At 60.9% G+C, this 170278-nt stretch carries 160 protein-coding genes and 3 pseudogenes; 82 read left to right on the forward strand and 81 right to left on the reverse strand.

Annotation, left to right across the window (positions count from 1 at the left end):
- Positions 1-251 precede the first annotated feature (251 nt).
- A complete protein-coding gene (locus tag B2790_RS05050) occupies positions 252-1472 on the reverse strand; it encodes a CaiB/BaiF CoA transferase family protein (RefSeq protein ID WP_286918391.1) in 1221 nt (406 codons plus the stop codon).
- 14 nt (positions 1473-1486) lie between these two features.
- On the reverse strand, positions 1487-2668 hold the full coding sequence (locus B2790_RS05055) for an acyl-CoA dehydrogenase (RefSeq protein ID WP_085619031.1): 1182 nt from the start codon (positions 2666-2668) through the stop codon (positions 1487-1489).
- Positions 2669-2829: 161 nt separating this feature from the next.
- On the opposite strand from B2790_RS05055, the gene B2790_RS05060 reads away from it, so the two are divergent.
- The 10 genes from B2790_RS05060 to B2790_RS05105 all read left to right on the forward strand — a co-directional run bounded on the left by B2790_RS05060 (position 2830) and on the right by B2790_RS05105 (position 12701).
- Complete coding sequence (locus B2790_RS05060) at positions 2830-3729, forward strand: LysR family transcriptional regulator (RefSeq protein WP_286918392.1); 900 nt, start codon at positions 2830-2832, stop codon at positions 3727-3729.
- Between the two features lie 437 nt (positions 3730-4166).
- On the forward strand, positions 4167-5288 hold the full coding sequence (locus B2790_RS05065; protein ID WP_015268506.1) for a Re/Si-specific NAD(P)(+) transhydrogenase subunit alpha: 1122 nt from the start codon (positions 4167-4169) through the stop codon (positions 5286-5288).
- A gap of 11 nt (positions 5289-5299) precedes the next feature.
- Positions 5300-5614, forward strand: a complete 315-nt coding sequence (locus B2790_RS05070) for an NAD(P) transhydrogenase subunit alpha (protein ID WP_003256966.1) — start codon at positions 5300-5302, stop codon at positions 5612-5614.
- A gap of 2 nt (positions 5615-5616) precedes the next feature.
- Positions 5617-7053 (forward strand): NAD(P)(+) transhydrogenase (Re/Si-specific) subunit beta, encoded by a 1437-nt coding sequence (locus tag B2790_RS05075; RefSeq protein WP_015268505.1) that lies wholly within the window; start codon positions 5617-5619, stop codon positions 7051-7053.
- Between the two features lie 186 nt (positions 7054-7239).
- Positions 7240-8733 (forward strand): acetyl-CoA hydrolase/transferase family protein, encoded by a 1494-nt coding sequence (locus tag B2790_RS05080; protein ID WP_013970344.1) that lies wholly within the window; start codon positions 7240-7242, stop codon positions 8731-8733.
- A 436-nt stretch (positions 8734-9169) separates the two neighbouring features.
- A complete protein-coding gene (locus B2790_RS05085) occupies positions 9170-9385 on the forward strand; it encodes a DUF1127 domain-containing protein (protein ID WP_003256968.1) in 216 nt (71 codons plus the stop codon).
- Positions 9386-9692: 307 nt separating this feature from the next.
- Positions 9693-10010 carry a DUF2388 domain-containing protein gene (locus B2790_RS05090; RefSeq protein WP_025337247.1) on the forward strand — a complete coding sequence of 106 codons (318 nt, stop codon included), beginning with the start codon at positions 9693-9695 and terminating at the stop codon, positions 10008-10010.
- Positions 10011-10098: 88 nt separating this feature from the next.
- A complete protein-coding gene (locus B2790_RS05095) occupies positions 10099-10392 on the forward strand; it encodes a DUF2388 domain-containing protein (protein WP_025337246.1) in 294 nt (97 codons plus the stop codon).
- Between the two features lie 36 nt (positions 10393-10428).
- A complete protein-coding gene (locus tag B2790_RS05100; RefSeq protein ID WP_003256970.1) occupies positions 10429-10749 on the forward strand; it encodes a DUF2388 domain-containing protein in 321 nt (106 codons plus the stop codon).
- Positions 10746-12701, forward strand: a complete 1956-nt coding sequence (locus B2790_RS05105) for a DUF4105 domain-containing protein (RefSeq protein WP_025337245.1) — start codon at positions 10746-10748, stop codon at positions 12699-12701. Before B2790_RS05100 ends, B2790_RS05105 begins: the two co-directional genes overlap by 4 nt.
- Positions 12702-12827: 126 nt before the next feature.
- Here the strand turns inward: B2790_RS05105 and B2790_RS05110 are convergent, their stop codons facing one another.
- Positions 12828-13229 (reverse strand): GFA family protein, encoded by a 402-nt coding sequence (locus B2790_RS05110; protein ID WP_085619023.1) that lies wholly within the window; start codon positions 13227-13229, stop codon positions 12828-12830.
- A 267-nt stretch (positions 13230-13496) separates the two neighbouring features.
- On the opposite strand from B2790_RS05110, the gene B2790_RS05115 reads away from it, so the two are divergent.
- The 9 genes from B2790_RS05115 (at position 13497) to B2790_RS05155 (ending at position 23945) form a co-directional block, all read left to right on the forward strand.
- Positions 13497-14804, forward strand: coding sequence for a CitMHS family transporter (locus tag B2790_RS05115; protein WP_075046869.1), 1308 nt, complete (start codon positions 13497-13499; stop codon positions 14802-14804).
- 71 nt (positions 14805-14875) lie between these two features.
- Entirely contained in the window at positions 14876-15646 is a 771-nt protein-coding gene (locus tag B2790_RS05120; protein WP_025337243.1) for a TerC family protein, read from the forward strand.
- A 345-nt stretch (positions 15647-15991) separates the two neighbouring features.
- Positions 15992-17650: a Na/Pi cotransporter family protein gene (locus tag B2790_RS05125; protein WP_274079001.1), complete on the forward strand. Its 1659-nt coding sequence runs from the start codon at positions 15992-15994 to the stop codon at positions 17648-17650.
- Positions 17651-17680: 30 nt separating this feature from the next.
- The gene (locus B2790_RS05130) at positions 17681-19087 is read left to right on the forward strand and encodes a M16 family metallopeptidase (protein ID WP_286918393.1); all 1407 of its coding nucleotides are present in this window, start codon (positions 17681-17683) and stop codon (positions 19085-19087) included.
- Between the two features lie 146 nt (positions 19088-19233).
- A complete protein-coding gene (locus B2790_RS05135; protein ID WP_025337240.1) occupies positions 19234-20256 on the forward strand; it encodes a DUF5924 family protein in 1023 nt (340 codons plus the stop codon).
- Positions 20257-20458: 202 nt separating this feature from the next.
- The gene (locus B2790_RS05140; protein ID WP_286918394.1) at positions 20459-21592 is read left to right on the forward strand and encodes an ABC transporter permease; all 1134 of its coding nucleotides are present in this window, start codon (positions 20459-20461) and stop codon (positions 21590-21592) included.
- Positions 21589-22380, forward strand: coding sequence for an ABC transporter ATP-binding protein (locus B2790_RS05145; RefSeq protein WP_015268492.1), 792 nt, complete (start codon positions 21589-21591; stop codon positions 22378-22380). The genes B2790_RS05140 and B2790_RS05145 overlap by 4 nt, the downstream gene beginning before the upstream one ends.
- A gap of 3 nt (positions 22381-22383) precedes the next feature.
- A complete protein-coding gene (locus B2790_RS05150; protein WP_286918395.1) occupies positions 22384-23322 on the forward strand; it encodes an MlaD family protein in 939 nt (312 codons plus the stop codon).
- Positions 23319-23945, forward strand: a complete 627-nt coding sequence (locus tag B2790_RS05155) for an ABC-type transport auxiliary lipoprotein family protein (protein ID WP_286918396.1) — start codon at positions 23319-23321, stop codon at positions 23943-23945. Before B2790_RS05150 ends, B2790_RS05155 begins: the two co-directional genes overlap by 4 nt.
- Positions 23946-24085: 140 nt before the next feature.
- Here B2790_RS05155 and B2790_RS05160 read toward each other — a convergent pair whose 3' ends face one another.
- The 6 genes from B2790_RS05160 to B2790_RS05185 form a co-directional block, all read right to left on the reverse strand.
- Entirely contained in the window at positions 24086-25315 is a 1230-nt protein-coding gene (locus B2790_RS05160) for a nucleoside recognition domain-containing protein (RefSeq protein WP_075046866.1), read from the reverse strand.
- 270 nt (positions 25316-25585) lie between these two features.
- Positions 25586-26914, reverse strand: coding sequence for a glutamate/aspartate:proton symporter GltP (gene gltP, locus B2790_RS05165; RefSeq protein WP_025337235.1), 1329 nt, complete (start codon positions 26912-26914; stop codon positions 25586-25588).
- 745 nt (positions 26915-27659) lie between these two features.
- Positions 27660-28130 carry an inhibitor of vertebrate lysozyme family protein gene (locus tag B2790_RS05170; RefSeq protein WP_025337234.1) on the reverse strand — a complete coding sequence of 157 codons (471 nt, stop codon included), beginning with the start codon at positions 28128-28130 and terminating at the stop codon, positions 27660-27662.
- Between the two features lie 2 nt (positions 28131-28132).
- The gene (locus B2790_RS05175) at positions 28133-28294 is read right to left on the reverse strand and encodes a DUF1328 domain-containing protein (RefSeq protein WP_003252966.1); all 162 of its coding nucleotides are present in this window, start codon (positions 28292-28294) and stop codon (positions 28133-28135) included.
- Between the two features lie 41 nt (positions 28295-28335).
- A complete protein-coding gene (locus B2790_RS05180; RefSeq protein WP_286918397.1) occupies positions 28336-28626 on the reverse strand; it encodes a hypothetical protein in 291 nt (96 codons plus the stop codon).
- Positions 28627-28800: 174 nt separating this feature from the next.
- Positions 28801-29622, reverse strand: coding sequence for a BON domain-containing protein (locus tag B2790_RS05185; protein ID WP_025337232.1), 822 nt, complete (start codon positions 29620-29622; stop codon positions 28801-28803).
- 213 nt (positions 29623-29835) lie between these two features.
- On the opposite strand from B2790_RS05185, the gene algB reads away from it, so the two are divergent.
- Together algB and B2790_RS05195 are read left to right on the forward strand one after the other, a co-directional pair.
- Positions 29836-31182 (forward strand): sigma-54-dependent response regulator transcription factor AlgB, encoded by a 1347-nt coding sequence (gene algB / locus B2790_RS05190; RefSeq protein ID WP_025337231.1) that lies wholly within the window; start codon positions 29836-29838, stop codon positions 31180-31182.
- Positions 31179-32960: a KinB sensor domain-containing domain gene (locus B2790_RS05195; RefSeq protein ID WP_286918398.1), complete on the forward strand. Its 1782-nt coding sequence runs from the start codon at positions 31179-31181 to the stop codon at positions 32958-32960. The genes algB and B2790_RS05195 overlap by 4 nt, the downstream gene beginning before the upstream one ends.
- A 121-nt stretch (positions 32961-33081) precedes the next feature.
- Here B2790_RS05195 and B2790_RS05200 read toward each other — a convergent pair whose 3' ends face one another.
- From B2790_RS05200 to B2790_RS05230, 7 genes and pseudogenes are all read right to left on the reverse strand, one after another.
- A complete protein-coding gene (locus tag B2790_RS05200) occupies positions 33082-34686 on the reverse strand; it encodes an EAL domain-containing protein (RefSeq protein WP_025337229.1) in 1605 nt (534 codons plus the stop codon).
- A gap of 420 nt (positions 34687-35106) precedes the next feature.
- Positions 35107-35895, reverse strand: coding sequence for an N-acetylmuramoyl-L-alanine amidase (locus B2790_RS05205; protein ID WP_025337228.1), 789 nt, complete (start codon positions 35893-35895; stop codon positions 35107-35109).
- Positions 35896-35975: 80 nt separating this feature from the next.
- Entirely contained in the window at positions 35976-37919 is a 1944-nt protein-coding gene (locus B2790_RS05210; protein WP_286918399.1) for a diguanylate cyclase, read from the reverse strand.
- 27 nt (positions 37920-37946) lie between these two features.
- A pseudogene (locus B2790_RS05215) lies at positions 37947-38779 on the reverse strand (endonuclease/exonuclease/phosphatase family protein).
- Between the two features lie 34 nt (positions 38780-38813).
- Positions 38814-39446, reverse strand: coding sequence for a thiol:disulfide interchange protein DsbA (gene dsbA / locus B2790_RS05220; RefSeq protein WP_025337225.1), 633 nt, complete (start codon positions 39444-39446; stop codon positions 38814-38816).
- Between the two features lie 285 nt (positions 39447-39731).
- Positions 39732-40349: a c-type cytochrome gene (locus tag B2790_RS05225; RefSeq protein ID WP_003256951.1), complete on the reverse strand. Its 618-nt coding sequence runs from the start codon at positions 40347-40349 to the stop codon at positions 39732-39734.
- A gap of 31 nt (positions 40350-40380) precedes the next feature.
- Positions 40381-40683, reverse strand: coding sequence for a c-type cytochrome (locus B2790_RS05230; RefSeq protein WP_015268479.1), 303 nt, complete (start codon positions 40681-40683; stop codon positions 40381-40383).
- Between the two features lie 201 nt (positions 40684-40884).
- On the opposite strand from B2790_RS05230, the gene yihA reads away from it, so the two are divergent.
- Positions 40885-41517 carry a ribosome biogenesis GTP-binding protein YihA/YsxC gene (gene yihA, locus B2790_RS05235; protein ID WP_085665602.1) on the forward strand — a complete coding sequence of 211 codons (633 nt, stop codon included), beginning with the start codon at positions 40885-40887 and terminating at the stop codon, positions 41515-41517.
- Between the two features lie 413 nt (positions 41518-41930).
- Here yihA and polA read toward each other — a convergent pair whose 3' ends face one another.
- On the reverse strand, positions 41931-44678 hold the full coding sequence (gene polA / locus B2790_RS05240) for a DNA polymerase I (protein WP_286918400.1): 2748 nt from the start codon (positions 44676-44678) through the stop codon (positions 41931-41933).
- 75 nt (positions 44679-44753) lie between these two features.
- Here polA and B2790_RS05245 point away from each other — a divergent pair, with 75 nt between their 5' ends.
- Together B2790_RS05245 and B2790_RS05250 are read left to right on the forward strand one after the other, a co-directional pair.
- Positions 44754-45041, forward strand: coding sequence for a DUF2782 domain-containing protein (locus B2790_RS05245; protein ID WP_013970316.1), 288 nt, complete (start codon positions 44754-44756; stop codon positions 45039-45041).
- A 69-nt stretch (positions 45042-45110) separates the two neighbouring features.
- The gene (locus B2790_RS05250) at positions 45111-46061 is read left to right on the forward strand and encodes a homoserine kinase (RefSeq protein ID WP_024087954.1); all 951 of its coding nucleotides are present in this window, start codon (positions 45111-45113) and stop codon (positions 46059-46061) included.
- Positions 46062-46173: 112 nt separating this feature from the next.
- Here B2790_RS05250 and B2790_RS05255 read toward each other — a convergent pair whose 3' ends face one another.
- Entirely contained in the window at positions 46174-47130 is a 957-nt protein-coding gene (locus B2790_RS05255) for a zinc ABC transporter substrate-binding protein (protein ID WP_286918401.1), read from the reverse strand.
- Between the two features lie 18 nt (positions 47131-47148).
- On the opposite strand from B2790_RS05255, the gene zur reads away from it, so the two are divergent.
- From zur to B2790_RS05275, 4 genes are all read left to right on the forward strand, one after another.
- Positions 47149-47634 (forward strand): zinc uptake transcriptional repressor Zur, encoded by a 486-nt coding sequence (zur, locus tag B2790_RS05260; protein WP_286918402.1) that lies wholly within the window; start codon positions 47149-47151, stop codon positions 47632-47634.
- Entirely contained in the window at positions 47631-48407 is a 777-nt protein-coding gene (gene znuC, locus B2790_RS05265; RefSeq protein WP_286918403.1) for a zinc ABC transporter ATP-binding protein ZnuC, read from the forward strand. The genes zur and znuC overlap by 4 nt, the downstream gene beginning before the upstream one ends.
- On the forward strand, positions 48400-49182 hold the full coding sequence (gene znuB, locus B2790_RS05270; RefSeq protein WP_003253007.1) for a zinc ABC transporter permease subunit ZnuB: 783 nt from the start codon (positions 48400-48402) through the stop codon (positions 49180-49182). Before znuC ends, znuB begins: the two co-directional genes overlap by 8 nt.
- Positions 49183-49309: 127 nt before the next feature.
- Positions 49310-50017: a PA5502 family lipoprotein gene (locus tag B2790_RS05275; protein ID WP_046615275.1), complete on the forward strand. Its 708-nt coding sequence runs from the start codon at positions 49310-49312 to the stop codon at positions 50015-50017.
- Positions 50018-50131: 114 nt separating this feature from the next.
- On the opposite strand, the gene katE is transcribed toward B2790_RS05275, so the two are convergent.
- Complete coding sequence (gene katE / locus B2790_RS05280) at positions 50132-52267, reverse strand: catalase HPII (RefSeq protein ID WP_286918404.1); 2136 nt, start codon at positions 52265-52267, stop codon at positions 50132-50134.
- Positions 52268-52493: 226 nt separating this feature from the next.
- On the opposite strand from katE, the gene B2790_RS05285 reads away from it, so the two are divergent.
- The 3 genes from B2790_RS05285 (at position 52494) to B2790_RS05295 (ending at position 55007) form a co-directional block, all read left to right on the forward strand.
- The gene (locus tag B2790_RS05285; protein WP_286918405.1) at positions 52494-53501 is read left to right on the forward strand and encodes a methionine ABC transporter ATP-binding protein; all 1008 of its coding nucleotides are present in this window, start codon (positions 52494-52496) and stop codon (positions 53499-53501) included.
- A complete protein-coding gene (locus B2790_RS05290) occupies positions 53501-54172 on the forward strand; it encodes a methionine ABC transporter permease (protein ID WP_013970307.1) in 672 nt (223 codons plus the stop codon). The genes B2790_RS05285 and B2790_RS05290 overlap by 1 nt, the downstream gene beginning before the upstream one ends.
- A gap of 64 nt (positions 54173-54236) precedes the next feature.
- Positions 54237-55007: a MetQ/NlpA family ABC transporter substrate-binding protein gene (locus B2790_RS05295; protein WP_286918406.1), complete on the forward strand. Its 771-nt coding sequence runs from the start codon at positions 54237-54239 to the stop codon at positions 55005-55007.
- A 210-nt stretch (positions 55008-55217) separates the two neighbouring features.
- Here B2790_RS05295 and B2790_RS05300 read toward each other — a convergent pair whose 3' ends face one another.
- From B2790_RS05300 to B2790_RS05320, 5 genes are read right to left on the reverse strand one after another with little or no spacing between them, the layout of a single operon-like run.
- Positions 55218-55850, reverse strand: a complete 633-nt coding sequence (locus tag B2790_RS05300) for an SCO family protein (protein WP_286918407.1) — start codon at positions 55848-55850, stop codon at positions 55218-55220.
- Entirely contained in the window at positions 55847-56740 is an 894-nt protein-coding gene (gene cyoE, locus B2790_RS05305) for a heme o synthase (RefSeq protein ID WP_286918408.1), read from the reverse strand. The genes B2790_RS05300 and cyoE overlap by 4 nt, the downstream gene beginning before the upstream one ends.
- Complete coding sequence (locus B2790_RS05310) at positions 56725-57804, reverse strand: COX15/CtaA family protein (protein ID WP_286918409.1); 1080 nt, start codon at positions 57802-57804, stop codon at positions 56725-56727. The genes cyoE and B2790_RS05310 overlap by 16 nt, the downstream gene beginning before the upstream one ends.
- A gap of 9 nt (positions 57805-57813) precedes the next feature.
- Positions 57814-58395 carry a hypothetical protein gene (locus tag B2790_RS05315; RefSeq protein ID WP_286918410.1) on the reverse strand — a complete coding sequence of 194 codons (582 nt, stop codon included), beginning with the start codon at positions 58393-58395 and terminating at the stop codon, positions 57814-57816.
- Positions 58364-59101 carry an SURF1 family protein gene (locus B2790_RS05320; protein WP_286918411.1) on the reverse strand — a complete coding sequence of 246 codons (738 nt, stop codon included), beginning with the start codon at positions 59099-59101 and terminating at the stop codon, positions 58364-58366. The genes B2790_RS05315 and B2790_RS05320 overlap by 32 nt, the downstream gene beginning before the upstream one ends.
- Positions 59102-59164: 63 nt before the next feature.
- Between B2790_RS05320 and B2790_RS05325 the strand changes: the two genes are divergently transcribed.
- Positions 59165-59368 carry a twin transmembrane helix small protein gene (locus B2790_RS05325; RefSeq protein WP_003258925.1) on the forward strand — a complete coding sequence of 68 codons (204 nt, stop codon included), beginning with the start codon at positions 59165-59167 and terminating at the stop codon, positions 59366-59368.
- A gap of 99 nt (positions 59369-59467) precedes the next feature.
- On the opposite strand, the gene B2790_RS05330 is transcribed toward B2790_RS05325, so the two are convergent.
- From B2790_RS05330 to coxB, 4 genes are read right to left on the reverse strand one after another with little or no spacing between them, the layout of a single operon-like run.
- A complete protein-coding gene (locus B2790_RS05330; RefSeq protein ID WP_003258926.1) occupies positions 59468-60355 on the reverse strand; it encodes a cytochrome c oxidase subunit 3 in 888 nt (295 codons plus the stop codon).
- A gap of 16 nt (positions 60356-60371) precedes the next feature.
- The gene (locus B2790_RS05335) at positions 60372-60938 is read right to left on the reverse strand and encodes a cytochrome c oxidase assembly protein (protein ID WP_015268464.1); all 567 of its coding nucleotides are present in this window, start codon (positions 60936-60938) and stop codon (positions 60372-60374) included.
- Between the two features lie 10 nt (positions 60939-60948).
- Positions 60949-62538: a cytochrome c oxidase subunit I gene (ctaD, locus tag B2790_RS05340; RefSeq protein WP_286918412.1), complete on the reverse strand. Its 1590-nt coding sequence runs from the start codon at positions 62536-62538 to the stop codon at positions 60949-60951.
- Positions 62539-62581: 43 nt separating this feature from the next.
- Positions 62582-63709 carry a cytochrome c oxidase subunit II gene (gene coxB / locus B2790_RS05345; RefSeq protein ID WP_015268462.1) on the reverse strand — a complete coding sequence of 376 codons (1128 nt, stop codon included), beginning with the start codon at positions 63707-63709 and terminating at the stop codon, positions 62582-62584.
- Between the two features lie 369 nt (positions 63710-64078).
- Here coxB and B2790_RS05350 point away from each other — a divergent pair, with 369 nt between their 5' ends.
- Complete coding sequence (locus B2790_RS05350) at positions 64079-64720, forward strand: hypothetical protein (protein WP_043935172.1); 642 nt, start codon at positions 64079-64081, stop codon at positions 64718-64720.
- A gap of 132 nt (positions 64721-64852) precedes the next feature.
- On the opposite strand, the gene B2790_RS05355 is transcribed toward B2790_RS05350, so the two are convergent.
- The 6 genes from B2790_RS05355 to prlC all read right to left on the reverse strand — a co-directional run bounded on the left by B2790_RS05355 (position 64853) and on the right by prlC (position 73303).
- Entirely contained in the window at positions 64853-66385 is a 1533-nt protein-coding gene (locus tag B2790_RS05355) for a SulP family inorganic anion transporter (RefSeq protein WP_286918413.1), read from the reverse strand.
- A gap of 191 nt (positions 66386-66576) precedes the next feature.
- Positions 66577-67296, reverse strand: a complete 720-nt coding sequence (locus B2790_RS05360) for a carbonic anhydrase (protein WP_013970295.1) — start codon at positions 67294-67296, stop codon at positions 66577-66579.
- A gap of 423 nt (positions 67297-67719) precedes the next feature.
- Positions 67720-68778 (reverse strand): PA0069 family radical SAM protein, encoded by a 1059-nt coding sequence (locus B2790_RS05365; protein ID WP_286918414.1) that lies wholly within the window; start codon positions 68776-68778, stop codon positions 67720-67722.
- Between the two features lie 77 nt (positions 68779-68855).
- Positions 68856-70850 carry a M3 family metallopeptidase gene (locus tag B2790_RS05370; RefSeq protein WP_286918415.1) on the reverse strand — a complete coding sequence of 665 codons (1995 nt, stop codon included), beginning with the start codon at positions 70848-70850 and terminating at the stop codon, positions 68856-68858.
- Positions 70851-70973: 123 nt separating this feature from the next.
- Positions 70974-71255, reverse strand: a complete 282-nt coding sequence (locus tag B2790_RS05375; RefSeq protein WP_013970292.1) for a YheV family putative zinc ribbon protein — start codon at positions 71253-71255, stop codon at positions 70974-70976.
- Positions 71252-73303, reverse strand: a complete 2052-nt coding sequence (gene prlC, locus B2790_RS05380) for an oligopeptidase A (protein ID WP_286918416.1) — start codon at positions 73301-73303, stop codon at positions 71252-71254. The genes B2790_RS05375 and prlC overlap by 4 nt, the downstream gene beginning before the upstream one ends.
- Positions 73304-73405: 102 nt before the next feature.
- On the opposite strand from prlC, the gene B2790_RS05385 reads away from it, so the two are divergent.
- Together B2790_RS05385 and B2790_RS05390 are read left to right on the forward strand one after the other, a co-directional pair.
- Complete coding sequence (locus B2790_RS05385) at positions 73406-73954, forward strand: gamma carbonic anhydrase family protein (RefSeq protein WP_286918417.1); 549 nt, start codon at positions 73406-73408, stop codon at positions 73952-73954.
- Between the two features lie 119 nt (positions 73955-74073).
- The gene (locus tag B2790_RS05390) at positions 74074-74724 is read left to right on the forward strand and encodes an HAD family hydrolase (RefSeq protein ID WP_286918418.1); all 651 of its coding nucleotides are present in this window, start codon (positions 74074-74076) and stop codon (positions 74722-74724) included.
- A gap of 132 nt (positions 74725-74856) precedes the next feature.
- On the opposite strand, the gene B2790_RS05395 is transcribed toward B2790_RS05390, so the two are convergent.
- On the reverse strand, positions 74857-75930 hold the full coding sequence (locus B2790_RS05395) for an aminopeptidase (RefSeq protein WP_286918419.1): 1074 nt from the start codon (positions 75928-75930) through the stop codon (positions 74857-74859).
- Between the two features lie 85 nt (positions 75931-76015).
- Here B2790_RS05395 and B2790_RS05400 point away from each other — a divergent pair, with 85 nt between their 5' ends.
- Positions 76016-76429 (forward strand): hypothetical protein, encoded by a 414-nt coding sequence (locus tag B2790_RS05400; RefSeq protein ID WP_015268455.1) that lies wholly within the window; start codon positions 76016-76018, stop codon positions 76427-76429.
- A 55-nt stretch (positions 76430-76484) separates the two neighbouring features.
- Complete coding sequence (locus B2790_RS05405) at positions 76485-76898, forward strand: hypothetical protein (RefSeq protein ID WP_046615291.1); 414 nt, start codon at positions 76485-76487, stop codon at positions 76896-76898.
- A gap of 44 nt (positions 76899-76942) precedes the next feature.
- Here B2790_RS05405 and B2790_RS05410 read toward each other — a convergent pair whose 3' ends face one another.
- Together B2790_RS05410 and B2790_RS05415 are read right to left on the reverse strand one after the other, a co-directional pair.
- Positions 76943-77176: a DUF1161 domain-containing protein gene (locus tag B2790_RS05410; RefSeq protein ID WP_046615292.1), complete on the reverse strand. Its 234-nt coding sequence runs from the start codon at positions 77174-77176 to the stop codon at positions 76943-76945.
- Between the two features lie 73 nt (positions 77177-77249).
- Positions 77250-77675 (reverse strand): OsmC family protein, encoded by a 426-nt coding sequence (locus tag B2790_RS05415; protein ID WP_286918420.1) that lies wholly within the window; start codon positions 77673-77675, stop codon positions 77250-77252.
- A 152-nt stretch (positions 77676-77827) separates the two neighbouring features.
- On the opposite strand from B2790_RS05415, the gene B2790_RS05420 reads away from it, so the two are divergent.
- Positions 77828-78832: an LLM class flavin-dependent oxidoreductase gene (locus B2790_RS05420; RefSeq protein WP_274078985.1), complete on the forward strand. Its 1005-nt coding sequence runs from the start codon at positions 77828-77830 to the stop codon at positions 78830-78832.
- A 98-nt stretch (positions 78833-78930) separates the two neighbouring features.
- Here the strand turns inward: B2790_RS05420 and B2790_RS05425 are convergent, their stop codons facing one another.
- Both B2790_RS05425 and B2790_RS05430 read right to left on the reverse strand, forming a co-directional pair.
- Positions 78931-79152, reverse strand: coding sequence for a DUF1161 domain-containing protein (locus B2790_RS05425; RefSeq protein WP_274078984.1), 222 nt, complete (start codon positions 79150-79152; stop codon positions 78931-78933).
- A 101-nt stretch (positions 79153-79253) separates the two neighbouring features.
- Positions 79254-79469 (reverse strand): dodecin, encoded by a 216-nt coding sequence (locus B2790_RS05430; RefSeq protein WP_013970282.1) that lies wholly within the window; start codon positions 79467-79469, stop codon positions 79254-79256.
- Positions 79470-79619: 150 nt separating this feature from the next.
- Here B2790_RS05430 and B2790_RS05435 point away from each other — a divergent pair, with 150 nt between their 5' ends.
- Positions 79620-79943: a DUF883 family protein gene (locus tag B2790_RS05435; RefSeq protein ID WP_003261039.1), complete on the forward strand. Its 324-nt coding sequence runs from the start codon at positions 79620-79622 to the stop codon at positions 79941-79943.
- Here the strand turns inward: B2790_RS05435 and B2790_RS05440 are convergent.
- A complete protein-coding gene (locus B2790_RS05440; protein WP_286918421.1) occupies positions 79940-80836 on the reverse strand; it encodes a LysR family transcriptional regulator in 897 nt (298 codons plus the stop codon). The two genes, B2790_RS05435 and B2790_RS05440, sit on opposite strands and share 4 nt — an antisense overlap.
- A gap of 110 nt (positions 80837-80946) precedes the next feature.
- Here B2790_RS05440 and trpB point away from each other — a divergent pair, with 110 nt between their 5' ends.
- Together trpB and trpA are read left to right on the forward strand one after the other, a co-directional pair.
- The gene (gene trpB / locus B2790_RS05445) at positions 80947-82164 is read left to right on the forward strand and encodes a tryptophan synthase subunit beta (RefSeq protein WP_015268451.1); all 1218 of its coding nucleotides are present in this window, start codon (positions 80947-80949) and stop codon (positions 82162-82164) included.
- Positions 82161-82970, forward strand: a complete 810-nt coding sequence (gene trpA, locus B2790_RS05450) for a tryptophan synthase subunit alpha (RefSeq protein WP_215521513.1) — start codon at positions 82161-82163, stop codon at positions 82968-82970. The genes trpB and trpA overlap by 4 nt, the downstream gene beginning before the upstream one ends.
- Before the next feature lie 120 nt (positions 82971-83090).
- Here the strand turns inward: trpA and B2790_RS05455 are convergent, their stop codons facing one another.
- Entirely contained in the window at positions 83091-83423 is a 333-nt protein-coding gene (locus B2790_RS05455) for a DOPA 4,5-dioxygenase family protein (protein ID WP_003261037.1), read from the reverse strand.
- Between the two features lie 52 nt (positions 83424-83475).
- Between B2790_RS05455 and B2790_RS05460 the strand changes: the two genes are divergently transcribed.
- The gene (locus tag B2790_RS05460; protein ID WP_286918422.1) at positions 83476-84093 is read left to right on the forward strand and encodes an NAD(P)-dependent oxidoreductase; all 618 of its coding nucleotides are present in this window, start codon (positions 83476-83478) and stop codon (positions 84091-84093) included.
- Positions 84094-84223: 130 nt separating this feature from the next.
- Here the strand turns inward: B2790_RS05460 and B2790_RS05465 are convergent, their stop codons facing one another.
- Positions 84224-85123 carry a choline sulfate utilization transcriptional regulator gene (locus B2790_RS05465; RefSeq protein WP_286918423.1) on the reverse strand — a complete coding sequence of 300 codons (900 nt, stop codon included), beginning with the start codon at positions 85121-85123 and terminating at the stop codon, positions 84224-84226.
- Positions 85124-85231: 108 nt separating this feature from the next.
- Here B2790_RS05465 and betC point away from each other — a divergent pair, with 108 nt between their 5' ends.
- The 3 genes from betC (at position 85232) to B2790_RS05480 (ending at position 89401) form a co-directional block, all read left to right on the forward strand.
- Positions 85232-86749, forward strand: a complete 1518-nt coding sequence (gene betC / locus B2790_RS05470; RefSeq protein WP_025337193.1) for a choline-sulfatase — start codon at positions 85232-85234, stop codon at positions 86747-86749.
- A gap of 14 nt (positions 86750-86763) precedes the next feature.
- Positions 86764-87693: a choline ABC transporter substrate-binding protein gene (gene choX / locus B2790_RS05475; RefSeq protein ID WP_013970274.1), complete on the forward strand. Its 930-nt coding sequence runs from the start codon at positions 86764-86766 to the stop codon at positions 87691-87693.
- A gap of 142 nt (positions 87694-87835) precedes the next feature.
- Entirely contained in the window at positions 87836-89401 is a 1566-nt protein-coding gene (locus tag B2790_RS05480; RefSeq protein ID WP_286918424.1) for a SulP family inorganic anion transporter, read from the forward strand.
- A gap of 138 nt (positions 89402-89539) precedes the next feature.
- On the opposite strand, the gene aroE is transcribed toward B2790_RS05480, so the two are convergent.
- Together aroE and hemF are read right to left on the reverse strand one after the other, a co-directional pair.
- The gene (gene aroE / locus B2790_RS05485) at positions 89540-90364 is read right to left on the reverse strand and encodes a shikimate dehydrogenase (protein WP_025337190.1); all 825 of its coding nucleotides are present in this window, start codon (positions 90362-90364) and stop codon (positions 89540-89542) included.
- Between the two features lie 25 nt (positions 90365-90389).
- Positions 90390-91301: an oxygen-dependent coproporphyrinogen oxidase gene (gene hemF, locus B2790_RS05490; protein WP_019098072.1), complete on the reverse strand. Its 912-nt coding sequence runs from the start codon at positions 91299-91301 to the stop codon at positions 90390-90392.
- A gap of 134 nt (positions 91302-91435) precedes the next feature.
- Between hemF and B2790_RS05495 the strand changes: the two genes are divergently transcribed.
- Entirely contained in the window at positions 91436-92413 is a 978-nt protein-coding gene (locus B2790_RS05495; RefSeq protein WP_286918425.1) for an NADPH:quinone reductase, read from the forward strand.
- Positions 92414-92570: 157 nt separating this feature from the next.
- On the opposite strand, the gene B2790_RS05500 is transcribed toward B2790_RS05495, so the two are convergent.
- The 3 genes from B2790_RS05500 to dprA all read right to left on the reverse strand — a co-directional run bounded on the left by B2790_RS05500 (position 92571) and on the right by dprA (position 95022).
- Positions 92571-92879 carry a hypothetical protein gene (locus B2790_RS05500; RefSeq protein ID WP_031324379.1) on the reverse strand — a complete coding sequence of 103 codons (309 nt, stop codon included), beginning with the start codon at positions 92877-92879 and terminating at the stop codon, positions 92571-92573.
- 445 nt (positions 92880-93324) lie between these two features.
- Positions 93325-93882, reverse strand: coding sequence for an L-threonylcarbamoyladenylate synthase (locus tag B2790_RS05505; protein ID WP_025337188.1), 558 nt, complete (start codon positions 93880-93882; stop codon positions 93325-93327).
- A gap of 42 nt (positions 93883-93924) precedes the next feature.
- Positions 93925-95022, reverse strand: coding sequence for a DNA-processing protein DprA (gene dprA / locus B2790_RS05510; RefSeq protein WP_182329937.1), 1098 nt, complete (start codon positions 95020-95022; stop codon positions 93925-93927).
- A gap of 207 nt (positions 95023-95229) precedes the next feature.
- Between dprA and def the strand changes: the two genes are divergently transcribed.
- The 5 genes from def to B2790_RS05535 are packed head-to-tail and all read left to right on the forward strand — an operon-like array spanning position 95230 to position 99759.
- Positions 95230-95736 carry a peptide deformylase gene (gene def / locus B2790_RS05515; RefSeq protein ID WP_003260000.1) on the forward strand — a complete coding sequence of 169 codons (507 nt, stop codon included), beginning with the start codon at positions 95230-95232 and terminating at the stop codon, positions 95734-95736.
- Positions 95737-95796: 60 nt separating this feature from the next.
- Positions 95797-96729 carry a methionyl-tRNA formyltransferase gene (fmt, locus tag B2790_RS05520; protein WP_108480415.1) on the forward strand — a complete coding sequence of 311 codons (933 nt, stop codon included), beginning with the start codon at positions 95797-95799 and terminating at the stop codon, positions 96727-96729.
- Complete coding sequence (gene rsmB, locus B2790_RS05525) at positions 96726-98036, forward strand: 16S rRNA (cytosine(967)-C(5))-methyltransferase RsmB (protein WP_286918426.1); 1311 nt, start codon at positions 96726-96728, stop codon at positions 98034-98036. Before fmt ends, rsmB begins: the two co-directional genes overlap by 4 nt.
- A 23-nt stretch (positions 98037-98059) precedes the next feature.
- Positions 98060-99433, forward strand: a complete 1374-nt coding sequence (trkA, locus tag B2790_RS05530) for a Trk system potassium transporter TrkA (protein ID WP_013970264.1) — start codon at positions 98060-98062, stop codon at positions 99431-99433.
- 11 nt (positions 99434-99444) lie between these two features.
- Positions 99445-99759 (forward strand): tetratricopeptide repeat protein, encoded by a 315-nt coding sequence (locus B2790_RS05535; protein WP_085588888.1) that lies wholly within the window; start codon positions 99445-99447, stop codon positions 99757-99759.
- 151 nt (positions 99760-99910) lie between these two features.
- On the opposite strand, the gene B2790_RS05540 is transcribed toward B2790_RS05535, so the two are convergent.
- The gene (locus B2790_RS05540; protein WP_286918427.1) at positions 99911-100798 is read right to left on the reverse strand and encodes a lysophospholipid acyltransferase; all 888 of its coding nucleotides are present in this window, start codon (positions 100796-100798) and stop codon (positions 99911-99913) included.
- Between the two features lie 41 nt (positions 100799-100839).
- Entirely contained in the window at positions 100840-101391 is a 552-nt protein-coding gene (locus B2790_RS05545; protein WP_003260004.1) for a DNA-3-methyladenine glycosylase I, read from the reverse strand.
- Positions 101392-101474: 83 nt separating this feature from the next.
- Here B2790_RS05545 and glyQ point away from each other — a divergent pair, with 83 nt between their 5' ends.
- The 4 genes from glyQ to B2790_RS05565 are packed head-to-tail and all read left to right on the forward strand — an operon-like array spanning position 101475 to position 105818.
- The gene (glyQ, locus tag B2790_RS05550; RefSeq protein ID WP_025337182.1) at positions 101475-102422 is read left to right on the forward strand and encodes a glycine--tRNA ligase subunit alpha; all 948 of its coding nucleotides are present in this window, start codon (positions 101475-101477) and stop codon (positions 102420-102422) included.
- Positions 102419-104470 carry a glycine--tRNA ligase subunit beta gene (gene glyS, locus B2790_RS05555; RefSeq protein WP_085588885.1) on the forward strand — a complete coding sequence of 684 codons (2052 nt, stop codon included), beginning with the start codon at positions 102419-102421 and terminating at the stop codon, positions 104468-104470. Before glyQ ends, glyS begins: the two co-directional genes overlap by 4 nt.
- Before the next feature lie 3 nt (positions 104471-104473).
- Positions 104474-105001, forward strand: coding sequence for a D-glycero-beta-D-manno-heptose 1,7-bisphosphate 7-phosphatase (gene gmhB / locus B2790_RS05560; protein ID WP_025337180.1), 528 nt, complete (start codon positions 104474-104476; stop codon positions 104999-105001).
- Between the two features lie 46 nt (positions 105002-105047).
- The gene (locus tag B2790_RS05565; RefSeq protein WP_286918428.1) at positions 105048-105818 is read left to right on the forward strand and encodes a lysophospholipid acyltransferase family protein; all 771 of its coding nucleotides are present in this window, start codon (positions 105048-105050) and stop codon (positions 105816-105818) included.
- A 216-nt stretch (positions 105819-106034) separates the two neighbouring features.
- Here the strand turns inward: B2790_RS05565 and B2790_RS05570 are convergent, their stop codons facing one another.
- A complete protein-coding gene (locus B2790_RS05570) occupies positions 106035-107654 on the reverse strand; it encodes an MFS transporter (RefSeq protein WP_247846752.1) in 1620 nt (539 codons plus the stop codon).
- A gap of 98 nt (positions 107655-107752) precedes the next feature.
- Complete coding sequence (locus B2790_RS05575) at positions 107753-109399, reverse strand: GMC family oxidoreductase (RefSeq protein WP_286918429.1); 1647 nt, start codon at positions 109397-109399, stop codon at positions 107753-107755.
- Positions 109400-109620: 221 nt separating this feature from the next.
- Here B2790_RS05575 and B2790_RS05580 point away from each other — a divergent pair, with 221 nt between their 5' ends.
- Positions 109621-110508: a LysR family transcriptional regulator gene (locus B2790_RS05580; RefSeq protein WP_013970255.1), complete on the forward strand. Its 888-nt coding sequence runs from the start codon at positions 109621-109623 to the stop codon at positions 110506-110508.
- Here B2790_RS05580 and B2790_RS05585 read toward each other — a convergent pair.
- From B2790_RS05585 to B2790_RS05595, 3 genes are read right to left on the reverse strand one after another with little or no spacing between them, the layout of a single operon-like run.
- A complete protein-coding gene (locus tag B2790_RS05585) occupies positions 110497-111315 on the reverse strand; it encodes a sulfite exporter TauE/SafE family protein (RefSeq protein WP_286918430.1) in 819 nt (272 codons plus the stop codon). The two genes, B2790_RS05580 and B2790_RS05585, sit on opposite strands and share 12 nt — an antisense overlap.
- Complete coding sequence (locus B2790_RS05590) at positions 111312-112583, reverse strand: NAD(P)/FAD-dependent oxidoreductase (RefSeq protein ID WP_286918431.1); 1272 nt, start codon at positions 112581-112583, stop codon at positions 111312-111314. Before B2790_RS05590 ends, B2790_RS05585 begins: the two co-directional genes overlap by 4 nt.
- Positions 112584-112622: 39 nt before the next feature.
- A complete protein-coding gene (locus B2790_RS05595) occupies positions 112623-113507 on the reverse strand; it encodes an MBL fold metallo-hydrolase (RefSeq protein ID WP_075046828.1) in 885 nt (294 codons plus the stop codon).
- A 222-nt stretch (positions 113508-113729) separates the two neighbouring features.
- On the opposite strand from B2790_RS05595, the gene B2790_RS05600 reads away from it, so the two are divergent.
- From B2790_RS05600 to B2790_RS05620, 5 genes are all read left to right on the forward strand, one after another.
- Entirely contained in the window at positions 113730-115022 is a 1293-nt protein-coding gene (locus tag B2790_RS05600; RefSeq protein WP_286918432.1) for a sigma-54 interaction domain-containing protein, read from the forward strand.
- 241 nt (positions 115023-115263) lie between these two features.
- Positions 115264-115671, forward strand: coding sequence for an RcnB family protein (locus tag B2790_RS05605; RefSeq protein WP_286918433.1), 408 nt, complete (start codon positions 115264-115266; stop codon positions 115669-115671).
- 737 nt (positions 115672-116408) lie between these two features.
- Positions 116409-116810 carry a hypothetical protein gene (locus B2790_RS05610; RefSeq protein ID WP_012269857.1) on the forward strand — a complete coding sequence of 134 codons (402 nt, stop codon included), beginning with the start codon at positions 116409-116411 and terminating at the stop codon, positions 116808-116810.
- Positions 116811-116891: 81 nt separating this feature from the next.
- A complete protein-coding gene (locus B2790_RS05615) occupies positions 116892-117554 on the forward strand; it encodes a hypothetical protein (RefSeq protein WP_226342902.1) in 663 nt (220 codons plus the stop codon).
- Between the two features lie 925 nt (positions 117555-118479).
- Positions 118480-119007, forward strand: a complete 528-nt coding sequence (locus tag B2790_RS05620) for a hypothetical protein (RefSeq protein WP_012269855.1) — start codon at positions 118480-118482, stop codon at positions 119005-119007.
- Between the two features lie 101 nt (positions 119008-119108).
- Here B2790_RS05620 and B2790_RS05625 read toward each other — a convergent pair whose 3' ends face one another.
- From B2790_RS05625 to B2790_RS05635, 3 genes are all read right to left on the reverse strand, one after another.
- Positions 119109-119432 (reverse strand): hypothetical protein, encoded by a 324-nt coding sequence (locus tag B2790_RS05625; RefSeq protein ID WP_010951457.1) that lies wholly within the window; start codon positions 119430-119432, stop codon positions 119109-119111.
- A gap of 117 nt (positions 119433-119549) precedes the next feature.
- On the reverse strand, positions 119550-120224 hold the full coding sequence (locus B2790_RS05630; protein ID WP_003253420.1) for a heavy metal response regulator transcription factor: 675 nt from the start codon (positions 120222-120224) through the stop codon (positions 119550-119552).
- A 488-nt stretch (positions 120225-120712) separates the two neighbouring features.
- Positions 120713-122056: an OprD family porin gene (locus tag B2790_RS05635; RefSeq protein ID WP_003253422.1), complete on the reverse strand. Its 1344-nt coding sequence runs from the start codon at positions 122054-122056 to the stop codon at positions 120713-120715.
- Between the two features lie 403 nt (positions 122057-122459).
- Between B2790_RS05635 and B2790_RS05640 the strand changes: the two genes are divergently transcribed.
- The 5 genes from B2790_RS05640 (at position 122460) to B2790_RS05660 (ending at position 130922) form a co-directional block, all read left to right on the forward strand.
- The gene (locus tag B2790_RS05640) at positions 122460-123731 is read left to right on the forward strand and encodes a TolC family protein (protein WP_010951456.1); all 1272 of its coding nucleotides are present in this window, start codon (positions 122460-122462) and stop codon (positions 123729-123731) included.
- Between the two features lie 68 nt (positions 123732-123799).
- Positions 123800-125050, forward strand: coding sequence for an efflux RND transporter periplasmic adaptor subunit (locus B2790_RS05645; protein WP_010951455.1), 1251 nt, complete (start codon positions 123800-123802; stop codon positions 125048-125050).
- Between the two features lie 24 nt (positions 125051-125074).
- Positions 125075-128236 (forward strand): CusA/CzcA family heavy metal efflux RND transporter, encoded by a 3162-nt coding sequence (locus tag B2790_RS05650; RefSeq protein ID WP_010951454.1) that lies wholly within the window; start codon positions 125075-125077, stop codon positions 128234-128236.
- 162 nt (positions 128237-128398) lie between these two features.
- On the forward strand, positions 128399-128722 hold the full coding sequence (locus B2790_RS05655) for a DUF2790 domain-containing protein (protein ID WP_003253432.1): 324 nt from the start codon (positions 128399-128401) through the stop codon (positions 128720-128722).
- Between the two features lie 202 nt (positions 128723-128924).
- A complete protein-coding gene (locus B2790_RS05660) occupies positions 128925-130922 on the forward strand; it encodes a heavy metal translocating P-type ATPase (protein ID WP_010951452.1) in 1998 nt (665 codons plus the stop codon).
- 92 nt (positions 130923-131014) lie between these two features.
- Here the strand turns inward: B2790_RS05660 and B2790_RS05665 are convergent, their stop codons facing one another.
- The 4 genes from B2790_RS05665 to B2790_RS05680 form a co-directional block, all read right to left on the reverse strand.
- Positions 131015-131239: a hypothetical protein gene (locus B2790_RS05665; protein ID WP_010951451.1), complete on the reverse strand. Its 225-nt coding sequence runs from the start codon at positions 131237-131239 to the stop codon at positions 131015-131017.
- A 127-nt stretch (positions 131240-131366) separates the two neighbouring features.
- Positions 131367-132392 carry a hypothetical protein gene (locus B2790_RS05670; protein WP_011953109.1) on the reverse strand — a complete coding sequence of 342 codons (1026 nt, stop codon included), beginning with the start codon at positions 132390-132392 and terminating at the stop codon, positions 131367-131369.
- A 298-nt stretch (positions 132393-132690) separates the two neighbouring features.
- Positions 132691-133998, reverse strand: a complete 1308-nt coding sequence (locus B2790_RS05675) for an OprO/OprP family phosphate-selective porin (RefSeq protein WP_009395904.1) — start codon at positions 133996-133998, stop codon at positions 132691-132693.
- Positions 133999-134208: 210 nt separating this feature from the next.
- Positions 134209-135177, reverse strand: a complete 969-nt coding sequence (locus B2790_RS05680) for a LysR family transcriptional regulator (protein ID WP_011953108.1) — start codon at positions 135175-135177, stop codon at positions 134209-134211.
- Positions 135178-135434: 257 nt separating this feature from the next.
- Between B2790_RS05680 and B2790_RS05685 the strand changes: the two genes are divergently transcribed.
- From B2790_RS05685 to B2790_RS05695, 3 genes are read left to right on the forward strand one after another with little or no spacing between them, the layout of a single operon-like run.
- Positions 135435-135854 (forward strand): GtrA family protein, encoded by a 420-nt coding sequence (locus B2790_RS05685; RefSeq protein ID WP_010951446.1) that lies wholly within the window; start codon positions 135435-135437, stop codon positions 135852-135854.
- On the forward strand, positions 135820-136803 hold the full coding sequence (locus B2790_RS05690) for a glycosyltransferase family 2 protein (protein WP_010951445.1): 984 nt from the start codon (positions 135820-135822) through the stop codon (positions 136801-136803). The genes B2790_RS05685 and B2790_RS05690 overlap by 35 nt, the downstream gene beginning before the upstream one ends.
- Complete coding sequence (locus B2790_RS05695) at positions 136797-138251, forward strand: phospholipid carrier-dependent glycosyltransferase (protein WP_010951444.1); 1455 nt, start codon at positions 136797-136799, stop codon at positions 138249-138251. The genes B2790_RS05690 and B2790_RS05695 overlap by 7 nt, the downstream gene beginning before the upstream one ends.
- 82 nt (positions 138252-138333) lie before the next feature.
- Here the strand turns inward: B2790_RS05695 and B2790_RS05700 are convergent, their stop codons facing one another.
- Entirely contained in the window at positions 138334-138555 is a 222-nt protein-coding gene (locus B2790_RS05700) for a hypothetical protein (RefSeq protein ID WP_010951443.1), read from the reverse strand.
- 266 nt (positions 138556-138821) lie between these two features.
- On the opposite strand from B2790_RS05700, the gene B2790_RS05705 reads away from it, so the two are divergent.
- On the forward strand, positions 138822-139409 hold the full coding sequence (locus B2790_RS05705) for a hypothetical protein (protein WP_010951442.1): 588 nt from the start codon (positions 138822-138824) through the stop codon (positions 139407-139409).
- 57 nt (positions 139410-139466) lie between these two features.
- Here B2790_RS05705 and B2790_RS05710 read toward each other — a convergent pair whose 3' ends face one another.
- Positions 139467-140885: a heavy metal sensor histidine kinase gene (locus B2790_RS05710; RefSeq protein ID WP_011953107.1), complete on the reverse strand. Its 1419-nt coding sequence runs from the start codon at positions 140883-140885 to the stop codon at positions 139467-139469.
- Complete coding sequence (locus B2790_RS05715; RefSeq protein WP_015268421.1) at positions 140882-141556, reverse strand: heavy metal response regulator transcription factor; 675 nt, start codon at positions 141554-141556, stop codon at positions 140882-140884. The genes B2790_RS05710 and B2790_RS05715 overlap by 4 nt, the downstream gene beginning before the upstream one ends.
- Positions 141557-142245: 689 nt before the next feature.
- Between B2790_RS05715 and B2790_RS05720 the strand changes: the two genes are divergently transcribed.
- Complete coding sequence (locus B2790_RS05720; RefSeq protein WP_011953106.1) at positions 142246-142572, forward strand: DUF2790 domain-containing protein; 327 nt, start codon at positions 142246-142248, stop codon at positions 142570-142572.
- A 32-nt stretch (positions 142573-142604) separates the two neighbouring features.
- On the opposite strand, the gene B2790_RS05725 is transcribed toward B2790_RS05720, so the two are convergent.
- From B2790_RS05725 to B2790_RS05735, 3 genes are all read right to left on the reverse strand, one after another.
- Positions 142605-142955: a DUF3147 family protein gene (locus tag B2790_RS05725; protein WP_011953105.1), complete on the reverse strand. Its 351-nt coding sequence runs from the start codon at positions 142953-142955 to the stop codon at positions 142605-142607.
- A 157-nt stretch (positions 142956-143112) separates the two neighbouring features.
- Entirely contained in the window at positions 143113-144018 is a 906-nt protein-coding gene (locus tag B2790_RS05730) for a cation diffusion facilitator family transporter (RefSeq protein ID WP_010951438.1), read from the reverse strand.
- 54 nt (positions 144019-144072) lie between these two features.
- Complete coding sequence (locus B2790_RS05735) at positions 144073-144411, reverse strand: zinc ribbon domain-containing protein (RefSeq protein WP_071890582.1); 339 nt, start codon at positions 144409-144411, stop codon at positions 144073-144075.
- A 490-nt stretch (positions 144412-144901) separates the two neighbouring features.
- Between B2790_RS05735 and B2790_RS05740 the strand changes: the two genes are divergently transcribed.
- Both B2790_RS05740 and B2790_RS05745 read left to right on the forward strand, forming a co-directional pair.
- Positions 144902-146599, forward strand: a complete 1698-nt coding sequence (locus B2790_RS05740; RefSeq protein ID WP_003298414.1) for a phosphoethanolamine transferase — start codon at positions 144902-144904, stop codon at positions 146597-146599.
- 122 nt (positions 146600-146721) lie between these two features.
- The gene (locus B2790_RS05745) at positions 146722-146850 is read left to right on the forward strand and encodes a hypothetical protein (RefSeq protein ID WP_003253468.1); all 129 of its coding nucleotides are present in this window, start codon (positions 146722-146724) and stop codon (positions 146848-146850) included.
- A gap of 143 nt (positions 146851-146993) precedes the next feature.
- Here B2790_RS05745 and B2790_RS05750 read toward each other — a convergent pair whose 3' ends face one another.
- From B2790_RS05750 to B2790_RS05775, 5 genes are all read right to left on the reverse strand, one after another.
- On the reverse strand, positions 146994-147200 hold the full coding sequence (locus B2790_RS05750; protein WP_011953104.1) for a hypothetical protein: 207 nt from the start codon (positions 147198-147200) through the stop codon (positions 146994-146996).
- Positions 147201-147214: 14 nt separating this feature from the next.
- Entirely contained in the window at positions 147215-147439 is a 225-nt protein-coding gene (locus B2790_RS05755; protein WP_011953103.1) for a hypothetical protein, read from the reverse strand.
- A gap of 205 nt (positions 147440-147644) precedes the next feature.
- The gene (locus tag B2790_RS05760) at positions 147645-147821 is read right to left on the reverse strand and encodes a hypothetical protein (RefSeq protein ID WP_023663245.1); all 177 of its coding nucleotides are present in this window, start codon (positions 147819-147821) and stop codon (positions 147645-147647) included.
- Between the two features lie 473 nt (positions 147822-148294).
- A complete protein-coding gene (locus tag B2790_RS05765; protein WP_012312015.1) occupies positions 148295-148603 on the reverse strand; it encodes a hypothetical protein in 309 nt (102 codons plus the stop codon).
- A 412-nt stretch (positions 148604-149015) separates the two neighbouring features.
- Positions 149016-149672, reverse strand: a complete 657-nt coding sequence (locus B2790_RS05775; RefSeq protein ID WP_012312014.1) for a hypothetical protein — start codon at positions 149670-149672, stop codon at positions 149016-149018.
- A gap of 206 nt (positions 149673-149878) precedes the next feature.
- Here B2790_RS05775 and B2790_RS05780 point away from each other — a divergent pair.
- Positions 149879-150667 (forward strand): annotated as a pseudogene (locus B2790_RS05780) (SIR2 family NAD-dependent protein deacylase).
- A 317-nt stretch (positions 150668-150984) separates the two neighbouring features.
- On the opposite strand, the gene B2790_RS24945 reads toward B2790_RS05780, so the two are convergent.
- The 3 genes and pseudogenes from B2790_RS24945 to B2790_RS05795 all read right to left on the reverse strand — a co-directional run.
- Positions 150985-151290 (reverse strand): STAS-like domain-containing protein, encoded by a 306-nt coding sequence (locus tag B2790_RS24945; RefSeq protein WP_080516231.1) that lies wholly within the window; start codon positions 151288-151290, stop codon positions 150985-150987.
- Positions 151291-151413: 123 nt separating this feature from the next.
- On the reverse strand, positions 151414-152433 hold the full coding sequence (locus B2790_RS05790) for an ATP-binding protein (RefSeq protein WP_015268415.1): 1020 nt from the start codon (positions 152431-152433) through the stop codon (positions 151414-151416).
- Positions 152434-152856: 423 nt separating this feature from the next.
- Positions 152857-153192, reverse strand: a pseudogene (locus B2790_RS05795) (helix-turn-helix transcriptional regulator); the annotation flags it as partial.
- 249 nt (positions 153193-153441) lie between these two features.
- On the opposite strand from B2790_RS05795, the gene B2790_RS05805 reads away from it, so the two are divergent.
- The 6 genes from B2790_RS05805 (at position 153442) to B2790_RS05830 (ending at position 159347) form a co-directional block, all read left to right on the forward strand.
- The gene (locus B2790_RS05805) at positions 153442-155970 is read left to right on the forward strand and encodes a heavy metal translocating P-type ATPase (RefSeq protein ID WP_135192439.1); all 2529 of its coding nucleotides are present in this window, start codon (positions 153442-153444) and stop codon (positions 155968-155970) included.
- A 337-nt stretch (positions 155971-156307) separates the two neighbouring features.
- Positions 156308-156508, forward strand: coding sequence for a heavy-metal-associated domain-containing protein (locus B2790_RS05810; protein ID WP_004575963.1), 201 nt, complete (start codon positions 156308-156310; stop codon positions 156506-156508).
- 265 nt (positions 156509-156773) lie between these two features.
- Positions 156774-157796 carry a cytochrome D1 domain-containing protein gene (locus B2790_RS05815; RefSeq protein WP_011953096.1) on the forward strand — a complete coding sequence of 341 codons (1023 nt, stop codon included), beginning with the start codon at positions 156774-156776 and terminating at the stop codon, positions 157794-157796.
- Between the two features lie 138 nt (positions 157797-157934).
- Positions 157935-158390 carry a hypothetical protein gene (locus B2790_RS05820; RefSeq protein ID WP_011953095.1) on the forward strand — a complete coding sequence of 152 codons (456 nt, stop codon included), beginning with the start codon at positions 157935-157937 and terminating at the stop codon, positions 158388-158390.
- Between the two features lie 25 nt (positions 158391-158415).
- Complete coding sequence (locus tag B2790_RS05825) at positions 158416-158691, forward strand: DUF2933 domain-containing protein (protein WP_011953094.1); 276 nt, start codon at positions 158416-158418, stop codon at positions 158689-158691.
- Positions 158688-159347 carry a methyltransferase family protein gene (locus B2790_RS05830; RefSeq protein WP_011953093.1) on the forward strand — a complete coding sequence of 220 codons (660 nt, stop codon included), beginning with the start codon at positions 158688-158690 and terminating at the stop codon, positions 159345-159347. The genes B2790_RS05825 and B2790_RS05830 overlap by 4 nt, the downstream gene beginning before the upstream one ends.
- 414 nt (positions 159348-159761) lie before the next feature.
- Here the strand turns inward: B2790_RS05830 and B2790_RS05840 are convergent, their stop codons facing one another.
- The 6 genes from B2790_RS05840 to B2790_RS05870 all read right to left on the reverse strand — a co-directional run bounded on the left by B2790_RS05840 (position 159762) and on the right by B2790_RS05870 (position 168531).
- The gene (locus B2790_RS05840) at positions 159762-160109 is read right to left on the reverse strand and encodes a copper-binding protein (RefSeq protein ID WP_011953092.1); all 348 of its coding nucleotides are present in this window, start codon (positions 160107-160109) and stop codon (positions 159762-159764) included.
- Positions 160106-163264, reverse strand: a complete 3159-nt coding sequence (locus B2790_RS05845; protein WP_011953091.1) for an efflux RND transporter permease subunit — start codon at positions 163262-163264, stop codon at positions 160106-160108. Before B2790_RS05845 ends, B2790_RS05840 begins: the two co-directional genes overlap by 4 nt.
- Positions 163261-164727 (reverse strand): efflux RND transporter periplasmic adaptor subunit, encoded by a 1467-nt coding sequence (locus B2790_RS05850; RefSeq protein WP_011953090.1) that lies wholly within the window; start codon positions 164725-164727, stop codon positions 163261-163263. Before B2790_RS05850 ends, B2790_RS05845 begins: the two co-directional genes overlap by 4 nt.
- Positions 164724-165977, reverse strand: coding sequence for a TolC family protein (locus tag B2790_RS05855; RefSeq protein WP_011953089.1), 1254 nt, complete (start codon positions 165975-165977; stop codon positions 164724-164726). Before B2790_RS05855 ends, B2790_RS05850 begins: the two co-directional genes overlap by 4 nt.
- 470 nt (positions 165978-166447) lie before the next feature.
- Positions 166448-167854, reverse strand: coding sequence for a heavy metal sensor histidine kinase (locus tag B2790_RS05865; protein ID WP_011953087.1), 1407 nt, complete (start codon positions 167852-167854; stop codon positions 166448-166450).
- Positions 167854-168531 carry a heavy metal response regulator transcription factor gene (locus B2790_RS05870; protein ID WP_011953086.1) on the reverse strand — a complete coding sequence of 226 codons (678 nt, stop codon included), beginning with the start codon at positions 168529-168531 and terminating at the stop codon, positions 167854-167856. The genes B2790_RS05865 and B2790_RS05870 overlap by 1 nt, the downstream gene beginning before the upstream one ends.
- Positions 168532-168697: 166 nt before the next feature.
- Here B2790_RS05870 and B2790_RS05875 point away from each other — a divergent pair, with 166 nt between their 5' ends.
- Both B2790_RS05875 and B2790_RS05880 read left to right on the forward strand, forming a co-directional pair.
- Positions 168698-168904 carry a co-regulatory protein PtrA N-terminal domain-containing protein gene (locus tag B2790_RS05875; protein ID WP_011953085.1) on the forward strand — a complete coding sequence of 69 codons (207 nt, stop codon included), beginning with the start codon at positions 168698-168700 and terminating at the stop codon, positions 168902-168904.
- Positions 168905-169086: 182 nt separating this feature from the next.
- Positions 169087-170278 (forward strand): copper resistance system multicopper oxidase (locus B2790_RS05880; protein WP_286918434.1); only part of this gene is annotated, 1192 nt, incomplete at its 3' end.

Raw genomic sequence — 170278 nt, forward strand, 5'->3', positions numbered from 1 at the left:
CGTTTAGAAGCGCTGTCAACCACCATTTCAACCGCTGCCGATCATTCGATCGAAGCACTCCTGATACTACCTGAATCGCCTAACTAATTGATTTACAACAAGTTTTGCGCTTCGACTACGTCAGAAGTGGGGCGCATTATAAGGGGATTCGAAACCGCGTCAACCCTTAATTTCAAGAAACTTTAATATCGCTGAAAAGCAAAGCGGGGAGGCCTGACGACCTCCCCGCTTTTCACCAAGACCAAACGCCCTTAAAGCACACCGGTACTGCGCAGCCGCTGCACTTCACCGGCATCCAGCCCCAATACATCCTCCAGCACAACCTCGGTATGCTCACCCAGCAACGGCGGCGCCCGACGGTACTCCACCGGCGTCTCCGACAACCGTATCGGGCTCGCCACCTGCGGCACACTCCCCGCCAACGGATGCGGAATGCTCACCGCCAATCCGCGCGCCAGAACCTGCGGGTCCTGGAACATCTGCGCCAGGTCATTGATAGGCCCGCACGGCACCCCTGCAGCCTCCAGCTGGCTCACCCACTCCGCTGTGGTCTTGAACACCGTGGCCTGGCGAATCAAAGGAATCAGCTCGGCCCGGTTGGCAACCCGCAGCTTGTTGGTAACGAAACGCGGGTCGTCCGCCCACTGCGGCTGCCCGGCCACCTCGGCGAACTTGCGGAACTGGCTGTCGTTGCCCACGGTAAGGATGAAGTCGCCATCCGCCGTCGGAAAATCCTGATAAGGCACGATATTGGGGTGCGCATTACCCAGGCGACGAGGCGGGTTGCCCGTGGTCAGGTAGTTCATCGCCTGGTTCGCCAGGCAGGCCACCTGCACATCGAGCAACGCCATGTCGACATGCTGGCCCACTCCGGTCTGCTCTCGATGGGCGAGGGCAGCGAGGATCGCCACCGTGGAATACAACCCGGTAAGGATGTCGGTCAGCGCCACCCCTACCTTGACCGGCCCCGCACCTTCTTCACCTTCCGGGCGGCCGGTCAGGCTCATCAGCCCGCCCAACCCCTGGATCATGAAGTCATAACCCGCGCGCCTGGCATAAGGCCCGGTCTGGCCGAACCCGGTGATGGAACAATAGATAAGCCGCGGGTTGATCGCCTTCAGACTCTGGTAGTCCAGGCCGTAGGCAACCAACCCACCTACCTTGAAGTTTTCGATGACGATATCGGACTTCGCCGCCAACTCACGTACCAGGCGCTGCCCCTCGGCCTGGGTGAAGTCGATGGTAACCGAGCGCTTGTTGCGGTTGGCCGACAGGTAATAGGCCGCCTCACTGGTGTTCTCACCCTCGGCATCCTTGAGGAAGGGCGGCCCCCACGAGCGGGTATCGTCACCACTACCAGGGCGCTCGACCTTGATCACATCGGCACCAAGGTCAGCGAGAATCTGGCCAGACCATGGGCCGGCCAACACGCGAGAAAGGTCCAGCACCCGCAGATGTGATAGCGCGCCCATGGGCTGGCTCCTTATCAATAGAAGGCCTGGATGCCGGTCTGCGCACGCCCCAGGATCAGTGCATGCACATCGTGAGTACCTTCATAGGTGTTGACCACCTCTAGGTTGACCAGGTGACGAGCCACGCCGAACTCATCGGAAATGCCATTGCCACCCAGCATGTCACGCGCCATGCGGGCAATATCCAGTGCCTTGCCACAGGAGTTGCGCTTCATGATCGACGTGATCTCCACTGCAGCCGTGCCTTCGTCCTTCATCCGCCCCAGACGCAGGCAGCCCTGCAGTGCCAGGGTGATCTCGGTCTGCATGTCGGCCAGCTTCTTCTGGATCAACTGGTTGGCAGCCAACGGGCGACCGAATTGCTGACGGTCCAGGGTGTACTGACGCGCGGTGTGCCAGCAGGCTTCCGCAGCGCCCAGCGCACCCCACGAGATGCCATAGCGGGCGGAGTTCAGACAGGTGAACGGACCTTTGAGGCCGCGCACCTCCGGGAAGATGTTTTCCTCCGGCACGAACACGTTGTCCATGACGATTTCGCCAGTGATCGAGGCGCGCAGGCCAACCTTGCCGTGAATCGCCGGCGCACTGAGACCTTGCCAACCCTTTTCCAGAACAAAGCCGCGGATATCACCCGCATCGTCCTTGGCCCAGACCACGAATACATCGGCGATCGGGCTGTTGGTGATCCACATCTTGCTGCCGGTCAGGCGGTAGCCGCCGTCGACCTTCCGGGCACGGGTGATCATCGAACCCGGGTCGGAACCATGGTTGGGCTCGGTCAGGCCGAAGCAACCGATCCACTCGCCGCTGGCCAGCTTGGGCAGGTACTTCTGCTTTTGTGCCTCGGTACCGAACTCGTTGATTGGCACCATCACCAGCGACGACTGCACGCTCATCATCGAGCGGTAACCCGAGTCGATGCGCTCTACCTCGCGAGCAATCAGGCCGTAGCACACATAGTTCAGGCCACTGCCACCGTATTGCTCGGGAATGGTGGCGCCCAGCAACCCGACCTCACCCATTTCACGGAAGATTGCCGGGTCGGTCTGTTCATGACGGAAGGCCTCCAGCACACGCGGGGCCAGCTTGTCCTGGGCGAACTGATAAGCGCTATCACGCACCATGCGCTCTTCTTCAGTGAGCTGCTGATCGAGCAGCAGCGGGTCGATCCAGTTGAAGCTTGCTTTACCGGCCATGAGAGAAATCCTCGAAATAGGGGGCAGTTTCTTGTGCCTTTGAGCCTAGGCCTGATCGGCCGCCGGGACAAACGAGGATTGCGCACCAATTAGTGATAATTTATCACTTCGTAAATCGGCAAAATGCCATATTGACAGCCTTACGAGTGAGGTTGACGTACATGCGCCGCAAGATCCCCAGTACCGCCGCCCTGGTTTGCTTCGAGGCGGCGGCGCGCCACGAGAGCTTTACCAAGGCCGCCCAGGAACTCGCCCTGACACAGGGTGCCGTCTGTCGGCAGATAGGCGGCCTGGAAGCCTTCCTCAATGTGGAACTGTTTCGCCGTTCGCGCCGCGGCGTGAAACTGACCGAAGCCGGCCTTTCCTACAGCCGCCAGGTGGCCGCCCAACTGGACGCGGTTGAGCGCGACACCTTGTCTGTAATGCGCCAGCAGGGCGCCAACGTGATCGAGCTGGCCGTGGTGCCCACCTTCGGCACCCAATGGCTGCTACCGCGGCTCAAGGACTTCCAGCAGCGCCACCCGGAGGTCACGGTCAACCTCACCAACCGCACCCGGCCATTCCTGTTTGCCGACACCACCTTCGATGCCGCTATCTACTTCGGCGATGCCGACTGGTCCGGCACCCAGTCGCACCGACTGATGGGGGAAAACCCGGTACCGGTGTGCAGCCCGGCGCTGCTGGACGGGCAGGGCACACTCGACGCGCAGCGTATTGCCCAGCAGCCACTGCTGCAGCAGAGCACGCGCCCCTATGCCTGGCGGCAATGGTTCGGCAGCGTCGGCATGAATGTGGAACGCGACATGACAGGCCCGCGCTATGAACTATTCTCGATGCTCGCCCAGGCGGCCATGCATGAGATGGGCATCGCCCTGATTCCACCGTTCCTGATCCAGCGCGAGTTGGAGGAGGGTAGGTTGGTGGTCGCTAACAGGCATGCCCTGAGTAGTGACAAGGCCTACTATCTGATGATTCCGGAGCGCAAGGTGGAGTCGGCTTCGCTGCGCGCCTTCCGTGACTGGCTGGTAAGCCAGGCCCAGGCGTACACGGCCAAGACGTGAGCAAGCGCGATAAATTGACTCCGTAGTCAATTATTTTTAACACCTACAGATATATGTATTTGTCGCATCTACATAAACTGTTATGCAGGGTGCAAAAATCCGCTTTAACCCTGCTTACGGCGCGGCTTTGCGGGTTATTTTGCGACATTCACCAAGCCGTAAGCGAATTGACCGCAAAATTTTTGTTTTTTTCTCCTAATCTGCCAATAGCCTATGTTTGACAGGCTGCAGCCTGACCGTTGCGACATACGGTCACAGGGTGACTTGTAGTTTTGACTTCGTTTCGCTCCAGAACCGGTTGAAGGCCTCTGGCTTCGTCTGCAAAATGCTTCGCCCGCCCGGGATTCGGCGGGTCGGCGCTCCACAGCCGCCCCAGCGCACCATCCGAAGTACGCTGGCTTTTAAAAAGACAAAAGGTCACCGCAGGAGAAATAGTCGTGCACATTGGTGTTCCTCTCGAGACGCAGACCGGTGAGACAAGGGTCGCTGCGACCCCGGAAACCATCAAGAAACTGATTGGCCAGGGCCATCAGGTCACCGTCCAACGGGGGGCAGGGCTCAATGCCAGCATTCCGGACAGTGCCTATGAGGCCGTGGGTGCTTCCCTGGGGAGTGCAGCCGATGCCTACGGCGCCCAATTGGTGCTCAAAGTGGTCGCCCCCAACGACCAGGAACTGGCCCTGATCAACAGTGGCAGCCTCCTGGTGGGCATGCTCAACCCCTTCAACAGCGAGCTGATCGGCAAGATGGCCGAGCGCGGCATTACCGCGTTCGCCCTGGAAGCCGCGCCGCGCACCTCGCGGGCGCAGAGCCTGGACGTGCTGTCGTCGCAGGCCAACATCGCCGGTTACAAGGCGGTGTTGCTGGCTGCCCATCACTACCCACGCTTCATGCCCATGCTCATGACCGCCGCCGGTACCGTCAAGGCCGCGCGCGTGCTGATCCTGGGCGCGGGCGTTGCCGGCCTGCAGGCCATTGCCACGGCCAAGCGCCTGGGCGCAGTGATCGAGGCGTCCGACGTACGCCCGGCCGTGAAGGAGCAGATCGAGTCGCTGGGCGCCAAGTTCATCGACGTACCCTACGAAACCGATGAAGAGCGCGAGTGCGCCGAAGGTGTCGGCGGTTACGCCCGGCCGATGCCGGCCAGCTGGATGCAACGCCAGGCCCAGGCCGTGCACGAGCGCGCCAAGCAGGCGGATATCGTCATTACCACTGCGCTTATCCCGGGGCGCAAGGCGCCGACCCTGCTCAGCGCCGAAACCGTCGCGCAGATGAAGCCCGGCTCGGTGGTCATCGACCTCGCAGCAGCCCAAGGCGGCAACTGCCCACTGACTGTCGCCGACCAGGTGGTACAGGAGAACGGGGTGATCATCGTCGGCCCGACCAACCTGCCGGCCCAGGTGGGCGCCGATGCCTCGGCACTGTATGCACGCAACCTGCTGGACTTCATGAAGCTGCTGTTCGACAAGGACGGCGCGCTGGTCATCAACCTCGAAGACGACATCGTCGCGGCCTGCCTGATGTGCCGTGATGGTCAGGTCGTCCGCAAGAACGGCTAAGGAGCACGACAATGGAAGACATGCTGATTTCCCATGGCATCTACAACCTGATCATCTTCGTGCTGGCCATCTATGTGGGCTACCACGTGGTGTGGAACGTCACCCCGGCGCTGCACACGCCGCTGATGGCCGTGACCAACGCCATCTCCGCGATCGTCATCGTCGGCGCCATGCTGGCCGCCGCCCTGACGGTGACCCCGGCCGGCAAGCTGATGGGCACCCTGGCGGTGGCCCTGGCCGCGGTCAACGTGTTCGGTGGCTTCCTGGTCACCCGTCGCATGCTTGAGATGTTCAAGAAGAAAACCAAGAACGAGGCGCAGAAGTAAGCATGAGCATGAATCTGGTAACGCTCCTCTACCTCGTCGCCTCGGTGTGCTTCATCCAGGCGCTCAAGGGCCTGTCGCACCCGACTACCTCGCGGCGCGGCAACCTGTTCGGCATGATCGGCATGGGTATCGCCATCGTCACTACGGTCGGCCTCATTTATAAGCTCGGGGCCGAGCTTGCCACCGCTGGCATCGGCTACGTCCTCGTTGGCTTGCTGGTCGGCGGCACCGCCGGTTCGATCATGGCCAAGCGCGTCGAGATGACCAAGATGCCGGAACTGGTCGCCTTCATGCACAGCATGATCGGCCTGGCAGCGGTGTTCATCGCCATCGCCGCGGTGCTGGAACCGCAATCGATGGGCATCGTTGCCGCCATGAGCGACCCGATCCCCACCGGCAACCGCCTGGAACTGTTCCTCGGCGCAGCCATCGGTGCCATTACCTTCTCCGGCTCGGTGATCGCCTTCGGCAAGCTGTCGGGCAAGTACAAGTTCCGCCTGTTCCAGGGCGCACCGGTACAGTTCGCCGGCCAGCACAAGCTGAACCTGATCCTCGGCCTGACCACCATTGCCCTGGGCCTGCTGTTCACCTTCACTGGCCACTACAGTGCCTTCACCCTGATGCTGGTCTTGGCCTTCATCATGGGCGTGCTGATCATTATTCCGATCGGGGGCGCCGACATGCCGGTGGTGGTGTCGATGCTCAACAGCTATTCGGGCTGGGCAGCGGCCGGTATCGGCTTCTCGCTGAACAACTCGATGCTGATCATTGCAGGGTCCCTGGTCGGCTCGTCCGGTGCCATCCTCTCGTACATCATGTGCAAGGCAATGAACCGTTCGTTCTTCAACGTCATCCTCGGTGGCTTCGGTGGTGATACCGATGCCGGCGCGGCGCAAGGCTCCAAAGAGCAGCGTCCGGTGAAGTCCGGCTCTGCCGACGATGCCACCTTCCTGCTCAGCAACGCCGACAGCGTGATCATCGTCCCGGGTTACGGCCTGGCGGTGGCTCGCGCCCAGCACGCGCTGAAGGAGCTGACCGAGAAGCTGAGCCACAACGGCGTGACCGTGAAGTACGCGATCCACCCGGTGGCGGGCCGTATGCCCGGGCACATGAACGTGCTGTTGGCCGAGGCCGAAGTGCCATACGACCAGGTATTCGAGATGGAAGACATCAACGCCGAGTTCGGCCAGGCCGATGTGGTGCTGGTGCTGGGCGCCAACGACGTGGTCAACCCGGCGGCGAAGAACGATCCCAAGTCGCCGATCGCCGGCATGCCGATCCTCGAAGCGTTCAAGGCCAAGACCATCATCGTCAACAAGCGCTCCATGGCCAGCGGCTATGCCGGCCTGGACAACGAACTGTTCTACCTCGACAAGACCATGATGGTGTTCGGCGACGCCAAGAAGGTCATCGAAGACATGGTCAAGGCGGTGGAGTGACAACGGCCGCTGCAAACCAGCTGATATAAAGGAAGCCCCGGTCAGAATCTGCCGGGGCTTTTCTTTTATTGATCCGGATCAACGGCTCTATTCCAAGGCTTCTCATACGACCATGGTCGTGGGACGGCAAGGGGCGAAGTCTCTAGACTGCGCTGCAGTAGTTTCAGTAGCCCGAGATAACAATCCATGTACCGTGATCGTATCCGCTTGTCCTCCCTGCACAGCAAGGTAATGAGTGCGGCTGATGCCGCTGGTCTGATCGAGGACGGCATGACCGTCGGCATGAGCGGTTTCACCCGCGCCGGCGAAGCCAAGGCCGTACCACATGCACTGGCCGAACGTGCCAAGCAGTCGCCACTGAAAATCAGCCTGATGACCGGCGCCAGCCTGGGCAACGACCTGGACAAGCAACTGACCGAGGCCGGCGTGCTGGCTCGCCGCATGCCGTTCCAGGTCGACAGTACCCTGCGCAAGGCCATCAACGACGGCCAGGTGATGTTCATCGACCAGCACCTGTCGGAAACCGTCGAGCAGCTGCGCAACCAACAGCTGAAGCTGCCGGACATCGCGGTCATCGAAGCCGTGGCCATCACCGAGCAGGGCCACATCGTGCCAACTACCTCGGTGGGCAACTCGGCCAGCTTCGCGATCTTCGCCAAACAGGTAATTGTCGAGATCAACCTCTCGCACAACACCAACCTCGAAGGCCTGCACGACATCTATATCCCGACCTACCGCCCGACCCGCACGCCAATCCCGCTGGTCAAGGTCGACGACCGTATCGGCAGCACCGCCATCCCGATCGACCCGGCCAAGATCGTCGGCATCGTCATCAGCGACCAGCCGGACTCGCCGTCCACGGTATTGCCGCCGGATGACGAAACCCAGGGCATCGCCGACCACCTGATCAACTTCCTCAAGAAAGAAGTCGAAGCTGGCCGCATGACCAACAAGCTTGGCCCGCTGCAGGCCGGTATCGGCAGCATCGCCAACGCAGTGATGTGCGGCCTGATCGAGTCGCCGTTCGAAGACCTGACCATGTACTCCGAAGTACTGCAGGACTCCACCTTCGACCTGATCGACGCCGGCAAGCTGAGCTTCGCCTCGGGCAGCTCGATCACCTTGTCGACCCGCCGCAACGCCGACGTGTTCGGCAACCTGGAGCGTTACAAGGACAAACTGGTTCTGCGCCCGCAAGAAATTTCCAACCACCCGGAAGTGGTCCGTCGCCTGGGCATCATCGGTATCAATACCGCGCTGGAGTTCGACATCTACGGCAACGTCAACTCCACCCATGTCTGCGGCACCAAGATGATGAACGGCATCGGCGGCTCGGGTGACTTCGCCCGTAACGCCCACCTTGCCGTGTTCGTCACCAAGTCGATTGCCAAGGGTGGCGCGATTTCCAGCGTGGTGCCGATGGTCAGCCATGTCGACCATACCGAGCACGACGTTGACATCCTGGTCACCGAGCAAGGCCTGGCCGACCTGCGTGGCCTGGCGCCACGTGAGCGCGCCCGGGCGATCATCGACAACTGTGTGCACCCGGACTACCGCGCAGCGCTGAACGACTACTTCGATCGCGCCTGCCAGCGTGGCGGCCACACCCCGCACATCCTGCGCGAAGCCCTGAGCTGGCATGAGAACCTGGAAGAAACCGGGCGCATGCTGGCTAGCTGATCCAGATGTGGTACGGAACGGCGGCCCTGCTTCCGCTGTTCCGGCCTCTTCGCGGGCTTGCCCGCTCCCACGGGTCATGTGCAACCCTCAAGGGCAGCACTTTACCTGTGGGAGCGGGCAAGCCCGCGAAGGGGCCATAACAGTCAAACCCTTTCATCGATACACGCCCGCCGCAATATGCAACAGAATCTGTACTACTGTACTGGTGTTTTTACGCATTCCCGGCTGAAAAATCCTCTTCATCAAATCAAAGCGCACCAAATAAGTGCGTACCAGTACAGTTACGCCAGTTTCGAGTGCAACAGTAGGCTTACACAGTTAACTGGACCATCGTCTTTCAACCGAACTGTATCTACTGTTATGGACGACAGAGGAGGATCATTGGCATCAGTTAAATCACTACCTAATCCCGCCATAAGCGGAAGGATGAAACATCATGGAACGTACCCTCAGTTCCGGTCTGGTTTTTGAAAGCAACGCCCAACAATCCAACGCTTCGCTGCCTCTGCGCGCTCTGTCCACCTTGCTGCTGTGGCAGCGCCGCATGGCCAGCCGCCGTCAACTGGCTCGCCTGGACGCCCGCCTGCTGGCCGACGCCGGTATCAGCGAGTCGCAGCGTTACGAAGAGCTGAGCAAGCCTTTCTGGCGCTAAGCTCCGGCTTGCCGGCTTCGGCCGGCACCGCGAATTCCCGAAACCCGTTGCAGGTGACTGCGACGGGTTTTTTGTTTGCAGGCGGCATGGTAGAGCCTTTTGCAAGCACACCTGTACAGTTTAAAAAATCCAAAAACTAACCATAACAGTTTATTGGCACGCCGTTCATTAACATCCAGAAACACCGGCGCGTGATACGCTTGCCGTAACAGTCTGGTAGAACGCACTGTTGAAAAAGTACCGCGACGAGCTGTGCGAGCGTCCGATAAAGCAGAACCACCCGACCCTAGTCCAGGAGTCCACGATCATGTCCCGTAAATACCTGATTGGCGCCGCCCTGATGCTGAGCCTGGCCGGCACCGCAAACGCCACCAGCTTCGTTGTCACCACCGACGCCGTCGTTGGCGCAGTGGCCGCGTCCACCGATGCCACTTCCGATATTTCCTCCTCGTTCCGTGACGACAAGATTGTCCAGGCCGCCCGTGACGACGCCGCCAGCTTCGTTGGCAGCCAGGGCGACATCCGCGGTGCCAAGCTGGAAAGCGCTTTCCTGCACATCCGCTCGCAGATGCCAGCCCTGCAGGCCAGCGACGCGCAACTGGCCCAGGCCATCCTGGCGCTCTGACCCCGGCTGAGCCGTTCAGCTGTGCTGGTCACCACCAGCACAGCCGTACTCACCATTGCCGCCCACGTTTCCAGCTGTTGTAGAGCCCATGCGTTATCTGTTGCCGTTGCTGTTCTCCGTTGTTGGCATGGCCAGCGCCCATGCCATGGATACCACTACGCAAAGCCTGGTCATCACCGGCTATGTCACCAGCCAGGTCACCACCGCACCGTTCGACCGCAAACTGGTCCGCCAGGCCCAGGACGATGCTGCGGCCTTCGTCGCCAGCGACGGCCAGATCCGCGGTGCGCGGCTGGAGGCAGCACTGGAATCACTACGCCACAATTGCGCACGGCATACCGTCGGCGATCTGGAACTGGCGCAGGCAATTCTCGTCCAATAATTACATCTGACTCCCTGTATTTTTCGGAGATGCTCCATGCGTAAACCGCTGATTGCCGCTACCCTCGGCATGCTGCTGCTGGCCGACCTGGCCCAGGCACAGACCCTGGTGGCCACCAGCAATATCATCGTTCGGGCCTTTGGCCGTTCGATCGATTTCACCTCTGACACCACCACCTCGATCCGCGATTCCAAAGTGGTGCGCGAAGCCCATGACGACGCCGCCAGCTTTGTCGCCAGCAACGGTGACATCCGCGGCGCCCAGCTCGAGGCCGCCTTCAACACCCTGCGCGAGCGCGTGCCGCAAGCGCGCGACGCCAGCGACCAGGTACTGGCTGAAGCCATCCTCGCGCTGTGAACCGCGTGCGCGCCTGGCTGCTCGGCTGCGCCCTGACGCTGCTCGGCACGCCCGCCCTGGCCGACCTGCAGCTCGAGCTGCAGGCGTCCGGCCTTGACTCGCAGCAGGCCCAAGCCACTCAGGCTCTGCTCGACGAAGCCATGGGCAAGCTGCCCCCTCGCTTCAAGCAACAGCTGAACCGCCGGGTGCGGGTCAGCTGGAGCGACAACATGCAGGCCGACGCCTATGGCCAGGCATCGCTGGTATCTACCCTCGAACTCAATCGCCGCCTGCTGCCCAGCCTCACCGATGGCAGTGCTGCCACCGAGCGCACCAACCGCCCGCATGGCACGGTGCGAGAAGAACTGCTGGCCACCGTGCTGCACGAACTCACCCATATCTACGACCGCGCCCGGCTGTGGCCCAGCGCCGAGAACGCGCTGATCGCCCGTTGCAAGCGCCAGCAAGGTACGTTGGGCAAGGTCGGCCTGCCCGAAGCATGCCGTGGCCAGGCCGAGCGCCGCTTCACCCTCAGCGACGACCCGCGCCTGCTCGACCTGGCCGGCTGGCAGCAGTACGTGGGCCGACGCGGTGAGCGCGAGCAGCACAACGGCCAGTTCGTGCGCAGCCCCGATAGCTATGAACTGAGCAGCCCCAAGGAGTACATCGCGGTCAACATGGAGTACTTCCTCCTCGACCCGAGCTACGGCTGCCGCCGTCCGGCGCTGAACCAGTACCTGCGCGAACACTTCGGCTGGGCACCGCAGCAGGACAGCTGCGCCAAGGGCCTGCCGTTCATCAATGCCGGCAGCGACTTCGCCCGCCAACCGCTGGGCGAAATCGACCCCGAGCGGGTCTATGAGGTGGACTACCTGCTGGCCGAAGCCAACCAGAACCTGGTCAGCCGCTGGGGCCACAGCATGCTGCGCCTGGTGATCTGCAAGCCGGGCCGCCCACGCGGGCCGGACTGCCGCCTGGACCTCGACCAGAGCCTGGTGCTGTCGTACCGCGCCTTCGTCAACGATGTGCAGCTTTCCAGCTGGGACGGCCTGGTCGGTGCCTACCCCTCGCGCCTGTTCGTGCTGCCGCTGGGCCAGGTGATCGACGAGTACACCAAGACCGAACTGCGCAGCCTGGCCTCGGTGCCCTTGCGGCTCGACCGCGACGAGATCGAGAACCTGGTGCGTCAGGCCGCCGAAATGCACTGGAGCTACGATGGCAACTACTGGTTCCTGTCCAACAACTGCGCAGTAGAGTCGTTGAAGCTGCTGCGCAGCGGCACCGCCAACCCACGCCTGAACGACCTCGACAGCATCATGCCCAATGGCTTGCTGGCTGTGCTCAAGGGCAGGGGGCTGGCCGACACCAGCGTGCTCGACGACCCCCGCGAGGCGCTGCGCCTGGGTTATCGCTTCGACTCCTACCGCGACCGTTACCAGGCCATGTTCGAGGTGTTGAAGAAGCAGTTGCCAATCAAGCAGGACAAGGTCGAGGACTGGCTGGCCCTGGACGCCGAGCAACGGCGGGGCTGGTTCGCCCAGGCCGACCTGCGCACCAGCGCCGCCTTGCTGCTGCTTGAACAGGCCAGCTTGCGCCGGCAACTGCTGCTGGCCCAGGACGAAGTCAAGCAGCGCTACCTTAACGCCGCCGCGCTGAACGATGGCAGCGTCAGCAAGGCCGATGCGACCCTCAGGCAGATGCTTGCCAACAGTGGCTTCCTCAGCCGCCCGGCAGAATTGCTCGATAGCAAGGGCTACGGGCTGCCGCAGCCGCAGGAGCGCAAGCACCTGGAGCAAGTCAGCAGCGAGCGGCAAGCGCAATTGCTGCGCTTGAGCACGAGCCTGGACAAAGAGGTGAGGGCGCTGCTGGAGCCGTCGCGGGCCAGGGAGATTGCGGCGGTGGAAGCCAATGTGAAGCAGGTGGGCGAGCATCTGCGGGCATTGCACAAGGCTGCAGGTGGCCTGCAGTTGTAAGTACGGCTGTACCGGCCCTATCGCCGGCAAGCCAGCTCCCACAAGATCCCCACAGGTCTGAAGGTGGTGGGGTACCTGTGGGAGCTGGCTTGCCGGCGATAGGGCCAGCAGCACCAACACAATCTCTTACAGGTTCTCCTCCGCCTCCGAAGGCAAATCCTCGTCCAGATGCAACCAAGGCAACCGGCTACCCACCCAGATATGCCGGTTGGCCCTGACGCGTTCCGGGTGGTCCAGCGTCGCCACCGTCACATCCACCGTCTCCGGGCTATGTGTAGTCACCAACGCCACATGCGCCCCGCAATGCCCGCAGAAGTACCGGCTGCAACTGGCCGGCGCCACATAGCAGTTCGGCTCGCCCGCAAGCCACCGGAACCCCGAGCGGGGCACGGTGAGCCAGGTCACCACCAGCCCGCCGCTGACCCGCCGGCAGATCGAGCAATGGCAATGGGCAATGTCCGTCAGGTCGCCCTCCAACCGATAACGTAAGGCGCCACAATGGCAGCCACCCTCGGTCACATCCTGCATCACCTACCTCTCGTCGCCTTTGCTTCGGCGAAAGCTGGCTGAAAGCTTGCCCTCATAGGATAGCCCCCACTACCGGCACAAGACCGGTCAGCCAGGGCACCCGGTATCCACCGCGCCCGGCCCAATCAACAACAACAATGGTGATTCTGATGTATTCCTGTGCCCGACTTTCCGTAGCCCCCCTCCGCATGCTCCCAGCACAGCGCCAAACGCGCTGATCCGCCCGAATCGACGTTCCTTTCGCCGCGCCACGCCTGGAGTATTGCCATGCTGACCTTCCTCGGCTTTGCCATGGTCATCACCTTCATGTACCTGATCATGACCAAGCGCCTGTCGGCCTTGATCGCGCTGATCCTGGTACCGATCCTGTTCGCCCTGTTCGGCGGCTTTTCCGCCAAGATCGGCCCGATGATGCTCGAGGGCATCAGCAAGCTCGCACCTACCGGCGTGATGCTGATGTTCGCCATCCTCTATTTCGCCCTGATGATCGACTCCGGCCTGTTCGACCCGGCCGTGCGCAAGATCCTCAAGCTGGTCAAGGGTGACCCGCTGAAAGTCTCCGTCGGCACCGCAGTACTGGCCCTGGTGGTCTCGCTCGACGGTGACGGCGCCACCACCTACATGATCTGCTGCGCCGCCATGCTGCCGATGTACAGCCGCCTGGGCATGAGCCCGCGGATCATGGCCGGCCTGATCATTCTCGCCGGCGGGGTGATGAACATGACCCCCTGGGGTGGCCCGACCGCCCGCGCCGCCAGCGCCCTGCACGTGGACCCGTCGGACATCTTCGTGCCGATGATCCCGGCCATGCTGTTCGGCGTGCTGGCGATCCTGGCCATCGCCTACATGTACGGCAAGCGCGAACGTGCCCGCCTGGGCGAGTTGCACCTGCCCACCGACGACATCGACCACAGCGAAATCACTGTTTCGCAGTACCCGGACGCGCGCCGGCCAAAACTGCTGTACTTCAACGGCGCCCTGACCGCTGCCCTGATGGTCGCGCTGATTGCCGGCGTGCTGCCACTGCCAGTGCTGTTCATGATCGCCTTCAGCATCGCCATGATCGTCAACTACCCGTGCCTGCAGCAGCAGAAAGACCGCATCGCCGCCCACGCCGGCAGCGTGCTGGCGGTCACCGGGCTGATCTTCGCCGCCGGCATCTTCACCGGCATCCTGTCGGGCACCGGCATGGTCGACGCCATGTCCAAGAGCCTGCTGTCGGTCATCCCCGAGGCGATGGGCCCATACCTGGCGGTGATCACCGCTATCGTGAGCATGCCGTTCACCTTCTTCATGTCCAACGACGCGTTCTACTATGGCGTGCTGCCGGTGCTGGCCGAAGCTGCCAGCCACTACGGCATCAGCCCCGTGGAAATGGCCCGTGCGTCGATCGTCGGGCAACCGGTACACCTGCTCAGCCCCTTGGTACCCTCCACCTACCTGCTGGTGGCCCTGGCAGGCATCGAGTTCGGCGATCATCAGCGCTTCACCTTGAAGTGGGCAGTGCTGGTGTGCCTGTGCATAATGCTCGCCGCGCTGCTGATGGGCATTTTCCCGCTGTTCAGTAGTCTTTAATAAACGCGTATTTCCCTAACGCGACGCGCCCTGATCCGGGCGCGTCGCCTTTACCGTTCGAAGGAAAACACATGGAATGGCTGACCAGCCCGGAAATCTGGGTTGCCTTTTTCACCCTTACCGCGCTTGAGATCGTCCTCGGTATCGACAACATCATCATGATCTCGATTCTGGTCAGCCGCATGCCCAAGCACATGCAGCCGCGCACCCGGATCTTCGGTCTGGCCCTGGCCATGGTCACCCGTATCATGCTGCTGCTGTCGATCACCTGGGTCATGCGCCTTACCGCCGACCTGTTCGTGGTCCTGGGCCAGGGCATCTCCGGCCGAGACCTGATCCTGTTCTTTGGTGGCCTGTTCCTGCTGTGGAAAAGCTCGCAAGAGATCTACCACGGCCTGGAAGGCGAAGACGAGAACCCGGAAGAGCCGAAAGGCGCGGGTGGCAAGTTCTTCTACACCATCATCCAGATCGCCATCATCGACATCGTGTTCTCGCTGGACTCGGTGATCACTGCGGTGGGCATGGTGTCCCACGTACCGGTGATGATCGCCGCGATCATCGTCGCCGTGCTGGTGATGATGCTGTGCGCCGGCACCATCAGCGATTTCATCGACAAGCACCCGTCGCTGAAGATGCTCGCACTGTCGTTCCTGATCGTGGTCGGTACCGTGCTGATCGCCGAAGCTTTTGATGTGCATGTACCAAAGGGCTACGTCTACTTCGCCATGGCGTTCTCGCTGGCGGTGGAAGCCATCAACATCCGCATGCGCACTGCCTTGGCCCGCAAGAACGGCAAAGAGCATGAACCGGTGAAACTGCGCAAGGACATTCCGGGTCAATAAGATCAGGAAGTGCAGGACACAAAGGGCCCTTCGCTGGGCCCTTTTTCATGCCCGGATTACTGAATTCTGCCATTTGCTGTACTGGCCTCTTCGCGGGCACGCCCGCTCCCACAGGGATATCACAGGCCCTGAGGGTGGTGTGGTATCTGTGGGAGCGGGCGTGCCCGCGAAGAGGCCGGCACAGGCAATCATTCATTTCCAGTGTGTTTCAAATAAATGGCAGCCATGCGAAGCTGGCGACAGCTCCGCAAAACAACTAAAGCTTTGAGTGAGCACTGAAAATTCTTCAAACGCTCACGCTTCGTCTCTTGGCCCTCTGGGCCAATGCAACAGGGGGCCGTCGCCATGCTGACCCTGCTCAACCTGCTCTCGGCCGTTACGCTTCTGGTCTGGGGCACCCACATCGTGCGTACCGGCATCCTTCGGGTATTCGGCTCGAGCCTGCGGCGCATCATCAGCCACAACATGAGCAAACGCCCGCTGGCGTTCGTCGCCGGCATTCTGGTCACGGCCATGGTGCAAAGCAGCAACGCCACCGCCATGCTCGTCACCTCGTTCGTCGGCCAGGGCCTGATGGCCATGACCCCGGCCTTGGCAATCATGCTCGGCGCCGACGTGGGTACCGCGCTGATGGCCCGGGTGCTGACCCTGGACCTGTCCTGGCTGTCGCCGCTGCTGATCTTCCTGGGTGTTATCTTCTTCCTCTCACGCAAACAGACGAGGGCCGGCCAGCTGGGCAGGGTAGGCATCGGGCTTGGCCTGATCATCCTGGCATTGGAGCTAATCGTGCAGGCAGCTACGCCGATTACCCACGCCCAAGGCGTGAAGGTGCTGTTCGCCTCGCTGACCGGTGACATCATGCTCGACGCCTTGGTCGGCGCTCTGTTCGCCATGATTTCCTATTCCAGCCTGGCGGCCGTGCTGCTCACCGCAACGCTGGCCGGTGCCGAAGTGATCAGCCTGCCGGTGGCCATCGGCCTGGTGGTGGGCGCCAACATCGGTAGCGGGCTGCTGGCCTTCATCAGCACCAGCATGCAAAACGCCGCCGGACGCCGGGTGGCTCTGGGCAGCCTGCTGTACAAGCTGATCGGTCTGCTGCTGATCATCCCCGTGTTGCACCCGCTGGTGGGCTGGATGGACTCACTGAGCTTCAGCCCACAGGAGCTGGTCATCGGCTTCCACCTGCTCTACAACACGCTGCGTTGCCTGATCATGCTGCCCACGGTCAAACCCATGGGCCGGCTGTGCAACACCCTGCTGCCCGAACGGGAAAACGGCAACGGCCAGATTCGCCCGCGCCATCTCGACACCTCGGCGCTGGAAACACCCAGCCTGGCCCTGGCCAACGCCTCCCGCGAAACCCTGCGCCTGGGCGATATCGTCGACAGCCTGCTCGAAGCCATGCTCGGTGCCCTGCGCGGTACCCAGGCCGCCTTGCCGCAGCAGGTTCGCGCCCTCGGCGAGGACGCCGAAGCCTTGTACAGTGCGATCAAGCTGTATCTGGCGCAGATGTCGCGTGAAGACCTCAGCGAACAGGACAACCGCCGCTGGGCAGAAATCATCGAACTGGCGATCAACCTCAAGCTGGCCTGCGACCTGATCGAGCGCATGCTGCGCAAGGTCCAACAGCAGAAAACCAGCCAACGCCGGGAGTTCTCCCAGGTGGGCCTGGAAGAGCTGACCGGCTTGCAGGAACAGCTGCTGGCCAACCTGCGCCTGGGCTTGTCGGTGTTCCTCAGTGCCGACCCGGAAAGCGCCCGCTTGCTGCTGCGGGAAAAACGCCGTTTTCGCGCCCAGGAACGGCGCCTTGCCCACGCCCATGTCAGCCGCTTGCAGCGCAAGGTAGTGCAAAGTATCGAGACCAGTTCGCTACACTTGGAGCTGATCGCCGACATGAAACGGTTGAACTCTTTGTTCTGTAGCAGTGCCTATGTGGTACTGGGCGGCTCGGACACGGGCGGGCTGATGCTCGACAGCGTGCCGGACGAAGCCCGTCTGCCGTGATTTCGCCTACCTGAGGACCCAAGCTCGCCCATGCGTTGCCTGATGTTCGTTTGCCTGCTGATCTGCAGCCTGCCCTCATTCGCCCTCGACCGCTCGCGGGTTGAAGGTTACCTGTTGCCCAACGGCCTGCAGGTCATCCTGAAAAACGGTTATGAACGTGACCATGTGGCGATTCGCCTGGTGGTCGGCGTCGGCCTGGATGACTTCAATTGCGAGCAGAAAGAGCTGCCGCACCTGCTCGAACACCTGCTGTTCAGCGGCATCGACGAAACCGGCGAGGGCGGCCTGGAAGAGCGCCTGCAATCGCTGGGCGGCGAGTGGAATGCCTACACCAGCAGCGCCGACACCACCTTCGTCATCGAAGCCCCGGCGCGCAATCAGCGCAAAATCCTCGACCTGCTGCTGGCGGTGATCCACGACACCCGCATCGATGCCAAGGCCCTGGCCACCGCCAAGCGCATCATCGAGCGCGAGGATGGCGGCCACTATGGCCACCTGCAGCGCTGGCTCGACCGGCAGGACATCGGCCACCCCGCCAGTGACCAGCTGGCCACCGAGCTGGGCCTGAAATGCCCGGAGCGCTCCAACCTTGACGACATGACCCTGGAGCAGGTGAACACCTTGCGTGACCGCTGGTACGCGGCTAACAACATGACCCTGATCGTGGTCGGCGGCCTCGACCGCCTGCTGCCGGCCTACCTGGAGCGCACCTTTGGCGAACTGCCCGCCACCGAGCCGGAGGAACGCCGCACCCTGGAAAGCATCGGCCAGCAAGCTGCACAGCGCCGCGACCTGACCCGCGGCTGGCTGGGCGACAGCGTCAAGCTGCACTGGCTGTTCGTCGAGCCGGTGCTGGACAACGACCACCAGGCCACCCTCGACCTGCTGTCGCACTACCTGGACTGGGCGCTGTACGACCAGCTGCGCCTGCGCAACGGGTTGTCCTACGGCCCTTCGGCAAAACGCGAAAGCTTTGGCGACACCGGCCTGCTAAGCCTCAATGCCGACCTGGAGCGCGAGGATATCGACCAGGCGGTCGAGGTGATGCAGAAATTGTTCGACCACCTGCGCAAGGAAGGCCTCGACCCGGACACCTTCGAGCGCATCAAGTACGCCAGCGTCGCCAAGGAAAGCTGGAGCACCCAGGGCAACAGCGCCTTGGCCGACTACTACTGGGGCGCGCTGAGCGACTATAGCGACGGGCGTTTCGTCAACCCGGTGCGCAAGCTGCGCCAGGTCAGCCTGGCGCAGGCCAACGAGGCGCTAAAGGAACTGCTCAAGGAAGATGGCTATGTGCGTATCGAGAAACCATTGCTTGGCTATGATGAGCTCTACGGGCTGGTTGCCTTGCTGTTGGGGCTGATCCTGGCAGCGGGGCTGTTGCGCTGGCGTCGGCATGGTCCGGAAAAACCGAGCGGTGCTACACGCGAGCAGTGAAACGACGGTATCCTTTTGCCAGTACCGGCCTCTTCGCGGGCACGCCCGCTCCCACAAGGGTCAGTGACAACCCGGACCCTGTGGGGAGCGGGCGCGCCCGCGAAGAGGCCAGCACAGTCACCTCACCCATTCTGTTGTAGCCCCCAATGCCCCAAATCCCCCACATCGTCCAGCGCATCATCGAACTGCTCAAACGCTACCCCGGCATCATCGCGCTCGGTGGTTTCCTCTCCGGCATCGGCAGTTTCATCTTGGTCGACCGTCAGGCTGGCCTGGCCAGCTGGGTAGCTGTGCTCATGCTGGTCAGCTGGCTCTGGCTGATGCTGGAAAACACCCTCACCGGCCTGTTCGCGCGCACCTTCAACCGCGAAATACCGCAGCCATTGCTGCGCTACGCGACGCAGATGATCCACCAGGAATCACTGTTCTTCGTACTGCCGTTCTTCTTCATCACCACCACCTGGAACAGCGGCCAGCTGGTGTTCACCGGCCTGCTCGGTGCCGCTGGGCTGATTTCGATCATCGACCCGCTGTACTACAAGTGGCTGGCACCGCGGCGCTGGCTGTTCCTGGCGCTGCATACCCTGACCCTGTTCGCCGCCCTGCTGACCGCGCTGCCGATCATCCTGCACCTGACCACAGCGCAAAGCTTCAAGCTGGCCCTGATTGCAGCCATGGCCCTGTCATTCCCCAGCCTGGCCAGCAGCTTCCCGATCAACAACTGGCGCCGCGCCGTTGCCCTGGTGCTGGTCACCCTGTCGGTCGGCGGCGGGGGCTGGCTGCTGCGTTCCTGGGTGCCGCCAGCGACCCTGTGGATGACCGAAGTGGCAGTAAGCACCGAAGTGCTGAACCGCCAGCCGGGCGATTCGCTGGACGAAATTGCTGCCAGCCGCATCCGTAGCAGCGGCCTGTACGCCTATACCGCGATCAACGCGCCACGCGGCCTGAACGAGCGGATCTACCATGTGTGGCAAAAGGACGGCCAGGAAGTCGACCGCATTGCCTTGGACATCCACGGCGGGCGCAAGGAAGGCTACCGGGCCTGGACCCACAAGCAGAACTTCCCGCCGAACCCGGTGGGCAAGTGGCAGGTGAGGGTACTGACCGAAGATGGGCAGGTCATCGGCGTGCTGCGCTTCAAGGTGGTCGACGAAGCGCCCGCGGGGTGAGTGAAAGGGGCCGCTTTGAGGCCCATCGCCGGCCAGCCAGCTCCCACAGGGCCAGCGACAACCCGCTCCATGTGGGAGCTGGCTTGCCGGCGATGGGCTGCAAAGCAGCCCCCAAGGTCCGTGAAGACAGCACATAATCACCAAACAGCCCATGCCCGCTGCGCTATGATCAGGCCCTAAGTCTTAGCGCCGAGTCAGTAGCATGGAGCCGATGACCACCCCCAGCGCCACACTGGACACCAGTAGCCAACCGGCCTGCCTGCGCATTGCCGGTGACTGGACCCTGGCGCACTACGCCAGCCTCAAGCGTGAGAGCGAGCGCCTGCGCGCGCAATACGCTGCCGATACCGTCGCCGACCTCAGCCAACTGGGCCGCCTGGATACCGCCGGTGCCTCGCTGCTGGCCGAACTGCTCGGCTCCGAGCGCCTGTCGCGCTGCACCCACGGCCTGCCCGAAGCCAGCCGCGCCCTGCTCAAGAACGTCTACTGCTCGGTGCAGGACTACTGCATCCCGGTCAAGGAGCCCGAGCGTAACGTGCTGCTGTTGCTGCTGGAACGCATCGGCTGCGCCGTCGGTACCTTGTGGCAAGACACCCTGCAGGTGCTCGGCTTCGTTGGCCTGATCCTCGAAACCCTGCTGCGCCGCGCCCTGCAACCTCATCGCTGGCGCTTCACCCCGGTCGTGGCGCACATCGAGCAGACCGGCCTGGACGCCGCGCCCATCGTCGCCCTGCTGACCTTCCTGGTGGGCGCGGTGGTGGCCTTCCTCGGCGCCACGGTGCTGGCAGATTTCGGCGCGACCATCTTCACCGTCGACCTGGTGGCATTCTCGTTCCTGCGCGAGTTCGCCGTGCTGCTGACCGCTATCCTCATGGCCGGCCGCACCGCCAGCGCGTTCACCGCGCAGATCGGCTCGATGAAGGCCAACGAGGAAATCGATGCCATCCGCACCCTTGGCCTGAACCCCATGGAGATGCTGGTGGTGCCGCGCGTGCTGGCGCTGTTGATTTCGCTGCCCTTGCTGACCTTCATCGCGATGATTTGTGGCATCGTCGGCGGTGCGGTGGTGTGCGCGCTGTCACTGGATATCTCGCCAGCCATGTTCCTGTCGCTGCTGCAAAGCGACATCGGCGTGCAGCACTTCCTGGTCGGCCTGGCCAAGGCACCGTTCTTCGCCTTCCTGATCGCCGCCATCGGCTGCCTGGAAGGCTTCAAGGTCAGCGGTAGCGCCGAATCGGTTGGCGCACACACCACCTCGGCGGTGGTGCAGTCGATATTCGTGGTCATCGTGCTGGATGCGGTGGCCGCACTGTTCTTCATGGAGATGGGCTGGTGAGTGGCCAGGAACGCGTGATCGAGGCCCGCGGCATCTGCAACCGCTTCGGCCGCCAGAGCGTGCACGAAAACCTCGACCTCGACCTGTATCGCGGCGAGATCCTCGCCGTGGTCGGCGGGTCGGGCAGCGGCAAGTCGGTGCTGCTGCGCAGCATCGTCGGCCTGCGGCGGCCCGACGAAGGGCAGATCAAGGTGTTCGGCCAGGACCTGGCCGGCCTGCGCGAAGAGCAGCGCTCACTGGTCGAGCGGCGCTTCGGCGTGCTGTTCCAGAAGGGCGCGCTGTTCTCTTCGCTGACCGTCACCGAAAACGTGGCGTTGCCGCTGATCGAGCACGCCGGGCTGTCCCGCGCCGATGCCGAGCACCTGGCCGGAGTGAAGCTGGCCCTGGCCGGGCTGCCGATCTCGGCCGCCGACAAGTACCCGGCCTCGCTGTCGGGGGGCATGATCAAGCGCGCCGCGCTGGCCCGGGCCCTGGCACTGGACCCGGACATCCTGTTCCTCGACGAACCCACCGCCGGCCTGGACCCGATCGGCGCCGCCGCCTTCGACCAGTTGATCCTGACCCTTCGCGATGCCCTGGGCCTGTCGGTGTTCCTCATCACCCACGACCTCGACACCCTGTACACCATTACCGACCGCATCGCCGTGCTGTCGCAGAAGAAGGTCCTGGTGGCCGGCCCACTGGCCGAGGTCGAGCAGACCAACGACGCCTGGATTCAAGAATACTTTCATGGCCCACGCGGGCGCGCAGCCGAGCAGGCCGCCACCCGTGCCGGGCAGGAGCGCTGAGCAATGGAAACCCGAGCCCATCACGTTCTTATCGGCCTGGTCACCGTCATGGTGGTGGCCGGTGCCATGCTGTTCGGCCTGTGGCTGGCCAAGTCCAGTGTCGACGATGCCTTCAAGGACTACGAAGTGGTGTTCAACGAAGCCGTCTCCGGCCTGTCCCGCGGCAGCCCGGTGCAGTACAACGGCATCAAGGTAGGCGACGTGTCCACCCTGCGCCTGGACCCGAAAGACCCGCGCCGGGTACTGGCACGGGTGCGCCTGAGCGCCGACACCCCAGTGAAGGAAGACACCCAGGCCAAGCTGACCCTGGCCGGCGTGACCGGCAACTCGTTCATCCAGCTCAGCGGGGGCACCCCACAAAGCCCCGAGCTGAAAGGCAAGGACGGCAAGCTGCCGGTGATCATCGCATCGCCCTCGCCAATCTCGCGCCTGCTCAATGACAGCAGCGACCTGGTGACCAACATCAACCTGCTGCTGCACAACGCCAACCAGATGTTTTCCGAGGACAACATCGGCCACCTCAGCAACACCCTGTCCAACCTAGACAAGACCACCGGCGCCTTCGCTGGCCAGCACGGCAGCATCACCCAGGCCATCGAGCAACTGGTGCAGGTGGGCAAGCAGGCCAGCGCCACCCTGGCCGAAACCCAGGCACTGATGCGCAATGCCAACGGCCTGCTGGGCAGCGAAGGCAAGCAGGCAATCGGCAGCGCCGAGCAGGCCATGCAGTCACTGGCCGAGAGCACTGCCACCATCAACCGCCTGCTCGAGGACAACCGCGAAGCCATCGGCGACGGTGCCCAGGGCCTGAACCAGCTGACCCCGGCGATTCGCGAGCTGCGCGAAACCCTCAACGCACTCAAAGGCATTTCCCGGCAACTGGAGGCCGACCCTAGCGGCTACCTGCTCGGCCGCGACAACAACAAGGAGTTCCAACCATGAAACCGTCGCTGCGCCTGCTGGCCCTGGCGGCCGCACTGAGCCTGGCCAGTGCCTGCTCGATCCTGCCGCAGAGCGAGCCCGTCGACCTGTACCGTCTGCCGGTGAACCAGCCCGGCCGGACACCGCCGGCGCTGGACTGGTCATTACGCCTGAACAAGCCGCTGGCCAGCGAAGTGCTGGCCGGGCCGCGGATTGCCGTGATTCCCCAGGGCGATGTGGTCAGCAGCTACAAAGGCGCGCGCTGGAGCGATGCAGTACCGGTGCTGCTGCGCAACCGCCTGCTCGACGGTTTCCAGCGTGACGGCCAGGTACAGCGCCTTAGCGCCGACGATAGCAACCTGCAGGCCGACTACGAGCTGGCTGGCGAGCTGCAGGCGTTCCAGGCCGAATACCGCGAGGGCGGGGCGGTGGAGGTAGTGATCCGCTATGACGCACGTCTGGTCCAGGGCCGCAGCCAACGCATTCTGGCCAGCAAACGCTTCGAAATTCGCCAGCCGCTGGCCGACAAGCAGGTATCAGCGGTGGTTGCCGGCTTCGGGAAGGCCTGCGACCAGTTGACCGGGCAGGTGGTGAGTTGGACCATTGCACAGGCGGGTAGTACACAACCCCCATCAGTCCGTTGAGTCAGGCCCGGTTCTATCTCCTGTCAGAGCCTCATCGCCGGCAAGCCAGCTCTCACAGGTACTTCGCATGCCTTGAAGTCTGTGAAGTCAAGGTGGGAGCTGGCTTGCCGGCGATGGGCCGCAAAGCGGCCCCAAAAAGGTCAGGCGAAGAACCAGTAACAGACGAAAATCGCCGCGATCACACCGGAAAACTCCGCCAGCAAGGCGCAGCCGACGGCATGGCGCACGCGCTGGATACCCACCGCACCAAAGTAAACCGCCAGCACGTAGAAAGTGGTTTCGGTACTCCCCTGAATCGTCGCTGCCACCAGCGCCGGGAAGCTGTCCACACCGTGGGTCTGCATGGTCTCGATCAGCATCGCCCGCGCCGCACTGCCGGAGAACGGCTTGACCAGTGCCGTGGGCAGGCCTTCGACGAAGCGGGTGTCCAGGCCCAGCCAGGTCACCGCATGGCGAATGCCGTCCAAGGCCAGCTCCAGTGCGCCTGATGCCCGCAATACACCCACCGCCACCAGCATCGCCACCAGGTAAGGCAACAGGCCCTTGGCCACATCGAAGCCTTCCTTGGCGCCTTCGACAAAGGCTTCATACACCTTCACCCGCTTCAAGGCGCCGATCACCAGGAACAGGATGATCACGCCAAACAACGTGAGGTTGCCCAGGATCGACGACAGGCTGGCCAGCGCGGCCGCCGAGAGGGTGCCGAGAAAGGCCATGAACCCGCCCAGCAGCAATGCACCGGGGATCAGGTAGGCGAGCACTACCGGGTCCCACAGGCGCAGGCGCTGCATCACCGCCACCGACAGCAGGCCGACCAGGGTCGAGACGCTGGTGGCCAGCAGGATGGGCAGGAACACCATGGTCGGGTCCGCCGCGCCTTGCTGGGCCCGGTACATGAAGATGGTCACCGGCAGCAGCGTCAGCGACGAGGCGTTGAGCACCAGGAACAGGATCTGCGCGTTGCTAGCCGTGGTGCTGCTGGGGTTCAGCTCCTGCAGTGCGCGCATGGCCTTCAGGCCGATCGGCGTGGCGGCGTTGTCCAGGCCCAGGCCGTTGGCGGCGAAGTTCATGGTAATCAGGCCCAGGGCCGGGTGGCCGGGCGGAACTTCCGGCATCAGCCGGGCAAACAGCGGGCCGAGCACCTTGGCCAGCCACTCGACGATGCCAGCTTTCTCGGCGATCTTGAGAAAGCCCAGCCACAGGGTCAGCGTGCCGAACAACAGCACCATCACCTCGACCGACAGCTTGGCCATGGCAAAGATGCTCTCGACCATCGCCGCGAAGATGCCGGCGTTGCCGCCTACCAGCCATTGGGCCAGGGCGGACACTGCCGCCACCAGGAAAAAGCCAAGCCAAAGGCCGTTGAGCATCCGTGTGTTCCCCCTGAAAAATGCCCGAATGATAGCGTATCGGGGCGTAAGGCTGGAGACCGCAGACCTGACACAGGACACTGTGGGAGCGGGCGTGCCCGCGAAGTAGGCAACGCGGTGGATGGCACCGGCTTCGCCGGTGTTCGCGGGCAAGCCCGCTCCCACAGGGATCGCGCAGGCCTCGAGAAAAGGGTCCGCGAGCAGCCTGGAATCTCACAGGCAACAAAAAGCCCCGACAAGTCGGGGCTTTGGGTCAAACAGCAGTCAGGCTCAGCGCTTGGCAGCTTCGCCAACCATGGCCGCTTCCTGTTTGCCGGCCATCAGCGAGGCGTAGTACTTCTCGCCCTTGGCGGCGTCGTACATACCCTCCCAGCGGGCGATGACCAGGGCTGCCAGGGCGTTGCCCACAACGTTCAAGGCGGTACGGGCCATGTCCATGATGCGGTCGACACCGGCGATGAAGGCCAGGCCTTCCAGCGGGATACCCACGCTGCCCAGGGTGGCCAGCAGCACCACGAAGGAAACACCCGGTACGCCAGCGATACCCTTGGAAGTGACCATCAGGGTCAGCACCAACAGCAGTTGCTGGCTCCAGGACAGGTCGATACCGTACAGCTGGGCAATGAAGATGGCCGCGATGCTCTGGTACAGGGTCGAGCCGTCGAGGTTGAACGAGTAGCCGGTCGGTACCACGAACGAGCAAATCGACTTCGGTGCACCGTACTTCTCCATCTTCTCGATCACGCGCGGCAGCACGGTCTCCGAGCTGGAGGTGGAGTAGGCGAGGATCAGCTCATCTTTCATGATGCGCATGATCTTGATCACCGAGAAGCCGAACAGGCGGGCAACCAGGCCCAGCACCATGAAGGCGAAGAAGGCGATGGCGAAGTACACCAGCAGCACCAGCTTGGCCAGCGGCAGCAGCGAGCTGAAACCGAAGTTGGCGACGGTCACGGCGATCAGGGCGAACACGCCGATAGGGGCGTAGTTCATGATCATGTGGGTGACCTTGAACATGGTCTCGGAAACCGCCTGGAAGGTACGCACCAGCGGGTCGCGCAGCTCTGCCTGCAGGCTCGACAGGCCCAGGCCGAACATCACCGAGAAGAAGATGATCGGCAGCATTTCGCCACGCATCAGCGCTGCGAAGATGTTCGACGGGATCAGGTTCAGCAGGGTTTCGATGAACGCGTGCTCATGCTGCACTTCGGCCGCGGTAGCCTGGTACTTGGAGATGTCCACGGTACCCAGGGTGCTCATGTCGATGCCGGCGCCCGGGTGGAACAGGTTGGCCAACACCAGGCCCACGACGATGGCGATGGTGGTCACCACTTCGAAGTAGATGATGGTCTTCAGGCCGATGCTGCCCAGTTTCTTCGCGTCGCCAACCCCGGCGATACCCACGATCAGCGACGAAATCACGATCGGGACGACGATCATCTTGATCAGGCGAATGAAGATGTCACCAGCGGGCTGGAGGACGTTGCTGATCCACCATGCCTTTTCTGCACTGAAATGATTCAGTAGCGCGCCGATTGCAACACCCAGGACCAGACCGATGACGATCTGCCAGGCGAGGCTCAGTTTTGCCTTCTTCATGTCTTTACCCTTTGTTCTAGTGGTCATGGGCACCAACGGAAACGCGCGTAACAGAGCCGTTGGCTAGGTCACGAGCAGCAGATGCTTCCGTCCGGCACCTTCATGTAAGGACACCGCAGGCGAGCGACAGGGCGCTCGGGCCGGCGAAAAAGGCGGCAACTATTGCGATGGCAAAGGGGGAAATCTAATGCCGGAAGCGCATACCCCATGCCGTTTATGCATAACATTTTTGACCAAAACGGGAGGTTCGCAAGTGCTTGATTTACAACGTTCGGAATCCCGAACAAGACCAAACCGCCATATTTAGGCAGATTTGGCAGGGTAAAAAGGACAGGGGCGATGGCTTGTTCGACAATCCGAATGGCCGAAATGCCACTTGAACAAGCGCCAGGTTGATCGAAAAAAAATTGATGTATGGTCGAGACAAAATGTGTCTCGAAGAGAAAATCGCGCAGGGAAGAGACGTTTCCTACATGGCTCCTCGGAAGTCAGGTCTGGTCAGATGCCCCTATGGCATCGCCGACCTGAAACTTCCGATTCCGCCTTTCCTGACCCGGCCCATTGCTGGAGGCACTCCCTGTACCCCTAGGCCACTCCGATCCTGTAACAATCAGAACAGCCCGGCCCCTTGGTCATGTGCAGCCCCTCCTCGGGGCGGCGCATCATAGAAGGCTGAAAATATAGAAAGGTTCAGCTTCTATTTCGTGACAGTGCATGACCTTTCCTCCGTACCGGGTGCAAATGCTCAGTACCAGTTCGGGTCACGCTTGAGCTGCTCCTGCAGCATCGCCTTCATGCCGTCGTCCGGCTTACCCAGCCAGCGGTACTGCGCGTGACGGGTGGGCGACTTGTCGCTCGGCAAACCTTCGGGTACCTCCACGAGCATCCCGTAGGCATCGTCCTTGTCCCAGCTGAACGCCACGATCAGGCGCTTGTAGGTGCAGTTGTCCTGGCGTTCGCACAATGGGCCGACCAAGTACTTGTCGCCGTCTTCGGTAACGGCAGACATCTGCTGCTGGGCACTGCCGGTCAGATTGACCACCCAATCAGGCAGACGTTCCTCGCCTTCAATCGTGTCCTGCCAGGTTTCCCGGTACTCCGGGTCCGAGCCGAGCAGCTGGTCGACCCGGACCTGGCCGTCATTGGCCGCCATCGCCGCCGCACTGCCGCCCAGTAACAGGGCGGCAGCCAGGGATGTCCAACGCTTCCTGCCCATCTTCAACCTCGTCCACGTCCAAAGAAGAAGGAGGCTACGAACAGCACCAGGAAGACAATGAACAGAATCTTCGCGATACCGGTGGCAGCGCCCGCGATACCACCGAAGCCCAGTACGGCGGCGACAATGGCGATGATGAGGAAAGTGATAGCCCAACTCAGCATGGTGGTTCTCCTTTCTTTTTTGAAATCGTTACGGCCAGCGGTCAGAACACCCAGCGGTCCTGGGGTACGAGCCTTTCCAGGGTGGCCGGTGACGCGGTGGCCTGGCCAGTTGGAAGCGGGTCGGCGGCCTTGATCAAGGTATTGGCACGGGTTGCCTGAATCTGCGTCAACAGGGCGGTCTGCGCCGCCACTTGCTCGGTCAGGCGCGCGGTCTGCCAGCTGTAATAGAAGAGGCCAGCGGCCAAGGTCAGCAACAGCGCCAGGCCGAGTGAAAGCACCTGGCTCAGGGGCAGTGCAGCGCTCTGCAAGCGGTTGACGGATTGGCGGGTCATGCCGGCTCCTCCTGCTGTAATTCTTGTTCAAACCTGAACAGGTAATTGCAGCCTGCATGCCAGCCTTACGAATCAAATAAAATTAATTTAAATCATATAGTTATGTGAATAGTGCAAAACCGGCAAGGACGTATCCTGCACGATGCCGCCCGGGCCGTCGTGCGAATTGCACGATCAGCCCTCGACCTTGGTCGCCACCTTGAGCAGGTCGGCATCCACCCCGCGCACGCCGATGATCTGCCGGGCGATTTCCACGGCAATGGTTTTCTGCTCACTGCTGACCACCTCGCCCGAAAGCCGCACTAAACCCTCCTCGCTGGCCACTTTCAGGTTCAGGCCATCGAGGTTACGGCTGAAGCGGTAGCTGTTCTGGATCTTGTCGATGATCCAGCTGTCGCTCGGTTGCGGCCCAGTCGGCGTCCCCACCGGGGTTTCCCGGGCCTTGGCCATGGCGGCGCTATCGAGGCTGACCAGGTTGTTGACCAGGTGCACACCCTCGGTGGTACGCGCCACCACGCCGGCCAGCTCCTTGGCCTCGGCACTGTCGACCTTGCCACGCAGGGTCACCACACCTTCGCTGCTCTGTACATCTATAGGCGCCTTCTCGGTGGTGCGGCTCCATAGCAGCCGCGCACGGATCACCGCAGCCAGGGTGGCGTCCTCCAGGCGCTGGGCATAGGCACGCAGCGCCAGCGGGCGCTCCACCAGTTGGGCATTGACCCGCAGCTGGTTGTCGACTTGCTCGATGCCACGGGTAGCCAGCGCCACATGCTCGGCCAGCTGGCGTTCGACGTCGTTCTCCACCTCACCGGAAAGCCGCGCCTGCTTGCCGTCCACCTCGACCTGGATACGGAACGGGTCGAGCATGCGGTTCAGCGACAGGGCAGTTTGCAGGGCCCCCTCCAGGCGGGCGTCCTGCACCGGGCCGGCGAATGCCGGGGTGAACATCGGCAGCAGGGTGGTTGCCAACACGGCGGTGCGAATGGAAAAGGACATGGCAGTGCCTCCTTTTGTAGAGCAAAAGCTAAAAATCCTCGCAACCAATGTGCCACCGCGGACCTCTAAGGAAATCATCGGGATATCGCGGCCCTCCAGGCGTTGATTGGCCATTGGCTAGCATGCAAAGGACAGGTTCCTTCACAATGGACCATGCAACTTGCCCGATTTTTCCCACACTAAATGAAGATCTTTCCTAAAGGAGCGCAGCACATGGAGTCAGCCCAGGACAACCAAGGCCGCATTCTGCTGGTGGATGACGAGTCCGCGATCCTGCGCACCTTCCGCTACTGCCTGGAGGACGAGGGCTATAGCGTGGCAACGGCCAACAGCGCTGCTCAGGCCGAAGCCCTGCTGCAGCGCCAGGTATTCGACCTGTGCTTCCTCGATTTGCGCCTGGGCGAGGACAACGGCCTCGATGTGCTGGCGCAGATGCGTATCCAGGCCCCCTGGATGCGGGTGGTGATCGTCACCGCACACTCGGCGATCGATACGGCGGTAGATGCGATCCAGGCCGGCGCCGCCGATTACCTGGTCAAGCCGTGCAGCCCCGACCAGCTGCGCCTGGCTACCTCCAAGCAGTTGGAAGTGCGCCAGCTTTCCGCGCGCCTGGAGGCCCTGGAAGGTGAAGTGCGCAAACCCAAGGACGGCCTCGACTCGCACAGCCCGGCCATGATGGCGGTACTGGAAACCGCCCGCCAGGTCGCTACCACCGACGCCAACATCCTCATCCTTGGCGAGTCGGGCACAGGTAAAGGTGAGCTGGCCCGGGCCATCCACGGCTGGAGCAAGCGCGCGCGCAAATCCTGCGTGACCATCAACTGCCCGTCACTGAACGCCGAGCTGATGGAAAGCGAGTTGTTCGGCCACACCCGCGGCGCCTTCACCGGCGCCAGCGAAAGCACCCTGGGGCGAGTCAACCAGGCTGATGGGGGCACGCTGTTCCTCGACGAGATCGGCGATTTCCCACTGACCTTGCAGCCCAAACTGCTGCGCTTCATCCAGGACAAGGAATACGAGCGCGTCGGCGACCCGGTCACCCGTCGCGCCGATGTGCGGATTCTCGCCGCCACCAACCTCAACCTCGAAGAGATGGTGCGTGAAAGCCGCTTCCGCGAAGACCTGCTGTATCGCCTGAACGTCATCACCCTGCACCTGCCGCCCCTGCGCGAGCGCAGTGAAGACATCCTGACCCTGGCCGACCGCTTTCTCGCCCGCTTCGTCAAGGAATACTCCCGGCCTGCCCGGGGCTTCAGTGACGAAGCCCGTACGGCCCTGCTCAACTACCGCTGGCCCGGCAACATTCGCGAATTACGCAACGTGGTGGAGCGGGCCAGCATCATCTGCCCGCAGGAACGCGTGGAAATCAGCCACCTGGGCATGGGCGAGCAGCCCGCAGGCAATGCCCCGCGGGTTGGCGCCGCGCTGAGCCTGGATGAGCTGGAACGCGCCCACATCGGTGCGGTGCTGGCCGCAAGCGACACCCTGGACCAAGCCGCCAAGACCCTGGGGATCGATGCCTCCACCCTGTACCGCAAGCGCAAGCAGTACAACCTATGAGGTGGCCGCCCATGAAGCTGCGCACGCGGCTTTTCCTCAGCATTTCGGCGCTGGTCACCGTGGCCCTGCTCGGGCTGCTGCTGGGCCTGGTCAGCGTGCTGCAGATGGCCACGGTGCAACAGCGACTGGTGCGCGATACCACCCACGCCCTGGAAATTGGGCTGAAGTTGCGCCAGAACCTTGGCGAACAGTTGACCCTGATGCTCGATGACGAGACCGCCCCGGAAAACCTGCGGCTGCTGCAGGACAACTTCCAGACCCTGCTCAACCAAGGGCTGGACCAAGGTGGCGAGCGCACCGGCTTCAGCAAGGCCAGCAGCAATTACCAGGCTTTCCTCCAGGCCTACCGCGACAGCCCGGCGCCTTCGCGCAGCATGGGGGTTGAACAACCACTGGGGGCCGCGTTCAACCAGGTCCGCACCGACCTGATCGATTCCCACAAGCAGGCCTTGGAGCACATCACCCGCAGCGAGGAGCACACCCGCGACCACGCCTTGCTGGTCAGCGGCGTACTTGGCCTGATGGGCTTGGTGGTGCTGGTACTGGGCTTCATCACCGCGCACAACATTGCCCGGCGCTTCGGCCAGCCGATCGAAGCCTTGGCCATAGCGGCCGACCAACTCGGCAAGGGTAATTTCGACGTAACCCTGCCGGTCACCCAGGCCACCGAACTGAACCAGCTGACCCGCCGCTTCGGCCTGATGGCCGATGCCTTGCGCAAGCACCAGGCCACTAACGTCGATGAACTGCTGGCCGGCCAGCAACGCTTGCAGGCGGTGCTGGACAGCATTGACGATGGCCTGCTGATCATCGACCGCCAAGGCCGGCTGGAGCACCTCAACCCGGTGGCGCAACGCCAGCTGGGCTGGACCGATAGCCGCGTGGGCAGCAGCCTGGCCGAAGCCCTGCAGCGCCCGGAGCTGGAGCAGCAGCTACGCCAGGTACTGCGCGGCGGCAACCTCGACCGCCAGCCGGACGACCTGAACATGGAGGTCGATGACGAAACGCGTCTGCTCTCCTACAGCCTGACTCCGGTCAGCCACCCGCAAGGGCCGATCCTTGGCGCGGTGATGGTGCTGCACGATGTGACCGAGCAGCGAGCCTTCGAACGCGTGCGCAGCGAATTCGTGCTGCGCGCTTCCCATGAGCTGCGCACCCCGGTGACCGGCATGCACATGGCCTTCGGCCTGTTGCGCGAGCGGCTCAAGTTTCCGCCCGAGGCGCGCGAACATGACCTGCTGGAAACCATCGGCGAGGAAATGCAGCGCCTGACCCAGTTGATCAACGACCTGCTCAACTTCAGCCGCTACCAGAGCGGGATGCAGAAGCTCGAGCTGGCTCCCTGCGCCATCGACGAATTGCTGGAGCGTGCACAACAGCGCTTTGCCGAGCCGGCGGTGAACAAGCAGATCGAACTGATCACGGAGCTGGAGCTACCGCTACCGCGTATCCAGGCCGACGTCGCCCAACTCGACCGGGTGCTGGATAACTTGTTGCACAACGCCATCCGCCATACCGCCAGCGGCGGGCGTATCCGCCTGCATGCACGACGGCATGCGGAGCGGGTGATCATCAGTGTCGAGGACAACGGAGAGGGCATTGCCTATGGGCAACAGGGGCGCATCTTCGAGCCCTTCGTGCAGGTAGGGCGCAAGAAAGGCGGCGCGGGGCTGGGGCTGGCATTGTGCAAAGAAATCGTGCAGTTGCACGGCGGGCGCATGGGCGTGTTTTCCCGACCGGGGCAGGGAACCCAGTTCTACATGGCACTGCCGGTCTGAATGTTGCCTGTCCTGGCCCCATCGCCGGCAAGCCAGCTCCCACAGGGAACGCACCGCACCTGAGGCCATTGCAATACCTGTGGGAGCTGGCTTGCCGGCGATGAGGCCGGTGCACGATCACTCAATGCTCAACCCGCCGCGGCAGCCGTCCGCGGGTCACCAGCTCGGCAAACTGCCGGGCATTCAGTGGCCGGGCAAACAGCCAGCCCTGGCCATAATTGACCCCTTCGCTGTTCAGCAGCACCGCCTGGTCTTCACACTCGATGCCTTCGGCAATCACCCGCAGGTGCAGGTCGTGGGCCATGCGGATGATATGCGGGGCAACACCGCTGCTGGCGGCGTCATGCCCAAGGGCATCGATGAAGGCCTTGTCGATCTTCAGGCAGTCCACCGGCAGGGTCTGCAGGTAGGCCAGGCTGCAATAACCCGTACCAAAATCGTCGATCAGCACCTGATGCCCTACTGCACGTAACGCCTGCAGATTGTCGCGCGCCACTACCACATCGATCAGGCCGCGCTCGGTCACTTCGAAGGCAATCTGGCTGGCCGCCACCCGGTGCATTGCCAGCAAGCGCGCAGCTACCCGGCCAATACGCGGCACCATCACATCGCAAGCTGCCAGGTTCACCGAAATGTACAAGTTGGGGTGCGAGCGCAGCAGTTGCCCTAACTGTTCCAACACACGCTGCAGGACAAAGTCGGTGATCTGGCGAATCTGCCCGGTGTTTTCCGCCAGCGGGATGAACAGGTCCGGGCTGGTCAGGGTGCCGTCCGGGCGACGCCAGCGCACCAGGGCCTCGGCCCCGACACAGCGCCGGCTGTCGAGTTCGAAGATCGGCTGGTAGAGCACCTGCAGTTCGCCGCGGCGCAAGGCATTCTGCAACTCCGAGCTCATCGACCGCCGCTGCAGGATCAGTTGCAGCACCAGCCAGCCAATACAACAGGCCGCCAGCACACTGCCGGGGAACAGCAGCCAGAGCATGCCATTCATCCTCAACGGCAGGCTCGCTCGCGGGGCAATCAGCACCAGCTGGTAGTCCGGTGACTTGGTCGGCATGCGGTAGATCAGGCGGTCGCTGAGCTCGAGCAGCGACTTGTGGCTGGTCGACCAGGCCGAGGGTGGCGGCCATACCTGCGGTGGGCCCAGCACGGGGATGGCCCGGGTACCGTTGTCCAGCACTACCACAAGGCTGCCGCCAGGGGGCAGGTCGACCACATCGGTCAGGTGACCACGAGAGGTGGATACCACGAACTTGCCCCGCCCCAGCATCAACGCGGCCAGGTTTTCGTTCGGCTCGGTCGTTGTGTTCAGCCAGTAGCTGTAGGTCGGCCCCTGGATATCGGGGACCCGCAAGGGTTCGAACGCCCGCTCATCACCGCGGTTCGAACAGGCAATATCCCCATCCACGTATGCCGCTTCATAAATGAAGCGTGAACTCAGGCCTACCTGCTGCAATGCCGTCAGCATCGCCGGGCTGCAGCCACGCAAGGGCTGCGCCTGCAGCAGGTCGACCCCTTCGCGCAACTGGCCGAACACCTGCTCGAGGCGCTCGAGAAAGCGCTCGCCCTGGGCATTCATCTGTGCGCTCTCGCTTTGCTTCATCTGTTGCAGGGCAATGCCGATGCTGGCTGAGAGCAACAGTGCCGCGCTGGCCAGTGCTGCCAATGTGGCCAGCATCCAGGGACGGTAAAAAATTTGGCGCATCAAGGCGATGAAGGCTGACATCGAGGGCATCCAGTTGATAACTAAGGTATAGCAACTGAATCAGGAATCACCTCGCCGTTTGGCGTTTCGTTCGCTTGTTGGGAGATGGCCGTCTCCCAAGGCTGCGCTGTCGCGCAGAGAACCCGATTTGCAGGCGCTACGCGGACTCTGTGGGAGCGGGCGTGCCCGCGAAGAAGCAAACGCGGTGGCTGGCACCGGCTACGCCGGTGTTCGCGGGCGCGCCCGCTCCCACAGAACTGCACATAACTCATTGAGTTAGCAGGGACCCTGTGGGAGCGGNNCCGGTGCCATGCACCGCGTTGGATTCTTCGCGGCTAAAGCCGCTCCCACAGGGTACGAGGATCGCTTGCGAATTCAGTTATCTGTGCGACAGCGCAGCCCAAAGGGCTGGGCAATCTCCCACAGAGCCTCCCTGGCGGCTCAACGCATCCGGTTGAGCACCTGCAGCATCGCCGCCGTCTGCGCATCCGGCATGCCATCGAAGCGCTGCGGGCGGAAACGCATCTGGAACGCGGCGATCACATGGCGGGTGGCAACATCCAGTACCCCGGTCTGCTCTATCGCATAGCCAAACCGCGCCAGCTCCTGCTGATACCAGCCAACGCTCGGCGGGTTGACGCTGAAATAGGCTTGCTGCCGTGCCACGGCATTTGCATCCGGCCACACACCCAATCCGGCGTCGGCCAGGCGCTTCCATGGGAACAGCGGCCCCGGGTCAAGCTTGCGCAGCGGCGCGATATCGCTGTGGCCAATGATGTGCCGTGGCTCGATGTTGTTGCGTTTGACGATGTCCTTGAGCAGCGCGATCAGCGACTGGACCTGCGCTTCGCTGTAAGGGTGCCAGACCCGGCCATTCGGCGTGTCGGTGAAGCCCGGGTTGACGATTTCGATACCGATGGACGAGGAGTTCAGCCAGGTCCGCCCCTGCCACTGGCTATCACCGGCATGCCAGGCGCGGCGGTTTTCATCCACCAGCTGATACACCGTCGCCGGGCCGTCACCAATCAGGTAATGGCTGCTGACTTCGCCATGGGTCAGCAACGCCAGGGAACGCTCCAGCGAAGCATTGGTGTAATGCAGGACAACGAACTGGATGCGGTTGTCCTGGTTGACCGAAGGGTGGCTACGGTCGATGCGCAGGCCTGTCGAGCAACCGGCGACAGACAACAGCAGGAAGGAAATCAGGGTTTTTTTAAGCGTGGAGAGCACGTCAGTAGCCTCAGCGTATGAGCGCTACAGTATAACGTGCTCCCCAAGGGCCGTGCTTGCCGGGAGTCAGCGGCTGCCGGCTATGCCTGCTCGACGCGGTTGCGCCCCGACTCCTTGGCCCGGTACAGCGCCGCATCGGCGCGCTTGAGCACCTGGTCGCCGCGCTCGCCGGAACGGAATGCACCCAGGCCGATGGACGTGGTGATCACCACCCGTTCGCCCTTGAAGTGGAACGGGCACGCCTCGACCGTGGCCCGTAGCACCTCGGCTATCTGGGCAGCGGCGGCCGGCGAGGTCTGCGGCAGCAACAGGACAAACTCCTCGCCGCCGAAGCGGGCGATGAAGTCACCGCTGCGCAGGCGCTTGCGCAACTGGTCGGCGACAATCTTCAGTACCTTGTCCCCGGCCAGGTGCCCATAGCTGTCATTGATACGCTTGAAATGGTCCAGGTCGAGGATCGCCATCGCCAGATGGCCGCCGTGTGCCTGCCATTCGAGCATTTCGCGCTCGACCCGCTCGCTCCAGGCCGCACGGTTGGGCAAACCGGTGAGGGGGTCGAGCAAGGCCTTCTGGCGCTGCTCTTCCAAGTGCTCGCGGTAGCCGAGCGCCTCCTGCTCCATGTTCGCCACCCGCTCCGACAGCCCTTGCAGGCGCCCAGCCAGCTCCTGCTCGCGGCGATCACGCTCGTGCTTGTGCTCGTCCATGGTCACCAACAGGCCTTCCAGGCGGTTTTCCAGGATGTGCTTGAGGCTGTCGACGTCGGCGGCACCTTGCACACTGCTCTGCAGCCCGTCGACGTGCTCACGCAGCTGGGTATCCAGCTCGCGGGCAGCCGAGCTGTTGTCGGCATGACCGGCGCTGGCCTCGTGCAGGTGGCTCTGGAAACCTTCCAGGCGTTCGTTGAGCTGCTGCAGGTAGGTTTCGAATTCGTGCTGACCGCTGTCGGTGATCGCCAGCATGAGCACAGCCAGGTCATCCAGCACCGGGATCAGCTCATACCAGTTCAAGCCGCGGGCGACCCGTTCACGCATCTCGAGCGCCTGGGCCTTGTGTCGCTCCGGCAGGCTGAGATCATCGAGCAGGCCGATCAGGGTGTGCTCGATGTGCTCGGCAACCTGGCTGTAGGGCGGCTCCACCGCGTAGGGCAGGGCATAGGGGCCGTCTTCGCCGAAGGTTTCTTCGAGTGTTTGCGCCGGTCCTGCTTCAGCCGGAGGCTCGCTGGCGACAGCTTCCGGTGCCGGCACTTCGTCCGGTAGCGGCTGCGGCAGCGGGGCTGGTGACAGTTCGGCCGTTTCGATCAGCGCCGGGCCAGGTGTCTCCAGCGCGGGCTCTGGCACTACGAGCGCCTCGACAACAGATGCTGATGAGGCTGGCAGCGGCTGCAGCGCGTCCACGTCGTCGGGCTGCGGAGCACCGACACTGGCCGGTGCTGCCAAGGGCTGCGCCTCGGCAACCGGCAGCGTCAGCGGCACAAGCGCTGGCTCGCCTTGCGCGTCATCCTCGCGGCTGCCGAACAAGCGCTGCAAGAAGCCGGGTCGGGCGTCCTCCCCCGACTTGCCCAGGGCTGACAGCGCGCGGCCCTGCAAGCCGCTCAACTCGCCCAGCAACGGTGGCAGGTCGCGTGACTGGGCCACGCCACCGTCGAGCTTCTTCGCCAGCTTTTTCAACGGCCGCGACACATCGTTCGGCAATGGCAGGCCTTGCAGTTGGTCGACCAGAGCGGTCAGCGCATCGCTGACCTGATTCATGCGAGCTTCCCGGCGCTGTTCGGAGTCCAGCACCGCCTTCTCAAGACGCGGAATCAGCCCGGCAAGGCCAGCGTCCATGTTGTCGCTGCGGATAACCTCGCGCATTTCCTTCATGCACTGGTCCACCACCTTGTCACTGCCTTCGGCAGCCAGGGTGCTGCGTACCAGGCCGCGACGCAGCAGGTCGAGACGGGCGTCCCAACGGCGCTCGAGCTTTTCCTGCTGCTCGATGCTTTTCAGGTATTTTTCTTTCCAGCGCTCAGCGTCTTCAGTCATGCCCAGGTCCGCAAACGGTGATGGCAATTAGCTCAGGACCGGCAGCGTATCCACAGTCAATGCATCAGGCAATCGAATCTCGACAGCAACGGGAAGGTGGTCGGAAATTGGCTGCGCCAGCACCTCGACACGCTCCAGCGTGAGGCTTGGGCTGAGCAGGATGTGGTCCAGGCAACGCTGTGGACGCCAGCTGGGGAAGGTGGCCTCGACTTGTGGGGCAATCAGGCCCAAGTCGCGCAACGGCGAGTGCTCCAGCAGGTCGGTGGCATGGGTATTCATGTCGCCCATCAGCACCTGGTGGCGGTAACCGCCAATCAGCTCGCGGATGTAACCCAGTTGCAAGGCGCGGGTCTTGGCGCCGAGGGCCAGGTGCATCATCACCACGATCAGCGCATCTTCGCCCTCGCCAAAGCGCACCAGAATCGCACCTCGCCCAGCCGGGCCGGGCAATGGGTGATCCTCGAGCAGTTGTGGCTTCAGGCGGCTGAGCACGCCATTGCTGTGCTGGGCAAAACGCCCAAGGTTGCGGTTGAGTTGCTGGTACCAGTAGGGGAAGGCACCCAGGTGGGCAAGGTGCTCGACCTGGTTGACATAGCCCGAGCGCAGGCTGCCGCCATCGGCCTCCTGCAAGGCCACCAGGTCGAAGTCGCCCAGCAGTTGGCCAATCTTCTGCAGGTTGCCTGCACGCCCGTTGTGCGGCAGCAGGTGCTGCCAGCTGCGGGTCACGTAATGCCGGTAGCGCTCGGTGCTGATGCCCACCTGGATGTTGAAACTGAGCAGCCGCAGACGACCATCCTCGGGCAGGCCAGGGGCCTGCAGGTGATGCTCGTTGACCTGCGGCTGGTGCAGGCCAATGCCACGCGCGGTTCTGAAGCGGCGCATGGGTTACGCCGCTTACTTAGCGGCGCGCTCCTTGGCGATCAGCTGGTCGGCAACGTTCAGTACGCCTTCAGGCCCGCCGGCGGTACCCAGGTCGAAGCGGTACTTGCCGTTGACCACCATGCTCGGTACGCCGGTGATCTCGTATTTCTTCGCCAGTTCCTTGGCCTGGTTGACCTGGCCCTTGATGGCGAACGAATTGAAGGTGGCGAGGAACTTGTCCTTGTCCACGCCCTGGGTGGCGAGGAAGTCGGCCATGTCCTGCGGGTCGGTCAGGCGCTTTTTCTGGTTCTGGATGGCATCGAACACCGCGGCGTGTACCTTCTGCTCGACGCCCATGGCTTCGAGGGTCAGGAACATCTGGCCGTGGGCGTCCCATGGGCCACCGAACATGGCTGGTACGCGCTTGAAGTTGACGTCCTTGGGCAGTTTTTCAACCCACGGGTTGATGGTCGGCTCGAAGTGGTAGCAGTGTGGGCAGCCGTACCAGAACAGCTCGACCACTTCGATCTTGCCAGGCACGGAAACCGGAACAGGGTTGCTCAGCTCGAGGTATTCCTTGCCGGCGACAGGCTCGGCGGCCTGGACGGCAGTCATACCGAATACGCTGGCAGCGACCAGCGCGGCGCTGAGAATCAGTTTACGCATGCTTTACTCCTGGGCAGTCATTGGTCGCCACGACGCGACCTGCACTGAGACAGGCCGGGAAGGGGCCGAGTTCTGTAGTGTAACGGCTGCGGACGGAAAAAAGGGCGGTCCGGCCACCCTTTCATCATTGGCCTACAACATTAACTGAAGGTTAATGCGCCGCCTGTAATGGCCCTATCGCCGGCAAGCCGGCTCCCACCTCGAGCGCATCGACCTCAAGCCATATGCAGCATCTGTGGAAGCTGGCTTGCCGGCGATAGGGCCATCACAGGCGGCCGAAGGGCCTCAGTGCAGGCCCTGGATGTAGCTGGCCAGCGCCTCGATGTCGTGGTTGCTCAGCTTGCCGGCGATGGTGCGCATGGTCATGGCATCGCCATCGTTGGTGCGGTTGCCTTCGCGGAAGTCGGTGAGCTGCTTGGTCACGTACTGTGCATGCTGCCCGCCCAGGTGCGGGAAGCCGGCCAGGGCGATACCCGCACCGTTCGGCGAGTGGCAGCCGGTGCAGGCAGGCATGCCTTTTTCCAGGTCGCCGCCGTTGAACAGCGCCCGGCCACGTTCGACCAGCTTGGGATCGGCCGCGCCCACGCTGCCTTTCTGGCTGGAGAAGTAGGCGGCGATATCGGCCAGATCCTGGTCGCTGAATGCGGCCAGCATGCCGGTCATCTCCAGCACGGTACGCTTGCCCGACTTGATATCGTGCAATTGTTTTTCGAGATAGCGCTGGCCTTGGCCGGCCAGTTTCGGGAAGTTCGGTGCCAGGCTGTTGCCGTCGGGGTTGTGGCAGGCGCCACAGACGGCCGTCTTGGCCTGGCCGGCGGCGGCATCGCCTTTGACGGGTTGCGCAGCAGTGGCCGCACCTGCGACACCCAGGGTCAACAGCAGACTCACGACTAGTTTGTTCATCAGCTAATCCAACACGGCTAAGGGTGAAATGTTATGTATCGGGACTGCCACTCATCCAAAGGATGACCAAACGGTAGTCCTCGGCACTGCAGTCCATGCACAATCCACGCGGCGGCATAGCCTTGAAACCCTGGGTCACGTGCTTCACCAGTACATCCATGCCTTGCGCCAGCCTTGGCTCCCATGCTGCCCGGTCACCCTGCCTGGGTGCCTGTGGCAACTGCCCGGTGTGACAGGCCGCACACGTGCGGTTGTACAACACCTCGGGATCCTGTGTAGCCTGTGCGCTGAAAAACGGCAGGAACATACCGACAGCAAGCAGCCATTTCGCCATGCGGAACGACCTTCAGGGTTGGGGGCCGCGCTGCGTTCTGTTGCGCGAGCTATTGTTCGACACCCCATGCCCGTTCTCCTTCGCCGGGAGAATGAGCACACAAAAACTGGGGCATTATATACTTCCGCCATCCAAACGGAAACGACACCGCTTGCCAGGCTCGGGCCTATAGAGTCAGGCAACACCCACATCGGATATCCCATGCAAGTCAAGAACCCCATCCTCGGCCTCTGCCAGAAAGCCAAATTCGCCCTCAGCGCTGCCAAGGTCGAACAATGCCCGGACGACCAGGGTTACGAGGTGGCTTTCGCCGGCCGCTCCAACGCCGGCAAATCCAGCGCCCTCAACACCCTGACTCATGCCAGCCTGGCACGCACCTCGAAAACCCCCGGGCGCACCCAGCTGTTGAATTTCTTCAGTCTGGACGATGAACGGCGTTTGGTCGACCTGCCAGGCTACGGTTATGCAAAAGTCCCGATTCCGCTCAAGCAGCACTGGCAGAAACACCTGGAAGCCTATCTGGGCAGCCGGGAGTGCCTGCGTGGCGTGATCCTGATGATGGACGTGCGCCACCCGATGACCGACTTCGACAAGATGATGCTCGACTGGGCCAAGGCCAGCAGCATGCCGATGCACATCCTGCTGACCAAGGCCGACAAGCTGACCCACGGCGCGGGCAAGAACACTCTGCTCAAGGTGCAGTCGGAAATCCGCAAGGGTTGGGGCGACGGCGTGACCATCCAGCTGTTCTCGGCGCCCAAGCGCCTGGGCGTGGAAGAGGCATACCGGGTGCTGGCGGACTGGATGGAGCTGGAAGACAAGCCAGTCATTTGAAGGTTTGCTCAACCTGTGGGAGCGGGCATGCCCGCGAAGAATCCAGCGCGGAGCATGGCCTGGGCTTCGCCCAGGTTCGCGGGCGCGCCCGCTCCCACAGTGTTCCTTCACCAGACTCAGGGCAAATTCCGGGCAAAAAAAACCCCGGACTTCGTATGGGGAGGGGGAAGTTCGGGGTCCAAGTCCGGACCGCTAGGGCGGGGTCCAGATATCTGCCAACACTTAACACAACATAGGAGCATCGAAAGGCTTCACCAGCCATTCAGTTACTCTGAGTTCCGCTTCACCGGTTTAGTTCCAAAGCCCTGAAAACTATTTGCGATAGTTTCATGAAACCTCAGCACCACTGGCACTGAGCAGTGCCAGGATCCGCATCCCTACATCACGGATCCTACACAGCTTTCCCCGCCCGATCAGTGAGCTTCGTCCCAATTCGCACCAATTCCTGCCTCGACCAGCAGTGGTACATCCAGCTGCGCGGCCTTGCTCATGTGCTGGCGAATTTCATCTTTCACCTGCTCAACCAGGTCCTCGCGCACTTCCAGCACCAGTTCGTCGTGTACCTGCAGGATCACCCGGGCGTCCAGCCCGCTCTCGCTCAGCCAGTTATCCACATTGACCATGGCCCGCTTGATGATATCGGCCGCAGTGCCCTGCATCGGGGCGTTGATCGCCGTGCGCTCGGCGCCTTTGCGCAGGGCCGGGTTCTTGGCATTGATATCCGGCAGGTACAGGCGGCGACCGAACAGGGTTTCGACAAAGCCTTGCTCCGCCGCCTGGGCGCGGGTGCGCTCCATGTAGGCCAGCACGCCCGGGTAGCGGGCGAAGTAGCGGTCGATGTAATCCTGCGACTGCTTGCGGTCGACGCCGATCTGCTTGGCCAGGCCAAAGGCGCTCATGCCGTAGATCAGGCCGAAGTTGATGGCCTTGGCACTGCGGCGCTGGTCGGTGGTGACGTCTTCCAGGGCTACGCCGAATACTTCCGCCGCCGTGGCGCGGTGCACGTCCAGGTCGTTGCGGAAGGCATGCAGCAAGCCTTCGTCCTTGGCCAGGTGGGCCATGATGCGCAACTCGATCTGCGAATAGTCCGCCGCCAGCAGCTTGTAGCCCGGGCTGGCGACGAAGGCCTGACGGATGCGCCGGCCTTCGGCAGTGCGGATCGGGATGTTCTGCAGGTTCGGGTCGCTGGACGACAGCCGGCCGGTGGCCGCTACCGCCTGCTGGTAGGAGGTGTGGATACGCCCGGTGCGCGGGTTGATCTGCCCCGGCAGCTTGTCGGTGTAGGTGCTCTTGAGCTTGCTCAGGCTGCGGTACTGCATCAGTACCTCCGGCAGCGGGTAGCCTTGCTCGGCCAGTTCGTCGAGCACCGCTTCTGCCGTGGATGGCTGGCCCTTGGTGGTCTTGCTCAGCACCGGCATGCCCAGCTTGTCGTAGAGGATCGCGCCCAGCTGCTTGGGCGAGCCGAGGTTGAACTCCTCACCGGCCAGCTCATAGGCGCGCTGCTCCAGCTCCGCCATCTTCACCCCCAGCTCACCGCTCTGCACCTGCAGCAGCGCGGCATCGACCAGCGCCCCCTGGCGCTCGATCTTGGCCAGTACCGGCACCAGCGGCATCTCGATGTCCATCAGCACCGGCTGCACGCTCGGCGTCTGCGCCAGGCGCGCCTGCAGCGCCTGGTGCAGGCGCAGGGTGATGTCGGCGTCTTCGGCAGCGTAGGGGCCGGCCTTGTCCAGGTGGATCTGGTTGAAGGTCAGCTGCTTGGCGCCCTTGCCGGCGATGTCCTCGAAGGCGATGGTGGTGTGGTCGAGGTACTTCAGCGCCAGGCTGTCCATGTCGTGACGGGTGGCGGTGGAGTTCAGCACGTACGACTCGAGCATGGTGTCGTAGGCAACGCCGCGCATTTCGATGGCGGGCGAGCCATTGGCGAGGATGTTGATGTCGTACTTGGCGTTCTGCCCGACCTTGGCCTTGGCCGGGTCTTCCAGCAGCGGCTTCAGCGCCAGCAGCACGGCGGCGCGGTCCAGCTGGACCGGCGCGCCTTCATAGTCGTGGGCCAGCGGCACATAGGCCGCTTCATGCGGCTCGACGGCGAACGACAGGCCGACAAGCTGCGCCTGCTGTGCGTCCAGGCCAGTGGTCTCGGTGTCGAAGGCGAACAGTGGCGCCTGACGCAGCTTCTCCAGCCAGAAGTCGAAACGTTCCTGGTCGAGAATGGTTTCGTACCTGGGCTCGGTCTTGGCCACCGGCTCCGCGACCGGCGCGATGTCGTCACCGGCCTTGGCAGCGTCACGCTGCACCTCGGCGACCCAGCTCTTGAATTCCATCTCGGTGTACAGCGCCAGCAACGCGTCGCGATCAGGCTCGCCGCACACCAGGGCATCTACTTCTATATCCAGGGGCACGTCGACCTTGATGGTAGCCAGCTCATAAGACAGGAACGCCGCGTCGCGGTGCTCTTCCAGCTTGGCCGGCAGGGTCTTGGCGCCGCGAATGGCCAGCGTCGGGACCTTGTCCAGGTTGGCGTACAGGTCGCTGAGGCCGCCGCCGATACCGGTCAGCAGGCCCACCGCGGTTTTTTCGCCCACGCCCGGCACACCGGGGATGTTGTCGACCTTGTCGCCCATCAGCGCCAGGAAGTCGATGATATGTTCCGGGCCGACGCCAAATTTCTCGTGCACGCCAGCCACGTCCAGCACGCTTCCGGTCATGGTGTTGACCAAGGTAATGTGCCCGTCCACCAGCTGCGCCATGTCCTTGTCGCCGGTCGAGATGATCACCGGGCGGCCCAGCGCGGCGCTGCTGCGCGCCAGGGTGCCGATCACGTCGTCAGCCTCGACCCCCTCGACGCACAGCAGCGGGTAGCCCAGCGCCTTGACGCTGGCGTGCAGCGGCTCGATCTGCACCCGCAGGTCGTCCGGCATGCTTGGGCGGTTGGCCTTGTATTCGGCGAACATGGCATCGCGGAAGGTGCCACCCTTGGCGTCGAACACCACCGCGAACAGGCTGTCGGGGTATTGCTTGCGCAGGCTCTTGAGCATGTTCAGCACCCCCTTCACCGCGCCGGTCGGCATGCCTTTGGAGGTAGTCAACGGCGGCAGCGCGTGGAAGGCGCGGTACAGGTAGGAGGAACCGTCCACCAGGACGAGGGGCGCTTGGCTCATGAGCAGAATCAACCTTTTCGACGGGTCCGGCGCTAGAATAGCCAGAATCATTGACGACAAAGGGACAAGGTTATCATGCGTACACTCAATCGCCTGTTACTGCTCGGTCTGTTGGCCACCATGCCTGTCGTCACCCTGGCGGCGGACGACGCCCCCTCGGCCGATCCCGAGGTGACCATTCGCACGGAAGGCGACAAAACCATCCAGGAGTACCGGCAGAACGGGTTCCTGTATGCGATCAAGATCACGCCGAAAAACGGCAAGCCTTATTTCCTGGTACGCGCCGATGGCTCTGATGGCAATTTCATTCGATCCGACCAGCCGGACATGCTGATTCCGTCCTGGAAGATCTTCGAGTGGTAATCTGACGCGCACCGTTCACATCAACCCGGCACTTCCCGGCGGAAGTGCCCGTATGGGCAAATTTTCATCATGTCAGTCTTCACCCCCGTGACCCGGCCTGAGCTGGAAACTTTTCTGGCGCCGTACGCGCTGGGTCGTCTGCTCGATTTCCAGGGCATCGCCGCCGGCACCGAGAACAGCAATTTCTTCGTCAGCCTCGAACAGGGGGAGTTCGTCCTGACGCTGATCGAGCGCGGGCCCAGCGAGGACATGCCGTTCTTCATCGAGCTGCTGGACACTTTGCACGCAGCCGACATGCCGGTGCCCTATGCCATACGCGACCGCGACGGCAATGGCCTGCGCGAGCTGTGCGGCAAGCCGGCGCTGCTGCAGCCACGGCTGTCGGGCAAGCACATCAAGGCACCGAACGCCCAGCACTGCGCCCAGGTCGGCGAGCTGCTGGCGCACATTCACCTGGCTACCCGCGAACACATCATCGAGCGCCGCACCGACCGCGGCCTGGACTGGATGCTGGCCTCGGGTGCCGAGCTGCTGCCGCGCCTTACCGCCGAGCAAGCCGCGCTGCTGCAGCCAGCGCTGGATGAAATCAGCGCGCACAAGGCACAGATCCTGGCCCTGCCACGGGCCAACCTGCACGCCGACCTGTTCCGCGACAACGTGATGTTCGAAGGCACCCACCTGACCGGTGTGATCGACTTCTACAACGCCTGTTCCGGGCCGATGCTGTATGACATCGCCATCACCGTGAACGACTGGTGCCTGGATGAACACGGCGCGATCGATGTGCCACGCGCCCAGGCATTGCTGGCGGCCTATGCGGCGCTGCGGCCGTTCACCGCCGCCGAAGCCGAGCTGTGGCCGGAGATGTTGCGGGTAGGCTGCGTGCGCTTCTGGCTGTCGCGCCTGATTGCAGCGGAATCGTTTGCAGGGATGGATGTGATGATCCACGACCCGAGCGAGTTCGAAGTGCGTTTGGCGCAGCGTCAGCAGGTGGCTTTGCACCTGCCGTTCGCCCTCTAGTCCAGCTTCTGCTTCTTCGCGGGCATGCCCGCTCCCACAGGGATAACACAAACCTCAAGGTTGTCGTTGTACCTGTGGGAGCGGGCGTGCCCGCGAAGAGGCCGGTCCAGGCTTACAACTGCTCCAGGCACCCAACCAGGTCGCCACCCAGCTTCTCCAGCAAGCGCTCATAGCCCTTGCCATCCACCGGGTCGGTACCGCCCAGGGCATCCAGCTCGGCCAGGCGCACCGGCAGCCCGGCGGTCAAAGTCTCGGCCAGCCGCGGCCGCAGCGGCGGTTCGCTGAACACACAGGTCTTGCCCACTTCCTGCAGGCGCTTGCGCATGGCAGCCACGTGCTGCGCACCCGGCTGCACCTCGGACGCCACGCTGAACACCCCGGTGTGCTTCAGGCCATACTCGGCCTCGAAGTAGTCGAACGCTTCGTGGAACACGAAGTAAGGCTTGCCGGCAATCCCGGCCACCCGCGCCTTGATCCGCCCATCCAGTGCGTCCAGGCGTTCGTCGAAGGCCTTGAGGTTGCTCTGGTAGCGCGCCGCATTGGGCGGATCGATCTGCGCAAGGTCATCCGCCATTTTCGCTGCAATCACCCGCGCGTTGACCGACGATAGCCACAGATGCGCGTCCAGGCTGCCCGGGCGGTGATCATGATCATGGTCGTCGTGGTCTTCTTCCTCGTGGGAATGGCTGTCCTCGCCAAAATGCCGCAGCTTCATGCCCGGTAGCGCCTGCACGGCCACCGTGGCCTTGCTGCGATTGCCCAGTACCCGCGGCAGGAAGCCCTCCATGTCCGGGCCGATCCAGTACAGCAGGTCGGCATCGCCCACCCGCCGCACGTCGGACGGGCGCAGTGCGTAGTGGTGCGGCGAAGCACCCGGTGGCAGCAATACCTCGGGGTTGCCAACACCGTCCTGCACGGCGGCGGCAATCTGCTGCAGGGGTTTGATACTGGTCAGCACGCGCACGTCGGCCTGGGCGGAAAATGCGATGAAAGCGACAAAAAGGACTAGGAATCGGGACACGGTGAATACTCGAGTCGTCAGAAACAGGTAACATAATAACGTCTCCATCCAGAACCGTCGCTGCCCATGTCCATCACGCCGCTGGCCAACCGTCCTCACGATCATTCCCATTGCGTACACAGCGCACTGGCTGAAGCCGACGCCTTGTGCACCCGCCAGGGCCTGCGCCTGACCGCGCTGCGCCGTCGAGTACTGGAACTGGTGTGGCAAAGCCACAAGCCGCTGGGCGCCTACGATATCCTCGCCGTGCTCAGTGAGCAGGACGGCCGCCGCGCCGCGCCCCCCACGGTGTACCGTGCGCTGGACTTCCTGCTGGAAAACGGCCTGGTGCACCGCATCGCCTCGCTCAACGCCTTCATCGGCTGCAGCCACCCGGAACACCTGCACCAGGGGCAGTTCCTGATCTGCCGGGCCTGCCATGTGGCCATCGAACTGGAACAGGAAAGTATCAGCGACGCCATCATCAGCAGCGCCAAGGGCGTGGGCTTCACGGTCGAGACCCAGACGGTGGAAGTGGTCGGCCTGTGCAGCAATTGCCGGAGCGCGGCATGAGCGATGCACTGATCCGCCTGGAGCAGGTCGGCGTCACCTTCGGTGGCGAGGCGGTGCTCGACAGCATCGACCTGTCGGTCGCACCTGGCCAGATCGTCACCCTGATCGGCCCGAACGGCGCGGGCAAGACCACCCTGGTGCGCGCCGTGCTCGGCCTGCTCAAGCCGCACCGCGGCAAGGTATGGCGCAAGCCGAAACTGCGCATCGGCTACATGCCGCAAAAGATCCAGGTCGATGCCACACTGCCGCTGTTGGTGTTGCGCTTCCTGCGCCTGGTGCCCGGTGTAGACCGCGCGGCAGCCTTGTCGGCGTTGCAGGAAGTGGGTGCCGAGCAGGTCATCGACAGCCCGATACAGACCATTTCCGGCGGCGAGATGCAGCGCGTGCTGCTGGCCCGCGCCCTGCTGCGCGAACCCCAGCTGCTGGTGCTCGACGAGCCGGTGCAGGGCGTAGACGTGGTCGGCCAGACCGAGCTGTACAACCTCATTACCCGCCTGCGCGACCGCCACGGCTGCGGCGTGCTGATGGTTTCCCACGACCTGCACCTGGTGATGAGCGCCACCGACCAGGTGGTGTGCCTGAACCGCCACGTGTGCTGCTCGGGCCACCCCGAGCAAGTCAGCGGCGACCCGGCATTCGTCGAGCTGTTCGGCCAGACCGCCGCACCCAGCCTGGCCATCTACCACCACCATCACGACCACAGCCACGACCTGCATGGCTCGGTGGTCGCCCCTGGCACCCATGTTCACGGAGCGCACTGCAAGCATGGCTGATTTTCTTCTCTACGCCCTGCTTGCCGGTTTGTCCCTGGCGCTGGTGGCCGGCCCACTGGGATCCTTCGTGGTGTGGCGGCGCATGGCCTATTTTGGCGACACCCTGTCCCACGCCGCCCTGCTCGGCGTGGCCCTGGGCTTTGCCCTGGACGTCAGCCCGGCGCTGGCGGTAACCGTGGGCTGCCTGTTGCTGGCGATCTTGCTGGTGACCTTGCAGCAACGCCAGCCGCTGGCCTCCGATACCCTGCTCGGCATACTCGCCCCCAGCACATTGTCGCTGGGCCTGGTGGTGCTGAGCTTCATGCATGATGTACGCATCGACCTGATGGCCTACCTGTTCGGCGACCTGCTGGCCATCAGCACCACCGACCTGGCCTGGATCCTCGGCGGCAGCGCGCTGGTGTTGCTGCTGCTCGCTGCGCTGTGGCGGCCGTTGCTGGCAGTCACCGTGCACGAAGAGCTGGCCATGGTCGAAGGCCTGCCGGTGGCCGGGCTGCGCATGGCGCTGATGCTGCTGATCGCGGTGGTGATTGCCGTGGCCATGAAGATCGTCGGCGTGCTGCTGATCACCTCGCTGCTGATCATTCCTGCTGCTGCGGCGCAACGTCACGCCCGCTCTCCCGAGCAGATGGCCCTGGGCGCCAGCCTGCTCGGCGTGACCGCGGTATGCGGCGGCCTGGCCATGTCCTGGTTCAAGGACACCCCCGCCGGCCCATCGATCGTGGTCTGCGCGGCAGTGCTATTCTTGCTGAGCCTGGCCCTGCCAAAACGCTGAAAAACAGGGCGCGTGAAGGCGCACCCTGCAACCTTTTCGCACGTAAAGGGTCTGTAAGACTTGTTTTCGAGCGTGCGCACCTGGGTGTAGACTTGCTCGCTTTTTGCGCAAATAGAGAGTCGCAGGAATGAAGCCGTTCGCCTCCCGTTATCTGCTTGTTGCCGCGTTTTCCCTGTTCCTGGCTGCGTGTTCCAGCGCGCCGGTCGAACAGGCCACCGCACCTGCCCAAGCCGATGCCTGGCAGCAGTTGCAACAGAACATCGCCAGCAACGAGCTGGCCACCGCCGAAGACCAGCTGGCAGCCCTGCAGGCCCAGGCGCCGGACGACGCGCGCCTGGAGCAATACCAGCGCCAGCTTGCCGAAGCCTACCTGCAACGCAGCCAGATCTTCCTGCAGAAGGGTGATGTGAACGCTGCCGCCACCGCCCTGGCCCGTGCCCGCGCGCTGATGCCGCAGGCCCCGGCGGTTACTGGTGGCGACGCCGTGACCCAGGCGCGCAAGGCCGAGCTGGAGAAGGCTGAAGCGGCGTTGAAAGCGGCCGAGGCCAAGCCCAAGGCGCGCATCATCGACCCGGCTGCACCGAGCACCGTCGTGGCCTTGAAGACCACCGACAGCCGCGCCATGCGTCGCCAACTGGATGACATTGCCGCCGATGTGGTGAGCTACCAGTGCGACGTGGTGTTCCAGGTGCCGCGCACCGAGGATGCGCCTTGGCTGAAGACCTTGCTGGAGAAGCGCGTGCGCAAGATCGACAGCGGGTTCGAGCTGAAACAGAAGCACGAGATTCAGCGGTCGTTGCCGGCGCAGGTGGTCCTGGTTCCGCATCAGCAATAAGCCTCCCGGGCCCTATCGCCGGCAAGCCAGCTCCCACCTCGACCGCACCAATTTCAAGCCTGGTGCAGTACCTGTGGGAGCTGGCTCGCCGGCGATGGGCTGCAATGCAGCCCCTTAGGCAGGTACAGCCTCCGCAGCCGCCTCCCGCTCCCACACCCGATGCCCCTCTACCGCTTTGACGAAGGCATCCACGGTCTTCTGCTCATCCCCCAGCAGCAACCCCTTGTCTTCCTTCAGCCCCAAGCTGCCCAAAAGCTCTTTGGTCAACACCATCGCCTTCAGGTGCTTGTAGCCCTCCAGCAGGAAATGCTTGGCCAACCCGCTGGCCGCCAGCGCATCGGTCGAAGTCTTGCCACCCGGCACGACAATTCCGTCGAACATGATCGATGGCATCCCCTCCATGGAAGCATCCACCGGCAGTTGCTTGCCGTCCGCAGCCTTCACCGGTGCTGAGGTCGGCCCCAGGAGCAGTGGCCGGGCACTCTGTGCTTCCAGGGCCTTGACCAACTTGTCCACGCTGGCAGCGTCTACGCCATCTGCTACCAGCACGGCAATCTTGCGCCCCTTGATGCCAACCGAACCCGGGTGGTTCATCTGGCTCAGGGCAGGCGACTGCGCAAGCTGGGTTCCCTTGACTTGAACAGTGCCCGCGCTCGGAGCAGGCAAACCGAGGTTGGCAGCAACCGCAGCCGCCAGCTTCAGGTCGATATTGGCGAGAATCTCATTCACTTCCCGAGCACGGATCGTCTCCCGCTCCACCTTGCCCAGTTCAAAGCTGTAAGCCTTGATGATGTGCTGCTGCTCGGTCGGGCTCATGCTCTGGAAGAACAACCGCGCCTGCGAGAAATGGTCGCCGAACGAATCGCTGCGCTGGCGGATCTTGTGTGCATCGATACGCTCCTGGTAGCTCTCGAAGCCGCCATCCTGCGGGGCTGGTGGCGTTTCCTTCGGCCAGCCACCGTCGATGGAATTGGGCTCGTAGGATGCGCGACCTTTGTGAACCACATGCTGATGCAAGGCGTCACGCTGGTTGTTGTGGTTAGGAGCGACGGGGCGGTTGACGGGGATCTGGTGGAAGTTGGGCCCGCCCAGGCGGCTAAGCTGCGTGTCGGTGTAGGAGAACAGCCGCCCCTGCAGCAAGGGGTCGTTGGTAAAGTCGATACCAGGCACGATATGACCCGGGCAGAACGCCACCTGCTCCACTTCAGCAAAGAAGTTGTCCGGGTTGCGATTCAGAATCATCTTGCCCAAAGGTGTAACCGGCACCAGTTCTTCCGGGATGATCTTGGTCGGGTCCAGCAGGTCGAAATCAAATTTGTGCTCGTCAGCTTCCGGCACAATCTGCACACCCAATTCCCATTCAGGGTAATCGCCCGTCTCGATAGCCTCCCACAAGTCGCGACGCTGGAAATCAGCGTCCTTGCCTGCCAGCTTCTGCGCTTCGTCCCATAGCAAGGAGTGCACACCCTGGCGCGGCTTCCAGTGGAATTTGACGAAACTGGCTACGCCCTGGGCGTTGATCAGGCGGAAGGTATGCACCCCGAAACCTTCCATCATCCGCAAGCTGCGCGGGATAGCACGGTCCGACATCGCCCACATGACCATATGGGCCGACTCCGGTACCAGCGAGACGAAATCCCAAAAGGTGTCATGAGCCGAAGCGCCGGTCGGGATCTCGTTGTGCGGCTCTGGCTTTACGGCGTGGACGAAATCCGGGAATTTGATCGCATCCTGGATGAAAAACACCGGCATGTTGTTGCCCACCAGGTCGAAGTTGCCTTCATCGGTGTAGAACTTGACCGCAAAGCCCCTCACGTCACGCACGGTGTCGGCTGAGCCACGCGGGCCCTGTACCGTGGAAAATCGCACGAACACGGGCGTGATTTTCTCCGGGTCCTGCAGGAAGCCCGCCTTGGTCAGTTCGGCGTGGTTGCCATAGCTCTGGAAATAGCCATGCGCCCCCGTCCCTCGCGCATGCACGATGCGCTCAGGGATGCGTTCGTGGTCAAAGTGCGTGATCTTCTCGCGCATGATGAAATCTTCGAGAAGCGAGGGGCCTCGATCTCCGGCCTTCAGCGTGTTCTGGTTGTCAGCGATGCGCACCCCCTGGTTGGTGCGCAGCGCATGACCCGTCGCATCGCTACGGTCAGCCTCCAGGCTCTGTAACTTGGCGTTGGTGTTGGCCCGGTCCGGGGTCTGGGTGCCAGCGGCTTCGCTGTGCTTCGGCGCGTCCGTGTTCTTGCTGGGCATGGTCGGCTCTCCTCGTCAGTCTTCAGGCGTACCCGTTTCGGGCTTGTGCAAGTAGTGACCGGGAGGCTTTGCCGAGCGTTCAATCAGGATTACCGGTTGTCGCGATATGCCCGAAGGATTGGTGCATTACGAAATAAATGCTAAGAACAGCTATGGGAAAAGGCTAAAATGCGCGACCCCAGCCAACCGCTGACCCAAATTCCATGCGCCCCACAAGGTTCGCTACGTGATCGAGTTCCAACAGGTACACAAGACCTACCGCGTCGCCGGTAGGGAAATCCCCGCACTGAATCCGACCAGCCTGACCATCGAAGATGGCCAGGTGTTCGGCCTGATCGGCCATTCCGGCGCCGGCAAGAGCACCATGCTGCGCCTGATCAACCGCCTGGAAGAGCCTTCCGGCGGCAAGATCATCGTCGACGGCGAAGACGTTACCGCGTTCAACGCCAGCCAGCTGCGCGGTTTCCGCCAGCAGGTCGCGATGATTTTCCAGCACTTCAACCTGCTGGCCTCCAAGACCGTTGCCGACAACGTCGCCCTGCCACTGACCCTGGCCGGCGAGCTGTCGCGCAGCGAAATCGACAAGCGCGTGACCGAGCTGCTGGCCCGCGTCGGCCTTTCCGACCACGCCAGAAAGTACCCGGCGCAGCTGTCCGGTGGCCAGAAGCAGCGCGTCGGCATCGCCCGCGCCCTGTCCACCAATCCGAAGATCCTGCTGTGCGACGAGGCCACCAGCGCCCTCGACCCGCAAACCACCGCCTCGGTCCTGCAATTGCTGGCCGAAATCAACCGTGAGCTGAAGCTGACCATCGTGCTGATCACTCACGAAATGGATGTGATCCGCCGGGTCTGCGACCGCGTGGCAGTGATGGACGCCGGCCAGATCGTCGAGCAGGGCTCGGTGGCCGAAGTGTTCCTGCACCCGCAGCACCCCACCACCAAGCGCTTCGTCCAGGAAGACGAGCAGGTCGACGAAGGCGAGCAGCGGGACGACTTCGCCCATGTGCCGGGCCGTATCGTGCGTCTGACCTTCCAGGGCGACGCCACCTACGCGCCGCTGCTGGGCACCGTGGCCCGCGAAACCGGCGTGGACTACAGCATCCTCGCCGGGCGTATCGACCGCATCAAGGATGTCCCCTATGGCCAGCTCACCCTCGCCCTGATCGGCGGTGACATGGAAGCGGCGTTCGCCCGCTTCAAGGCAGCTGACGTACATATGGAGGTACTGCGTTGATGGACGCCCTGAATTTCTTTGCCAACGTCGACTGGGCCGAAATCTGGCTGGCCAGCGTCGACACCATGATCATGCTGTTCGGCTCGCTGTTCTTCACCGTGCTGCTCGGCCTGCCGCTGGGCGTGCTGCTGTTCCTGTGCGGGCCGAAACAGATGTTCGAGCAGAAGGGTGTGTATGCGCTGCTGTCGCTGATCGTCAACATCCTGCGCTCGCTGCCGTTCATCATCCTGCTGATCGTGATGATCCCGATCACCGTGCTGATCACCGGCACTTCGCTGGGCGTTGCCGGCGCCATTCCGCCGCTGGTGGTAGGTGCCACGCCGTTCTTCGCGCGCCTGGTGGAAACCGCCCTGCGTGAAGTGGACCGCGGCATCATCGAAGCCACCCAGTCGATGGGCGCCACCACCCGCCAGATCATCACCAGCGCACTGCTGCCGGAGGCCCGCCCGGGCATCTTCGCCGCCATTACCGTCACCGCCATCACCCTGGTGTCGTACACCGCCATGGCCGGTGTGGTCGGTGCCGGCGGCCTGGGCGACCTGGCCATCCGCTTCGGCTACCAGCGTTTCCAGACCGACGTGATGGTCGTCACCGTGGTGCTGTTGCTGGTACTGGTTCAAGTCCTGCAGAGCGTGGGCGACAAACTGGTCGTGCATTTTTCCCGTAAGTAACCCCAATGGGGTCGGCCCGGCCGACCCGTTCGGGGGCCGTCGCGGCCCTCACAAGGAGTGATCAATGAAGAAGCTGCTTGCTGTTGTCGCCGCTGTCGCGGCCTTCTCGGCCCACGCCGAGTCCCTGACCGTTGCCGCTACCCCGGTACCGCACGCCGAGATCCTCAACTTCGTCAAACCTGCACTGGCGAAAGAGGGCGTGGAGCTGAAGGTCAAGGAATTCACCGACTACATCCAGCCAAACGTGCAGGTGGCCGAAAAGCGCCTGGACGCCAACTTCTTCCAGCACCAGCCGTACCTGGATGAGTTCAACAAGGCCAAGGGCACCAACCTGGTGAGCGTTGCCGGCGTGCACATCGAACCGCTGGGCGTGTACTCGGCCAAGTTCAAGAAGCTGGACGAGCTGTCCTCCGGCGCCACCGTGGTCATCCCCAACGACGCCACCAACGGCGGCCGCGCGCTGCTGCTGCTGGACAAGGCCGGCGTGATCAAGCTGAAGGACAACAAGAACATCCTGTCCACCGTGAAGGATGTTGCCGAGAACCCGAAAAGCCTGAAGTTCCGTGAGCTGGAAGCAGCCACCATCCCGCGCGTGCTGACCCAGGTCGATGCTGCCCTGATCAACACCAACTACGCGCTGGAAGCCAAGCTGAACCCGGAGAAAGACGCCCTGGTCATCGAAGGCAGCGACTCGCCTTACGTGAACATCCTGGTTGCCCGCCCGGACAACAAGGACTCGGACGCCATGAAAAAGCTGGCTGCTGCGCTGCACTCGCCTGAGGTGAAGCAGTTCATCAACGAGAAGTACAAAGGCGCTGTGGTTCCGGCGTTCTAAGCCGAAATCCCCGGGGCCGCTTTGCGGCCCATTCGCCGGCAAGCCAGCTCCCACAGGTACAGCGCCAGCCTCAGGCCCTGTGAGGTCCCTGTGGGAGCCGGCTTGCCGGCGATTTGCCCTGGCAGGCAAACCATGAGGACCGAGACGTACGCCGGACTTTGTGGGAGCGGCCTTGTGTCGCGATAGGCCTGCGCAGCAGGCCCAAAAATCTCAATCCCGCTTCAAAAGCCCGGGCAACTGCGCCACCAGCTTCTGGTTGTTGAACGGCGCCCGAATGAACCCGCGCTGACGCCCATCCGGCCCCACAACCGCCAGGTTGCCGCTGTGATCCACGGTATACCCCGGCTTGCTGGTATCGGCCGGAATGAACGGAATGCTCAAGGCATTGGCCAGCTTCTGGGTATCCTCGATCGACCCCGCCACCCCGACGAAATCCTTGTCGAAATAACCCAGGTACTGCTTCAGCTGGTTCGGCGTGTCGCGGTTCGGGTCAACGCTCACCAGCACCACCTGCAGCCGGTCGACGGCCTCCTTGGGCAGCTCGCTCTTCACCTGGCGCAGCTGGGCCAGGGTGGTCGGGCAGATGTCCGGGCAGTAGGTGTAGCCGAAGAACAGCAGCGACCATTTGCCCTTCAGGTCATCCAGTTGCACCGGCTGGCCGTCCTGGTTGGTCATGGTCACATCGGCCACGGTACGGCTCTGCGGCAGCAGGATGATGCCGGCATCAATCAGCTCGGTGGGGTTGGGCTGGTCGTGGCCATTGAGCACCTTGTTGACGGTCAGGCCCAGGATCAACGCGACCAGGGCAACGAGGATGAAGACGGTTTTCTGGGTTCGGGTCATAGGTTCAGCAACAGGTAGTGGTCGAGGAGCAACGCGATGAACAGCGCGAACAGGTAGCCGATAGAGTACTTGAAGGTGCCGATCGCTGCGTGCGGCCGGCTGCCACGGTACAACACCCAGGCCCATTGCAGGAAGCGCAGGCCCAGCACCAGGGCGCAGGCCAGGTACAGCGGGCCGCTCATGTGGATGGCGTACGGCAGCAGGCTTACCGCCAGCAATACCAGGGTGTACAGCAGGATATGCAGCTTGGTGTAGCGCTCGCCGTGGGTCACCGGCAGCATCGGGATATCGGCCTTGGCGTATTCCTCCTTGCGGTGGATGGCCAAGGCCCAGAAGTGTGGTGGGGTCCAGGCGAAGATGATCAGCACCAGCAACAGGGGCTCGGCGCTGACATGGCCGCTGACCGCCACCCAGCCCAGCAACGGCGGGGCGGCGCCAGCCAAGCCACCGATGACGATGTTCTGCGGCGTGGCGCGCTTGAGAAAGCCGGTGTAGAGCACCGCATAGCCGAGCAGGGAAGCCAGTGTCAGCCAGGCAGTGAGGGCGTTGGTGAACACCAGCAGCAGGGCCATGCCCAGTAGCGCCAGCGCCAGGGCAAACAGCAGCGCCGGTAGCGGCTCGACCCGGCCCTGGGCCAGCGGCCGCTTGTGGGTACGCGCCATCAGCGCGTCGATGCGTCGGTCCACCACATGGTTGACCACCGCCGCGCCGCCTGCACAAAAACCGATGCCCAGGTTGCCGAACAGCAGCACGCTCCAGCTGACACCCGCACGGGTGGCAAGGAACATGCCCGCCAGCGAGGTGATCAGCATCAGCACCACCACCTTGGGCTTGGTCAGCTCCAGGTAATCACGCCAACTGGCCCTCTGGGCGCTCAGAAACGTCGCCACGAATCATTCCTCATGTGGTGGGAGATGCCCACGCCAGCCACGGGCCGCAGGCGCCAGCCATGGCCGACACACACGCGAACCTTGTCGACCACGCGGATGCGGTAGTTCACCAGCACCATGCTCAGCAGCAACAGTGCCCCACCAGCGTTGTGCGCCACGGCCACGGCCAGCGGCAGGTGCAGCAGCACATTGCTGATGCCCAGGCCGACTTGCACCACCAGCGCCAGCAGCACCAGCCGCGCCAGGCCAGGGAGGCCGCAGCGGTGCAGCTTCCAGCTGAGCATCAGCAGCACGCAGGTCACCAGCAATGCGCCCAGGCGGTGGCTGATGTGGATGGCCGTGCGCGCATCACTGTCCAGCTGCCCGCCCAGGTAATTGGGCCCGACGTGCTGGGTCAGGTGGAACCCGTTACTGAAGTCCGCCGCCGGCCACCACTGGCCGTGGCAGGTGGGCAGGTCGATGCAGGCGACGGCCGCGTAGTTGGCACTGACCCAGCCGCCCAGGGCGATCTGGCCGATCACCACCAGCAAGGCCAGCGCGGCGATCCGGCGCAGGCTCAATGGCAGCTTCGGCAAGGGCGCAAAGGCCCGCGACAGACGCAGGGACAACAGGAACAACAAACTCAGGGTAGTGAAGCCGCCGAGTAGATGCGCGGTGACCACCTGCGGCCACAGCTTGAGGGTGACCGTCCACATGCCGAAGGCTGCCTGGGCCAGCACCACGCCCAGCAGCAGCAAGGGCAGGCGGTAAGGCTGGCCATCGCGGGTATGCCGGCGCAGCGCCTGCAAGGCGAGCAGGGCGATCACCATCGCCAGGGTGCCGGCGAAGTAGCGGTGGACCATCTCGGCCCAGCCCTTGGCGGCTTCCACCGGGTGTTCGGGGAAATGCAGCTCGGCATGAGCCAGCTGCGCTTCGCTCTTGGGCACGCTGATGAAGCCGTAGCAACCCGGCCAGTCCGGGCAGCCGAGGCCGGCGTGGGTCAGGCGGGTATAGGCACCGAGCAGGACGACCAGCAGTGCCAGCAAGGTGGCGAACACAGCAAGGCGGAATCCGGGTCTGGCCATGGCAGGCTCCTAGCCGATGTTGGACAGCTTGAGCAGGTGGCGCAGGTCGTCCAGCACATGCTTGCCGTTGACCTTGGCGTCGTAGCGCAGCACCAGGTTGCCGTGTGGGTCGACGATCCACAGCTGCGGGCCGGCCTCGCCGACCTTTTGCAGGTAGCGTTGCGTATCCAGCGGGTAACGCTGCAACTGTGGGTATTCGCGGCCGAGCAACGCCTGGTAGTCGGCACTTGCCGGCTGGGCGGCCGCCAGGGCATGGCTGGCACGGCTGGCATCACGGCCCAGGCCGACCTGGATCTGCCGGGCCAGGTACACCAGCCGCTGGCAATCCTCGACACAGGCTGTGGGTGCGCTCACCAGCAGCTGCCAGCGCTCGTCCTGGCCCGCCACGCCGATATCGGAAAGGCTCTCACCGTTGCCGATCATCACGCCGTGGTAGCTGCGGCCGTCCGGCACCCAGAACTTGAGCTTGTACATGCTGGTGGCCAGAACCATCGGCCCGAGCACCACCAGCAGAATCAGCAGCAGCTGCAAACGCCCGCGGGCTCTGGGTTTGCTACGTTCAGGCACTTCCAGTGGAGTGGCGGTGGCCATGGCGTTTCTCCTTGTTGTGGTGCCAGCCGGAGTAGAGGTAGAGCAGTACCAAAGTGGTTGCCAGGGCAAACCACTGCACGGCGTAACCCAGGTGTTTTTCCGGGCCCATGGCAACGACCGGCCAGTCCAGGCGATAGGTCGCCGGGCCGGGTTCCAGGCGCAGCTCATGGGCGAAGCCTTCGCGATCGAGCTGTTGCCATAGCTGCGCGGCATCCACGGCAGTCAGCAGGTGCGGCCACAGGCCGCCTGCAGGGTCGGGATGCAGCTGGAACGTGCTGCCAGGCGCGACATACACCGAAGCGTCCAGCGCCAACGCCTGGGCAGGGGTATCGAAATGCACCGGCACGCGGCGGTCCGGCCAGGGCAGCCAGCCGCGGTTGACCAACAGCCACACGCCGCTGGCCTGATCATGGAAGGGTTGCAGCAGCTCGACACCGGCCTGGCCATCACGCATGCGGTTGTCCAGCAGCAGGCTGTGCTCGGCGTCGAAGCGGCCATAGAGATGCACGCGGCGGAAAGCATTGTCCTGGTTCGCTGTCAGCTGGGCCGTGGCCACGGGCGCTTCGACCCGCCGCTCGGCATAGGCGGCCAGCAGCACGCGCTTTTCCTCGGCACGGCCGAGTTGCCAGCAGCCAAGCGCTATCAGCCCCGGCAGCAGCGCAAGCACCACCAGGGTTGGTACCCAGCCCGGACGGAACGGCCTCATCGGAGCCTCGTCGGGCCGATCGCTATACTTATCCACATCACCGCATCCCCCCGGAGTATCGCCATGCTCAAGGCCGCGATTGTCCTGATGCTGTTGGCCACGATTGCCAGCCTGTTCAGCGGCCTGGTGTTTCTGGTCAAGGACGATGAAAACTCGACCCGTTTATTGAAAGCGCTGACCGTGCGAGTGACCCTGGCGGCGCTGACCATCGGCCTTGTCGCCTGGGGCTTCATCAGCGGTCAGCTCGTATCTCATGCCCCTTTCTGAAGTTTTCACCTGACCCTGTGGGAGCGGGCATGCCCGCGAATGCGATGTTGAATGTACCGACGCATTCGCGGGCGCGCCCGCTCCCACAGGGTTCTCTATTCACAGCACATAGACAAAGATGAACAACCCCACCCACACCACATCGACGAAGTGCCAGTACCAACTGGCCGCCTCGAAACCAAAGTGTTTCTCCGGGTTGAAATGCCCGCGCAAGATGCGCACGAACATCACGATCAGGATGATCGTGCCCAAGGTCACGTGCGCGCCGTGGAAGCCGGTGAGCATGAAGAACGTCGCGCCGTAGATACCCGACCCCAGCGTCAGCCCCAGCTTGGTATAGGCCTCGTGGTACTCGTAGGCCTGCAACGCGATGAAGCTGGCGCCCAGGACGATGGTCAGCGCCATCCAGAATTTCAGCGGGCCACGGTGGCCGCGACGCAGGGCATGGTGGGCGATGGTGATGGTCACGCTGGAGCTGACCAGCAAGATGGTGTTGATCAGCGGCAGGTGCCACGGGTCGATCACTTCCTTGGGCGGCGGGAACAGTTTCGGGTCGGGCGTGTGCAGCAGCGGCCAGGTGAATTCGAAGGTCGGCCACAACATGTGCGCAACACCCTTGGCCCCTTCACCGCCCAGCCACGGCCCGGCCAGCACGCGCACGTAGAACAGCGCACCGAAGAAGGCCAGGAAGAACATCACCTCGGAGAAAATGAACCAGCTCATGCCCCAGCGGAACGAGCGGTCCAGTTGCGGGCTGTACAGCCCCGCGCGGCTCTCCCGCACCACCGAACCGAACCAGCCGAACAGCATGTAGGCCAGGAACAACGCGCCGATGAAGAAGATCAGCGGCCCGTGCGACTCGGGGTGGCCGGCCTTCATGTCGTTGAACCAGGTACCCAGGCCGAACACCGTGATGAACATGCCGATGGTGGCGATGATCGGCCACTTGCTCTGCGCCGGAACGTAGTAGTGCTCATGACTTGCCATTGCTGTTCTCCTTCCCTTAACGGGCGCCCTGGACGTCCTGGGCCGCGACATGCGCGACCGGCGGGTGGCGAGCGGTGATGTCGAACAAGGTGTAGGCCAGTGTCAGGTGCTTCACGCTGGCCGGCAGGTCGCGGTCGACGATGAAGCGCACCGGCATCTCGATGCGTTCGCCGGGCTGCAGCACCTGCTGGGTGAAGCAGAAGCACTCGGTCTTGTGGAAGTACGCCGCGGCCTCGGCGGGGGTGATGCTGGGGATGGCTTGCGCACTCATCGGCCGATCGGTCGGGTTGTGGGCGATGAAGATCATCTGGTTCACCGCACCCGGGTTGACCTCCAACTGGTCGGCGGTGGAGTAGAAGTCCCAGACCATGTCGCTGGCATTGGTCGACATGAACTGCACCCGCACCGAACGCGTCGGGTCGCTGACCTGGCTGCCTTCGTACTGCCCTCCGGTCTTGCCGTTGATGCCGAAGGCCTTGCACATCACGTCATAGATAGGCACCAGGGCGAAGCCGAAGGCGAACATCACCACCGTCAACATCAACAGGCGCAATACCAGGCGTTTCAGCGAAAGGCCGTTCATGGCACGGTTCCTATTTCACTTCCGGTGGCGTCTGGAAGGTGTGGTAGGGCGCAGGCGAAGGGATCGTCCACTCCAGGCCCTCGGCGCCATCCCATGGCTTGGCCGGTGCCGGCGCGCCGCCGCGGATGCACTTGATGACGATGAACAGGAAGAAGATCTGCGTGGCGCCGAACATGAACGCGCCGATCGACGACACCATGTTGAAGTCGGCGAACTGCAGGTTGTAGTCGGGGATTCGCCGTGGCATGCCGGCCAGCCCCACGAAGTGCATGGGGAAGAAGGCCATGTTCATGCCGATGAACGATAGCCAGAAGTGCAGCTTGCCGAGGGTTTCGTCATACATGTGGCCGGTCCATTTCGGCAGCCAGTAGTAGGCCGAGGCGAAGATGCCGAAGATCGCCCCAGGCACCAGCACATAGTGGAAGTGCGCCACCACGAAGTATGTGTCGTGGTACTGGAAGTCCGCCGGGGCGATGGCGAGCATCAGCCCGCTGAATCCGCCGATGGTGAACAGGATGACAAAGGCGATGGCGAACAGCATCGGCGTTTCGAAGGTCAGCGAGCCTTCCCACATGGTGCTGACCCAGTTGAACACCTTCACCCCGGTAGGCACTGCAATCAGCATGGTGGCGTACATGAAGAACAGCTCGCCGACCACGGGGATACCGACCACGAACATGTGGTGGGCCCAGACGATGAACGACAGGAAGGCGATGGCGCCGGTGGCGTACACCATCGAGGTGTAGCCGAACAGCGGCTTGCGCGAGAACGCCGGGATGATCGAGCTGACCGCGCCGAAGGCCGGCAGGATCATGATGTACACCTCGGGGTGGCCGAAGAACCAGAACACGTGCTGGAACAGCACCGGGTCACCACCGCCGGCTGCACTGAAGAAGCTGGTACCGAAGTGGATGTCCATCAGCATCATGGTCACGACACCGGCCAGCACCGGCATCACCGCAATCAGCAGGAATGCGGTAATCAGCCAGGTCCATACGAACAGTGGCATCTTCATCAGGGTCATGCCCGGGGCGCGCAGGTTGAGGATGGTGGCGATCACGTTGATCGCGCCCATGATCGAGCTGATGCCCATCAGGTGGATGGCGAAGATGAAGAAGGTGACGCTGGCCGGCGCGTAGGTGGTGGACAGCGGGGCGTAGAAGGTCCAGCCGAAGTTGGGCCCGCCGCCCGGGCTGAACAGGGTCGAGACCAGCAGCAGGAAAGCCGCCGGCAGCAGCCAGAAGCTGAAGTTGTTCATCCGCGGCAGGGCCATGTCGGGCGCGCCGATCATCAGCGGGATCATCCAGTTGGCCAGGCCGACAAAGGCCGGCATCACCGCACCGAACACCATGATCAGGCCGTGCATGGTGGTCATCTGGTTGAAGAACTCCGGCTGGACGATCTGCAGGCCGGGCTGGAACAGCTCGGCGCGGATCACCATGGCGAACGAGCCGCCGAGCAAGAACATGATGAAGCTGAACCACAGGTACATCGTGCCGATGTCCTTGTGGTTGGTGGTCAGCACCCAGCGCATCAGGCCCTTGGCCGGGCCGTGCGCATGGTCATGGCCGTGGGCGTGGTCGTCGATCACTGCACTCATGTCCTGTCTCCTGCAATCCATTGATTGCCGCGAGTAACCCGGTTCATTGCGCTTCTGCCTGCTTCAGCGCCAGCACGTCCTTCGGCGTGACCATGTCACCCTTGTTGTTGCCCCAGGCGTTGCGCTCGTAGGTGACCACGGCGGCGATGTCGACTTCCGAGAGCTGCTTGCCGAACGCGGCCATGGCAGTGCCGGGCTTGCCGTGGAAGACGATGCCCAGATGGGCTTCCTTCGGCCCGGTGGCGATCTTCGAGCCCTTGAGCGCCGGGAACATCGGCGGCAGGCCCTGGCCTTCGGCCTGGTGACAGGCCACGCAGGTGGTGTGGTAGACCTTGTCACCACGTTCCACCAGCTCCTCCAGGGTCCATTCCTTGCTGGTCAGCTCCTTGAGCTTGGCAGCTTCGGCCTTGCGCTCGCCCAGCCAGGTGTCGTAGTCGGCCTTGGACTTGACCTCGACCACCACCGGCATGAAACCGTGGTCCTTGCCGCACAGCTCGGTGCACTGGCCGCGGTAGATGCCGGGCTTCTCGATACGGGTCCAGGCTTCGTTGACGAAGCCGGGGATGGCATCACGCTTGACCGCGAAGGCCGGCACCCACCAGGAGTGGATGACATCGGCAGCGGTTACCAGGAAGCGCACCTTGGCGCCCACCGGCAGCACCAGCGGCTGGTCGACTTCGAGCAAGTAGTGCTCGTCCTTGGGTGCCTTGTTGTGGATCTGCTCGGTGGGGGTGGCGAGGTTGCTGAAGAACTCCACGTCCTGGCCCAGGTACTTGTAGTGCCACTTCCACTGGTAGCCGGTAACCTGGATATCGATGTCCGACTCGCTGGCATCGTAGATGTCGATCAGGGTCTTGGTGGCCGGGATGGCCATGGCTACCAGGATCAGGAAGGGGACCACGGTCCAGAGGATTTCCACCCAGGTGTGCTCGTGGAAATGCGCAGCCTGCTGGCCGGTGGAACGGCGGTGGATGACCATGGACCAGAACATCGCGCCAAAGACAACGATGCCGATGATCACGCAGATCCAGAAGATGGTCATGTGCAGGTCGAAGACGGCGTTGGAGACTTCCGTCGCCCCTGGGTGCATGTTCACGGTCCAGGCGGCGTTCGCCTGACCAAAAACCGACCACAACAGGAGGCCCATCCAGACATGTGGATGTCGCATCATTGCGGGTTCCCCTTCTCGTTCTTGTAGTCCCGGAGGCGTGGCCTGCGGCAAGAGGGAACGGTGGTCAAGACTGCCTGGCTTCGACGACCGAGCCCCTGCTAAAAGCAGTTGGGCCTCATCAACGAATCACGTTCACCGGGAGTATAGACAGCGACCAACGGCACGCAACGAAGGCTGTGAAATGAACTTCATGAAAGGGCCGAACGCCCCGAAAACCGCGCGCTTGATAGGGTATGGCGCAATAATGGCATTTCGATATGCCTGAGCATGCACACGTTTGCGCGACTTATAACAAATACGTCTTAGGTATTCTGTATACCGAGCTAATTTAGTGTCTTCCGTTTGAAACGTAATGTCCCTGGAGTTGTCATGAACATCGCTGCTGTACGCGAGCAGGTAAGCCAAGCCCATCAACACGAAGGCCAGACCGGCCAACTGAAAAAGCGTCTCGAGCTGCAACTGCCCCACCTGCACCCCTCGATCCAACTGCCTGAGCAGGACGCCCAGGGTACTTTGGCGCGCTTCGTCAGCGCCTACATCGACCAGGTTCCGGAACTGCTGGAGGCCGCCCATGAGGTCGCCCGCGAGGCCGGGATCGAATCGCAGATCAAACCTGTACTGAAAATCGCCGAAGCCTACTTCCTGCAGCCGCCCAGCGTGATGCAAGGGCATGTAGGCCTGGACTGCCTGCTGGATGAGGCCTACCTGGCGCATCGCCTGGTGGAGGAGGTGAACGACCTGTACATCCGTCACTTCCAGCAGCCGCTGATCCCGGTCGACACCACCGTCGCCAACCTGATTGCCCACCAGTTGATTGGCGAGACGTTTGCCAACCAGCTGGATGAAGTGGTGCACCACTCGGTGGATGAAATGTTGAACGATGAAAGCTTCGCGGTGGAATCGGTGGAGGCCTACCGCGAGAAATTGAGTAGCCCGGAAACAGGCGCGGCGTGGAAGCGCTGGCCGTGCCTGTCACGGCAGCTGGGGGTGGAGCTGGGCCAGCCGGCCTGAGGTTCCTGGCCCGGCCTCTTCGCGGGCACGCCCGCTCCCACAGGTTCAACACAGGACTCGAAGCCTGCGCGGTACCTGTGGGAGCGGGCATGCCCGCGAAAGGGCCGGATCAGGCAATCAAAGACTCCGGCTCTAAGCCCCAACCCCCGCCGTAGTCCGCATCCGCCCCTCGATCCGCCGCTTCAAGCGCCGCTGCTCGATCAGCAACCGCGACCCATTGGCCGAATTACTGCGGCCCCAATCTTCAAGCAGCTCAAGGCACGAGTGGTCGATATAGCTCAGGTTACCCAGCGGCACATGCAGCGTGGTCCCCGCCGGCACGCTATCCAGCACCTGGGTCAGCGCCGGCACCTTGAGGAAGGTGGCCGCGCCACTAAGCCGCAATTCCATGTGCCCAGCCTTCTCCAGGCTGACCAGGTTGATCTTCAACCGCGCCGCCTTCAGTGCCAGCTTCAGCAAGGTCAGGGCAAAGCCCAGCAATACGCCAGTCAGCAGGTCGGTCAAGATGATCGCCAGCGCCGTCGCCGCGTAGGTGAACATCGGCATGCGGCCATAGCGGCCCAACCCACGAAATGCCTTGAAATCCACCAGCTTGATCCCGGTAAACACCAGCACACCCGCCAGGCTCGCCACCGGGATCTGCTGCAGCACACTGCTCAGCGCCACCACGAACGCCAGCAGCCACAGGCCATGGAAGATCGCCGAAGCCCGGGTCTGCGCACCCGCCTGCACATTGGCCGAGCTACGCACGATCACCCCGGTCATCGGCAACGCGCCGAGCACTCCGCACAGCATGTTGCCGATGCCCTGGGCCGACAGCTCACGGTCGAAGTCCGAACGCTGGCCGCTGTGCATGCGGTCAACCGCTGCAGCCGACAACAAGGTTTCGGCACTGGCGATGAAGGCCAGGGCAAAAGCGGCGACCAACAGGGTAGGGTCGGCCAGTTGCATCAAGTCACCAGGGCGGATCCAGTCGATGGCCTCGGACAGGTCGGCCGGCACCTGTACGCGGTTCACCGGCAAGGCCAGCCACATGCTGATGGCCGTCATGGCCGACACGCCCAGCAGCGCACCCGGGACGAAGCGCAGCCGCTGCGGCCGCAGGCGCTCCCAGCCCCACATGATGGCGATGGTGCCCAGGCCCAGCGCACCGGCCATCCAACCGGAGCCGGCGCTTTCCTGTGGCAGGGCCGCGGCCACGGTCGCCGGGAACTCCAGCAGGTTCTGCATGCCGGATGGTTGCGGCGCGGTATCGAACATCACATGCACCTGCGACAGCACGATCAGCACGCCAATCCCTGCCAGCATGCCGTACACCACCGCCGGCGCGGTAACCCGGAACCAACAGCCCAGGCGCAGGCGCCCGGCCAGCAACTGCAGCAAGCCGGCCAGCAGCAGGATCGGCCCGAGCATGGCCATGCCATGCTGGCGTACCAGCTCGAACACCAATACCGCCAGGCCGGCGGCCGGGCCACTGACCTGCAGCGGCGAACCGGCAAGGAAACCTACTACAATTCCGCCGATAATGCCGGTAATCAGGCCTTTGGCCGGCGGCATGCCCGAGGCGATCGCAATGCCCATGCACAACGGCAAGGCCACCAGGAAGACCACCACCGACGCCAGCAACTCACGCGGCAGGGCCGCTTTCAACTGTGTAATGTTCACCGTGTTTCTCCTTTCTCTGTCACACAGCCATTCCGCTGGCCGTGGGCACGTTTGCCCCTGACGAGCGCGCAGGCGCGGGCCGCCAGCAGGCGTGCCGGCAGGCAGTCAGGGAATTCAAGGCAGCCGAAGGCCGCGCCACACCCCTGCAGGGTGCAGCCGGCTATCAAGGTTCAAGCGGGTGGATGGGTCGCTTAGTAGCGGCCTCTCGGAGTAGCGCAGGGGACCGGCTCGCCAGCAGCCAGGGGCAGGAAGGTATCGCTGGCGGCGTCGTAGGCTTCGATCTTGCTGGTCTCGATGTCGTAGACCCAGCCATGGATGTACAGCTCACCGGCTGCCAGGCGCGAAGCCACCGAAGGGTGGGTGCGCAGGTGATGCAGCTGGGCGATGACGTTTTCCTTGGTCAGCACTTGCATGGTTTCGTGTTCGCTGCCGCACGAGCAGTTGTTCTCGACCACGGTGCGGGCCACTTCGGCGTGGCGCAACCAGGCGGACACGGTCGGCATCTTGGTCAGCGATTGCGGGTTGAGCACGGCACGCATGGCGCCGCAGTCGGAGTGGCCGCAGACGATGATGTGATGCACTTTCAACGCCAGCACGGCGTACTCGATGGCGCTGGAAACGCCGCCGTTCATCTGGCCATAAGGCGGTACCACGTTACCGACGTTACGGGTCACGAACAGGTCGCCAGGCGAACTCTGGGTGATCAGCTCGGGAACGATGCGCGAGTCGGCGCAGGTGATGAACATGGCACGCGGGGTTTGCGCGGTGGCGAGCTTCTTGAACAGCTCTTGCTGCTCAGGGAAAACGTCATGGTGAAAACGCAGGAAGCCGTCGACGATGTGCTTCAGGGCGGCATCGGCGCTCTCCGCGGGGACCTGCGGTACGACCTTGGATGGGTCCTTGACGGGCATGATTCATCCTCTTGACGGTGTGTAGGTAAATCCATTTTACCGGTGAAAGATTCTGGCTATGCAGGGATTTAGATGACACGCACGGGCCATAGATCACAGTCGGTGAAGACTGATTTCCTACGCTAGCGGGGAAAACTTAACTGAAACTTAATTCGAAGGCTCTAGAACGGGTGTTCCAGATAGGAAAGGCGGGTGTTGGATAATAGCAAAAAAACATCAACTGCCAAGAGCCATTACTGCAATTATCAACTTTAATTAGTTGCATTGAGGGCTGGCAATGCGCCACATGCGGACACCCGGAACCTGCACAGAACCTTTGGGAGCGGGCGTGCCCGCGAAGGAGGCAACTCGGTACATGGCACCGGCTGCGCCGGTGTTCGCGGGCGCGCCCGCTCCCACAAGGGCCGTGCAATGGGTCCAACATCAGAACAGCGCCATCTGCCCACCCGGCGGGCAAAACGCCGAGCAATCCAGCGCCTGCGCTTCTCGCCCCTCGAACTCCAGCCGCTTCATGGCCTTGGCAAAGCGCTGCGCCAGCAACTCGGCAAACACGCCTTCACCGCGCATGCGCGCACCAAAGCGGCTGTCATACAGTTCGCCGCCGCGGCTCTGGCGGATCAGGCTCAACACATGCGCCGCCCGCTGCGGGTAATGGTCCTGCAGCCATTGCTCGAACAACGGTGCCACTTCCAGCGGCAGGCGCAACATCATGTAGGCTGCGCTCTGTGCACCTGCCTCCCTCGCCGCCTCCAGCAGCCGTTCCAGTTCACTGTCGTTGATCATCGGAATCATCGGCGAACACAACACGCCCACCGGCACTCCCGCTTCGCGCAATACGCGGATCGCCCGCAAGCGCGCCTTGGGTGACGCCGCACGCGGTTCCAGCACCCGTTTCAGGTTATCGTCCAGCGTGGTCAGGCTGATCATCACCCGTACCAGACGCTGGCGAGCCATCTCGGCCAGCAGGTCGAGGTCGCGCAACACCAGCGACCCCTTGGTGACGATGGTTACCGGGTGGCGAAAACGCAGCAGCACTTCGAGCAGGCGCCGGGTCAGCAGTTGTTCACGTTCGATCGGCTGGTACGGGTCGGTATTGGAACCCAGGTTGATCGGCGCGCACACGTAACCCGGTTTGCTCAGCTGCTGCGCGAGCACCTCGACGGCGTTGGTCTTGGCAATCAGCTTGGTCTCGAAATCCAGGCCGGGGGAAAGGTCCCAGTAGGCGTGGGAAGGGCGGGCATAGCAGTAGATGCAACCGTGCTCGCAGCCACGGTAAGGGTTGATGGAGCGGTCGAAGGGCAGGTCGGGCGAGGTGTTGCGGCTGATCACCGACTTGGCCGTCTCTACCCGCACCTCGGTGCCCTGGGTTTGCGGCACCTCCTGGTACCAGCCGTCATCCTCCGCCACCGAATGGCTGGGGGCAAAGCGGTTGTGCGGATTGTTCGCCGTGCCACGGCCCTTTTGCGGTGCTGGAGGAATCATGGCCTACCCCGGATACTGTATTCATATACAGTATATTGCCCGCCTGATTCTTTCCAGCACCTCCGGTCAGCGCACCTTCACTTCAAGCCATGCCAACGCAGAAAGGGCAGCTGGCTCGACTGCCGGCCGAGGAACAGCTCGAAACCTTCACGCAACGGTCGCGATGCCCCTGGGGCAAGCAATATCTCCTGCAGCGCCCGGCCTCTAGTCCGGTCCAGCAGGCCTTGGGCCTCGAAGCGGGTGAACAGGTCGAATGCGTGCACGTCCGACCACAGATAGGCGTAATAACCGGCATCGTAGCCGTTTACCAGATGGTCGAAGGCATGCGCCGGGTGCTCGAAATCGGCCAAGGGCCAGTAGCCACAAAGCTCACGGGCATCGCCCAGGCGCTGCTCGAGGGATCGGCCATCGTTGGGTGCGCCATGAAGGTCCAGGTCGAACAGCGCCATACTCAGGTCGCGCGCGGTTTCCTCCACACCTTGCTGCCGCAAGCGGCGCAGGCATTCATCGACCCGGGCCCGGGAAAGCTTGCTGCCATCCTGAAGTGGCGAAGAGATCGCCACCAGGTAATCCGCGTCCCAGACCCAGCGCTCAAACAGCTTGCCGAACAGTTCCACGCCATCGGTACCGAGTTCGGTGACGTTGGACATCACGTGGTTGGTCGTGCGCACCAGCAAATGGTGCAGGGCATGGCCAAATTCATGGAACAGCTTGCGCAGTGATAGATGGTCCAGCAACGGCTGGCTACCCGGCAGCGCTGCAGGCACGTCGCTGTAGACCACCACCGAGGCCGCCTGGAAGATGCCCTCGGCATCGACCCGACGATTGCGAATGTAGGTGGTGAACACCGAGTCAGGTTGCTTGCCGGCATGCTGTACGGCGTCCAGGTACAGGAAACCGATCAAGGCGTTGTCCTGCCACACCTCGAACGGTTGCACGCTGTCATCCCAGGTTGCCAGCGGCTTGGCCAGCAGCGTTAAACCAAACAGTTCTTCCGCCAACTGCTGCAATGCGCTGACCACGGCATTCAGCGGGAAGTGTTCGCGCAAGGCTTCGGTGGAAAGCACCTCGCGCGACGAGGCCTGCAGGTAGGCAATGTCCCAGGGTTGGACATTCCCCAGCCCTTTGGCTGAGGCCTGCTGCTGCATATCTGCACGCCACTGCAGCACCGCCGGCCGCACATGGTCGGCCAGGTCATGAAGAAAGCCGCGCACCTGGGCAACCGAACCTGCGCTCTTCATCTGCAGGCTCTGCTCCAGATGGCTGGCAAAGCCGAGCAGGTGGGCCTTTTCTTCCAGCAGCCTCGCCAGTTGCTCCAGGTGCGAGCGATTATCCTGCTGTTGGTCAAGGCCGACGCCTCGGGTGTTATAAGCCCGGTACACGCGCTCGCGCAGCTGCCTGTTGTCAGCATGTTTGAGCACGGCGTCGGTGGTCACGCTTTCACACGCAATCAACCACCCCGGCTCACCCGCCTCCTGTGCCCTTGTAGCCAGCTCGTCACGAATGCGTTGAGGTACACCGCTCAGTTCAGATTCATCCGTGATGCTCAGCCCTGGCCGGTTGATGTTGCTGCGAAACGCCTCCCGCGCAGCGCCAATCTGTTTCAGCAGTTCAGCCAGGCGCAGCTTGCCTGCGGGGTCGAGCGATGCGCCACTGGAGGCGAACTTGTGCAGATGCCAGCGCAACGTAGCGCGTTTCTGGGCATCCAGCTGCTTGCCGATGTCGCTGTTGGCCAAGCGCTCATACAGGGCCTGCAGTGCGGAGTTGGTGAATTTCTGTTCGAACCGCTCCGTAGCCTTGGCGAAGAAGTCGGAAATGGCACCAGCCCAGGCTTCATCCCGACCAACCAATGGCGAGGCGGCATACAACACCGTCAGAAGCTGACTATCCAGCCCGTCCACCGCCAGCACCATGTCATCCCAGGTTGGCAGTGCCTGCTGGTCGCGGATGATGCGTTCGATGCCTTGCTCGTGCGCCAACAGCACGTGATCGAAGGCAACTTGCATGTTTTGAAGCGTGATCGACGGATAATCGACGGGTATATGGCTATCTTGCAGAAGTGGGTTATCCATGGCGCAACACCTTGCTCGTAGGGAAGAGCAGGTGAGCTTGCATGGCCAGCGTGCAGCAGGTGGCCTGATTATCTACCACCCGGGCATGCCGGCCCGGGCACGAGCCCGGGCGGCACGACGGCCTTATTCAGCCGGCTTCTTCAGCTTCGGGTTGGGGAAGAACTGCACCGTCTGTACCTTGGCTGGCGCGGCTTTCGGCTCCAGATGGTTGACCCGGGTGCCGAGTTCCTTCGGCACCGACAAGCCCTGCTCGTTGAGGGTGTCGGTAAAGCCGCAGGCCACGCACTCGCGGTGCGGTACGCCGTCTTCGTTCCACATCATCAGCTTGTCGGTCTCGCTGCACGCCGGGCATACCGCCCCGGCAATGAAGCGTTTCTTGGTCTTGTTCACGGCTACCTCGCTCATGCTGCAGCGTCCTCGCTCAGGCCACTATGGCGCAGCAAGGCATCGATGGAAGGCTCACGGCCACGGAAGTCGACGAACAGCTCCATCGGCTCGCGCGAACCACCGCGTGCCAGGATAGCCTCGCGGAAGGCACGGCCGGTTTCGGCATTCAGCACGCCTTCTTCCTCGAAGCGCGAGAAAGCGTCGGCCGACAGCACTTCGGCCCACTTGTAGCTGTAGTAACCCGCGGCATAACCACCAGCGAAGATGTGCGCAAAGCTGTTGGGGAAGCGGTTGTACGCCGGTGGGCGCATGACCGACACCTCGTCGCGCACGCCTTCGAGCACCTGCAGCACGCTGCGGCCGTCGCCATGGGTGGCATGCAGCTCGAAGTCGAACAGCGAGAACTCCAGCTGGCGCACCATCATCATGCCCGACTGGAAGTTCTTCGCCGCCAGCATCTTGTCCAGCAGGTCCTGGGGCAGTGGGGCACCGGTTTCGTAGTGGGCGGAGATCAGTGCCAGGCCTTCCGGCTCCCAGCACCAGTTTTCCATGAACTGGCTCGGCAGTTCGACTGCGTCCCAGGCCACACCGTTGATGCCGGAAACACCGGCGTGCTCGATGCGGGTCAGCATGTGGTGCAGACCGTGGCCGAACTCGTGGAACAGCGTGGTGACTTCATCGTGGGTCAGCAGCGCAGGCTTGCCAGGTGCTGCCGGGGTGAAGTTGCACACCAGATTGGCGACCGGGCTCTGCAGCTCGCCGCCAGCCGTGCGGCGACGGTCGCGGGCGCCGTCCATCCAGGCACCGCCACGCTTGTTGGCGCGGGCGTAGAGGTCGAAGAAGAAGCGGCCGACGTGCTGGCCGTTTTCCTTGATCTCGAACAGGCGAACGTCCGGGTGCCAGCTGTCGAAGCCCTTGAGTTCAGCGATTTCGATGCCGTAAAGGCGCTGGACGATGCTGAACAGGCCGCTGAGTACCTTGTCGATCGGGAAGTAGGCGCGCAGGGTTTCCTGCGACACGCTGTAACGCTGCTCGCGCAGCTTCTCGCCGAAATAACCGGCGTCCCAGCTGGCCAGCTCAGGGCAGCCTTGCTCGGCGGCGTAGACCTTGAGCTGCTCCAGGTCCTGGGCGGCAAACGGCTTGGAGCGCTTGGCCAGGTCACGCAGGAAGCTCAGCACCTGGTCGCTGGACTCGGCCATCTTGGTCGCCAGGCTCAGTTCGGCGTAATTCTTGTAACCCAGCAGCCCGGCCAGTTCCTGGCGCAGGTCGAGGATTTCCTGCATCACCGGGCCGTTGTCGAACTGGCCGGCATTCGGGCCTTGGTCCGAGGCGCGAGTGCAGTAGGCAGCGTACACCTCTTCGCGCAGGGCGCGGTCGCTGGCATAGGTCATCACCGCGTAGTAGCTGGGGAATTCCAGGGTGATCAGCCAGCCGTCGAGGCCCTTGGCCTGGGCGGCGGCAGCCATCTGCGCCTTGGCCGAGTCGGTCAGGCCGGCCAGCGCGGCTTCGTCGGTAACGTGCTTGGTCCAGGCCTGGGTAGCGTCGAGCAGCTGGTTGGAGAAACGGCTGCCCAGCTCGCTGAGCTTGCTCTGCACTTCGGCGTAGCGCTGCTGTTTATCCGCCGGCAGGTCGATACCCGACAGGCGGAAGTCACGCAGGGCGTGCTCGAGGATAGTCTTTTGCGCCACGTCGAAACCGGCGGCCTCGGGGCTGTTGATCAGCGCCTGGTAGGCTTCGAACAGCGCACGGTTCTGGCCCAGTTCGGTAGAGTAGGCGCTCAGCGCTGGCAGGCACGACTCGTAGGCTTCGCGCAGCTGCGCGCTGTTGCACACCGCATTGAGGTGGCTGACCGGGCTCCAGGCGGCGCCCAGGCGGTCGTTCAGTTCGTCCATGGCCAGCACCAGGCCAGCCCAGGTAGGGTTCTTGCCCTGCTTTTCGAGGATCTCGGCAATGGCTTTACGGTTGTCGGCCAGGATCGCTTCGATCGCCGGCAATACGTGTTCGGCACGGATTTGCGAGAAGGGCGGCAGATCGTAGGACTGCAGAAGCGGGTTGTTCGCACTCACGGTTTGGATACCTTGGCAGAAGAAACACTGCCCCATCTTAATTACAATCGACGCCGACCGCAGCAGGCAGCCTGCCTATCGGCACAGATGAGAGACGCTATCATGGCTATCCGAAGCTTCCAGCAACACACTCCGAAAGTTGGGCCCAGGGCCTTCGTCGACCGATCGGCGGAAGTGCTGGGCGACGTGGAAATCGGTGAAGACAGCTCCGTCTGGCCGTTGACCGTGATACGCGGCGACATGCACCGCATCCGCATTGGCGCGCGTACCAGCGTGCAGGACGGCAGCGTGCTGCACATCACCCATGCCGGCCCGTTCAACCCGGACGGCTTCCCGCTGATCATCGGTGACGAAGTGACCATCGGCCACAAGGTCATGCTGCATGGCTGCACCCTGGGCAACCGCATCCTGGTCGGCATGGGCAGCACCATCATGGACGGTGCCATCGTCGAAGACGAAGTGATCATCGGCGCCGGCAGCCTGGTACCGCCGGGCAAGCGCCTGGTCAGTGGCTACCTGTACATGGGCAGCCCGGTGAAACAGGCCCGGCTGCTGAACGACCAGGAACACGCATTTTTTGCCTACAGCGCCAGCAACTACGTGAAGCTCAAGGACCAGCACCTGGCCGAAGGCTACGACCAACCGGAATAACCCCTTCGCGGGCGCGCCCGCTCCCACAGGTCTAGCGAAGCCTTCAAGGCCAGTGCCGTACCTGTGGGAGCGGGCAAGCCCGCGAAGAAGGCCACGCAGCACTCAAGTGGAACCCGCAAATGCACCAGCACAACATCCTCTTCGACCTCGACGGCACCCTGACCGACCCGCGCCAGGGCATCACCCGCTCGATCCAGTATGCCCTGGCCAAACTGGGCATCGACGAGCCGGACCTTACCCGCCTCGAGCACTTCATCGGCCCACCCCTGCTGCAGGCCTTCATGCAGTTCTACAGCTTCGACGAAGCCAAGGCCTGGGATGCGGTGAACTTCTATCGGGAACGCTTCAGCGTCACCGGCCTGTACGAAAACCTGGTGTTCGAAGGTGTGCCGGAGCTGCTCGAGGCCCTGAACGGCCAGGGCCGCACGCTGTACATCGCCACCTCCAAGCCGTGGAAGTTCGCCCGTGAAATCGCCCGGCACTTCGCCTTCGACCACCACTTCAAGGTGATCTACGGCAGTGAACTGGATGGCACGCGCACCAACAAGGTCGAGCTGATTCGCCACCTGCTTGATGAAGAAGGACTGGACCCGGCGCAGACGCTGATGATCGGCGACCGCAAGCATGACCTGATCGGTGCGCGCAGCAATGGCTTGCAGGCGGTGGCGGTGGGGTACGGGTTTGGTAGCCAGGAAGAACTGATGGCGGAAGAGCCGGCCTACCACTTTGCTACCTTGGCCGAGATGCATCAGGCATTTCTTAAGGCTTGATGGCCATTGGGGCTGCTTTGCAGCCCATCGCCGGCAAGCCAGCTCCCACAGGGGTAGCACATGGCTTGAGGTCAATGCGGTCGAGGCGGGAGCTGGCTTGCCGGCGATGGGCCGCAAGGCGGCCCCAAAATCTCACCGGCTAACCATCAACCGCCGTAAGGCCGCCTTCCTCTCATCGATCGGCAACCGCCCCAATTGCTCGACCCGGTGATAAAAACGCTGCCAATCCCCGTCAACCTCACGGAACACCGCCGCAAACGCCGGTACCCACTGGTCATACAGCCCGAACGGCAGCAACTTGGCATTGCTCATCGGCCCATACATCCAGGCGTCATAGCGCTTGTCACCACCCCACTGGGCATCACGCACCTGCCGGTATTCCCGCCTTAGCCGCTCGAACTCCGCCTGCTTGGCCGTCCGCTTCTGCGCGTCATCCAGAGGCCCGGCATAAATCGCCTGCAACCGCTCGCGGCTGGCCAGCACCAACCGGATGAACTGCTCACGCTGCTGCCCCTGCTCCCCACCAGAGGCAGCCAGGCCCCGCGCCACGCGCCATTGCCGGGTGCCTTCCTGCTCGACGAAGGAGGCAAACGACTCGTTGAACTCGGTGTCGTCCTGCACATAGAAGCGCTGGTGGGCCAGCTCATGGAAGATCAACGTGGCCAGGCGCTCGTCGCTCCAGCCTACCATCGACGACAGGATCGGGTCGTCGAACCAGCCCAGGGTCGAATAGGCCTCCACGCCGCCCACGTATACATCCATGCCGTCCTGGCGCATCAACGCCGCCGCCCCACGCGCCGCGCCTTGCTGGTAGTAGCCGCGATAGGCCACACACCCTGCGATCGGGAAGCAGTGCGTCACTGGCTGCAACGACAGCTCGGGGGTGGCGAACACATTCCATACCACGTAGGGTCTGCCAAGGTCGGCATACACCCGGTAGCTGCGGTTGTCCGGCAGCTTCAGCTGCTGGCTGGCAAATGCCCGTGCCTGCTTGGCGTGTTCCAGGCGCGCGCGCAATTTCGCTGAAGTGGCCGGGTTGGCCACTACCTGATCCACCGGCTGCCGTGCGCGTAGCAGCTGCCACTGGCCCTCGGCCAACTGCCCATAGTAGGCGGCGCTGCTGCAACCGTTCAGCAGGAGCACCGCCAACAGGGGAACCAAACGGGTGAAAACAAGGTCGAGTGGCCCAGGGCCTGAGCGCTGCATAAGAATAAGTCGAAGCATCCGGGACTGTCTGACTCGCTCAAGGCCGATTCACTCCAAGACTATCTCGCCAAGGGGGAGTTTCGCCATGCGTGCACTGTTGGTCACCGGCTCACTGTTGCTGATATCCGCCTGTTCGACCCTGCCAGACCCGGACCCGAACCAGGCCTGGATCGACCTCACGCCCTACGACAACACCTCGCTGCACGCCGTGCAGGTAGATGAACGCGACTGGGCCGACAGCCGTTACTTCGAAGTACAGCCCGGCAGCCACGAGCTGACCGTGCGCTACCAGTTTCCGGTTACCCCCAGCAATATTGGCCCGGTCGAGGAGCCTTTGTGGCGGGATTGCCAGGTCAAGCTGACCTTCAAGGATTTCAGTGCCGGCCAGCGCTACCAGCTGCAGGCTGGCAGCATCGGTTTCCGCCCCTGGATCAAACTCTACGACCATCAGCAAAAACTGGTTGGCCAGGGCTTGCCTGCAGGCTGCCAGCGCACCTGAAACGCACAAACGGCGCTATGCTTGTAGCCTATGAATCGCAAGTGGGAGTCTTGCCATGCGCCAGCCCATGATGCTGATCGCCCTCAGTGCATTGGGGGCTTGCGCCAGCCCCTTGCCGCCCGTCGACCCCAAGCAGGCCTGGGTCGACCTGTACACCATGACTCCCGGCAGGGTAATCATGGCCGACCGCCTCGACGGCAAGCGCCTGGAGGATGGCCGTTACTTCCAGGTGACGCCGGGCAAGCACGAACTGGTAGTGCGCTTCGATTACGAGATATATGGGGGCGGCCTCATGACCCAGCCCAGGGACCGTACCTGCTACCTGACCGTGCGCTTTGACAACTTCAAGGCCGGCGAACGCTATCGGCTGGAGGCACGGGCGCCGGTGATGGAGCCGCAGGTGCTGCTCTATGACGGCAACCGCAAGGTGGTGGTGAACGAGCCTAGCGAGGTGTTCTGCATTCCGTGATCGGGGCTGCGAATGGGCCGCAAAGCGGCCCCGCAATTCTGAACCTACCGATCATTCTTCTGATAAATGATCTTCTTGGTCCCACCATCGCAGGTCCCGACGACCATGTTCTGGTCCTTGACCTCGCTGTTGGGCACGATCTCCAGGGTGTAGGACGGAACACCCTGGGCCTGGATCTTGGCCTCGATCTCGGCTTTGAGCTCCTCGCACGGCTTGACCGCCGCCAGCGCAGATGTGGCGACCAAGGAAGCCAACACGGCGATTGCTACGCGAATCATGAAACGGCTCCTGAAAGGGCAGCGTGCTGCCGACGCTGTTTAGACTACAACAAACCGCCCTTATTGCACTGCTTCACCCCACCAGCGCCGCATCCAGGCTGATCTTCGCGTTCAGCACCTTGGACACCGGGCACCCAGCCTTGGCCTTGTCGGCAATCTCCAGGAACTGCGCTTCACTCGCCCCAGGCACCTTGGCCCTGAGCACCAGATGCACTGCGGTAATGGCAAAGCCATCAGCTTGCTTGTCGAGTGTCACTTCGGCAGCGGTGTCGATCCTGTCCGGGGTGAACCCCGCTTCGCCCAGCATCATCGACAGTGCCATCGAGAAGCAGCCGGCGTGCGCCGCGCCGATCAGCTCCTCCGGGTTGGTCCCGGGCGAGCCCTCGAAACGGGTATTGAAGCCGTAGGGGTTCTGCTTTAGCGCGCCGCTTTCGGTAGAAAGCAGGCCTTTGCCCTCCTTCAGGCCACCTTGCCAGATCGCCGATGCTGTCTTTTTCATGATGCCTCCTGGTCTCGGGTTACATGCTTATGGCTTCAGAGGTCAGCCGCCTACGGCAAGTTCAGAGCAATCGCACGGCAAGCATTGAATCCGTCGAATGTGCCCATACAGAGTTGAAAAGGCCTTTGGCCAAATACCTTTGCGGAGGCTCCATGACGCAGCTGCGTGACCTGAAGATTTCCACCCTCGACCTGGTGCCGGTACGCGCCGACGCCGGCCCGGCGCAGTCGCTGCGCAACTCGCTGGACCTGGCGCAGCACGTCGAGCGCTTTGGCTACAACCGCTTCTGGGTAGCCGAGCACCACAACATGGACGGCATCGCCAGTTCGGCGACTTCGGTGCTGATCGGCTACCTGGCGGGGGGTACCTCGAGCATTCGCGTGGGCTCTGGCGGGGTCATGCTGCCCAACCATGCGCCGCTGGTGATCGCCGAGCAGTTCGGCACCTTGGCCAGCCTGTACCCGGGGCGCATCGACCTGGGGTTGGGCCGCGCGCCGGGTTCCGACCAGATGACCGCCTACGCCCTGCGCCGCGACCGCGCCGGCGGCCCGGATGACTTCCCGGACGATGTCGAGGAACTGTCACGCTACCTTGGCCCTCGTACCGATGATCAAAAAGTGATCGCCGTGCCAGGGCACGACACCGAGGTACCAATGTGGCTGCTCGGCTCCAGCCTGTTCAGCGCTCAATTGGCCGGCATGCGCGGCATGCCCTACGCCTTCGCCTCGCACTTTGCGCCGCGCTACATGCACGAGGCGATCCGCGTGTACCGCAACCACTTCAAGCCCTCAACTACATTGGACAAGCCGTATGTGATGCTGGGCATCCCCATGGTGGTGGCGGAAACCGACGAAAAGGCCGAGTACCTGGCCACGTCGGTGTACCAGCGCATCCTCGCGCTGATTCGCGGGCAGAGCCTGATGCAGAAGCCGCCGGTGGAAAGCATGGACGGGCTGTGGCTACCCCATGAGCGGGATGCGGTGGGCAGCTTCCTCGGCCTGGCGATGATCGGCAGCCCGCAGAAGGTGCGTGCCAAGGTGGAGGTGCTGCTGGAGCAGACCGGGGCGGATGAGCTGATCTTCACCTGTGATTTGTATGAGCATGCGGACCGGATTCGGTCCTATGAACTGTTGGCGCAGGCTCTCAAGACCGCGTGATCTTCTTCGCGGGTAAACCCGCTCCCACAGGTACAGCGTCGCTCTCAGGCCTGTGATATCCCTGTGGGAGCGGGCGAGCCCGCGAAGAAGCCAGCACATTAGCGGCGCCGGTACACAATCTCCTTGGTACCAGCCTCGCAGCTGCCAATCACCTTGCCGGCCGGGTCGCCCTTGTCGACGATCTCCAGCTTGTAGCCGGTAACACCCTTGGCATCTAGCTTGGCCGCAATCTCTGCCTTGAGTTCCTCGCACGGCTTGCCCGCCGCCAGCGCACCACCGGCCAGGGTCATCAGGCCCAGCGCCAGAATCAGTTTGTTCATCACTCGCTTTCCTTGTGCAGATGAAATCAGAAAGGGCGCCCGCCAAGGCGCCCCCTCCCTAAATACCCCATCATGCCGGGCTCATCCAGCCCGGCAGTGTTTCAGCTATTGGCGATACGGAAGCCGACCTTCAGCGTGACCTGGAAGTGCGCCGCCTTGTTGTCACGGATATGGCCACGGGTATCTATCACTTCGAACCACTCCAGGTGCTTGATGCTCTTGCCGGCTTCGGCCAGGGCATTGTTGATCGCCTCTTCGATGCTGGTGGTCGAAGACCCCACCAGTTCGATCTTCTTGTAGGTGTGATGATCGGTCATGAGCGCTCTCCTCGGATGATGGTGAGATTGAGCCTAGCAGCGCAGGCCTGGTTTACCTGCGAGCGGTCACCATTGGCGAAAGTTCGATCGCACTTTCCCGCGGGCCCAAGGTCGCAATCCTTACAGTCCATACTGCAAAGGAGAGTCAACATGCACCGCAATTCGCTGCGTAGAACGTCCCTGGAAAGCATGGAAGCGGAGATCGAGAGCCTTCTGAAAAGCCTGGAAAACCTCAAGCATGATGCGTCGGAGGAGTCCCAGAAATCGGTGAAGGCAATCCGCAGCAACGCCGAGAGTGCCCTGCGTCATTCGCGCCACCTGTTGAGCGATGCCTACGAGGAAGTGAAGCACCGCACCCGCCAGACCGGCATCGCCACCCGCGACTATGCCCAGGAACACCCATACACCACCGCCGGCGTCGCCATTGGCGCGCTAGGCCTGCTGGCGGCGTACCTGATGTGCAAACGCAACTAAGCGCCCTGTCGCGACAGTTCTGCCCTTAGCCACTGCGCCAACTGCTCGGCGCGCCCGTCCGCGGCGCGCCTGGGCACCCACAGCGCCAATGCCGCAGGGGTAGGTGAAAAGCCCCACGGCGCACTCAAACGGCCCGCCCGCAGGTCATCAGCGACCAGCGGCTGCGGCGCAATCGCCACACCCAACCCGGCCACCGCAGCTTCCAGCAGGTAATACAGGTGCTCGAAAGCCTGGCCATAGTGCAGGGTCGCCGGCTCCAACCCCTGTTCCAGCGCCCAGGTCGGCCAAGCCTGCGGGCGCGAGGTGGTGTGCAGCAACGCTTCGCCCAGCAAAGCCTTGGCCGGCGCGCCCTGCAAGCGCTCGAAACCGGCGAAATGCGGGCTGAGCACCGGCCCGATGCGCTCCTCGGCCAGCACATGCACCTGCATGTCCGCCGGCCATGGCGGCTCGGCATACACCAGCAGCGCATCCAGCCCTGGCCGCCGCGGGTCCAGATCGCCTTCACCGGCCGACAGGTGTAGACGCAGCTCTGGCAAATCCGCCTGTAGCCGGCCCAACCGCGGGATGAACCAGCGCGCCAGCAGGCTGCCCGAGCAGCCCAGCACGAACGGCGCCTCGCTGACATCGTGGCTGAGCTCGGCGCACACGCTGCGCAGGCGATCGAAGGCTTCGCTACTGACATCGCGCAGGCGTACGCCGGCATCTGTGAGTTTGATGCCACGCCCGTCCTTCACGAACAGCGCGACGCCGAGGTGCTCTTCAAGTACCTTGATCTGCCGGCTGACGGCGCCATGGGTGACGTGCAGCGCTTCGGCAGCCTGGCTGACGCTGTTGAGCCTTGCGGTCGCTTCGAAGGCCCGCAGGGCATTGAGGGGAGGGATGTCGTGGGCCATTTTATATGTGAGTTTTTCTGACAAGTTTGCGCAATCTTATCGGTTTTCAGCCGGGCTTGCCGTGGTTACAGTAAAGCCCATCACTCATTCATAACGCCCTGGAGCGCCCCATGACCCAGTCCCAATACCGCCCCGGCCCCGACGCCAACGGCCTGTTCGGCTCGTTCGGCGGCCGCTACGTGGCCGAGACCCTGATGCCACTGGTGCTGGACCTGGCCCGCGAATACGAAGCGGCCAAGGCAGACCCCAAGTTCCTCGAAGAGCTGGCCTACTTCCAGCGCGACTACATCGGCCGCCCCAACCCGCTGTACTTCGCCGAGCGCCTGACCGAGCACTGCGGCGGCGCGAAGATCTTCTTCAAGCGTGAAGAACTCAACCACACCGGCGCGCACAAGGTGAACAACTGCATCGGCCAGGTGCTGCTGGCCAAGCGCATGGGCAAGAAGCGCCTGATCGCCGAAACCGGCGCCGGCATGCACGGCGTGGCCACCGCCACCGTCGCTGCCCGCTTCGGCCTGCCTTGCGTGATCTACATGGGCGCCACCGACATCGAGCGCCAGCAGGCCAACGTGTTCCGCATGAAACTGCTGGGCGCCGAGATCGTCCCGGTCACCGCCGGCACCGGCACCCTGAAGGACGCCATGAACGAGGCCCTGCGCGACTGGGTCACCAACGTCGAAGACACCTTCTACCTGATCGGCACCGTGGCCGGCCCGCACCCGTACCCGGCCATGGTCCGCGACTTCCAGTCGATCATCGGCAAGGAAACCCGCGCCCAGCTGCAAGAGAAGGAAGGCCGCCTGCCAGACAGCCTGGTTGCCTGCGTCGGTGGCGGCTCCAACGCCATGGGCCTGTTCCATGAGTTCCTCGAAGAGCCAAGCGTGCAGATCATCGGCGTCGAAGCCGGTGGCCATGGCGTGCACACCGACAAGCATGCCGCCAGCCTGAACGGCGGGGTACCGGGCGTGCTGCACGGCAACCGCACCTACCTGCTGCAGGACGAAGACGGCCAGATCACCGACGCCCACTCGATTTCCGCCGGCCTGGACTACCCGGGCATCGGCCCGGAGCACGCCTACCTGCACGAAGTTAAGCGTGTCGAGTACGTCAGCATCACCGACGACGAAGCGCTGGATGCGTTCCACGCCACCTGCCGCCTGGAAGGCATCATCCCGGCCCTGGAAAGCTCCCACGCCTTGGCCGAGGCGATCAAGCGCGCACCGAAGCTGCCCAAGGACCACCTGATGGTCGTGTGCCTGTCGGGCCGCGGCGACAAAGACATGCAAACCGTCATGAACCACATGGCCGCCCAGGAGAAACAGGCATGAGCCGTCTTGAACAACGCTTCGCCGAGCTGAAGGCCGAAGGCCGCTCGGCACTGGTCACCTTCGTCACCGCGGGCGACCCGGGCTATGACGCCTCGCTGCAGATCCTCAAGGGCCTGCCGGCAGCCGGTGCCGACGTGATCGAACTGGGCATGCCGTTCACCGACCCGATGGCCGACGGCGTGGCCATCCAGCTGGCCACCCTGCGTGCCCTGGAAGCCGGCCAGACCCTGGCCAAGACCCTGCAGATGGTTCGCGAATTCCGTGTGGATAACCAGACCACACCGATCGTACTGATGGGTTACTACAACCCGATCCACCGCTTTGGCGTGGAAAAGTTCGTGGCCGAAGCCAAGCAAGCGGGTGTCGATGGCCTGATCATCGTCGACCTGCCGCCAGAGCACGACGCCGAACTGGCGACCCCGGCCCAGGCTGCGGGTATCGACTTCATCCGCCTGACCACCCCGACCACAGACGACGCGCGCCTGCCGCGCGTGCTGGAGCGCAGCTCCGGGTTCGTCTACTACGTGTCGGTGGCCGGTGTGACCGGCGCCGGCTCGGCGACCACCGAGCACGTGACCGAAGCCATTGCCCGCCTGCGTCGGCATACCGATTTGCCGATCAGCGTTGGTTTTGGCATTCGTACGCCGGAGCAGGCTGCGGCCATTGCCCGCCTGTCGGACGGCGTGGTGGTGGGCTCGGCACTGGTCGACAAGATTGCCCAGGCCAAGAGTGCCGAGCAGGCAGTCAACGATGTATTGAGCCTGTGCTCGGCACTGGCTGAAGGGGTGCGCGGCGCCCGCCGTTGAACCGCGTCGCCTGCTTCGCGGGCACGCCCGCTCCCACAGGTCCTCCACAGTTTTCAGCATCTGTGTGGTCCCTGTGGGAGCGGGCATGCCCGCGAAGAGGCCGGTACAGGCTATAGCGGCCTATCCCCCAAAAATCGACAGGTCCAAAGGCCGCACAGCCCCCATCCAGATCGCATGGTCACGGTGGTCCGCCAGTTCATCCCCGGTCAGCGGGTGCATGAAAACCACCAACCCCTTCCGATACAACGCCAACCAAGGCAACACCACACCCACCACCTCCGGCCCGAACGCCAACTGGCAGCTCCAGTCCGGGTGCGGCCCCACCGGTTTCTGGTGCATGCGCCCCATGGTCACGGGGAACAGACGCGCCGCCTCCTCGCACAGTTCACGGGCCTGGTCCATGGTCGCTGCGTCGTAGTAAACATGGGCGTGGTAACCCTTGATCCTCTGCACGATAACTCCTGATTGCGGTCCAACCATCACCACCTGCAAAGGGAGTGATGCAGTGAAAAACGACGAAACCCCAGTGTTCAAACTGGTCCTGTTCGGGCCTGAAAGCAGCCTGGGCAACGCCCTGATGGTAGAGCTGCTGTCGCGCCAGCACGAAGTCACCGCCGTGGTCGACGACCTCAACCGCCACGCGCCGCGCCCCGGCCTGCATTTCAAGATAGGCGGGCTGGGCGATGCCGACCAGGCGGAGCAGGGCGCGGCAGGCGGGTCAGCAGTAATTGCCTTGTTGTCGACACTGGCACCGGGCGATTTGCCCGGGCAAGCCCGCATGAGCGAGGCGCTGGTGGTGGGGCTGAAGCGTACGACTATACGCCGGCTGTTGCTGGTGGGCGATTTCGATGTGCTGGATGAGCCGGGCAAGTACAGCGAGACAGAGCGGGAGTGTGTGGACCAGGTGGTGGACGGGTTACAGCGCAGTGCGTTGCACTGGACGCTGATCAATGCCCCACAGGAACTGGCCGGGTTGGGGATGGAGCATTTTCGCAGCACTGAAGGTACGCTGGAGCCGGGGTTGGCCGAGCCGTTGCGGCACCTGGCCAGGGTCGCGGCAGGGATGGTGGATATGCTGGAGCTGGATTTGCACCGGGGCGAGCATCTGAACTTCGTGGTCTAGATTGCCGGGGCTGCTGTGCAGCCCATCGCCGGCAAGCCAGCTCCCACAGGTGCTGTACAAGCCTGGAACATGGCGCCGTCCCTGTGGGAGCTGGCTTGCCGGCGATGGGCCGCAAAGCGGCTCCAAAATCTCAAAGGCTACGCTCTTGCTCCAGCCAATCTACAAACCGCTCGATCAAGGCGCCACGCCGCTTACGCGGCGGCAGCACCGCGTAATACCCGCGCGCCGAGCGCAAACTCCCCTCCAACGGCCGGCACAGCAACCCTTGCTCCACCAGCCCATCCACCAGGTGCCCCCAGCCAATCGCCACCCCTTGCCCGGCAATCGCCGCCTGGATCAGCAACGTATAGTTATCAAACCGCAACTGCCCGGCCGGCGGCGGGCTGGCCACACCAAACCCGCGAAACACCCCCGACCAGTCAAACCAACGGCTAGCCTGCTCGCCCTTCAAGTGGAGCAAGGGCAATCGTTGCAAAGCCAGGGCTGACAAGGCTTTGCCGTGAATCAACCGGGGGCTGCACACCGGGAAAACCTCCTCATCGAACAGCCAGCGGCTCTCGCCCTGGTGAAAACGCCCGTCACCAAACAGCACCGCCACATCGATGTCCGGTCGCAACATGCCCTGGCTGCGCTCACCGGTCACCAGGCTCACGTCCACCTGTGGATAAGCCTCGTGAAAACGCTGCAGCCGTGGCATCAGCCAGAACGCCGCAAAGGCGAAGTCGGTAGCCACCTGCAACACTTCGCGCTGGCCGCGCCCACTGGCCTGGGCGATGCCGTCCTCCATGGCCTGCAGGCCCTGATGCACCTGTTCGAACAGCACCTGGCCAGCCTCGGTCAGCTCGATACCCCGGTAAATGCGGTCGAACAGGCGCGTGCCCAACTGTGCCTCCAGCCGTTTGACTTGCTGGCTCACCGCTGGCTGCGTGGTACCCAGCTCCAGCGCCGCGGCGGTAAAGCCGCGCAACCGTGCGGCGGCCTCGAACACGCGCAAGGTATCCAGCGACAGCTCGGCAAGGTGGTCAAACATAAGCGTGGCTAATCCCAGTCATTGCCCACCGTGGGCTTTACCCATGTTATCCACAGTCGCATCTTGATAGGCAAGCGGTTCGCATAACCCTCAACGATGGAAGCCACCATGACGCGCCCGAATATCCTGTTCATCATGGCCGACCAGATGGCCGCGCCCTTGCTGCCGATCTACGCCTCTTCGCCGATCCAGATGCCGCACCTGAGCCGCCTTGCCGAACAGGCGGTGGTGTTCGACTCGGCCTACTGCAACAGCCCGTTGTGCGCGCCGTCGCGCTTCACCCTGGTCAGCGGCCAGTTGCCCAGTCGCATCGGCGCCTACGACAACGCCGCCGACTTCCCCGCCGATGTGCCGACCTACGCCCACTATCTGCGCCGCCTTGGCTACCGCACCGCGCTGTCGGGCAAGATGCACTTCTGCGGCCCGGACCAGCTGCATGGCTACGAAGAACGCCTGACCAGCGATATCTACCCCGCCGACTACGGCTGGGCGGTGAACTGGGATGAGCCGGACGTGCGCCCGAGCTGGTATCACAACATGTCCTCGGTACTGCAGGCCGGCCCGTGCGTGCGCACCAACCAGCTGGATTTCGACGAGGAGGTGGTGTTCAAGGCGCGCCAGTACCTGTACGACCATGTGCGCGAAAACGATGGCCGACCGTTCTGCCTGACCGTGTCGATGACCCACCCGCACGACCCCTACACCATCCCCCGGCGCTATTGGGATCGCTACGAGGGTGTGGATATCCCCATGCCCCGCGCCGAATTCGACCAGGCAGAACTCGACCCGCACTCACAGCGCCTGCTGAAGGTCTACGACCTGTGGAACAAGCCGCTGCCTGTGGACAAGATCCGTGACGCCCGCCGTGCCTACTTCGGCGCCTGCAGCTATATCGATGACAACATCGGCCTGCTGCTGCAGACCCTGGAGGAATGCAACCTGGCCGACGACACCCTGATCGTGTTCTCCGGCGACCACGGCGACATGCTTGGCGAGCGTGGCCTCTGGTACAAGATGCACTGGTTCGAGATGTCGGCGCGGGTGCCGCTGCTGGTTCACGCGCCGAAGCGCTTCGCGCCAGCCCGGGTCAGTGCCTCGGTGTCTACCTGCGACCTGCTGCCGACACTGGTCGAGCTGGCCGGAGGTGCTGTGGATAACCACCTGCATCTGGATGGCCGCTCGCTGGTCGGCCACCTGCAAGGGCAGGGCGGCCATGACGAAGTGATCGGCGAATACATGGCCGAAGGCACCGTCGGCCCGCTGATGATGATCCGCCGGGGGCCGTACAAGTTCGTGTACAGCGAGGACGACCCATGCCTACTCTATGACCTGAGCCGCGACCCGCACGAGCGGGAGAACCTCACCGGCAGCCCGGAACACCAGGCGCTGCTGCAGGCATTTGTCGATGAAGCACAGCAACGTTGGGATATCCCCAGCCTGCGCCAGCAGGTTCTTGCCAGCCAGCGGCGCCGCCGCCTGGTGGCCGAGGCGCTGGCCATCGGCAAGCTGAAAAGCTGGGACCACCAACCGCTGGTGGACGCCAGCCAACAGTACATGCGCAACCACATCGATCTCGACGACCTCGAGCGCAAGGCACGTTATCCACAGCCCGCCCCCCTGGATTGAGAAAAGAGGCCGCCATGCACAAGTTCTCCGCCGCCGTGTTCGCCCTGGCCCTGAGCCTGGGTACCGCCACGGCCCACGCCGCCGACAGCGACGCGCAATGCACCACCGTGAAGATGGCCGACCCCGGCTGGAGCGACATCGCCACGACCAACGCCTTGGCCCGTCTGCTTCTGGAAAGCCTGGGTTACCAGGTGAAAATCGACAGCCTGGCCGTGCCGATCATCTACGGCGGCCTCAAGGATGGCCGCGTCGATGCCTTCCTCGGCAACTGGATGCCGGCACAGCAGGGCTTTCATGACAAGTTCATCGCCAACGGCGATGTGCAGCAGCTTTCACGCAACCTGGAAGGAACCGAGTTCACCCTGGCAGTGCCCGACTATGTGTGGAATGCCGGGGTGAAGGATTTTGCCGACTTGCAGAAACACGCCGACCAGTTCGACAAGAAGCTGTACGGGATCGGTTCCGGGGCACCGGCCAACCTGTCGTTGAAGGAAATCATCGACAAGAATGAATTCAACCTCGGCCAATGGAAGCTGGTGGAGTCCAGCGAGCAGGCGATGCTGGCGCAGGTCGACCGGGCGGTGAAGAAACAGCAGTTCATCACCTTCCTCGGCTGGACCCCGCACCCGATGAACGTGAAGCTGAAGATGCATTACCTGAGCGGCGGGGAAAAATGGTTTGGCAGCAAGGGCGAGGTGTATACCCTGACCCGCAAGGGTTATCCACAAGCCTGCCCGAATGCGGCCAAGCTGCTGGGCAACCTGAAGTTCACGCTGGACATGGAAAACACCATCATGGCCGAAGTTGTGGACAAGAAGATCAGCTTCGATGATGCGGCCAAGGCTTGGCTGAAGGCGCACCCCGAGTTGCTGGAAGGGTGGTTGGCCGGGGTGACGACCAAGGCCGATGGCAATGCGCTGGAGGCCGTCAAAGCCAAACTGTAACCTCACAAGCAAACCTCTATCCCTGTGGGAGCGGGCATGCCCGCGAACACCGTCGAAGCCGGTGCCATCCACCGCGGCGGCTTCTTCGCGGGCGCGCCCGCTCCCACAGGGGACAGTGCAATTTCAGGATTGTGGATAACCCATGCATCGCCTCACTCACCTGCTGCCCTTCCTCTCCTGGCTCCCCCGCCAATCGGGCCGCAGCCTGCGCCAGGACCTGCTGGTGGGCCTGAGCGGTGCAATCCTCGCCCTGCCGCAATCCATCGCCTATGCCCTGATCGCCGGCCTGCCGGCCGAGTACGGGCTGTACGCCGCCATCGTGCCAGTGCTGATCGCCTGCCTGTGGGGCTCGTCCTGGCACCTGATCTGTGGCCCGACGGCTGCCATCTCCATCGTCCTCTACGCCAGCATCAGCCCGCTGGCCGTGGCCGGCAGCGCCGACTATGTCACCTTGGTGCTGCTGCTGACCTTCCTCGGCGGCGTCTTCCAGTTACTGCTGGGGCTTTTGCGCTTCGGCGCACTGGTCAATTTCGTCTCCCATTCCGTGGTGCTCGGCTTCACCCTGGGCGCCGCTGTCGTCATTGCCCTGGGCCAGCTGCCCAACCTGCTGGGCATGGACCTGCCAAGCCAGGCTACGGCGTTGAAGACCGTGCAGGACCTGGCCAGCCATGCCGGCGAGGTCGACCTGCCGTCCTTGATTCTGGGCCTGGCCACAGTAGTGATCGGCGTGGGCTTCAAGCTCTGGCGCCCACGCTGGCCCAGCCTGTTGATAAGCCTGATTTTGGTAAGCCTGCTGGCCTGGCTGCTGCCTGGGTTCTTTGGCCATGTGCCGCGTGTGCCGGCATTCACCGGGCAGCTGCCACCCTTCAGCCCGCTGCCCTTGCTGGATGTGGAACTGATCCTGCGCCTGCTGCCCAGCGCCGTGGCAGTGGGCATGCTCGGGCTGGTCACCAGCCTGTCGATTGCCCGCTCGTTGTCGGCACGTTCGGAGCAGTTGATCGACGCAGACCAGGAAATACGCGCACAGGGCCTGTCGAACATCGTTGGTGCGTTTTTCTCCGGTTACCTGTCTTCCGGCTCCTTCACCCGCTCCGGGCTGAGCTACGACGCCGGCGCCCGCTCGCCCATGGCCGGGGTATTCTCGGCGCTGTGGGTGGCGGTGTTCGCCGTTGCCGGGGCCGGTCTGATCGCGCACCTGCCGATTCCGGCCATGGCCGGCAGCATCCTGCTGATCTGCTGGGGGTTGGTGGACCACCGGGGGATTCGTGCGCTGTTCCGGGTCAGCCGCTCGGAGTTTCTGGTAATGGCGCTGACGGCGGCAGCGACCTTGTTGCTGGAGCTGCAGACGGCGATCTATGCCGGAGTGCTGGCGTCGCTGTTCTTCTATCTGAAGCGCACCTCGCGACCACGGGTGCAACAAAGCCGTGAAGGGGAGGCGGACGTGCTGCGGGTGGGCGGGTCGATCTTCTTTGGTGCGGCGCATTACCTGCAGGTGCGCTTGCAGCGCTGCCAGGGGCCGCATGTGGTGATCGATGCGCGGCAGGTGAACTTCATCGATTACTCGGGTGTGGATATGTTGCACCGCGAGGCGCGGCGGTTGCGGCGGGCGGGGGGGAGTCTGACCCTGCACCGGGCCAGGCCGCAGGTGATCGAGGAGTTGCAGAAGCTGGAAGGGGTGGAGTTGTGCCCGATCCGGTTTGAGGAGTGAGGCTGAGATATTTGGGCTGCTTTGCAGCCCATCGCAGGCAAGCCAGCTCCTACAGGGACAGCGCCGGCCTCAGGCCTTGTGATATCCCTGTGGGAGCTGGCTTGCCTGCGATGGGCCGCAAAGCGGCCCCCAACAATCTCAGCCCCGAGCCAGCTGCCGGCGCAACTCAGCCAACACTGGCGCCGTATCCGGGCGCACCCCACGCCAGATAAAGAACGCCTCAGCCGCCTGCTCAGCCAGCATCCCCAGCCCATCCAGCACCTTGGCCGCCCCCAGCTTCTCGGCCCACTGGCAAAACGGCGTAGGCTCCTTGCCATACATCATGTCGTAGCAAACCGTGCGCCCCGCCTCGACCAGGCTGTCGGCAATCGGCGGCAACTCACCGGCCAGGCTCGCCGAGGTGGCATTGATGATCACATCCACCGGCTCCTGCAACCAGGCAAACCCGCTGGCTACCACCGGCCCCAGCTCATCGAACTCACGCGCCAGCTGCTCGGCCTTCTCCACAGTCCGGTTGGCAATCACCAGCGACTGCGGCTTGTGCGCAAGGATCGGCTCCAGCACGCCACGTACCGCGCCACCAGCACCTAGGATCAGAATGCGTTTGCCCGCCAGCTCCACCCCGGCATTCACCGTCAGGTCGCGCACCAGGCCAGCGCCATCGGTGTTGTCGCCCTGCAGGCTGCCATCGGCCAGCTTGCTCAGCGTGTTCACCGCGCCAGCGCGCTGGGCACGCGGGGTCAGGCTGTCGCACAGGCGGAAGGCCTCTTCCTTGAACGGCACGGTGACGTTGCCACCGCGGCCTTGCTTGAAGAAGCCGCGCGCGCAGTCACTGAACTCGTCCAGCGGCGCCAGCAGGGTGGCGTATTCCAGGTCCTGGCCGGTCTGTTCGGCGAACAGGCGATGGATCAGCGGCGACTTGCTGTGGCCGATGGGGTTACCAAAAACGACGTACTGGTCCATGACGGCTCCTTGATTATCCACAGGCTTACTGGCCGAGCCAGTCGCGGTCCTGCAGGAAGTACTCGGTCAGGCGTGCTTCTTCGCTGCCGGGCGCGGCCTTCCAGTCGTAGCCCCAGCGCACCTGGGGCGGCAACGACATGAGGATGGACTCGGTGCGGCCACCGGACTGCAGGCCGAACAGGGTGCCACGGTCGTAGACCAGGTTGAACTCCACGTAGCGGCCACGGCGGTATTCCTGGAACTCGCGCTGCTGCGGGGTGTAAGGGGTGTCCTTGCGGCGCTGGATGATCGGCAGGTAGGCGTTGACGTAGGCGTCGCCGATGGCGCGGATGAAGGCGAAGCAGGTGTCGAAGTCCCACTCGTTCAGGTCATCGAAGAACAGGCCACCGATGCCGCGTGGCTCGCCACGGTGCTTGAGGTGGAAGTAGCGGTCACACCAGGCCTTGTAGCGCGGGTACACGTCGGCGCCGAACGGCGCGCAGGCCTGCTCGGCCACACGGTGCCAGTGGATGCAGTCTTCTTCATTGCCGTAGTACGGTGTCAGGTCGAAGCCGCCGCCGAACCACCAGACAGCCTCTTCACCTTCCTTTTCGGCGATGAAGAAGCGCACGTTGGCGTGGGAAGTGGGCACATGCGGGTTGTGCGGGTGGATCACCAGCGACACGCCCAGGGCCTCGAAGCCACGGCCCGCCAGCTCGGGGCGGTGGGCACTGGCCGACGGCGGCAGACCGGCGCCGAACACGTGGGAAAAGTTGACCCCGCCTTTCTCGATCACCTTGCCATCGCCGATCACCCGCGTGCGGCCCCCGCCACCAGCTTCGCGCACCCAGGCGTCCTCGACGAAGCGGGCGCCGCCGTCTTCAGCTTCGAGGGCAGAGCAGATGCGGTCTTGCAGGTCGAGCAGGTAGGCTTTCACGGCCTCGGTGCGGCTAGTCATCGGGTCACCAGGAACGGGCAGGGAAGAATTCGCCGCGTAGCATACCACCCCCAGCCCGCGCGCCGCAGTTGACGGCGATCAAGCAAAGGCGTCCGATAGAAGGCCTTTCCCGACCCATACGACAGGAGTGCGAGATGGCCAAGCGTATCCAGTTCAGCCAGCATGGCGGCCCGGAAGTGCTGCAGTTTGTGGAATTCGAACCAGCCCCGCCAGGGCCACAGCAGGTGCGTGTGCGTAACCATGCGATCGGCCTGAACTTCATCGATACCTACTTCCGCAGCGGGCTGTATGCACCGCCATCCCTGCCTTCGGGGCTGGGCACGGAAGCGGCTGGCGTGGTCGAGGCCGTGGGCGAGGGCGTGTCCCGGCTGAAAGTGGGTGACCGCGTGGCCCATGCCGGCGGCCCGCTGGGCGCGTATAGCGAGGTGCATACGTTGCCGGAAGCCAATCTGGTGAAGCTGCCCGACAACATCAGCTTCGAGCAGGCGGCGGCGGTGATGCTCAAGGGTTTGACCGTGCAGTACCTGCTGAAGCAGACCTATGAGGTGAAGGCGGGTGACGTGATCCTGTTCCACGCAGCAGCTGGCGGCGTGGGTTCGTTGGCGTGCCAGTGGGCCAAGGCCTTGGGCGCCAAGCTGATCGGGACCGTGAGCTCTGCCGAGAAGGCCGAGCGGGCCAAGGCGCTGGGGGCGTGGGCGACCATCGACTACAGCCGTGAAGACGTGGCCCAGCGGGTGCTGGAGCTGACCGACGGCAAGAAATGCCCTGTGGTGTATGACGGTGTGGGTGCCGACACCTGGCTGACCTCACTGGACTGCCTGCAGCCGCGCGGGTTGATGGTGAGCTTTGGCAATGCCTCGGGGGCGGTGAGCGGGGTGAACCTGGGGATTCTGGCGCAGAAGGGCTCGCTGTATGTGACCCGGCCGACGTTGGCGACCTATGCCAACAATGCCGAGAATACCCAGGCCATGGCCGATGACCTGTTTGCGATGATTGGTAGCGGCAAGCTGGTTGTGGATATCCAGCAGCGGTATCCGCTGAGTGAGGCGGCCAAGGCGCAGGCGGAGCTGTCGGCGCGCAGGACTGTGGGGTCGACTGTACTGATCCCCTGAGCCCACTCCCTCAGGTTCCCAAGAACTGGGGCCAATCACTTTACCTGTGGGAGCGGGTTTACCCGCGAAGAAGGCACCGCGGTGCATGGCACCGGCTCCGCCGGTGTTCGCGGGCGCGCCCGCTCCCACAGGTACTGCGTCGGCCTTGAATATGGCGCTATGCCTGTGGGGGACGGGTGGTTGGTATCGACTCGATACCATCGAGAATCGCCTCCACCAATCCCTCCGCCAATTCAATGGAATGCAGGCTCGACCAATACATGCCACGGCCTTCTTCGCGCAGGTACTCGAGGGCTTTCGAGCCCGTTTCGTAGGCGCCTCGCAGATACAGAGCTACATGAACCAAGGCGTCCTCGGCGGAAATGTTCGGGTTTACGGTGAACAGCGGTTCGTGGCCGGCGTCGCAGCGGCCGAAGGGGCGGGTGGAGGTGCAGGGTAGGGGTGGATCGGGGACAATCTTCTTCATCACTAGATCTCGCTTCATGGCACCACCCAGTCGTTACCACACGAATAGGTGGCAGCTGTACGCAGGGTGGTAAACCGGGTGGGAGATCTAAAACCCAGCAGGCACGAAGCCTCCTGCGAACAGCCGCCATGGACTGCCAAGATCACCCAGAACCCGGGTTACCACACCCGATCGCCAAGTTATTCGGCGACGGCTGAAGCCTAAGGGCAGAGGTTCCCACTGAGAAGGTGATGGCAGAGGACGCGGCTCGTAGGATATTTCCCAAGCCGCAAGCTGGACAGCCATTCGAGACAAAATCAGAAAAATCTGCGGGGTTCCGGGGCCGCTTTGCAGCCCAATCGCCGGCAAGCCAGCTCCCACACCGACCGCGCCGATTTCAAGTCATGTGCAGTACCTGTGGGAGCTGGCTTGCCGGCGATCGAGGGCAAAGCCCTCGCCAGCGATATCAGCCTGGACGAACGACTTCGCCAGTCACCAGGTCACGAATCACACTGGGGTTCTTCCTTCCACCCAAGGCCCCGCCCAGTACCAGATCCAGCTGCCCATGAAAGTACTGCTCCACCCGCAACCGGGTCTTCGCCGCCGGGCGTCCGCCCGGGTTGCACGAAGTGGAAATCAACGGCCCCACCAACGCACACAGCTCGCGCACCAACGGGTGGTCACTGACCCGCAGCGCCACGGTGTCATGCTCCCCGGTCACCCACTCGGGCAACAGGTTCTGGTGCGGCACCAGCCAGGTGTTCGGCCCCGGCCAGGTGCTGCCCATGCGGTCGATCCAGTCTTCGGGGAAATCCTCGAACAAGAAGTCGAACTGGCGGATGTTGTCGGCAACCAGAATCAGGCCTTTATCCACAGGCCGCGACTTCAGCGCCAGCAGGCGATACACCGCGTCCTCGTTCCACGGGTCGCAGCCCAGGCCCCAGACCGCTTCCGTCGGGTAGGCGATCACTGCGCCCGCCCGGATCTCACGTGCGGCTTGTTGCACACGAAAACTGCTCACCATTTCTGTTACTCCGCCTATATACCTTGCTTGTGAGCAGTGTACTTAGCCCGCGCGGGCAAACCAACGCCCGGCTTCATTGCTCACCCGGCCTTCCAGCTCCAGTTCGGTCAGCTGCGCCAGCACGTCGGCCAACGGCAGCTCGCTGCAGTGGGCCAGGCTTTCGCTGGTTTGTGGCGCAGCATGCAGCAAGGCGAGCAGGGGATGGTCGAATTTATCCACAACCGCAGGCGGCAGGTTCTGCCAGCCCTGCAGGCTTTCCAATATCTGCTCCACGCTCTCCACCAGCAGCGCGCCGTCACGGATCAACTGGTGGCAGCCCTTGGCCCCGGGGTGGTGAATGGAGCCCGGTATGGCATACACCTCGCGGCCTTGCTCGGCAGCCAGGCGTGCCGTGATCAGCGAACCACTGGCCAGGCTGGCCTCGACCACCAGCACGCCCAGCGACAGGCCACTGATGATGCGATTGCGCCGCGGGAAGTTGCCAGGCAGCGGCCCGGCATCCAGCGGGTACTCGGAAACCAGCGCGCTACCGTTGTCGATCATCGCTTGCGCGAGCGACTTGTGGCGCTGTGGATAAAGTTTTTGCAACCCCGTACCGAGCACGCCAATCGTGCCCCCACCAGCCTGCAATGCGGCCCGATGAGCGGCACCGTCGATGCCCACGGCCAAGCCGCTGGTAATGGTGAAACCGGCCTGCGCCAGGTAGCGGGAAAATGCCGCAGCAGTGTCGAGCGCTGGAGGTGAAGCACGCCTGCTGCCCACAATTGCCAGCTGTGGGCGCTCGAGCAAGGCCGGGTTGCCAGCGACGAAAAGCAGCGGAGGGGCATCGTCGATTTCCGCCAATAGCGGCGGGTAGCCAGGGCCGTCCCACATCAGTAAATGCTGGCCTGGGCGCTCTAGCCAGGCCATTGCGGCCAGTGCACCTTCACGTACTTCGGCACTGCGCCGGGCATCAATGGTGGCCTGTGGTATGCCCAATGCGCGCCACGCGCCGGCCGGTGCGCACAGTGCCGAAGAGGCACTTCCAAAGGCCTCCAGCAAGGTGTTAAAGCGACGCAACCCCGTCTCCGGCAGCCGGTGCAGGCGTAATCGCGCCTCCAGTTCGGCAGGCGGAAGAGGCGACGAATGGTAGGTCTGCATGGAGATCATCCTTGATCGAATTGGGGCCATCGACGTGGCACAAACTGTGGATAACTTTGTTGATAACGCTTTGACAACCTGTCCATCGAATGGGCTATATGCGGCCCTTGAAAACCCTAGCCGAGCTTTGCCAGGTGCTGAAATCCCCGTTTCCCTTTATTATGTGTGCTCAGTTTTCAACCGAACGCACAGTGACTGCCTGACCTTATGGCCATCTTGAACATTCTCGAATTCCCGGACCCGCGCCTGCGCACCATCGCCAAGCCGGTGACGGTGTTCGACGACGCCCTGCGTCAGCTGATCGACGACATGTTTGAAACCATGTACGAAGCCCCTGGCATCGGCCTGGCCGCCACCCAGGTCAACGTGCACCAGCAGGTCGTGGTCATGGACCTCAGTGAAGACCGCAGCGAGCCGCGCGTCTTCATCAACCCCACGGTCGAAGAGCTGACCCATGACATGGGCCAGTACCAGGAAGGCTGCCTGTCGGTACCTGGCTTCTACGAGAACGTCGACCGCCCGCTGCGTGTACGGGTCAAGGCCCAGGACCGTGACGGCAAGCCATACGAGCTGGAGTGCGAAGGCCTGCTGGCGGTGTGCGTGCAGCACGAATTCGATCACCTCAACGGCAAGCTGTTCGTCGACTACCTGTCGCAGCTCAAGCGCGACCGGATCAAGAAAAAGCTGGAAAAGCAGCACCGCCAGCAAGCCTGATCCCCACCTTCCAGAAGGCTTGCTCCGGCAAGCCTTTTTCTTTTTTGAAGCGAGAACTCCATGCGCATCGTCTTTGCAGGCACTCCAGAGTTTGCCGCCGAACACCTCAAGGCCTTGCTCGACAGCCCCTACGAGATCGTGGCCGTCTACACCCAGCCCGACCGCCCGGCCGGCCGCGGCCAGAAGCTGATGCCGAGCGCGGTCAAGCAACTGGCTGTGGCCCATGACATCCCGGTGTTCCAGCCGCCGACCCTGCGCAACGCCGAAGCCCAGGCCGAACTGGCCGCGCTGAAGCCGGACCTGATGGTGGTGGTCGCCTATGGCCTGATCCTGCCGCAGGTGGTGCTGGATATCCCGCGCCTGGGCTGCATCAACAGCCATGCCTCTCTGCTGCCACGCTGGCGCGGTGCCGCACCGATCCAGCGCGCCGTGGAAGCCGGCGACGCCGAGAGCGGTGTGACCGTGATGCGTATGGAAGCGGGCCTGGACACCGGCCCGATGCTGCTCAAGGTAGTCACCCCGATCAGCGCCGAAGACACCGGCGGCAGCCTGCACGACCGCTTGGCCGAGATGGGCCCGCCCGCAGTCGTCCAGGCCATTGCAGGCCTGGCCGACGGTTCGCTGCAAGGCGAAGTGCAGGACGATGCCCTGGCCACCTACGCGCACAAGCTGAACAAGGACGAAGCGCGCATCGACTGGAGCCGCCCGGCCGTCGAGCTGGAACGCCTGATCCGTGCCTTCAACCCGTGGCCGGTTTGCCACAGCACCCTCGATGGCGAAAGCGTGAAAGTGCTGGCCGCCAACTTGTCCACAGGTAAAGGCGCCCCAGGCGAGATCCTCTCCGCCAGCAAGGACGGCCTGGTGGTCGCCTGCGGTGACCAGGCGCTGAGCCTGACCCGCCTGCAACTGCCCGGCGGCAAGCCGCTGAACTTCAGCGACCTTTTCAACAGCCGTCGCGAGAAATTTGCCAGCGGCAAGGTGCTGGGCCAATGAACCCACGCCTCGCCGCCGCCCGTGCCCTTGCCGCTGTGCTCAGTGGCAAGGCCTCGCTGAACAGCTCGCTGCCGGCGCAACTGGACAAAGTCGATGAGCGCGACCGCGGCCTGACCCAGGACCTGGCGTTCGGCACCGCGCGCTGGCAGCCACGCCTCGACCTGCTGGCCGCGCAGCTGCTGCAGAAGCCGTTCAAGGCCGCCGATGACGATGTGCAGGCGCTGCTGCTGGTCGGCCTGTACCAGCTGTTCTACAGCCGTATCCCGGCCCACGCGGCCATTGGCGAGACCGTCGGCTGTGCCGACAAGCTGAAGAAGCCGTGGGCCAAGGGCCTGCTCAATGCCGTGCTGCGCCGCGCCCAACGCGAAGGCGAAGAGTTGCTGGCCGGCATGGAGCGCGACCCGGTGGTACGCACCGCCCACCCGCGCTGGCTGCAGAAGTCGCTCAAGGCCTTCTGGCCGGAGCAGTGGGAGGCCATCTGCGCCGCCAATAACGCCCACCCGCCGATGATCCTGCGGGTCAACCGCCGCCACCACAGCCGCGATGCCTACCTGGCACTGCTGGCCGAGGCAGGTGTTGGCGCCAGCGCCTGCCAGTACAGCCGTGACGGTATCGTTTTGGCCGAAGCCTGCGATGTGCGCGGCCTGCCAGGCTTTGCCGAAGGCTGGGTGAGCGTTCAGGACGAAGCCGCGCAGCTGTCCGCCGATCTGCTGGAACTGGCCCCCGGCCAGCGCGTGCTCGACGCCTGCTGTGCACCGGGCGGCAAGACCTGCCACCTGCTGGAAGCCGAAGCCGGCCTGGCCCACGTGGTGGCCATCGACCTCGAAGCCAAGCGCCTGACCCGCGTGCGCGAGAACCTCGACCGCCTGCAACTGGACGCCGAGCTGATCGCATGCGATGCCCGCGACACCGCCAGCTGGTGGGACGGCAAGCCATTCCAGCGCATCCTCCTCGACGCACCGTGCTCGGCCACCGGCGTGATCCGCCGTCACCCGGACATCAAGCTGACCCGTCAGGCCGACGACATCCCGGCCCTGGCCACGCTGCAAGGCGAGCTGCTCGATGCCCTGTGGCCGACCCTGGAAGTGGGCGGAATGCTGCTGTACGCCACCTGCTCCAGCCTGCCGACCGAGAACACCGAAGTGATCGATGCCTTCCTCGCCCGCACCCCGGGCGCCCGTGAGCTGGACCTGGCCACCGAAGCCGGCCTGCGCCAGCCTCACGGCCGCCAGTTGCTGGCCCAGGAAGGCGGCCACGACGGTTTCTACTATGCCAAGCTGATCAAGATCGCCGCCTCGCGCGGATAAGAACAAAAGGTAGGGAGTAGCGGATGAAGATCATCATCCTCGGCGCAGGGCAGGTAGGCGGTACGCTGGCGGAGCACCTGGCCAGCGAAGCCAACGACATCACCGTGGTCGACACTGATGGCGACCGCCTGCGCGACCTGGGCGACCGCCTGGACATCCGCACCGTGCAAGGCCGCGGCTCGCTGCCTACGGTGCTGCGCCAGGCCGGTGCCGACGACGCCGACATGCTGGTGGCGGTAACCAACAGTGACGAGACCAACATGGTCGCCTGCCAGGTGGCCTATTCGCTGTTCCACACCCCGACCAAGATCGCCCGGGTGCGCGAGTCGGCCTACCTGACCCGCGAAGAGCTGTTCGACAACGACCATATCCCGGTCGACGTGCTGATCAGCCCCGAGCAGGTAGTGACCAACTACATCAAGCGCCTGATCGAGCACCCGGGCTCGCTGCAGGTAATCGACTTCGCCGAAGGCAAGGCCCAGCTGGTGGCGGTGAAGGCGTACTACGGTGGCCCGCTGGTAGGCCAGCAACTGCGCCAGATCCGCGCGCACATGCCCAACGTCGACACCCGCGTGGCGGCCATCTTCCGCCGCGACCGCCCGATCACCCCGCGGGGCGACACGGTGATCGAAGCAGACGACGAAGTGTTCTTCATCGCCGCGAAGAAGGACATCCGCGCGGTGATGGGTGAGCTGCGCCGTATCGACGAAACCAACAAGCGTGTGGTCATCGCCGGTGGCGGGCAGATCGGCGAACGCCTGGCCGAGGCCATCGAAAGCCGCTACCAGGTGAAGATCATCGAGATGAGCCCGGCCCGTTGCCGACACCTCTCCGACACCCTGGAAAGCACCGTGGTGCTGCAGGGCAGCGCCTCGGACAAGGACCTGATGCTGGAGGAGAACATCGCCGACGCCGACATCTTCCTGGCCCTGACCAACGACGACGAGGCCAACATCATGTCGTCGCTGCTGGCCAAGCGCCTGGGCGCCCGCAAGGTGATGACCATCATCAACAACCCGGCCTATGTCGACCTGGTGCAGGGTGGCGACATCGACATCGCCATCAGCCCGCAGCTGGCCACCATCGGCACCTTGCTGGCGCACGTGCGCCGGGGCGACATCGTCAGCGTGCACTCGCTGCGCCGTGGCGCTGCCGAAGCTATCGAAGCGGTGGCGCACGGGGATTCGAAGTCGAGCAAGGTGGTCGGCAAGGCGATCGAAGACATCGCCCTGCCGCCGGGCACTACCATCGGCGCGATCATTCGTGACGAAGAGGTGATGATTGCCCACGACGACACCATGATCGAATCGGGCGACCATGTGATCCTGTTCGTTGTGGATAAAAAGCATATTCGGGATGTGGAGAAGCTGTTCCACGTCGGCTTGAGTTTCTTCTAGGAGCACAGGGCATGCGCGAATCGCTGGAGAAGATGCTGGCCAAGGGTGTGGATAACCCGTTGTTGAGGTTCGGCCTGGGCAAGGCCTGGCTGGATGAAGGCAATGGTGCTGAAGCGGCGGTGCATCTGGCACGGTGCGTGGAACAGGACCCGAAGTACTCGGCGGCGTGGAAGCTGCTGGGCAAGGCGCATCAGCAGCAGGGTGACCTGGCGGCGGCGCGCAAGGCCTGGGAGGAGGGGATCGTGGCGGCGCAGGCCCATGGGGACAAGCAAGCCGAAAAAGAAATGACCGTTTTTCTCAAGAAGCTCAACAAAATATCAGGTTAACGCGGCCCTGTGGGAGCGGGCGTGCCCGCGAAGAATTCAACGCGGTGACTGGCACCGGCTGCGCCGGTGTTCGCGGGCACGCCCGCTCCCACAGGGTCCCTGCTAAAACAGGCAGAGTTGTATTCAGCCTGCTACAGGGACAGTTGAAATCTCAATACCAGCGCGCCTCGCCAGCCGGGCGCTTCTTGAAGCGCTTCATGCTCCACATGTACTGGCTCGGGTACTCGCGCACATAGCGCTCGACCACCTTGCTCATCGCCGCTGCCGACACGGTCACGTCGGTGCTGTACATCTCTTCCGGCGCCGCCTCCAGGAACACCTTGAAGCCCGAGCCATCCGGCAGCCGCAGGGCATGCAGGAACACCCCCACCGCCTTGCCCCCGGCCAGCATGTTCGGCACGAACTTGCTGGTCAGTGCCTGGGTACCCAGGAACGGCACGAACACGCCTGCCGACTCTGCCGGCTCCGGGTCGGCAGGAATACCCACCTGGCCACCACGGCGCACTTCCTTGATCACGCTGAGGATGCCTTCCTTGGTCGAAGGCGCCACGCGGTTGCCCATCTGCACCCGCTGCTCGCGCAGCAGATCATCCACCGCCTTCAGCTTTGGCGGGCGGTAGAAGATGATCGGTTTGCACTGGTTGCAGTAGAAGTGGTTCAGCACTTCCCAGTTGCCCAGGTGGCTGGTGATGCCGACCACGCCCTTGCCCGAGGCCAGGGCCTGCTCCAGCACTTCCAGGCCGTGCACTTCCTTGACCAGCTCCAGCGAGCGGTGCGGCGGCCAGATCCAGGCACAGGCACTTTCGACGAAGGATTTACCGATATCCTTCAACGCGCGGCCAACAAGCTGCTCGCGCTCGGCCGGGTCCATCTCCGGGAAGCACTTGGCCAGGTTGATGCGTACGACATTGCGCGAGCCGTTGGGGATCTTCCACATCAGCCAGCCGATACCGGCGCCGACGCGCTGCACAGCGCCCCAGGGCAGCTTGGCAAACAGGCGCAGCACCCCGACCATCAGGGCGCCCTTGAACTTTTCCACAGGCGAATTCCTTATTTCAGCAAGGCGCGCATTGTAACCCCTCAGCGCAACAAGGCGGCGTAGCGATCGCAATCGGTGGTGTGGTCCATGACCATGCCGGTGGCCTGCATGAAGGCATAGCAGATGGTCGGGCCAACGAACGTGAAGCCGGCTTTCTGCAGGGCTTTGCTCATCGCCTTGGCTTCATCGGTAACCGCTGGCACCTCGCTGCGGCCCGTGAAGTGGTTGATCTTCGGCGCACCACCAACGAATGACCAGAGCCAGTCGGCGGGGTTGTCCACAGCCAGCCAGGCCTGGGCATTGCGCCTGGCAGCCTTGAGCTTGAGGCGGTTGCGGATGATGCCGGCATCCTGCATCAGCTCCTCGATGCGTTCGTCGCTCATGACGGCGAGTTTCACCGGATCGAAGCCGTGCATCACCTCGCGATAACGCTCGCGTTTACGCAATACGGTGATCCACGAAAGCCCCGCCTGGAACCCTTCGAGCAAAAGCATCTCGAACAGCAACGCCGGGTCACGCTGGGGCGTTCCCCATTCCTGGTCATGGTAGGCCTGGTACAACGGATCGTCGGTACACCAAAAGCAGCGTGGCATAAGGCTCCAATGAGTAGAGGGCGAGGCGAATCAGGTTATACTCCCGCTCTTTACATCCGCATCCCCAGATACAGGTGAATTTCGTGAGCCAGCCTACGCCAGCCGTGCGTACCTTCCAAGACCTGATCCTCGCCCTGCAGAACTACTGGGCCGAGCAAGGTTGTGTGGTGCTTCAGCCCTACGATATGGAAGTAGGCGCCGGCACTTTCCACACCGCTACATTCCTGCGCGCCGTGGGTCCAGAAACCTGGAACGCCGCCTATGTGCAGCCTAGCCGTCGCCCTGCCGACGGGCGGTATGGCGAAAACCCCAACCGCCTGCAGCACTACTACCAGTTCCAGGTGGTACTGAAGCCCAACCCGGCCAACTTCCAGGAGCTGTACCTCGGCTCGCTGAAAGCCATCGGCCTGGACCCGCTGGTCCACGACATTCGCTTCGTCGAAGACAACTGGGAATCGCCGACCCTCGGCGCCTGGGGCCTGGGCTGGGAAATCTGGCTCAACGGCATGGAAGTCACCCAGTTCACCTACTTCCAGCAGGTAGGCGGTATCGAGTGCTACCCGGTCACCGGTGAAATCACCTACGGCCTGGAGCGCCTGGCCATGTACATCCAGGGCGTCGACTCGGTGTACGACCTGGTGTGGGCCGACGGCCCGTTCGGCAAGGTCACCTACGGCGACGTGTTCCACCAGAACGAGGTGGAGCAGTCGACCTACAACTTCGAGCACGCCAACGTCGAGAAGCTGTTCGAACTGTTCGACTTCTACGAAAGCGAAGCCAACCGCCTGATCAAGCTGGACCTGCCGCTGCCGACCTATGAAATGGTGCTGAAGGCCTCGCACACCTTCAACCTGCTGGACGCCCGCCGTGCCATCTCGGTAACCGAGCGCCAGCGCTACATCCTGCGTGTACGTACCCTGGCCCGGGACGTGGCGCAAAGCTATCTGCAAGCCCGCGCACGCCTGGGCTTCCCGATGGCCACCCCTGAACTGCGTGACGAAGTGTTGGCTAAGCTGGAGGCTGCACAATGAGTGCTCAAGATTTCCTGGTAGAACTGGGCACCGAAGAGCTGCCACCGAAGGCCCTCGCCAGCCTCGGCGAAGCCTTCCTGGCTGGTATCGAGAAAGGCCTGCAGGCCGCTGGCCTGAACTACACCGGCAAGCAGGTTTACGCCGCGCCGCGTCGCCTGGCCGTGCTGATCCGCCAGCTGGACGTGCAGCAGCCTGACCGCAGCATCAATATCGACGGCCCGCCCCTGCAGGCTGCTTTCAAAGACGGCGAGCCGACCCAGGCTGCCTTGGGCTTTGCCAAGAAATGCGGTGTGGATCTGTCGGAAATCGACCAGACCGGCGCCAAGCTGCGTTTCTCCCAGCACATCCCGGGCAAGGCCACCGCTGGCCTGCTGCCGACCATCGTCGAAGATTCGCTCAACGACCTGCCGATCCCCAAGCGCATGCGCTGGGCGGCCAGCCGTGAAGAGTTCGTGCGCCCGACCCAATGGCTGGTGATGCTGCTGGGCGACCAGGTGGTCGACTGCACCATCCTGTCGCAGAAGGCCGGCCGTGAATCCCGTGGCCACCGCTTCCACCACCCGGAAAACGTGGTCATCACCACCCCGGCCAACTACGTCGAAGACCTGCGCAAAGCCTACGTGCTGGCCGACTTCGCCGAGCGCCGCGAGCTGATCAGCAAGCGTACCGCCGAACTGGCCATGCAGCAGGAAGGCAGCGCCATCGTGCCGCCGGCACTGCTGGACGAAGTGACCGCCCTGGTCGAGTGGCCGGTGCCGCTGGTGTGCTCGTTCGAGGAGCGTTTCCTCGAAGTGCCACAGGAAGCCCTGATCACCACCATGCAGGACAACCAGAAGTACTTCTGCCTGCTGGACAGCGAAGGCAAGCTGCTGCCGCGCTTCATCACCGTGGCCAACGTCGAGAGCCGCGACCCGAAGCAGATCGTGCAAGGCAACGAGAAGGTCGTGCGCCCACGCCTGACCGACGCCGAGTTCTTCTTCAAGCAGGACAAGAAGCAGCCGCTGGAAACCTTCAACGAGCGCCTGAAGAACGTGGTGTTCCAGGCTCAGCTGGGTACCGTGTACGACAAGGCCGAGCGCGTTTCCAGGCTGGCCGCCTTCATCGCCCCGCTGATCGGCGGCGACGCCCAGCGCGCCGGCCGTGCCGGCCTGCTGTCGAAGTGCGACCTGGCCACCGAGATGGTCGGCGAGTTCCCTGAAATGCAGGGTGTGGCCGGTTACTACTACGCGCTCAACGACGGTGAGCCGGAAGATGTGGCCCTGGCCCTGAACGAGCAGTACATGCCGCGCGGTGCTGGCGCCGAGCTGCCGCAGACCCTCACCGGTGCTGCCGTGGCCATCGCCGACAAGCTCGACACCCTGGTCGGCATTTTCGGCATCGGCATGCTGCCTACCGGCAGCAAGGACCCGTACGCCCTGCGCCGTGCCGCCCTGGGCGTGCTGCGTATCCTGATCGAGAAGCAGCTGGACCTGGACCTGACCGGTGCGGTCGAGTTCGCGGTCAAGCAGTTCGGCACCAAGGTCAAGGCCGCCGGCCTGGCCGAACAGGTGCTGGAGTTCATCTTCGACCGCCTGCGTGCGCGTTACGAAGACGAAGGCATCGACGTGGCCACCTACCTGTCGGTACGTGCCCTGCAGCCAGGTTCTGCCCTGGACTTCGACCAGCGCGTGCAAGCTGTACAAGCCTTCCGCAAGCTGCCGGAAGCCGAGGCCCTGGCCGCGGTGAACAAGCGCGTGTCGAACCTGCTGAGCAAGGCCGAAGGCGCCATCGCCGATCACGTCGAGCCGAAGTACTTCGACAACGCCAACGAGTTCTCCCTGTACTCGGCCATCCAGCAGGCCGACCAGGCCGTGCAACCGATGGCTGCTGCACGCCAGTACAGCGAATCGCTGGCCCGCCTGGCGGCCCTGCGTGACCCGGTCGACGCCTTCTTCGAGGCGGTGATGGTCAACGCCGAGGATGCCAAGGTACGCGCCAACCGTTATGCCCTGCTCAGCCGCCTGCGCGGCCTGTTCCTGGGCGTGGCCGACATTTCGCTGCTGGGGTAAGCCTTGAAACTGCTGATTCTCGACCGTGACGGAGTCATCAACTACGACTCCGACGCCTACATCAAGACGCTGGACGAGTGGGTGCCGATCCCTGGCTCGGTCGAAGCGATCGCGCAGTTGAGCAAGGCGGGCTGGACGGTGGCCGTGGCCACCAACCAGTCCGGCATTGCCCGTGGCTACTATGCGCTGGCAACCCTCGAGGCCATGCACGCGCGCCTGCGCGCGCTGGTGGCCGAGCAGGGTGGCGAGGTGGGTCACATCGTGTATTGCCCGCACGGGCCGGACGAAGGCTGCGATTGCCGCAAGCCCAAGCCTGGCATGCTGCGGGCGATCGCCGAGCATTACCAGGTCGGCCTGGAAGGCGTCTGGTTCGTTGGCGACAGCAAAGGTGACCTGGAGGCCGCCCTGGCCGTCGGTGCACAACCCGTGTTGGTGAAAACCGGCAAGGGCGAGCGGACCCTGGAAAAAGGCGTCCCGGAAACTACACTGATTTTCGACGATCTGGCAGCTATCGCCAGAGAACTAATTTAAACAGTGCGCCTTCGGGCGCATTTTTCTCAGGCGGGCATGCCCCGCAATGGTACAAGCCACTATGTCGATCCTGCAGGCGATCAGAATCTTTCTTTTTTACCTGCTGCTGGGCACCAGTTCGCTGCTGTGGTGCTCGCTGAGCTTCTTCGTCGCGCCGTTCCTGTCGTTCCCCAAGCGCTACAAGTTCATCAACGTGTACTGGTGCCGTTGCGCGTTGTTCCTGGTGCGCACCATCTTGGGTATCGACTACAAGATCACTGGCGCCGAGAACGTGCCTGATGAGCCTTGCGTGATCCTGTCCAACCACCAGAGCACCTGGGAAACCTTCTTCCTTTCCCAGTATTTCTCGCCGCTGAGCCAGGTGCTCAAGCGCGAGTTGCTGTACGTGCCGTTCTTCGGTTGGGCCATGGCCATGCTGCGGCCGATCGCGATCAACCGCGATAACCCCAAGGAAGCCCTGCGCCAGGTAGCTAGCAAGGGTGACGAGTTGCTCAAGCAGAAGACCTGGGTGCTGATCTTCCCGGAAGGCACCCGCGTGCCATTCGGCACCATGGGCAAGTTCTCCCGTGGTGGTACCGCGCTGGCAGTGAATGCCGGGTTGCCGGTGCTGCCGATTGCCCATAACGCCGGCAAGTTCTGGCCGAAGACCGGTTGGGGCAAGCGCGCTGGCACCATCGAGGTGGTGATTGGCGAACCGATGTACGCCAACGGCACCGGACCACGGGCCATCGCCGAGCTCAACGACCGCGCCGCGGCGTGGAACGAAGCGACCCAGCGGGCCATGGGTTCGCTGCCGCCAGCAGAGGAAAAACCCTAGGAACAGATGGCCTGACCATCTGTGGATAACTTGTGAACTGTTTTTGGATTAAAAGCTTGAAGTGATAGCTAAGTGTTTGAATTAGCTGTTTATTTCTGTGTATGACATTTTTCTGAAAATCGTGCATAAGTTTTTTTGGGGCATAAGAAAACCGGCTTTTACAGCCGGTTTTTTTATTGCCTCATGCGGGCGTTTAGAAACGACCCGTTGCAGCCGTCAGATCTTGTCGATATCCACATCCCTGGTTTCTTTCAGGCAGAAGATCCCCACCACCAGGCTGATCCCGGTCACCAGCACCGGGTACCACAGCCCATAGAAGATATCCCCGGTGTACACCACCAGCGCGAACGACACCGTTGGCAGGAAGCCACCGAACCAGCCGTTGCCAATGTGGTAGGGCAGCGACATGGAGGTGTAGCGGATGCGAGTGGGGAACAGCTCGACCATCACCGCCGCCAGCGGGCCATAGGTCATGGTCGCGATCAGGATCATCGCCACGATCAGCACCACCACCATCACCTGGTTGACCTGCCCAGGGTCGGCCTTGGCCGGGTAGCCGGCCTGTTCCACCGCCGCACGCATGGCCGCTTCGTCGAAGCCGTTGATGGTCTTGTCACCGATGTTAACCACCACATCGCTGCCGGCCACATCCACAGAGCTGTACGGTAGGCCTTGCTTGACCAGGAAGGTCTTGACCTTGTCGCAAGGGCTGTCGAAACGCGCCTTGCCCACCGGGTCGAACTGGAAGGTGCAGCCTTGCGGGTCGGCAGTGACAACGATCGGCGCCTGGCGGCTGGCCGCGTCGATCTGTGGGTTGGCGTAGTGGCTCAGCGCCTTGAACAGCGGGAAGTACAGCACCGTGGCCAGCAGCAGGCCGAGCATCAGGATCGGCTTGCGGCCAATACGGTCGGACAACCAGCCGAAGAACACGAAGAACGGCGCACCAATGACCACGCTGATGATCAGCAGGGTGTTGGCCTGGGCCGGGTCCATCTTCAGCATCTGGGTCATGAAGAACAGCACGTAGAACTGCGCCGTGTAGAAGGTCACGGCCTGCCCGGCGTTGATGCTGAACAGGGCGGTGAGCACCACTTTCAGGTTCGGCCAGGAGGTGAACGACTCACGGATCGGCGACTTGCTTACCTTGCCCTGAGCCTTCATTTTCACGAAGGCCGGCGACTCGTGCATGCTCATGCGGATCCAGGTGGAAATCGCCAGCAGCACGATCGACAGCAGGAACGGCAGGCGCCAACCCCAGGTTTCGAACTGGTCGCCACTGATATAGCGGCTGCCCAGCACCACCACCAGCGACAACAACAGGCCAAGGGTGGCGGTGGACTGGATGAAACCCGTGTGGAAACCGCGCTTGCCGGGCGGTGCATGCTCGGCCACATAGGTGGCCGCACCGCCGTATTCACCACCCAGCGCCAGCCCCTGCAGCATGCGCAGCACCACCAGGATGATCGGTGCCGCAATGCCGATGCTGGCGTAGGTGGGCAACAACCCCACCGCGAAGGTGGACAGGCCCATCAGCACGATGGTGACCAGGAAGGTGTACTTGCGCCCGATCATGTCGCCCAGCCGGCCAAACACCAGCGCCCCGAACGGCCGCACCAGGAAGCCGGCGGCAAAGGCCATGAGGGCGAAGATGAAGGCGGTGGTGTCGTTCACGCCAGCGAAGAACTGCTTGCTGATGACCGCTGCCAGCGCACCATAGAGAAAAAAGTCATACCACTCGAAAACAGTCCCGAGGGATGACGCGAAAATGATCTTGCGTTCTTCACGACGGCTGGAGCTGCTGGCCGCCGCACCCTGCTCTTGGATGTAATCCGACATCGTTGCTGTCCTCGGCCCGCAGGCCACAGTGATTATTCTTGTTGTTCCACTGTCGGCAGCTTCTGACCGCCAGCTGCCGGTACTGCACGCACCCGGGGTCAGGGCGTCGGTATTGCGTCTTCGTTCAGATAGGTCTGGGTGGCAGCTCCTTTGAGGATCAGTTGCGCCGCCTTCTCGGCGATCATCAGGGTGGGTGAACAAGTATTGCCGGAGGTGATCTGCGGCATGATCGAGGCGTCCGCCACGCGCAGGCCAGGGATGCCGTGTACGCGCAACTGGTTATCCACAACGTCCAGTTCACCATTGCCCATGCGGCAGGTGCCTACCGGGTGGAAGATGGTGGTGCCGATCTTGCCAGCGGCTTCGAACAGCTCTTCTTCGGTTTGCAGGGCTGGACCCGGCAGGTATTCCTTTGGGTCGAACGCAGCGAGGGCAGGGGCCTGGACGATACGCCGGGTAAGGCGAATGGAATCGGCGGCGACGCGCAGGTCCTGGGGGTCGCTGAGGTAGTTGGGGTCGATCAGCGGTGTGCTGTTCATGTCGCTGCTGCGGATATCGATACGCCCGCGGCTGGCCGGGCGCAGGTTGCACACCGAGGCGGTAAAGGCCGGGAACCTGTGCAGTGGCTCGCCAAAGCGCTCAAGTGACAGCGGCTGCACGTGGTACTGCAGGTTGGCGGTGGCCTGCTCCGGGCTCGAACGCACGAACGCACCCAGTTGGCTCGGCGCCATGGCCAGCGGGCCACTGCGGTCATAGAGGTAGCGCAGGCCCATGCCCATCTTGCCCCACAGGCTGTTGGCCATCTGGTTCAGGGTTCGGGTATTGCGGATCTGGTAGATCAGGCGCAGTTGCAGGTGATCCTGCAGGTTGCCGCCAACACCGGGCATGTCGTGACGCACGCCAATGCCCAGGCTTTCCAGTAACTGCCGCGGGCCGATGCCGGAGCGCTGCAGGATACCGGGAGAGCCCACAGCACCCGCACAGAGGATGATCTCGCGACGTGCCGCAAACTCGTGCCAGGCACCCTGCCAGAACGCCTTTACCGCCCGTGCACGGGTGTTGTTGAGCAGCACCTGGTCAACCTGAACGCCGGTCAGCACGGTGAGATTGGGGCGGTCCTTGATCGGCCGCAGGAAAGCCTTGGAAGCGTTCCAGCGCACACCGCTGCGTTGGTTGACCTGGAAATATCCACAGCCCTGGTTGTCGCCGGTATTGAAATCATCGACCTTGCCGATGCCGCTCTGCTCGGCGGCATCACGGAAGGCATCGAGGATCGGCCAGCTGTAGCGCTGGCGCTCGACCCGCCATTCGCCATCACCACCGTGGTGCTCGCTGGCGCCGGCAAAGTGGCTTTCGCTGGCCTTGAACAGCGGTAGTACGTCTTTCCAGGCCCAGCCGTCGTTGCCTTGCTCGGCCCAACGGTCGTAGTCGGCGGCCTGGCCGCGCATGTAGATCATGCCGTTGATCGAGGAGCAGCCACCCAGCACCTTGCCCCGTGGATAGCCCAGCGCACGACCGCCCAGGCCGGGCTGCGCCTCGGTCTTGAAGCACCAGTCGGTGCGCGGGTTGCCGATGCAATAGAGATAACCGACGGGGATATGGATCCAGGGATAGTTGTCGCGCCCACCCGCTTCCAGCAGCAGCACTTGGCAGGAAGGGTCGGCGGACAAACGATTGGCCAACAGGCAACCGGCGGGACCGGCCCCTACGACCACGTAGTCGAAGACAGAATCGGCTGATGGCATGTGCAACCTCGGGCCTGATTATTATTCTTGTCCCGATCCATCTTAGTGAGTAATTTCGTGGAGGAAACACGAGATTTCGCGCAGCTGCTGTGCGTTTTAGCACAGTGGCAAGTCTGTACTGGCCTCTTCGCGGGCACGCCCGCTCCCACAAGGTAACGCGATCCCTGTGAGAGCGGGCGTGCCCGCGAAGAGGCCGGAACGAACTGCCAAAAAGGATCAGCATGTTCGACTGGAACGATCTGCGGTTTTTCCTCGAGTTGCAGCGCAGCGGCCGCCTGCTTACCGCCGCCAAGCGCCTCAACACCACCCACAGCACCGTGGCCCGACACATCGAGAGCATCGAGCAAAGCCTGGGTACTGCGCTGTTCGTGCAGCATGCCCAGGGCTATGAACTGACCCCCTCGGGCCAGGCCCTGCTCAAGCACGCCGAAGCCATGGAAAACGTCGCCCTGCTGGCGCAGGAAGAAATCACCCAGGCCATCACGCCGCTGGGCAAGATTCGCCTGGGGGTGACCGAAGGCATCGGCATCATGTTCTTCACCCCGCGCATGAATGCGCTGTTCGACCGCTACCCCGGCCTGGAAGTGGAGCTGGTGGCGGTACCGCGCTTCGTCAGCATCCTCAACCGCGAGGCAGAGATCAGCATCCACCTGGAACGGCCCAACGCCGACCTGCTGATCACCCGCAAGCTCACCGACTATCGCCTGGCCCTGTACGCCAGCCAGGACTACCTGGATCGCGCGCCCCCGCTGCGCAACCGCGAGGACCTGGCCCGGCACAGTTGGATCGGCTACGTCGACGACTTGCTGTTCAGCCAGGAACTGCTGTTTCTCAACAGCTTCTGCCGGGCCCCCAACGTGGTGTTTCGCAGCACCAGCGTGATCGCCCAGCAAACCGCCGCCCGCGCCGGGTTGGGCATCGCCGTACTGCCCAACTACATGGCCCGCCACGACCCGACGCTGGTGCGCGTGCTGCCTGGCGAAACCATCCAGCGCAGCTACTGGATCTGCACCCGCCGCGAACTGCACAAGTCGGTGCGCCTGCGGGTGGTGTGGGACTACCTGCTGGCGCTGTGCGCGGCAGAACAGAGCGAGCTGCTAGCCCAGTAGCGCCTTGCCGGCCAGCAGCAGGGCCGCAGCCCAACCGGCCACGGCAAACATCTGCTGCAAGCGCGGCCCGGCCAGCCTGGCCGCCAATGGCCGCGCCAGTAGCAGGCCGAGCACCGCACCGACGGCGAACGGGGCGCCAACCTGCCAGTGCATGACCCCTGCGAGGCTGGCGCTGACCACACTGCCGGTGGACACCAGCGCGATCACCGCCAGCGAGGTGGAGACGATGCTGGCCATGCGCAGGTTGGTGTAGCGGTTAAGGGCCGGGATGATGACAAAGCCACCGCCCACGCCGAGCAGGCCGGATAGCAGCCCTGACAATGCACCGGTGAAGGCCAAGGCGCGCGCGCAGGGCAGGGTCCAGCGCAAACGGCCCTGCAGCGGGTTCAGCACGCAGGGTTCGATGTAGCGATGGGCATCATTGGCTTCGCCGCGCAGCTCCTTGGCCGCCTTGCGCCAGATGCGCAGGCAGGCATACACCAACACCCCGGCGAAAACCAACTGCAGCGGCGTGTTCGGCAGGCGGTGCGCCAGCACCAGCCCGAACGGCGCCGCTGCCACACCGATCAATGCGATGAACAGCGCCGCGCGGTAGCGCACCAGGCCCTGACGCAAGCCCAGCACAGCACCCACCGCTGCCGCCATGCCTACGGCCAGCAGGCCGACCGGTGCCGCCTCGACCATCGACAGCCCCAGGCCGAACACCAGCAAAGGCACTGCGAGAATGCCACCGCCGGCACCGGTCAACGCCAGCACGGCACCGATGATCGCGCCCAGGCTTGCTCCCAGTATTTGATGTTCGATCACCGCCGGCCCTCGGCTACCAACGGCTGTGGCCGTGCCAGCCACTCGCGGCCCTTGAGCATGCCTTTCCAGTACAAGGGTGGCAGCACCTGCGCCTTGAGCAACCAGGCCAGACGTGTCGGCTTGCGGCCATCCAGCAACCAGTTGGGGAAGCTTGGAGCCAGCTTGCCGCCATAGGTGAACTCGGCAAGGACGATCTTGCCGCGCTCGACGGTGAGCGGGCACGAGCCATAACCATCGTACTGTGCCAGGGTAGGCAACCTGCCCAGGGCCACCAGCACGTTGTTGGCCACGACCGGAGCCTGCTTGCGCGCAGCGGCGGCGGTCTTGGCATTGCTGGTGTTGGTCACGTCCCCAAGGGCATGGACATTGGTGAAGTGGCGATGGCGCAGGGTGTGCGGGTCGACATCGACCCAGCCGGCGCTGTCGGCCAACGGGCTTTCACGAATGAAGTCCGGTGCCACCTGCGGCGGTACCACGTGCAGCATGTCGAAGGGCTCGATACGGGTTTCGCTGCTGCCATCGGCCAAGGTGCGCACGAAGGTGGCGCGCTTGTTCGGGCCGTCCACGGCGACCAGGCGGTGGGAAAAATTGAGGTCCACGGCGTACTTGTCGATGTACTTCATCAGTGCGGGCACGTAGTCCGCCACTCCGAACAACACTGCGCCGGCATTGAAGAAGCTGGCTTTCACAGCCCCCAGGTGACCATGCCGCAGCCAGTGGTCGCAAGACAGGTACAGCGCCTTCTGCGGCGCGCCTGCGCACTTGATCGGCATGGGCGGCTGGCAAAACAGGGCTCGGCCTTGCTTGAGCTTCTGCACCAGTTCCCAGGTGTAGGGCGCCAGGTCATAGCGGTAGTTGGAGGTGACGCCGTTGCGGCCCAAGGTCTCGCTGAGGCCATCAATGGCCGCCCAATCCAGCTTGAGGCCGGGGCAGACCACCAACTGTTCATAACTGATGGCGCGGCCGCCTTCGAGGAGGACCAGTTGGCCCAGCGGGTCAAACCCCTGCACACGTGCCTTTATCCAGCGCACACCACGCGGAATGGTCGAGGCCATGGTGCGGGCAGTGCTTGGCGCCTTGAACACACCGGCACCGACCATGGTCCAGCCGGGCTGGTAGTAATGCACTTCGGCGGGGTCGATCAAGGTCACATCCAGCGACGGGTCACGGCTGATCAGGCTGGAAGCGGTGGCGATTCCGGCGGCGCCGGCACCGACGATGACCACTTTGTGGTGGTCGGTATTGGCAGGGGACAACAAGGCAGGCATGGCGGTAAATCCTGTAAATCTGGTTATGGGGCAGGGCGGTCATAGCTTGTTCAGCGGAATCTTCAGGTAGCTCACACCGTTATCTTCCGGCGCGGGGAATTGGCCGCTGCGCATGTTCACCTGCACCGAAGGCAGGATCAGCACGGGCATGTCGAGGGTCTTGTCGCGGGCTTCACGCATGGCGACGAAGCTGTCCTCATCGATGCCCTGGTGGATATGAATATTGTTGGCGCGCTGCTCGGCCACGGTGGTGACGTACTGCATGTCACGGCCACCAGGCAGGTAGTCGTGGCACATGAACAGCCGGGTCTGGTCGGGAAAGGCCAGCAGGCGACGGATCGAGCGGTACAGGGTACGGGCATCGGCCCCAGGGAAGTCGCAACGGGCGGTACCGTAGTCGGGCATGAACAGGGTGTCGCCGACGAACACCGCTGTCTCGCCGGCGTCCTCGATCATGAAGCTCATGCACGCAGGCGTGTGCCCCGGGGTGTGCAACGCGCGGGCATGCAGGTTGCCGATGCGGAAACCTTCCTCGTCCTCGAACAGCACATCGAACTGGCTGCCATCGCGGGCGAAGCCAGGCTCGGCGTTGAACAGAGCACCGAACACTTTCTGTACCTGGGTGATGTGCGCGCCGATGGCGGTATGGCCGCCGAGCTTTTCCTTCAAATAGGCCGCTGCCGAAAGGTGGTCGGCATGCACGTGGGTTTCCAGCACCCACTGCACGCTGGCTTCAAGCTCGGTCACGCGCTGGATCAGGCGGTCCGCCGACGCAGTGCAGGTGCACCCGGACTTGGGGTCGTAATCCAGCACACTGTCGATCAATGCGCATTGGCGGGTTTCACGGTCCATGACCAGGTAGCTGATGGTCGAGGTCGCCTTGTCGTAAAAGGCGTCCACGTGCAGGTTGTTGCCGATGATCATCGCGTTCTCCAATTTATCCGCGCAGCCTTGTACAGGCGTAGGCAGTGCCAGGAGGTTTATCAAGATGCATGCCAGGCATTTTCCTGCGCTTGGGCCAATGAAACCGGCCCGTTGCTGACAATTGCCGACGACAGTGGCAGCGCAGATGGCAGTCGACTGTCAGCCAATGGCAGTGTTTGGCAGTCCTTGTTACCCTTCGCCGGTCATCCAATCGGTGCCGTCATGCCTGAAGCCCATCCCCTCATCCTAGCTTTGGTTTCCTATCTTGAGCACGATGCCCTGCCAACCATCGTGCTGGATACCGACTACAACATCCTGGCGGCCAACGCTGCCTATCGCCGCCAGTTCGGTCGCCATGAGCAGGCGCCGCTGGGCGAGAAATGCCACAATGTCTCGCACCACTACGCCGTGCCTTGCGACCAGGCCGGCGAGCATTGCCCGATGCGCAAGGCGTGGCACAGCAAGGTTCCGGAGCGGGTGTTGCACATTCATCACACGCCACGCGGCCCCGAGCATGTGGATGTCGAGCTGCGGCCGATCCTGGATGAACAGGGCAGGGTGGTGGCCTTTGTCGAACGCCTGACCAGCATCACCCTCGCGTCGGCGCAGCCTCAGGAACAAGGCCTGGTCGGCCGGGCGCCAGCGTTCAAGGCGGCCCTGGCCAGCCTGCAACGTGCGGCGCCGGCGCAGATCCCGGTGTTGCTGCAGGGTGAGTCAGGTACCGGCAAGGAACTGTTCGCCCGTGCGGTGCACATGGGCAGCCCCAGGGCCAACGGCCCATTGGTGGTGGTCGACTGTACCGGCCTGACCGAGTCGTTGTTCGAAAGCGAGTTGTTCGGCTACGAGAAGGGCGCGTTCACCGGCGCCAACCAGCGCAAGATCGGCCTGGCTGAAGCGGCGCATGGCGGCACTCTGTTCCTCGATGAAATTGGCGAGGTACCGCTGGCGATGCAGGTGAAGCTGCTGCGCCTGATCGAGTCCGGCAGCTTCCGCCCGGTAGGTAGCCTGCGCACGATGCATTCGGATTTCCGCCTGGTGTCGGCAACCCATAAACCGCTCAGGCAAATGGTCGCGGACGGCACCTTCCGTGAAGACCTGTACTACCGCATCAGCGGCTTCCCGATCCGTCTGCCGGCATTGCGCGAACGCGTAGAGGACCTGCCCTTGCTCGCCCAGAGCCTGCTGCAGCGCATGGCAGGCAAGCCGACGCCCAGGCTGAGCGACGATGCCTTGCAGCAGCTTGGGCTGCATCCATTCCCGGGCAACATTCGCGAACTGCGCAACATTCTGGAAAGGGCGCGCTTGTTTGCCGATGACGGGCTGATCCGGCCCGAGCATTTGCCGGAGGATATTGGCCCGGCAGGGGCGATCAAGACAGGTGGCCGGCGCAATCACCTGGGTGAGCTGGCGCAGGCACTGGAACAGTTCAAGGGCTCGCGCAGTGAACTGGCCCGTCACCTTGGCCTGAGCGAGCGCACGCTGTATCGCCGGTTGAAGGAGCTTGGCCTGAATTGACGCGTTCGGTTAACGCGGTCTACAAGGGCCCGCGTATCCCCGAGGGCAACACACATCCTGTGGGAGCGGGTTCACCCGCGAACACCGGCGAAGCCGGTGCCATCCGCCGCGCCTCCTCAGACCTTTACCGGACCTTTACCTCTGTCCTGACATTAAGCGGGAATGATTGTGGTCTGATCAGTTAACCGAACCTGGCAACCAGTCAGCTCCCGCCAGGCGTCAACATGCAGAGGACCGCAAAATGAAGAAAACCCTGACCGTGATCTGCGCCGCGCTCATGCTCAGCACCCCCTTGGCCAGTTTCGCGCAGCCAGGCCCACCTGACCGGCATGATGGCGGCCCATCGCACCAGGGCAACCCACCGCATGGGCAGCCACAGTACCAAGGCCGACATGATAATGGTCGCGGTCCCGCCTACCGCGACCCGAACTTCCGCCCACAACAGGGCATGCCGGTTCCGCATCAACAGTGGCAACGTGGCCATGTGGTTGACCCGCACTACCGTGGCGACCGGTACTGGGTGACCGACTGGAAAGCACGCCACCTGTATGCGCCACCGCGTGATCACCGCTGGTTGTATGTGAACGGGGACTATGTGCTGGTGGCTATTGCCAGTGGTGTGATCGTCAACGTCCTCAGCGGTTACTGATTTCTGCAGGCACTAAAAAGCCCGCTTCCGCGGGCTTTTTAGTGCCTGACGATCTACACCGGATGTAGGTTCACAAAATAGGTGATAGGCCAGACCCCGTGAAATTGGAATCTTCGCCATTTTTTTTGTGAAATGAAGGGGTGCTTTTCACAGAAAAGCCGAGAAATCCCTACTCACCAATCACAAAAGTTGATTGGCCTGGAAAGGGCCGTTTACGACCGACGCGTGACTTTTCGGTAAGGGATGAGGAGTAGTCGCAGCGATCCTTTAGCTCCTAGTCTGGCGACCTTGGGTTCAGAATCCGACTGGCAATGCCCGCCGTCACTACTTCAGAGGAACCAGCTTCCTCTGCTGCCAAAATTGCGGGGGGCTCATGCTGGTACCCAGGCCCGACAAATGCGCAGTTGCAGCCCTCAATTGCAAGGCTATCCAAAGCGGCACGCGTGTCAATCAAGATCTGATGCATGACGATGGCCGGCCTCACGGAGGTGAAACCGGAGATTCAGATTGACTAAACCGACCCCGTAGACACCAACCTCCACGAAGGCCGCTATCGACCCAAAGCTGTCCTTCAAGAAAGGCAGCTAACGGCGAGAAGCGGTCATTTTGTATCTACAGGTTTCGGGGCGATTCACTCGTCTGATGCTCAGGAGCACCAGGATGGGCGTCAAGGAGGTGGTCATCTTGAGGTGGACTATGCTGACCAGTTGCTCTCAAATCTAATCGTGAGGTCCTCCATGGCAAACCCCAATCTGCTGGCTCTATTCAGAGATGAAGTCCTTCTGACCGGGCCTGAAAGCTCCCTTCCAAGCAACCTATCTCAGTTCTGGCTTGAGGAGCTCCAGAGTCATCTGGAGAGGTATTTCGACGGTTTGAACTCGGATTCAGATGCAGAAGAGAAGGATCTCGACATCTCTCTCCCACTCGCAGCGATCATCCACATCTTGTTCGCGAAGAATGGTGGGGAGGAGATATCCGAGAGCTCTGAAAAGCTGTACGAGTATTTCCAAGACTACCGGCTCGAACTGGCCCTTGAAGAGATCACGCGAAAGACTCATGTGGCTGCCGAGGCTGCAACCATTGAGACCATCTTCACCAACCGAGATGTCCTGGTGGAACAAGGCCCCCTTCTTCAATAGGTACCTCCACCGATGCCATCGCCGGCGGGCACGCTCCGAGGCATTGATGGAATGCATTTTGACGGCTGCCGAGATCAGCGAATGAAAGAAATTGCTGCGCCGATGTTCGATCTAATCGCTTTGTCGCTTCCACGAGGGTTGGGGTTTGGGGACAGCCCGCCAGTAGGGGCATGGCTTAGTGAGGACGGAATTTCTTGTGCCGCTCTAACCCGAAATATCCATTCCGGCAGCTTCGGAATTGTCACCTTGCGGCGTCGTGTCGATAGCGTGTGGGTGCTCCTCAGCCATAGTGAGCGCACCACTGGCGAGTCTGAAGCCCGCGCCTCAATCAGCCATTTTCTCTATACCCAAGCCCATCCGCTTCCACTCCCTTCAGGTGAACGACGACGTGCTCCTCTAAGCAGAATGGGTAAGCGCACACCAAGCGTGGTGTTCAAATCACTATTTGATCCAAGCCGCCGTATTGGGGCGTGGGCGCTGAATCAACTGTATCTCGCACTGCCATCCCCAGACAGAAATTGGGTTCCCGATTGCCAGACTGAGAATTTTCACACCCGCCTCTGGGAAGCCCACCTATTAGCGATTTTTCGTGAACAGGGACTCTTGGTCACCCAGCCTAAAGAATCACCCGATTTTCACATCGAGAATAGGCTGGGAGATGAGGCCTGGGTTGAAGCAGTGACAGCCAACCCGGAAGAGCGGTATGAGCATTTTGGCGCCTCGCCGGTCCCCCCCACCCGCTGACCGACATGAGCGTTTCTTAGGAGCGGCTGCAGAAAGGTTTGCGAGGACCATCCAAAACAAATTGGACAAGCGTTACGAATCCCTACCGCACGTGGAGGGTAAGCCGCTCATTCTGGCCTTAGCCGATTTCCATGCGCCCAGTTCAATGCTGTGGAGCAGGGAGTCGCTCATCAGCTATCTCTATGGCTTTGCAGTTCACTCATCTGCGCATCGTGGTACGCACCTGATAACTGTGGAGGAAGAGACATCTCTGCTATCAGGGCGCCCCAACGGCCTATTTACGCTAATGGAAAATGCCCATCTTTCAGCGGTCATTTTCACCAATGCCTGCACAGTGCCAAAGCTCAGCCGAGTGCCGATCTCAGGTGGAGCTCATCTAGACGGGTACCGATACTTGCGGTTTGGTGAGTTTTTCGACCGTTCTCCGGGAGCATCACGAGGTATCCCATTTCTGTTGGATGTAGCGTCCAGCGACTACGGTCAGCTCTGGCCGCAATATGGCTACGAGCCGTGGTCTGCTGAAGTGGAGGTATTCCATAACCCTATGGCACTATACCCGGTGCCTAATGAGTTGATACCAGAAGTCACCCACTGGAGAGAAGTAAACGGAAGAGTCGAGTGCGAATCTTTCTTTGATGTATCCATACTCCGATCCAGAACACTCGTCCTCAGTGCAAACGCTAAGGTTCCGTCACTCGATGAGTTGCTGACAGCAGCCAGTCCTCCAGAGCTCTGACGGCGGCGGGGTGGCCGCATCGTTGCCACGCAGGTAGATGAGAATTTCTCAGCAAGCTACCCAGCCAGGGGAAGGACATGAGATCCCCTGCGCAATTCAGGACCGTTGAAGCGTCACCTCTCTTCGGGTAAAAGCATGACCGTCATACAACGCTACAACAGCGTCATACCCGAGAGCATAGGAAGAAAAATGTCGATCCAAGGACTAAAACGATACTTTGGAAACAAGATTCACGCAGTGATAATGATGGCCCCGCTTAAGCGGGAAATGATACGCCTCGGCATATGCACCCTTATGGCGATTATTCTGAATATCATCTTGTATACCGGCGTTGAAGTAGACGGCACCATCAAGCCGTGGGCAGAAACCCCGATAAAACTGTTTGCATCGTCGATGTTATTCGCCTTCATGATCAAGGCTTTTCTGCCAGTTCTCGGCTGGACGATACTGAAAGCAATGCTGTTGAGTGCGAACAATGCCTTCAGCGGCATACTGAGTTTTTTGGGCAATCAGTTCACAGGCGTCATGTACTGTACCGGAATTATTATGGGTTCTATCACGATTAAATTGTATATGGTTTCCGGGGTTTTAGACTCTGAGTTTGCTTATCTGTCCGCAATCGTATTTGCTTCCGGGGTTTTATATTTCTATGTGCTGCAATGCGCCATTCAAAAAACAATGAGTCCGGCCCTGCGTACACCAGCAGTACCGCGTTAAACCACTAGGCTGTGACTATTCATCTCTGGTGCTCAGTAGGCGCTCGCTCTGCTGAACCCTCACCCATACACAACCATTAATGGACTGGCCCGCCTTCGACTTTATGAAGAAGGCGAGCGAGCACGTGACTGATTGCGCATGTATTCCGAGATGAGACTTTCGAAATTGATGTCCGCCTCCTCAACGAGAATATTGACGTGACAGTACAGCTCTTCAGGACCTCTGAGATAATTGAAAATCCTTGATCTAACGATGCCGCAAACCCCTTCTTTGACCGCCGTAGAGGGGAGGTTGATAACATCGCCAACGCACGGGATAAGAGCTAGGCCATGGTCGCTGTTGAAGACAATGTCAGCTGGACAGGCATCAATGCTGGCATCGGATTGTCCTTGCGAAACCTGCTGATAATCAATGCTATACCTCATGTACAGCCTACCTCATTTGTTGAGTGAGGAATCAGCGCCGCGGATCGTAAACAGAAACCTCAAGTTCGCAAGCGACGGGAGCATGTAGCGGATTTTCGGTACTAGAGAGCTTGGCAACTATCGTTTTTCAAGCACATACCCTACGCCCCGAAGCGTATGTATCAGTTTGGTCTCGAAAGGGTCATCTATCTTGGCTCTGAGTCTTCGAATCGACACCTCTACAACGTTTGTGTCGCAGTCAAAATTCATATCCCAAACCTGCGAAATAATTTGGGTGCGGCTCAGCACCACACCGGTATTACGCATCAGGTAATGCAGTAACGCGAATTCTTTCGTGGTCAGGTCAATGCGCTGACCGTCCCTGAATGCCCTGTGCCGGCTCTGATCAAGCTCCAGGTCAGCGACGCGAATGACCTCTACGGATGCAGGGTGATCTGACCTGCGCATCAAGGCGCGAACCCGGGCCAGCAGCTCAGGGAACTCAAATGGCTTGATCAGGTAGTCATCTGCTCCGTTCTCCAGCCCCCGGACCTTATCCGCCAGCCGGCTTCTCGCCGTCAGCATCATGATACGGGAAGGGCAGTTTTTACGACGCAACAACTCAAGGACCTGCCAACCGTCCATCTCTGGCAGATTTATATCCAGGATAATCAGCTCATATTCGTGCTGCTTAGCCAAGAATAATCCATCTGACCCGGTGTGGACGCAATCTACGACATAGCCACATTCCGTCAGACCTTGACGCACATACTCCGCAGTTTTTACTTCATCCTCAATTACCAGAATTCGCATGGGATTTTGTCTCGATATCACTGAGCAATTAACCGCGCACGCGCGCCGGCATTATTGAAAGGGATGGTAAATCAAAATGAGCGTGCCGGGGCTCAAATGACGGATTTGTAATTTCTAGGTAATACAGTTGATAGTCTGGCGGTATATCTTGTCGCGGTTTGGGTTTGACAGTTGCGGGCCCTCTCTCCAGCAGGTGATTTGACCTTATGAAGTATTGGGTTATTTTCTTCTTTGTGCTGGCTTCGTTCCGCTCAGATGACGGCGAGGTCGCTCACATTGAAGAGACTGGTCATTGGTGTAGTCATGAACTTCACCGGCATGCGATGCGTACAATCGAACGCCTACTTGAATTTTAGGCAAAAAAAGGCGCCCAATGGGCGCCAAATATCCACCTTTTACCAAAGGAGCACTTAAGCCACTCAAGGTGAATTCGTAATGCTCGTTTTACTAATAGGACCAGTTAATGAATAACTGGTCCAGTTAGCGAATTACAGAATCGAAAGCGGGTACTCAATGATCACACGGGTTTCATCCAGATCCGATTCGAATGCAGTGGCACGTGTGGTTGCCTGGCGCAACCGGAAGGACAGATCTTTTGCTGGACCGGTTTGGACAACGTATTTGACTTCGACGTCACGCTCCCAACGCTTCTGATTGTCGAGCGGGTTGCCGTTGTCATCAGTGCGCATGTAGAACTGGTTAGCGTTCGAGTAATCCGCGCCCGAGCCTCTGGCGTAGCGGGTCATGAACGTCAGGCCTGGAATGCCGTAGCTGGTGAAGTTCAGGTCATAGCGCAGCATCCAGGAACGCTCTTTCGGCGAGTTGAAGTCGCTGTACTGGATGGAGTTGTCGACGAAAATCGAGTCCGACTGACGCAGGTAGTCAAAATCGTCGTCGCCGTTGTTGCGCTGGTGCGACAGGGCTAGGGTATGGGCACCGTAACGCACGCCGACCTTGGCACTCCAGATGTTGTTGTCGAATTCACCCAGGCGCTTCTTACCTTCATCTACGGCTTTGTAGTAGTTGAAGCCACCGATCAGCGCCAGATCGTCGCTCAGCGGGTAAACCACGCTGGTGCCGGCGTAGTACTGATTCCAGACGTCTTTCAGCTGGCTGGCGTAGACGCTCACAGTCCAGTTGTCGTTGATCGAGTAGTCACCGCCACCGTAACCGATCCATGGCGAGTTGACCGGGCCGCCGTAGAACGTCACGAAGTTGTCGTTCAGGTTGCTTGAGACCGGCTGGCTCATCGCATGCAGACGACCACCCTGCAGGGTGAGGCCTTGGATGCTGGTGTTCTCAACGGTCACGCCGCGGAAGCTTTCTGGCAGCAGGCGAGAGTCGCCGGATGCAACGACCGGAGTCGATGGGAAAACATCACCTACTTTCACGATGGTATCGAACAAGCGGACTTTGGCTGCGCCGCCGACCTTGGTGTATTCGTCGCGAGCTTCGCCCTTGTTATCAACGGGTAGCACGTCGAAGGAGCTACGGCCGCCGTTGCGCCCATCACCGGTGTCGAGCTTGAGGCCGATCATGGCGAAGGCATCAACGCCAAAGCCAACGGTTCCCTGGGTAAACCCAGAGTTGAATTTGCTGATGATCGCGTGCGCCCAGGCTTCGGAGTAGCCGTTGGTGTTGCCCTTGCCACTGTTATAAGTGGGGGCAGTGCTGTCGCGGTTATCACGGTTGAAGTAGAAGTTACGGTTCAGCACTGTAAGGCTGCTGCCTTCAATGAAGCCTTCTGGCTTGTCTTCTGCCTGTGCCGAAATAGCATAGCTTCCAGACAGCGCAGAAACTGCCGCCAAATACAGTGGTACTTTGATTTTCATCCGATGCTCCTTTGATTCACGGCAGTTTTTATTATGTTTACCGGCGCGGGTGTCGTTAATTGTTCTGACCAGGCGGCGCGCCTAGCGTAGCGCGAGCTCATATTTGCAGGCCGAAGATAACGGGGGGGTGATAGGAAAATTACAATTTCGTCATCTACCTGTTGTTCGGGCCTTCGCACCGCGTGTTTGCCATCTCCGTTGCTTGTAACGAAATCATCGTGTCGGGTTTGGTTTCCCAGTATTTTCGGGCATTACAGGACATTCTTACGGAATTGTAATTTTCTAGCCACCCCTCTGATAGCTACCGCTCATTAGAGTGCCATCACCTAATCAAGTGGGGCTTGGCAGCTGTTTCGGCGTTCTCGCCAAGCTTTATCGAAGTTTGTGCACGAGGACCATCAAAGTGCCCCGGTATAACCGCAATGTCTTACCCAAGACCCCCGTCTCGCCCTGGAAGATCGCTGCACTCTGTGCAGTCATCTCTGGGTTGATGGCGCCTGCAGCCCTTGCCCAAAGCATCAGCTTGCCCCAGGCGCTTTCGACGGCCATGGATGCCAACCCAGACCTGGCCGCGGCCAGGCAAGAAATTGGGATCGCTGATGGTGCTCGCAAGCAGGCCGGGCTTATCCCCAACCCCACAATCTCGTATGACGTGGAAGACACCCGTCGTAACACCAGCCAGACGACTGTCTCTCTCAGCCAGACCCTTGAGCTGGGCGGTAAGCGGGGGGCTCGTGTTGACGTCGCCACATACGGGCAGACCGCCGCACAGCTTGAGTTAGACCGTCGCGTTAACGGCCTGCGTGCAGATGTCGTCCAAGCCTTTTACGCCGCGTTGCGGGCCCAGACAGGTCTCGACCTGGCCAAGCAATCTCTCGAACTGACTGAGCGCGGTCTTCGCATCGTCGATGGCCGTGTTCGCGCAGGTAAGTCGTCCCCAGTGGAGGCGACCCGCGCTCAAGTGCAACTGGCCGAAGCCCAGCTGCAAGTTCGACGTGCAGAAACGGAAAAAGCGACCGCTTACCAACAGCTCGCTCAAATTACCGGGAGCTCAGTCACCGTGTTTGATCGACTCGAATCGCCAACCCTCTCCCCGGGCTTGCCACCTCGCACTGAAGATCTGCTGGCTAAGCTCGACCAAACAGCAGAAATGCGTCAGGCCGTGGTGCAGATAGACAAGAGCGATGCCTCGCTCGGCTCAGAGAAAGCTCAGCGTATCCCGAACCTTACTGTCAGTGTAGGTAGCCAGTACGACCGCTCTGTGCGCGAGCGGGTCAACACTGTGGGCCTGTCTATGCCTTTGCCGCTGTTCGATCGTAACCAGGGCAACATTCTTTCCGCTTCTCGTCGTGCAGATCAGGCCCGGGACCAGCGCAATGCTGTTGAGCTGCGCCTGCGCACCGAAACCCAAACCGCGTTGAACCAATGGTCCACCGCCATGCAGGAGGTCGAGTCCTACGACAAGACCATTCTGCCTTCAGCCCAACAAGCCGTAGAGACCGCAACCCGCGGCTTCGAGATGGGCAAATTCGGTTTCATCGAAGTGCTGGATGCCCAGCGCACCTTGATCGTCGCTCGTGGCCAATACCTCGAATCGTTGGCAGCGGCGACCAATGCGCGTGCGCAGGTGGAAAGGGTTTATGGCGAAGTCGGCTCAACCGCCGGCACTCGCTGAACGGGCCAAACATTTTCTTCGGCACACAGCCTTGAACAAGCCGGTGCCTACGATCAGCAGGAGTAGCAATGGATAACAAACGCAAGATCGCCCTCGCGGTAGCCGCTGTGGCAGCCCTCGGATTTGGCAGCCTTGCCTGGAACAACAGTTCCGGACAGCAGGCCGCCAGTACTGCCGAGCATGGCGCTAACGATGGCCATGGCGACGAAAAGAAAGCCGCATCTGCCGCCAAAGAGGAAGGTGATGAGGGCCATGGTGAAGAAGGCCACAGCGAAGAGGGCGGTGAAGAAGAGGGCAAGCTGACGCTCAGCGCTGAACAGATCAAGGCCGCTGGTGTTGCCCTGGAAGCTGCAGCGCCTCGTGACCTCGGTACCGTCGTGAGCTTCCCTGGCGAAATTCGCTTCGACGAAGATCGTACTGCCCACGTGGTTCCTCGTGTTCCTGGCGTTGTTGAGGCTGTCCAGGCCAACCTGGGCGAGACGGTCAAGAAAGGGCAAGTCCTCGCGGTAATCGCCAGCCAGCAGATCTCTGACCTGCGCAGCGAACAACAGGCCGCACAGCGTCGCGTCGAACTGGCGCGTGTGACCTTCGAACGTGAGAAGCAACTGTGGCAGGACAAGATCTCTGCAGAGCAAGACTACCTCCAAGCACGCCAAGCGCTGCAAGAAGCGGAGATCTCCTTGGCCAACGCCAAGCAGAAGGTCGGCGCAATCGGTGCCTCGGTTAACTCCGTTGGCGGTAATCGTTACGAGCTCCGCGCTCCCTTCGACGCCGTGGTAGTGGAGAAACACCTGACCGTCGGCGAAGTCGTCAGCGAGGCGACCAACGCCTTCATCCTTTCCGACCTGAATCAGGTCTGGGCGACCTTCGCAGTTCCGCCGACAGATCTGGGCAAGGTCACGACTGGCCGTGCAGTGAAAGTCTCTTCGCCTGACATGAACGTCGAGGTCGAAGGGAAGGTGGGTTATGTCGGCAGCCTGCTGGGCGAGCAAAACCGTGCAGCTACTGTCCGCGTCACCTTGACCAACCCCAACGGCGCCTGGCGTCCAGGCCTGTTCGTAAACATTGCGGTCACCTCCCAGACCGATCGAGTTGCCGTAGCGGTCCCTGAGCACGCTGTGCAGACCGTTGAAGACAAACCTTCGGTATTCGTACGCACCCCAGATGGCTTTGACACCCGCCCGGTAAAACTGGGTCGCCGCGACAATGGGTACGTGGAAATCATCGACGGTATTGAAGCCGGCGCCCAGGTAGCAACCAGTGGCAGCTTCACACTCAAGTCCGAGCTCGGCAAAGCTTCTGCCGAACACGGTCACTGATGCGAACTGACAGGATGATTTCTCATGTTTGAACGTATCATCAGATTCGCCATCGAGCAGCGCATCGTAGTAATGATCGCCGTTCTGATCATGGCGGGTATCGGTATCTACAGCTATCAAAAGCTGCCCATCGATGCGGTACCCGATATCACCAACGTCCAGGTGCAGATCAACACTGCAGCGCCTGGTTACTCGCCCTTGGAAACCGAACAACGGATCACGTTTCCAGTTGAAACGGCCATGGCCGGTCTCCCGGGCCTTCAGCAGACCCGTTCCCTGTCTCGCTCTGGCCTGTCTCAGGTCACCGTGATCTTCAAGGATGGCACTGACATCTTCTTTGCCCGCCAGTTGATCAACGAGCGGCTGCAGGTTGCGAAGGAACAGCTGCCAGAAGGTGTAGAGGCCGTCATGGGTCCGGTATCTACCGGCCTCGGCGAGATCTTCCTGTGGACTGTTGAAGCCGAAGATGGCGCGGTCAAAGAGGACGGTACGCCGTACACCCCGACCGACCTGCGCGTGATCCAGGACTGGATCATCAAGCCTCAGCTGCGTAACGTCCCGGGTGTGGCCGAGATCAATACCATCGGCGGTTATGCCAAGCAGTTCCTGGTTGCGCCGGATCCAAAGCGCCTGGCTACCTACAAGCTGACACTCAATGACCTGGTCGCAGCGTTGGAAAGTAACAACGCCAACGTCGGTGCCGGCTACATCGAGCGTAATGGTGAACAGTTGCTCATCCGTGCACCGGGTCAGGTAGGCAATATCGAAGACATCGCCAACATCGTGATCACCAGTGTGGATGGTGCACCGATTCGCATCAGCAGCGTTGCTGACGTCAGCATCGGTAAAGAGCTCCGTACAGGTGCTGCTACTGAGAACGGCCGCGAAGTCGTGCTCGGTACCGTGTTCATGCTGATTGGTGAAAACAGCCGCACCGTATCTCAAGCTGTCGCCGCCAAATTGGCGGACATCAACCGCACCCTGCCAAAGGGCGTGGTGGCTGTGACTGTTTACGACCGTACCAACCTGGTTGAAAAAGCCATCGCGACGGTGAAGAAGAACCTGGTGGAAGGCGCGATCCTGGTTATCGCCATTCTGTTCCTGTTCCTCGGCAACATCCGTGCGGCTCTGATCACCGCGATGGTGATTCCGCTGTCCATGCTGTTCACCTTCACAGGCATGTTCAACAACAAGGTCAGTGCCAACTTAATGAGTTTGGGGGCACTCGACTTCGGCATCATCGTCGACGGTGCCGTGGTTATTGTAGAAAACGCGATCCGTCGACTGGCTCATGCGCAACATAAGCATGGCCGCATGCTCACCAAAACCGAACGCTTCCACGAGGTCTTTGCCGCGGCGCGAGAAGCTCGCCGGCCGCTGATCTTCGGTCAGCTGATCATCATGGTGGTGTACCTGCCGATCTTCGCCCTCACCGGCGTCGAAGGCAAAATGTTCCACCCGATGGCCTTCACCGTTGTGATGGCGCTGCTGGGTGCAATGGTCCTGTCCGTTACCTTTGTTCCTGCAGCTATTGCCATGTTCGTCACTGGCAAGGTGAAGGAAGAGGAAGGCGTGGTCATGCGCACAGCTCGACTGCGCTATGAACCGGTTCTGCAATGGGTGCTGGGACATCGGAACATCGCTTTCTCGGCCGCAGTAGCCTTGGTCGTGCTCAGTGGTTTGCTGGCAAGTCGTATGGGTAGCGAGTTCATCCCAAGCCTCAGTGAGGGTGACTTTGCGATGCAGGCCATGCGTGTGCCTGGAACGAGCCTCACTCAATCTGTCGAGATGCAGCAGCGTCTGGAGAAAGCGGTGATTGCGCAGGTGCCTGAAGTTGAGCGGATGTTCGCACGCTCGGGTACCGCAGAAATTGCATCTGACCCGATGCCGCCGAACGCCTCTGACGCCTACATCATGCTCAAGCCTCAGGATCAGTGGCCTAACCCGAAGAAGCCTCGTGATGAGCTGATTGCTGAAGTGCAGAAGGCCGCAGCGGGTGTTCCAGGAAGCAACTACGAGTTGTCGCAGCCAATCCAACTGCGTTTCAACGAGCTGATTTCGGGCGTGCGTAGTGACGTCGCTGTGAAAGTCTTCGGCGATGACATGGACGTGCTCAACAACACCGCCAACAAGATCGCGGCAGCGCTCAAAGCGGTCCCGGGCTCATCGGAAGTGAAAGTTGAGCAGACATCCGGCCTGCCGGTGCTGACCATCAACATTGACCGCGAAAAAGCAGCACGCTACGGCCTGAACATCGCGGATGTTCAGAACTCGATCGCTATCGCCGTGGGTGGCCGTCAGGCCGGCACGCTGTATGAGGGCGACCGTCGGTTCGACATGGTAGTACGCCTACCAGAGACCGTTCGCACCGACGTAGCGGGTATGTCCAGCTTGCTGATCCCGGTACCTGCCAATGCGGCACAGGGTGCCAATCAGATCGGCTTCATCCCGCTGTCCCAGGTCGCCAATCTGGACCTGCAACTGGGCCCGAACCAAATCAGCCGCGAGAACGGCAAACGTCTGGTTATCGTCAGCGCCAACGTTCGAGGCCGCGATCTGGGGTCCTTCGTTGAGGAGGCGACCGCATCGCTGGACAAGAAGGTGCAAATCCCTGCGGGCTACTGGACGACTTGGGGGGGCCAGTTCGAGCAGCTGCAGTCGGCTGCCAAACGCCTGCAGATCGTTGTTCCAGTCGCCTTGCTGCTGGTCATGACCTTGTTGTTCCTGATGTTCAACAACCTGAAGGACGGCATGCTGGTCTTCACCGGTATTCCATTCGCACTCACCGGTGGTGTTGTGGCGTTGTGGCTGCGGGACATCCCACTGTCGATCTCGGCAGGTGTCGGCTTCATTGCACTGTCCGGCGTTGCAGTACTGAACGGCCTGGTGATGATTGCCTTCATCCGCGGGCTAAGGGAGGAGGGACGAACGCTCAGACAGGCAGTCGATGAAGGTGCATTGACCCGTCTGCGACCTGTTCTGATGACAGCCTTGGTAGCGTCCCTGGGCTTCATCCCGATGGCTTTGGCCACCGGCACCGGTGCCGAAGTTCAGCGGCCATTGGCGACGGTGGTGATTGGCGGGATCCTGTCCTCCACCGCACTGACCTTGCTGGTACTGCCTGCCCTGTATCACTGGGCACACCGCAAGGATGAAGACGGCGACGAGGCCGAAGTGGTTAGCTAACAGCCTCCGCTAAAGAGAAGCCCACAACACGTGTTGTGGGCTTTTTTGTTTAAAGTGAAGTAGATGCACTTACCTTTCAAAATTGTAAGTTTCTCGTCATGCCGGTGATGCCTATGCATTGCTAAGGTTACGCCCGAGAAGTTTTGAAATTGAGAGGGTTTTATGAAAAAGCTAATTATCGCTGCTGCACTTGTTGTTTTCTCGGTGGCTTCGCAGGCCAACACTTTCTCCGAGAGCAAGCAGCTTCAATACACCAAGGAACACCAGACCGCAGTGGCCAAGTACGCGGAGAAAAATGGCAAGCCAATGCCAGAGATTCAGGATTACAAATATGGCATGAAGATAGACGTTGCGAAATTCGTACGTCAGTCGCAGGACCCCCGTACCTGCCAGGTCTATCCACGGTTGATGACCTTCGAGGACTCCCAGGGCACGCTCAAGACTGTTCGTTACTCGATGTATTCGCAATGCATCAACAACAAGTAGTAAACGATTTGAACAGAACAATTAGAGAATTCATAAATGCCAGGCAGTGCCTGGCATTTTTTATTACGCCCGATACCCCATAGCTTCGAAATGTTAACGCCTGGGCTCGGGCAAACCGTGCAATAGATCTTAGCCAACCAACAGAGACGGCTCCCCAACTGCAGAGGGCAATTGGAAGCCTTGACCCCAGAAGGGACGAGTTATGAAGAGTTTGCTTGAACGCCCTGATGACCAAGCCGGGCATGAAGGTCATAGCCATGAGCATGGCGGCATTTTTGGAATGAACACAGAGCTGATTTTCGCGCTGATCTGTGGTGCTCTCCTGGGTGCCGGAGCTCTCGCAGGAAAACTTGGCCTGATTGATCGTCTGCCTCTGATTCTGTACGTGTCGGCCTACGTGTTCGGTGGATGGTTCACCACTAAGGAAGCGGTTACCAACATCCGTCAGAAACGCTTCGAGATCGACTCGCTGATGCTTCTCGCCGCAGTCGGTGCCGCGAGCATCGGCGCCTGGGCGGAGGGGGCTCTGCTGCTGTTCCTGTTCAGTCTGGGGCATTCCCTTGAAAGCTACGCGATGGGGCGGGCCAAGAAAGCGATTGAGGCACTGTCCAAGCTCGCACCAGCCACCGCGATCGTACGCAGAGCAAATGGCACGGTGGAGATGCCCGTGGAGCTGCTGGTTCCCGGTGACGTTGTCATCGTGCGCCCCAATGACCGCCTGCCGGCCGATGGTTTTGTAGTCGTAGGCTCCTCAAGTATCAACCAGGCGCCAGTAACCGGTGAGAGCGTCCCCGTGGACAAGCAACCTGTTCCTGATGCCGAACTCGCACGCAGCAAGCCAGATGCAGTGGATGCAGCCTCGAAAGTCTTCGCCGGTACCATCAATGGCGAAACGCTCATCGAGGTTGAGGTAACACGGCGCTCTACGGAGAGTACCTTGGCGCGGGTCATCAAGATGGTCAGTGAAGCCGAAGTCAGGAAGTCACCGACCCAGCGATTCACGGACCGCTTCCAACGCATATTCGTCCCGTTGGTTTTACTGCTGGTAGTCGGGCTGCTATTTGCCGGCATTTTCCTTGACGAGCCGTTCCGTGACTCGTTCTACCGGGCGATGGCCGTACTGGTTGCAGCCAGCCCCTGCGCGCTCGCGATCGCTACACCAAGCGCCATTCTCTCTGGCATCGCCAGGGCAGCCCGAGGTGGCGTGCTGATCAAGGGCGGTGCGCCACTTGAAGAGCTTGGATCATTGAATGCCATGGCATTCGACAAGACCGGTACCCTGACCGAAGGGCGCCCACGTATCACCGATGTAATACCCATAGGCGGCACGCAGATCGAGGATCTGCTAAACGTCGCCATCGCTGTGGAGTCGATGAGCGACCATCCGCTGGCTGCGGCAATTGTGCGTGACGGTGAAGAGATGATTGGCACACGGCGCCGATTCCAAGCCAAGAACATGAGCAACATGATTGGCCGCGGCGTGCGTGCTGAGCTTGATGGGCAGTTCGTCTGGATTGGCAAGGTCGAGATGTTCGGTACCAATGGTATTCCCGCACTCAGCAAGGCAGCCCTGGAGGCTGCGGAGCGTCTACGTCAGTCAGGCCGTACCACCATGGTGGTACGGCGTGCTGACAAGGATCTGGGCGCTATCGGGCTATTGGACACACCCCGGGAGGGGGCCAAAGAGGCACTCCAGAAGCTTAGAGAGATGGGCATCGAACGCATGGTCATGATTTCTGGAGACCACAACCGCGTTGCAGAGGCTGTAGCCAAACAAGTTGGCTTAGATGAAGCGTGGGGAGACCTGATGCCGGAAGACAAGGTCAAGGCCATCAAAAACCTGCGCCTTAGCGCCAAGGTGGCCATGGTGGGTGACGGCGTCAATGATGCCCCTGCCATGGCCAGTTCGAGCGTTGGTATCGCAATGGGGGCTGCTGGATCTGATGTTGCCCTGGAAACGGCTGATATCGCGCTTATGGCTGACGACATCAGGCAACTCCCATTTGCGGTGGGGCTGAGCCGTCACACGCGATCGATCATCCACCAGAATCTGTTCGTCAGCTTGGGGATTGTGGCCATCCTGGTTCCGTCCACCATCATGGGCTTGAGCATTGGTGCCGCTGTTGCGATCCATGAGGGCTCCACACTGTTGGTCGTCTTCAACGCCTTGCGCCTGTTGGCCTACCGCAGAAGCACCTGATCCCTGAGCTTCAATCATGAAGCTAAGCAGGGAAATGACCTGAAGTAGAAGTACGGGTCGTGCGCGATCAGCGCACGACCCGTACTTTTCTCTCACTCGTCGATCCCGATGCGCTTGAGGCTTTCAAGGGCCTTTCCGCACTCAGGTGAGCCATGCCGTAAGCCGCAGGCCAATGCAGCTTTGAGGCTCATGACACCGGCTACGAAACCGACTTGATTGCCGACTCCGTGTCCGTCCGCAAATCCCTGATCATACGCAATCTCGACAAGCGCATTGATCGCCGCCAGGGTGTCCTGTTTGTTTTTACTCTTTTGCATATCTACTCCGCGAGCATTCAGCTCATATCGCTCGGTTAGGTGGCGGCGCCTTCAGGTTTGGGGTGAGCGAATCCCGCTCCCATAGCCAATCCCTAACGGGGGGCTCAGCCCGCCACCGTAAGGAAAATCAGCTATTGAGAGCAGATGACTCGTTTTGGTCACCCGTGCTGCTCGCCTCACCGCATTGGCACTGAGTGGGTACATCCGGGTAGTCGCTGTGATTCTCAATGAACAGCGTTCGGCAGGTTTCGCACCCATAGATCCGGGGCAGGGATTTAAGGCCGCTCGGAAGCACGTCACTCAGAGGCTCGTTATGCCAAGGAGCCCCGTCAAGGATTCTTGAACGCAGGATGTTTCCCAGGCGCCAGGTGTCACTTTGTGCGCGCCAGGACCACATCGGCGCAGAAAGCGAATACTGGATGAAGGTCTCTTGTGACTGCCTGGATAGCGGGTACTTGGGGCGGGTCCAGCCGGAATCGATGATGCTGAACCCCATGCCCATTTCTGCGCTCGGGTGGGTCTTTTCACCAAAGAAACGGTCATGCGTCGCTGGAGCCGTCGCATGATGGTCAGTCGGTGGGAATACCCACAGATAACACTCATCCCGGTTGACCATGCTGATGAGCTCGCTTGGCCCCCGCATGGGGGAATTTGCAGCCAGGGCGAAGCGATCCTTCCACGACATTTTGGGAGGCGGCGCAATACCAGCAGCGATGGCCAACGTGGCAGTCTTGGGGACGAAGCGATCGCCTAGCTCGTTCAGATCCAGGTTCTTGCAGAGAGCCTTGAAGGCCTTTTTGCGAGTCTTCGAGCTGAAGGAGGGGTCAAGGAGCAGGCGAACCTGGTTCACGCCGATTCCCGCAGTTCGTAGCACCTCAATGACTTCTTCAGCCACACCGACTGCTTGAAGATCGGTCAATCCTAAGCACGTTTTCGCCCGCTCGACCGCCGCGTAGAGGTTGTACTGCCGTGTCTCGTTGTCACGACAGACCTGAATTGGCAGCTTGTCTTGGATGGCAACTTGCGGTGCAACGGAGCCGATGGCCGCGTGGAACAGCTGGTGGAGGTGCAGATGAGAGTACGGGCGGCCAGAAGCCGAGAACGAGGCGTGCAGCTGAGCAGCGAGAGGTTGAAGCAGCTTTTTTGCAGACATGACTATCCCCTAATGAGCGACGTTGGGGTAGCTGCGCTTGTAGGGCCGTTAGACGCGAAGCTGGACGTCGAATCAGGTTCAATCATGAATAGGAGTCAGGTTTGATTTGCTTGCACGGCCACCATGCAAAGCCCGACGCGGCAATCACATCAGATTCGCCGAGCTTTGGCAAGAGCGGTCATCGGTAAGCGAAAGCAGGTAGGAGGAGGGCGCTCCATGCTTGATCACCTCCAGAAACAGGAAAGCCGGAAGCACGTTGAGCGCTTCCGGCTTTCTCACGTCAGACTGATGAGAGGGATCAGAAGACGTATTGCAGGCGGGTCACGATGGCATTGCCGCTGTCGTCGCCCACGGTGTTCTCGTTGTTGTCGGTGCGCACGTTGATGTAGTTGGCACTGACTTTCACCGCCTCGTTGACGTACCAGTTCACACCCACCGTGTGGCTCTTGGCCTTGCGCTCGTTCGATTGGTCCGCCGCGGTGACCAGGTTGCCGTCTTCGACCTTGATATCGTCAAAGCGGTAGAAGACTTCCCAGGCCCCCAGTTCCTTGTTCTCTGGTTTGATAGTGTCGAACTTGGCACCATCGAGCTTGTAGATACGCGGCTCGCCGGTCAGGGTGTAAGCCATCTGGGCGTAGTAACCGGAGGCCTTCATGTCGTTGTTGGCCTGGTCAGCTTTCAGCTTGCGGCGAAGGTATTCCGCTTGAACCGAGAACGGGCCGGTGGCCCAGGCACCTTCGAGACCCCAGACCGAGTCGTCCTTCCACAGGCCATCTTGTGCAGCAGCACCGCCAAACAGCATGCGGTTGCCGTTGGTGCCGGCATCGCCGCCGCCATTGGTATCTACACCGCGGACGCCCAGACGCGAACGAATCCGGGTATCGACCGCACTGTTTTTGAGGTCGCGGTAAGCGTACTGAGCACCGACGTGCAGGACGTTGCCATCACTGTGCAGCGGTGCGAACACGCCACGTACGTTGTAGCGCTTGGTGCTGTCGCCATCCGAGTTGTTATTGGTTTCGCTGAAAACGCTACCGGAAACATAAGCCATGTCAGCGATGGTGCTGGTGGCTTGAACACCCATGCCGGCGTTGTCGTTGATCCAGTCCGCCAGGTCGTACGAGAGGTTCCGCTCCATGGCGGTGGTCCACTTCGAACTGGTGGCTTTCTCAAGACCGAAGTCGGTGTAGAAACGGCCAAAGCGCAGTTGCACCGGCTTGAAACCCGTGTAGGTCAGGCTGGCTTCGTCGAAGTAGCCGTCGGAGTCGTTGCCCGTGTTGCGGGAAAGGTCGTAGTTGAGCTGATACTTCCAGTCGCGGTACAGCACGCCACCGAGCTCAAGGTAGGCGCGACGGAAGTAGCCTGCGTCAGCGGTATCGCCATTCTTGGTGAAGACACCATCGAAACGGCCGTAGTCGGCCTGAACTCGGCCGCCCAGTTTGAAACTGAATTCCTTGTCAGAAGTCGATACTTCAAGACCGCCCTTGGTCTTCAGAACGATGTCAGCTCCGTCAGTGGTTACTGTTCCGGAGAATGCTTGCGAGGAAAATGTGCCTATTATTGCGGCAGCCAACAGCTTTTCCCGCATGTTCGAAGAACGGATCATTGCTTGCCTCTCGTATGTTAAGTGCTTAGCTACCGACGTTATATTTCGCCCTGCGCCGGCCTAAATTTATCTTGCAGATGGGAGCAGGCCACGGTTGTCACCCGCTGTAACAAGATGCCTTTGTTCTAAGCACTCTGACTAGGTTGCAAGCGAATATGACAGTTGTGTTTCTGTAGTGTTAACGGAGGAGTTTGAAACCTAACAAAACTGTTACCGAACAAGCCAGTCCTTCTTATCAAAGAAGCTCTTCTTGATCAATCTTCGAATTTCCAAAACCTGCGGATTGCGGACAAGCTTCGTTTTGATAACAAGATAGACATCTTTCTCCTCCAGGTCGTCCAGGAAACCCGGCACGGGTAGGATATTTCTCTCCAGTTTTCGGCTGTAGTCGGGCAGCACTCCAATACACGCACCGCCAACGACAAGGCCTCGTGATAGGTTGTAGCTCTTGACCCGAGTGGTACCGCCCTGATGCTCAGCCATTATCGATGCCCACTTTCGTGAGCCCGCCAAGATCTCTTCATCCCAAGGGACAACGAGCATGAAGTTGTGCAAATCCAAGCTCTCCACTGGAAGGGTGACGCTTCTTGAATAGCGGCTGGAAATGAACAGGGCGTGCCCAATCCGGCCAAGCCTTTCAAACCTATACGTAGGATGGCGATCAAGCGCGCCTTTATCATCTGGGCTCACCAAAGCGATACCCACATCGACTTCACACTCAGAAAGCATCTGCGTTGTGCATTCTGAATGGATTTCCAGCTGCATTTCGGCATGATCACGCACGTAGGCGACTAGATCGCGGTTTACGATGTCGTTCAGCACTGGCTCTGTGATCGCGATGGTAAGCCTGGGGACTTCCTTTTCACCGGACTTGCCAAGGCCGTCTGGGCCGAAGAGCTGGCACAGGTAATGGCTGACCCTCTCGCCTGTGCGGGTCAGGGCAAGCTTGTTGTGTTTGTAGACAAACACGGGAGCACCAATGTGCTCTTCCAGTTTCTCCAAGCGTTTCCGCAGGCCTACCACTGGCACATTGAGCCCTCGGGCAGCCTGTTTGAAACTGGCACAACGTGCTGTTGCGAAAAACTCTACGGCCAGCTGATCATCAATTGGCAAATCATCCAATATGTCAGGGCTGTAAGGAACAACGCTGCTTGTATATGTTTCATTTTGTGTAACCATTAGGTCCCCCTTAATTCGGGGAATCTATCTCAATGCCACCCGGTGTTTCCTTATCTTGTCAACATTGTAATCCACGGGTCATGCATGCGTTATCGGAAGGCTTTTATTTCGAAAGCGTAATTTTCAGGCAATCCCTCTGATATTGTAGCGTGCTAGCCTAGTGCGCCGACTTGTTACTTACCATATATAGATTCGGCTAATTACGCATTTACATTTAGTTCACTATTTTTTCACCTTTGCCTCCATAGGCTTTGGGCATGGAAAATCAAACCCCACCTCTTACTACCTTACTGATTCGTTATCTGGGGATCGGCTTCATAGCAACGGGAGTCCATTATGCGGTGTTCCTATTGCTGGTTACGACAGAATTCGTTACTCCGTTACTGGCCAGTATCTGTGGCGGCATGGTTGGCGCAATCGCGAGCTTCATTGGAAATAGGGCGCTCTGTTTTGTGGCAGATGGCTCTCGTAAGTTTCAGCCTGTCAGGTTTGCACTGGTCGCGTTAACCACAAACTTCGGCAATGGCGTGGGTATGTGGTTCCTCATCAAGTCGAATCTGTCACCGCTCATCTCCCAAGTCGTAGTGACCTTAAGCCTCACTGCACTTGGATTCATTGCACATCGTTTTTGGACATTCAATCATGCAGACATTACATCGCTTTCCCGAGCGCCCTGATCCCTTGTTAACCATCGTGGTCCCTTGCTTCCAGGAAGAGGAAACCATCCCCGAGTTCCACCAGCGAATCACCCGCGTGGTGAAGCGCTTACCCGTCTCCTGCGAAATCCTCTATGTCGACGACGGCAGTAATGACCGGACGGCCGACATTCTTCGCCACTATCAGGATGGGTCATCTGTACGTTGCCTGTCCCTGAGTCGCAACTTCGGCAAAGAGGCTGCACTGAGCGCCGGGATAGACCATGCCCGTGGCAGTGCGCTGATCTTCATTGATGTCGACCTGCAGGATCCACCAGAGCTCATCGCGGCCATGGTGGACTACTGGCAACGCGGCTACGACGTGGTGAACATGCAGCGCAACCTGAGAATCGGTGATTCGTGGTTCAAGCGCATGAGTGCCCGGGCTTACTACTGGGTCATGCAGCGCCTGGTGGAGAAGGTGGACATGCCGGCCGATGTCAGCGATTTCCGATTGATTGGGCCTGCGCCGCTGGCAGCCCTGCGGGCCCTGGATGAACGCTCCAGGATTCTCAAAGGCATGATCGGCTGGGTAGGCTTTCGTACCATCGAACTGCCCTACAATCGCACTGTTCGCCATGCCGGGAGCACCAAATGGAATGCAGCTGGCCTGTTCAATCTGGCCATCGAGAGCATCGTCAGCTTCTCTCGCAAACCACTGCGCATTTTCAGCCTCATCAGTTTCGGTCTTTTCGTCTCCAGCATCTGCTACATGCTTGCGTCGCTTGTGGCAGGCAGTTTCGACATCCATCACCTGATCGTCGGAATGGCTTCATTCATGTGCGTCGGTGTCGCCATGGTGGGGGAGTACCTGGGCGTGACACTCGCGGAAGTGAAGCGCCGGCCTCTCTATTTCCTGAAGCACAGCAACAAGGCAGATCCCGTGTCACTCCACCCTTCGATGGCTTCGATCGAGGGTAAGAAATGCTGAACCTGAAGAACGAGAGGACGCTGTGGTGGGTCCTGGGTTCGATTTTGCTATTGCGTTTGGTGGGGCTGGGCATCTACCCGCTGATGGACACATCTGAGGCCCGTTACGCTGAAATGGCTCGCAAGATGGTCGAGTTGAATGACTGGATCACGCCCATGTTCGACTACGGGGTACCGTTCTGGGGCAAGCCTCCGTTGTCCTTCTGGACCCAGGCCGCGAGCATGACGGTCTTCGGCGTTAACGAGTTCGCTGCGCGCTTCCCAGCGTGGCTACTCCACCTGGCAAGCTGTTTCATCATCATCAAACTCGGCACGCAGCAGATTTCTCGTAACGCCGGCATCTGGGCTGCCATTATTTTTTCCAGCACCACACTTGGCCTGGTCTCCAGCGGTGTTGTGCTGACTGACCCTGTTTTGTCGTTCTCGATTCTGCTGGCCAGCTACGGTTTCTGGCGTTGGATGAAGTGCGCCAGCAAGGCGGATGCCTACCTGATGTTCGCAGGTCTCGGGCTGGGCTTGCTTGCCAAAGGGCCGCTGACCCTGGTGCTTATGGGGGCGCCGGCATTCGCCTGGTTCGTTATCTACAAGGAATGGGGACGGGTACTGAGGCTTCCCTGGATTAGCGGCCTTGTACTCATGTTCGGTATATCCGTGCCATGGTATGTCGCGGCCGAGATGAAAACGCCCGGCTTCATGGAGTACTTCTTCGTTGGTGAGCACTGGAGCCGCTACGTCGTCAGTAACTGGGCAGGGGACCTCTATGGTAGTGCTCATGCCAAGCCGTACGGCAGCATCTGGATCCAGCTCGGATTGTCGCTACTGCCATGGGCCTTGTTTCTACCACTGTTGATCCGCAAGCGTGGATCGATGCAGCGCTTCAAAGCCTACCTCTGGCTGTGGGCCTTGGCGACACCGGTCTTCTTCACATTTGCAGGCAACATTCTGTGGACCTACCTGCTACCCGCGCTGCCAGCGTGGGCATTGCTGCTGTCTGCACGGGTCAGCGAAGTTGGCCCGAAGACCACCTGGGCTGCCGCTGCGAGCGCATTGGTGTTGCCAATCATCGGTGCGGGCATCATCTACGCCGGGGTACTAGAGGAGCGCCCTCAGAATCAGCGGGATGTGGTTCAAGCCTGGCTCAATGTGCAGTCTGCTCATTCCGCTCCCCTGATCTATCCTGGCCGCCGCTCATACTCGTCGGAGTTTTACAGCAGCGGGAAGTCCGAGAACATCAAGGATCCTGCCAAGTGGCCGCGGGATGGCTCGTTCTATCTGTCCAGGCGCTTGCGAGACAGCAAGGATGGTCTGCCCGCTGATCTAGCTTGCACATCGATCACCGAAGCGAACGCCAGCCAGCTCCTGCTGTGCCATTGGAAACGCCCCGCACAAGGTGCCGAGGGTCTGGCCGGAGAAAGCAATGCGGAAACGCCTCGCAAGAACGAAGGCTAAATTCCAAGCACAAAAAAGCCAGGTTTTACCCTGGCTTTTTTGTCGATTTCTTTCGTCATTTGAAGTCCTATTTAACCGCCGATTAATTGTCGGCTTGTTCCTTACCATCCTTGCTTTCTTTCTTTTGCTCTTGAGCGACTTGTTGTTTGTTCTGGTCCGAAGAGTCATCGCTCCATAGGCGAGCCTGTTCGGTTCGGAAGTTCTCGTTGAACTGTTTCGTTCGCTCGAAGCCGCCTTCAGCGTAAGCGGTACCCATGAGACCCAGCAGCAGGCTGCCAATAGCGATAGATTTGACAAATTTCATTGTGAACCTCGGTTCATACTAGGCCAACCTGATTAGCGGCCTTTGTTGGTTTGTAGTTTAGGAACGCGAAGCTAACGACAAGGTGAGTCAATAATTACAATTCCGTAATTTTGGCTGCAGATAGGATGCGTTAAATCTTCAAATCTGGAAGGATCATGTCTATCTCGGCACTGTCGAGGGCGACTTCGAATTTTCTCTTAAATTACAATTTTGATATCTAGCGCGTTAATTCAGCGCGGCGTTGTTGGCCGCCCTAGGAGATAGCCATGAATGACATAGAGCCCTGGGCAGTTGCTATCGGTGACTTTCGCCGCTGCACTGAAAAACTCACTGTCCAGCTCGATGAGCTGACCTCGCAGACGCGCACCTCCAGCGCTGTTCTGGAGAGGTCGAACGAACTGGTGGAGCAGGTGGACGCTGTCGGCCGGCAGATTCAGGAGGAGGTGCGAAAGGCGGAGAAGGCTTGGTCGAACGCGGAGGAGGTTGCCTTGCGCGCCGCTGCATCAGCGTATTCAGCTGCATGCCGCGGAGTCGACACCGCCATCCAGCCACTGATCTCGGAGCTTACAGCAGCGACAAAGGCGGCGGACGCCTCTATCCAGGAGCTCAAGCGGGCACCGGTGCTGGCCAAGCGTTATGTGATGGTGGTCGCCACGGCGTTCTTCATTCTGGCGCTGATCTGTGTCTACTCGACCATGCGCCTGATCGATGCCGCCGGCAGCGTAAGTGCTCAAGAGAAAGTGAATGCTCAGTACTTCTCACACCTGTGGAAAAACGCCAATCCTGACGAACAGAAGATTATTAAGTCGGTGATTCTGCGGTCGCCCATGGACCCTGTGGTCCTTCGGCACTGATGCATTGAGGCAAACAAAAGGCCCGTCGATTGACGGGCCTAATCGTGTCTGCGCAATTTAAGCGGCGGTCATTGCCGGCTGCATTTGCTGGGCTTCCGGAAAGTGAAGGTGGAACCAGGTGAAGTTTTCTTCGGTCACCTCCACGCTCGCCGATCCCTGGTGCAGACTCATGATCGACTGCACAATGGCCAAGCCAAGACCGGTACCGCCTTCGCTCCGTGCTCGGCTCTTGTCCACACGGTAGAACCGCTCAAACAAGTGCGCGTGGTGTTCCTTGGCAATACCACGGCCGGGGTTGCCGACACTCAACGTCGTACCGCTCGCACTATGCTGCACCTTAACGTAGACCGTGCGGCCGCGAGGGCAGTAACGGATCGCGTTCGAGACCAGATTCGAGACGGCACGTTGAACCATCAGGCGATTCCCGCGCACCACGTCATCACTGCCGGAGATCTGCAGCTGAATCTCGCCTTCTTCTGCTGAAATGCTGAAGAGCTCGCACACTCGCTGAACCTCGTCGACCAAGGAGACGGATTCGAACTCCACCATTGATGCTGGATGACTGACCTGGGCCAAGAACAGCATGTCGGAAACCATGCGGCTCATGCGGTCCAGCTCTTCTGTGCACGACTCCAGAACCTCCCGGTACTCGGAAAGCGATCGTTCTCTGGTCAAGGCAACCTGGGCCTTGCCCATCAGGTTGGAAAGCGGTGCTCGAAGTTCGTGAGCAAGGTCGTCAGAAAACTGCGAGAGCTGCTGAACCCCATCATCCAGGCGAGCCAGCATGATGTTGATGCCGTCGGCGAGCATTTTGAGTTCTGCCGGCATCCCATCAGTTGGAAGGCGATGGTCGAGGCTCTCGGTTGAGATTTTCGAGGCGATCTTGAGGAACTTGGTCAGTGGTAGCAGGCCTCTGCGCACAGTCCACCAGCCAATGGCCAAGATCAGTGCGAGGATGACGGGGGACATCATCAAGGCCCAGGTCAGCAACGCATCGAGCAGCGCCTCACTGGATGACTGGTCCATGGTCATATAGACGCTGACCTCTGTTCCATCGCCCAAACGCATGATTCGAGAAGCACTCAGCAGAGGACGGTCCTGCGTATCACGCCATTCGTGCTCTTTGGGCTGGGCCGCCGGCTGAAACTTGTGCACCTCCAGATTGACCTGTTTCGAGCCAATCGAGAGCAGGGGAGTCTGATTCTGTGAGGTATCGAATATGCTCACATACAGGTTGTTGTGGCCCATGACCAAATCGACAAGCTGATGCGCATCCGCGTTGACGCCGGAGATGTCCGGGATGGTGGACAGGTTGTGAGCCATCCCCGCCATCTTTACTTCCAGGTCTGCTCTGGCATTTCTTTCCAGAGCCTTGCCTACCATCAGATAGCCAAAGGTGGCGAACAGAAGCAGCAACGCTGCGCTCATCAACCCAACTTTTAACCCCAGCTTTGCAGCCAGGCTGAATGGCCTCATGCGCGTTCCTCAAAAACGTACCCAACGCCACGAAGCGTGTGAATGAGCTTGGTTTCAAACGGCTCATCGATCTTCGAGCGCAAGCGCCGGATGGCTACATCGATGACATTGGTGTCGCAATCGAAATTCATATCCCAGACCAACGAGATGATCTGAGAGCGAGTCAGCGCTTCGCCCGTTCGGCTCATGAGCAGGTGCAGAAGCGCAAATTCCTTGGTGGTGAGATCGATGCGTGTGCCACCGCGGAAGACGCGATGGCGGACGGAGTCGAGTTCCAGATCGGCAATTTTCAGCGAGCTCTTCTCGACTAACTCATCACCACGGCGTTGCAGCGAACGGATGCGAGCAAGCAGCTCAGGGAATTCGAATGGCTTCACAAGGTAGTCATCCGCGCCGCCGTCCAAGCCCTTGAGCTTGTCATTGATGCGTCCGCGGGCGGTCAGCATGATGATGCGGACCCGGCTGGTCTTACGGATGGTTTCCAGCAGGTCCCAGCCGTCGATACCCGGGAGGTTCACGTCCAGGAGGACCAACGAATAGACATTAGTGTTGAACAAGTGCAGAGCATCTACACCGTTGTGCACGATATCTACGACATACCCGCTTTCGGATAGGCCCTGCTGAAGATATTCGGCAGTTTTAATTTCGTCTTCCACAACTAGAACGCGCATAACTTATCTCAAGGTGTGAGGAAGGAGTTGGCCTAATCCGCCAAGATTATGGTTGCAGGCTGTTCGAAAGTTTGGCTGAGGGTATGGCATGTGGTAGTCGCTACCTCTGTCCATACGCCGGGTCACCTGAGGACGCTTGAATCTTAACGCGAAGAAGCTGGCCGCGGCGAAATCCTACAAATTTGTAATGTAGCCGCAAGATTTCTGACAGTCATGCAGGCTCCACCCCTAAGCATAGCGGATTCTGGGGCCTGCGGCGGTGTATGACAGATTCGCCTGGCAGGTGGAATCGGCCAGGACAGGCAGCATTTCGGTCGTTAGCTTGCAAGGACTGGTACTGGCCTTGGATCGAGGGCGCCACGCAGGCAGACCCCATGCACGGCCGCAAACCGCAGCGCCTTTCTGCAAATTAGTTCACGTGGCGGCTCGATATTCTCTCGAATAATTATCTTACAATCTATTACATGTCCAAATTGTAATTGCCCGATCATCTTGGTGTTAGCCTCCTTTGCTAGTTTAAGGGCAGCGGAAGAGGCATCGCTGCTTTGGAAATTGTCTCATTTCAAAGCAGCTTGGCAAGAGCACCGAGCAGTTGTTCGCGCCAGTGCATTCACCTGTAAACCATACGCTCCTTTGGTAGGTGAATTTTAGCGCCCCCCTACGGGCGCTTTTTTATTAAGGGACTTCTTATGAACACTACTGTATCAGCGATCGCCGTGTTTTTGCTCTTTACATCACTAACAGCCAATGCCCAAAGCGGTATGGAGATCAATAAACGCATCGAGCGTACTGCTAGAGAGGCTACAGCGGATTATGCTCAACGCGTAAAAAAGCCCATGCCTCAACTAGAAGACTACGCCTATGGCATGGACCTGGACGTTGGTAAGTTGGTGTATGTATCACCCAGTGTGCGGTACTGCGGTAATGTAAGAAGCATGATGACCTACGAAGACTCGAAAGGCGAACTGCACATGGTTCGCTACCTGGTGAAGGGCGAGTGTGTTAATAGCCGTTAAGACTCATCAAGATGATCCCTGCGGCCACCGGATCATAGAAGCTCAATGCCGAACCGGCGCAGCAGTATGGCGAAGCCTCCGAAGCTGGCCATTGTGATGAGGATGCTGCTGATCAGTGTCGGCCAAAAGCCGAGCTTAGGTAGCAGCAATGGAAAAGCAATAAACATCGGTAGGGTCGGAAGCACGTACCAGAACGTGTACCAAGCATGGTTGGAGATCTTCTCCATGCTCTGGTTCTCTAAATAGAGCCAGACCAACGTCACGACCGTGACCAAGGGTAGGGCGGCGACCAAGCCGCCCAGCTTGTCGCTGCGTTTCGCCAGCTCTGACACGAGAATCACTATACCGGCAGTGAGTAGGTACTTCGTGATGATCCAGGCCATCGCTGAGCCTTCTGGAGGTTGTTGACGAGGGCAGGCGAAGCCATTCACCAACCCCCTTGAAGCGCTCCTGCCGTTTACGGCATCCCTCACCGCATTTTTTTTGCAACATCACCCTCAGCCAGGAGGGTGATGTGTTTGCATGGTGTTTACCGATCGGTCAGTGCGAGGGTGAGGGAACGCTCTCGTGGAAAGCTGCCCGCTCGATCTGGATGGTGCAGTGATGGATTTCGAATGCATCGCTGACAGCATCCACGACGGCCGCCAACACAGCATCCCCATCTGCAGAATCCCGAACCACTACGTGCGACGTCATCACGTTACTGCCACTGCTGACAGCCCACACGTGCAAGTCATGAACGTCCGTCACGCCATCTACTCCGAGGATGGTGGCCTCGATTGCCGTAACGTCGAGCCCCCTCGGGACACCCTCCATGAGGATCCCCAGGCTTTCGCGAAGCAACTGCCACGTCCGCGGCAGAACCCAAAGGCCGATCGCCACAGCGACAATCGTGTCGACCCAGGTCCAGCCGGTGAAGCGGATGATAAGTGCCGCGATGATTACGCCAAGCGAGCCGAGCATGTCGCTCCAAACTTCGAGGTAGGCTCCTTTGACGTTGAGGCTTTCGTTGCTCGCAGATGCCAGAAGGCGCATCGAAATTAGGTTGATGATCAGGCCGGCGATTGCGATCCACATCATCGCTCCGGTAGCGATCTCCGCCGGCATGAAGAAGCGCTGGTAGGCCTCATACAAGATGTACATCGCCACCAGGAAGAGCAGCACGGCGTTGAACGTCGAAGCCAGAATTTCCAGGCGCGCATAGCCGAAGGTTCTTTTCTGATCCGCCGGCCGCTTGGCTATCTGAAGTGCAATCAGTGAGATCGCCAAGGCGGCAGTATCTGTGAACATGTGAGATGCGTCCGACAGCAGCGCCAGGCTGCCGGTAATCCACGCACCGATCACTTCTGCAATCATGAAGCTGCCAGTCAAGCCGAGCGCCATGATTAGCTTCTTCTGATGCCCCTCGCGTACTGCAGCGCTGCCATGGTCATGATTTGAACCCACGTATTTCTCCTTGCGCAGGGTTGTGGTCTCGTTGGCCTTCCTGTCTACCTAGCCTTAGAGCGTCGCTTGGCCACAGTGACTGCAAAATCTTGCTCCTGCACTCAGCAGCGAGCCGCAGGCGGTGCAACCACTCGATAGCGGTGTTCCGCAGTTTAGACAAAAGCGTGCTGACGGATCGTTGGCCGTCCGGCACTGCCTGCAGCCCTGCAGATCTTTGATGGGGGCAGGAGTGGGAGGGCGCCCGCCGTCATACACCTGATTACCGCCGTCGCAGCCCTGCTGCCGGCCATGGCGATCATATTGCTCGGCCCCATGTCCCCCGCTGTGGTGCTTGCCTCCACCGTGATTTCCACGGCCATGGTGCCCGCCCAGGATGTTTTTGAAAAAGCTCATGGTATTCGCCCCTCATTGATGGGTGACATATTAACGAGCAAAAGTTGAAAATAATATTCTGCTCGCGAGAAAGACTTGTAAGTTGAATTGAAAGTTCAAAATTAGCCTACGACAAAACGAAACCGTTTTGTTTGTGAAATTAAATTTATCTAGCTGAGCGGAGCATTGCTTTTGGTGGGTAGTATCCCCCTAATTTTGATCATAGCGTGATCAATGACAATCAAAACAGCAGTAATTGGATTTCTGTCAGCATTGTAATCCCGAGGTCATCGTGTCGTTATCAGGTCCCGGAAATAATGCGCTCAGCGAGATTCATTTCTCTTTTTATCCCTATGCCTCACACATACTAAGCGTCCCCAACGCCTAGGGGCCTAAGGCCTCTGACGCTCCGCACATTGCGCAATCGCTCAGCATCTGTCGACGGTTTGCCTTGTAGCTCCCGCTAACTCCATAGCTACCGCCATGGATAAGCAGCTTCCAGAGTTTGATAATGACACCTTCCAAATCCATTGTTCACACCCTGTTAAGCAAATGGATCTTTGCTATTCGCAATGCGCGGCAGAAAGGCATCAGTACTAATTTGCTAATCGGCCTGGTGACTTTTTGGTTACTGCTATTCGCGAACGCTGAGCTCTGGAACGTGCTCTGGAAGCTGGTATTCAAAACCGATGAAGTGAACTGGCAGCTAGCGGCTAGCCTCCCAGTCATAGTATTCGCATGGGTGTTTACCGTTCTGAGCTTGCTGTCATGGGGGCGGCTGGCCAAACCCATACTGTGCCTGGTACTGATCAGCGCGTCTTTTGCGAGTTACTTCATGAATGCCTACGGCATCGTGATCGATTACACAATGTTCACCAACGTTGTGGAGACCGACGTCGCTGAGGCAACCGAGCTGCTGAATTGGAAGCTCGGTCTTTGGGTCGCAATGGTTGGGGTGTTGCCCGTCTACCTGATTGCCCGGGTTCCCCTCCGGCGCAAGCCTTGGGCCAAAGCTTTGGTCAGCAGGTTCATTGCTCTGTCGCTCGCTCTGTTGACCTTATCTGGCATCGCGTTGAGTCAGTACCAGTCGTATGCCTCCTTGCTGCGCAACAATCGGGAGATCCGGCTGATTCTGGTACCTACCAACTTGTTTGCGGCTGGCCATGGGTACCTGAAGCGTCAGCTGGCCTCACCTAAAACGCTGACGGCCATTGGTACTGATGCGGTAGTTAATCGACAGGGTGCGGCTCGTAAACCCAGGCTGCTGGTACTGGCAGTAGGAGAGACCGCTCGCTCCGCCAACTTCTCCCTCAACGGCTACTCCCGTGAAACGAATCCGGAACTAGAAAAGCGAAATGTCATTAGCTTCACGAACGTGAGCTCCTGCGGTACCGCTACCGCGGTCTCGCTGCCATGCATGTTCCTGGACGTGGGTAAGGCCCAGTACAAAGATGGCTTGGCCAAGAGCCGAGAAGGGCTGCTCGACGTGCTTCAACGCGCTGGCATCAGTGTCATGTGGACTGACAACAACTCGGGGTGCAAAGGGGTCTGCGACAGGGTTCCCAACCACAAGGCTGCCTCTCACGCGGATTCCCAACTGTGCACCAGCGAGGAGTGTAAGGACGGGGTGCTGCTCACGGAGATGCAAGACTTCATCAAGCGCCAGGAAGGCGATGCTGTCCTGGTGCTCCACTACAAAGGCAGTCACGGCCCGGCCTACTACAAGCGCTACCCCTCGCAATTCAAGAAATTCGCACCGGTGTGCGAGACCAACGAGCTCGACAAATGTAAGCAGGAGGAGGTGGTCAATGCCTACGACAACTCAATCCTCTACACCGATTATGTGACTGCAAATCTCATCGATATCCTGGCGGCCAACACCAAGTTCGACACTGCGCTGATGTACGTTTCGGACCACGGCGAATCGCTGGGGGAGGGTGGGCTCTATCTACACGGGCTGCCTTACGCGATGGCTCCTGACGAGCAAACAAAGGTGCCGTTGGTACTTTGGATGTCTGACTCGCTCGCGAAGAGCGAAAAGGTCAACGTGGGTTGTTTGAAAGCTCAAACCACGTCACCGCTGAGCCACGACAACCTGTTCCACACCGTGCTCGGCATGATGAACGTCCAGACGTCTTCGTATCGCTCAGCGCTGGATTTCACTGCCCCTTGTAAGCCCTTTGTCGGAGGCTCTTATTCTGGCCTCTGAATGTTCGATGTGGACCGGATCATCGGCCAGGCGGTTCTGCACCAGCCTGCTTTGACAGCTGAGAGAAGCTGGACTAATTACATAGCTGCATTCAACAACCCAAGCGGAAAAGGAAGTTTTGCATGAGCATCAAGCCAGGCCCAAAGCGCACCAATGAAGATGGCACTCCGGACAAAAGGCAGCGAGTCACCCCTGAAAAGCAGAAGGACCATCCGGACCTGAAACCCCACAAGCACAAAAAGGGGGAGTAAGAAAAAAGCAGCTCTCGGGAGCTGCTTTTTTTTTGGGGCTGTGTGCAAACCCTCCCGACCGTCTCGCTGATCAATCGGACCGCGTCGTGAGTCTTCCGCTTGGCTTGATGGATTCTGAAGCTACCTCCGGATCGGTTATCCCTTCAGTGCGGACGACGAGACTGATATCCCAGAGCGTTGAGCTGATACTCGCTGACAGCCCGAAATTGTGATTCTGCGATTTGACGCAGGCGCTCAACCTCTTCGGCAGATGAGCCAGAAGCCTGCGCCTCGTGGTATTGCTTCATCGCATCCACTGCGTCGGTATACATGGGGTGGTCGGGGAGAAGAGCTGGTATCTTTTTCGTCATGTAGCGGCAGGTCCTCACTGGATAGTCGACGGTGGTTTACCTGCTTTGAGGAGCTGAAAATCAATGACCGCCTGATAGAGCGAATCTGCCAATAGGTGAAGACGCTGTACCTCAAGGTCTGGCAATCCAGCAGCCTCCGCTTCGTGGGCCTGTCGGATAGCTTCAAGCGCTTGCCTCATCAGTGGCTCACCAGCCTCGACCATTCCAATGAATGTGCGCTTCACAACATTTTGCTCCATTCAGCTGAAGATGAATTATAGGACACCGCGGCGTGGCAAGGCCCCGAGCAGCACAGGTGTTCGACGTCCGGCTGAACGAACCAATGAGGAGCGCGCTGGCCTGGGGAGTGGCCAGGGCGCGTGTCATAGCTACGTTGTAAACCACTTTTTTCACTGTAAACCACTGTGGTTTACAGTGAAAAAAAGTGGTTTACAGCAGGCCTCCTCAGGCCTGAGTCAGCTCCAGCAGATCGCCCAGTTCCTCCCGGGCCATCTTCACTCTATCCATTCTGCGATAAGGATGATCAACCGGCATCCGGATAAGAGATTCGAACCAAGCCGAATCGAATTTGATGACTTCCTTGTGAATGTGCTCAAGCTCACCTCCGCGAGGCTGTGACACTACAAACTCCAAGCTTGCCTACATCGAATGCCGAGTCGCTGGCAGAAACCGGATTGAAATCGACGACCTCCACAAGGCTTACCGATCGAGCGCGTATACCACCAGCTCGAAAGAGGTCGAAGAACTGCAGTTGTTGGCCATTAGCAAAGGCAATCAAGGCGGGCATTTGGACCTGCGCTGTCCATTTGACTTACCTGTTGAATACAAGTCGAACGTGGTGAGTTTTAACAGGACAGACCGTGATCAGCGTGTACAGACAAGGGTCTTCGATTCGTCGGCTACCGAGACTGAGCGCACCCTACTGAGGCAGATCACCCAACCGGATGAGAACGCTCCGGTCAAAGCGCCTCGTCGTAAACCGCTTCCAAAGGCGACCGACGAAGACCTAGCACTAGCCTTCCATCGATACGTGGACTCACAGTCCCCGTCCTCACCTAAAAAGCCGAAGTAGCATGGCTGGTTTGGCTTTCAAATCAATGACCATCACGGAAGAAGTCATCCCTGGAAGCGAGGCCGAAGTCATCCTCGGGCTGCTGCGGATCACCTTCAAACATGTTGGCTGTGCGCCGCTCTTGCTTGAGGTAAGCGATGGTTTGGAAGAAGCAAGGTTCACATAGGTGTACCTCATAGCGCTCTCCGTCATGCAGTGCACCAAAGCCCCAGTGCGCCTGGAGCACCCCATACTGCAGGCTGCCGTTTTCCAAACGTGTGGAGGAGCCGCATACGTCGCAGCTCACGTCGACCACCGCTTCTGTTTCTACACGACCAGTGATTTTCATCATGAAGCCTCTGCCAACGTTGGGACAAATGATTACGCCAGAGTTGGGCCTTGGAGAGCATCAATATGCGCCGTATCGGTATTCCTGCGGCGAGAGTCGGCCGCCTGGGCCGAATAGCAAGTGGGAGGTATAACGCTCCAGAAAAGCTATGGCTTCCTTCTGAACGCATCCCTCGTAGTAGGCTCGCCGGGCTAGCGGAACTGTGGCCCGATTTTTCAGGCACAGCTTCACCAACTCTGATAACAAATAACCGCGAACGTCATATCGAGCATCAACCGCCTTGATCACCGTCGAATAGCAATCATGGAAGACGGGTCGCCAGTTACGATCGTTGCGGGGAGCTGGTTGACTGCTCATCTTTGATCCCCTGAGACACTATCCATCGGGCGCGTCACGGTATGCAATCTGAAGCCGTTCATCTAATCACACGTCTTCCTCTTGGCTTTTTCTTTGCCGCAGCTAGCACCCATTCTGGGGCGGATGACAGCAAGGCTTTGGGGGCGATACCGCCCAGAGACGAATTTTCTGATTGGAACCAAGCCGCCATAGACCACTCGTCCATGCGAGTCGAGAGAACGGACAATACGTCGCAAAGGCTGCTGATCGGTTGATAGCCGTTGCTACCGTCCAAAGCATAAGCGGGGAAGAAGTCGACCTTCCCAGGTCGAAGCGAGAAGATCTGACCATCAGCCAGTAGCTGGTCGGGGTCAACTCCACCCCCTGGGGTGGAGGTAGATGCGAGCTGAAGCCATTGCTTGCCTGATATCCAGTCTCCGCTTTGGAAGACCCTGGAGCGGATGAGCCCGGCTGAAACGCCACTCTTCAGGATGGATTGAGGCACCGACTCTGCGGGGAGAAAGCAGTCGATGATGAGATCTAGCGCTTCCTGGGGGTATTCATCCAGCCGCCACTCGAATAGATCGTTGTACATCTGCAGGCCACCAAGGTAAGCATCGATCGTCCGGTCTGAATTGGCTTCAATCGACAGGGTAGCAACCAAAGCGACCTTGCTTTTATTCAGGGCGGTTGAAGGCTCATGTCGGGTCTGGATGTGAGCAAAGGGAGTGGTCATATGCACCTCCCGCGATGGGGCTAGAGATAGCTGTAGGTCGGGTAGCTGAAATCCATTGGAGGTTTACTAGAGCGGTAGCAGCAGTATGCGGCACCCTGCGCTCTACGCTTGGTTTTCCGATCAAACGCGAGTGCTTTAGCTGGGATGTGCGGCCGTTACCGTGTTTACTGCAAGGGAGTCCCCGCTGCGGGGCTGAGGTGTGTCCAATGAGCAATTTGCAAAGAGCTGCTGAGGCTTTGCGCAGGTCCAAGAGGGTCGTTTTTTTCACGGGTGCTGGCATCTCTGCTGACAGCGGAATTCCGACCTTCCGCGACAAGCTGACAGGCCTCTGGGCGAAGCATGACCCTCAGCGTCTCGAAACAGCGGACGCCTTTCGCAAAAATCCAGCTCTCGTCTAGAGCTGGTATCTTTGGCGCCGGCAGCAGGTTGGCCAGGCCAAACCTAACTTGGCTCATCTATCTATTCCACGGATAGCTGATGCTGGCTGGAACGTATCTGTCGTTACCCAGAATATTGATGATCTGCATGAACGAGCCGGCTCCAGTTCGGTGATACACCTTCATGGCCGCTTGATGGACGTGAAATGCTTCGGATGCCACCGGCCAGCAGAGTTATCACCAGATCAACTGGCGGTTCCCCCGGCGGGACAGATGATCGAGCCTCCGCGGTGCACTCGATGCAACGGGAGGTTGCGCCCTGGGGTGGTCTGGTTCAGAGAGAATCTTCCAGAGGATGCGTGGCGTTCAGCAGTAAGGCTTGTGGAAGCCTGTGACTTGCTGATTTCGGTGGGTACATCTGGCGTAGTCATGCCGGCAGCCGGTATTCCAGATATGGCTCTGGCGGCCGGGGCAACCGTGATCCATGTGAACCTTGACGACGTGGGGATGGACGGGGCGGAAGAGATAATGCTCGTTGGGCCTGCAGGGGTGGTATTACCCGCTTTGCTTCAAGCCGCAGGAGTTGCAGGTCCGTTGCAGCTTGATGGTTTTACTTAAGGAGCCAAGCCAGCTCTCCAATCCGCAGATGCTGTGCACATTTTTTTGCACATATCTCACGCCACGATACCCCAGTAGATTCAGGCTTTTCGCAGCCTTTGCATAGGTGAGTCGCGATGGATTTCTACACATCTCAATGAGGAAACCTAAGCTCCGTTTTCCACGTATTCCTCCGCTACAGAACGCTTTTCTGCGGTGTGTCCCCTGACATTCGCTTTTCAGGGCGAGCTATGGGGGCCACTCAAGACGGCTATCTTTTGCCTGGCACCAATGAAAAGGCCCTCAATATTGAGGGCCTTAAATTCAATGCGGATCCGTCACGCGGGCATTTTTTGCAGCTGTCGAACTCGATCATGGACCACAAATTTAATGATTCCTTTGACATCGTTGGTGCAGTTTTCAAAGGCAAGGCGCGATACCACCTGGCGACCCTCCTTCAGAATCAGCGCCCCGATCAACTCGTCGACGAAGGACTGAGTGACATCGTTCCCAGCGAAATCTATGACAACGCTCTCACCACTGCTGAGCGAGCGTTCGATTTCGGTACGGTAGGGGATCGCTGAAGCTCGCATTCCGTACGTTCGGATAGAACTATCCCTACTTAATCGAATTTGAGTTTGCATGTCGTAACCCCTTGTATTGCATAATCCTTTTTTGCAGCCCGAGAGTTTCAGTTGACGCTGAATCTCCCATTTACCGCTCCTTGCATGATCGACTCTAGCCCTCGAGCTATCAAAAAGCCAGAGCTAGCGGAAATTCAGATCTAGGTCGAGATCGTCGTCAACCTGTCCTGCATCGTCCTTCGGCAGCAAGTCACTGATCGAAATGGTGGGCAGCAGCTCACGGGTACAGCTAAACGCGATCGATACACCATTCCACAGCGCATCATGCAGCTCCTGAGACTGCCGACGCTTTGTGTCATGTATGCCATTGCCGCTCACGATGATCAAACCACCGCCCGCCGCGTCTGCAATTTTTGCGGTAGTTGTTAACCCGATACCTTGGTTCTCGCTACCCAGGATCTGGGCCATCGCACCCCGGTTGCAGCTCACTCGCGGTTTGAGTGCCGCCTCGATCGCGTGCAAATGCGTGCGGTCATGAAGCTCAGGGTGATTCCTCAGTGTCGCGAGAAACCCACACCCATTATCGACGATGGCCATGCGTACAAGGTTCAATTTTGGATAAAACTGACAGGTCAGCCAAACGGCGGCGTCACCACGTCCCTCTCTGCGGGCGTGAGTAAGCGAGTTTTCCAATAGCTCCTTGAGCGAATACTCCAGAGGGCCCCGGTAGGAGTCAAACTCATTCCGTCCCGTGTGCTCGTCGACTGGGGCATCCGGGTCCGATTGAGTCAACCTTCCCGTAATAGCTCTAGCGAGGCGAGAGGCTGCAGCCTCTGCTTGATGGTGTTCGCTGATTTTGGTGATTTCCACCAACGAGGTGCTTCGGTCGTTTCGACGTCCTACCCCCGATAGATCTACACCCTCTACATCAATGTCCTTGAAAAAATCCATCCTGGCCAGGTAGGAGGTCAGGTCTCTGCTCAAAAACTGCATCGAAACTCGCTTCTGGACCAACTGGTTTTCAAACAACGCTCGCAGCGTGGCCATCCCTAACGGATCGATATACGAGAGGTTGCTAGCGTCTAAAACGATGTCACCAGGGCAGTTAATGATTTCTGCGCACACAGAAAACAGGTCATGGGGCGATCTTGAGCCAAGCCCCCAAGGAAGAACGATCGCGTTTTCAATATCGATGGCCTGCATGCAATTCCCTGGCAACGGAGCTAACCCTTTCGGATAGATATAGGGCTCGATAGTAGCCCATTGCCTGCCGGGTAAGCACTCACCTATTTTTTGACGAGTAGTGCCGGCATAGAATTGGCGCGCGGCAGTAGCGGCCTGTGGATGGTGGATCGCGCTCGCCTTGGGCTCAACACGCACGAAGAAAACACGGCCAACGCCCTGCCACGGGTCAGCCATTCAAGCAAAGATGGCCAGATCAAAGCCTTGTGCGAGAGCACTGGAGCAGGTTTGTGAGTCCGCCGAGCAGTTTCATCTCCGACGTCTGCTGTGGGCAAAGGCAAAGCTGGAAGGGGAACAGCGAAGAGTGACCCGATCAGCGCTGTACCGCACCGCATGTATCAGGTCTGGGGCTTGAGCTGTTAGATCGCATAAGGCTACCTTGGCCGGCAACTGGAGAACGAACTGCACCTCGTCTTCCAATGCGTTGGCGTGGAAGTAACTGAGGAAGTACTCGCTTTGACGGAACTGGTCAGAAGCGATCTCCTCCAGGCGTTACAGCCCACTGGGCAGGCCTTCCTGACAGGCCTGGTAGAAGGGGTCGAGCAAGTATAGGCCGTCCAGGCAGGAAAGCATGGACGGCGTTCCCCACCGGGAGCCGGCGTCGTACTCCTCCAGCGGCTTGGGCACTCCCTCGCCGGGGTACAAGGCAGCCAGCGCATTGTCGAAGGGCAACCACTGGTGCAGCAGCAGGATCAGCAACCTCCAGAAATGATCTATGCCATGACGCTACACCACAACAATAATCGACACGCTTACAGGAGCATTGATTGGCGTCACAGCTGTTCAAGGAGATGTTGTCTAGGCTGGACAATACGGCAGCGGCCGATATTTCCCACCCAGCTTGGGAGTTGATCATGACGGAGCCCATCGCCGTGGTACAGATCTGGCAATACCTTTTTGGCGGACTAAAGGCGGTATTGCACTGATCATGCTGGCCATATTTGGCCTGTTTTATGTGGCTCGTGCACTATGGCCACCTGTCACAGGCACTACAGTTATTTAATTTTGTTGCTCTGTCCGCTGACGCAACTCTTCGGGCACAACCATGGCGGGTATTCTCACCAGAAGGGTGAAAACTCGTCCAAACCGGACAACAAAGGGAACTACTTCATGCACACCGAATCGTGCCAGCATGACCATGACCATGACCATGACCATGACCACTCGCACCCGCATGAGCAACCGGATGGTAGTCAGCGCGATTTGGTATGCGGTATGACGGTGCCACCGGATAGTCGCTACTTCGAGCTATACGAGGGAAGGACATACCGCTTCTGCAGTGAAAAGTGCCTGACGAAATTCCGCGCAGCGCCTGTGCATTATCTTAGCCCTCCCCAGGACCAAGAACACGCGGGCCATCTCCACTCGGCTGCCCCGCAGCCAAGCAACGCGGCGGACGCCGAATACACTTGCCCGATGCATCCCCAAATCCGCCAGCGTGGGCCGGGCAGTTGCCCAATCTGTGGCATGGCCCTAGAGCCGGTAATACCGGAGCTTGAGGAAGACGAGAACCCGGAACTCAAGGACTTCTCCCGCCGCTTCTGGTGGACCTTGCCCCTGACGGTCATCGTGACCGTGTTGGCCATGACTGCCCACCAACTCCAATTGCTGCATGGTGCCACACAGAATTGGGTGGAGTTGATTCTGGCCACTCCCGTGACACTATGGGCTGGCTGGCCGTTTTTCGTGCGTGGGGTCGCATCGATTCGTAATCGCAGCCCGAATATGTGGACCCTGATAGGTTTGGGAACGGCTGCGGCGTACCTATACAGCGTTGCGGCCACAGTGTTCCCGCAGGTTTTCCCGACGACTTTCATGCAGGATGGCCGCATCGGTGTCTACTTCGAAGCGGCTGCAGTCATCATCTCATTAACGTTGCTCGGCCAAATGCTCGAGCTCAAGGCGCGCTCACAAACCTCCGCCGCCATCAAGTCGCTCCTGGGTCTTGCCCCCAAGACGGCCCGTCGCATCGGGGCCGATGGTCAGGAGGAAGATATTCCGCTCACCCACGTGCATACGGGCGACCACCTGCGCGTTCGCCCTGGCGAGAAGGTGCCGGTCGACGGGGTGGTCCTGGAAGGCGAAAGTGCTATCGATGAATCCATGCTGACAGGCGAGCCCGTGCCAGTGATGAAGAAAGCTGGGGATGCACTCATCGGTGCCACGCTGAATACCCACGGCAGCCTTGTGATGGCGGCGCAGAAGGTCGGCGCCGAGACAGTGCTCTCGCAAATCGTGCAGATGGTCGCGCGGGCTCAGCGCTCGAAAGCCCCGATGCAGCGGATGGCGGACACCGTGGCCGGCTATTTCGTCATGGGGGTGATTCTGGTCGCGCTGGTCACGCTCTTCGGCTGGGGGCTTTTCGGACCGGAGCCTGGCTGGGTCTTCGGCCTGATCAATGCGGTCGCGGTCCTGATCATTGCCTGCCCCTGCGCGCTCGGCCTAGCCACTCCCATGTCGATCATGGTCGCTACCGGGAAGGCTGCCAGCAGTGGCGTGCTCTTCCGAGACGCCAGTGCTATCGAGAACCTCTGCAAGATCGACACGCTGATCGTCGACAAGACCGGGACCCTCACCGAGGGCCGGCCAGTGTTTCATAGCGTGGTCGGTACCGGGCAGTTCATGCCACCCGAAGTCTTGCGCCTTGCCGCCAGCCTGGACCAAGGCAGCGAGCATCCGCTGGCACATGCGATTGTCGATCATGCGCGAGCGCATGGACACAGCTTGTCCAAGCCAGAGGCGTTTGAGTCGGGCTCTGGGATCGGTGTACGTGGCCAGGTGAACGGCAAACGGCTGCAGCTTGGCAACACGACCTTGATGGAAGAGGCTGGCCTCGACACCAGTCCGTTGCGAGACCGCGCCGAGCAGCTGCGTCTGGAAGGCATGAGTATCATGTACTTGGCCGTCGATGGCGTGCTCGCTGGCCTGCTAGCGGTGTCCGATCCGGTCAAACCCACCTCCAAGGAGGCGGTAACCCGGCTACAGGCAGAAGATGTGAAGGTCATCATGGCCACCGGCGACGGCCTGACTACGGCACGTGCGGTCGCGAAACAACTCGGCATCGAGGAAGTCCACGGAGAAGTGAAACCCGAGGACAAGGAGCAACTGGTGGCGCTCCTGCAGGGCGATAAGCGCCGGGTTGCCATGGCAGGAGATGGGATCAACGATGCCCCTGCGCTGGCCCGGGCTGATGTCGGGATCGCCATGGGAACTGGCACCGATGTTGCCATGAACAGCTCCCAGTTGACGCTGGTCAAGGGCGACCTGATGGGCATCCTGCGGGCCAGAACACTATCCGTGGCCACGGTGAAGAACATGCGTCAAAACTTGGGCTTCGCATTCTTCTACAACGCTATGGGCATACCGCTGGCGGCAGGTTTGTTCTACCCGCTTACCGGCCATCTATTGTCACCGATGATTGCGGCATTGGCCATGAGCGTAAGTTCGGCTTCCGTGGTATTCAACGCACTGCGGCTGAAGCGCGTAGTCACAGACTGAAATGGGCACACCGCAACCTATGAGAGGAAGTTCCGCCATCAGCGTTTCAACGCCTGATCCATATGACTGACTGTCTAGGGCTTTGGCCTTAGCGGGTATGTCCGCGAGTTCGGCGCCAATCTGGTCCTGATGGAGGACATCGGGCAACTGCGACGTCCGCCATCTTCTGCCAAGATCGTAAGGGACAATTGTGATGCAGCAGGGGCCGCCGCCAGAGGAGTTGGACAAGATTTCAGGGCGAAGATAAATCCTTTGACCGGGCCTTGACCTTGTCATCGTGTCAAGGTTGAAGCTGTAAATGCGGCGAGAAAAGCCGTACCAGCATGAGAGGCCCGCTATGTTCGTTTTGGAAGTTTCCGGTATGGGATGTGGCAGTTGTGTCAACAAGATCACCAAGGCCATCCAGGCTGCCGATGGCGACGCGAAGGTGATCGTTGATCGTGCTGCCGGTACAGTGAGTGTCCAAAGCAACATCGAGGCGGAACGCGTCGGTGCACTGGTCCAGGCGCTTGGTTACCCAACCAAAGTCAGTCGCTAAGTCTCGTTACCGCTCAGATGGCAAGCCGCCGTGCCATGTTTCATGGCGCGGTTTCTTCATATACAGCCTGATGTCGACTGACTCCGGGTCGGGATAGCCAGCAATACTCCCCAAGAAATGGACGGCCTTCGATCACCCAGTGCCGAGTCAAGCTGTGGACGTTGACGCTGATCAAGAAAATGCTTCGCGATTGGTGTTTATCTTGAGTAAATGTATAGGCCAGCCTGGCTCACATACCCCGGCCCCTCGTTGGAGCTCATTCACAATGATGACTGCCAAGCGGTTTAGTTCTATGGCCTTGGGGATATCCCTGCTCATCCCTCTGGGGCTGGTCATGGCAAACCCTACGGGTAACGTCTACACGGCCAATGAACGGTCCGCTTCCATTAGCCAGGTAAATCTTGCGACAGGTGATGTGAGCACGGTCGCCTTGCCGATCGCACCCCACAACCTACAGGTTTCGCCCGACGGCAGCTTGCTTCTGGTTGTTGGAGTGGCTGGACATGCGGGGCATTCGAGCGGTGAAAAGCCCGGTGGGCAGTTGCTGGTGTTCAGTACCAGCGCGCTGGACAGGCCACCGTTCAGCTTCCCGGCAGGCGATCACCCGGCTCATGTGGTCACCGACGTCACCGGGCTGCGAGCTTTTGTGACCGATTCCGCTGCCAACCAGGTGCGAGTATTTGACCTTGAGCAGCGAATCGAGTTGCCCGGTATTCCAACTGGGCGTTATCCCCATGGGCTGCGCTTGAGCCCTGATGGCCGGACACTCTATATCGCGAACATGAAGAGCGACAGCGTATCGCTTATCGATGTCGTCACACTCAAAGAAACCGCGCAGATTCCCGTGGGCAAAGGCCCTGTCCAGGTCGGCTTTGCCCCTGACGGTCGCCTGGCATTCGTCTCGCTCAGTGCGACAAATCAGCTTGGCATCATCGACACGGCCAGACGCAAGGTGATCAGCAAGGTTGATGTCGGCCGCACGCCAATCCAGATGATGGCCACCGTTGACGGTCGCCAGGTCTATGTCGCGAATCAGGGCAGTGGCCAGAATCCGGACGACCGAGTCTCCATCGTAGATCTCCAGACGCGTAGCAGCCTGGGCACCGTGACCACCGGCAAGGGTGCCCATGGTGTGGCCATCAGCAGCGACGGCGCTTATGTGTTTGTCAGCAATATTGAAGCGGGCACCGTATCTGTCATCGATACGAGCAGCCGAAAGGTCGTTGCTACCCATAAGGTTGGCGCCGGGCCAAACGGGATCAGCTTCGAGCCGCCGAGTGCCCAATAATAGCCCGTCGGTGTACAACCCGAGCACGACGCGAAAAATGAGCATTCACGCCGGCGCAGTAATTTGCTTGTCGTGCCAGGTGAGGCCTAGCGCCCAGACCAAGGCATCCGGCTTTAAAACAGTGCTAAGGAGATGATGATGAACAACGTTCGAAATTTACTGATCGGACTTTGTTTGGCCGCAGCGTCCGTGGGCGCCATGGCGCAAAACACCGATGAACACTCGACACATCACCCGGCCGATGCGCCAAGCGCGGCGGCTACCGAGAAGACGCCTTCTCAGCCAATGGACAAAGGGCAAATGGCGGCGATGGACCAGCAAATGAAGGCCATGCAAGCCATGCACGAAAAGATGGCTGCAGCCAAAACGCCGGAAGCCCGTCAGGCGTTGATGGCCGAGCATATGGCGCTGATGAAAAATGGCATGGCCATGATGAAGTCCATGGAGGGTGGCATGCCTGAAATGGGGGGCATGCATGGCGGCATGGGCGGGGATATGGCCGCCCGCCACCAGATGATGGAAAAGCGCATGGACATGATGGAGTCGATGATGCAGATGATGATGGACCGCATGCCATCTGCTGCATCGAAGTAACCCATCTCCTTTCCCAGGAGTCGCTATGAACCCTCACTTCGATGAAAACGGCTCACCACACAGTTTCTGGCGTTCACGCTATGCAATCGGCCTGGTGGTAATCGGTGGGATCGCCGTCTACTTCCTGCTCACCGAGCACCTTGCCCATGTCGTTGGAGCCCTGCCTTATCTGTTGTTGCTCGCCTGTCCGCTGATGCATGTCTTCATGCATCGAGGACATGGGGGACACCATCACCAGGGCCAGAGCAAACCGGCCCCCTCCGATAAGGCTGATATCCATAAGCCGGGAGATCCATCATGAATCATGGTGAAAGCGCGTATGGCCTCTGGTCGCTGGTTTTCATCAACTCCGCGATCTTCATCATGTTTGCCTTCAGTTTCTTCAAGCCGGCAACGGCGAGAGACTGGAGGAGCTTCGGTGCATTCTCGGCCTTCATCGTTGCCCTGTTTGTGGAAATGTATGGCTTCCCCCTGACGATCTATCTGTTGTCAGGCTGGTTGCAGGCCAGGTTCCCCAACCTCGATCTGCTTTCCCACGAATCCGGCCATCTGTGGTCGACGTTGCTCGGTGACCAGGGCAACCCACACTTCAGTGTTTTGCACATTGCCAGTTACCTATTCCTGGGTTTCGGCTTCTATTTGCTTTCTGCCGCCTGGAACGTGCTATATCACGCGCAACGCCGCCGTTCACTTGCAACGGTCGGGCCCTATGGCTGGATCAGACATCCGCAGTACGTGGCATTTGTGCTGATTCTTCTGGGCTTTCTCCTTCAGTGGCCGACGCTGCTGACGCTGGCAATGTTCCCGGTGTTGCTGGTGATGTACGGGCGTTTGGCGGTTTCCGAAGAGCGGGAAATGCACAAGCAGTTTGGCGCTGCCTACGAAGCTTATACCCGCGTTACGCCTAGGTTCGTTCCGCACCTGCGCGAAAGGTTGGGTGGGGGTCATAGAGGCTGAAGCGTAGGACGAAGGAGCTACATGCCAGGAGGGTTTCAGCGGCAGTGTTTCTAGCGGGAATAGGGTATCCAAAGTCTGTTTGCTCGGATAACACTCTGAGTTGTCGCGGGTTTTCTTGTCGACAAGCTCGGTGGAATCCTTGTTGGCGTTCGGATAACTCAGGCAGTTGGATGACTTTGCGATGCCCTGTCCGCTTTCGACCCATATAGATCGTGATGCACGAAGATCTCTGCTCAAACGTCAGCTACTACTCTGATCTGAATGCATCCCGGCTACAGAGCGCAAAGACCAACTAGCGTCCCGAGGCACAGAGCTGAAGGCGGCGCGGTCAGGAATTGCGGCAGCACTTTTTCCAAAGTTTGGCTAAATGACCCTGCCTATCAGCTCTAATAGGCAGGGTTAGAAGTCAATCCGTCACTGCTTGCGAATGCCTACGATCGTCGCTGTGCCCCCATTCATTCGGAAATCGAAGCTGACCTTGTCGCCTACCTTGAGTCCCTTGAGTTGCTGCTCGGTAGCGCTGAAGCCCATGGTCATTGCCGGCCATTTCAGGGCTGATACTGGTCCATGCGCCAAGGTAACTTTACCTGGTTCCAAAGCTTTGATGGTTCCCTCAGCCGATGCAGTCGGAGCCGCCTGGCTGCCTTGGGTCTCGTTGCCTTCCATGGGCATATTCTTCATATCCGTGCCATACATGTCTTGGGCCTGCACCGCCGCCGCAACGGCGAACACCAGGCCAGCGCTGATCAGTAGCTTCTTCATCGGGTTACTCCTGTTTGGGGGTTATCGTGTACAGCGAGTCCGCGGCGCCTGACGAGCCAGTAAGCCGCAGGGATTACAAATAGTGAGAGCAAAGGCGCGGTGAGCATGCCGCCGACCATGGGTACAGCGATCCGGCTCATGACTTCGCTGCCGGTACCGCTACTCCAGAGGATTGGCATCAAGCCTGCGACGATCACTGCTACGGTCATGGCTTTGGGGCGGATGCGCTGCACGGCCCCTTCGCGGATAGCATCCAGAAGCGCAGGTTGCCCCTGCGTACCGTTGCCGTTTCGTTCAGTCCAGGCATTGTTGAGGTAGATCAGCATGATGACTCCAAACTCTGCTGCGACCCCAGCCAAGGCGATAAAACCGACACCCGTGGCCACCGACAGGTTGTAGCCCATCATGTACAGCAGCCATACGCCGCCGGTTAGCGCAAATGGCAAGGTAGCCATGATCAGCAGCGCTTCACCGAGGCGGCCAAACGTGAGGTAGAGAAGGACGAAAATAATGGCCAGCGTCGCCGGTACTACCCATGCTAAGCGCGCATTGGCGCGCTCCAGGTATTCGAACTGCCCGGAATAGCTCAAGCTTATGCCAGGATCGAGCTTCACCTGCTGATCGACTAGCCGGCGCAGGTCGGCAACGACGGAGGACAGGTCCCGTCTCCGCACGTCGATATACACCCAGCCCGAGGGGCGCGCGTTTTCACTCTTGAGCATGGGTGGACCGTCCGCAATACGCACCCGTGCCACGGTTCCCAGTGTGATTCGCCCCCCTTGGCTGGTGTAAATCGGTAGCTGCCGCAGGGCATCAACAGAGTCACGCCACTCCCGTGGGTACCGAACACTGATGGGATATCGCGCCAGGCCTTCTACGGTTTCGCCGATGTTTTCGCCCCCAACGGCGCCGGCAACAATCGCTTGGACATCAGCAATGTTCAGGCCGTAACGCGCTGCGAATTGGCGGTCGATATCCAGATCGATGTAGCGTCCACCGGTTAATCGCTCGGCGAGGGCGGAAGTCACCCCTGGAACCGTTTTGGCCACCTTCTCGATAGCCAGAGTCACCCGGTCGATCTCATTCAAATTGCTGCCGGCAACCTTTACGCCGATCGGGCTTTTGATACCGGTTGCGAGCATGTCGATACGGTTTCGAATCGGTGGGATCCAGATATTGGTTAGCCCAGGTACCTGCACGGTACGGTCCAGCTCTTCGATCAGCTTCTCAGTGGTCATCCCTGCTCGCCACTGATCCTTCGGTTTAAGTCGGACAGTCGTCTCGAACATCTCCAGCGGGGCCGGGTCGGTCGCTGATTCAGCCCGGCCCGCTTTACCGAAGACACTGGCGACCTCCGGTACCGTTCGGATCAGCCGGTCCGTACGTTGCAAAAGCTCAGAGGCTTTCTGCGCCGAAAGACCTGGCAGGGCAGTCGGCATGTACAGCAAATCGCCTTCATCCAGTGGCGGCAAGAATTCGCCGCCGAGCTGGCTCAGGGGCCAGACACTGCTGAGCAAAATCAACAGTGCACCCGCCAACGTGAGCTTTGGCCGGCGTAGAACGATCTCCAATGCTGGGCGATAGAGCCGTATCAGGGTTCGATTGAGTGGGTTGCGCTCTTCTGCCGGTAAACGACCCCGAATCCAGTACCCCATCAGCACGGGTACCAGGGTAACCGAAAGGCCCGCTGCTGCTGCCATTGCATAAGTCTTGGTGAATGCGAGGGGCGCAAACAGCCTTCCCTCCTGAGCCTGCAAGGTGAATACCGGTATGAAGGACAGCGTAATGATCATGAGGCTGAAGAACAGCGCAGGCCCGACCTCGACTGCTGCCTCAGTCATCACTTTCCAATGATCTTCGCCACGCAACGACTTTCCAGGGTGCCACGTATGCCAAGCCTCAACCCGTTTGTGCGCGTTCTCAATCATCACCACAGCGGCGTCCACCATCGCACCGATTGCAATGGCTATGCCCCCAAGCGACATGATGTTGGCGTTGATGCCCTGGTGGCGCATGACGATCAGGGCAATGAGGACACCAACCGGAAGCGAGACGATGGCGACCAACGATGAGCGCAGATGCCAAAGAAATGCAGCGCACACCAGTGCGACCACGATGAACTCTTCAATCAGCTTCTGGCTCAGATTTTCCACAGCACGATCGATCAACTGGCTACGGTCGTAGGTAGTGACCAGCTCGACCCCGGCAGGCAGGCTTTTTTCCAGCGATTCAAGCTTGGATTTGACGTGAGCGATGGCATCTTTCGCATTCTTGCCACTGCGCAGAATTACTACGCCGCCCACCGCTTCGCCCTGTCCATCAAGCTCGCCGATGCCGCGACGTGCCTCAGGGCCCAGCTGTACAGTGGCTACATCGCCCAGTGTTACGGGTATACCCTTCGCAGCCAGGCGCAGGGGAATGGCTCGGAAATCATCGAGTGACTTCAGATAGCCGGAAGCCCTTACCATGAACTCAGCTTCGCCTTGTTCGAGCACGCCGCCACCGGTTTCCTGATTGGCCTTGGCGATGGCGTCCGAAACCTCAACTTGAGTGATTCCCAAGCTGGCCATGCGCAGCGGATCGAGCACTACCTGGTACTGCTTGACCATCCCGCCTATCGTCGCCACTTCGGCAACGTCCGGAAGAGTTTTCAACTCGAAGCGCAGGAACCAGTCCTGAAGGCTGCGCAGCTGTGCCAGGTCATGGGTACCACTGCGGTCCACCAGCGCATACTGGTAGATCCAGCCTACACCAGTGGCATCGGGTCCGAGCACTGGCTTAGCGGACGCCGGTAATCGAGACTGAACCTGGCTTAGGTATTCGAGCACCCTGGACCGCGCCCAATAGAGATCTGTGCCGTCCTCAAACAACACATATACGAAGCTGTCTCCAAATGCTGAAAAGCCCCGCACTGTCTTGGCTCCGGGTACGGAAAGCATTGTGGTGGTCAGGGGATATGTCACCTGATTTTCCACGATCTGCGGTGCCTGCCCTGGGTAGGAGGTGCGGATAATCACCTGCACATCTGACAGGTCAGGCAACGCGTCGATCGGCAAACTGCGCAGAGAGAAAACGCCCCAAGCTACGGCAAACAGTGTTGCCAGCAGGACCAGGACGCGGTTGCCAACCGACCAACGAATCAGGTTCGCGATCATGGCTGGTTCTCCTGCTGGGTTATTTGCTCGATGACCATGCCTTCATCGCGCTCGCGCACTCCAAACCGGATGCGTTCGCCAACCTTGAGTCCGGCAATCAAGCGGGGATCTGCCACAGGGAAAGTCATCGTCATACCAGGCATGCCCAGCGTCACGAACGGTCCATGAGCGATGGTCAGCTGATTACCTTCTATTTGAACGATGCGCCCATTGGCCTGATGTAGAGCCGGCTGTACAGGTTGCGCAAGTGGAGCATCGCCAGCAGTAACGGCCTCGATACCTTTCAAGCTCGCTTCGGAGTCCAGCAGAAACTGCCCGGACGCCACAACGCGCTGGCCCGCCTGAAGGCCTCGCAGCACGACCACCTGGCCAGCACTTTCCTGGCCGAGCACTACTTCCACCGGCCGGAATCGACCTCCGTCTTCTGACACCATTACGAGATCGCGTTTCCCCGTCCGAATGATCGCCTCGGCTGGCACCAGTAGGCTGTCATCCTGTTGCCCGGACGGATGGAGGGAAACCTGCGCGGTCATGCCTGGGCGCAACCGGCCGCCGGGGTTGGGCAGTTCTATACGAAGCCGCAAGGTGCGGCTTTGCAGATCCGCATCAGCCAGCAATGCGGTCAGCTTGCCGGGAACAGGTTCGCCTGGGAACGCTGCCAGATTCGCCTGCACTGCCTGTCCTTCCTGTAGGCCTTGGGCTTGCGCTTCAGGTACTGCGGCCTCAAGCCAGACGTTCGCGATACCATTGATCTTCGCCAACGTTGCACCCGGTGTCATTGTCATGCCTGGCCGCAATTCCAGAGCCTGAAGGACGCCTGCTGTTGGGGCCAAGAGCGTTACCGAATTCTGGACCCTTCCCGTACGGTCAATCCGGTTGATAAGATCGGCAGGCATACCCGCCAGCAGTAGTCGTTGCCGAGCTGCAGCGCGCAATTCATTGTCCCCAGATCGCTGAAGCGCCAGGTACTCTTCCTGCAAGCCCGCCCATTCAGGCGTCAACACATCTGCCAATGGGGCGCCCTTGGCAACCACGTCGCCTGTAGCGCGGCCATAGGTGCGTTCGACGTAGCCACCGGTACGAGCCTGCAGAACGCTAAAATCCCGCTCATCGAAGGTAAGCACGCCGCTCACCTGGAGGGTTCGAGCAAGCTGCCCTTTCGCTACGGTAGCCAGACGGACCCCCAGGTTTTGTTGGAGCCCCTGTGAAACTTGAACTGCGGGGCTCACCTCAGCAGCGGTGCTTTCCTGGTACTTCGGCACCAGTGGCATGTCCATGAAGGGCGACTTGCCCGGTGCTGGAAAGTGCTGCTGGGGGTACATCGGGTCATACCAATACAGCACCTTCTGTAGCGTTTCAGGGGAGGCAGTGGACACCTGCCCACGCTTTGCTAGCTGATAGCCAACGCCACCGCCGATAGCCAACGCGGCCAATACCACAAGGCTGATAGTTGAATTTCTCATGCGCGCACCTCTCCATACGCGAAGTGCAGCCGTGCAGCTGTCGCGGCCAACTGTCCTTGCAGATCGATGTCTTGCAGTCGTGTTTCAACCCGCTGACGTCGAGCGGTGAGAACCTCACTTAAGGGTGATTTACCGGCTCGATAGTCAGCAAGGGCGAGGCGGACTCGATCCTCCGCTAGCGGTAACAATGTTTCACGGCTGCGCTGCACTGCTCGCTGCAATCGCTGGTAATCCGCAAGATCTGTCTCCAGCTGCGCTTTATGCTCACGCAATGCCGCTTCCTGTTCGTCCTCCAGTTGCCGGACTTGTGCGCGACGTGCCGCGATCATCGGGTCCTGCCGTGAGCCAGCGAACAAGGGCAGTTGGAAACTTACCTGCAGGCTCACCATATTGCTGAATTCAGGCCCGCGCCGCTGGTAATCCACCTGCCACCCCCAGTCCGACTTCTTTTCTGCCAAGGCTTGGTGCACTTGAGCTTGTGCTTCCCGCGTAAGGGCGTTGTAGGTCGCCAATTCTGGATGTGCATGTATAGCGTGTAGATAGTCCGGCGCGCTCACTGGCCAGCGCGGAAATGCTTGAGCTTGCGGATCAGCATCCTCTCCAATCCATCGCTTGAGTGCAGCCCGTGCCTGAGCGGCCTGTGTGAGCAGAACATCTTTTTGCTCATCGAGTTGCGCAGCTTCCTGGTCAGGAGCAAGTGCGTCGGCCGTCGCGCCGGTACCGCCGGCCAGGCGTGCGCGGATTGCTGCGGCCAACAGACGGTTTTCTTTGTAGAAGTCCTCAAACTGCTGCAGTTTCCGTTGAACGGTGTACGCCGCGACCCAAGCTTGGGCTGTGGCAGCACGCACTTTTAAGCGCTCGAACACCGCCTCTGCATCGGCTCGCTCAACGCTCGCTCGTGCCGTCTCAACTCGTGCCTCCCGCTTGTCCCGGTTTGGTACTTCCTGGGAGAGGCCGACAACCTGCATCGTCATGAAATCGCGGTTCATGCTCCAACGATCACTGCCGTCAACAGGAAGGTTCTGCACTCCTAGGTTGAGACGTGGATCAGGCAGCTCGCCTGCTGGGATCACAGCGTGTCGAGCGGCCGTCATTTGCTCTTGCCTGGCCTGGAGGATGGGGGCATTGCGTTCGGCAAGTTGAAGCGCTTCCTCCAGAGACAACGGTGTAGCCTGAGCCGGTAACGTCGACAACAGGCTGATCAGAGCGGCCAGACATGCCATCCCTAATCGGTAACGTGGGGGAGTCATGGAAATGATTCCTCAAAAAATCAGCGCGCAAGCGCATGCCATCATCCGGCTGCAAAACAGGACGATGGGGTGAATTTAAGAGGTAATCAGGCGCGGGGTGGCCGCCAAGGGTCAGGAGGCGCCCTGTTTACGAGGCTCACCGCATAGGTATCTACTGGCCTAGGCGCAGAATAGGTGAGCGTGGGGTTAATTATTTCGACCTGAACTGTGCTCGCGGTTCTACACTCCTGGCCCACTTTGCAGGCTTTGGAGTGGTCGGCAGCTGATCCTGGATCAGTATCCTGGCAACAATCGTGATCCATCCCCGCCATCATCTCCATCCCCATGGTTTGCATGGGGCATGGTTCAATGGCTGAGTCGACTCCCGCCATGCCGTTGAGAGGAAGCGATGCGATTAGAAGCAGGATGGTGAACAGTCGTAGGAGCCGGTTCATGATGGCCGAGTATAGGTTACACGCATGAAATGAGCATTAAGCCGTTTGAGGCTTGGAAGTGGATTGTTTGGCGTGCGGCAGAGCGATGTGAAAACTCGTCACGCCGTCAGCGGAGGTACACCAAATTCGCCCACCATGAGCCTCGATGATCGAACGCGTTATGGCCAGACCCAAGCCGGCGTTGCTTGGGCTTCCTTCCCGCCTTGCAGGGTCAGCGCGATAGAACCGGTCGAAGATTTTGTTGATATGTTCCGGATCAATCGTGGCCCCATTGTTCTGGACGGACAGGTTCACTTGATCAGCCGCCTCGACAATCCGGACGGCGATATCGTGGCCTTCGGGGGTATAGCGCAAAGCGTTGGATAGAATGTTGGAAACCGCCCGGTCAATCATTAGCCGGTCACCACGGATCGTACCTTCGCCTTGAAGGGCAAGCCGAATGCTTCGGTCTTCGGCTGCAAGCTGGTAGTACTCAATCAGTCTGGACACTAGCCCGACCAGATCGATATCAACCTGCTCGGGGATGATCAAGCCGTTATCAGCTTTTGCCAGGAACAGCATGTCATCGATCATGCGCGACATGCGCTTGAGGTCTTCAAGATTGGAGTAGAGGTTGTCTTCGTAGGCATCGAGGTCGCGTTTTTTGGTCAGAACGACTTCGGTATGCGTCAGAAGATTACTTACCGGAGTCCGCAGCTCATGTGCGATGTCGGCTGAGAAGTTTGATAGCCGGACGAACGCGTCTTCCAGGCGTGCAAGCATTCCGTTGAAGGAGAGGATCAGCTCCTGCAATTCAAGCGGCACGGGCTCCAATGGAATTCGCTCGCGAAGGGACCGGGCAGACATGGATGTCGCCACCTTGGTGATCTGCCCAACCGGCCGAAGACCGCTCTTGGCCACGATCCACCCCAATCCTGCACTAACCAGAGCGCTGATGACCAAGCCAATGCCGAACCACCATTGCAGCGTCTTGAAAAAGTGGGCATGGCTGGTGACATCCAGCATCAACATGACTGTTACCGGCGCCTGCGCCTGCGCTATAGCCAGTTGAGAGGTAATCCCCCGGAAGTTCCGCGAGTCGATTTGCCAGTCCCAAACGGCGCCAGAAGAGGCCTGCTTAAAGCGCTCAGGGATGCGGGATGCCTTGGAGTCCGAGAACAGGACAGTACCGTCAGCATCAAGAATCTCCGCAGAAAGGTCCTGATGAGCCCCCAACAAAGCACGCAGTTGAGGCTCCTGATCCTCAAGTTCATCACGTGCTGCTGAAAGTGAAAGGATGTGCCGGGTGGATTCGAGTTTCTCGGCCAGGGCTTGCTCATCCAGCATCTGGAAATGGTGCTGACTGAGCATGTAGAAGCTCACGCCGGCAACGACCAATACGGCGATGACCGCGAACATGAACATGAGGGTAAGGCGTTTAACGAGCGACGATTGGGCGCGCATTACTCGGGAACATCCATCAGATAGCCCATGCCACGAACTGTATGTATGAGCTTGGGGGCGAAATCGTCATCAATCTTGGCCCGCAACCTACGAACAGCAACCTCGATCACGTTAGTGTCGCTGTCGAAGTTCATATCCCACACCTGCGATGCGATCAGGGACTTCGGCAGTACCTCGCCGCGTCGGCGCATGAGTAGTTCCAGTAAGGAGAACTCCTTGGCTGTGAGGTCGATCCGCTTGCCATTTCGGGTGGCCCGGCGCTTAAGCAGGTCTACCTCCAGGTCAGCCATCTTCATAGTGGTCTGAGCATAGCCACTGCTGCCTCTTCGCAGCAAAGTGCGCACACGCGCTAGCAGTTCCGAGAATGCAAAGGGTTTGACCAGGTAATCGTCAGCCCCGAGTTCTAACCCTTTCACGCGATCGTCCACGCCATCACGGGCCGTCAAAAACAAGACTGGGACCTCTTTCCCTGCCGCACGTACCATCCGCAGCACCTCCCAGCCGTCTAGCCCCGGCATCATTACATCAAGAATCAGCAGGTCATACGCCTCGCTCAAAGCGTATTGCAGCGCGTCGGTCCCTGTGACCACACGATCGACGGTAAAGCCTGCCTCCGTCAGCCCTTGCTGCAGGTAGGCCCCGATTTTTGGCTCATCTTCGGCTACGAGTAATTTCATCTGCTGCGCCCCCTTGGATGCCCTTCAGTGTGCAGCAAAAAAGGCACCCAACCAGAAGCTGACGGAAAAGTAATGTCGGGCTCAGCTTGCTGACAGTGCCGGGTAGCTAGCTTGAGCACTGTGAACGGCGCCAATCAGGCGAAACTGACCCTTAGAGGAAACGCAAATGAACATGATCAAAGCGATTGTGATGGTAGTCACCTTCGGCATGGCGAGCCTCGCCCTGGCTGAAGGCGGCGCGGATCGCACCTTCGCCAGGATGGAAGCTGCACGTGCATCTTCCATGCAGGCTTACCAGGTTGCTCAGGAGAAAAAAGCAGAGGCTCCTGTTACCGCCCAAAGCCAAAAGCACCCCGGCCACGAGAGCTGCTGAGCTTAGCTTACAGAAATGTAATCACCCCGGAATCTGAACTATGTCAGCTTTCGGGGTATTGCCTCCCGCAATCCTTGTGCTTTGGCGAAAGTCTACGAGGCTTGGGGGAGCTCAATTGAAACCAGATGGCTGCGGATCCCGCAGTCTGGATATCAGCGATCTACCTGATTGGACGCAACGGCATGCAAAGCAAAACCACGAGACGTTCATTCGTCAAAGGCCTGGCTGCTACCGGACTACTGGGTGGGCTGGGCATGTGGCGCGCGCCGGTCTGGGCCGTAACCAGCCCTGGCCAGCCTAACGTACTGACCGGCACCGATTTTGACCTGTACATCGGGGAGCTCCCGGTGAACATTACCGGGGCAGCTCGAACGGCGATGGCCATCAACGGTTCGCTGCCAGGACCAATACTCCGTTGGCGCGAAGGCGACACGGTCACGCTACGGGTTCGCAACCGCTTGAAGCAGGACACGTCCATCCACTGGCACGGCATCATCCTGCCGGCGAATATGGACGGCGTGCCGGGTCTAAGCTTCCATGGCATCGCTCCCGACGGCATGTACGAGTACAAGTTCAAGGTCCACCAGAACGGCACCTACTGGTACCACAGCCATTCGGGCTTCCAGGAGCAGGTCGGTGTTTACGGTGCGCTGGTGATTGATGCCAAGGATCCAGAGCCTTTCACCTACGATCGTGACTATGTCGTCATGCTGAGTGATTGGACCGACGAAGACCCGGCGCGGGTTATGTCCAAGCTCAAAAAACAGTCGGACTATTACAACTTCCACAAGCGCACCGTTGGCGACTTCGTCGACGACGTGAGCGAGAAAGGTTGGTCTGCTGCTGTGGCCGATCGAAAGATGTGGGCCGAGATGAAGATGAGCCCAACCGATCTCGCTGACGTGAGCGGGCACACCTACACCTACCTCATGAACGGCCAGGCGCCAAATGGGAACTGGACGGGAATCTTCAAGCCAGGGGAGAAAATCCGGCTTCGCTTTATCAATGGCTCGGCGATGACCTATTTCGACGTGCGGATCCCCGGCTTGAAAATGACGGTTGTCGCAGCCGACGGTCAGTACGTTAAGCCAGTGTCGATCGATGAATTCCGGATTGCCGTTGCTGAAACCTACGATGTCATTGTCGAGCCTGAAAACGAGCAGGCTTACACCATCTTTGCTCAATCCATGGATCGCACCGGCTATTCAAGGGGTACCTTGGCTGTCCGTGAGGGCCTGCAGGCACCGGTGCCGGCTGTAGATCCAAGGCCTCTCATCTCCATGAGTGATATGGGGATGGACCACGGCAGCATGGGTGGCATGGATCACGGCAGCATGGCCGGTATGGACCACAGCAAGATGGCTGGCATGGACC

It is taken from the genome of Pseudomonas sp. UBA6753, from assembly GCF_002453565.1.
Taxonomy (GTDB): domain Bacteria; phylum Pseudomonadota; class Gammaproteobacteria; order Pseudomonadales; family Pseudomonadaceae; genus Aquipseudomonas; species Aquipseudomonas putida_Z.

Excerpts from the sequence above, each read along its gene's own strand:
- B2790_RS05810 (WP_004575963.1), top strand. The coding sequence starts at position 156,308 with ATGTTCGTTTTGGAAGTTTCCGGTATGGGATGTGGCAGTTGTGTCAAC.
- B2790_RS05720 (WP_011953106.1), top strand. The coding sequence starts at position 142,246 with ATGAACACTACTGTATCAGCGATCGCCGTGTTTTTGCTCTTTACATCA.
- B2790_RS05195 (WP_286918398.1), top strand. The coding sequence starts at position 31,179 with ATGAGGTGGCCGCCCATGAAGCTGCGCACGCGGCTTTTCCTCAGCATT.
- B2790_RS05665 (WP_010951451.1), bottom strand. The coding sequence starts at position 131,239 with ATGCAAAAGAGTAAAAACAAACAGGACACCCTGGCGGCGATCAATGCG.
- B2790_RS05750 (WP_011953104.1), bottom strand. The coding sequence starts at position 147,200 with ATGACGAAAAAGATACCAGCTCTTCTCCCCGACCACCCCATGTATACC.
- B2790_RS05710 (WP_011953107.1), bottom strand. The coding sequence starts at position 140,885 with ATGAGGCCATTCAGCCTGGCTGCAAAGCTGGGGTTAAAAGTTGGGTTG.
- def (WP_003260000.1), top strand. The coding sequence starts at position 95,230 with ATGGCCATCTTGAACATTCTCGAATTCCCGGACCCGCGCCTGCGCACC.
- dprA (WP_182329937.1), bottom strand. The coding sequence starts at position 95,022 with ATGCAGACCTACCATTCGTCGCCTCTTCCGCCTGCCGAACTGGAGGCG.
- dsbA (WP_025337225.1), bottom strand. The coding sequence starts at position 39,446 with ATGCGTAAACTGATTCTCAGCGCCGCGCTGGTCGCTGCCAGCGTATTC.
- B2790_RS05565 (WP_286918428.1), top strand. The coding sequence starts at position 105,048 with ATGGTACAAGCCACTATGTCGATCCTGCAGGCGATCAGAATCTTTCTT.
- B2790_RS05255 (WP_286918401.1), bottom strand. The coding sequence starts at position 47,130 with ATGGAGACGTTATTATGTTACCTGTTTCTGACGACTCGAGTATTCACC.
- B2790_RS05080 (WP_013970344.1), top strand. The coding sequence starts at position 7,240 with ATGTACCGTGATCGTATCCGCTTGTCCTCCCTGCACAGCAAGGTAATG.
- B2790_RS05085 (WP_003256968.1), top strand. The coding sequence starts at position 9,170 with ATGGAACGTACCCTCAGTTCCGGTCTGGTTTTTGAAAGCAACGCCCAA.
- B2790_RS05605 (WP_286918433.1), top strand. The coding sequence starts at position 115,264 with ATGAAGAAAACCCTGACCGTGATCTGCGCCGCGCTCATGCTCAGCACC.
- B2790_RS05705 (WP_010951442.1), top strand. The coding sequence starts at position 138,822 with ATGAATGACATAGAGCCCTGGGCAGTTGCTATCGGTGACTTTCGCCGC.
- B2790_RS05400 (WP_015268455.1), top strand. The coding sequence starts at position 76,016 with ATGCGTGCACTGTTGGTCACCGGCTCACTGTTGCTGATATCCGCCTGT.
- B2790_RS05610 (WP_012269857.1), top strand. The coding sequence starts at position 116,409 with ATGGCAAACCCCAATCTGCTGGCTCTATTCAGAGATGAAGTCCTTCTG.
- B2790_RS05100 (WP_003256970.1), top strand. The coding sequence starts at position 10,429 with ATGCGTAAACCGCTGATTGCCGCTACCCTCGGCATGCTGCTGCTGGCC.
- B2790_RS05575 (WP_286918429.1), bottom strand. The coding sequence starts at position 109,399 with ATGCCATCAGCCGATTCTGTCTTCGACTACGTGGTCGTAGGGGCCGGT.
- B2790_RS05500 (WP_031324379.1), bottom strand. The coding sequence starts at position 92,879 with ATGAAGAAGATTGTCCCCGATCCACCCCTACCCTGCACCTCCACCCGC.
- B2790_RS05115 (WP_075046869.1), top strand. The coding sequence starts at position 13,497 with ATGCTGACCTTCCTCGGCTTTGCCATGGTCATCACCTTCATGTACCTG.
- B2790_RS05505 (WP_025337188.1), bottom strand. The coding sequence starts at position 93,882 with ATGGTGAGCAGTTTTCGTGTGCAACAAGCCGCACGTGAGATCCGGGCG.
- B2790_RS05435 (WP_003261039.1), top strand. The coding sequence starts at position 79,620 with ATGCACCGCAATTCGCTGCGTAGAACGTCCCTGGAAAGCATGGAAGCG.
- B2790_RS05755 (WP_011953103.1), bottom strand. The coding sequence starts at position 147,439 with ATGGAGCAAAATGTTGTGAAGCGCACATTCATTGGAATGGTCGAGGCT.
- coxB (WP_015268462.1), bottom strand. The coding sequence starts at position 63,709 with ATGATGCGACATCCACATGTCTGGATGGGCCTCCTGTTGTGGTCGGTT.
- B2790_RS05405 (WP_046615291.1), top strand. The coding sequence starts at position 76,485 with ATGCGCCAGCCCATGATGCTGATCGCCCTCAGTGCATTGGGGGCTTGC.
- B2790_RS05650 (WP_010951454.1), top strand. The coding sequence starts at position 125,075 with ATGTTTGAACGTATCATCAGATTCGCCATCGAGCAGCGCATCGTAGTA.
- B2790_RS05365 (WP_286918414.1), bottom strand. The coding sequence starts at position 68,778 with ATGATTCCTCCAGCACCGCAAAAGGGCCGTGGCACGGCGAACAATCCG.
- rsmB (WP_286918426.1), top strand. The coding sequence starts at position 96,726 with ATGAACCCACGCCTCGCCGCCGCCCGTGCCCTTGCCGCTGTGCTCAGT.
- B2790_RS05230 (WP_015268479.1), bottom strand. The coding sequence starts at position 40,683 with ATGGCGAAATGGCTGCTTGCTGTCGGTATGTTCCTGCCGTTTTTCAGC.
- B2790_RS05865 (WP_011953087.1), bottom strand. The coding sequence starts at position 167,854 with ATGCGCGCCCAATCGTCGCTCGTTAAACGCCTTACCCTCATGTTCATG.
- B2790_RS05635 (WP_003253422.1), bottom strand. The coding sequence starts at position 122,056 with ATGAAAATCAAAGTACCACTGTATTTGGCGGCAGTTTCTGCGCTGTCT.
- B2790_RS05845 (WP_011953091.1), bottom strand. The coding sequence starts at position 163,264 with ATGATCGCGAACCTGATTCGTTGGTCGGTTGGCAACCGCGTCCTGGTC.
- B2790_RS05050 (WP_286918391.1), bottom strand. The coding sequence starts at position 1,472 with ATGGGCGCGCTATCACATCTGCGGGTGCTGGACCTTTCTCGCGTGTTG.
- B2790_RS05420 (WP_274078985.1), top strand. The coding sequence starts at position 77,828 with ATGACGCAGCTGCGTGACCTGAAGATTTCCACCCTCGACCTGGTGCCG.
- B2790_RS05090 (WP_025337247.1), top strand. The coding sequence starts at position 9,693 with ATGTCCCGTAAATACCTGATTGGCGCCGCCCTGATGCTGAGCCTGGCC.
- B2790_RS05740 (WP_003298414.1), top strand. The coding sequence starts at position 144,902 with ATGACACCTTCCAAATCCATTGTTCACACCCTGTTAAGCAAATGGATC.
- trpB (WP_015268451.1), top strand. The coding sequence starts at position 80,947 with ATGACCCAGTCCCAATACCGCCCCGGCCCCGACGCCAACGGCCTGTTC.
- hemF (WP_019098072.1), bottom strand. The coding sequence starts at position 91,301 with ATGACTAGCCGCACCGAGGCCGTGAAAGCCTACCTGCTCGACCTGCAA.
- betC (WP_025337193.1), top strand. The coding sequence starts at position 85,232 with ATGACGCGCCCGAATATCCTGTTCATCATGGCCGACCAGATGGCCGCG.
- B2790_RS05850 (WP_011953090.1), bottom strand. The coding sequence starts at position 164,727 with ATGAGAAATTCAACTATCAGCCTTGTGGTATTGGCCGCGTTGGCTATC.
- B2790_RS05840 (WP_011953092.1), bottom strand. The coding sequence starts at position 160,109 with ATGAAGAAGCTACTGATCAGCGCTGGCCTGGTGTTCGCCGTTGCGGCG.
- B2790_RS05580 (WP_013970255.1), top strand. The coding sequence starts at position 109,621 with ATGTTCGACTGGAACGATCTGCGGTTTTTCCTCGAGTTGCAGCGCAGC.
- algB (WP_025337231.1), top strand. The coding sequence starts at position 29,836 with ATGGAGTCAGCCCAGGACAACCAAGGCCGCATTCTGCTGGTGGATGAC.
- B2790_RS05225 (WP_003256951.1), bottom strand. The coding sequence starts at position 40,349 with ATGAACAAACTAGTCGTGAGTCTGCTGTTGACCCTGGGTGTCGCAGGT.
- B2790_RS05700 (WP_010951443.1), bottom strand. The coding sequence starts at position 138,555 with ATGAAATTTGTCAAATCTATCGCTATTGGCAGCCTGCTGCTGGGTCTC.
- B2790_RS05690 (WP_010951445.1), top strand. The coding sequence starts at position 135,820 with ATGCAGACATTACATCGCTTTCCCGAGCGCCCTGATCCCTTGTTAACC.
- B2790_RS05600 (WP_286918432.1), top strand. The coding sequence starts at position 113,730 with ATGCCTGAAGCCCATCCCCTCATCCTAGCTTTGGTTTCCTATCTTGAG.
- B2790_RS05300 (WP_286918407.1), bottom strand. The coding sequence starts at position 55,850 with ATGACCCGAACCCAGAAAACCGTCTTCATCCTCGTTGCCCTGGTCGCG.
- B2790_RS05660 (WP_010951452.1), top strand. The coding sequence starts at position 128,925 with ATGAAGAGTTTGCTTGAACGCCCTGATGACCAAGCCGGGCATGAAGGT.
- choX (WP_013970274.1), top strand. The coding sequence starts at position 86,764 with ATGCACAAGTTCTCCGCCGCCGTGTTCGCCCTGGCCCTGAGCCTGGGT.
- znuB (WP_003253007.1), top strand. The coding sequence starts at position 48,400 with ATGGCTGATTTTCTTCTCTACGCCCTGCTTGCCGGTTTGTCCCTGGCG.
- B2790_RS05135 (WP_025337240.1), top strand. The coding sequence starts at position 19,234 with ATGCCCCAAATCCCCCACATCGTCCAGCGCATCATCGAACTGCTCAAA.
- B2790_RS05630 (WP_003253420.1), bottom strand. The coding sequence starts at position 120,224 with ATGCGAATTCTGGTAATTGAGGATGAAGTAAAAACTGCGGAGTATGTG.
- B2790_RS05590 (WP_286918431.1), bottom strand. The coding sequence starts at position 112,583 with ATGCCTGCCTTGTTGTCCCCTGCCAATACCGACCACCACAAAGTGGTC.
- B2790_RS05055 (WP_085619031.1), bottom strand. The coding sequence starts at position 2,668 with ATGGCCGGTAAAGCAAGCTTCAACTGGATCGACCCGCTGCTGCTCGAT.
- B2790_RS05310 (WP_286918409.1), bottom strand. The coding sequence starts at position 57,804 with ATGGCCAGACCCGGATTCCGCCTTGCTGTGTTCGCCACCTTGCTGGCA.
- B2790_RS05245 (WP_013970316.1), top strand. The coding sequence starts at position 44,754 with ATGCGTACACTCAATCGCCTGTTACTGCTCGGTCTGTTGGCCACCATG.
- B2790_RS05150 (WP_286918395.1), top strand. The coding sequence starts at position 22,384 with ATGGAAACCCGAGCCCATCACGTTCTTATCGGCCTGGTCACCGTCATG.
- B2790_RS05440 (WP_286918421.1), bottom strand. The coding sequence starts at position 80,836 with ATGGCCCACGACATCCCTCCCCTCAATGCCCTGCGGGCCTTCGAAGCG.
- B2790_RS05655 (WP_003253432.1), top strand. The coding sequence starts at position 128,399 with ATGAAAAAGCTAATTATCGCTGCTGCACTTGTTGTTTTCTCGGTGGCT.
- B2790_RS05430 (WP_013970282.1), bottom strand. The coding sequence starts at position 79,469 with ATGACCGATCATCACACCTACAAGAAGATCGAACTGGTGGGGTCTTCG.
- B2790_RS05175 (WP_003252966.1), bottom strand. The coding sequence starts at position 28,294 with ATGCTGAGTTGGGCTATCACTTTCCTCATCATCGCCATTGTCGCCGCC.
- B2790_RS05685 (WP_010951446.1), top strand. The coding sequence starts at position 135,435 with ATGGAAAATCAAACCCCACCTCTTACTACCTTACTGATTCGTTATCTG.
- B2790_RS05545 (WP_003260004.1), bottom strand. The coding sequence starts at position 101,391 with ATGCCACGCTGCTTTTGGTGTACCGACGATCCGTTGTACCAGGCCTAC.
- B2790_RS05595 (WP_075046828.1), bottom strand. The coding sequence starts at position 113,507 with ATGATCATCGGCAACAACCTGCACGTGGACGCCTTTTACGACAAGGCG.
- B2790_RS05180 (WP_286918397.1), bottom strand. The coding sequence starts at position 28,626 with ATGACCCGCCAATCCGTCAACCGCTTGCAGAGCGCTGCACTGCCCCTG.
- B2790_RS05870 (WP_011953086.1), bottom strand. The coding sequence starts at position 168,531 with ATGAAATTACTCGTAGCCGAAGATGAGCCAAAAATCGGGGCCTACCTG.
- znuC (WP_286918403.1), top strand. The coding sequence starts at position 47,631 with ATGAGCGATGCACTGATCCGCCTGGAGCAGGTCGGCGTCACCTTCGGT.
- glyS (WP_085588885.1), top strand. The coding sequence starts at position 102,419 with ATGAGTGCTCAAGATTTCCTGGTAGAACTGGGCACCGAAGAGCTGCCA.
- B2790_RS05830 (WP_011953093.1), top strand. The coding sequence starts at position 158,688 with ATGAATCATGGTGAAAGCGCGTATGGCCTCTGGTCGCTGGTTTTCATC.
- B2790_RS05675 (WP_009395904.1), bottom strand. The coding sequence starts at position 133,998 with ATGATCCGTTCTTCGAACATGCGGGAAAAGCTGTTGGCTGCCGCAATA.
- B2790_RS05465 (WP_286918423.1), bottom strand. The coding sequence starts at position 85,123 with ATGTTTGACCACCTTGCCGAGCTGTCGCTGGATACCTTGCGCGTGTTC.
- polA (WP_286918400.1), bottom strand. The coding sequence starts at position 44,678 with ATGAGCCAAGCGCCCCTCGTCCTGGTGGACGGTTCCTCCTACCTGTAC.
- B2790_RS05210 (WP_286918399.1), bottom strand. The coding sequence starts at position 37,919 with ATGACTGAAGACGCTGAGCGCTGGAAAGAAAAATACCTGAAAAGCATC.
- B2790_RS05620 (WP_012269855.1), top strand. The coding sequence starts at position 118,480 with ATGTCGATCCAAGGACTAAAACGATACTTTGGAAACAAGATTCACGCA.
- B2790_RS05315 (WP_286918410.1), bottom strand. The coding sequence starts at position 58,395 with ATGGCCACCGCCACTCCACTGGAAGTGCCTGAACGTAGCAAACCCAGA.
- zur (WP_286918402.1), top strand. The coding sequence starts at position 47,149 with ATGTCCATCACGCCGCTGGCCAACCGTCCTCACGATCATTCCCATTGC.
- B2790_RS05425 (WP_274078984.1), bottom strand. The coding sequence starts at position 79,152 with ATGAACAAACTGATTCTGGCGCTGGGCCTGATGACCCTGGCCGGTGGT.
- B2790_RS05360 (WP_013970295.1), bottom strand. The coding sequence starts at position 67,296 with ATGCCCGTCAAGGACCCATCCAAGGTCGTACCGCAGGTCCCCGCGGAG.
- trkA (WP_013970264.1), top strand. The coding sequence starts at position 98,060 with ATGAAGATCATCATCCTCGGCGCAGGGCAGGTAGGCGGTACGCTGGCG.
- B2790_RS05745 (WP_003253468.1), top strand. The coding sequence starts at position 146,722 with ATGAGCATCAAGCCAGGCCCAAAGCGCACCAATGAAGATGGCACTCCG.
- B2790_RS05375 (WP_013970292.1), bottom strand. The coding sequence starts at position 71,255 with ATGAGCGAGGTAGCCGTGAACAAGACCAAGAAACGCTTCATTGCCGGG.
- B2790_RS05390 (WP_286918418.1), top strand. The coding sequence starts at position 74,074 with ATGCACCAGCACAACATCCTCTTCGACCTCGACGGCACCCTGACCGAC.
- B2790_RS05120 (WP_025337243.1), top strand. The coding sequence starts at position 14,876 with ATGGAATGGCTGACCAGCCCGGAAATCTGGGTTGCCTTTTTCACCCTT.
- katE (WP_286918404.1), bottom strand. The coding sequence starts at position 52,267 with ATGCCCAGCAAGAACACGGACGCGCCGAAGCACAGCGAAGCCGCTGGC.
- B2790_RS05185 (WP_025337232.1), bottom strand. The coding sequence starts at position 29,622 with ATGTCCTTTTCCATTCGCACCGCCGTGTTGGCAACCACCCTGCTGCCG.
- B2790_RS05480 (WP_286918424.1), top strand. The coding sequence starts at position 87,836 with ATGCATCGCCTCACTCACCTGCTGCCCTTCCTCTCCTGGCTCCCCCGC.
- B2790_RS05615 (WP_226342902.1), top strand. The coding sequence starts at position 116,892 with ATGAAAGAAATTGCTGCGCCGATGTTCGATCTAATCGCTTTGTCGCTT.
- B2790_RS05250 (WP_024087954.1), top strand. The coding sequence starts at position 45,111 with ATGTCAGTCTTCACCCCCGTGACCCGGCCTGAGCTGGAAACTTTTCTG.
- B2790_RS05370 (WP_286918415.1), bottom strand. The coding sequence starts at position 70,850 with ATGGATAACCCACTTCTGCAAGATAGCCATATACCCGTCGATTATCCG.
- B2790_RS05200 (WP_025337229.1), bottom strand. The coding sequence starts at position 34,686 with ATGTCAGCCTTCATCGCCTTGATGCGCCAAATTTTTTACCGTCCCTGG.
- B2790_RS05110 (WP_085619023.1), bottom strand. The coding sequence starts at position 13,229 with ATGCAGGATGTGACCGAGGGTGGCTGCCATTGTGGCGCCTTACGTTAT.
- gltP (WP_025337235.1), bottom strand. The coding sequence starts at position 26,914 with ATGAAGAAGGCAAAACTGAGCCTCGCCTGGCAGATCGTCATCGGTCTG.
- B2790_RS05320 (WP_286918411.1), bottom strand. The coding sequence starts at position 59,101 with ATGAGGCCGTTCCGTCCGGGCTGGGTACCAACCCTGGTGGTGCTTGCG.
- B2790_RS05570 (WP_247846752.1), bottom strand. The coding sequence starts at position 107,654 with ATGTCGGATTACATCCAAGAGCAGGGTGCGGCGGCCAGCAGCTCCAGC.
- B2790_RS05680 (WP_011953108.1), bottom strand. The coding sequence starts at position 135,177 with ATGGTTACACAAAATGAAACATATACAAGCAGCGTTGTTCCTTACAGC.
- B2790_RS05790 (WP_015268415.1), bottom strand. The coding sequence starts at position 152,433 with ATGCAGGCCATCGATATTGAAAACGCGATCGTTCTTCCTTGGGGGCTT.
- B2790_RS05815 (WP_011953096.1), top strand. The coding sequence starts at position 156,774 with ATGATGACTGCCAAGCGGTTTAGTTCTATGGCCTTGGGGATATCCCTG.
- B2790_RS05855 (WP_011953089.1), bottom strand. The coding sequence starts at position 165,977 with ATGACTCCCCCACGTTACCGATTAGGGATGGCATGTCTGGCCGCTCTG.
- B2790_RS05695 (WP_010951444.1), top strand. The coding sequence starts at position 136,797 with ATGCTGAACCTGAAGAACGAGAGGACGCTGTGGTGGGTCCTGGGTTCG.
- B2790_RS05335 (WP_015268464.1), bottom strand. The coding sequence starts at position 60,938 with ATGAACGGCCTTTCGCTGAAACGCCTGGTATTGCGCCTGTTGATGTTG.
- B2790_RS05535 (WP_085588888.1), top strand. The coding sequence starts at position 99,445 with ATGCGCGAATCGCTGGAGAAGATGCTGGCCAAGGGTGTGGATAACCCG.
- B2790_RS05495 (WP_286918425.1), top strand. The coding sequence starts at position 91,436 with ATGGCCAAGCGTATCCAGTTCAGCCAGCATGGCGGCCCGGAAGTGCTG.
- B2790_RS05160 (WP_075046866.1), bottom strand. The coding sequence starts at position 25,315 with ATGCTCAACGGCCTTTGGCTTGGCTTTTTCCTGGTGGCGGCAGTGTCC.
- aroE (WP_025337190.1), bottom strand. The coding sequence starts at position 90,364 with ATGGACCAGTACGTCGTTTTTGGTAACCCCATCGGCCACAGCAAGTCG.
- B2790_RS05325 (WP_003258925.1), top strand. The coding sequence starts at position 59,165 with ATGCTCAAGGCCGCGATTGTCCTGATGCTGTTGGCCACGATTGCCAGC.
- B2790_RS05170 (WP_025337234.1), bottom strand. The coding sequence starts at position 28,130 with ATGGGCAGGAAGCGTTGGACATCCCTGGCTGCCGCCCTGTTACTGGGC.
- B2790_RS05825 (WP_011953094.1), top strand. The coding sequence starts at position 158,416 with ATGAACCCTCACTTCGATGAAAACGGCTCACCACACAGTTTCTGGCGT.
- B2790_RS05415 (WP_286918420.1), bottom strand. The coding sequence starts at position 77,675 with ATGAAAAAGACAGCATCGGCGATCTGGCAAGGTGGCCTGAAGGAGGGC.
- B2790_RS05070 (WP_003256966.1), top strand. The coding sequence starts at position 5,300 with ATGGAAGACATGCTGATTTCCCATGGCATCTACAACCTGATCATCTTC.
- B2790_RS05060 (WP_286918392.1), top strand. The coding sequence starts at position 2,830 with ATGCGCCGCAAGATCCCCAGTACCGCCGCCCTGGTTTGCTTCGAGGCG.
- B2790_RS05775 (WP_012312014.1), bottom strand. The coding sequence starts at position 149,672 with ATGACCACTCCCTTTGCTCACATCCAGACCCGACATGAGCCTTCAACC.
- B2790_RS05715 (WP_015268421.1), bottom strand. The coding sequence starts at position 141,556 with ATGCGCGTTCTAGTTGTGGAAGACGAAATTAAAACTGCCGAATATCTT.
- yihA (WP_085665602.1), top strand. The coding sequence starts at position 40,885 with ATGCAAGTCAAGAACCCCATCCTCGGCCTCTGCCAGAAAGCCAAATTC.
- B2790_RS05410 (WP_046615292.1), bottom strand. The coding sequence starts at position 77,176 with ATGATTCGCGTAGCAATCGCCGTGTTGGCTTCCTTGGTCGCCACATCT.
- B2790_RS05275 (WP_046615275.1), top strand. The coding sequence starts at position 49,310 with ATGAAGCCGTTCGCCTCCCGTTATCTGCTTGTTGCCGCGTTTTCCCTG.
- B2790_RS05805 (WP_135192439.1), top strand. The coding sequence starts at position 153,442 with ATGGCCACCTGTCACAGGCACTACAGTTATTTAATTTTGTTGCTCTGT.
- B2790_RS05670 (WP_011953109.1), bottom strand. The coding sequence starts at position 132,392 with ATGTCTGCAAAAAAGCTGCTTCAACCTCTCGCTGCTCAGCTGCACGCC.
- ctaD (WP_286918412.1), bottom strand. The coding sequence starts at position 62,538 with ATGAGTGCAGTGATCGACGACCACGCCCACGGCCATGACCATGCGCAC.
- B2790_RS05350 (WP_043935172.1), top strand. The coding sequence starts at position 64,079 with ATGAACATCGCTGCTGTACGCGAGCAGGTAAGCCAAGCCCATCAACAC.
- B2790_RS05645 (WP_010951455.1), top strand. The coding sequence starts at position 123,800 with ATGGATAACAAACGCAAGATCGCCCTCGCGGTAGCCGCTGTGGCAGCC.
- B2790_RS24945 (WP_080516231.1), bottom strand. The coding sequence starts at position 151,290 with ATGCAAACTCAAATTCGATTAAGTAGGGATAGTTCTATCCGAACGTAC.
- B2790_RS05075 (WP_015268505.1), top strand. The coding sequence starts at position 5,617 with ATGAGCATGAATCTGGTAACGCTCCTCTACCTCGTCGCCTCGGTGTGC.
- B2790_RS05140 (WP_286918394.1), top strand. The coding sequence starts at position 20,459 with ATGGAGCCGATGACCACCCCCAGCGCCACACTGGACACCAGTAGCCAA.
- B2790_RS05330 (WP_003258926.1), bottom strand. The coding sequence starts at position 60,355 with ATGGCAAGTCATGAGCACTACTACGTTCCGGCGCAGAGCAAGTGGCCG.
- B2790_RS05290 (WP_013970307.1), top strand. The coding sequence starts at position 53,501 with ATGGACGCCCTGAATTTCTTTGCCAACGTCGACTGGGCCGAAATCTGG.
- B2790_RS05385 (WP_286918417.1), top strand. The coding sequence starts at position 73,406 with ATGGCTATCCGAAGCTTCCAGCAACACACTCCGAAAGTTGGGCCCAGG.
- B2790_RS05725 (WP_011953105.1), bottom strand. The coding sequence starts at position 142,955 with ATGGCCTGGATCATCACGAAGTACCTACTCACTGCCGGTATAGTGATT.
- B2790_RS05875 (WP_011953085.1), top strand. The coding sequence starts at position 168,698 with ATGAACATGATCAAAGCGATTGTGATGGTAGTCACCTTCGGCATGGCG.
- trpA (WP_215521513.1), top strand. The coding sequence starts at position 82,161 with ATGAGCCGTCTTGAACAACGCTTCGCCGAGCTGAAGGCCGAAGGCCGC.
- B2790_RS05095 (WP_025337246.1), top strand. The coding sequence starts at position 10,099 with ATGCGTTATCTGTTGCCGTTGCTGTTCTCCGTTGTTGGCATGGCCAGC.
- B2790_RS05625 (WP_010951457.1), bottom strand. The coding sequence starts at position 119,432 with ATGAGGTATAGCATTGATTATCAGCAGGTTTCGCAAGGACAATCCGAT.
- B2790_RS05155 (WP_286918396.1), top strand. The coding sequence starts at position 23,319 with ATGAAACCGTCGCTGCGCCTGCTGGCCCTGGCGGCCGCACTGAGCCTG.
- B2790_RS05125 (WP_274079001.1), top strand. The coding sequence starts at position 15,992 with ATGCTGACCCTGCTCAACCTGCTCTCGGCCGTTACGCTTCTGGTCTGG.
- B2790_RS05130 (WP_286918393.1), top strand. The coding sequence starts at position 17,681 with ATGCGTTGCCTGATGTTCGTTTGCCTGCTGATCTGCAGCCTGCCCTCA.
- fmt (WP_108480415.1), top strand. The coding sequence starts at position 95,797 with ATGCGCATCGTCTTTGCAGGCACTCCAGAGTTTGCCGCCGAACACCTC.
- B2790_RS05765 (WP_012312015.1), bottom strand. The coding sequence starts at position 148,603 with ATGATGAAAATCACTGGTCGTGTAGAAACAGAAGCGGTGGTCGACGTG.
- B2790_RS05820 (WP_011953095.1), top strand. The coding sequence starts at position 157,935 with ATGAACAACGTTCGAAATTTACTGATCGGACTTTGTTTGGCCGCAGCG.
- B2790_RS05395 (WP_286918419.1), bottom strand. The coding sequence starts at position 75,930 with ATGCAGCGCTCAGGCCCTGGGCCACTCGACCTTGTTTTCACCCGTTTG.
- B2790_RS05735 (WP_071890582.1), bottom strand. The coding sequence starts at position 144,411 with ATGAGCTTTTTCAAAAACATCCTGGGCGGGCACCATGGCCGTGGAAAT.
- B2790_RS05295 (WP_286918406.1), top strand. The coding sequence starts at position 54,237 with ATGAAGAAGCTGCTTGCTGTTGTCGCCGCTGTCGCGGCCTTCTCGGCC.